Genomic DNA, 230686 nt, shown 5'->3' with positions numbered 1-230686 from the left:
TCCAGGCATCTCCCCGTCGAACTTTTTCGACGACATCATCGTAGCTGCGCAACGTGTAGTGATGCAGGGCCAATACCGCCTGATGGCAGGCGGCAGCGCTCCATCCCGGGCGATACGCAAGACGATGCGGTGATTTGATCGCCCCGCCGTCAACCGCCAGCGGTCGGCACAGGGACTTGCAATTTTGCTGCGGGGCCACCGCATGGGCCATTGTATAGTTTTCGATGACCAAACCGGACGGACGACGCTTGTGGCCGTTGGTACCGAACGTGATCCAAGGAAACTCCAGCCCGCCGATGTCCGGCGCTTGCTCGCTTAAAAAGGAGGATAGGGTGGCGGGGCCTTGATAGCGGATGAACTCGTCGGCGTCGATCACGGCGGCCCATTGCGCGTCGTGCGCGTGGTGGTGGAAGAAGTGTTGATAGGCGAGCAGTTGTTGCCGCAGTCGCCCCGGCCAATGGATAAGCGTGACCAGCGTGTCGTAGTCCGACAGGGCGTCGTGAATGTTGTCGTCACTTTCGTTGTCGTAGACATAGAAGTGCTCCACCCCGAGCAGTAGATGATACTCCAACCATTCGGGCAGGTATCGAGCTTCATTTTTGACGATCACGCAGACTACCAGTTTTTTCATCGTCGTCGTCCGTTCTCTGTTCGGGTTGTCATTCGGGTTGCCACGCGGCCGTGCCCTAGCCGGCGGCGCGGTGGGCGAGAGCCTCGTAAGCGCTGGCGATACGACCTGGCGCGAGGCGCGACGAGAGATCCTCCGCCCGTGCGGCGGCCGCCTCGGCATTGCCCGAGTCCAGGACCAGCCGGTCCAATTCTTCCAGCGTGCACAGATCGACGCCTAGTTGCTCCTTGAAAGGGACCTCCGGGTTGATGGCGCAGGGGATGCCGGAACAGAGGTATTTTTGTATCTTGGTGGGCGGCTTGTGGCGTTGGTTAAAACAATCGGTGAACTTGTAGTCGAACGCGGCGGCGCAAGTGAGCAAAGCATCACGCTGGGCAGGCACCGACCACTCGCGCATGATGACGCCAAGGCCACCCAACCTGCGCGCGAAGTCCGGCATGCCGATCTCCCCGGCGTGCCTGGCGGCGGCGGCTTGGGCGCGCGGACACGAATGATCTGTCAGCACGTCGATTTCCCGTGGGCGCCGTGCCAGCTGGCACAGACCATGGACGAGATAGGGCAGATATTGGTAGGCGCCGATCCACAGCAGGGAGCGGCCGGGGGAGCGCGCCGCATGCGCGACGCCATACTTGTTGTAGTGGTCCACCCAGGCAATGCGCTGCGCCGGGAAATACGGGCCCAGGCTGCGCGCATGCAGGCACACGGTGCTGGCCGCGTCGATAAAGGCCCGATGCCGGGCGATGTGGCACTCGTCGGCGAAGCAGTCCACCGGGAAAAACAGCAGCGCGATGCGGCGGCGCCTGATCTCGGCGGCCATGCGTTCCGATCCGGGGTGCTTGATCCAGAACACCAGGGAGCCGTCGGGTATCTCGTCCAGGGTCTGGAAATAACGGATGTCGTGGCGGTCTGCCAGGCGCCGCGCGACATCGGCGCCGACCCAATGCCAGGAGGGTTGGTCGGTGACCGGCCCGAAGAACATGCGCATACGCTTTCCTTTCCCGCGTCAGCGTGCGGCGGGGCGGGCCGCCTGGCCGGCCACCACGCCTCCGGGACGCATCGCGACGATACGGTCGGCCACCGCCGCGAGCGTCTGGCTGTGCGTGATGAGCAGCACGGTCCTGCGTCCCCTTAGCTGCGCGATCACCTCGCACAGGCTGCGTTCGTTGTCGGCGTCCAGCGATGCGGTCGGCTCGTCCATCAGGATGACCGGCGCGCGCGTGTAGAGCGCGCGGGCGATCGTCAGTAACCGGACCTGTCCGCCCGACAGGCGCCGGCCGTCGACGCCGACCCGGCTGTCCAGGCCCTGCGGCAAGGCCCGCACCAGCTGGTCGAGCCGGGTTTGCGCAAGCACCTCCCAGACCCGCCCGGGATCGGGCCGCTCGTCGCCATAGGTGACATTCTCCAGGATCGACCGATCAAACAGGCGCGCGTGCTGGGTGACCACGGCCAAGTGGCGGCCCAGGTCTTCCGGTGCCAGTTCCCGCAGTGGCCGGCCATCGACCAGCACATCGCCCGCATCCGGCGTCAACCTGGCCCGTAAAACCTCGAACAGGCTGCTCTTCCCGGCCCCCGACGGCCCCATGATGGCCACGATCTCGCCTGGCCGCGCGGCCAGGTCCACCTTGTCAAGCGCGGGCCGCCGCTGCCCCGGGTAGCGCGCCGTCACCTGCCGCAACGCGATGTTGCCCCCGAGGGGCGGCCCCGGCCGCGGTGGCGGACACTGCGCGGCGGACAGGTCCGCCAGCGCCAGGACCGATTGGGCGCCGAGGATGCTGCGCAGGATGGGGCCGGCAAGCTCGGCCAGGTTCTTCAGCGGCGCCAGGATCAGAAAAAGATTAGTCACATAGGCGGCGGCCGAGCCCTTGGTCATCGCCCCGGCGTTCACCGCCTGCAGAGTGCAGACAAGGATGATGCCGATGACCGCCACCGCCAACACCTGGCTCAACGGCGCCGGCAGCGCGCCGGCGCAATAGAACTTCAGTTGGGCGGCCCGCAACTGGTCGGCGGCCGCCTGGAACTGGCGCAGTTCAAGCGCTACGGCCCCGTGCAGCTTGACGACGGTCGCTTTTCTGCTGCGCTCGGCAAGCAGGTTCGCCATGCTTTCGTTCGCTGCGATCTGGCGCCGCGTCACCAGGCGCACCCGCGCGAACACCGCCCTGCACACGGCAAACACGATCGGCACCGCCAACGACGCGATCAGCGTCAGTTTCCAGTTCAGCACCAGCAGCGACGCATACAAGGCGAGCAAGCTGAGGGAATGGCGGATGAGCTTGCCCGTGACCCGGTCCAGGAGGTCGGCGCACTGCCGAATCTCGAAGTTCAGCAGGTACATCACCCGGCCGATCGACGGCGCCGGCGCCGGCACGGCGTCGCCGCCGAGCGCCTGGCGATACAGGCGGCGCTGAATGGCAGTTATCAGGTCGGCGCTGACGCGGCCCATCAGGTGGGTCGACACGGCCATCGCCGCGCCCTGCACCGCGAACATCAGCAGCACGGCGGCGGGCAGCATCGGATAGCTCACCCATCGCGGCAGCGGCGCCTTGCCCCAGTCGACCGTATACTTGACCACCGCGACCAACGCCGGCTGGGTGGCCGCGGCCACTATCAGGCACAGCGCCACGGCCAGCAGCGCGATCCAGTCGCCGCGAATCGTGCGCCAGATCTGCCGCAGGTCCGCCGGCATCGACCGCTCGCCGGCCCGGTCCGGACCGATGGGCTCGTCCGGCGCCATGGCGGACCGCCGTGACGGTGCGCTGGCGGCGTTCATGCGCATTGCCTCCCCGCGGCGCCGGCCGGCGCCGGGATGTCGGCAGCGCCGCGCCCGGTGCGCTCCAGCCATTTTCCCCGTCCATCATCAAGCACTAGCACGCGGTCCGCCACCGCCAGCGCGGCCTGGCTGTGGCTGACCATGACCACGGTGCGCCCGTGCGCCAGGGCGGCGAGCGAGCGCGATACGGCCAGCTCGCTCTCTCCATCGAGCGCCGAGGTCGGCTCGTCCAGCAGCACGATGGGGGTGTCGCGATAGGCCGCCCGCGCGATCGCCAGCAATTGGCGCTGTCCGCCCGACAGGCAGGCGCCGTCGGGCCCGACGCGCGTGCGTTCGGCCGCCGGTAGCGCCGCCACGAACGTATCGAGTTGGGCCGTGCGCAACGCGTTCCACATGCGTTCCGGATCGGGCGCGCCGTCGCCGTAGCAGACGTTGTAGGCGATGCTGTCATCGAACAGCTGGGTGTCTTGGCCCACGTACGCGATCCGGGCCCGCAGCGCTGGCAGGTCGAGCTCGCTCACGCAGATGCCGCCGACGCGCACGCTGCCTTCGCGGGGGAGCAACAGTCCGGCGATTAAGCTCAGCACGCTGCTCTTGCCGCTGCCGCAATGGCCGGACAACGCCACCGTTTCGCCAGGGGCGACGGCAAGACTGAGCCCCCGCAGTATCGGGCGCGACGCGCCCGGATAGGTGGCCGTGACATTGCGCAGTTCGATGCCCGGCACGCCGTCGTCGCCAAGGCGCAGATTGCCCGAGCGCTCGCGCGGCAGGTCGACCGAGGCGAACATCGTCCATGCCGCCACCACGGAACGCAGCAGCGCCGCGTTCGCCGACGCCAGGTCGCGCAGCGGCACCATCATCAGCATCAGCGCGGTACTCATGGCAACGAACTCACCGTCGGTGAATGTGTCGCCGAGCATCGGGCGCACCCAATACAGGCCGGCGATATAGGCCCCTACCACGGTCTGGCTGGCGGGCACCATCAAACCGGCGCGGCTCGACATCGCCCGGAAGGCGCTATTGACGCGCGCCGCGATGGCGTCCAGCCGGCGCGCCTCGAACTCGCCCGCCGCATGCTGGCGCACCAGCTCGCCATGCGTCAGCGCTTCCTCCGCGGCATCGCCCAGCTGTGAATTGGCGTCGACATAAGCTTGCACCGCCTGCTCGAAGCGGTGGCCGATCACGCGAACCGACCAGACGAACGGAAACACGAAGCTGAGCAGCGCCAAGCCCAGCCAAGGGTGTATCTGTAGCATCGTCACGGCCAGCGCGACGACGCTGAACAGGTTGCGGAAAACCTTCACCAGCACCCGCTCCACCAAGTCCAGCGCCGTCCGCCCCTCGATGGAAACGACATTGATCGCGCGGCCCATCTCGTGGCTGTCGACCTGGGGCGGCGCCTGCAGTATCGCTTGATAGACCTCGCCCTGCATGCGTGTGACCACATGCGACGACACCCAGATCATCAGGTAGCCGGTGGCGAATCCCCCCAGGCCGCGCACGGCGAAGACCCCGACCAGGCCGAGCGGCACCCATACCAGCTCGTACCTCGCGAGCCGACCCGCGAAGCCGTGATCGACCAGATACTTCGTCGTCCATACCAGGGCCGGCTCGGTGGCCGCCACCAGCCCCATGCCGGCGAACGCGGCCAGGAAATACCGGCGGTACGGCAGCACGCTTGCCAGCAATCGTCGAATCGCGACCAGCGGACGGCCCGCAGTGCGCGCTTGCGGCCGGTTCGCCGGGCCGGTGAGGCCGCCGGGCGGCAGGGCCAGTTCCTCAGGGGGAGGCATGGGCCGCCCGCTCCGCGCCCGCAGGGCGCGCCGTCATCGAAAAATACGGATGCTCGAATTTGGTCGGCGTGAACAGATTGATGGCCAGGCCGGTGTCGCGGGCTGCGTACATGAAGCCGATCTGGTCGCGCACCGAGTGCCGGCACAGCTCGCTCCACCACGCATCGTTGAACCGGCGCACCGCGCCCGAATGGCGCCGTATCACTACCGACGTTTCCGGCAGCCCAAGGCCGGCCGGCAGACCCTCGGCGCGATACCGGCGCACTTGCGCATCGATCACGTCTGGGTCGTCGAGCGCCAGTTCGCGGCAGCGCGCCGCCTCGTCATAGGTGCAGGCGCGGGTGCGGTGCCGGAACACCGCAAGGTCGGCGTCACCCAGGTACTCGTCGACCAAGCGCCGCGCCGGGACCCGCAATGCGACGTTCGCGTCGAGCCAGATCGAATAGTCGGTATCGGTGAATTGGTGCGACAGGATCTTGTGCATGCGCGCATTGCGGCGCGCCGACGAAAACAGTGTCGAGGCCGGCGCATGTGACCAGCAACTGTCTTGTTTCGTTTGGGCGTCGACATAGGCGCGGAAATGGGCGCCATCGATATTTTGATCACCGCGCAGCGTATCGCGCCGATCGGTACAACAGGTAAATACGGTAATCAAATTGAATTCCCAAAAAGAAAGGGCAGGCGCCGGGCCAGCTTGCGTGATTCAAGCCTGCGCCGAATCGGACCATTTTGACCGATGACCGGCGGAAGACGCGGGATAAAATTTATTCTATTATTTATAATCCTAGCCCAAGCCGATGATGATGTCGATATATAAATAAATCATAAACTTGATCAGTTTGGCCGCTGACTTCCGTGTTACGTTTCTCTTATCGCCCCCCGGTGCGCAATAAAATAAGGTGTTGATCCACATGTACATGTTATTGGTTTCGAGATTTGCCCTCGCGCTTGGGCTGGCGATTGCCGGGGTGCCGGCGATCGGACAATCCGTGCAGTCCGAAAAAACAAGAGATGAGTGGCAATCCTTTGCCGCCGCAGACCTGAAAGCGGTGCGTGACGTGATCCAGTCTTCCCATCCCGGAGGGATAGACGAGGCGAATCCCGAATTCCAGCGCTGGGTCGAGCAAGGTTATGAACAGGCTCGACAGCTTATTCCCCGCGTTACCGACTACAATTCGGCCATGGCGGCCGTACGCAGTTATGTGACGGGGTTTCGCGATGGACATTTCGTCTATTCCGATAATGTAAGAAAAGCGAATGACGCGACGTATTCCGACGGCATCGGCATTTCCCTGGTCAACGGACGTTATATGGTCACTGCCATCTTGCCTGAATGGCCGGTGGCGTTGCCGCCGTTCGGCGCCGAGCTGATCTCCTGCGATGGTTTAACGCCGCAGCAGATTATCGAGCAGCGGCACGCCCCTTATTTCAGTCGCCGGCAAACCGCGAGCGACATGCAATCATTGGCTTCGCAACTGAGTACCCGTGAGTTTGCCGGCGATGAACTCAAACAGTGCACTTACCGCACGCCCCAAGGCAAAGTCCTGCAGTTGGACGTCAAGTACAAGAGTTTCCCGACCAAAGCGTATTTCCGTGAGGTGATGCCAGCGCTGGCAAAGGGCATTTCGAGCGGCGCGCGACAGCGTGATAATGCCTATACGTTCAACGATGGCGTGCTGTGGATTTTCGCCGCCAACTTCAACTTACGCCCTGGCACGTCGGCCGCGGACGATCTTGAGAAAATGCTGGCCGACATAGCGGCACTGACCGGTGTCAAAAAAATTATCTTTGACGTGCGCGGAAATCAAGGCGGTGATAGCAGGATCGGCGGAAAAATGTTCGACGCCGCCACCGGCGGGCTGGAATATGACAGGGGCGATGTGGCCGGCCTGCAGCGCACCTATGCGCAGTGGCGGGTATCGGACGTGGCAATCGCGACGTTCGCGTCGCATATCGATCGGATGGGCAAGTTATACGGCAGCGATAGCGCGCAAGCCCGTGAGGCGGAACAGATGTACAAACGCCTGCGGGATGCCAAAGCTGCCGGAGAACCTTGGATAAGGCAGGACTCGGACTACCGGATGACCCAAGCCGACGTTGCCAAGCGCGGCGGCCATCTGCGCCGCTTCAAGGGCACGATCGGACTGGTCACCGATCAGAATTGCGCCAGTGCCTGCCTCGACTTCGCTGATCTGGTGCGCAGCGTGCCGGGGAGCGTGCATCTGGGCCAGACCACCAGTGCCGACACGGTGTATCTGGAAAGAGGCAAGGCCCGACTGCCCAGTGGCAACTTGCTGTTCCTGCCGTTGAAAGTGTGGCGCAACCGGCTGCGCGGAAACAATGAACCGTGGATCCCCCAGGTGCCGCTGACGGTCGATATGAGGGATACCCCCGCCGTCAGAAGCGCGGTGCTGACCGCGATCGCAACGTCGGCTACCCCGGCGCCGGCAAAGAATTGATCGTGAACGGCCCCTGCTTTTTTTGACCGGATAATCCATGTGGCCCAATTCCTTATCTATCAGCGTGAATCACCCGGGTTTTTTAGCGATGAGAATGCTCGACGGGAAAGTCATCTGGGTAAATCCAGAGTGGGCCGCCGACGAATCTTTATCCACCGATGTCGACCTGTTTGAAGTGTTCAGGAAGCGGTTCGCCTGCATGATCCCCAACTCCGAGCGCTTCGCCAGCCTTCGCTTCGATCATTCCGCCCCGGTGGAATTGCTGGCCGAACGCTATGGCGGTTGCGGCATTGGTTACAACGGCGGGGGTGTGCGATGTGGGAACCTGGGCAACTATCAGATCAAGGGCATAGGCAGGAACCTGCTTGCGGGGGCGCGTACGGACGTGCACCACACCTATGGGGGGCTGAAGGCAGCTCATGCGTGCCACGAGGCGATCTATGCCGTGGTACTGAACCACGTCCTTCCTTTGGGCGCGGCCAAGGTATATGGCGTGCTGTTGACCGGCGCCGACGCGGCTTACCGGAAAGGACTGGAGCCCGGCTGGGGAGCCTTGTTGGTGCGGGAGTCCGTTGTCAGACCCGGAAATTTTCTTCGCGCAGGAAATTTTTCACCCGCTGCGGAAGATCGACACCTGTTGGCCGACGACGTCGCCCGGGTTCGCGTGGCGATGCGCGAGTTGCTGCGCCAACTGGGCGGTGCGGACCAGTTTATCGTGATGCTCTCGCGATTTTTGAAAAACTGCGCCAATCAATGCACCTTCGCGCGGATCGCGCGCCTCATGCACGGCGCGTTAACGCCGTCAAACATCTGCATTGACGGGCGCTGGCTCGATCTGACCAACACCACCTTTTTGCCCTCGCGCGACAACCATGGGGGCGGCAACCGTGACACCGCGTGCTTTTATGAGGAGATGGGCCAACCGCTGATCATCGCGCGCGAATTTTTTGATACTTTTGCCAAGTACAACGGCCTTCGCCTGGATTTTCGGCCACTGGAGACATATTTCGATGACGTGTCGGCGCAGTATTTGCGACGCCACGTCTGCCATCTCTTCTCCATCCCGTTCGAACGCCTGCCCGTTGCCGCGCGCGTGCATCTTGGCCGAATCGCCAGGCATGTAACAACAATTTTGTCCAGCGGACGGGTGGTCTATGACACTTGGCCCACGGTGCTTCCCGCCGACGATCCGATTGGCAGCTTTATAGAGTTTTTGTTCATGTCGCACTTCGATCGGCCCCGGGCCGCAGTTCGCTCTCCAGGCATGTCGGCATGGATCGAGTCGCATTGCTGCGGTGTCGTCGACACGTTCAACCAAATGATCGAAGCGTCGTGGCGCGGGGAGGGCGCCGTCGAGCCGCTGCGCTGCTATGTTTTTCGCTTGGCGCTGCTGTCGATTCGTCCGGCACGGCTGGCCGAGCTCTTTTTCAAATGGCGGATGGAAAGCACGCTATGGGCCGCGATCGAGGGTGAGCCATCGAACATCGAAGCGTTGATGGGCCATTACGTGGGCGCCTGCGGTTGGATCTTTTCCAAAAATCGATCGGACATCACAGTGCTCCGAAGCGACGCCATATGCGTCGAGTACCGGGGGGGGCAGCAGTTATTCGTGCGATGCGATGCCACGCGCGGCGAGTGGCGCGCTTTCGGTAGCGCGGAATTTTCGAGCCTTGCAGCCCGAACGGGGCCGGTCGACTTGCTCGGCTTGGACTGCTCGGTCTATTTGGCCAAGGTCGCGGATCTTTTACAGGTTCTCGATACATGCGGGGAGTTAAACCGTGTCGCATAATGAAAATGGGCTTCGATTGATCAAGCTGCGGGCGGACCTGAATCTCACTAGCTCACCGGACAATATCAAGATACTGCTGCGTTCCGGCGAGCATGGTTTGTTCACTATTTTTAAAAATCAACTTGAGCGCCCAGTGGGCTATTTAACATGGGCCGGCATCAACAAGGAGTCCTTTCGTCGCTTGCTCGATTTTAATGAGAATTTAAAATATCCATACGAGTGGAACGAGGGACGCATCGCCCTCATCACCGACGTTGCGCTTGAAAAAAGTTGCCGTCAAGTGCTGCGCACGCACATCCGGGAATCTTTGCGGAATAAGCGGCTGGTCGTTTTCCGCCGCAACGGCGCTATAAGGGTTTATACCCGTACCCATCGCGGATTCCGTTTGGTCTTAAAAAAGGCCGCCTTTTCCGGCAGACCTCAGGCTGCCTAGTGCTTGATTTGCCGTTCGCGTCACCGCGTCGGTCGAAACAAATAATCATAGTTTTGAGCGTATTAAAAACCAATGCGCAAAGTGTTGCCAGTACGCTAATTGACATATAAAGTCGTTCTGTGAATCTTCCACTTTCGATATGGCGCTGCGGGTGAAAAGTCCCGGCTATCTGGTAGATATCACCCAATTCGATAGGCGAGTGCTTCCAGGAAAAATATAGTCGTGTGACAATCTAAAAGGATACGAAATGAACACCGAGCCGCAAGTAAATACAGAATCAATTGACCACACGCCGATCGCCAAGCGATCGGATCTCGCCCTTCCAAACGGATTTACTCACCGCCAAATCAGCGCGGCGACCACGCCAACCCACCAGAAACTGACTTTGTTTCCCACGGAAAAATGCAATTTCAGATGCACCTATTGTTATGAAGATTTTCAAATAGGGCGAATGTCGGAACAGTTGCAGCGATCGGTCGAGTTGCTCGTCGAACGGCGGATCTCCTCACTGAAAGAGCTCCAATTTTCTTGGTTTGGCGGCGAGCCGCTGCTTGCCAAGGATGTGGTACTAAGGCTGATGCGGCATGCCAAACGCACATGCGACGATCACGGTGTGCGTTTCTTGAGTGGAATGACAACCAACGCTTATTTATTGGATTTTTCGCTAGCCGAAGAGCTGCTAAGCTATAACCAGGATTTTTACCAGATCACACTGGATGGCGTCGGCGATGAGCATGACAAACTGCGCCGTCGTGCGGATGGTGCCGGCACGTTTGATCGCATCTGGGGCAATTTGAAGGCGATGAAGCAATTAGCAGGGAAATTCGATTGCCTGATCCGCATACATGTGAGGCGGGACAATATCGAGAATCTGGAGTTGCTGATGGCCGAGATTCAACAGGAGTTCGGCAGGGACAGGCGCTTTAGAATGGACTTCCAGCATTTGCGCAATATGGGCGGGGAGGGGGGGCGCACCGTCGTGGCCCAGCTGACGCTGACCGAGATGGAGGGCGTGAAAAGACATCTTCTCGATCTCTACCGCAAAGCGGACCCGAACTTCGTGGCGACGCCACCGCCGACCATCACGGCCGCGGTCATTCCGCCCCAGGGCGGGGCTGTGACCCGCCAGGCACCAGCGTCGTTGCCGGAATCGGCAGGAAGTCGCCGCCTGAGTGAAATATCGAATACCGAACCGTATATGTGTTATGCGGCCAAGCCCAACAATCTGCTTATCCGCGCCAATGGCAGGATCGGCAAGTGTACGGTGGCCTTGGACGATACGCGCAATGATCTCGGCTATCTGGCCGCCGATGGCAGCATTGTTATTGACCAAGATAAACACAAACTGTGGTTCCGGGGCTTGGAAACCTTGGATTTGGGCACTGCGGGATGCCCGCTGCACGGCATGCCCAAGTACGAAGGCAAGGGGCCGACGCCGGAGATACCGATTAAATGGATTGCTAAAGCGTCAACCAATGTCTAGCAATGTCATTGCTTAAAATGAATCACGTTATAGAGAAGCCAACCCAGTCCAGCGTCGCGGGCGCCGAAGCGGACGGCAGCGGCGTCCGCTTGCGTCTGTTTAGAAAGCAGGTGCTGGAACGAACCTCGTCCTCTGAACACTACACGATCATTGTCGCGCATTCGCGGCGAAACTGGGTTGCGTTGGCGGTGACGGCGGTCCTCATCACCGCCCTCCTGGGTGTCGTAGTGTTCGGGGATGTGTCAAAAAAAGCCAGGGTGACGGGCATCATTGTTTCGGGCAGTGGAAGCGCGACGGTGAGTTCGCCGATCTCCGGGGCGTTGAGTAAACTGCTTGTTTCTGAAGGGCAATTGGTGAAGCCCGGCGATATCTTATTTGAGGTCTCCGCCGACAATATGACGAATACAGGCAGCGCGACGGATGCCGTTAAGCAGCGTATAGCCGCCCGACGCCGGGCTTTACTGCAGCAAGCGGAGGCTATCAAGGCGGAAAGCCAGCACCACAGCGATGAAATATTGGTCAAAATCGCCGGCGCCCGCCGCACCGCCTCGTCGCTGGATCAAAAGCTGCTAAATACAAAGCAACTATTGTCGATCGCGCAGAAAAAGATAGACCGCGTAACCACCCTAGCCGAGCAGGGTTTTTACTCAACGGTGCAGCGGGAGGCGGAGGAAGAAAAGATCTTATCTTTGAAATCGAGTCTAAACGGCCTGATGGAAGATAGGGAGCAAATGCTTACCAATATCGAATCATTGAAAGCCGAAGCCCAGGCCGCCGCGTTTAATTCACGTTCGTTGTTGGCGCAATTGGATCAGGCTAGCGAATCGCTGGAACAAGAATCCGTCGAACTGGACTCGCGCAGCCTCATTCGAAAAATTGCGATCGCCCCGGGCCGGGTGGCGAACATCGCCTATGGCGTCGGGCAGTATGTGGTCGCCGGCCAGAGTTTATTGGCGATTATGCCCGAGTCAGGCAACTTGGAAGTCAACCTCTTCGTCCCCAGCCGGGCCATCGGACGCATACGACATGGCCAGAAAGTTTCAATCCGATATCATGCGTTTCCGTATCAGCAATTTGGACGCCGCTTGGGAAAAATAAGCGACATCGCCAGTACGCCGTTTGCACCGACCGAGCTCCCGGTGTCGGTCGCCAGCACGGTAATTGGATACGCGCAACCTAGCCGGGAAACCAAATCCTCCATCCCCGAGGGGCTTTATCGAATCAAAGTAACGATCGATAAATCGGCGCAAGAGGGTTCATTGCCGTTAAAGCCGGGCATGACACTTGACGCGGATATTATTGTCGGACAGGTCAAAGTGTGGCAATGGATGTTTGAACCGTTCCGGTTTTCCTTCTAATTTTGGATCGTTGAATGCGCACAATATTGCAGAGCGAAGGAAGTGAATGTGGTTTGGCGTGCCTGGCAATGGTCGCCGACCATCATGGTTACAAGCTGGATCTTTACACCTTGCGGAAGAAATTTTCGGTGAGCCTGAAGGGCATGACCCTCGAAAGCTTGATAGGGTACGCCGCCGCACTAGATTTCTCAACGCGTCCGTTGCGCGCCGAGCCCGCCAACTTGTCGAGTCTCAGACTGCCCTGCATCCTTCATTGGAATCTGGACCACTTCGTGGTCCTGCGCTCCGTGTCGCGCTCCATTTTTGGCGCCGAAACCTTTGTCATCGTCGATCCAGCGGTGGGCGAGCGAAAATTGACCCTTGAGGAGGTGTCATGCTCCTTTACCGGCGTGGTGCTTGAACTGCTTCCCAGTCCGTCTTTCCAGCCGGTCGAGGAGCGGCGGAAAATTTCCTTAGCCGATCTCGTTGGGCGGGTGTTCGGACTGCGCAGGGCCGTGGTCCAGTTACTTGGCTTGGCGTTCGCCTTGGAGCTGTTGGCCGTGTTCGGCCCCTTCTTTAATCAAATCATCATTGACGATATTGTCGTCACAGGGGATGTCTCGCTACTCAATTTGCTTTTAATCTGTTTTGGGTTGCTGATGGTGATGCAGACTGCCGTCAGCATTTTCCGCAGTTGGATTTTACTGCGCTGGAGTGCCTCAGTGGGCGTGCAATGGGCGACACGTCTGCTGAGTCATCTCGTCAAGTTGCCGCTCTCATTTTTTGAGAGGCGTCACATGGGCGATATTGTCTCGCGCTTCGGTTCCCTTGCTTACGTCCAGTCCACGTTGTCAAGTCTTTTCCTTGAAAGCTTGCTCGACGTGATTATGGTGGTGTTCGCGTCGATTTTCATGTTCATGTACAGCACGACCCTCGCGTTAGCTACTTTCGCGGCTGCAATCCTCTATCTGATTTTGCGGTTGTCTTTATATCCCAGTTTTAGACGAGCCAACCATGAGCGGCTGTTGTTATCGGCCCGGGAAACCTCGTTTTTCATGGAGACTGTGCGTGGCATAGCGCCGCTCAAGCTGTTCGGCGTCGAACATGACCGCGTGCAGAGGTGGCAATCCATAAAAATGGCCGTGGTTGAACGGGATCTGGAAACACAAAAACTGGATATCATATTCAAGCTCGCTTCGACGTCCATCTCCACATCGAGGACGCTGCTAGTTTTGTATTTCGGCGCGCGCGCCGTGATCGACGGCGAGCTATCCGTCGGTATGTTGATGGCCTTTAGCAGCTACTCCATGATATTTTCAGGGCGCGTCAATAACTTGACCGATTTATGGATACGAATGAAGATGTTGAGCCTGCACAACGACAGGATCGCAGAGATCGCCTTGGAAGAACGGGAATTGCCACCGGAAACGTTGAGCGATGTCTCTCGTCTGGAACCGCTTATCACGCTGGAAAATGTTCGGTTTCGATATGCGCAGGGCGAACCGTGGGTGATCGATGGTGTGAACTTGACTCTGAGGCCGAACGAAACTGCGGTGTTGGTTGGGAAAAGCGGATGTGGAAAATCGACGCTATTTAAGATCATTCTCGGTTTGGTTCCCCCGACCGAGGGAGAAGTCTTAATCGACGGCATCCCGATTAATAAAATCGGCCTGCAGGCATATCGACAGCTCATTGGAACCGTGATGCAGGACGACGTGCTTCTGGCGGGCTCGGTTGTCGATAACATCTCATTCTTCAGCCCTCGAATAGACCGGCAGCACGCCGTCCATTGCGCGCAACTCGCGGGTATCCACGCCGAGATTTGCGCTATGCCAATGGGCTATGAGACCTATGTTGGCGATATGGGGAACGTCTTGTCCGCCGGACAGAGACAAAGGGTCTTGCTTGCACGAGCGCTGTACAAACGACCCAAAATTTTGGCGATTGATGAGGGAACCAGCCATTTGGATGTCTCCAATGAGCGGCGGGTTAATCATTCCATCTCGGGCCTGGAACTTACCAGATTGATAATTGCTCATCGCCCGGAAACAATAAAAACGGCGGACCGGGTTGTTTTGCTTCACAAGGGAAAAGTTATTGAATTGAATCCCATCGATGGGCTCTCATATGCCAATACAGAACCGACCAGCGCGGAAAAATTCGGCTAGAAAACGCCCGGGTTTTAACCCGGGCGCTACTATTAGTCGTAAATGGTGTTAGGAACAGAAGGGAATATCGTTAGAACAGCCCCGCGAATTTGACGTGTCTTCGCAATAGAAGCCATTATCGCAACCTTCGTTGCTGCCGCCATCACAATAGTTGATATTCGAGCAGGACGATTGATTGGTCTCTTCGCTACAACCCGTCAAGTTGATACAGGCGTCGTTGGCCCCGCTATTACCGTCGCACAAGATGGTCTGATTGTTCCCGCCGCTCACGCTCTGGATTTCAATATCCTCAAGCTCACGGATACTGTCGTCCCGGCCCTGCACACCTCCGGTTTCGTCCAGCGTGATCTTGCTCAAATCAAAGTATTTATTCATGCTTTCCCCATGCTAGTGAAAGATTACTAAATCCACCGGATCGGCTTATCCGGTGTAGGCGGTTTACCCTCGACTTGAACATGCCGCCTTGCGGCATTCTGCCCTGACGAGGTCTAAGGTTTCCAAGCCGGAAAACCAAAGCCCTTTAGATGAACCGCGACCATCAAATCGATTGACGGCCTGCGGTTATTGGTTGAGAGATAAGGGCATAAGCGAGCTCGAAAATGCCGCGCCGACTAGAGGGCCGCAGTGGACAAGCGCTCCCGTAGATTTTCAATTTATAAATATTCCTTGCCCGTTAATAGGTGCAAGGATGGCCGGAACCGCTGCCGTACGTTTTCGAATTAATATCACGATACCATGCGAAACTTTACAGCATGAATTGATTTTTGTGAAACTTATCGAGGATGCCGACTTAATTCGATCAACATTGTGATCATTTTAATGGGTGGTGCGGCGTATTTAAAAAACTTTGTCGATAATGAGGACGTTGCGATCTGGACAGGTTTAATAGGATGTGGCGCAAGGGGCCGGTATCGCGCGCCACTGGCCGGATCGGCGTGCGCGGAGGCCGGCTGATCAGTCATAACGGGCAACGCTGTCGAATCGATTGGGAATTTCATTGCCGTCATTGGTGATTAACGCAATTGCCGGGTCCTCCTTGCGCTCGGACAATAGCCGCAGGAGGATGTAAACATGGCATTTGAAATATTCCGTAACAAGCTCGCCCTCATCGGCGCCTGCGTCGCTTTGACGCTGTCCGGTTCTGCCTGGTCGGCGGTCACGGTCGGCGCCGACAACGCCAACTTGCAGTACACGGGGCGGGTCGACCAGCGCAACGCGGCCGCGCCGGAGATGTCCTGGCCGGGCACCAGCATTGGGGGAAATTTCACCGGCACCACGCTGGCCATCAAACTCGACGACCAGTTCGGCAAGAACTTTTTCGACGTCTACATCGACGGCGACTTGGCGCGGCCGGTGCTGGTGCAGGCGGAGAAGGGCGGCAAGACCTATCCCGTCGCCGGCCAGCTCGCCCCGGGCAGTCACAGCTTTCTGATCACCAAGCGCTCGGAGGGCGAGGAGGGCGCCACCGTCTTCCGCGGGCTGGAACTGGCCGACGGCGGCGAATTGCTGGCGCCACCGCCGCGCAAACAGCGGCGCATCGAGTTCTTCGGCGACTCCATCTCCAGCGGCATGGGCAACGAGTCGCCCGCCGACGGTCCCGACCACCTGGTCAAGGACAAGAACAGCTTCATGTCCTACGCGTCCATCACGGCGCGCGCGCTGGACGCCGAGCTGCATCTGATTTCGCAAAGCGGCATCGGCGTGATGATCAGCTGGTTCCCGTTCACGATGCCGGATTTCTACGACCAGTTGAACGCGGTCGGCAATAATGACACCGTGTGGGACTTCAAGCAGTGGACACCCGACGTCGTCGTCATCAACCTGTTCCAGAACGACAGCTGGCTGATCGACCGCGAGAAGCGCCTGTCGCCGATGCCCGACGACGCCCAGCGGGTGGCGGCCTACCGGAAATTCGTCGAGACGATCCGCGCCAAGTATCCCAAGGCCTATCTCATCTGCGCGCTGGGCAGCATGGATGCCGTCAGGCCCGGCTCCAAGTGGCCGGGTTATGTGCGCACCGCCGTCGATCAGATGCGCGACGAGAACAAGGACGCCCGCATCGATACCGTGGTGCTGCCCTACACCGGCTTCAACGGGCATCCGCGCATCCCGCAGCACCGCGCCAACGCCGCGCTGCTGACGGCGGTGATAAGGGCAAAAATGGACTGGTAGGCCGAACCCCCGGGCGGGCTAGCCCTCGCCTTGGGACACCGCGAAGTCCTGGAACGAGCGCACGTCCACGCCAGCGCGTTGGCCGGTTTCGATGACCCGCGCCGCGATCTCGTTGTCCACGATTAGCATGTGGTAGGCGTCCTGGCCGAAGTCGACGCTCAGCAGCGACAGCGCGTGCCGGGGCAGCCAGTCCGACAGTACCTTCAGGCCGTCCATGACGGTGCGGCCGCCCGAATCCCATTCCCATTGGTCGTCGATGCCGCGTGTCTCCAGCATTTCGTTGACCTGCCAGTCGATCTCTTCGCTGGCTTTCCAGTCGACCTGGATCATCAGCCACTTGCCGTGTTCCTGACCTTCTTCGCCCAGCAAGCCTTCGCATAGGAAGTTCGTGAGGGCGAACCAGCCCTCGTTCACCTCGCTGCCGTCGAACTGCGCCAACACATTGTTGGTCAGGCGCTCGCTTTCCTCGTCGCCAAGTTGGCGCGTCACCAGCCGCATGAATTGCTCCATCGCTTCCTTGTGGGCGGCCGCCTGCTCGATCAGCTGCGCGTCGGGTTCGGAGTCGTCGGCCGGGTCGATTTGAGGTTTGCGGGAAAACATCTCGGACAGGCGTTTTAACATATCAAGCTTTCTAAAATGATATCGACATCCGCAGGATAGCAGCCTCCACGGACGGCGGCATCTGGGGCGTCGCCCTGGCGCCACGATAACCCTAAAAACTTCTTAATAACGTCCGGGCACTATTCGTTTCGTCGACGTCTCCACACCACCAAGGTCTGGAGCGTCTCGGGAACGAATAGGAGATGGTCAGTGTTTAAACGCAGGAGCGGCGGCCGGCTGGGGCCAGGTCCGTGGATCATATCGACCGGCGCTATGTTCCCGGGCTGCGCCACGCAGTCACCGCACGCGCCCGGGCAGCTGCCGCTTTTCGCATGTCGCGCAGAGCGCTTGCCGCGCTTCGATCCTGGCGTCGCCTTGCCGGGCCAATGGCTGCGCCATTCCTCGATTATTGCTGAAGCACCCTCAATGAAACCATATGACAGCCGGCCCGATCCGGCCGATCAGCCGTCACTGCCCCCGCCGCGTGAACCCCAATGCCAATTTTATTTTTCTTTGGCGTTATCAACCTGAAAGAGAATTACAGCATGAAAAAATCCTGCCTCGCATTCCCCTTACTGGCACTGTTGCTGTCCGGCGCCGCGCAAGCCCAGGTCCTCGCCCCGGAACTGGCGGCCAAGGAAGCCTCCCCCGAACCATCCCATTGGGGACTCGGCCTTGCCGCCGGCTACACCGCCAGCGCCTACCGCGACTTCGACAATAAGGTCCAGGGACTGCCGCTGATCATGTACGAGAACCGCTACATCAGCTTCTTCGGCACCACGCTCGACGCCAAGCTGCCATCGGCCGGCCCGATCTCGTTCCGCCTGCGCGCCAAGTACTCCGGTGACGGTTACGAAGCCAAGGATTCCCCATACCTGAACGGCATGGACGAACGCAAGGGCGGCCTGTGGGTGGGCGGCGCGGCGATCTGGCGCAACAGCATCGTCAACGCCTCGGTCGAAGCGCTCACCGCCACCGGCGACGCCGAGGGCAAGCGCGTCAAGCTGGAACTGAGCCGCAATTTCAAGGCCGGCGCCTTGACGGTAACGCCGCGCGTGGCCGCCAACTGGCACGACGACAAATACGTCGATTACTACTACGGCGTGAAGGCGACCGAGGTCCGCGCGGGCCGTGCGCGCTACGTCGGCGAGTCCACCACCAACGCCGAAGTCGGCGTGCGCTTCGGTTACGCCGTCACGCCGCGCCACAACGTGTTCGTCGACGTCAGCGCGACGGCGCTGGGCAGCTCCATCAAGGACAGCCCGCTGGTGGAGAAATCGAGCGAGAGCAGCGTACGCTTCGGCTACCTGTACAACTTCTAAGCGGGGAGCCCGCCCGGCTTGCATTATTGTCGATCGGTGATGCCGTATATCAAAGTTATCTCGACCCATGAATAATTTGTATACGGACCGGCTTTCGGCTGCGTGTCAAAACAATACTGGATATACTGCGCCGTGATAACTGGCGGCCGCTACCATGCGTGGGCTGCCGCCTGTTCCTTCCTTCGATCCGGTATTTTTTTGGGAGTTCCACGCACTATGAGCAGTTTTATTTCGAGGCTACAAAAGCAGGCGCGGGGCTTCCCGACCATCGGTTTGCTGGCACTGGCGGTCAGCTCGGCGGCCAGTGCCGCCACCACCAGCCTCAATCAGTCGTGGGACTTCTACCGTGACGACGCCAAGGCCGCCGATACGGTCGATAAGGTCGCGCCGGGCGCGTGGACCAAGGTCGATCTGCCGCACACGGCCCGCCTCGAAGCGAAAGTGCCGGTCAATTCCTGGCAGGGCAGCGCCTACTATAAAAAAACCTTCGACGCCAAGGTCGCTCCGGGCGAACAGGCGGTGCTGCGCTTCGAGGGCGCGATGAACGTGGCCGACGTCTGGGTCAACGGCAAGCATTTGGGCACGCACCTGGGCGGCTATCTGCCGTTCTCGTACGACATCACGCCGCACCTGAAGGCCGGCGGCGGCAACGAGCTGGTGGTGCGCATCAACAACGAAGACAACGCCATCACCGGCCCGAAACCGCTGAAGGACCTGGATTACATCCAGTACGGCGGCATCTACCGCGACGTCACGCTGAGCATCAAGCCGGCCGTGCATATCAGTGACGAGATGCTGTCCAACACCGAGGCGGGCGGCGGTGTTTTCGTCACCTATCCGCAGGCCGATAAAAAGTCCGCCATCGTCCGCGTCAAGGCCGAGGTGTGCAACACGGCCGGCGAAGCGCGTTCCGCGCAGCTGAGCCAGCGCCTGCTGTTTAAGAGCGCCCGCGTCGCCGACGGCGCCGAGAACATCGAGCTGGCCGCCGGCGAGTGCCGCCATGTCACCCGCGACCTCAAGGTCGACCGCCCGCAATTGTGGTCGCCCAAGTCGCCGAACCTGTACGCGATCCATACCACCGTATCGAGCAAGGGCCGGCAGGATGTGGTCACGACCCGCGCCGGCATCCGCCGCATCGCGCTGGAAAAGGGCAAGTTGCTGATCAACGGCGAACAGACCTTCCTGCGCGGCGTCAACCGCCACCAGGAATATCCGTATGTCGGCTACGCGCTGTCGCCGCAAGCCGACTACCGCGACGCGCTGCTGATCAAGCGCGCCGGCTTCGATTACGTGCGCCTGTCGCACTATCCGCATTCGCCGGCCTTCATGGCCGCCGCCGATGAACTGGGCCTGATGGTGTTGCCGGGTATCCCGGGCTGGCAGTACTTCAATCCAGATCCGGCGTTCTCCGCGCAGGTGCTGAAAACCTGTAGCGACATGGTGCGCCGCGACCGCAATCATCCGAGCGTGCTGGCGTGGGAATGCTCGCTGAACGAGACGCAGATGCCCGATCAGCTGATCGAGAAGCTGCACAAGACCGTGCACCAGGAATATCCGGGCGACCAGGCGTATTCCGCCGGTTGGGTACCGCAGACTTACGACGTGTATCTGCAGGCGCGCCAGCACCGTCTGGACGACAAAAAGCCGCTGCCGAACAAGGCGCTGATCGTCTCCGAATACGGCGACTGGGAATACTACGCGATGAACGCCGGTTTCAATCAGACGGCGTGGGGCGACTTGAAAGAGGCCGACCGCAGCAGCCGTCAGTTGCTGACCGATGGCGAGACCCGTTTGCTGCAGCAGGCGAAGAACCTGGCCGAGTCGCACGACGACAACTTCAAGACCGGCGCGGTGGCCGATGGCTATTGGGTGATGTTCGACTATGGCCGCGGCTACGCGCCCGACCTGGAGTCGTCCGGCGTGATGAGCATCGACCGCTTGCCGAAGTTCTCGGCCGAGTTCTTCCGCTCGCAGCGCGACGCATCGGAGACATCGGCGAAGTGGGGCGGTGGGCCGATGGTCTTCATCGCCAGCCACTGGACCAAGGACTCGCTGCCGCGGGTGCGCGTGTTCAGCAACACCGACGAGGTCGAACTGTTCTTGAACGGTAAGAGCTTGGGCAAGGTCAAGAGCGGCCCGTCGACGACGCATCCGAACCTGGCGCATCCGCCGCTGGAGTTCGACGCCGGCCGGTTCCAGGCGGGCACGCTCAAGGCGGTGGCTTATCTCAAGGGCCGCAAGGTGGCCGAGCATGTCGTGCAAACGCCGGCCGAACCGGTCAAGCTGGGCGTCGCGGTGGACGACCTGTCCGTGAAGTCGACCGATGGCGACCTGGTGTTCATCCGCGCCAGACTGCTCGACGCCAACGGCACCGTGGTGCCGGAGAGCGGCAAGACGGTGACCTTCGCCGCCGGTGATGGCTACGAGATCGTCGGTCCGAGCATGGCGACGACTGAAGCCGGCATCGCCAGCGTGCTGGTGCGCGTGAAGGGCGCCAAGGGGGGCATTAGCGCCGAAGCCGGAGCGCTGCGCGGTCGCTTGTAATCGCCATGTACTGATCGCGACCGCTGGCGTGCGGTCGCGATCCGCTTCACTTCCTTGTGACGCGCGGTTTCTTCTTAACCTGCGCGTCCGGATCGGACGTATCGCCGTTCAGCATGGCGCGGATCCGGCCGATGTGGATCGCCGATTGGTCGATACGTTCGCCGTAGGCGGGGTTGCCTATGCCCTCGCTGCGCATTTTCACCAGCAGGTTGCGGTTTTCCTCGAACATGCGCAGCGCCACCCACAGCGTCTCCTCCATTTTCTGCGTCTGGTCGGCCAGCAGCTCGCCGGCCGTGTAGGCGTGGCCGGTGTGGCAGCGATAGCGCAGTTGGCCCGCCTTGCCGACCTCCCACAGCACGCCGCCGCAGCCGGGGCAATTGAACGGCACCAGGGTGCCGAGCGCGTCGACCGATTCGAGGTCGCTGAGCACCCGTTCGGCGATCTTCGATTCGATCGCGACGTCCGCCGGCACCGCCTTGCGCTTGCCGCGCTTGCGGCCCGCCAGCTTGAGTAGCAGCGGTCCCATGTCCGCCAGCGCGACGCATTTATCCACCCAGGCATTGTTGATGACGTTCTGCGGCATGTCGGGATAGCTCGCGTCCGCCGGGTCCTGGACCACGCACAGTCCGCCGCAGCGATGGACGGCCTCCATGCCGGAGGTGCCGTCGTCCAGATAACCGCTCAGGATCACCGCGATCACCCGGTTGCCGTGCGAGACCGCCGCCGAGCGGAACAATGCGTCGATGGCCGGCCGGGCGCGGTTCTCGCGCGCGCCTTTGGTCACGCGCATCGTTTCGCCCGCCAGCATCAGGTGGTGATCCGGCGTGGGCAGGTAGACATGGCCGGGCAGGGGCATCTCGCCGTCCTCGCCGGCCTTGCACGGCAGGGTGCTGTTGCGGCTCAGCAGACGGATCTGCGCCGCCGTCGACGCGGTGGCCGCCATGTGCTGGACGATCAGGATGGGTGCCGGGAAATCCGGGCTCAGCTGGGCCAGCAGGGCGCTGATCGCGTCCCCGCCGCCCGCCGAGGCGCCGATCACGACGATGGGTGTCGCGGCGGCCCCCGCACGTGGCGCAATAGTGGATTTGGCCATGTTGCCCCCGGGGTCAGAAATGCGACTACTGTATCCCAATACCGCCTTTGCGAATGTTCTGTTGGGCAAAGGGTTCGGAACAAACGGGGGCGGTGCCGACACACATCTAAGCGATGGATGTCAGGAACGCGTCGGCGATAGGATAAACAGTGGAAAAATCGTATCGACGACCAAATTTTGGTGTCCAGTAACGACCATGGGCGAGCCAATTCCGATAGTTAAACGCACCGATCAACTCGCCCACCAAGAGCTTCGACACATTTGAATTGTCACGCCAGCAGAGCAATAGATCGTCGTCCAATCTCGCCCGCTCTTCCTTCACCTGGTATATTGCGCGCAGAGCTCGCGAAATCTTGCCCTTCTCTTTGTTATGGACTCGTCTCAAGTAGTCGGTACGTACGGCGGCTTCCACACAGGCGAGGGCTGAGAGGGCGCTGTTGTGGTCGATCTCAGTCAATACACTCGAGCGCACCACGTCCACGGACAATCCGACATATCCTGCAAGACTCGGGTGGGCGGTGAGCACTGTGGGGTCAGGATTGGAAAAAAAATCATATGTCGCCGTCGTCACTACCGAGTAATGTCGCGCAACATCGGGTAGGGTCAGTGCCTGATCGGACAGGCTGAGTTTACTCACCCCGCACGACCTTCATCAACATGTCCAAAAACATCTCGCGCGTCAGTTCAATGTACGCCAGTGCCGGCGGGGCCGGCATAATTTTCCACACCAGATCAGGCATCGCAACTTGCTCTGGTATTGGTTTTTCATCAAATGCAAAGAGTGGGTTCTTTGCCCTTTTGGGAACCAGGATCAAGCGACAAACTCCCCGGGGGCCTTCCATGTCGACGCGTCCCCATGCGCCAATCAAGAACGTGCCTATCGGTTTGAGCTTCACAACAGCTTGCCCGACGGTGATTTCGATCTGGGGTGCCTGGTATGTGCCAGTTTGCTCTTCGGTTAACGGGACCATTCTGGTCGATGTCTTGATCCCCTTTTCCACATAGGCGTTCAGCCAGTCATTGACCAGCTTTTTTAGCTCATCTAACTTCGAGAGCCAGCGCCGCTTGTCCTGTTCAATCGACATCGCTCCTGCCGTCTCATCGCTGGCAACAGCCGTTTGCTCTTGAATGAACTGCATAAACTTGTCAGTCATTTCTTAGCCTCCAAACCGTACCGGCGCATTATCGCATCAAGGGTGGAATGCACTTGCGAAGCCCGAAACAGGCAGGCGTATCATTTTCGCGTTCATGGCCGCTGTTCGCGATAGCGGTGCGCCAGCACCAGCGCCAGCGCGGCCGAGGCGGCGCGCGCCGGGGCCGGGTCGGCGCGGCCGGTCAGCGCGATCGGCACGGCCGCGCCCAACACCACGCCGCAGCAGGCCGCGCCGGCCATGTACTTGAGCTGCTTGGCCAGCAGGTCGCCGCTTTCCAGATCGGGCGCGATCAGGATGTCGGCCTGGCCGGCGACCGCCGAGACGATGCCGTCGGCGCGCGCGGCGGCGGGCGAGACGGCGTTGTCGAAGCCGAGCGGACCGTCCAGCAACGCGCCTGCTATCTGGCCGCGATCGGCCATCTTGCACAGCGCGGCGGCGTCGATGGTCGAGCCGATCCTGGGGTTGACGGTTTCCACCGCCGATAACAGCGCCACCTTCGGGCACGCGTTGCCCAGCGCGTGGGCGAGGGCGATGGCGTTTTGCACGATGTCGACCTTGTCGGCCAACCGTGGCTGGATGTGCAGCATGCCGTCGGACACCAGCAGCGCCTTGCCGTAGGTCGGTACCTCCAGCCGGAACACGTGCGACAGGCGGCGCTTGGTGCGCAGCGCCGGCTCGGCCAGTACCGCGTCGATCAGTTCCTCCGTATGAAGGCTGCCTTTCATCAGCATTTCCACCGCGCCGCCGGCGGCCAGGGCGGCGCCGCGCGCGGCCGCCGCGTGGCTGTGCGCTTCGTCGATGACTTCCGCATCGTCCAGCGACAGTCCGTCGCCGGCCGCCAGCGCGCGCAGGCGCGGCGCCGGCCCCACCAGCAGCGGCACCATCCATCCCTGGCTGGCCGCCTCCAGCGCGCCGCGCAGCGACACGAGGTCGCATGGATGGATCACCGCGCAGCGCACTGGCGCCAGCGACCGGGCCAGCTGGCGCAGCGTGGCGTACGGATCGGCGGCCGGCGCCAGGCAAAACGGCGGCAGCTGCGCGCGCGGGCGCCGCACTTTCTCGGTCGGGGCGATCACCGTGGCCACGCCGGTCAGCACCACCGTGCCGGTCTGGTTCCTGATGTCGCAGTCGAGCGTCACGTGCTTTTTTGTTTGCTCCTTGGCGCCGACCGTGGCCGTCACGCGCAACTCGTCGCCGATGCGCACCGGTTTGAGGAATTGCAGCGTCTGCGCCAGGTAGATCGTGCCGGGGCCGGGCAGGCGCGTGCCGAGCAGGCGCGAGATCAGCGCCGCGCCCCACATGCCATGCGCGACGACGCCCTTGAATAGCGTGCCGTGCGCGTACTCGGCGTCGACGTGGGCGGGATTGACGTCGCCGGAGACGGCGGCGAACGCGGCGATGTCCTCCGGCGACAAGGTGCGGCTCAGGCGCGCGCTTTGCCCGACGCGCAGTTCGTCGAAGGTGACGTTTTCGATGAACTCTTCGGTGTTGTCGGTGTCAGTCATAGCAGGGTGTCCGGCGCCGGGGCGCGGACCCCGATGCGGTGCAGTCTACGAGCGGACACCGGTTCGACTTTGATCTGGATCAATCCCGCGACCGACGGTGCTTCGTCATAATGGACCGTCAAGCCATGGAGGCGTGTGTGAATATTTTGCCGATGCGTGTCAAACCGGCGTCCGAGGTGGTGCACGAGCCGCCCGCGCCCGAACTGGGCAACGAGTTCGATCTGTTCGTGCAGGCGCAGCTGGCGCGCACCACCGGCGGCGTGTCGCCGATCGCGCTGGCCCTGGCGTTCCAGGACTGGTGGATGCACCTGGCCAGCGCCCCCGGCAAGTGCGCCGAGCTGGGGGCGCAGTGGCTGGCCGCGTTCTCGCCGTTCGCCCCGCCCGTCGAGGCCGATCCCGACGACCGCCGCTTCGTCCAGCCGCCGTGGCGGCAGTGGCCGTTCGACCTGTACGTGCAGGGCTTCCTGCGCTGCCAGCGTTTCTGGCGCGACGCCACCACTGGAGTGCGCGGCGTCTCGCCGCACCATGCCGACGTGGTGCGCTTCACCGCGCGCCAGTTGCTCGACATGTGGTCGCCCTCCAATTTCGTCGCCACCAATCCGGAGGTGCAGCGCGCCGCGCTCGCCAGCGGCGGCCGCAGCCTGGCCGACGGCGCGCTCAACTGGCGCAAGGACCTGTGCCGGCACCTGGCGCCGCCGTGGATGGCGGTGCCCGAACCGCCCGGCCCGCAATACCGGCCGGGCGTGGACGTGGCGGTCACGCCCGGCGACGTGGTGTACCGCAACGAGCTGATCGAGCTGATCCAGTACGCGCCGCAGACCGCGACCGTGTACCGCGAGCCGGTGCTGGTGGTGCCGTCGTGGATCATGAAGTACTACATCCTGGACCTGTCGCCGCGTAACTCGATGGTGCGCTACCTGGTGGGGCAGGGCCATACGGTGTTCATGATCTCGTGGCGCAATCCCGGGCCGGACGACCGCGCGCTGGGCATGCACGACTACCTGCGCCAGGGACTGTTCGCCGCGCTCGACGAGGTGCGGCGGCGCTGCGCCGGGGCGCCGGCGCATGGCGTCGGCTACTGCCTCGGCGGCACGCTGCTGGCGATCGGCGCCGCGGCGATGGCGAACGGCGACCACGGCCGGAAGGAGGACCTGGCGTCGCTGACCTTGCTGGCGGCGCAGACCGATTTCAGCGAGCCGGGCGAGCTGGGACTGTTCATCGACGACAGCGAGCTGGCCTTCCTCGACGCGCTGATGTGGGACCAGGGCTATCTGGACGACGAGCAGATGGCGGCGTCGTTCCAGCTGCTGCACGCGCGCGACCTGGTCTGGTCGCGCATGATGCGCGAGTATCTGCTGGGCACGCGCACCGCGCCGAACGATTTGATGGCGTGGAACGCCGACAGCACCCGCCTGCCGTTCCGCATGCACAGCGAGTACCTGCACCAGTTGTTCCTGCGCAACGACCTGGCCGAGGGGCGCTACCATGTCGACGGCAGGCCGGTGGTGCTCGACGACGTGACGGTGCCGGTCTACGCGTTGGCGACCGAACGCGACCACGTCTCGCCGTGGCGCTCGGTGTACAAGATCCACCTGCTGTGCGACGCGCCCATCGACTTCGTGCTGGCCTCGGGCGGGCACAACGCCGGCATCGTGTCCGAGCCGGGGCATCCGCGCCGCGCCTACCGGGTGCAGCCGCCGTTGCGCGGGGCCGACGGTTACCGCGCCCCCGACGCGTGGCGCGAGCAGGCCGACCTGGTGGAGGGATCGTGGTGGCCGCACTGGCAGCGCTGGCTGGCGGCCCGGTCGAGCGGCGCGCTGGTGGCGCCGCCCGTGGCGCGGGAGCCGCTGGAGCCGGCGCCGGGACGCTATGTGCTGGAAAAATGAGGGACGGCGGAAGGCCCCGCGCCGGACGCCAACGACAAGTCGGCCGCGTGGCAGTGTCATGCGGCCGCTTCCCACTTGGAAACCCTTGCGCGGCATGTTCCCTGGATGGGATGTTTAGTCGGCGTCGGTGATCAGGTAGCTCGAATACAGCTGCGAACTGTTGGCGCCGCTATAGACCATCTCCAATCGCGTTTCCGCGACAGCCAGCGCCGGCACCGAGGTATTTTGCCCCGCTATTTGCTGGGCGGCACTCCAGTTGACGCCGTCGCCGGAGGTGCTGACCCACAGCTGGGAGTTGTTGGCGTCGGAGTACACCAGATACAGCAACCCTTCAAACGCGGCCAGTGCCGGGATTGAGGTCTGCTGGTCCTGGATTTGCTGGGCGGGATCCCAGTTCAGGCCATCGAGCGATCGCGTGCAGTACAGCTGCGAACTGTTGTTGCTTGTGTAGACCATGTACAGATAATCGCCCATGGCGGCGAGCGCCGGCACCGAGGAATACTGGCCGGCGATTTGGACGGCTTGCGACCAGTTGGCGCCGTCGCTGGTCCGGGTGGCCCAGAGCTGGGAGCTGTTGGAATCGGAGTACACCATGCACAGATAATCCCCGAACGCGGCCAGCGCGGGGATGGACGTTTGCTGTCCGATCTCGACGGCCGTGCTCCAGGTGATCCCGTCCGCAGAAGTGGTCGAATAAATCTGGGAGCTGTCCGAGCCGGTGTAGAGCATATACAGCAAGTCGTGGAACAATGCCAGTGCCGGCACCGACGTCTGCTGGCCGATTTCGGTGACTGGCTGCCATGTCACGCAGTCGAGCGACAGGGTGGTCCAGATCTGGGAGTTGTTAGCGTCGCTGTAGGCCATGCAAAAGCCGCCTTGCGGGGCGGGGGCCAAGGCGGGAATCGAGCCGAACTGACCGGGAATGGCGGTCGGATTGGAAAATACGATGGCTGTGTTGGCGGCGCGTTGCGGAAGGTTCTCAGGCTTGTTCATAGTGTTTCTCCAGTTGGTGGTACGGGTGGTGTTGCACGTGTGCGCCGGTCGGCGCGTGGCCCTTGCGGGCCGGTTCATGAGCACTCATGGCAGGGTGGGTGTCGCCTGGGCATCGGGAGCCCCCCATACCACGAGCGAGAAATCCTGGCGCGAGGGCGCGATCTGCGACAGGCTGAAGACGTTGCGGTCGGAGGCATACACGGTGACCGAGTCGGACGAGGTGATGGCCAAACCCTTTCCCCAGCGAAAGCTGCTGTTCATATAGGGTTCGGCGACCGACCACAGCAAGAGGATGAGGGCGTGGGCCAGCGGTGCTTGCTGATTGTTGAGCATATAGCTCAGCAAGTCGGTCAGGGTCTGGCTCACGCCCGGCACGGCCATTTTCCGCTCGCCGGGTAGTTTGCTCAACGGTTCCCGGGCGGCCAGGTCGATGTGATACAAGCACATGACATTGTTGCTGCCGTCGTCGTTGGCATTCAGGGTGAACATGAAGATGCGGCCGTCGGTCTGGGTCACCAGCGCCAGGCCGGCGCCGGATTCGGCAAATTCCTTGGTGTGGTAGACCGGCTCGAAGCCGATTTGCGATGGCTGCAGGGAGTCGCTGGTGGAACGGTACAGGGTCAGTTCATGTCCGTTGACGCCGGCGACGAGATAGCGCCCGCCCGGTCCGGCTTCCTTGGTCATGCCGACGCCGTTGACCCCTCCTTTGTGGGCGATCCTGCCCAGGACAACCATCGGCTCGTTACCCAGGGTAGGACGCAGATCGCAAATCTGGATGACGGAGTCATCGCCGCTCGTCTCGCTTGCCTGGATGCCCATCGCCATGAAGCTGCCGCAAGCCTGGGACGAGCAGGGATGGCACCAGTTTTGTTCCTGGGTGTCATAGGTGGCGTCGACAACGCCCTGGCCGCCTGCGCCCAGTTTGTCCGCGATGAGGTATTTTCCCGATGCCGCGCCGTCATCGACATCGGTGTGGGTGAAAATGAGTTTGTCGGCGAACGCAGCGATCCCCTTGAAATGGGAACACAGCGTGCCGGCAGGCTTGGTGGGCGCAGTGGGGCAGGCGTAGTAGTTGCGCGTGGCAATGTCGGGAACGGCGTTGAATGCGTCGAGCACGTTGCGCAATTCGATATTGGCTGGAACGATCATGGTTTCTCCTTGACGACGGTGGTCACATGGCCGGGCCGGCCAGCGTCGCTGCGGATTTGGCCGGTTGCCGGTGAACTGTTTCGGAGATTGAATTATTTGGAGGAATACGACCTTACGATTACCTTACCGTGCCAAGTTATTGTTTCTAAACATTTTTATCGGAGCTGTCCGCACGCCGGGGCGCCCCACGGCGGCCCCGGTCGGGTTATGCCTTGCCAGGCAGGCGTCACGTTAATCTGGGATATTGCCGCCGGTACTGTTTTTAATCTCCGGATCGGTACTGGCGATCAAGCGCGCGACGGGATAAGGCGGCGTTCCACCGTTTACCGCTGTTTGCGTTTGGGTGAACACCAGGATCAGGCCGCGTGTCGAATTGGCTGCCACGTCAATGATCAAAGACCCGTCCGTTTCGGCGGCGTAGACGCTCTTTAACTCATCCCACGCGTCCAAGGTCTTCGCCACTCCGGCGTACAGCCTGACGGTGGCGTCGAGCTTTGCGGGTGGCAGGCCCGTACCACGGCGGGTCTCCTGCTGCGATAGCTGGATCAGCTTGACTTTGTTCGCATCGCAACGCTGAGCCCTGGCGTTCAAGTCTTTCGGATTCGCCGGCACCCACAGCGGCTCGTTGTGTTGTCCATCCTGGTAATACAAAACGGTTTCCGTGTCGGTAGGGTTCGGGACGACGGGAACCACATAAAAGGTTGCAATCTTTTTTTGCATGGGGGTGGGCGCGGCTACTTGGCTCGTCATGGTGTGGCTCCTCGTTTGAACTGCGTTAGAAACTCGGTCGACCGGGGGCGATAGCCTCCGGCGCTTAGTTTTTGCAACTCGTTCCCAGCGACGGCGCCGGCTCCGGCGCAGGCGCGCGCCGTCAGCCACGCTTCCAGCACGAAACCCGCCTGGCCGGAGTCGATCGCCGGTTGCAGGGTCAGGCGTGTGGTTGCGCAGTGCGCCGCCGGCGCGCCGGCATGCGCGCGTATCAGCAGCAATCCCGCGCGAGCCTGTAGTTCCCGTCCCTGCCATAGGTAGGGGTGGTTCGCCATCAGGGCCCGTAGTCCTTGCGCCGCCGCGTAGGCGCTGTTGCGCGCGGCCGGCCAGTCACGCTTGGCGGCGGCCAGTTCGGCGTCGGCCAACGTGGCTTGAACCACGGTTTGCTGCCACAATTGCGGATTGGCGCGCTCGACATTGGCTTGGGCGGCCAACCGGCGACGCAGCAACGGCAAGGCGGGAACGATGGAAACACCGCCATCGACCATGGCAAGCAAAAGGGCGCTTTCCGCATGCAAGCGTTCGGCTTGCCAAAACAGGTTGCCGGCGCCGTTCACTAGGGCCCTGTCGAGCCAGGCCACCGCGCCCTGCCGGGCTTGTAGCGCGCCGGCGCCGTGTCCCAATGCCAGGAGCGCCTCGGCGCGCCGTGTTTCCAGCACGCCGAGGTCGCGCAGCCGCACCGACTCGCTGGGCCGGGCCGTCGTCAGTTGCAGCTGCACGGCGCGCGCCGCGTCGTACAACGCCAGCGCCCGCACCGGCTGGCCCTGGATATGGGCCAATTGCCCCAGCCAGGTATGCGCGCTAGCGACCGCGTCGCGCGCTTCGACATCATCCGGGTGGCCGGCCAGCACCGCCGACTTGAGGGCGAGCGACGCCTCGAAGCCGCGCCGTGCCTCATCCCAGCGGCCGCGCTTCATGGCGATGGAACTGAGGCTGCCAAGCGCATAGCCAAGTTCGGCGCGGGCCTGCGGGTCCGCCGGCGCCGCGGCCAGCCATCGTTCGCTGGCGGCCCGATAGCGCTCCATCTGCTTGCTGGCCTCGTCCAGGCGGCTGGCGTCATAGGCGATTTGACCGAGCCAAAACGCGCTGGCTCCCAACGTCTTGTAGTATTCCCCGCTATCGCCGTCCGGGACCTGGTCGATGGACACCAGCAGGTCGTAGGCGCGCACCAGGGCGGCGGTCGCGATGTTGAGATGGTTCTTGCCGCGGGTGCTGTTGACTTCGCCTATCACCACCAGCGCCTTGGCCCGTTGCAAGGTGTCGGCGGCGGACTCGTCGCGCGCATCGGTGGGATTCAGCAACTGAAAGCCCTGTTCGCCTATGCTTTCGAGCAAATCGAGCTTGCCGACCGGGCGTAATTGGTCGGCCAATTTGCCGAGCATGAAGGTGGCCAGGCGGCGGCTTTGCAGCTCGCGCGCGGACACGGCTTGTGCCAGTTGGGCATTGCGCACGGCCGCCACGCCGGCGATCGCCGCCAGCGCGAGCACCCCGGCGGCGGCGGCCCAACGTCGGCGCGCCTGCCATTTGAGCCGGGCGAGGGAACGGGCCACGAAGTCCAGCTCCTCGGCGCTAAACAGGTGGGGGACCCCGGACGCGGCGCTGCCGGACTGCCACAGCAACGTTCCGCGCGGCAGCAACAACGCGTTGGCGCGCGCGCCGTCCAGCCAGCGCCGCACCCACGGCGCCAGTTCATCGCGCGCCGCCAGCGTCGCGCGGTGCTGCGCCACCCATGCGGTGACCCGGGGCCATTTGCGCAGCAGCGCCTCGTGCGCCACCCGGAAGCAAATCACGCCCGCCACCCGGTCGGCCACCAGCAGGCGCGCATCGACCAGCGCGTCTACCAGCGCGCGCTCATTGTCGTCGGCCAGGCTGGCCTGGATCACCGAGCGGCCCGTGGGCGCGGCGTCTTTGGCGGACAAGGCCATCAGGCGCGGCAGCAGTCGGGCCAGCGCGGCTTGCTGCGCGCCGGGCAAGCCCGCCAGGATCGCTTCCGCCCGGCCGCCGATCGCCCCTTCGAGCCCGCCGAGTTCCTCGTAGGCGGCCCATGTCAGTTCATTGCCAGGCTCCCGCTTGAGGTAAAGCGCCTGTAGCGTGTATTGCAGCAGCGGCAAAGCGTCGCCCGCTTGCGTGGCCTCGGCGCACAGGCGGTCGTCCAGCCGATTCAAGCCGTTCGCGTCGCTGCCATAGGTTAAATTGGCCGCGCGCGCCGGCAGGCGGATGATTTGGCTGATGGCCTCCGCATCGGGGGGCGCCAGGTCCATGTGGGCGCCGTGCTCCTTGTCGTGCATGAGCAGGCGATGGCCGGCCAGGCTGGGATAGAAGTCGTTGCGGCACACCGCGAGCACCATGACCAGTCGACTGTGCACCAGCTGCTCGACACAGTCGAGGAATGCCCGCACGTCGATGCCGGCGGCCATCTGGAACAGGCCCTCGAGGCGGTCGAGCACCAGCAGCGGCACCCCGGCGGCGCCTCGCGCGCGCGCCGCAAGTCCGGTCGCCAGCAGCCGTGGCAGTTCGTCGGGTCGCTCGAGCAATGCCTGGGACAGCGATGCGATGCTGTGGCCGGACAGCAAAGGCGTGCCGGCTATTTCCCAGTCCAGCAAGGCACCCGCCAGCGCTTGCCATGGCCCGGTCTCGTCGAGCGCGCCGAGGTCGGCGAGCGCCACGGCGCTGGCGCGCAGCCGGGTGGCCGATGTTGCCGCGTCCGCGGACATGGCCGGCACCAGGCCCGCTCGCACCAACGATGTCTTGCCGGAACCGCTGGGGCCCAATAAAACCACCAGCGGATGTCCGCGTTCCCACTGCGCATCCACGCATGCGAGCAACTGCTTGACGGCCGCATCGCGTCCGAAGTAGACGCTGGCATGCTCCGTATCGAACGGCTCCAGCCCACGAAACGGCGATCTCCCGCGCCAGGCGTTGCCCAGACCGCGCGGTCCCTGGCCGGACAATACGCGGATCGGCGCGATGACGCGGTATCCCTGCTTGCGGATCGTTTCAATGTAGCGTGGCTTGCTGGCGTCGTCGCCCAGTGCGCGCCTGAGCCCCGCGATGACTTTATGCAGCGGATTATCACTCTGCGCGTGGTCGGGCCAGCACGCCTCAAGCAGCGCGTCGGCCGTGAGCACCTCGTTGGCATGGCGGCAAAATTCTACCAGTACCGCCATCGGACGCGGCTCCAGCAGCACGATGTCGCCGCCGCGTTCGATGCGGTGCGCGGCCACGTCCACAATCCAATCGCCAAGCAGGAAGCGCGCGGTGTCCGGGATCGGCTCGCTGCTGGATGGCACGGACTGGGGGGGGGATGGGGCCGGCTTCAACGTTGCTCTTTAAGCGTGGGAGGTCAGGCCGGACGTTTGCGGAAACATGTACGCCGCAATGCTTGTCGGGGGATTTTGTTATATTAAAGCCAATATCGCATGTTCCTTATTTTTTGGCAACCTGTAAATATTGCTAATAAGTGCGATGGCGGGGATGTTGAGAAAAGAAAAAGGCCGATGCGGACGCGGGAAAGCGTCGGCATCGGCCTCGTGGGGCGCCGGCGGTCAGGCGACCGCCGGCGGATTCATACTTCAGGTCGGGCTCGCTTCCTCGTCCGGGAAGGCGTTGGTGGCCTTGGAGCCCCACAGCGCGTAGAACAGCACATAGACTTCGCACAACGCGGTCAGCAGGAAGGACATCTGCAGGCCGTAGATGTCGGCCAGCCAGCCCTGCACCACCACCAGCGCGCCGCCGGCGATGGCCATGATAAGCAAGCCGGCGCCTTCCTCGGTCATCGGGCCCAGGCCCTTGATGCCCAGTGTGAAGATGGTCGGGAACATCACCGAGTGGAACAGGCCCACCGAGATCAGCGCCCACATGGCGATGTGGCCGGTGGTGAAGGTGGCGATCAGCATCACGATGGCGGCGCCGATGCTGGCACCGGCCAGCACAGTCTCGGCCGACACGGTGCGCATCAGCGCGGCGCCGACGAAGCGGCCGATCATCATGCCGCCCCACAGGATGAACAAGTAGTGCGACGCGGTTTCGTGGTTGACGTTGCCGATTTCAGGCTGCGAGACGAAGTTGATGAACAGGTTGGCCACGCCGATCTCGGCGATCAGGTAGATGAAGATGGCCGGAATGCCGAACACCAGATTGCGGTGGCGCCACAGCGAGTGCTTGCCGCGCTGTTCCTTGGTGGCGCGGCTGGTGCTGGACGATTTCATTTCCGGCAGCGGGAAGCGGGCGATGATGACGGCCAGCACGATCAGCACGCCGGCGACGATCAGGTAGGGCAGTTGCACCGCTTGGGCGTCGGCCAGGCGCTCGGCCTGGGTCAGCACCTGGCCCGCTTCGAGCGTGCCCGAGTTGGAGCGGCCCAGGATCAGGTAGCCGCCGAACAGCGGCGCGAACGTGGTGCCCAGCGAATTGAACGCCTGCACCAGGTTCAGGCGCGACGAGGCGGTCTGCGGCGAACCGACGACGGCGACGTAGGGATTGGCGGCCACTTGCAGCAGGGCGATGCCGCAGGCGATCACGAACAGCGCGAACAGGGTGACCGGATACGACGGCAGGCGCGCCGCCGGGATCATCATCAGCGAACCGGCGGCCATGATGGCGAGGCCGACGACGATGGATTTCTTGTAGCCGATGCGCTCGATCAGGCGCGCGGCCGGGATCGAGGCGACGAAGTAGGCGATGAACCAGACCGACTCGATCATCGTGGTTTGTGTGTAGTTCAGGTCAAAGACGCTGCGCAGGTGCGGCAGCAGCGTATTGTTAATGACGGTGATGAAGCCCCACGTAAAAAACAGACTTGCAAGCAGCGACATCGTCGCACGATAGCTTACAACGGGAGACGAGGTCGTCTCCATAGTGCGAGCAGATGAAATAGGCGCTGCCATAATCTTTCCTTTCCAACAAGCGGGAGGAATATGGTAGAGCCAATCCCCTTATCTTGCCAATGAATAAATAACAATGTCCTATACCTTTTTCGATATGGCAGATATCACCAGATCGTAGTACTGGTAAAACAGCAAGGTCAGGCCTGCACCTTGTGGTCTTCCGATTGGGCTTTTTCCATCGCTTCCGGCTCGAGTTCCTCAGCCGAGCGGTTCAGATGCACGAACACGCCCCAGGCCGCCAGCAGCACGCCGACGCTGGCCACCAGCGCCGCCACGTACACCAGGCCGGCGAGATCGTCATGCACCGCGTGGAAGGTGGCCACCAGGCCCTCGATCGCCAGCGCCACCACCACCACCACGAAAAAGCGCGACAGGAAGCGCCGCACCCGCGTCGGCGCGCTGATGTCGGCGTCGCGCACCACTTCCTCTTCGATGATGGTCTCGGCGATCTGCAGCGCCACCACGGCGGCGGCCAGGATGCCGATCGCCTCGATCACCTCCTGGGCGGCGGCCAGGCCGATCTCGCCGGTGGCGGCGTCCCAGCCGATGCGCGCGCTGATGGCGATGAGGAACAGCGCGGCGACGGCGAACAGGAAGGCGATCAGCGCGTGGATCGCGCCGAAGGCCGTCAAGAGCTTTTTCATGGGGGTGTCCTTACAAGATTCCGTTATTGCTAAATTGTAAGGTGATAGGCGCGGGGCTTATGTTCGCTATGCAGCATATAGCCGGCAAAAAAGCACCAAGGCCGCCTAAAAAAAAGAAAGCGCAAAGAAAAACGCGCCGGCAGGCCATCGGGGAAGATGGCCGGCCGGCGCGCCGGTTTGGTACCGAAGGGCGTTAGCCTCCGCTGGTTATTTCTTCGCTTTGCGGCGGGCGACTGCGCCCATCAGGGCCAGGCCGCCGAGCATCATGGCGTAGGTTTCCGGCTCAGGCACCGCGCTCGGGATGGCCGAAACGGTGGCACCGTAGGTCGAATTCGCCAAACCGGTCACGCCGGTGATGTTGACGCTGTAGATGCCGGCGGCCAGCGGACCGGTCCAGCTCAGGGTTTGCGAACCGGCGCCAGGCGTCGGCGAACCGAAGCTGGTGCTGTTCAGTACGGCCGAGAAATTCAGAATCTGGCCTGCGGTCACGGCGAACGTCTGGACGGCCGCGAACGATGTGGCCGACGGCGCCAGCAGCTCGAAGGTCCAGGTGTCGTTAATGGAGACACCGGCACCGAACTTCTCGGACGAACCGATCAGGCTGTCGAAACCGGACGGGTCGAGCACGCCCAGGTTGTGGACGGTCGCCGAAGCGCTGAACGACGCTGCGGCAAGTACGGCAGTTGCTACAACAGATTTTAATTTCATATTAATCCTCGGCGAAGGGTAGGGGGTGGATCAGGGGTGGGGTGTAACTGAGACCGATAGTAGCATCTTTTGATTTGCAATTTCAATCACACACTTATCGTTTTTACACTTCCTTTCACTTATTTAAGGCCGAGTTGTACGGACGCCTCATTTTCTGTTGCACCGCAGCAATCGACCGCCGATTCGTCATGCCATTTGAGTATATTTACAACGATAAAAATGATTGGCGGCACCGTCATGCTCGCTTTAGGATAGCGTCGCAGCTCACTCGGCACGCAATCAGCCCGCGGTTCACTTTTCAGAAAGATGCTTATATATGTCAGCTACGTCACCAATCAAACTTGCCATCGTCGGCGTGGGCAAGATCGTCCATGACCAGCACGTGCCGGCGATCACGGCCAACACCGATTTCGCGCTGGTCGCCTCGGCCAGCCGCAACAACACCATTGAAGGCATTCCGGGATTCAAGTCGATCGAGGAAATGCTGGCCGCCATGCCCGAGATCGAAGCGGTCTCGCTGTGCATGCCGCCGCAGTACCGCTATGCCGCCGCCCATGTGGCGCTGACCGCCGGCAAGCACGTGTTCCTTGAAAAGCCGCCCGGCGCCACCCTGTCCGAAGTGGCCGACCTGGAGGCGCTGGCCGCCGCCAACGGCGTGTCCCTGTTCACCAGCTGGCACTCGCGCTACGCGCCGGCGGTGCAGCCGGCCAAGGCCTACCTGGCCGCGCACCCGCCTATTAACATGCAGGTGACCTGGAAGGAGGATGTGCGCCACTGGCATCCGAACCAGGACTGGATCTGGCAGGCCGGCGGCCTGGGCGTGTTCGATCCGGGCATCAACGCCTTGTCGATCGTCACCGAGATCCTGCCGTCGCTGGTGTTCCTCACCGGCGCCACGCTGGAATTCCCGGAAAACCGCGACGCGCCGATCGCCGCCGAGCTGCACTTCAAGAACGCCGCCGGCGTGCCCGTCCACGCCGAGTTCGACTGGCGCCAGACCGGCAAGCAGAGCTGGGACATCGTGGTCGGCACAGCGCAGGGCGAGGTCAAGCTCAGCGACGGCGGCGCGCGCCTGTGGATAGCCGGCAAGGAGCAGCCGCTGGAGAAGGAAGCCGAGTACCCGTCCTTGTACCGCCGCTTCGCCGAGCTGGTCAAAACCGCCAGCTCGGATGTCGATGTGGCGCCGCTGCGCCATGTGGCCGACGCCTTCATGCTGGGCAAACGCAAGGTCGTCGACGCCTTCCACGACTGATGACAACCATCACACGACGCGCCACGGCGCTGGCGGCTTGCATATTGCTGGCCGCGTTGCAGCATCCGGCGGTCCACGCGGCCGACGGCGGCTTCGCCAAAGGCGCCGATATCAGCTGGATCACCGAGATGGAGGCGGCCGGCCGCCCCTTCCTCAACCGCGAAGGCAAGCGCCAGGACTTGTTTGCCACGCTCAAGGAACAGGGGATGGACGCGGTGCGGCTGCGCGTGTGGGTCGATCCGGCCGACGGCTATAACGGCCTGGCCGACGTGCTGGCCAAGGCGCGGCGCGCCAAGGCCGCCGGCATGCGGCTGATGATCGACTTCCACTACAGCGACAACTGGGCCGATCCGGGCAAGCAGTTCAAACCGGCCGCCTGGAAGGGTTACAGCGTCGACCAACTGGCCAAGGCCGTGGGCGACCACACCCGCGCCACCCTGGCGGCGCTGCGCGAGGCCGGCATCACGCCGGAATGGGTGCAGGTGGGCAACGAAACCACGCACGGCATGCTGTGGCCGGAGGGCGCGGCCGGCACCCATATGAAGAACTACGCGCGCTTCGTCGCCAGCGGCTACGATGCCACGAAGCAAGTGTTCCCGGACGCGCAGGTGATCGTGCACGTGGATAACTGCCATGACAACCGCCAGTTCCGCTGGAACTTCGACGGCTTGCTGGCCAATGGCGGCAAGTTCGACGTGATCGGCGCGTCGGCCTATCCGACCACCGTCAAGGGTGTCGACTGGCGGGCGGCGACGGCGGCCTGCCTGCACAATATGAACGACCTGGCGGCCCGCTACGGCAAACCGGTGATGCTGGCCGAGGTCGGCGCGCCGTGGAATCATCCGGAGGGCCGGGCCATCATCGCCGACCTGATCGCCAAGGTGCGCCAGGTCGACCACGGCAAGGGCGCCGGCGCGTTCTATTGGGAACCGCAGGCTTACAATTGGAAAGGTTATCCGATGGGCGCCTTCGACAACGGCAGGCCGACCGCGATCATGGACGCGTTCCGCGAGTAGGACGGCGCGCGGCGGATTGCAAGGTGGCAATCCTTCACGGGGTTTTTTTTCGCGCCGCGCCCCTGTTCAGTTTGCTTTGATGTAGATTGGCAAGTTCGATCCATCCAACACGCTTTCTATGTCTTTTCTCACCAGGCGAACCTTGTCGCTTCGGCACCTGCTTATCATCCTGACCGCGATCGGACTGCTGCCCATGGCCTTGCTGGGCGTGTGGAGCATCCACGCGGCCAGCCAGTATCAACAGCGGGAGCAGGAAAGATCGATGCTCGACCTGGCGCGCGCGCTGTCGAGCGCGGTCGACGCCGAGCTCGACGCCTCGGTCGCCATGCTGGCCAGCGCCGCGCGCGCGCCGGCGCTGATGGCCGGCGACGTCGACGGCTTCTTCGATGTCGCATACGGGCTGGCGGAGAACCAGGCCGAATGGCAGGGCATGATCCTGACGGACGACAAGGGCAAGGTGCTGTTCAATACCATGGCCGGGCGCGGCGCCGCGCCGCCCAGGGTGGTCGATCCCGAAAGCCTGAAACGGGTGCTGGCCACGCGCCAGCCGGTGGTGGGCCAGATCCTGCGCGGTCCCCGCGGGCGGGCCGCCTTCCCGGTGCGCATCCCGGTGATCGACGACGACGGCGAGCTGTACACCCTGACCGCCGTGATCCGCCCCGACCGCGTCGTGCAGATGATCCAGCGCCAGAGCATGCCGGCGGGCTCGGTCATTTCCATCCTCGACGCCGCCGGCAAGTTTGTGGCGCGGTCGCGCGACCACGACGGCACGGTCGCCGGCGTGCCGAGCGCGTCGCTGGTGCAACTGATCGGCAGCGCCAAGTCCGAAAACGTCGGCACCGCCACCACGCTCGAGGGCGAGGCGCTGGTCTCGGCCTACACCACCTTGTCGCATTACGGCTGGACGGTGGTGGTGGGGCAGCCGGCGGCGCAATTGCGCAGCGCCGCCTACCAGCGCCTGGCGGTCTACGGCGCCGGCATCCTGGCCTCGCTAGGCGCGTGCATCGGCATCGCCTCCCTGCTGTCGGCGCGCATCGTCACCACGATCAAGGGGCTGCAAACGGGCGCGGCGGCATTGGGCACCGGCGCGCCGGTCACCGTGGTGCCGTCGCGCATCGCCGAGTTCCAGCTGATCGGCGCGGCGCTGGAGGAGGCCGAGCGCCAGCGCGCCGCGCAGGAACGGGAGCGGGCGCTGTTGCTGGACTCGCTGAAGCGGGCGTTGGAGAGCCAGCAGGAGGCGCTGACGCGCGCGCGCGAGGCGGGCCGTGCCAAGGACGAGTTCCTCGCGGTGCTGGGCCACGAACTGCGCAATCCGCTCAGTCCCATCGTCACCTCGCTCGACCTGATGGACATGCGCGACGAGCCGGGCGCGCGGCGCGAGCGCGCGGTGATGCGGCGCCAGACCAACCACCTGCGGCGGCTGGTCGATGACTTGCTCGACGTCTCGCGCATCACCTCGGGCAAGTTGCGCATCGACGCCAGACAAGTCAATTTCGCCGACGTCGTGCGGCACGCGGTGGCGGCCTCGCCGCAACCGGTGATGCTGTCGGCGCCGCCGGCGCTGTGGGTGCGCGGCGACGACAGCCGCCTGACCCAGGTGCTCAACAATCTGTTGTCGAACGCGGTGCGCTTCGGCAGCGACGACACGCGCGTGTCGCTGGCGGCCGACGGCGGCCGGGCGCGCCTGGTGGTCAGCGACAACGGCATCGGCATGGGCCGCGACCTGCTGGCGCGGGTGTTCGAGCCGTTCATGCAGGCGCCGCAGACGCTGGAGCGCCGCACCGGCGGGCTGGGCCTGGGGCTGGCGATCGTGCGCCAGCTCGTCGAGCTGCACGGCGGCACGGTCACGGCCGACAGCGCCGGTCCCGGCCTGGGCAGCCGCTTCGAGGTGCTGCTGCCGCTCAGCGAGGCGGCGGAGGCCGAGCCGCCGGACGTGCCGCGCGGCGCCTGCGCCGGGGTGCGCGTGCTGCTGGTGGACGACAACGTCGACGCCGCCACTTCCGCCGCCGCGTTGCTGGAACAGCTGGGACACGAGGTGCGCGTGCTGCACAGCGCGGAGGCGGCGCTGGCGCAGTTCAGACAATTCGCGCCGGCGGTTGCGATCCTCGACATCGGCTTGCCGGACATGGATGGCTACGCGCTGGCGGCGGCGCTGCGGCGCGCGCAGGGCCCGGCGCCGCTGCGGCTGGTGGCGCTGACCGGGTACGGGCAGAAGGAGGATGTCGAGCGGGCCGCCGGGGCCGGGTTCGACCTGCATCTGACCAAGCCGGCCAGCGCCGAGGAGCTCGGGCGGGCGGCCGGCGCCGCCGGGTGAGGGGCTGCCGGCGGCGCATGCATGGCCGATTACGCTGCGCTAATCCGCCCTACGTGTGCAACGCGCGCTCGCGGCCGACCGCGTAACCCTGCGCGTAATCGATGCCGATGTTGTTGACCACGTCCAGGGTCACCGTGTCCTCGACGAATTCGGCGATCGTCTGGATGCCGATCACCTGGCCGACCTTGTGGATCGCTTCGACCATCGCCCGGTGCACCGGGTTCTGCGCGATGCCGCGGATGAAGGAGCCGTCGATCTTGAGGAAATCGACCGGCAGCGATTTCAGATAGCCGAACGACGACAGGCCGCTGCCGAAGTCGTCCAGCGAAAACCGGCAGCCCAGCAGCTTGAGCCGCGCCATCAGGTCCTGCGCCTTCGGCAGGTTGCGGATCGCCGCCGTCTCGGTGATCTCGAAGCAGATCCGGGCCGGGTCGATCCCGTTGTCGACGAACTGGTCGATGATGAACTGGTGCAGCGTGTCGTCGTTCATCGACGGCCCCGACAGGTTGACCGAGAACATCGGCGGCGCCGCGCCATGCTCCGGCGCCCCGGCCGGCGCCTGGTCGGCGATGTGGCGGCAGACGGCGCGGATGACCCAGCGGTCCAAGGTCGGCATCATGTGGTAGCGCTCGGCGGCGGGGATGAAGCGGTCCGGCCGTATCACCGCGCCGGCGTCGTCCTTCAGGCGCAGCAGGATCTCCTCGTGGGTGCGGCGGTCGCCCTGCAAGCCGGCGATCGGCATCGCGTACAGTTCGAAGCCGTCGCGCTGGATGGCGTCGTTCAGGCGCGGCACCCACATCATCTCGCTGTGGCGCCGCGCCAGGATGGCGTCGCCCTCCGAGTAGACGTGGATGCGGTTGCGGCCCTCGTCCTTGGCCAGATAACAGGCCTCGTCGGCGGCGATCAGCAGGTCGCTGACGGACTTGCTGTCGGCGCTGATCTCGACCATGCCGATGCTGGCGCCGATCTCGAAGCTGTGCTCGTCCCAGACGAAGCGGAATTCCTTGACCAGCTGGCGGATGTCCTCGGCGATCAGGCGCGCCTGGACGAGCTGGCAATAGCCCAGCAGCACGCCCAGCTCGTCGCCGCCCAGCCGCGCCAGCACGTCGCTCTCGCGCATCTTCTGCTGCAGCAGGTTGGCCAGGATCTGCAGCAGCGCGTCGCCGGCGGCGTGGCCGGCGCTGTCGTTGACCAGCTTGAAGCGGTCGAGGTCGATGTACAGCAGCGCGTGCGTGTGCTCGTCCTGCTTCGACACGTGCAGCGCGTGGGCGACGTGCCGCTCGAACTCGCGCCGGTTGCACAGGCCCGTCAGCACGTCGTGGGTCGCGTGCCAGGACAACTGGCTCGACAGCGCGCGCTGGTGGGTGACGTCGCGGAACACGGCCACCGCGCCCAGCATCTCGCCGTCGGCCAGCCGGATCGGCGCGGTGGTGTCCTCGACGGCGATGCGGCGCCCGTCGCGCGTGACCAGCATGGCGCGCGCCGGCAGGCCCACCGCCTCGCGCTTGAGCAGGCATTTGTAGACGGTGTGTTCGAGCGGACGGCCGTCGGCCTCGTCGACCAGCGGCAGCACCTCGCCGATGTCGCGCCCGGCCGCCCGTTCGAGCGTCCATGCGGTGAGCCGCTCGGCGGCGCGGTTCATGTAGCGCGTCGCGCCATGCTCGTCGGTGGTGATGACGCCGTCGCCGATGCAATCGAGCGTCACCTCGGCCATGCGCTCGCGCTCGTCGGCGACGCGTTCCTGTGCGACCGCGCCGGTGATGTCGCGGATCAGGCCCAGCGTGCGCTGTGGCCGCCCGTGTTCGTCGCACAGCACCCTGGCCTCGGCGCTCAGCCAGCGCGCCGCGCCGCCGGCCAGGCGCACGCGGTGGTCGACATGACCGCCGCCGGGCGCGTCGACGGCGTCCTGCAGGGCGCGCAGCAGCGCGTCGCGTCCGTCCTCGTGCACCAGCGCCAGGAACTGCGCGAAGGGCTGGTCGGCCTCGTGTGCCGGCAAGCCCAGCAGGGCGGCGCCGGCCGCCGACCAGTGGAGGGTGCCCTCGATCACCTGTCCGTTGACGACGGCGGCGTCCCAGATTGCCATGCCGGCCGCCTCGATCGCCATCTGGGATCGTAATTCGTGCTCGTCCATGTAAGCCTCGCTCGTTCCACCATATATACCAATGATGTTGGGCCGCCCTGCGCGCGCGCGATTGAGGCAGCGCAAACGAACAAGCGGAAAGGCGGCCGGCCGGCGCCATCGACGCGCCGTCGCGCTGTTGGGCCGCCGATCGGTTCCAAACAGCCGCGGCCGGTTATACTGCCGGGTGTAGGGCGGGCGCGGCCCGCCGGCGAGTAGGCATTCGGGGGGAAGATGGAGCGGCAGGCGACGGCGGGGACCGGTGTGACGGAGGCGGCGGACGACCTGGGCTGGCTGTCCGGCGGCGGCGAGATGGGGCAATTGATCCGCTCGATGGACTGGTCCGCCACGGCGCTGGGGCCGCTCTCGGGCTGGCCGCAAAGCCTGCGCACCTCGGTCAGCCTGTGCCTGTCGTCGACGTTCCCGATCCTGGTGGCCTGGGGGCCGGACGACATCCAGATTTACAACGACGCCTACCGTCCGATCTGCGGCGCCAAGCACCCGGAATCGATGGGCGCGCCGTTCAAGATCTGCTGGGCCACGGCGCTGCCGGTGGTCGGCGACGCCTTCGACCGCGCCCACACCGGCGAGGGCGTCTACATCCGCGACCAGCGCATGTTCCTGGACCGCTACGGCTACCTCGAAGAAGCGTTCATGACATTCTCGTTTTCACCGATCCGGGTCGAATCGGGCAACGTCGGCGGCATTTTCCATCCGATCACCGAATCGACGGCGCAGGTGCTCAACGCCCGCCGCACGCAGAACCTGCGCGACCTGACCGGCCGCATCGGCCGCTCGCGCACGATCGCCGAGCTGGCCGGGCTGATGGCCCCGGACGGCGAGACGATGGCGCTGGACCTGCCGTTCATGCTGCTGTACGAACTGGTGGACGCCGGGGCGGGCGAGGGCGCGCGGCACGGGCGCCCGACGCTGCGCCTGCGCGGACGCACCGGCCTGCCCGCCGAGAGCGCGCTGGCGCCGGCCGAGGTGGCCGCCGATGCCGCCGCCGGCACCGATACCGGCTGGGATTTCGCCGCCGCGCTGGCATCGGCCGAAGGCCGCCACGTCGACGACCTGGCGCGCCGCTTCGGCGCCTTCGACTGCGCGCCGTATCCGGAGGCGCCCGCCGGCGCCATGGTGCTGCCGCTGTTCGTGGCGGGCGGCGACCAGCCTTACGGCATGCTGGTGGCCGGCGTCAGCGCCCGGCGCGCGCTCGACGACGACTACCGCAATTTCTATGAACTGCTGCGCGCGGCCTTCAACACCGCCATCGGCAACGTGCTGGCGTACGAGCAGGAGCAGCGCCGCGCCGCCGCGCTGGCCGAAATCGACAAGGCCAAGACGGCCTTCTTCTCCAACGTCTCGCACGAATTCCGCACCCCGCTGACCCTGATCCTGGGACCGCTGGAGGACGCGTTGGCCGACGCCGGCGAGCCGCTGGCGCCGCGCCAGCGCGAGCGCATCGACGTCACCCACCGCAACGCGCTGCGCCTGCTCAAGCTGGTCAACTCGCTGCTGGACTTCTCGCGCATCGAGGCCGGCCGGGTGCAGGCCCGCTACGCCCCGGTCGACCTGGCGCGGGTGACGGCCGACCTGGCCAGCGTGTTCACCGCCGCGATGGACAAGGCCGGCCTGGCCTACCGGGTCGAGGTGGCCGCGCTCCACGCGCCGGTCTACGTCGATCTGGACATGTGGGAAAAGATCGTCTTCAACCTGCTGTCGAACGCCTTCAAGTTCACGCTCTCGGGCGCGGTCACGGTGACCCTGGCGCCCGGCGCCGACGGCCGGACCGCGCGCCTGACGGTGCGCGACACCGGCAGCGGCATTCCGGCCGCCGAACTGCCGAAGGTGTTCGAGCGCTTCCACCGCGTCGAGGGTGTGCGGGGCCGCAGCTACGAAGGCACCGGCATCGGCCTGGCGCTGATCCAGGAGCTGGTGCGCCTGCACGGCGGCGGCATCGATGTCGAGAGCGAGGTCGGCGTCGGCACCGCCTTTCATGTCGAGATTCCGTTCGGCGCCGGCCATCTGCCGCAGCAGTACGTGGTGGCGCTGCCCGATCGCGGCGACGGCGCGCGCATGGGCGCCGCCTTCGTCGAGGAGGCGCTGCGCTGGCTGCCGGGCGAGCCGCCCGCCGACGCGGAGGCGGCGCCGGCGCCGGCGCCCGCCGTGGCCCGGCGCGCCCGCATCCTGGTCGCCGACGACAACCAGGACATGCGCGGCTACGTGCGCTCGCTGCTGGAGCGCGAGTACCTCGTCGAGACCTGCGCCGACGGCGAGGCGGCGCTGGAAGCGATCCTGCGCGATCCGCCCGACCTGCTACTGAGCGATGTGATGATGCCGCGCCTCGATGGCTTCGGCCTGATGCGGCGCATCCGCGAGCACCCGGCGGTTGGCGGCCTGCCGATCATCCTGTTGTCGGCGCGCGCCGGCGAGGAGGCCAAGATCGAGGGGCTGGAGGCGGGCGCCGACGATTACCTGGTCAAGCCGTTCTCCGCCAACGAGCTGCTGGCGCGCATCCGCAACCACATCGAGCTGGCGCGCGAGCGGCGCCAGGCCACCATCGCGCTGCGCCAGCGCGAGGAATATTTCCGGTCGCTGGTCAACGCCTCGCCGGCGATGATCTGGACCACCGACGCGCGCGGCCATCGCGACTTCCTCAGCCAGCGCTGGTCCGACTACACCGGCCGTTCGCTGCAGGAGGACCTGGGGCGCGGCTGGCTGGAGCTGATCCACGCCGACGACGCCGCCCGGGTCGATGCGGCCTACGCCGCCGCCTTCGGCAAGGGCGCGCCGTTTTCCGTCGACTACCGCCTCAGGAACCGCGACGGCGCCTACCGCTGGATGATCGACGCCGGCGCGCCGCGTTTCGACCAGGATGGCAAGCTGCTCGGCCACATCGGCACGCTGGTCGACGTCCACGAACGGCGCCTGCTGCAGGACCGCTTCGCCAACGTCACGCGCGCCAGCGGCATCGGCGTCTGGTACGCCGACGCGCCGCTGTCGCTGATGCAGCCCAACGCGCAGCTGCGCGCGCAGTTCGGGCTGCCGGCCGAGGGGCCGGTGCCGATGGAACAGTTCTATCTGCGGGTGCACCACGAGGACCGGGCGCGCGTCGAAGGCGACTTCCACAGCGCGATGATCGAGGGCGTGGCCTACGACGACGAGTTCCGCGTCGCGCTGACCGCCGCGCCGGCGGCGGGACGGGCGTCGGCGCGCTGGATACGCATGATCGCGTGGTGCCAGCGCACGGAGGGCGAGGGTGGCGGCGTGGCCCATTTCGACGGCGTCACGCTCGACGTGTCGGACCAGAAAAGCGGCGAGCACGAGTTGCGCGCGATGGCGGCCGAGCTGTCGCAGGCCAACCAGGCGCAGCGCGAGTTCCTGGTCACCTTGGCGCACGAGTTGCGCAATCCGCTGGCGCCGATCCGCAGCGGTCTGGAGCTGATGCGCGCGCACGACCTGGCGCGCGGCGAGTTCGAACGCGTGCGCGCGATGATGGAGCGACAGGTCGGCCACCTGGTGCATCTGGTGGACGATTTGCTGGACTTGGCGCGCATCGCGCGCGGCAAGGAGGTGCTGGTGCACAGCCTGGTGGAGCTGGACAAGGTGGTGCGCGGCGCGGTCGAGATCAGCATGCCGCTGATCGACGCCAAGGGCCACCGGCTGCTGGTGTCGGCGCCGTCGAACGCGCCGCCGGTGTGGCTCGACGCCCACCGCGTGGCGCAGGTGATCGGCAATCTGCTCAACAACGCCGCCAAGTACACGCCGGACGGCGGCACGATCGAGCTGATGGCGGTGGTCGAGGCCGGCGAGCTGACGGTGACCGTGCGCGACAACGGCGTCGGCATCCCCGCCGAGGCCTTGCCGACCGTGTTCGACATGTTCACCCAGGTGCCCGGCAGCGAGGGCCAGGCCCAAGGCGGGCTGGGCATCGGCCTGAACCTGGTGCGCCGGCTGGTCGAGCTGCATGGCGGCGAGGTCGGCGCGCACAGCGGCGGCGCCGGGCAGGGCAGCGCGTTCACCTTGCGCCTGCCGGTGACGCCGTCGCTGGCGGCCGAGGCGATGGCCTTGTCGGCGCCGGCGCAGCCGGCGCCGGTGGCGCGGCGCATCGACGAGGCCGCGGCCAGCAGCCTGCGGGTGCTGGTGGTCGACGACAACGTCGACGCGGCCGACACCTTGACCGCCTTGCTGGAGTTTAAGGGCCATACGGTGGCCGTGGCGCACGACGGCCCGCAGGCGCTGGCCGCCGCGCGCGCGCTGGCGCCGCAGGCGGTGTTCCTCGATATCGGCCTGCCGGGCATGAGCGGCTACGAGGTGGCGCGAGAATTGCGGGCGATGCCGGCGCTGGACGGCGTCGCCTTGATCGCGCTGACGGGCTGGGGCACGGACGCCGACCGCCTCAAAACGGACGCGGCCGGGTTCGACCACCATTTGACCAAACCGGTCAGTTTCGACGAGATACTGCGGATGCTGACGGAGCTCGAGCGCCGGCAAAATCCCTGACGCGGGGGCGCGCGCGGCCAAAAGCGGTAAGGAAAATGCCGGTATCGTGTGGTGGCTCACACATGCGCTGTTATTTACCGCCGCGCGCGATTGAAAAAGCCCATTTTTGCCTAGTAAAATGTTAATAATATAGCATTTCTAGCAAGGAGCTTTCATGTCTCAGCCCAAACCCTACGATCCGAACGCGATGCTCGACACCATCCTGGCAAAAATGCAGCTGCGCAATGACGCAGCACTGTCGCGCTTGCTGGAGATCCAGGCTCCCGTGATCAGCAAAATCCGCCATCACCGCATGCCGGTCAGCGGCGCGCTGCTGGTGCGCATCCATGAGGCCACCGGCCTCAGCGTGCGCACCCTGCAGGACCTGATGGGCGACCGCCGCAGCAAATTCCGCCTGTCCTCGGCCCAGGGCCGCGCCGGCGCCCAAGCCGGCAGCGCCGGCGGTGCCGAATGACCTCGCCGGCGACGATCGCCGGCGACGGGCTGGTGGCGCTGGCCGCGCTGCTGCACCGGCGGGGCTACCAGTTCACCACCGTCACACCGGCCACCCACGGCCGCGTAGTGGGCCGCGCGGCGCCGCAGGACGCCCCGAGCCTGCGCGACGTGTTCGGCTGGAACAAGCCCTTTACCGCCGACCAGATGGACGCGGCGATCCTGGAGCAGATGCGCAAAGCGGGGGTGCTGCGCGACGACGCCGGCATCCTGCGCAGCAGCGTGCGCGCCGCCACCATCGGCCCGCAGCTTTACTTCCATTCGGCCTATCCGACCGGCGATGCCGACTCGGTGTTCCTGGGGCCGGACACCTACCGCTTCGTGCGCGCGGCCGGCCACGCGCTCGATAACGTCCTCGGCGGCGGCGGCGCCGGCGTGCGGCGCGCGGCCGACATCGGCTGCGGCGCGGGGCCGGGCGCGATCATGCTGGCCAAGCGCTTCCCCGAGGCGGAAATCTACGCCGTCGACATCAACCGGCGGGCGTTGGCGCTCGCCGAGGTCAACTGTCGGCTGGCCGGCGCCGCCAACGTCGCTTGCGTGCACAGCGACATGCTGTCGGCGCTGGACGGCGAGTTCGACCTGATCATCTCCAATCCGCCCTATCTGCTCGATCCCGACCAGCGCGCCTACCGCCACGGCGGCGGCGAACTGGGCGCGGGTTTGTCGCTGCGCATCGTCGAGGCGGCGATCGCGCGCCTGGCACCCGGCGGCACCTTGCTGCTCTACACCGGCGTGGCGATCGACAACGGCGAGGACCCCTTTCTCAGGCAGGCCGGCGTCCTGCTCGAAGCGGCGCGCCTGTCGTGGAAGTACGAGGAAATCGATCCCGATGTGTTTGGCGAGGAACTCGACACCCCGGCCTACGCCGGCGTCGACCGCATCGCCGCCGTCATGCTGCTGGCCAGAAAAGGCGGTAAGCGATGAAGCTGATCCGGGAGCGCTTGCTGCGCGGGGCCAACCTGTACAGCCGCTTTCCATGCATCGCCGCGACCATCTCCGTGGACGACTCCGCCGTGCCGCCGGCCGACGTCGCCGACGCGGTGGCGCGGCAATTGTCGTTGCCGTTGCCTTCGTCCGCGAGCGCCGATCTCGGCCAACTGGTCGCGCAGGTCGCGTTGCAGTTGCAGCGCTCGTGCGGCCACGTGCTCGATTTCGCCCACGCGGAAGCGCTGGCGCCCGGTGGGGCGCGGCGCCGCGTCGTGGTCCAGTACGCGCTGGAACACGTGGCGCAGCGGGCGCTGGCGATGGCGCTCGACATCGTCGGCGCCGCCCTGCGCGGCGAAGCATACGCCGGTTATGACGTGGCCGGGGCGCTGGCCGCGCTGCACGCGCTGTCGGCCGGCCTGGCGCTGCCGCCGCGCATCGGCGAACTGGTGGGCCGGGCGCGCGCGCAGGGGATTCCCGTGCTGCGCGCCAGCGAGCACGCCGATCTGGTCCAGTTCGGGTGGGGAAGCCGGCAGTGGCGCTTCGTCGACGCGCCGGTGGCCGATACCCCGCTGCTGACCAACACCGTCGTGCGCGACCGCCTGCTCGCGCGCGCGTTGATGGTCGAGGCGCATATCGATGTCCCGGCCGGCACCACCGTCAACCGGCTGGAGGACGCGCTGCGCGTGGGCCGCCGTTACGATTGGCAGGCGGTGGTCAAGAGCCGCCACGCCACCGGCGACGACCGGCAATGGCGCTGCGCCAGCGAGGCCGAGTTGACGGCGGCCTTCGCGCTGGCGCACGCGGCCGGTGGCGACGTGGTCATCGAGAGCTTTGAGGACGGGCCGCTCGCCATCGTGCAGACCGGCCCGGACGGCGCCAGGCACGCGTCGGCGGAGGTGCGCCACCTGTGCGCGGGCGCGGCCGCCAAGCTGGGACTGGCCGAGGCGCGCGTCAGCGTCGTCCAAAGCGAATCGGGCCCGCTGGTGACCGCCATCGACGGCGAGGGCGCGGCGGCCGATGTCGCCGACGCCGCCACGCGGGCGCGGCGCATGCTGGCCCAGCCCGGCCGGGGCCGCATCCCGGTGATCGCCGTCACCGGCACCAACGGCAAGACCACCACCACCCTGATGATCGCGCATGCCGTGCGGCTGGCGTGGCTGCGCGCCGGCTACACCACCACGCAGGGGATCTTCATCGATGGCCGGATGGTCGGCCACGGCGACTGCACCGGTTACTGGTCGCACCGCACCGTGCTCAGTTCGCCCGAAGTCGACTTCGCCGTGCTGGAGACCGCGCGCGGCGGCCTGCTCAAGCGCGGCCTGGCGTTCGACACGTGCGGCGTGGGCGTGATGCTCAACGTCTCGGACGACCACCTCGGGCTGGATGGCGTCGAGACCGTCGACGACCTGGCGCGGGTCAAGTCGACCGTGATCGCGGCCGCGCGAACGGCCGTGCTCAACGCCGACGACCGCCATTGCGTGGCCGCGCTCGGGCGCCTCGCGCCGGGCGCCACGGCCATCTTCTTTTCGATGGACGCCGCCAACCCCACGTTGCGCGCGCATGTGGCCGATGGCGGCTGCGGCGTGTGGCTGGAAAATGAAACGATCATGCTGGCCGAGGGCGCCGGCGCGCCGGTCCGGCGGGTCATCGGCGCGGCCGCCATCCCGGCCGCCATCGGCGGCCTGGCCCGCTATAACATCGCCAACGGCCTGGCGGCGACGGCCGCGCTGCATGCGGCCGGCTTCGGCGCCGCGCATATCGCCATGGCGCTGGCGGGCTTCGTCTCGGACGCCGCGACCAATCCCTTGCGCTCGAATATCTTCGCGGTGCGCGACTTCCACATCGTGCTCGACTACGCGCACAACCCGGCCGCGTACGCGGCGCTGGGCGATATGGCGCGCGGCATGGCGGCGCCGGTGCCGGGCGCGCGCGTGCTGGCGGTCATCACGTCGCCGGGCGACCGGCGCGATGAGGACCTGCGCCGCATCGGCGAGACCTGCGCGGCCGCGTTCGACGTGCTGTTCGTCTACGAGTCGCTGGCCCGTGGCCGTCCGGCGGGCGAGGCGGCCGCCGTCATCGGCGACGGCGTGCGATCGGCGGCCGGCTTGGCCGGCGGCGTGGAGCGGATGCAAACGTTCGGCGGCGCGGCCGAGGCGCTGCGCGGCGCCTATCGCCAGTGCGGCAAGGGCGACGTGCTGGTGTTTGCCTGCGGCACCGCCGTCTCGACCCTGATCGACGCGGTGCGCGCCATCGACGCCGAGGGCGCCGCCGCGATCGAGGGCCAGCTGGGCGGCGCCTAAGGTCAGGACAGGGCGGTGTCGAGCACCATCATCACGATGAAGCCGATCACCAGCGCGCAGGAGGCGGTCTTGCAATGGCCGTGGCGGTGGGCCTCGGGCACGACGTCGTGGCAGATCACATACAGCATGGCGCCGGCCGCGCCGGCCAGGCCCCACGGCAAGAAGGCGGCGCTGGCCTCCATCAGCAGCGCGGCGCAGACGGCGCCGAGCGGCTCCACCAGGCCGGACAGGGCGCCCAGCGCGGCCGCATACACCCGGCCATAGCCCACCGAGCGCAGGGCGATCGCCACCACCAGCCCCTCCGGTATGTCCTGGATGGCGATGCCCGTCGCCAGTGTGTGGGCGCGGCCGGCGTCGACGCCGCCGTAGCCGACGCCGATGGCCAGCCCCTCCGGCAGGTTGTGGATGGCCACCGCGCCGACGAACAGCCAGGCACGCGTCATGGCCGTTGGATCCACGCCGAGGGCGCCGTCTTCCAGTACCTGTTCGGAGCGCACCAGGTGGCCGAGCAGCATCACCAGCAGCATGCCCAGCAGGATGCCGCCGCCGGCCGTCAGGCTGGCGCCGGCCGCGCTCGCGCCCGCGTCCTTGCTGGCGTTAATCGCCGGCAGTACCAACGAAAACGACGTGGCCGCCAGCATGATGCCGCCGCCCAGGCCCAGCGCGGCGTCATAGCTGCGTTGCGAAAACTTTTGCGACAGCAGCACCGGCAGGGTGCCGGCGGCCGTGGCCGCCGCCGCCCACAGGCCGGCGGTCAGCGCCTGCCGCGCCGGCAACGGGAGCGAGGCGATCGCCAGCGCCAGGTCGCGCGTGAGCAGCAGCGTGCCGAGCACGCCGATGAAGGCGCCCATGGCGAGGCGCCACGTTGGGCGGAGGCCGGATCTCAGCATGGAGTTTAATTCTTTCGGCGTACGCCCGTTGGGTCGGCAAACATGTTTTTCTCCTGGTTGGCGCAGCCATCTTAGGGCGGCCGCAAAGCTGCGTCTATCGGTGCGCAACGCTTGCAGATGTAAGACGGCGCTCGCATGGCTTTGTTTAGCCGCCGCGCCTTCGCCCGTTGCCGAAAATGCTTGACAATAATCTAAGGTGATCCTAAAGTGATATCACTTTGATGTCATCTACCTGAGGAGCAATCGAACATGAATGGTGCAAACACTCGCCGCGAAACGGCGTTCTCATCGACGAATGGCTACCTGGCCGCGTGCGTCGGCATTGTTTTGCTGTTGTGCGGCGGGTTCCTGTTCAAGACGGCGATCGGGGACGACGGCGGCTTTTCCGCACTCTTCGGAGCGATATTGCTGTTGCTGGCCGGACTGTTTTTCTTGATGGGCCTGTTCATGCTGCAGCCCAACGAGAGCGCCATCCTCACCCTGTTCGGCAAATACATCGGCACCGACCGCAGCGAAGGCTTGCGCTGGGCGTTCCCGTTGTACGTCAAGCGGCGGCTGTCGCTGCGCGCGCGCAATTTCAACGCGCCCACGCTCAAGGTCAACGACAAGCGCGGCAACCCGGTCGAGATCAGCGCGGCGGTCGTCTGGCGCGTCCGTGACACCGCCCAGGCGGTGTTCGAGGTGGACGATTTCGAACGCTACGTCGCGATCCAGGCCGAAGCCGCGCTGCGTCATCTCGCCTCCCAGTATGCGTACGATGAGGCCGAGGATTTGCCCCAGGGCGAGACCACGCTGCGCGGCGGCATGGAGGTGGTCGTCGACGCCCTCAAGTGCGAGCTGCAAGCGCGGTTCGAGGAGGCCGGCGTACAGGTGGTCGACGCCAAGCTCACGCATCTGGCTTACGCTCCCGAGATCGCCCAGGTCATGCTGCGCCGCCAGCAGGCCGAGGCGATCATCAGCGCCCGCGCCAAGATCGTGCATGGCGCCGTCAGCATGGTCGAATCCGCGCTGAAGGGCTTGTCGGAGCGCGGCATCGTCGAGCTCGACGACGAGCGCAAGGCGGCGATGGTCAGCAACTTATTGGTGGTACTGTGCTCCGACAAGGAAACCCAGCCGATCATCAACACCGGCACCCTCTACAACTAGCGGTCAACGAGCATGGCAAGTCCCGGGAAAAAAGCTTATCCGCTGCGTATCGACCCCGCGTTGTGGGAGGAGCTGCAACGCCTGGCCGCGCGCGACCTGCGCAGCGTCAACGCGGAAATCGAGTTCCTGCTGCGCGAGGGCCTCGCCCGGCGCGGCGTGAAGATCAAAGAGGACAAGGACAAAACCGACGACCCGGAGCAGGAATAACCCCCGGGGGTCAGTGCCGACATTCGGACATTGGGGAACTTTTTGCGCGCTGAAAAGTTCTCGTTTTTTTCAGTTTGTCCGAATGTCGGCACTGACCCCCGGGGTTTTGGCATTTAGCATTGCTTCGATCTGTTCGAAGCCGACCGGCTTGACCAGGTGGGCGTCGAAGCCCGCTTCCTTGGCCAGATCCCTGTCCTTTTGCTGGCCCCAGCCGGTGACCGCCACCAGCGCGGTGTGCCGCAGGGCGGGCAGGGCGCGCAGCGCGCGCGCCAGGTCGTAGCCGTTGATGGACGGCAGGCCGATGTCGAGGAAGGCGAATTCCGGCAGGAACGCGGCCGCGTTGTCGAGCGCGCTCTGGCCGTCGTAGGCGACCGAGACCACGTGGCCGTGCGATTCCAGCAACGCGCCCAGGCTGTTGACGAAGTCGATGTTGTCGTCGGCCAGCAGGATGCGCCGGCTGCCGCCGACGGCCGCCTGGCCGGGGGCGGCCGGCCCGGCGGGCGGCTCCGGCGGCGCCTCGGCGTGCGTGGGCAAGGGCAGCGTCAGCACGAACTCGCTGCCGTAGCCCAGGCCCATGCTGTGCACGCTGAGCTCGCCGCCGTGCAGCTCGGCCAGCCGCCGCGCCAGCGACAGGCCCACGCCGAGGCCCGCCGTGGTGCGCTCGAGCGAGGCGTCGGCCTGCACGAACATCTGGAACACGGCGTCGCGCATCTCCGGGGCGATGCCGATGCCGTTGTCGCGCACGTGGATGCGCACGCGTTGCGGCTCCAGTTCGACATCGACCGCGATGCGCCCGCCGCGCCCGGTGTACTTGGCGGCGTTGTTGAGCAGGTTCGACAGGATCTGCGTCAGGCGCGTGGCGTCGCCCTCGACCAGCACCGGACGCGCCAGCGGCGCCGACGCCAGCACATGTCCCTGCTGCTCGACCAGCGGCCGCACGGTCTCGAAGGCGTCGTGGATGACTTGCTGCAGGTCGACCAGGTCGCGCTTGATGGCCAGCTTGCCGGTATTGATGCGCGAGACGTCCAGCAGGTCGTCGACCAGCCGCACCATCTGGCGCAGCTGGCGCTCCATGATCTCGCGCGCGCGCTGCCCGGCGCCGAGGTCGGCCGGGTTGATGCGCATGATGTCGAGCCCGGTCCTGATCGGCGCCAGCGGGTTGCGCAGCTCGTGCGCCAAGGTGGCGAGGAATTCGTCCTTGCGGCGGTCGGCGATCAGCAGCGCGCGCTCGGCCTCCTGGCGCACCGCCATCTCGCGCTCCAGCGTGCGGTTGGTGGCGAGCAGGCCGCTGGCGCTTTTCTCCACCTCGGCCAGCATGGCGTTGAAGGCGTCGACCAGGGTGCCGATCTCGCCCGGCGCCGAGCCGGGCACGCGCAGGCCGAAGTCGCGCCGCTGGATGACGGCGCGCGCGGCCGACGTGACCCCTTCCAGCGGCGCGGTGATGCTGCGTTGCAGCCGCGAGGCGACCAGCGCCGCCAGCAGCAGGCTGCACAGCATGACGACGGCCAGGATCGAACCGTACGAGGCCACCCGCTCGCCGACGCGGTAGCGCGCCTCCAGGTAGACCGTCCCGATGCGCTCGCCGTGTTCGACGATCGGGTGGTACAAGGTCAGGCTGCCGTTGACGATCTGGTGGCCCAGCGGGCCCGGCTTTTCCAGGAACACCGGCGTGCGCAGCGCCGCCTGGGTGTAGGAGGCGAACATCGCGCCACTACTGTTGTAGATGGCGCCGGCCAGGATCTCCGGCCGCATGCGCAGCATGCCGAGGTTCTTGCGCGCCGCCGGGGCGTCGTTGAAGTTGATCGCCGGGGCGCTGGCCAGCGCGATCAGTTCGGCCTGGGTGCGCATGTCGTCGATCCATGAACGCTGGAACGTGCGCAGGTCGTAAAACAGCATCGCGCAGGTGCACAGCAGCAGGGCGGCGGCGGTGGTGGCCAGGGCCATCGCGATCAGCCTGGCGCGCACGGTGGCCAACGTCAGGCCCAACCACGCCATCAGCCGCCGCCCTTCTGCACCGCGTACGCCACCGACAACAGGCGCGAGCTCAGTTTGAGCCGGCCCCTGTCGGCCGCCGCCAGCGAGACCTCGAAGCGCACGCGCTCGTCGACCAGCCGGAAATTGATGACGCTGCCCGATTCGATGCCGGTGGCCGATTCGGTCACGCTGAGCGCGCCGGCTTGTTGCGCGGCCTTGACCAGCGCCGCCTCGTCGGTGCCTTCGGTCGCGCCGATGAACAGCAGGTGCAGGCCGCCGGAGGGGTCGACGCCCTGCATTTTGCGCACCACCACGGCGTGGTTGTTGACCATGCGCCCGGCGGTCAGCCGCGTCAGCTCGGTGGCGATCTCGTCGGCGCCGACCACGCCCACCACGTACGGCGCGCCGGGGTCGAGCGGGCCGCCGGGGAAGTCGACATAACCGAGGAATTTATACAGGAAGCCCGCTTTCACGCTGGTGGCCGAGGCGGCGTCCGGCTCGTCGTGGACGGCGGCCGCCGCCCCGGCCATCCCGGCTATCTCGGCGCCGTCGGCCATGCGGGCCCGCGCGCAGGGCGTTGCCAACGCCAGGGTCAGCGCGAGGGCGGCTGCGCGCGTCGGCATCCAGTTCGCGCCTCTCACTTTGCCTGACATTTTGTTTCCTTTTAGATCACGTTGGAAAATTATACTGGTGCAAGGTCGGGGCATGCGTATTTGTGTTGAATAACAACATCGAAGCCGCATCCAGCCTGGCGCCATGGACCGGCGCGGCGGATTTTCTCTTGCAAGTTACCCCTTGTCCTGGACGGACGATTGACAACCTGTTCAGTAACGTTTCCCGGTAGCTCATTTAGAATTCGGGGTGAGATTACACGACTGTTTCGTGTCACGAGGAAGCATCATGCAGCAAGAAAACCCGTTGACCGCCCAGGCGATCGAAGCCGAGCGCTTTCGCCATTTCATCGTCAGTGTCACCGATTACGCGATCTACACGCTCTCGCCCGAGGGCGTGGTGATCACCTGGAACGCCGGCGCCCAGCGTTTCAAGGGCTATCGCGAGGACGAGATCGTCGGCCGCCATTTTTCGGTGTTCTACACGGCCGAGGAACAGGCGCGCGGCCGGCCGGCCTGGGTGCTGGAGCAGGCCAGGACCACCGGCAGGTTCGAGGACGAGGGCTGGCGCGTGCGCAAGGACGGCACGCGCTTCTGGGCCAGCGTGGTGCTCGATCCGATCTGGGACGATGCCGGCGAGCTGCTCGGCTTCACCAAGATCACGCGCGACATCACCGCGCAGCGGGCCGCGCAGGAGGAACTGCACGCCAGCGAGGAGCGCTTCCGGCTGCTGGTGCAGGGGGTGACCGATTACGCGATCTACATGTTGTCGCCGGAGGGCATGGTGACCAACTGGAACGAGGGCGCGCGGCGCATCAAGGGCTATCAGGCCGAGGAGGTGATCGGCAAGAGTTTCGCGATGTTCTACACCCCCGAGGACCAGGCCGCCGAGGCGCCGGCCGTGGCGCTGGCCACCGCGCTGAAGGAGGGCCGGTTCGAGCGCGAGGGCCGGCGCGTGCGCAAGGACGGCACGCGCTTCTGGGCCAACGTGGTGATCGATCCCATCCACGGCGCCAACGGCAAGCTGCTCGGCTTCGCCAAGGTGACGCGCGACATCACCGAGCGCAGGCTGGCCGCCGAGCAGCTCGAACGCACGCGCGAATCGCTGCTGCAATCGCAGAAGCTGGAGGCGATCGGCAAGCTCACCGGCGGCATCGCCCACGACTTCAACAATCTGCTCAACGTCGTCATGAACGGGCTCGACATCCTGCGCACCATGGCCGACCGCACCGTCCAGAGCCGCGCCATGGACGCGATGGAGCGCGCCGCCCAGCGCGGCGCCTCGTTGACCCAGCAACTGTTGGCGTTCGCGCGGCAACAGCCGCTGCGGCGCGAGGCGCATGACATCGGCCGCGTGATCCGCTCGTTCGACGCGGTGCTGCACCGCGCCGTGCCGAGCCGGGTGCGGCTGCGCATGCAGCTGGCGCCGGAACTGCCCACCGTGCTGATCGATCCGACCCAGTTCGAGGCGGCGCTGCTCAACCTGGTCGTCAACGCGCGCGACGCCATCCCCGAGCATGGCGAGGTGACCGTCGCGGTCGACATGGTGCTGCTGGCCGCCGGGGAGGTCGGGCAGTTGGCGGCCGGCAGCTATGTCAGGGTGGCCGTCACGGACTCGGGCACCGGCATGGCGCCGGAGACGCTGGCGCGCGCCGTCGAGCCGTTCTTTACGACCAAGCCGGTCGGCAAGGGCACCGGCTTGGGGCTGAGCCAGGTGTACGGGCTGGCGCAGCAATGCCAGGGCGACTTGGCGATCACGTCGGTCGTGGGCGGGGGCACGACCGTCGCGTTGTACTTCCCGGCCGTCGCCGACGCCGACGGCGCGCACGCCGGGAACGGGCACAGCAAGTCGGAGAAGGTGCTGCTGGTCGACGACCAGCCGGACGTGCTGGAGACGGCGGTGGCGCTGTTCAGCCACCTCGGCTATGAGGTCTTGTCGGCCAATAACGGCGTCGAGGCGCTGGCGACGCTGCGCGGCAACCATGACATCGCCATCCTGTTCACCGACGTCGTGATGCCCGGCATCGGCGGCATCGAGCTGGCGACGATCACGCGCCGCGAGTTTCCCAATGTGAAGGTGATCCTGGCCTCGGGCTACACCAGGTCAAGCCTGCAGGACCAGAGTCCCGAGCTCGACACCTTCGACCTGATCCCCAAGCCTTACCGGCTCAGCGACCTGATCAAGATTCTCAACGCGGCCCACGTCAAGTAGCCGCGCGGCCGACATGAACGGGCACAAGCCTTCGGCGATCGCGTCCGGTTGCAGGCCGCTCGCCATCAGCGCGGCGGCGGCCGCCAGCACGTGGGCGATCGCGCGGCGCGCGTCGTCGTCCGGCGCGCGCGCCGTCTCCGCCCAGCGCAACAGGGGCCGGCGCGATTTGCCGTCGGCCAGCACCAGGGCGCCGTCCTCGGCGAAGGCGGCGCGGCCGCCGCGCTCCAGATGCCCGCGCAGCGCCGGGTGCGAGGCGTCGCCGCCGAAATAGACCACCTCGACCTGGGCGTCGACGCTGGCGCCGAGCTCGGCGCGGCGGGCGCCCCCGGCGTCGAGCACGACCGCGCGCGTGGCCGTGCGCGCGACCACCGCGTCGGCGCGCGCCAGCTCCGCCGGCGTGGCGAGGCCGTCGACGCCGCCCGGCTCGCCGCCGCGATCGAGCAGCACGGCGACGTCGCAACGGTCGAACGCCAGGCCATGCAGCACGATGGCGCGATGCGGCGTTTCCAGCACGGCAAACGCCACTTCCGGCGCCGCCAGCACCGCGCGCGCGCCGCGGTCGCCGTCGCCGGCGCCGACGGCGGCGCCATCGATGAACACGCCCTCGCCGCTGGCGCAACCTGTGGCGATGCCGGCGCGGCGCAGCGCGTGGTCGATAATCAGGGTGGTGGCGCTGCCGCCGGTGGCGCCGGCGACGGCGACCACCGGGATGCGGCCGTCGCCGTCGCCGAACATCGACTTGACGATGGCCGCGCCGGCGTCGCGCGGCGTGCCCGCGCTCGGGTATTCGTGCATGCGCAGTCCCGGCGCGGCGTTGATCTCGATCACCGCGCCGTTGCTGCCGTCCAGCGGCACGCCGATGTCCTGGCACACCAGGTCGATGCCGGCGACGTCGAGGCCGATCTTGCGCACCGCGCGCGCGCACACCGCCAGCGTGTGCGGCGGCAGCCGGTCGGTCACGTCCTCGGCGGTACCGCCGCTCGACAGGTTGGCGTTGCCGCGCAGGACCACGCGCCGTCCGCGCGCGGGGATGCTGTCGGCCTGCAAATCCTGCTCGGCCAGCGCGGTGTCGGCATGGCCGTCGAGCGGGATGCGGGTCAGGATATTGCTGTGGCCTTCGCCGCGCGCGGGGTTCCGGTTTTCCAGCGCGACCAGTTCACGCACCGTCGAGACGCCGTCGCCGGTCACGGCGGCGGGGCGGCGCAGCGCGGCGGCGACGACCCGGCCGCCGGCGACCAGCACGCGGTAGTCGTCGCCGCTGATGTAGCGCTCGACGATGATGGTGCGGCCGTGCTCGCGGGCGCGCTCGAACGCCAGCGCGACCTCGTCGTCGTTGCCGCAGCGGGTGGTGACGCCCCGGCCATGGTTGCCGTCGAGCGGCTTGACGGTCACCAGCCCGCCCAGCTGCCGGGCGGCGCGCAGGGCTTGGTCGAGCGAGCGCGCCGTCACGCCCTCGGGGACCGGCACCCCGGCCTCCTGCAGCAGCGTCTTGGTCAGTTCCTTGTCGGCGGCGATGCCGACGGCGACATGGCCGGTGTCGCCGGTGATGCTGGCCCGCAGCCGCTTCTGGCGCGCACCCCAGCCCAGCACGAACATATTGGCCTCGGCGGTGATGCGCGCGGCCGGGATGCCCTGGGCCCGGGCGGCGCGCAGGATGGCGCCGGTGCTGGTGCCGATGGCCCGCCGTTGCGCCGTGGCGCGCAGCGCATCCAGGCCGTCGGCCAGGCGGAGCCCGGGCGGCGGCCGGCCCGGGTCGCCGGCAAGCAGGCCGTCCACCAGTGCCAGCGCCAGCTCGACGGCGTCGATGGCCACCGGCTCGATCTCGTAGGCGCAAACCACGCGGTATCGGCCGGCGGCGCCCGGCACGGGTTCGGTATGCACGAAGCCGGCCGGCGTGCCGGCCTGGCGTTGCAGCGCCATGGTGACGTCGCCGACCACACGCGCCAGCCCGGCGGCGTCGCCCGGCGCCAGCGCCGGGCCGCCGCCTCCGCCGGCGGCGCGCAGGTGTTCCCGCAAGCCGGGGAGCAGGGCCGCCAGGCGCTGCGCGAAGCCGTCGAAACCGCCGGCGGCCGCGTCCGCCGGTGGCGGCAAGTCCAGCACGCTCAGCAGGCAGGGATGCGGCGAGTACGGGTTGGGGCCGCGCAGCACGTGTTGTTCGACGATGTTCATGGGGCGTTGTTCCGGTCGGCGAGGAAATTGAGGAAATCGGCCAGCTCGGGCGGCGCGCGCGGCGTCCCGGCCGGCAGATCGGGGCCGGCCGCGAACGCCGCGCCCGACGGCAGCAGGTGCAGGGCGACCCCGACCAGGGTCGGCACGGCGCCGGCCGGCAGGTCGGCGATGTTGGAGCGGGCGTTGCGGCAATCGAGCACGGTGACCATGCCTTCGCCGATCACCTCGATGCCGGAGCGGCCGTGGACGATCAGGGCGGTATCCTCGTCGATGCCGGCGCCGATCAGGAACGGCGTTTGCGCGACCACGCTGAGCAACCGGTGGATGCGGTGGCGCTGCGAAAAGTGCTGGTCGATCACCACCCGGTGCACGAAACCGAGCCCGGCGCCGAGGCGGACCGCGCCTTTTTCCGGCGCCAGCTCGGCCTTGCCCTCGGCCAGCATGTGGGTGCACATGGCGGAGGCGCCCGCGCTGGTGCCGGCGATGCAGGCGCCGCGTCCGTGGAAGGCGGCGCGCATCGCTTGCTCGACCCGGGTGCCGCCGATGCAGGCGACCAGGCGTTTTTGATCGCCGCCGGTCATGAAGATGCCGCTGGCGCCGGCGACGATGTCGGCCAGCGCCGCGTCGTCGGCGTCGCCCCGGTCGGCGATGGGGACGTGGCGCACATTGCCGGCGCCCAGGTCGGCCAGCGCCACCCGGTACATCTCCCACACCCGCTCGGGGATCTTGCTGGCGGCGGTCAGCACCACCAGCGGGCGCGCGGCGCCGCCGGCCAGCGCGACGAAGCGGGCCAGGATTTCCTTGTTGTCGGTGCGGTCTTCGCCGCCGCCGATGATCATCAGCGTGCCCGTCGCGCCGTCCATCGGGCCGTCGCCGGTCGCCATCAATCGATCAACTGGCGGAACAGGCGCGTCGCCATCAGGCCGACGGCGCTGTGGTGGCGCGCCGGCGTCATCAGCGATTGCAGCAGCCGCATCGCCGCTTGCTTGTTGCCCATGGCCGCCACTTGCAGTTCCAGTTGACGCAGGTCGCCGATGGCGCCCTCGTCATTGGCGCCGCCATCGGCGGCGTGGGCCGCATGGTGGCGGATGATGCCGCGCGCGGCGCCGCTGCGCGGGCTGTGGTGCAGGCCCAGCGTGTCGAGCGCGCGCTGGCGGGCGCGGAAGCTCGGCGTGCGTGCTGCCGGCGCGGCCGCCTCGCCGGGCACGGTGGCGATCCAGTCGGCCAGGATCTGTTGTTCGTAGGCGCTGAAGACGCCGAACATCTCGGCGCGCTCGCTTTGGATCAGGCGCCAGAAGCGGCTGTTGTCGGCCGGTTGGCCGCGCTGTATCCAGCCGGCCTTTTCCAGTTCGCCCAGCATGGCGGGAATCTGTCGCGGATCGGACAGCCAGTCGTTGATTCCCCGGCCGCCGACGCGGCAGTAGTCGGAGTGCATGTTCTTGCCGACCACGCTTTTCGCCGCCAGGATGTGCACCAGTTCAGCCTCCAGATCGAACTCGGCGATGACCGAGTTGGTGCTGGCGCCAAGGTCGTTGAGGCGGTAGCCTTCCTGCACGCGGCGCAGGAAGGCGGCGGCGTCGCCGCAGCGTGGCAGCAATTGTTGCAGCGCCTGCACCGCCTTGAAGGCGTGGCCGGTGCCGCCGTTGTCGACGGTGATGTGCAAGGTGAAGTAGTAGGGATCGATGCCGAGCTCGTTCAACTCGTAGGCGGTGATCAGCAGGTGCAGCGGTAGCTGCTCGTAGCCGAGGTTGTAGCCGATGATCTCCGGGAGGAAGTGTTCGGCGTCGTAGGCCAGCGCGAGCTGGATCGCGCCCTGGACGAAGTGGGTTTCCTCGACGTCCTGCCATTGGTCGCAGCCGTGGCTGGCCAGCAGTTTTTTGTAGAGCACGACGTGGTTTTTATCCGGCACGCCGTCGCCCAGTTCTTCCAGGTAGGTCTGGATCAGCGGGCGGAAGTCGGGATCGTCCCAGCGTTCCAGCACCCCGTACAACCAGGCGCCGTCGACCAGCTTGGTCGGGGCGACGTGTTTGAGGAAGAACAGCGCGTGGGCCTTGGTGGTGAAGTAGCGGCGCGGGGCGCCGTCGCGGCGTTGCTTGAGGTAGGCGTTGTATTCGGCGCCGATCGCTTCCGAACGTTCGGTGATCCAGGTTTCCATGTCCGCCGTGTCGTCGGGCAGGTCGGAGCTCAGCAGGCGCGCTTGCTGTAGCTGTTGTTCCAGGAAGGTGCGGGCCATCGCGCGGTCATTGCCGACAGGAACGCCGGGCGACAGCGCGCGGTAGACGGCGCTGGCGACGGGTGTGGCGCTGTGATGGCAGGGGCTGGCGATGTTGTCTGGCAGTGTATGGGCGAGTGGGGACATGGTGTTCTTCCGAAAAAGTGAGACGGCATCAAGCTCGTCTATATTGTCGGTAGATTATCCCTGCCACAGGGCGCGCGCCCAAGGGGTGTTGCCCCTGTGTTGGTGTAAGACAGAGCTTACATTGCTGGTTTGCACATCGGAGCACGTCGGGCGGAGCAGCGCAGCGTCATCGGCCATGTATGGGGCGGCGCATACATGGCCGATGACGCGGCGCTAATCCGCCCTACGTGTCTGCGTGGTTAATCAAATGCGGTGGCCGGCCGTCACGACCCGGCGGTTTTCGCGCTTTCGCCGCGGTTCGCCTCCACCCGCTCCGCCGCCTTTTTCCCGGCCAGGAAGGCGTGGTCCGAGTTGTAGTACTCCCACTCGCTATAGCGTCCCGCCAGCACGATATCGTGCAGCTCCATCCACGCGCGCACCGTCGCCACATTCCCGGCGCGGGCATGGTCGTACACCACATACGCATAAGGCATGTCGACCTGGTTGGCCGTGACGACCCGGTCATCCTCGCGCATCATGCCGACCTTGATGCAATCGGCGATGCAGCGTTCGATCAGCTCCTGGCCATCCAGCGGCAACGGCTTCCACGGCGAATACGAAATCTCGCAGGTGAACCCGAAGCCCCCGGGAGCGTTGCATTCCGGACTGGCGTTGCCCTGCACGAAAATCCGATGGAAGATGCTGTCCTCCGGATAGTAGATCCAGTGCTTGTCGGTGACGTCGGTGCGCGCGATGCCGATGTTCACGCAGCGGATGGAGATATGCCGCAATCCCTCCGCCGCCCGCCGCACCTCCGGCGGCGCCGCGTTGCCGATCAGCCGCACCAGTTCCGGCAGCGGCATCGTGCTGATCAGCTGTTCGTATTGCAGCCGCCGGCCGTCGGCCATCACCACCGTATGCTCGTCCGGCAGGATGCACACCGCGTCCGCGTTGAGTTCGATCTTGCCGCGTATGTGCGGCAGGAAGCCCGACACCAGCGCCTGGAAGCCGCCGCGCTTGGGGTAGCCGAAGCGGGCGTTCGGCCCCATCGGCTTGGCGACCGGTTCCAGCGCGCCTTCGATGATCTGGTTCAGGTCCGGCAGCGGCACCCGTCCGCCCAGCCACGAGGTTTCCATTTCGTTCAGCGGCACCGTCCACAATTTCTTGTTGTACGGGATGGCGAAGTGGCGCGCGATGCCGGCTCCCCAGACGCGGTAGATGAAGTGCTCGAAGTCCTCGCCCTTGGCGGCGGTCGACATCGCGCTGGCGCTGCTGTTGGCGACATCGGCGGTGCCGTCGGCGCAGCAATCCTCGACACCGGCGGTGGCGCAGCTTTCCGCCTTGTCGGCCAGGCCGTAGCGCGATTCGATGGCGCCGACGATGCACTCCTTGATGACGGCCGGCGGCAAGCCGTACAACGCGCCCTGGAACGGATAGCGGGTGAACACCTGCTTGCTGTAGACCCAGGCCTCGCGCATCTGCCAGTGCTGGTTGTCGCCCAGCAGAATGTCGTACAGCTTGAGGACGTATGGGTCGTTGGAAAACATGATGTGACCGGCGTAGTCGAAGGTGAAGCCCTGGTCCTGGATCGAGCGGCACCAGCCGCCGACCGTGGCGTTACGCTCGAGCAGCACGGTGTCGGCGCCGAGGTGGTAGGCGGCCGATAATCCGGTCGGGCCGGCGCCGATGATCAGGCAGCCGGTGCGCTGCGCGGCCGACGCCTGGCGCATCGGATTGACGACGGCGCCGCCGGCGGCCACCTCGGCGGAGGTGGCGCGCGCGCCGTCCTGCTGGGTCAGCTTGGCGCCCTTGCCGGACGGCGGCGTGTCGACCAGCAGGGCGCGCATGGCGTCGGCGGTCGCCTCCCACGAGGTGTTGTCGACCACGGCGCGCATCTTGGCGGCCAGCGCCGAGCGCAGCACCGGCGTCATCGCCAGCGCGGCCTCGCAGGACTCGATGAATTCCCGGTGGCTGTGCGCCACCCAGACGATGTCGCCGTATGGGTCTTCCACGTCCTTGATGGCGGTGCTGACGGCCGGCAGTTCGGCCGCCATGTATTCCAGCACCTTGGTCGGGCTGATGTAGCGGGTCGCCTCGTTGAGCGCGAATGGCAGCAGGCACACGTCCCAGCCGGCCAGGAATTGCGGCAGCGCGTCGTACGACTGCTGGCCCAGGTAGTGGATGTTTTCACGTCGCGGCAGCGCGGCCGGATCGATCTTGACCACCGGCCCGACCAGCACCAGTTGCCACTCCGGGTGGGCGTCGGCCATTGCGGCGATCAGCTCGGTGTCGAAGCGTTCGTCGATGACGCCGTAGTAGCCCATGCGTGGACCCGGGATACCGGCGTGCAGCGGATGGCCGTTGCCACGGTCGAGCGCTTGGCGGAAGTGCGCGGCGTCCACGCTGCTGGAGAAGCAGTGGGCGTTGTCGTGCCGGCCGCGCTTGGCCTCGTACAGGCTGGGGCCGCCCGTGAACACGAGGTCGGCGATCTTGAGCAGCGCGGTCTCGCGCTGCAGCAGTTGCTTGGGCGGATTCTTGAACGCCGACAGCTCGTCCATGCAATCGTAGACCACCAGGCCCGCGTGCAGCGGCGGCAGCAGCGGCAGCGCCATCGGCGTGTAGAACCAGACGATGGGGGCGTCGTCGTCGCGGCCGATCCCGGCCAGCAGCGGCTGCAGCAGCGGAATCTGGTCGTCGTGGAAACCGGGCGCCTGCACCGGCGTGTGCGGGCGGTAGACGGTGACGTTGGGCGCCGGCGTGGAGCTGTGCAGGAAGCTTTCGCCATCATGGAAAACCGGCTCCTCGACAAAGGCGATTTTGTAATGTTGTGCAAGGCGCGACAGGAGTTGTTGCGGGCGCTGATAGACGAAGTCCCAGCGCAGATGACAAAAGACGACGATGGTTTTCATGAAGTTCTCCCTGTGCCCTCGCGGGTCGTTAATAGTTGGATTGGCTGGTCACCGCGCGATCGACGTGCTATCGCGATAGAAATAATGTGTAGACAATCGTAGCAATGATCGGGTGTTTTTTCTTTTCAATTCCGCTAGGAAAAGCAGTTGTAAATTAGTCGCACTTTCGCGGCTATTTAACGATGAATTCGCTTTTCCAATTGAAATTGGAATGCGTGGCGCGGCTAAGATTGCTAGCATGATTTTTCGCCGCGCGATTGTCGCGGCATCGATGAAAAGGAAGCGCATGAGCCAGTTCGAATATCCGAGACCGCAGCTGGTACGCGACGCGTGGCAGTCCCTGAACGGCGAGTGGGAGTTCGCCTTCGACCACGAGCAGCGCTTCAGCCATCCGGGTGATCCGATCGACTGGAGCGCGCGCATCGTCGTGCCGTTCGCGCCGGAGGCCAAGGCCAGCGGCATCGGCGACGAATCGTTCCACATGGCCTGCTGGTACCGGCGCACGTTCGACCTGGACCAGCGTGGCGCGCGCACGATGCTGCATTTCGGCGCGGTCGATTATCACGCGCGCGTCTGGGTCAACGGCGTGCTGGTGGCCGAGCACGAGGGCGGCCACACGCCGTTCCACGCCGACATCACCGACGCGCTGGCGGAGGGCGCGACCCAGACTATCACCGTGCATGTCGAGGACGATCCGAGCGACCTGGCCAAGCCGCGCGGCAAGCAGGACTGGCAGCCCGAGCCGCACTCGATCTGGTATCCGCGCACCACCGGCATCTGGCAGACGGTGTGGGTCGAGTCGCTGCCGGCGACCTATATCGGCTCGCTGCGCTGGACGCCGGTGTTCGACGGCTTCGAGATGGGGTGCGAGGTGCTCGCCGGCGGCGACATCCGCGACAACCTGGCGGTGTCGGTGCGGCTGCTGCACAACGGCGTGCTGCTGGCCGCCGACCGCTACCTGCTGGTGGGGCGGGCGGCCAACCGCAAGATCGTGCTGTCGGACCCGGGCATCGACGATTCGCGCAACGACCTGCTGTGGAGCCCGGAGCGCCCGACCTTGCTCGACGCGGAGCTGACCTTGTATTGCGGCGACGAGGTGCTCGACACGGTGCGCTCGTACACGGCGCTGCGCTCGGTGGCGATCAACCGCGACCGCTTCATGCTCAACGGCCGGCCGTACCCGCTGCGGCTGGTGCTCGACCAGGGCTACTGGCCCGACTCGCTGATGACGGCGCCGTCCGACGACGCGCTGCGCCGCGACGTCGAGCTGGCCAAGGAGATGGGCTTCAACGGCGTGCGCAAGCACCAGAAGATCGAGGACCCGCGCTACCTGTACTGGGCCGACCGGCTCGGGCTGCTGGTGTGGGAGGAGATGCCGTCGGCCTACGCCTTCAGTCCGCGCGCGATGACGCGGCTGATCAAGGAGTGGACCGAGGCGATCGAGCGCGACTACAGCCATCCGTGCGTGATCGTGTGGGTGCCGTTCAACGAATCGTGGGGCGTGCCGAACCTGACGTCGACCCAGGCGCACCGCAACGCCGTAGAGGCGCTGTACCACATGACGCGCATGCTCGACGCCACGCGGCCGGTGATCGGCAACGACGGCTGGGAGGCGTCGGCCACCGACATCCTGGGCATCCACGACTACGACGCCGATCCGGACAAGCTGCAGCAGCGCTACGCCGTGACCGATCCGGTGCGCACCCTGTTCGACCAGCGCCGTCCGGGCGGGCGGATACTGACCCTGGACGGCTTCCCGCACCGGGGCCAGCCGATCGTGCTGACCGAGTTCGGCGGCATCGCCTTCGATCCGAACGCGCCGGCGCACCACACCTGGGGCTATTCGCGCGTCGGCGACGCCGAGACGTATCTGAACCGCTATCGCGCCTTGCTCAAGGTGGTCAACGAGACGGTGATGTTCAGCGGTTTTTGCTACACGCAGTTCGCCGACACCTTCCAGGAAACCAACGGCTTGCTGAACGCCGACCGCAGTCCCAAGGTGCCGCTGGCGCAGATCAGCGCGGCCACGCGCAACGCCGGCGGGTGACTCCTGATCAGGATGCGCTCTAGTCCTACGTCATCAGCAGCCGTGTGCTGACAAGGGACGGCTGAGCTGGCCGTAGAATGCAGTGGTCGCGATTGTTTGACCGCGCGGCGCGGGGTTTAACTACATAGTCTCAGGGAGAAGAAAATGAACTTTTTAGGATGGATTATCGTAGGCGGTCTGCTGGGTTGGATTGCGAGCAAAGTCATGAACACGGATGCCCAACAAGGTATCTTCTTGAATGTCATCGTCGGCATTGTCGGCGCTTTCCTCGGCGGCCTGGTCATCGCGCCGTTGCTCGGTACCGGAACGATCAATGATGGCGACTTCAGCCTGGGTTCGCTGGGCGTATCGTTCCTCGGCGCGGTCGTGCTGCTGGCGATCGCCAACCTGGTCTTCCGCGGACGAGCGCGCTAGCGCGACGGCGACAACGCCGCTTCCATGGACACCGCCTTCGCAGGCGGTGTTTTTGTTTGTGCGCACCCGACGCGGCGGGGCTGGAACGGAACATTGACTTTGCTCAATTTGGTGTATGGTGTTCCCGACGCACAAGCCAGACCGGGGTTTTTATGAAATTAGCTGCCTTTATCACCGCGCACATGGACGAGATCGTGGCGGAGTTCGTCGCTTTCGCCCGTACCCTCGAGCCGGCTTCGCTGGGAAATTCTGTTGTCGAGCTAAAAGACCACGCGCGTGAAATTTTGTTGACCATCGCGGCCGGACTGGATTCGGCCGAAACGCCGAAGCAAAAACGCGACAAGTCGGTGGGGCAGGCCTCGGTCTCGAAGGGCCCGGAGACGGCGGCGGCCGCGCACGGCGCGGCGCGGCAATCGGGCGGATTCACGCTGCCGCAACTGACGGCGGAGTACCGGGCCCTGCGCGCGAGCGTGCTGCGGCTGTGGATGCCGACGGTCAGGTCGGTCACCAAGGCGACTGCGGAGGATTTGTCGGCGTTTCACGAAGGCATAGATCAGGCGTTGCAGGAATCGGCGGTCCAGTACGCCCAAAAAACCGACCGCGCGCGCGACACCTTTCTCGCCATCCTCGGACACGACCTGCGCACGCCGCTCGCCACGATGTCCATGGCGGGCGTCTTCCTCACGCGGCCGGGCGAGGGCACCGAGCGCACCGCCCAGATCGGCGTCCGGGTCAAGCGCAGCGCGGTGGCGATGACGACCATGGTCAACGATTTGCTCGAATACGCCCGAACCGAGCTCGGCGGCAAAATGCCTGTGTCGCCCAGCCTGGCGGACCTGCAGGACATCTGCCAATTCGCCGTCGAGGAGGCGACGGCGGCCCATCCCGACTGCGAGTTCCTGTTGCGCTGCGAGGGTGACATGATCGGCGATTTCGACGCGCCACGGCTGTCCCAGGTGTTCTCCAACTTGCTCAACAACGCCGCGCAATACCGCAGCGGTAAAAAGCCGGTGACGCTGGCGGCGCATGGGGAAAGACCGAGGTGACCGTGACGGTCACAAATTTCGGACGCGAAATCGCACAGGAGTCGTTGCGCGCGATTTTCGATCCGTTGGTGCAGCTCTCCGTCTCCAGCGAGCAAAAAGGCCCGATGAACACCAGTCTCGGCCTCGGTCTGTTCATCGCCCGCGAAATCACGGTCGCCCATGGCGGCACGATCGGCGTCGAGTCGGGCACATCGCACGGCACGGTCTTCACGGTGCGTCTGCCCAGGACGCTCGATCTGCGCGGCACGCGGTCGCGCGCGCGGTAGGGGCGGCTGCCCGTGACAGACGGGAACCCGGCGCCACCGGTCCGGGGCGATAGCCGGGCTATCCGCGCAACATGTCGATGACCTGGCCGATGTTGTAGGGCTTGGTGATGAACATCGCGGAATCCCGGCGGGTATCCAGCAAGGCCGGGTCGGTGTAACCCGAGGTCAGTATGATCTTGACGTGCGGGTAGTTGGTTTCGACGATGCCGGCCAATTGCAGGCCGTCCATCCCGGGCATGGCGATATCCGAGAAGACGGCGTCGATGGTCGGGTCGGCACGCAGAGTGGCCAGCGCCTCCTCCGCCGAATAGGCCACCCGGACCGCCATTCCGTTCGCGCTCAGCAGCATTTCGGCCATATCGGCCAGGTCGCGCTGGTCATCGACGACCAGCACCGTTGGTGCGCGCGGGACCGGCTCGCCGGACGCCCGCGCGCCGTTCGTCGCGGACGGGCCGGCGCGGCCGACATGGCGTCCGCGGGAAAAGTGATAGTGGCTAGTGGTTCGCATGGTGGGTTGCCTTTGTTTCGGCGCTGCCATGCCGCATGGCGTAAAAGGGAAAATCGATTGTAGCACCGGCCAATAGCACGGTTGGGTGCGCTATCTAACGGACCGGCCAGGACGGGCGCCATATCGCCCGCCGAGCGCGGTTGGGCGTAAAATGACGCGCTTCGCGCCGGCAGGCGTTTTTGGACATCGGGATATGCGGGATATGAAGGCCGTCGAGCGGTTTCGAGCCGACCTGGTACGCTGGCGCCAGCTGGTCGCGCCTGGGTGGCTGGCGGCGCTGGCGGCCGGCGGGGAAGTGGAGGCGCCGCCCTCGCCCGGTTGGCGTCTGCTCGAGGTCGGCTGTGGTTGCGCGACGCTGTTCGAGCACGCGCACATTCCCGGCGCTTCCTACATCGACACCCGCGCGTTCGAAGCCGAGCCGTTCTGGAACAAGCGCGCCGACGACGTGGTGCTCGGCCTGCTGTTGGCGCGGGGGATACGTCACGACACCACCGTCATCCTGTATGGCCGCAACAATCTGGCGGCGGCGCGGCTGGCGCACCTGCTGTTATATGCCGGGGTCGAGGATGTGCGGCTGCTCGACGGCGGTTTCGCGGCGTGGGAGGCCGGCGGGTACGCCTGCGCGCGAGGCCCGGTCCATTTGCTGGCCGGCCACGCGGTCGCGGAATTCGGCGCCGCGTTCCCCGCCCATCCCGAATACTTGATCGGCACGCGCCAGGCGCGCGCGTTGCTGTCCACGGCCGATGGCGCGCTGGTCAGCATCCGCAGCGAGGCGGAGTTTCTTGGCAAGGTCTCCGGCTACAGCTACATCGCGGCGCGCGGGGATATCCCCGGTGCGCGCTGGGGACGGGCCGGGGCCGACGGCGATGTGAACAGTATGAGCGCTTACCATCTTGCCGATGGCCGCATGAAGCCTGCCGCCGAGATCGCGCTGCAATGGCGGGAGCAGGGCATAGTCGAGGGTTTGCGGATCGGGTTTTATTGCGGCACGGGCTGGCGCGCGTCGCTGGCGTTTTTCTATGCCTGGTTGATGGGCTGGCCGCGTATCAGCGTGTATGACGGCGGGTGGATGGAGTGGAGCGGTGCGGGGACGTGTGAGGGCGCCGGGGATTTGTCCGATTGACCGGGCGGCAAAGCCGATCAGTTTGATGATTTTTCCGTTCGGTGTGGTAAGAATGCGCCCGCTCTCTCTACAATAGGAGCGATGAAAACTCCTCTCAGCGCGCTTCTGTTCCTCTCGTTCGCCGCCGCGCCGGCGTTCGCTACCAACTATTACGTCGCCCCCGGTGGCAGCGACAACGCCGCCGGCACGCAAGCGGCGCCGTGGGCCTCGATCGCGCATGCGCAGACCCAGGCCCAGGCCGGCGACACCGTCTACTTCCGTGGAGGCAGGTATGCCTATACGGCCGGCGTCGAGGTCTGCGCCAGCCGCACGGCCATCGTCAACGCCATCACGCTCAACAAGAGCGGCACCGCCGGCCAGCCGATCCGCTACTGGGCGTATCCGGGTGAAACCCCGGTGTTTGATTTTTCCGAGATGAAGGATGATTGCCGCGTCAAGGGCTTCAACGTCACGGCAAGTTGGGTCCACCTGAAGGGGCTGGAGGTGACCGGCGCGCCGCAGCAGCCGGGCAACCGGCTGAACCACGAGTCGTGGGGCGTGTGGAACAACGGCAGCCACAATGTCTTCGAGCTGCTCAACCTGCATCACAACATGGGCCCGGGGTTGTTCATCCAGAACGGTTCGAACAACCTGGTGCTCAACAGCGACTCGCATCACAACTACGATCCGTACACGTCGAACGGGGCCGGGCAGAGCGCCGACGGCTTCGGCGCGCACATCAAGGCCAACCAGCCGGGCAATGTGTTCCGGGGGTGCCGCGCGTGGATGAACACCGATGACGGCTTCGATCTGATCAACGCGTTCTCGCCGGTGACGATTGAAAATTCGTGGGCCTGGCAGCATGGCTATTTGCCGGGGACGACCACGCCGCTGGCGGCGGGCAACGGCAACGGTATCAAGGCGGGCGGCTATGGCGGCGCGTACGTGGCCAACGGGGTCAAGCACACGGTGCGGTTTTCGGTGGCGTTCGCCAACAAGGCGGCTGGTTTCTATGCCAACCACCATCCGCTGGCGATTGACTTCTTCAACAATACGGCGTTCAGCAACGGGGTGAACTACAACATGCTGGGGATCGCGCCGGATGGTTCGGCGGTGAATTTCGGGAACCTGCGCAACAACCTGGCGTACAAGGGGACCGCGACGTCGAATACGGCCGGGCTGGATATGGCGAATAATTCGTGGACGTTGCCGGTGCAGATCGGCGATGGGGATTTCGAGGATGTGTCGGCCACGGGTTGGGACGCGCCGAGGCAGGCGGACGGCAGTTTGCCGGTGTTACGCAGTTATCATCTGCGCGCGACCAGCGATTTGATCGGCAAGGGGGTTGATGTGGGGTTGCCGTTCAAGGGGGCGGCGCCGGATTTGGGGGCGTTCGAGGCGGCGCAGTGACAGCGACACGCAGGGCGGATTAGGTGGAACGCCGTAATCGGCCATGCGTGCGCCAACGCGACGCACGCATGGCCGATTACGCTTCGCTAATCCGCCCTACGTGTTTCCATGGCGTTCTCATGGTGTTTCCACGTCATTGGGCCGCCGATAACGCGTGGCGGCCCCCGAGATTAATCAACCAACTTCGCCGCCAGTTGCTGCACCTTGGCCGGATCGGCTTTCACCGCCACCGCCAGCGCGCGGCCGTAGTTGGCGTCGGCCTTCTGGAAGTGCGACAGCATCGTGTACTTGACGTTGTCATCCTTCACCTGACCCAAATCCCCCGCCAGATTGCTGACCAGATTGGCCTGCTGCTGCGCGTTCAGCGAGCGGTAGAAATCCCCCGCCTGCGTGAAGTTGCGCGTCTTGGCGATGCGCGCCTGCTGCGTCGTGCCGCTCAGCGGCAGTTGGCTGGACTTGTATTCGGCGTTGTCGGCCAGCGGCGCGTGCGCGCTGGGCTGGTAGTTGACCTCACCCTTGCGCGCGCCGCTGTTGGCCGCGCCGTCCTGGTTGTAGTTGGCGGCGGCGGTCACCGGACGGTTGATCGGTAGTTGCAGGCCGTTGGCGCCCAGGCGGTGCAGCTGCGTGTCGGCGTACGAGAACAGGCGGCCCTGCAGCATGCGGTCTTCCGACGCTTCGATGCCCGGCACCAGGTTCGACGGCGCCATCGCCGATTGCTCCGTCTCCAGGAAGACGTTGTCCGGATTGCGGTTCAGGGTCATGGTGCCGATTTTGGTCTCCGGCACGCTGGTCGGCCAGATCTTGGTGGCGTCAAGCCCGTTGAAGTCCAGCTTGGCCAGCTGCTCGGGCGTCATGACCTGCACGTACAGATCCCATTTCGGGAAGCGGCCTTCCTTGATGGCGGCGATCAAGTCGCCCGTCATGTGGTTGAAGTCGCGGCCCTGGATCTCCGACGCCTCCTTGGCGGTCAGCGTTTTTTCGCCCTGCAGCGACTTCCAGTGGAACTTGACGTAGTTGACCTGGCCCTTGGCGTTGACGAATTTATACGCGTGCACGCTGTTGCCGTCCATTTCGCGGTAGCTGGCCGGCGTGCCCTGGTCGGAGTACACGCGGGTCAGCATGTGGGTCGATTCCGGCTGGTGCGAGAAGAAATCGAAGAAGCGGTTCGGGTCTTGCACGTTGGTGTCCGGCGACGGCTTGAGCGAATGCACCATGTCCGGGAACTTGATGGCGTCGCGGATGAAGAACACCGGCAGGTTGTTGCCGACCAGGTCCCAGTTGCCTTCCTTGCTGTAGAACTTGGTGGCGAAGCCGCGCGGGTCGCGCAGCGTTTCGGGAGAGTGGTTGCCGTGGATGACGCTGGAGAAGCGCACGAACACCGGCGTTTCCTCGCCCGGCTTGAACACGGCCGCGCGCGTCAGGTTGGAGATGTCCTTGCTGGCGACGAAGACGCCGTGGGCGCCGGTGCCGCGCGCGTGCACCACGCGCTCGGGCTGGCGCTCGCGGTCGAAACGCTGCAGTTTCTGAATCAGCTGGACATCCTGCAGCAGGACCGGGCCGTTGGGGCCGGCCGTCTGGGAATTCTGGTTGTCGCCGATGGGGGCGCCGTTGTCGCGGGTCATGACGGTGGCGGGGGTGGCGGTCTGGGCGGCGGCGCCGCCGATGCCGGCCGCTGCCGTCAAGGCCAACGCGGCCAGACGGCGGACGAGCTGAGTCGATTTCATGGGTATCTCCCTTTTGATGATGTGAAAGCAAACATTACCGTCTGCGACACAATTGTCAAAATCAATTATTTATATGAAATCGATAGCTTTTACGATTGTGAAACCTTTCAGTTACAAAAAATCCTATCGGACGCCGCCAGCGCTTGCCTTAGCGTTTCCGCCCGCTGCTGGCGAATTGCTCGATCTTGCGCGTGGCGCCGGAAACGATCAGGATGTCGGCCGGCAGCACGCGGGTGTCGGGCAGGGCGTGCTGGAAATCCTCGCCGGGGCGCTTGACGCCGACCACCGTGACGCCGAATTTCTCGCGCACGTGCGACTGCGCCAGGGTCATATCGTGCGTCATGTCCGGCGCGCGGATCTTGGCGATGGCGAAGCCGTCGTCGAATTCGATATAGTCCATCATGCGGCCGGTGATCAGGTGCGCCACGCGCGCGCCCATGTCGGCCTCCGGATAGACGATGTGGTGGGCGCCGACGCGTTTGGCGATCTGGCCGTGCTCCGGCGTCAGCGCCTTGACCCAGATATCCTTGATGCCCAGCTCCGTCAGCACCATCAGCGACATCAGGCTGGCCGCGAGGTCGGTACCGATGCCGACGATCGCGTGCGAGAACTCGGCCACGCCCAGCTGGCGCATCACGTCCTCGTTGGTGGAATCGGCCTGCACCGCGTGGGTCAGCTTGTCGGCCCACAGCTGCACCAGTTCCGTGTCGCGGTCGATGCCCATGACGTCGTGGCCCATGCGCATCAGCGCCTCGGCGACCGCGCCGCCGAAACGGCCAAGGCCGACGACGACGATGTTGTCGCTGTTCGGGAATGAGATCTGTTCCGTGAAAATTTTACCCAACAATTGGATGCTCCTCGGGATAACGATAGGGCAGGCGGCGTTCGCCAAGTACCAGCGACGCCGCCAGCGTGACGGTGCCGACGCGGCCCAGGAACATCAGCAGGGCCAGCGTCAGTTGGCCGCTCGGCGGCAGGGCCGGGGTGATGCCGGTCGACAGGCCGGCGGTGCCGAACGCCGCCACCACCTCGAAAATAATCCGGTCGGTCGGGAAGTCGGAGACGTGCAGCAGCACCATGGTGCCCAGGGCGACCATGCCGCAGCCCAGGACGACGACCGTGATGGCCTGGCGCTGCGCCGACGCGCCGAGACGGCGGCCGAAGGCCTCGGTGTCGCGGAAGCCGCGCACCTCGGCGATCACCAGCAGCGCGAGGATGACGATGGTGCCGACCTTGACGCCGCCGGCGGTGCTGGCGCTGCCGCCGCCGACGAACATCAGGAAGTAGTGCAGCGCCCACGATTCCGGCGTCAGCGCGGCGATGTCGACGGCGTTGAAGCCGGCCGTGCGCGCGGCCACCGACATGAACGACGCCGACAGCAGCTTGTCGCCCAGGCCCATGGCGCCGAGCGTGCGCTGGTTGTGCCATTCGAACAGCAGCACGCCGAGAAAGCCCAGGGCCAGCAGCGCGGCGGTGCCGAGCAGTGTGAGCTTGGTGTGCATCGACCAGTGGCGCGGGTCGCGCAGCTTGAGGCGCAGGTCGTGCAGCACCGGGAAGCCGATGCCGCCGGCGACGATGGCGATCATCAGTGGCGCCAGGATCAGCGCGTCGCCGGCGTAGCGCGTGACGCTGTCGGCGTGGATCGAGAAGCCGGCGTTGCTGAACGCCGACACGGCGTGGAAGGCGCCGCTCCACGCGGCCCGCGCCCACGGCAGGTCGTAGGCGAAATGCATGCGCAGGGTGAGCAGGGTGGCGATCAGCAGCTCCGACGCGAACGTGACCACCAGCACCAGGCGCGCCACGCTGGTGACGTCGCCCAGGCCGAGCGTGCGGGTCTCCATCTGGCTGATTAGCTTGGTGCGCAGGCGCGGAGAGCTGTTGACCAGCAGGCCAAGCAGGGTGGCGGCGGTCATCATGCCGAAGCCGCCGAACTGGAACAGTGCCATGATGATGCCCTGGCCGAAGCCGGACCAGTAGGTGCCGGTGTCGACGATCGTCATGCCGGTCACGCAGACGGCGGACACGGAGGTGAACAACGCGACCAGCCAGGGCGCGCCCTGGCCGCCCGCCTGGGAGAACGGCAGCATCAACAGCGCCGTGCCGAAGGCGATCACCATCAGAAAGGCCAGCGCCACGGCGCGCGCGGGATGAAGCACGGATCGCATCAGGGTTTAAGTCGCAGTGTCAGGTTGTTCCGGGTGGAGAAGGCGATGCAAGTCACATCGGCGGCGGCGCGGCTCGATTATACGTGACGCCGCCCGGCCGCAACGGCCAATCTCCGCGCGCTGGACGGATCGGCGCGGCGGTGGCATGCTTGGAGTCTTCCAGACCTGCACGAGGTGGTGATGCGGCATTTGAACGGCGCTGCGATTGTGTCAATGATGTTGAAGGCGCGCGCGTTGCCGGCTGTTTTGCTGGCATGGCTGGCCTTCGGGGCGCTGTGCGTGCCCGCCACCGCCGAGCAAATGTCGTTGCGCCACTTCGGCCAGGCCGATGGCCTGGCCAATCAGGCCGTCACCACCATCACCCAGGACGGCGCAGGCTATCTGTGGGTGGGCACCGAGAACGGCTTGTTCCGTTTCGACGGCGCCCGCTTTCTCCGCTATGGCAAGCGCGATGGCCTGCCGGCGGCGTTTATCACCGCGCTGACGACCGATGCCGCCGGCCGCCTGTGGGTCGGCACCGACGCCGGCTTGTGCGAGTGGCGGCGCGACGGCTGCGTCGCGGTCGCGGGTCCGGACGGTGCGCCCATCGTCCTGTGGGCCGGACAGCGCTTCGCCCGCAACGGCGACGATGCGGTGCTGGTGGTGGGCAGGCGCGATCTGTTGGAGGTGCGGCCCGCCGCCACGGCCGGAAAATGGCAATCCCGATATTATTTCAGCGACGCGCAACGGCGCGCCCACCCGGAGCTGGGGCAGATCTTCAGCATCGCGGCCGGCCCGGACGGCGCCCTGTGGATGGGGTGCGGAAAACAGGTATGCCGCTACGGGGCGGACGGCCTGACCCGCTACGGTCCGCAACAGGGCGTGCCGCCGGCGAAGTGGGGGGCCATCTTCGCCGCCAGGGACGGCGAGATGTGGCTGCGCAGCCAGGACTACATGCTGTCGCTGGCGCCGGGCGCGGCGCGCGCGGTGGCGCATGCGCCGCCCGGTGTGGCGCAGGCCACAGTCAGGCAGTATTTTCCGATGGCCCAGGATAGCGACGGGACGCTGGTGTCGAACAACGACTACGGCCTGCTGCGCGGCGCGGCGGGCAAATGGCGCGAGTATGGTGCCAGGGAAGGGCTCAAGGCCGATGGCGGCATCTCCGCCATCTTCGCCGACCGCGATGGCGAGCTGTGGCTCGGGCTCGCGGGACGGGGCCTGGCCCACTGGCAGGGGTATCGCAGCGTCGCCAACTGGACCACGGCGCAAGGCCTGCCCAGCGACGACATCTGGTCGTTCCACCGGGCCGGCGACGGCGCGCTCTATCTGGGAACGGGGCGCGGCATGGCGCTCCAGCGGCCCGGCGAGGCGCGCTTCGGCCAGCCGGCGGGCGGTTACGAGGGCGCCGACCATCAAATCGGTTCGATCGCCACCGACCGCGCGGGCAATGTGTGGAGCGGCACATTCTCCGGCGCGCTGGTGCGCCAGGACTGGCTCACGGGGCGCGGCGTCCATGTGGCGAAGCTGCCGTTGATCCTGCGCCTGTTCTTCGACGCCGCCGGCCGGCTGTGGATCGCCACCAACAACGGCCTGTATGTGATCCGCGACCCGGAACATTCGTCGACCCCGCAACCGGTCGAGGGGCTGCGCGCGCTGCTGGGCGAGCAAAGGGACGACATCGGCGTGAGCGCCATCTGCCAGACCGGCGACGGCACCTTGTGGTTTCTCGCCAGCGGCAAGGTGCTGCGGCTGGCCGGCGGTCGCTGGGCTGCGCCGAAACTGCCGGCGACCTTCAGCATGCTCTCTTGCGACGCCGGCAATCTGTGGCTGGCGGACGAGCGCGAGCCCATCGTCTGGCACGGGCCGGCCGACGACGCGGCCGACGCGCTGACCTTGCAGCGGCTGCCGCTGGCGGCCACGCCGATGGCGGGCCGCTCGGTGATGTCGATGCATGTCGACCGGCGCCATTGGCTGTGGATCGGCAGCGACGACGGCGTGGCCGTCTGGAACGGCAAGGCCTGGCGCCTGCTCAATCAGCAAAGCGGCCTGATTTGGAACGACAGCAACCAGTACGCGATCTTCGAGGACACCGACGGTTCGATGTGGATCGGCACCAGCAGCGGCGCTTCGCACATCTTGCACCCGCAGGATTTGTTCGCGCCAAAGGAGCTGGCGCTGAGGATCGAGGCGGTGGACTACGACGGCCATGCGCTGGGCGTCAGCAAGGCGCAGATGATCGCCTGGAGCGGCGGCGCCCTCGAGATCAGGTTGGCGGTGCTGTCGTTCCGCAACCACGAGGCGCTGCGTTACCGCTACCGGCTCAAGGGGCTGGAAAGCGCCTGGACGGTCACCGACTCGACGGCCTTGCGCTATCCGGCGCTGGCGCCGGGCAGCTATGTGCTGCAGGTGAGCGCGGAGAACAGCATGCTGCAGGCGGCGGCCGGGCCGATCGAGCTGCCGGTGACGATCATGCCGCCCTGGTGGCGGAGCGGCTGGTTCTACTCAGCCTGCGCGTTGCTGGCGCTGACCTTGGCCTGGCTGCTGTACCGCTGGCGCCTGCGCGGCATCCTGAGGCGCAGCGCCGCGATGGAGCAGCTGGTGCGCGAACGGACCATGGAGCTGGAGGCCTCGCGCGAGGAGCACCGCATGCGTTCCCTCAAGGACGGCCTGACCAAGGCCTGGAACCGGGTCGCGATCATGGAGATGATCGGCCAGCAAATCGCCACCACCGCGCGCAGCGGCGGCAGTTTCATGGTGGTGCTGCTGGACCTGGACCATTTCAAGCGCATCAACGACACCCACGGCCATCTGGCCGGCGACGCGGTGCTCAAGGAGTTCGTGCGGCGCCTGTCGGACCGCCTGCGCGGCTCCGACACGGTCGGCCGCTATGGCGGCGAGGAGTTCATCGTGCTGCTGCCCGGGCTGTACGCCGGCGGCGGCGAGCAGCGCATCCGCGACCTGCACCGGGAAATCTGCGCCGAGCCGGTGGTGGTGGACGAGGGCGTCGCCATCGACATCGCCTGCAGCTTCGGCGTGGTGGCCGGGCCGCTGGCCGGCTGCACGCCCGAATCGCTGATCAAACTGGCCGACAAGGCGCTCTACCGCGCCAAGGAAAACGGCAGGAACCGCATCGAGTACGCCGAGCGCGAACCCTGAGGCGGCCGCCGTCCAACTTTCCATACATGGGCTCGGCGAGCGTTCCAACTTTTCATGCCGCCGGCACGCGGCAAGCATCATTTCCGTAAAGAATTGTCATTGAAATCAATGGCTTGAATGGCTATTTTTGGCTTGGGCGCGCTGGCATAGCCATTGCTATCTACCCGTACCCCGCGGCGCCGCCGGGGGAACAATACGGAGATGACAAAAGTGAAAAAAAAGCGCCCACTAACGCTGTATATCCTGATCGCCATGGTGTTGGGTGTAGCCGTCGGCTACGCGTGCCACCAGGCTTTCCCCGATAAAAAGGCCGCCGCCGACATCGCCGGCCATATCTCGATCGTGACGGACGTGTTCCTGCGCCTGATCAAAATGATCATCTCGCTGCTGGTGTTCTCGACCCTGGCGGTCGGCATCGCGCATCTGGGCGATGGCAAGGCCGCCGGCCGCATCGGCATGAAGGCCATGGGCTGGTTCGTGATCGCCTCGCTGGTGTCGCTGACCTTGGGCATGGTGCTGTCGAACCTGATGCAGCTCGGTACCCATCTGGGGCTGCCGCTGCCACCGATCGACGCCACCACCGGCCTGAAAACCTCGGCCTTCACGCTCAAGGAATTCGTCAGCCACATGGTGCCGAAGTCGCCGATCGAGGCGATGGCCAACAACGAGATCCTGCAGGTGCTGGTGTTCGCGATCTTCTTCGGCAGCGCCCTGGGCGCGCTGGGACAATCGGCGGCCAAGCTGACCGCCGGAGTCGACCAGCTGGCGCAGGTCATGTTGCGCATCACCGGCAGCATCATGAAGATGGCGCCGCTGGCCGTCTTCGCCGCGATGGCGTCGGTGGTCACCACCAACGGCCTGGGCATCCTGGCGACGTTCGCCAAATTCATGGGCGGCTTCTATCTGGGCCTGGTGTGTCTGTGGGCGCTGCTGATCCTGGGCGGTTTCGCCTTCATCGGCAAGCGCGTGTTCCGCCTGCTGGTGCTGATCCGCGAACCGTTCCTGCTGGCGTTTTCGACCGCCAGCTCGGAGGCCGCGTATCCGAAACTGCTGGTGGCGCTGGACCAATTCGGCGTGCAGCGCAAGATCTCCAGCTTCGTCATGCCGATGGGGTACTCGTTCAACCTGGACGGCTCGATGATGTACTGCACCTTCGCCGTGCTGTTCATCACCCAGGCCTATGGCATCGACCTGTCGCTCGGTACCCAGATCACCATGCTGCTGCTGTTGATGGTGACGTCCAAGGGCATCGCCGGCGTGCCGCGCGCGTCGCTGGTGGTGATCGCCGCCACGCTCAATCAGTTCAACATTCCGGAAGCGGGTCTGCTGCTGTTGATGGGCATCGACCAGTTCCTGGACATGGGCCGCTCCGCCACCAACGCCGTCGGCAACGCCGTGGCCACCGCCGTCGTCGCCAAGTGGGAAGGCGCGCTCGATGAAGAGAAGGCGCCGGTCGCCGAGCACGTGAAGGACGGCGTCGCGAACATTCGCGCCGCTTGAAGTACGCCTGAAAAGGCATCCAAAAAAAGCCTCACCACAAAAGTAATCTCAGGAGACGTAAAGATGCAGAAAAATTTGATCGGCGCCGTGGCGCTGGGTTTGTTGTCGTCCGCCGCGCTGGCGCAATCGTCGGTCACCGTCTACGGTGTCGCCGACGCCGGCCTGCTGGTGGAGCGCGGCGGCGCCGCCGGCAATACCACCAAGGTCGGCAGCGGCATCGGCTCCGGCTCGCGCCTGGGCATCAAGGGCAAGGAAGACCTGGGCGGCGGCATGACGCTGGCCTTCGGCCTCGAAAACGGCAACAACCTCGATACCGGCAACGCCGCCCAGGGCGGGCTGCTGTTCGGCCGCCAGGCCTACCTGTGCCTGACCACTCCGGTGGGCGCGTTCAGCATCGGCCGCCAATACTCGCCGTTCTATAAAACGCTGAACAACATCGCCGACCCGTTCCAGACCGGTTTCGCGGGTAATTCGCAAAACATCTTCGCCAATAACTCGCGGGTCGATAATTCGGTGGAGTACATCACGCCGAAGGTGGCCGGCTTCTCGGCCGACGTCCTGTATGGCTACGGCGAAGTGGCCGGCGACAGCAGCAAGAACCGCAGCATCTCCGGCAGCGGCACCTACGAAAACGGTCCCCTGACCCTGGTGCTGGCGCACCAGCAGCGCGACAACGCGCTGGCCACCGCCCGCAGCCGCAACACCATGCTGACGGCGCGTTACCAATTCTCCACGGTCACCGTCCACGTGGCGCACGCGCGCAACAAGGACTTGCTGGATAATGACAGCAAGGATACGCTGCTGGGGTTCACGGCGCAGCTGCCGGTTGGTAAACTGCTGGTGTCGTTCATCGATCATAACGACGATTCGGCGCTGCGGCAGGATGCGCGCCAGGGGGCGGTGGCTTATTTGTACCCGCTGTCGCGCCGCACGGACCTGTACACCGCCTACGGTCATATCAATAACCGCAACGGCGCCGGTTTCAAGGTCGGCACGGCCACCGACACCGGCACCGGCACGACTGGATTCAACCTCGGCGTGCGGCATGTGTTTTAATAGCCGTGGATTGAGCGCGGTTGAGCGCGGGTTGGGGTAATCAAGAGGGCATTATGGCGGCAGCACCATCGCAGACGGTTCCACCATCGCGGCCGGGCCGGCGGCTTTGGGGGCGACTCACGCTGTGGGTGTTGCTGCTGGCCGCCTGTCTGGCGCTGGCGGCCTTTTGCTGGCGCTGGGCGGAGAACGCGGCCATCGAGCGGCTGCGCCTGTCCGGGGCGCAGCGGCTCGACGGCTATGCCCTCAGCCTGGAAAACCTGCTGGCCAAATATGACTTCCTGCCCGGCACGCTGGAGCTGAACAAGGACGTCATCGCGCTGCTGCAGCATCCCGGGGACGACGCGCTGCGCGGGGAGGTCAACGAATACCTGGAGAAGGTCAACCGCCTCTCCAAATCCACCACCATCTACATCGTCAACCTGCAGGGCGTGACGCAGGCGGCCAGCAACTGGCGTGAGCGCGACAGCTTTGTCGGCGACGACGTCTCGTTCCGGCCTTACGTGCGCGACGCGCTGCGCCGCGAGCCGGGTGGTTTTTATGGGGTCGGCACCACGCGTGGCGAGCCGGGTTATTTTTTCGCGCACGGGATTTATCACAACGGCCGCATGCTGGGCGTGGCCACGGTCAAGGTCAATATCGAGAAGCTGGAAAAAGGCTGGGCACAGGGCGCCGACAGGGTGCTGCTGGCCGACGCCCACGGTGTGGTCTTCCTGACCTCCGTACCGGAATGGAAATACCGCACGCTCGCGCCGCTGGCGCCGGAGGTGCGGCGGGAACTGGAGGCGTCGCGCCAGTACTTTTCGCACGCGCTCACGCCGCTGGGTTTGCGCGAGGAGCGCCGCATCGACGGCGGCGCCAGCATCGTCGAGGTGCCCGCCGCGGTGCCTGACGCCGGACCGGATACGCGCATGGTGAGCCAGGTCCGCTCGCTGGCGCCGCGCAAATGGCAATTTGTGTACCTGTCCGATCTCGCTCCGGCCAGGGCCAGCGCGCGCAATGTGTTCTTGTTCGCGTTGCTGGTGCAGGCCTTGCTGGTGATGCTGGTGTTGTACGCGCGCCAGCGCCGCCGCCTTGGCCGGCAGCGGCTGCGCGCGCGCGAGGATCTGCAGCGCGCCTACGACAACCTGGAGACGATGGTGGCCGAGCGCACCTCCAGCCTGCAGCAGATGACGCACAATCTGAGCGAGGAGAATATCGTGCGCCGCAAGGCCGAACAAAAACTGCGCCAGGCCCAGAGCGAACTGGTTCAGGCGGCGAAGATGGCGGTGCTGGGGCAGATGTCGGCCGGGATCACGCATGAACTGAACCAGCCGCTGACGGCGCTGCGCACGATGGCCGACAACGCCAAGGTGCTGATCGAGCGTGACCGGCTGGACGAGGCCAAGACCAACCTGGCGACCATTTCGCAGCTGGTCGGGCGCATGGGACTGATCACCGGGCAGCTGCGCCAGTTCGCCCGCAAGGCCGATGCCAGCCTGCGCCCGGTGCCGGTGGCGGCGGCGATCACCGGCGCGCTGTTCCTGGTGGAGCGGCGCGTGGAGCGCGAGCGCGTGAACTTCCGCATGTCGATGCGCAGCCAGGGCGTGCACGCGCTGTGCGACAGCAACCGCCTGGAGCAGGTGCTGGTCAATCTGTTTAACAATGCGCTCGACGCGATGGCCGACAGCGAGACGCGCGAGCTGACCGTCAGCGTCGAGCGCACCGACGAACGCGTGATGATCGGCGTGGCCGATACCGGCCCGGGCATCCCGGAAGACATCCGCGCTCATTTATTCGAACCTTTTTTCACCACCAAGCCGCAGGGGCAGGGCCTCGGACTGGGGCTGGCCATCTCCGAGCAGATCGTGCGCGAGTTCGGCGGACTGCTGCGGGTCGAGGCCGGCGCCACGGGTGGCGCTAGGTTTATCGTTGAATTGCCGCTTGCGGAGCAGGAGACTATAGATGTATGAAGCGATGAAAGTGCTGTTGGTCGAGGACGACGCCACCGTGCGCGCGGGTAGCGCGCAGGCGCTGGACCTGGCCGGGTTCCAGGTCGAGGCCTTCCATGCGGCCGAACAGGCGCTGGGGAGGATCACCCCGGGTTTCGCCGGCGTGGTCGTCACCGATGTGCGGTTGCCCGGCATGAGCGGGCTCGATCTGATGGCGGCGGTGAAGGCCATCGACGCCCAATTGCCGGTGGTGCTGGTGACCGGTCATGGCGATATCACGATGGCGGTCAACGCCATGCGCGATGGCGCCTACGACTTCATCGCCAAGCCGTATTCGTCGGAGCAGCTGTCCGAGGTGGTGCAGCGGGCGCTGGAGACGCGCCGCCTGACCCTGGAGGTGGCGGCGCTGCGCCACCGCATCGAGCATGGCGTCGGCATCGAGGCCACCTTGCTGGGCGATTCCGCGCCGATGCGCGATCTGCGACGGCTGATCCTGGATCTGGCCGACGAACCGGCCGATGTGCTGATCTACGGCGAGACCGGCACCGGCAAGGAGATGGTGGCGCGCTGCCTGCACCAGTACAGCCGCCGCCACAAGCGCAATTTCGTCGCGCTCAATTGCGGCGCCATTCCCGAGAATATCTTCGAGAGCGAAGTGTTCGGCCACGAACCGGGCGCCTTTACCGGCGCCGGCAAGCGCCAGGTCGGCAAGATCGAACACGCGGACGGCGGCTCGCTGTTCCTCGACGAGATCGAGAGCCTGCCGATGTCGTTGCAGGTGAAGATGCTGCGGGTGCTGCAGGAGCGTTACGTCGAGCGGCTTGGCTCCAACAGCCAGGTGCCGGTGGACGTGCGCGTGATCGCCGCCGCCAAGGACGATTTGAAGGAGTTGTCGGACCAGCAGAAATTCCGCAGCGATTTATACTATCGCCTGAATCTGATTGTGCTCAACCTGCCGCCGCTGCGCGAGCGGCGCGAGGACATTCCGCTGCTGTTCGAGCACTTCCTGCTCGGCGCGGCGGCGCGCTACAAGCGCCCCGCGCCGCCGGTCCCGGGGCCGTTGATGCAATCGCTGATGGCGCACGACTGGCCGGGCAATGTGCGGGAGCTGCGCAACATCGCCGAGCGCTTTGTGCTGGGATTGTCGAGCGGCTCCGACGGCCTGCTGTCGGCGCGCAGCCTGGCGCCGTTGCCGCTGGCGGAGCAGGTGGGCTGCTTCGAACGCGCCGTCATCGAGCAGGAGCTGCGCAAGGCCGGCGGCAGCGTCAGCGAGGTCAGTGTGGCGCTGGCGGTGCCCAAGCAGACGCTGTACTACAAGATGCAAAAGTACGGTTTAACCTCGGACGGGTACAAGTAAGCCCCAGGCGAGATTCGCACGGTTATGCGGATTTCGTCATTCTTTGTGATTTGCCCGCGCAAGACGCAAGGCGCCGGCCGGCGTATATTATTGGATAACATCGTCTATTCAGGATAACCATGCCCGCCTCGTCTCCGTTCCGTCATCGTCGATTGATCCTGCAAGGCGCCGCCAGTCTGGGGCTGATATCCGGGTGGAGCGCCAAGGCCAATGCCGCCGGCGCGGCGGCGCCGGCCAGCGCCGCCGGTGCCGCCGCGACCACCGCGCCGTCCACGCCATCATCCGCCACGGCGGTGCCCATGTCGGACGTGCGCCTGCTGCCTTCCTTCTACGCCGACGCGCTGCAGGCCAACCAGTCCTACCTGCTAAGGCTCAGCGCCGACCGCTTCCTGCACAACTACCACCTGTTCGCCGGCCTGCCGGTCAAGGGCAAGATCTATGGCGGCTGGGAGTCGGACACCATCGCCGGCGAAGGGCTGGGCCACTATCTGTCGGCGCTGTCGCTGATGCACGCGCAGAGCGGGCTGCCGGCGCTCAAGCCGCGCATCGACTACATCGTCGCCGAGCTGGCGCGCGTGCAGAAAGCCCAGGGCGACGGCTACATCGGTGGCTTCATGCGCAAGCGCAAAGACGGCAAGGTGGTCGACGGCAAGGAGATCTTCCCCGAGATCATGCGCGGCGAGATCCGCTCGGCCGGATTCGACCTGAATGGTTGCTGGGTGCCGCTGTATAACTGGCACAAGGTGTTCGCCGGCCTGTTCGACGCCCAGACCTATGCCGGCAACGCACAGGCGCTGCAGGTGGCGACGGGGCTGGCCGGGTACATGGCGAAGGTGTTCGACGCCTTGAACGACGAACAGCTGCAGCAGGTGCTGGCGTGCGAACATGGCGGCGTCAACGAAAGCTTCGCCGAGCTGTACGCGCGCACCAACGACGAGCGCTGGCTGGCCGTCGCGCGGCGGCTGTACCACCACAAGGCGCTGGCGCCGCTGGCCGAAGGCCGCGACGAACTGGCCAACCTGCACTCGAACACGCAGATCCCCAAGTTGATCGGCCTGGCGCGCCTGTATGAGCTGAAGGGCCGCCAGAGCGACGCCGACACCGTCAAGTTTTTCTGGAAGACGGTGACGGACCATCACAGCTACGTCATCGGCGGCAACGGCGACCGCGAGTACTTTTCGGGCCCCGACACCATCGCCGCCCACATCACCGAACAGACCTGCGAAGCCTGCTGCAGCTATAACATGCTGAAGATGACGCGCCATTTGTACAGCTGGTCGCCGGACGCCGCCTATTTCGACTACTACGAGCGCACGCACCTGAACCACATCATGGCGCACCAGAATCCGCGCACCGGCATGTTCACTTACATGACGCCGCTGATGTCGGGCACGGCGCGCGAGTACTCCAGCGAGGAGAACGATTTCTGGTGCTGCGTGTTGTCCGGCATCGAGAGCCACTCCAAGCACGGCGACTCGATCTATTGGGAGAACCGCGACACGCTGTTCGTCAACCTGTACATTCCGTCGCTGGTGAAGTGGCGGCACGCGGCGGCCACGCTGGAGATGACGACGCGCTATCCGTTCGAGAGCGATATCGACATCAAGGTCAAGCGCCTGGCCGGCCAGCGCTATTACACGCTGGCCTTGCGCATCCCGGCGTGGGCTTCCGGCCATACCCTGCTGGTCAACGGCAAGCCGCACGCGGCCAGCAAGGACAAGGGCTATCTGTTCGTGCGGCGCCGCTGGCGCGCCGGCGACAGCGTGCGGTTGACCTTGCCGCTGGAGCTGCGGCTGGAATCGGCCGCCGGCAACGACAAGGTGGTGGCCCTGTTGCGCGGACCGATGGTGCTGGCCGCCGACCTGGGCGCGGCCGACAAACCGTTCGACGGCCTGGCGCCGGCGCTGGTCGGCGCCGACATCCTGGCCTCGTTCAAGGAGGCCGACAAGGTCAAGGCCGTGTACCGCACGGTCGGCAGCGGCCGGCCCGGCGACATGAAGTTCACGCCGTTCTTCGCGCAGTACGACCGGCGCGCGGCGGTGTACTTCAACGCCTACAACGAGCAGGAATGGGCGGCCTCCGAAGCGGCGTTCCGGAAGGAGGAGGCGCGCCTTAAGGATCTGGCCGACCGTTCGATCGATGTCATGCACCTGGGGGAGATGCAGCCGGAGCGCGACCACGACCTGCAATCGGATATCTCGTATCCGGTGTCGTATCGCGGCCGGATGGGCCGCGACGCCCGCACCGGCGGCTACTTCAGCTTCCGCATGAAGTGCGGGCCGGGGCAGCTGGTGCTGCAGGCCAGCTACTGGGGCGAGGAGCGCAACCGCGATTTCCACATCAGTATCGACGGCGAACGGGTGGCGCGCGTCAAGCTCGATGGCAGCCATCCGGGCGAATTTATCGACCGCGATTACGTGCTGCCGGAGAAATTGACTAACGGAAAGAGCAGCATCGTGGTCCGCTTCGATCCGGAACCCGGGCACACGGCGGGGCCGGTGTTCGGCGTCCGTTTGTACGTGCAGCGCTGAAGGGGAGGCAGGCCGCGGTTGGGGCGGTTTCAATCAGACTCCGCCGTTACAGGATTAATGATACGCTGGTAAATATTGTTATTCTGTAATCAAGCGAGGCTTTTATGAACCGACCGGCATTGCCCGCGTTGCCGGCCGCGCGCTTTCTCACCGCGCCGGGAGAGTTGGGTGCGCAGATTTTGGCGTTCGATTGGGCGCGCACGCCGCTGGGAGCGATCGAGGATTGGCCGCACAGCCTCAAGACGGTTGTCAGCCTGATGCTCAGCTCCCGCCAGCCGATGTGGATAGGGTGGGGCGGGCAGGCCACCTTCCTGTACAACGACGCCTACATCGGTGTCCTCAGCATGGCCAAGCATCCGTGGGCGCTGGGGCGTCCTGCGGCCGAGGTGTGGGCGGAGATCTGGGATATCTGCGGCCCGCTGGCCGACCGCGTGTTCGAGCATGGCGAGGCCACCCTGGCCGACGACGTGCGCCTGTTCATGAGCCGCGGTGATTTTCTGGAGGAGACGTTCTATTCGTTTTCGTATAGCCCGGTGCGGGATGAATCGGGCAACGTGGCGGGGCTGTTCTGCCCCAATCTGGACGTCACAGCCAAGCACCTGAACGCCCGCCGCCTGCGCACCCTCTCGGACATGGGCACCCGCGTGCTGCAGGAGAAAACCGTGAGCGGCGCCTGCGCGGCGGCGATGGCGAGTATCGCGGAGAACCCGGACGACCTGCCGTTCGCGATGCTGTACCTGGCGGATGGCGACGCGGCCGGCGCGGCCGCCGGTCCCGCCACGCTGGCGCAGGCCACGCATCCCGACCTCCCGCGCCAGCTGTTCCCTATCGACGAGGTGATCGTCGATGGCGCCACCCGGCTCGTGGCGCTGCGGCGGTCGGCGGAGAGGGAGATGGAGTCCACGTTCCCGCCCGGCCTGGCCAATCAGCCGATACGCGAGGCGCTGGTGTTGCCGTTGATGGGCGCGGGCACGCAACAAAGTATCGGCGCGCTGGTGCTGGGCGTGAGCGCGGCGCGCCGGCTCGACGCCGACTACCGGCGCTTTCTGGAATTGATCGCGATCCAGACCGGTAACGCGATCCAGCAGGCGCGCGCCGCCGAGGAGGAGCGCCTGCACGCCGAGATGCTGACGGAGCTCGATCGCGCCAAGACCCAGTTCTTCAGCAACGTGAGCCACGAGTTCCGCACGCCGCTCACGTTGCTGCTCGGGCCCATGGAGGATGCGTTGCGCGACGCGGCCGCGCCGTTGCCGCCGGCGCAGCGCGAGCGCATGGAGCTGATGCGCCGCAACGGGCTGCGGCTGCAAAAGCTGGTCAACACGCTGCTCGAATTCGCGCGCGTGCAGGCCGGCCGCGCGCAGGCCAGCTTCGCTCCCACCGACCTGGCGGCGCTGACCGCCGATCTTGCCAGCAGCTTCCGCTCAGCCATCGAGGGCGCCGGCATGCGGCTGGTGGTCGACTGCGCGCCGCTGGCGTCGCCAGTGTATGTCGATCCTGGCCTGTGGGAGAAGATTGTTCTCAACCTGCTGTCGAACGCCTTCAAATTCACCTTCGAGGGCCATATCGCCATCGCCCTTCACCAGGCGGGAACGAACGCGCGCCTGACGGTGAGCGACAGCGGCACCGGCATTCCGGCAGACCAGTTGCCGCATCTGTTCGAGCGCTTCCATCGCGTGGAGGGCGCGCGCTCGCGCACGCACGAGGGCTCGGGCATCGGCCTGGCGCTGGTGCGCGACCTGGTGGCGCTGCATGGCGGCGCGATCGGCGTCGACAGCGAGCTTGGACAAGGGACGGTGTTCGCCGTCGAGATCCCGCTCGGCAGCGCCCATCTGGACCCGGCACACGTGCGCGAGCAGCGCCTGGAGGCGTGGCGGCCGACGGCGGTGCAATCCTATGTGGCCGAGGCTGAGGGATGGGTACAGCCGGAGGAGCAGCCGGCGGATGCGGACCATACGCCGGTTGCGCGGCATGGCCGTCTGCTGATTGTCGACGACAATGCCGACATGCGCGACTACCTGCGGCGCTTGTTGCGTGGCGTTTGGGATGTCGAGGTGTGCAACAACGGCCTGGAAGCACTGGACGCGGTGCGGCGCCGGATGCCCGATATCGTGCTGTCCGATGTCATGATGCCGGAACTCGACGGCTTCGGCCTGCTGGCGGCGCTGCGCGGCGATCCGGCCACGCGCGATATTCCGATCATGCTGCTGTCGGCGCGCGCCGGCGAGGAGGCCCGGCTGGAAGGGCTGCAGGCCGGCGCCGACGACTATCTGATCAAGCCGTTCTCCAGCCACGATCTGATCGCGCGCATCGAGGTGCTGCGCCTGCGGCGGCAAGCCCGGATGGTGGAGGTGGCCGTGGCGCGCCGCACGCAAAGCATTTTCAGCCAGGCGCCGGTGGCGATCGCCATCCTGCGCGGGCCGGAGCACGTGTTCGAACAGGCCAACGCCTGCTACCAGGAGATGGTCGGACCGCGCGCGCTGGTCGGCCAGCCGATACGGCAGGCCTTCCCGGAGCTGGAGGGGCAGGGCATCTTCGAATTGCTGGACGGCGTGCTGGCCGGCGGCCAGCCCTATGTGGGGCGCTCGGTGGCGGTGCGGTTCCGGCGCGGCCGGGACGAAGCGCTGTCCGATTGCTGTTTCGATTTCGTCTACCAGCCGCTGGTTGACGATGCCGGCCGGACCGATGGCGTGGCCGTGGTGGCCTTTGAAGTGACCGAGCTTGCCAACGCCAAGCGCGCCGCCGACGCGGCCAACCGCGCAAAGGACGAATTCCTGGCGATGCTGGGCCACGAATTGCGTAATCCGCTGGCGCCCATCGTCACCGCTCTGCAGCTGATGCGCTTGCGCGGCGGCGACTACGCGCTCAAGGAACGCACGGTCATCGAACGGCAGACCAAACACCTGGTCGCGCTGGTCGACGATTTGCTCGATGTGTCACGGGTTGCCGAGGGCAAGATCCAGTTGCGGCGGCAATCGGTGGAGATGGCCGAAGTGGTGGCGCGCGCGATCGAAACGGCCAGCCCGCTGATCGAGGAAAAGCGCCATACGCTGGAGGTGCGGGTGCCGTCCTCCGGGCTGGCGGTGATGGCCGATCCGGGGCGCTGCGCGCAGGTGCTGGCCAACCTGCTGACCAACGCCGCCAAGTACACCGAGCCGCAGGGCCGCCTGAGCGTGCACGCATGGCGCGACGGCGGCCACGCGGTGGTGGCGGTGCGCGACAACGGCATCGGCATCGCCCCCGACATGCTGGCATCGGTTTTCGACCTGTTCGTGCAGGAGCGGCAGGCGTTGAGCCGCTCGCGCGGCGGCCTTGGCCTGGGCCTGACGATCGCCAAAAGCATGATGGCGCTGCATGGCGGCAGCATCACCGCGCGCAGCGATGGCGAAGGGCTGGGCAGCACCTTTACGATCCGCATGCCGGCGTTGGATCAAATCTTCGATCCGCCGCGCGCGGCGGCTTCGGCGCCGGCCGCGCGCCCGGCGCCGCCGAAACCCGCCAGCTCGGGATTGAAGGTGATGGTCGTCGACGACAACGAGGACGCCGCGCGGGCCGTCGGCGAGGCGCTCGAACTGATGGGGCACGAGGTATACGTGATGTTCGGCGCGCCGGAGGCGCTGGCCAGCGAAGGCAGTTTGCGTCCCGACGTCTGCCTGCTCGATATCGGCTTGCCCGGCATGGATGGCTACGAGCTTGCGCAGCGCTTGCGCCAGCAGGCCGGCCAGCGGCCCTTGCGGCTGATCGCGGTCACCGGCTACGGCCAGGACGGCGACCGCCGGCGCGCGGCCGAAGCTGGCTTCGACAATCATCTGACGAAGCCGGTCGATCTGACGACGCTCGACGGGTTGCTGCGGGGCCGGGGTGAAGCGACTTCTTAAGCGCCATATCGAGCGACGAAGGCCTATCGCTCACGCCATCAATTGCGGGCCCGCCAGCGGCAGATCGCGCCAGCGCTTGCCGGTGGCGTCGGCCAGCGCGTTGCCCAGCGCTCCCGCCATCGGCCCCTGCGCCGCCTCGGCCACGCCGAGGAAGGGGGCGCCCGGCCGGTCGATCAGCACGACGTCGACCCTGGCCGGCACGTTCGAGTAGCGCATGATCGGATAGCTGGCCCAGTCGATGCTGGCGATGCCGTCCGGCCCGAATCGCAGGCGTTCGTACAGCGTCCAGCTGGCCGACTGCAGGATGCCCCCCTCGATCTGGTTGCGGATGCCGTCCGGGTTCACGCCCTGGCCGCAATCGACGGCCGCCGCCACCCGCACAATTTGGACGGCGCCGGTGCTGCGCTCGATCCGGATCTCCACCGCCAGCGCGACATACGCCATCAGGTTCTTATACTGGCCGAAGGCGAAACCGAAGCCGTGGTCGCGGCGGCGCTGGCGCTCGCGCTTGTCCCAGCCGAACTTCGACGCTGCGGCGCGGATCGCGTCGCGCGCGCGCGGGTCTTCCAGATGTCGCAGACGGAACTCGACCGGATCGGCGCGGGCCGCCGCCGCCAGTTCGTCCATCATGCCCTCGATCGCGAACAGGTTGATGTGGGCGCCCAGCGAGCGCATCGCCGAGGTGCGCAGCGGCGTCACCGGCAGAAAATGGTTGATCACCTTCGAGTTGGCGAACGCGTACAGCGGCGCCGCGTTGCGGTCGCCGCCGCCCTCGGGCATCGGCATCGGCAGCGAGGGGCTGGGCGTGAACGGCTTGGCCAGCAGTTGCGCCGGTATCAGCTTGCCGGCGTTGCCGGGCCGTTCGTTGTGGGAGCCGCTCCACAGTTCGTAGTGCCAGTCGCAGACCTTGCCGCCGGCGTCCAGCGACGCGCTCAACTCCGTGCTCATGGCCGGCGCATACGGCTCCCACTGGTTTTCCTGGTCGCGCATCAGCTGCACCCGCACCGGCCGGCCGGGCATGGCGCGGGCGACCAGCGCGGCGTCGGCCGCCACGTCGTCGGCGCCGTTCTGGCCATAACAGCCGGCGCTCTCGGTGTGGATGCAGCGCACCGCGACGAGCGGCATCGACAGCATCTCGGCGATGGCCGCGCGCAGCGGATAGACGCCCTGGGTGTGCGTCCATACCGTTAGTTTGCCGTCGTCCAGCAAGGCCACCGAGCACGATGGGCCGATCGAACCATGCAGCACGTACTGTTTGGTGTAGCGGTTCTTGATGGTGGTGACGGCGGCGCCGCCGCCGGGAGCGCGCTTGTCCTCGACCACGATGTCCTGGGCCGGCAGCGCGCGCAGCGTGGCGTGGATGCTGGCGGCGGCCGGCAAGACCGGGCCCCTGGCCCACTTCGCGCCGGCCGACAAGGCGCGCATCGCCAGGATCGCCTGCCATTCGTCGTCTGCGACGACCGCCAGGTAGTTGCCGTCGACGAGTACTTTCAGCACCCCCGCCATCCGCCCGGCGGCCTGGATGCCGGCCGACAGCAGGCGCGCGCCGTAGGCCGGCGGACGCACCACGCGGGCATGCACCATGCGCGGCAGACGCATGTCCTGCACGTAGCTGGCGCCGCCGGTCAGCTTGGCCGGTATGTCCACGCGCGGCAGCGAACTGCCGATCACGGTGTAGGCGCCGGCTTCCTTCAGCACCGATTTGGCCTGCGCCGCGCGGTGCAGATCGATACCGCGCAGCGCCTGGCCATAGTGCATGTTGCGCCCGTCCGGCGCGATGATCGTGCCGGCCCGGGTTGAGAGGTTGTCCGGCGCGACCTTCCACTGCGCCGCCGCGCCTTGCACCACCAGCGCGCGCACCTGGGCGGCGGCGTGCAGCAAGGCGGTGCCGCTGTCGGCGATGGTGTGGCTGCCGGCGGTGTAGCCTTCGTTGGGCGTGCGGCCGGTGTCGCCGGTGATGAAGTCGATGGCGGCCGGCGCCACGTCCAGCTGTTCGGCGGCGATTTGCAGCAGCGCGGTGCGCACGCCGGTACCGAGTTCCACCTTGCCGGTGAAGACGGTGACCTTGCCGTCGGCGGCGATCCTGATCCAGGCGTCCAGCATGGGATTGGTTTTCAGGCTACCCGCCAGCGCCTTGTCGGCAACCGGCGGCACGCCCATCGCGTTGAATTCGGCGCGGGCGGGGCGGGGCAGCATGGAAAATCCAAGCACCAGGGCGCCGGCGCCGAGGGTGGCGCGGCGGCGCAGGTCGATGGTCCCGGTTTCGGTGACCTGGGCGGTCATGGCTTGCTCCCAGCCGCCTTGCGCGCCAGGGGCGCGACGCGGCGCGTGGCCGCCACTTCGCCGATGGCGGCGAGGATGCGCATATGCGTGCCGCAGCGGCAAAGGTTCGGTTCCATGTGGGCGCGGATCTGGGCCGCGCTGGGCTGCGGATTCTGTTCGAGCAGCGCCTGCGCGCGCATCACCATGCCGGCGATGCAGTAGCCGCATTGCGCCGCCTGGTGCCGGATGAAGGCCGCCTGCAGCGGCCCGGGATGGGCGGCGCTGCCCAGGCTTTCGATGGTGCGCACGCGGCGGCCTTCGCAGGCGGCCACCGGCGTCAGGCAGCCGAAGACCGGCTGGTCGTCCAGCAGCACGGTGCAGGCGCCGCACTGGCCAAGGCCGCAGCCGAACTTGGCGCCGTTCAGCTCCAGCTGGTTGCGCAGCGCGTACAGCAGCGGCGTGGAGGGATCGATGTCGAGCGTGTGGGTCACGCCGTTGACGGTGAGTGTGCTCATGGCTGGTTCTCCTTGCGAATCTCGGTGACGCGGCGCTCAAGTTCCGGCCACGGCGCGCGCTTGCCGATGTCGGCCCGGACGTAGGCGGCGATGCTGGCGATCTGCGCGTCGTCGAGCGAGGCGGCGAAGGCCGGCATGAAGGTGGCCGAGCGCGATTGCGTCCATGGCACGCCGTTCAAGACGATCTGTATCAGGTTGTCGGGACGGGCGCCGGCGACGGCGGTGCTCAGGTTCAGTGGCGGACGGCCGCCGGCCGCCATCATCGGGGCGGCGTCGCCATGGCAGCCGGCGCAGGCGCCGGCGAACAGCGTGCCGCCCTGGCGGATGCGGGCGGCGTCGGCGCCGGTGGCCGGTGGCGCGGGGGCAGGCGGGGGAGGAGCCGCCGGCGCCGCCGCTGCCTGCAGCGACATCAGGTAGGCCGCCATCGCCTTGGTGTCTTCCGGCGGCACCAGCGACAGGCTGTGGGCGACGGGCGCCATCGGACCCGCGGCGGCGCCGTGCTCCGGCGACCAGCCATGACGCAGGTACAGCGCCAGTTGTTCGGCGGTCCACGGCTTGGGTGCGCGCAGCAGCGCGGTCAGCGCCGGCGCGTCCCAGCCGTCGATATTGCCGCCGGCGAAGGCGGGACTGCGCTCGCCGCCGATCGGATCGAGCGCGCTGTGGCACGAGGCGCAATGGCCGGCGCCGTCCACCAGATAGCGGCCGCGATTCCATTCGGCGCCACGGGCCGGATCGTCCGGTTCCGGACCGCTGCGTAGGTACAGCAGGTTCCAGCCCGCCAGCAATGGCCGGAAGCCCAGCGGGAAAATCAGTTCATTGTCGGGCGCCGCCGCTTGCGCCGGCGTGCGGGTCATCAGATAGGCGTAGGCGTCGGCGATGTCGGCGTCCGTCAGGCGCGTGTAATGTATGTAGGGGAAGGCCGGATACAGCAGATGGCCGTCGCGGGAGACGCCATGGCGCAGCGCGCGGGTGAACGCGGCCAGCGACCAGTTGCCGATGCCTGTGGCCGCGTCGGGCGTGATGTTGGTGGTGTAGATGGTGCCGAAGGGCGTGCGCAGCGGCAGGCCGCCGGCGTAGGGCCGGCCGCCGGTGGCGGTGTGGCATACCATGCAGTCGCCGACGGCGACGATGCGGGCGCCGCGCGCGAGACTGGCGGCGTCGAAGCCGCCGGGGGCGGGCGGAGTGATGGGCGCCAGCGCGGGCTGCACCACCCACGCCGCCGCCAGCGCGCCGGCGGCCAGTGCCGCGATGCCGGCGACGGCCCATTTCCGTGTTGTTTTTTTCATTCCCACTCCCCATCTTCGGCGTTCGTCTCAGGTGCCAATGTGCCATCGGGCGGAGCGCTTGCAACCTTTCGAAAGGCAGGGCAGGGGATGGAAGGTGCAAAAACCTATCCGGAGTATAGGACTCAAGCCGCGCGATCCCCCCTATAATTGGAGGGATTGCCTATTTCATAATTTACAAGGACAGCATGTTGCGGGTACCGAGCACTCCCTGGATGTCCGGGTTGTTGATTTGCTTGATGTTGTTGATCTTCGCGGTCGATACCTTCACGCCGCTGGACATGGCGGTGGCCGTGATGTACGTGGTGGTGGTCCTGTTGTCGGCCAGCGTGTGGCAGCGGCGCGGCGTGCTGCTGGTCACCGGCATCTGCCTGGCGTTGACGGTCGCCTCCTACCTGCTGACGCATACGGTGGTGTTCTCCGGCGCGGCAGCCGGGCGCATGATGGTCGGCCTGCTGGCCATCGGCATCACGGCTTTCCTGGCGCTGCGCGGACAAAGCGCCACCAACGCGTTGCTGGCGCGCGAGCACGCGCTGCGCCGCAGCGAGGCCTTTTTGGCCGGCACACAGCGCATCAGCAAAACCGGCAGCTTCAGTTTCAAGGCGCCCGACGGCGCGATGTACTGGTCGGACGAGGCGGCGCGCATCTTCGGCTATCCGCTGGACGTGACGCCGACGATGGAGCGGGTGCTTGAGCGCAGCGCGCCGGACGACCGCCCGCTGGTGCGCGCGGCGATGGCGCGGGCGCTCGGCGCCGAGGGCGTGGTCGATCTGCGACACCGCCTGCTGCTGCCGGACGGCCAACTGAAATATGTGCACGTGCTGGCCGAGCCGCGCTACGACAAGCAAGGCGCCTGCGAATACCTGGGGGCGGTGACCGACGTCACGGCGGCGGTCCTGGCCGAACAGGCGTTGCACAACGCCCAGGTCCAGTTGGCGCACGCCACCCGTGTGACGATGCTGGGCGAACTGGCGGCCTCCATCGCGCACGAGGTCAATCAGCCGCTGGCGGCCATTTCCACCAATGGCGAGGCCTGTTTGCGCTGGATGAACCGCCCGCAGCCCGACCTGGCCGAGGCGCGCGCCACGGTCGCCAGCATATTGGAAGCGAGCGGGCGGGCCACCGGCGTGATCAAGCGCATCCGCGCGCTGGCACGCCGCAGCGATCCGCAGCACGCGGTGCTGGACCTGAACGCCGTCGCCGAGGAGAGCGTGGACCTGGTGCGGCGCGAACTCGATAGCCATCGCGTGGAGCTAACGCTGGACCTGGCGCCGCAACTGCCGCCGGTGTGCGGCGACCGCGTGCAGCTGCAGCAGGTGATCATCAATTTGCTGATGAACGCCAGCCAGGCCATGGCCGCCTGCGCGCCGGGACAGGCGGTGCTGATGCTGCAAACCGGCCTCGCCGCCGACGGCGCGCCGCTACTGAGCGTGAGCGACTCCGGCCCCGGCATCGCCGCCGATGCCGCGCCGCGCCTGTTCGAGGCGTTCTACAGCACCAAGGAGGACGGCATGGGCATGGGCTTGCCGATTTGCCGTTCCATCATCGAGACCCACGGCGGCCGTATCTGGGTGGGCCAGCCCGCGCCACACAGCCCCCTGGCCGGCGCCACCATCACGTTCTCCCTGCCAGCGTATGAACCAGATTGATTCCATCGACCATGCGGAAGCGTTGGTCTACATCGTCGACGACGAGGCGCCGCTGCGCGAGGCCATTTCCAGCCTCCTGCGGTCGGTCGGCATGCGGATCGCCGCCTTCGCGTCGGTGGCCGAGTTCATGGCCGAACCGCGCGCCGACGTCACCAGCTGCCTGCTGCTCGACGTGCGTCTGCAGGGCGTCAGCGGCCTCGATTTCCAGGCCGACCTGCGGCGCGACGGCGTGGCGCTGCCGATCATCTTCATGACCGGCCATGGCGACATCCCGATGTCGGTGCGGGCGATGAAGGCCGGCGCCATCGACTTCCTGGCCAAGCCGTTCCGCGACCAGGAGCTGCTCGACGCGATCGACGCCGCGTTGCGGGCCGACCACGCGCGGCGCCGGCGCGACGGCGCGCTGCAGGGACTGACCGCGCGCTATGAGAGCCTGACGCCGCGCGAGCGCGAAATCATGGCGCTGGCGGCGCGCGGCCTGATGAACAAGCAGATCGCCGGCGAAGTGGGGACCAGCGAGATCACCGTCAAGATCCATCGCGGCAACGCCATGCGCAAGATGCAGGCCAAGACCTTCGCGGACCTGGTGCGCATGGCCGAGGCGCTCGGCCTGGCGTAAACTTCCGGGGTTTGTTGCGGGGAAGCACGACTTTAACCGATCGGGCAGGGATGGACCTATACCCTCGTATGATTTCCCCGCCGTCAGCTAGCCTGTATTGTTCCACCATGCGCAGGACGGCCGCGAGACGCCGTTCGAACATGGGAGTACCCAGTGTCTGATCCGGAACCACATTTTTGTAATATCGCCATCGTCGATGACGACCACGCCGTGCGCGTCGGCTTGAGCAGCCTGTTGCGCTCCTACGGCTACGCGGCGCAGGCCTTCGAGTCGGCGCGGGCGCTGCTGGACGCGGGCGGGGCCGCGCTCGACCGCTTTCATTGCGTGATCACCGATCTGCAGATGCCCGGCATGAGCGGCATCGACTTGCTGGAGGAGTTGCGCCGCCAGGGCAAGGCGCTGCCGCTGATCCTGATGACCGCCTTTCCCGAGGCGGCGCTGCGCAAACGCGCGCTGCAGGGCGGCGCCTCCTGCTTTTTGAGCAAGCCATTCGACGCCGACCAACTGCTGGGCTGCCTCAGGAGCGCCGCAGCTTCCTTGCCGCCATCGGATTGATGTTGTCGGCGCAGTCGCCGCAAAAGCCGTACAGCGACAGCGAGTGCTCGTGCAGCACGAAGTTGCGCTCCTTGGCCACCGCCTCCTGGCGCGCCTCGATCTCGGCGTCGAGGAATTCCTCCATCTTGCCGCAGTTGGTGCAGATCAGATGGTCGTGGTGGCCGCCTTCGTTGAGCTCGAACACCGAGGCCACCGATTCGAAGTGCCGGCGGATCAGGATGCCGGCGTCGGCGAACTGCATCAGCACCCGGTAAACGGTGGCCAACCCCATGTCGATGTTTTCGTCGTGCAGCAGACGGTAAACGTCGTCCGCGTTCAAATGCTTGCTTTTCGATTCCTGGAACAATTGCAGGATGCGCAGACGGGGAAGGGTGGCCTTGAGGCCTAGTTTGCGCAACTCTTGGGGGATATCCATGCGTCTCTCTAATGATAATGATTCTTATTCGCACTATATCCGTATTTTATTTCTTTGGCAATGCAGTATTGATGGCGTGTGCGGCCTTTTTTGTTCTGGACAAACTATAATCTCCGGACAACATTTACTTTCCGGACACTGTGACCCATCCCTTTCTCAATGGCGGCGGCCAAGTCGCGCAGATCATCGCGTCCCACGACTGGAGCAAGACCGCGCTTGGCCCCATCGACGCCTGGCCGCAGTCGCTCAAGACGACCGTGGCGCTGATATTGCGCTCGACCGTGCCGATCGTGCTGCTGATGCGCGAGCAGGGGGTGATGATCTACAACGACGGCTATTCGGTGTTCGCCGGCGGCCGCCATCCGATGTCGCTGGGCGCCAACGTGCGCGAGGCCTGGCCGGAGGTGGCCGATTTCAACGACCACGTGATCAAGGTCGGCCTGGCCGGCAGGACGCTGGTCTACACCGACCAGGAACTGACGCTGCACCGCAACGGCGGGCCGGAACAGGTGTGGATGAACCTGGACTATTCGCCGGTGCTCGACGAGGATGGCACGCCGGTCGGCGTGATGGTGCTGGTGATCGAGACCACCGACAAGGTCAAGGCCGAGCGCCGCGTGCGCAACGAGGCCGAGCGCATGCGCATCATGTTCGAGCAGGCCCCCGGCTTCATGGCGATGCTGTCCGGTCCCGAGCATGTCTTCATGTCGGCCAATCCGGCCTACATGGCGCTGGTCGGCCAGCGCGAGGTGATCGGCCTGCCGGTGCGCGAGGCGCTGCCGGAGGCGAACAGCCAGGGCTTCGTCGGCCTGCTCGATAAACTGTACGCCTCCGGCGAGACCTGGTCCGGCACCGCCGTGCCGTTCTTCCTGGCCGCCACCGGCGACCGGCCTGCGCGCGAGCGCTTCCTCGATTTCGTCTACCAGCCGCTGCGCGACGCCGCCGGCGCCGTGTGGGGCATCTTCGTGCAGGGCGCCGACGTGACCGACCGCGTGATGGCCGAGAACCTGCTGCGCGCCAGCGAGAACACCTTCCGCACCTTGTCGCAGACGATCCCGAGCCAGGTCTGGCAGGCCGACGCCGACGGACGGCTGGACTGGTTCAACGACCAGGTCTACCGCTACTCCGGCACCCAGCCCGGCCAGTTGAACGACAGCCGCTGGGCCGAGATCGTCCATCCGGACGACCTGCCGGCGGCCAGCCAGGCGTGGACCGTCGCGGTGGCCACCGGCCGGACCTTCGAGACCGAGTACCGCATCCGCCGCGCCGACGGCATCTACCGCTGGCACATCGTGCGCGCCCTGCCGATCGTCGACGACCACGGCGTGGTGCAGCGCTGGGTCGGCACCAGCACCGACATCGAGGACCAGAAGTCGACCGCCTACAAGCTGCAGCAGCAGGTGGCCGAGCGCACGGCGGAGCGCGACCGCATGTGGCGCTATTCGACCGACGTGATGCTGGTGGTGTCGCTGGACGGCTGGGTGGTCGCCGTCAATCCGGCCTTCACCCGCCTGCTGGGATGGGAGGAGCTGGAGGTGATCGGCACCTCGCTCTACAAGCTGATCCACCCGGACGACATGGCCGCGTCGATGGCGGAGATGGCCTCGCTGGCCGAGGGCCGGCACACCTTCAAGTTCGAGAACCGCACCTTGCGCAAGGGCGGCGGCCACGCGATCCTGTCGTGGACGGCGGTGCCGGACGAACGCTACGTGCACGCGGTGGGCCGCGACATGACGGCCGAGCGGGCGGCGGCCGACGAGATGCGCCGCACGGCGGCGGCGCTGCAGCAGTCGCAGAAGATGGAGGCGATCGGCAAGCTGACCGGCGGCGTGGCGCACGACTTCAACAATCTGCTGCAGGTCATCTCCGGCAACCTGCAGCTGCTCGGCGGGGACGTCAAGGGCAACGCCCGCGCCGAGAAGCGCCTCGAGCACGCGCTGGCCGGCGTCACGCGTGGCGCCAAGCTGGCCAGCTATCTGCTGGCGTTCGGCCGGCGCCAGGCGCTCGATCCGAGGGTGGTCAAGATCGGCCGCTTCATCGCCGGCATGGAGGACATGCTGCGCCGCAGCCTGGGCGAGGAGATCGAGGTCGAGACGGTGATCTCCGGCGGCCTGTGGAACACCCTGGTCGACACCGCGCAGGTGGAGAACGCGGTGCTCAACCTGTGCATCAACGCGCGCGACGCCATGAATGGCGTGGGCAGGCTGACCATCGAGGTCGGCAACGCCATGCTCGACGACCAGTACGCCGCCACCCATCCCGAGCTGGCGGCGGGCCAGTACGTGATGATCGCCATCAGCGACACCGGCAGCGGCATGACGCCGGAGGTGCTGGCGCAGGCGTTCGATCCGTTCTTCTCGACCAAGCCGGAGGGCAAGGGCAGCGGCCTGGGATTGTCGATGGTGTACGGCTTCGCGCGCCAGTCGGGCGGCCACGTGAAGATCTACAGCGAGCCCGGAAGCGGCACCACGGTCAAGCTGTACCTGCCCCGGTCGACCGATGTCGAGGACGCGCCGGCGCCGCCGGAAACGCGCGCGGTCGTCGGCGGCCAGGAAACCATCCTGGTGGCCGAGGACGACGACGGCGTGCGCGCCACCGTGGTCGAAATGCTCAGCGAGCTCGGTTACCGCGTGGTCAAGGCGAACGACGCGGCCAGTGCGCTGAGCATCATCGACAGCGGCCTGCCGATCGACCTGTTGTTCACCGACGTGGTGATGCCGGGCGCGCTGCGCAGCCCGGAGCTGGCGCGCAAGGCGCGCGAGCGGCTGCCGGGCATCGCGGTGCTGTTCACGTCCGGGTACACGGAAAACGCCATCGTGCACGGCGGCCGGCTCGATGCCGGCGTCGATTTGCTGGGCAAGCCCTATACCCGCGAGGCGCTGGCGCGCAAGGTGCGCCACGTGCTGGCCAACCGCCAGCATCAGGCGCAGCTTGCCGTGCTGCCGCCGGCGCCGGTGGCGGCCTCCAGCGACGCGGCCGCGACGCGGGAAGGGGGCGCACCGGCGGCCGGCTTGCGCATCGTGCTGGTGGAGGACGAGCGGGAACTGCGCGAGACCACCACCGAGCTGCTGGAATTGCTGGGCCATACGGTGTTGCCGGCAGGCGACGCTGCCGCCGCGCTGGGCTTGCTCGACGGCGAGGCGGTGGACGTGATGATCACCGACATCTCGCTGCCGGATCTCTCCGGCGAGGTGCTGGCGGCGCGCGCCCGCGCGTTGCGGCCCGGTCTGCGGATCATCTTTGCCAGCGGACAGCATCCACGCTTCCCGCTCGACGGCGCGCAATTGCTGCTCAAACCGTTCAGTGTCGAGAAGCTAATGCAGATGCTGGCTTCCGTGGTGTAAAGTATATTATTGATGTAATTCTATTAAAATTAAAGTGGTTTTTGGATAGAATTTTTGGTATATTGCTTTACTTCATCTAAAGTTGCTTTAAGGCAGCTTGCCATTCGCGGCCCCGGCCGCGAAGCGGCGTTGCCACCTTTCCCATTCTGAAGAACAGACGCCCGTCTGCGGTCCCTGGCGCGTTACGCCCGAACCCTGTGTACTGGCGACCGCGCCGTATATGTACCACCGGGAACACAGACAGGAATTCCGCATGACCGATTCATTCTTGCCCTTGCCCGCGATGCGTTTGTTGACCAGACGTTTGCTCACGATATTTTTATTGACGGTGCCGGCCGCGTTGCCGGCGTTCGCCGCCGAAGCCGGCCCGCACGATCCGGTGATCGTGGTGTCGCCCAGGAATCCGCTGTCCGCGCTGCGTTACGAGCAGGTGGCGGCCATCTTCATGGCGCAAACCGACCGCTTTCCCGACGGCGCCGAGGCGGTGGCGCTCGACCTGCCGCCCGGCAGCGCGCTGCGCGACGCGTTCTACCGGCGCGTCGCGGACCGCTCGCCGGCGCTGATGAAGGCTTACTGGAGCAAGATGGTGTTCACCGGACGGGGCCAGCCGCCGCGCGAGCTGCACAACAGCGCCGCCGTGCGCCGCATGGTGGCCGACAACCCGGCCATGATCGGCTACATCGACCGCGCCGCGCTCGACGCCAGCGTCAAGGTGCTGGAGCTGCGGCCATGACGGCGTCCAAGGCCGGCGACAGCCTGCGCGCGCGCTGGTTGCGGCGCGGACTCGACACGCATATCTCGCTGCCGCTGTTCGCGCTGCTGCTGCTGGTGGCCATCTGGCTGCTGTCACTGCACGAGATCGACGTCGAACGGGTGCGCGCGCGCGAGGCGGCCGCCGATTCGCTGCGCGAGGTGCTGGGCACCTACGAGGCGCAGGTGGCGCGCGGCCTGGATGGCATCGATCAAACGCTGCGCGTGCTCAAGTACGCGGTCGAGCGGCGCGGCACGCTGGGCGCGCTGCCGGAACTGGCCCGCGAAGGTTTGCTGCCGTCGGGCCTGGTGTTTTCCGTCAGCATCGTCGACCGCGACGGCATGACGGTCGCCAGCAGTCCGCAGGCGACGCCGATCTCGGTCGCGGACCAGCGCTACTTCAACTTCCACCAGGAGCGCGACAGCGGCGCGATCTTTGTCGGCGAGCCCATGCGCGATGCCGCCAAGACCGATTGGCATCTGCATTTCACGCGCCGGCTCGACGACGAGAAGGGCAACTTCGCCGGCGTCGTCATGGTCGAAACCGATCCCGCGTATTTCACCAGCGGCTATGAGCGCAGCCGCATGGGCGAGCGCGGCATGCTGGGGCTGATCGGCACGGACGGCGTGGTGCGCGCCCTGCGCATCGGCGACAAGGTGTCGTTCGGGCAGCGCCTGGCGGCGCCAGCGACGCCGCCCCATCTGCAGTCGGTCGCCCGTCCGCATCCGCAGGACGGGGTGAGCCGCTTCAGCGGCGTCAGCGAACTGCACGGCGTGGCGCTCAAGGTCGTGGCCGGCCTCGACGAGCAGGAGCAGATGGCGGCGTTCGAGCGCAAACGGCGCGAGATCCTGTGGCGGGCCGGCGCGGCCAGCCTGGCGCTGGCGATCGCCACCGGGCTGCTGTGGCTGTGGTCGTGGCAGGGCGCGCGCCACCGCGCCGGCGTGCGGCGCGCGCAGGAAACCTACGCGGCGGCGTCGGCCGCCAGCCTGGACGCCTTCTTCGTCATGCGCGAGGTGCGCGACGGCGCCGGCGCGATCGTCGACTTCAACATCGTCGACGCCAATTCCCGCGCCGAACAGTTCACCGGCGTGAGCCGCGAGCGCCTGTGCCGCACCACCTTGCTGCGGCTGGTGCCGACGGCGCGCGAGAGCGGCATGTTCGCCGACCTGGTGCGCGTGACGCAGGCCGGCGGCGTGCACGAGCAGGAATGGGAGAACACGATACCCGAGTTGAGCGCGCGCTGGCTGCACCAGCAGGTGGTACCGGTCGAAGGCGGCGTGGTGGCCATCGTGCGCGATATCACCGAGCGCAAGCTGGCCGAGGAGCGCATGCAGCACCTGGCCCACCACGACACCCTGACCGGCCTGCCCAACCGCATCCTGATCACCGAGCGGCTGGAGCTGACGGTGGCCGAGGCGCGCCGCGATGGTGGCGGCGGCGACGCCACCTTGCTGGTGGCGTTCATCGATCTCGATGGATTCAAGCTGGTCAACGACGGCCTGGGCCACAACGCCGGCGACGCGCTGCTCAAGGTGGTGGCCGGGCGCATGGCCGCCTGCCTGCGCCCGGGCGACAGCGTGGGCCGCTTCGGCGGCGACGAATTCGTGCTGATGCTGCGGGAGGCGGCCGCCGTGGAAGGCGAGGACGCCGGCGCGGCGGCGGTGCTGGAACGGGTGCGCGAGGCGGTGCTGCAACCGATCAGCGTGGGCGGGCAGCAGGTGCAGGTCAGCTGCAGCATCGGCGTGGCGGTCCATCCCGACGATGGCGCCGACGCCGAAACGCTGCTGATGCACGCCGACGCGGCGATGTACCGCGCCAAGGAGCTGGGCAAGAACAACTGCCAGTTCTACGCGCGCGAAATGAACGCCGAGATCGAACAAAAGCTGGTGCTGCTCGAGGGCATGCGCCAGGCGCTGGAGCATCGCCAGTTCCGCCTGGTGTACCAGCCCAAGGTGGACCTGCGCACCGGCCGCATTTTCGGCGCCGAGGCGCTGGTGCGCTGGGAGCATCCGGAGCACGGCGTGATCGGGCCGGACCGTTTCATTCCGCTGGCCGAGGAGAGCGGCATGATCGTGGCGCTGGGCGAGTGGGTGCTGCGCGAGGCGTGCCAGCAGAACCGCGCCTGGCAGGACGCCGGCCTGCCGCCGCTGTGCATCTCGGTCAATGTGTCGCCGCGCCAGTTCGAGGAGGGGCGGCTGGTCGAGCGGGTGGCGCTGGCGCTGGCCGACAGCGACATGGCGCCGCGCTGGCTGGAGCTGGAGGTGACCGAGGGCGTGATCATGCGCGACCTGACGCGCGCGCTCGGCAAGATGGAGCAGCTGCGGACGATGGGCGTGGCGCTGTCGATCGACGACTTCGGCACCGGGTATTCGAGCCTGTCGGCGCTCAAGTCGTTCCCGATCAGCACCCTCAAGATCGACAAGTCCTTCGTGCGCGACCTGGCGCACAGCGCCGGCGACCAGGCCATCGCCAGTTCCATCATCGGCCTGGCGCACCGCCTCAAGCTGCGCGTGATCGCCGAGGGCGTGGAAACGGAGCAGCAGCGCGGCTTCCTGCGCGCCAACGGCTGCGACGAGATGCAGGGTTATCTGTTCAGCGAGCCGCTGCCGCCGGAGCAGCTGGCGGCGTTGCTGAGGCGTTCGGCGGGCGCCGCGCCGCCGCTCGCGCGGCGCAGCGAGGTCGCCGCTTAGGCCCGGTTACCAGGTCCACGTCAACGTGGCGCTGCCGTTGCGCGGCGCGCCGTACAGGCTTTGCGTCCAATACAGGCTGGTCAGGTATTTCTTGTCGGTCAGGTTGTTGAGGTTGACCGACAGGCTCAGGTGCTTGTCGATGTCGTAGCGGGCCATCAGGCCCAGCAGCGCATAGCTGGCCTGCGTGGTCTTGATGCCGCGGCCCTGGTCGGTGTCGATGGCGCTTTGCCAGGCCAGCGTGCCGCCGACCTTGAGCGCCGGCAGCGCCGGCACGCGGTAGGTGGTGTTGAGCTTGACCGTGGTGCGCGGGATGTAGGTCTTGACGATTTTCCCCTGGTCGCCGTGGATCGACAGCCGCGTGACGCCGGCGCTGGCCTGCCAGCCCTTGGCCAGCTCGCCGGCCAGGTCGAACTCGACGCCCTGCGATTCGGCGTTCAGGCCGCGATACACGGTCTTGCCGCCGACAAAGTCCGCCTGCTCGGCGGTGTTGTCCTGTTTGGTCTTGAAGACCGCCCCCGATACATTCAGCCTGCCGTTGTAGAACGCGCCTTTCAGGCCGGCCTCGGTGGTCTTGCCTTCGACCGGCGCCAGGGTGTTGCCGTTGATGTCGGTTTCGCTTTGCGGGTTGAAAATCTCCGTGTGGCTGGCGTAGGCCGACCAGTTGCGGTCGATGTCGTAGACCAGGCCCACGTAAGGCGTGCTCTTGCTGGCCGAGCGGAACTTGCTGACGCCGTAGGAGACACCGCTGCTCTTGGCGCGCGTGCTGTTGATGCCGGTCAGCAGCTTCCAGTCGTCGGCCAGGTTGAAGCGGGCGGCGGCGTAGACGGTGTTGCGGCGGTCTTCGTAGCTGCTGCCGTCGGTGGCGGCGTCGAACAGCGGCTGCGGCAGGCTGCCGTCGAAGGCGCTGTTGCCGGGCAGCGGGTCGCCGATGCCGCGTCCGTACAGCGATTGGTCGCGCAGGGTCGACCTGGACCAGCTGTAGCCGAAGCTCAGGTCGTGCCGGCGGCCGCCGAGGCCGAATTTGCCGTCGACCGAGACGTCGAGCAAGGTCTGGCGCTGGCGGGCGCCGTAGCGCGACGGATAGGCGAACAGGCCGTCGCCGGTGAGCTTGTCGGGCGTGCCGTAGACATATTCCAGCGCCGAATCGGAGCGGTAGGTGATGCGGTTGAGCGTCGATTGCACGCGCCAGCCCCGGCCCAGATCGTGGCCCAGTTCGGCGAAGCTGCTGTTGGTGACGGTGTCCCAGCGCGACCAGTCGGCCGAGGTGCTGGCCGAGACCGGATAGTCGGTCGGGCTGCCGTCGGTGTAGAACAGCGGCAGGGCGCCCCACATGACGCCCTTGCCGCGATTGGTTTCGTAGGTGTGGCCGACGGTCAACAGGGTGCTGTCGCCCAGGCGGGCGTCGATGACGGCGTAGCCGACGGTCTTGCGCGGCTCGTAGCGGTCCAGGTAGGAGTCGCTTTCCTGGCGGATCACGACGGCCCGGCCGGTGACGCTGCCGCTTTCGTTGAGCTTGGTGCTGACGTCGCCCTCGACGCGGCGCTGGTTCCACGAGCCCAGGGTGACGCTGGCGCTGGCCGCCGTCTCCGCCGTCGGCCGCTTGCGGATGAAGTTGACGGTGGCCGACGGGTTGCCGGTCGAACTCATCAAACCGTTGGCGCCGCGCACGATGTCGATGCGCTCGTACAGGCCGGTGTCGAGGTTGCCCGCGATGTTGCCGAACACCAGCGGCGTGCCGACCCCGTCGTACTGGAAGTTGATGATGTCGAAGCCGCGCGCCGTGTAATAGGTGCGGCTGGTCTCCACGCGCTCGACGGTGACGCCGGTGGTCGTGGCCAGCACGTCGTTGATGTTGTTGAGCTTGAAGTCGTCCATCAGCGCGCGCGTGACCACCGACACCGATTGCGGCGTTTCGCGCAGCGACAGATCGAGTTTGCCCGCCGAGCGGGTGCGGCCGGCCGTGTAGCCATCGTCCCCGGCGGCCCCGGTCACCGTGACCACCGCCATCGTCGGCTCGGCGGCGGACGACGCCGCGGCGGCGCCCGCGTCGGAGGACACGGCGGCGGCTACGGCCTCGCGGTCGGCGGCCAGGACGGTGGCGGAATGGACCAGCGACAGCGCCAGCAATAGCGGGCGCAGGGGAAGGTGACGGGGCATGCGGGACTCCTCGGGTGGGATGGGGTCACTGGCTGGGGAATCGCATTGCCTGGCTGTGGAACCGTGAATGTGGGGAAATGAGCGCGCGCGGCGATCAAATCTTAATAAGAATCATTACCAATTATAATTGATTGATGACATGTATGCAAAGGTGGCCGCGCTCATTTGCCGCGCAGGCGCGCGTTTGATGCGAAACAAGGCCGCCTTGCGGGACGCGATCTACTCTGGTCGAGCTACTGGAGGCCGTCATGCACACCGTCACACCATCCACCACCGCCACCACCGCCGCCACCAACGTCGCGTCCGCCCTGGCGCCCTTGCTGTTCAGCTTGGCGCTGCTGGGCGGCTGCGCCACCGGCATGCACAGCGCGCCGGCGCCGGACGACGCCGAGGTCATCCCCATCACCGAGCAATGGCTGGACGCGCAGCAGCGCGACAACGCGCCGGCGGCCGGCCAGGACCTGGGCAGCCTGGCGGCCACCGAGCCGGGCGTGTACACCTATATCCTGGGCGTCGGCGACGTGCTGGCGATCACCTTGTGGGACCATCCGGAACTGACCGGCGCGGTCGCGCGCGACCAGGGCGTCGAGGGCGCGGGGCTGGGGCCGCCGGCGGCCAGCTTCGTCATCGACCAGCAGGGCAAGCTGCATTTTCCGTTCGCCGGCACGATGGACTTCGCCGGCCTGACGCGCGAGCAGGCGGGCGCCTTGCTGAGCAAGCGGCTGGCGCGCTACTTCCGCGACCCGCGCGTCACGCTCAGCGTGCAGGCCTACCGTAGCCAGCGGGTCTACATCGACGGCGAGGTGCGCTCGCCGGGCCTGCAAACCGTCAACGACATCCCGATGACGCTGCTCGAAGCGCTCAACCGCGCCGGCGGCCTGACGCCCAACGCCGACCAGAGCCGCATCACCGTCGAGCGCGCGGGCCGGCGCCACAAGGTCGACCTGATCCGCGCGCTGCGCGACGGCCGCCACGCCGCCGCCGTGATGCTGGTCAACGGCGACATCGTGCGGGTGCCGCCGCGCGACGAGAGCAAGGTGTTCGTCGCCGGCGAGGTGCTGCAACCGCGCTCGCTGACCATGCACGACGGCCGGCTGACCTTGAACGAGGCGCTGGGCGAGGTCGGCGGCATCAATCCGCAAAGCGGCGACGCCGGCCAGGTGTACGTGGTGCGGCAGACGGCGCAGGGGCCGCGCGTGTACCGGCTCGACGCCCGGCCGTCGCGGGCGCTGGCGCTGGCCGAGCGCTTCGAGCTGCGCGCCAAGGACGTCGTGTATGTGGCCGCCTCGCCGCTGGCCAACTGGCACCGCGCGATCAGCCAGCTGTTCCCGGGCGAGCTGTCGTCCGTGGTCGGCGCCACCACCAGACCATAGGCCCGCCATGAACGACGCTTACGACACTCCGCCGCAACTGCGCCCGCTGCGCGGCATCGCCGCGCCCACCCGGCTCATCGAGCGGGTCGAACCGTTGCCCGAGCCGGACCCCGGCGCGTTGCCTTGGCGCGCGTATTTCCGCACCCTGGCCGCGCGGCGCTGGCTGATCACCGGCGTGGCCACGCTGTGCACCTTGGCGGCGCTGGCCTACGCGCTGGCCGCGCGCCCCGTGTACGAGGCCAACATGCTGCTGCACGTGGAGGAGGAAAGCCCGAACGCGTCGAAGAACATCCTCAACGACGTGTCGTCGCTGTTCGAAACCAAGAAGGCGGCGATCGCCGAGATGGAGCTGCTGCACTCGCGGCTGGTGGTGGCGCGCGCGGTCGACACCCTGCGCCTGTACATCGATGCCCGGCCGCGCTATTTCCCGCTGGGCGGCGAGTGGATCGCGGCGCGCCGCGGCAGCCAGTTGTCCGAGCCCGGCCTGTTCGGCCGTGGCGGCTACGTGTGGGGCGGCGAGAAAATCGAGGTGGCCAGCTTCGACGTGCCCGACGCCATGTACGACCAGGATTTCACCGTCACCGCGCTCGGCGGCGGGCGTTACCGGCTCAGCGACGGCAAGCGGCGCCCCGTGCTGGAGGGCGAGACGGGGCAGGCCGCGCATGCCGCCGGCCCCGACGGCGCCATCGACCTGCTGGTGACGCGGCTGCGCGCCAATCCCGGCGCCCGCTTCATCCTGCGCCGCAGCTCGCGCCTGGCCGCGCTCGAGCAGGTGCAGCGCTCGCTGCAGATCGCCGAGCAGGGCAAGCAGTCGGGGGTGATCGAGGTCAAGCTGCACGGCGCGGCGCCGCAGCAGGTATACGCCACGCTGACCGAGATCGGCAGCGAATACATGCGGCAAAACCTGGCGCGCCGCACCGAGGAGGCGCAAAAGACGCTGGCCTTCCTCGACCGCCAGTTGCCGGTGCTGCGCCACCAGCTCGAAAGCGCCGAGGCCAGCTACAACGGCTACCGCAGCAGCCACGCTACCGTCAACCTGGAGCAGGAGGTGCGCATCGCGCTCGACACCCTGGCGGCGGCGCAGACGCGGCGCGGCGCCCTGGCGCAAAAGCGCGCCGAGCTGCTGGGGCGCTACACCGACGAGCATCCGCTGCTGCAGGCGCTGAACCAGCAGAGCCGCGAGACGGTGCGCGAGATCGACGAGCTCGAGGCGCGCATCAAGCGCCTGCCGCTGATCGAGCAGGAACAGGCGCGCCTGGCGCGCGACGTCAAGGTCAGCACCGACCTGTACACCGAGCTGCTGAACACGGCGCAACAGTTGCGCCTGGTGGCGATGGGGCGGGTCGGCAACGTGCGCATGGTCGACATGCCGGTGGCGCCGGAGCGCGCGCTCAAGCCGAACCGCCCGCTGATCGTGGCGCTGGGCATGGTCACCGGCCTGTTCCTGGGCGCGCTGATGGCCTTCGCCAGCAAGGCCATGGTCGGCGGCATCGACGACCCCGAGCGGATCGAGTCCCTGCTGGGCGCGCGCACGGTGCACGCGACCATTCCGCACAGCCGCAGCCAGGTCCGCCTGCGGCGGCAGGCGCGCAAGCGGGCTCCGCTGCTGCTGGCGCAGGCGGCGCCGGACGACGCGGCGGCCGAGAGCCTGCGGGCGTTCCGCGCCGCGCTGCAATTTGTGTTGCCGCACAGCCGCAACAACATCGTCAGCTGCCTGGGGCCGACACGGCGGGTGGGGGCCTCGTTCGTGTCGGTCAACCTGGCCTTGCTGATGGCCTCGGGCGGCAAGCGCACCTTGCTGATCGACGCCGACTTGCGCGACGGACGGCTGCACGAATACTTCGGCATCGAGCGCTCCGGCGGCCTGGCCGAGTGCCTGGCCGGCGCGCTGCAGCCGCACATGGCGGTGCGCCACGGGGTTGCCGACCATCTTGATTTCATTCCTTGCGGCAGTGTGCTGCCGCAGCAGACGGAGTTGCTGCAGCACCGCCATCTGGCCAGCCTGCTCGAGTCGCTCGGCGCCCGCTACGACGTGGTGCTGATGACGGCGCCACCGGTGATGGAGGCGGCCGACGCGCTGGTCGTCGGCGCCCACGCCGGCGCCGTCTTCCTGGTCACGCGCGCCGGCGTGACCACCGAAGGCCAGCTCAACGCGGCGGTCAAACGGCTCAACCATGCCGGCATCGCGCCGCACGGCGTGGTGTTCAACGACGCCTGACGGCGTGGCGCGGAGGGGTACCCAAGGGGCAATTCCGCGCGCTGTTTTTCTGTTGTAATAAAGTCTTGTCAGAATTTTTTTCTAAAAGCATTGAACTATAGAATTTGATTCAGATCAAACCTTCCTCATTCACTTCATGAACGAGGAAAGTCTGATGAACAATTCTGTCCACTACCTGTCCCAAGGGAGCGCCACGACCATCGGTCTGGGCGCCTGCGCGATGCTGCTGGCCGCTTGTGGCGGCGGCAGCGGCGGCGATGAAGGAAAGCAAGCCGTCACGGCGGCGCAAGCGCCCGTGCTGGCCGCCAGCGTCACCTACAACGGCGCGGCCGCCGCCAGCGAGCTCTATGTTTCAACCGCAGGTTCAGACAGTAACGCCGGCACCCAGGCGGCGCCGTTCCTGACGATACGCCGGGCATCGCAGGCGGCGACGCCCGGCACCATCGTGCACGTGGCGCCCGGCGCCTACGCCGGCGGTTTCGTCACCAGCGCCAGCGGCACGGCCACCGCGCGCATCAAGTATGTGTCGGACACCAAGTGGGGAGCGAAGATCGTGCCGCCGGCCACCTCCACCACGTCGGCGGCGTGGGACAACCGTGGCGATTACGTCGACATCGTCGGCTTCGAGGTCGACGGCAGCACGGCGCGCGCCGGCACGTTGTGGACCACCGGCATCTACACCGGCGGCTCGTTCGGCGGCGTGTACGGCACCCGCGTGCACCACATCGGACGCAGCGCCTGCGCGTCGGGCGGCGGCATCGGCGCCGACAGTTATTTCAAGGGCAGCGCGCATGACGTCAGCGGCAATCTGGTGCACGACATCGGCGCCAACGGCTGCCGCACCATGTACGGTGTCTATGTCAATAGCGTGGGCACGGATGTCAAGAACAATATCATTTACGGCGTCTCGAACGCGGCGGTGCGCTTGTGGCACGACGCCTCCGGCGTCGACGTCGTCAACAACACCATCTTCGCCTCCAATACCGGCGTGGTGGTGGGCAGCGGCGATTATTATCACGCGACGGCGGCGGGCGACAATTCGCGCGTGACGAACAACATCGTGTACGACACCGTCTATGGCGTGGTTGAACAGGGCAACATCGGCTCACACAACACCTATGCGAACAACCTGATGTTCCAGCAGTCATCCCAAGGCTATCTGCTCCTGAAGGGCGTGGCGGTGGCCACCGTCGCCGCCGCGCCGCAGTTCGTCAACTACGTGCGCACCGGCGGCGGCGACTACCATTTGCGGTCGACGTCGCCGGCGATCGACAAGGGCCTGGCGGTCGACGCGCCGCCGCGCGACTTCGACGGCAGGGACCGCCCGGTCGGCGCCGCCGACGATCTGGGCGCCTACGAGTACGCCGGCACCACGCCGACGCCTACCCCCACACCAACCCCGACGCCGACGCCGACCCCGACACCAACCCCAACTCCCACGCCCACCCCGACGCCGACCACCGCCAACCACCTGTACGTGTCGACCGGCGGCTCGGACAGCAATTCCGGCGCGCAGGGCTCGCCGTTGAAGACGATCGCGCGCGCCGCCGCGCTGGCCGCGCCGAACACCACCGTGCATGTGGCCCCGGGCAACTACGCGGGCGGCTTCAGGACCAACGCCAACGGCACCGCGAACGGGCGCATCTACTATGTCTCGACCACCAAGTGGGGCGCGAAGATCATTCCGCCGGCAAACTCCAGCAGCAACGTGGCCTGGGACAACCGCGGCAACTATGTCGAGATCAACGGCTTCGAGGTCGACGGCAGCGCTTACCAGAGCGGCACCAAGTGGCGCAGCGGCATTTACAACGGCGGCTCCTACGATGTCATCCGCAACAACCGCGTGCACCACATCGCCCAGACCATCCCGTGCGACGGCACCGGCGGCTCGGCCATCGGCGTCGACTCCTACTACAACGGCGTGCAGGGCGATGTCATCAACAACTTCGTCTACGATATCGGTCCGGCCGGGTGCAGCCATGTGCACGGCATCTACGTGAGCACGACGGGCAGCGTGGTCGGCAACGTCGTCCACCGCGTCGCGCAGGGGGCGATCCACTTGTGGCACGACGCCACCAACGTCATCATCGCCAACAACACGGTGGCCAACTCGGGTATCGGCATCATCGTCGGCGGCGGCGACTTCTACCACAGCAGCGCCGGGGCCGACTACACGCACGTGGTCAACAACATCGTCTACGACAACCGCTACGGCATCTCCGAACAGGGCAAGACCGGGACGCACAACACCTACCGCAACAACCTGGTGTACCAGAACGTCAACTACAACTTCAGTTTGCGTAACGGCCTGGTGGCCAGCGGCACGGTCAGCGCCGATCCGCAGTTCGTCTCGTACACCCGCACGGGCACGCCCGACCTGCACCTGCGCAGCACCTCGCCCGCCAAGGGCGCCGGCACCACCACCTACGCGCCGGCGTACGACATCGAGGGCACGCCGATGCAGCCGGTCAGCATCGGCGCGTACAAGTAAGTCGCGATAGGCGCGGCCGGCCGCTAGCCGGCTTCGCCCGCCGTCGGCGCCCCCAGTTTCCTGCCGGCCCGGCCCGGCAGGAAACGCTTGATGAACCGGCGCAGCCTGGCCGTCTGCGCCTCGAACGGCAGATGGATCAGGTAGGAGAGCGAGACGACGATGGCCAGCATGGCGGCATACACCGCCAGGCTGGCCGGATCGTCGGTCGACAGCAAGCGGCCGCCGCGGTAGGCCCACAGCGCCCGTAGCAGCGGCACGTGCAGCACATACAAGGTGAACGAGAAACCGGCCAGGAAGGTGCCGGCCGCCACCAGCGGCCGCATCGCCGCCGGATCGCGGCGTCCCGCGCCGCACAGGCACAGCAGGAATACCGCGCTGTACAGCAGGTCCGGCGCCAGCGACCGGCCGTCGACGTCGCCGTCCTGTCCCTGCAGGCGCAGGACCATGGCCAGCGCACCGAACAGCAGCCAGCCCGCGTAGCGCTGAACCCGGCCCGCGTCGAGCCGCACGCGCGAGGCCGCCGCCCCCATCAGCCACACCAGGAGGTACAGCACGATGCCGGAGGCGAGGCAGGACGCCAGCGCGATCGCCGCGACGGCGGCCGCCAGCCGCCCCTGCGCGCCGCCGGGCCGCAGCGCGAGCACCAGCAGCGGAAACAGCGCGTAGTACCACGTCTCGTAAGCCAGGCTCCACAAGGGGAAGTTGCCGCCGAATGCGGGCACCGCCATCGTTTGCACGCCGACCAGATTGCCCAGCAAGGTCGCCAGCGACCACGGGCTGGTGTCGGCCAGCCTGGGTTGGCCGGCGTCCAGTTCGCCGCCGGCCAGGCCGAGCAGCAACATCAGCACGAACGCCGGCAGCAACACGATCCACAGGCGCGTGACGCGGTCGATCGCGTAGTCGCGGATCGCGTGGGGCTTGCCGACGCGGTCGAGCAGGCTGCCGCCGACCAGCCAGCCGCTCAGCACGAAGAACACCACCACCGCCTGGTGGGCGAAGCCGGAGAAGAACGATAGTCCCACATACCACAGCGGCGGCTCCTGCAGGGTGCTCAGGCCGGGGAAGACCTGCGCCCGCAGATGCGCGGCCGCCACCTGCAGCGCCGCCAAGCCGCGCAGCAGCGAGATCAGCGGCGACTGCCAGTCGTGCGGCCCCATCCGGCTTTCCTTGAGTAGCCGCAGCCGCGGCCAGCCTCGAATGCGCGCACTGGTCTGCGCGCCTTCTGGCGCCTGCGTGTGCGCATCTGCCCGTATACCGGCGGCCATCCCGGCGTGAGCGCCGCCCGGGATCGTCACGTCGCCGTGCGGCGTCGTTAAAGCGGGCCGTCCCAACAGCAGAACACCAACCGTGTGGAACAGGATGCGCAGGTCGGTGAGCAGGCCGCGCTGGCGCACGTAGCGCACGTAGTACTCCAGTTTGACCGGCAACACCTGCTGCAGGTAGGTCCGTTCCGGGTCCGCCGCCCGGCGCAGGATCTCGCCCTCGTCGCGAAAATGGATGGCGGCCCAGTCGGTGATGCCGGGCGGCACCGACAGCACGATGTCGCGCACCGTTGGCGGGTAGTGCTCGACATAGCGCGGCACCTCGGGACGCGGCCCGACCAGGCTCATCTCGCCACGCAGCACGTTGAAGAGTTGCGGCAGCTCGTCGAGCTTGTGCCGGCGCAGCAGCCGGCCGGCGCGGGTGGCGCGGGCGTCGTCGGCCAGCGACAGCAGGCCGGCGTCCTCGGCCGAGGTGTGCATCGTGCGGAATTTGACGATGCGGAACGGCACGCCGTTGCGCCCGACCCGGCGCTGGCGATACAACACCGGTCCGGCCGAGTCGAGCCTGATCCATGCCGCCAACGCCAGCATCACCGGCGCCAACAGCAGCAGGCCGGCCAGCGCGGCCACGATATCGAACACGCGTTTGGTTAACATAGCAGCTCCGTCAAGGTGGCGATGACGCGCGACTGGTCGGCGTCGCTCATGCGGGTGTACAGGGGCAGGGTCAGCAGGGACTGATAGCCGGCCTCGGCGCGCGGGAAGCGCTCGGGCGCCAACGCGTAGCGCTCGCGCCAGTAGGGCTGGCGGTGCAGCGGGATGTAATGCACGCTGGTGCCGATGCCGCGCTCGGCGAGCAGTTCGATCAGCCGGTCGCGCGCCAGCGGCGCGGCCGCCGTCAGCCGCACCGGATACAGGTGCCAGGCGTGCTGGCCGCCGGCGTCGGCGTCCGGCGGCAGGCGCAGCGGCAAGCCGCGCAGCTGTTCGGCGTAGCGCGCCGCCAGCGCCTGGCGGCGCGCCAGGAAGCGCCCGATCTTGCGCAGCTGCTGGCAGCCGATGGCCGCCGCGATGTCGGTCATATTGTATTTGTAGCCGGGCGCGACGACCTGGTAGAACCAGGCCGGGCGACGCGAGGTGTAGCGGTCGAAGGCGTCCTCGCTGATGCCGTGCAGGCGCATGACGCGCACGCGCCGCAGCAGCGCCGGGTCGCGGCACACCACCATGCCGCCCTCGCCGGTGGTGATGGTCTTGTTGGCGTAGAAGCTGAACACGGTGGCGTCGCTGTCGAGGGTGCCGACGGCGCGCCCCCGGTACGACGTGGGGAAGGCGTGCGCGGCGTCCTCGACCACGCGCAGGCCGTGGCGCCGGGCCAGCGCCAGGATAGCGTCCATGTCGCAGGCCAGGCCGGCGTAGTGGACCGGCACGATGGCGCGCGTGCGCGGCGTGATGGCGGCGGCGATCGCGTCCGGGCAGATGCACAAGGTGCGGTCGTCGACGTCGACCAGCACCGGCTCGGCGCCGAGGTAGCGCACCACCTCGGCGGTGGCGGTGAAGGTCATGGTCGGCACGATCACCTCGTTGCCGGGACCGATGCCCAGCGCCTCGAGCGCCAGGTGCAGGCCGGCGGTGGCCGAGTTGACGGCGACGGCGGTGACGCCGCCGCCGAGGAAGTCGGCGAACTCCTGTTCGAAGCGCCGGCTGACGGCGCCGGTGGTGATCCAGCCCGAACGCAGGCACTCGAGCACGGCGGCGGCCTCCTCGCCGTCCAGGTCGGGCAGGGCGAAGGGCAGGAAGTCGCTGGTTGGCGCCGGCGCGGCCGCCGGGCGGGGCGCCGCTTCCAGCGGCGGGCGTGGTGAGGGCATGATGTCTCCTTGGTGGGGTGTCAGTGCGGCGGCGCGGCGCAGGCGGCCAGGAAGCGGTCGGCCAGCAGCGCGTAGTTGAGGTGGGCGCGGGCGTAGCCGGCGCCGCGCTGGCCCAGCGCGTGGCGGCGCGCCGCCGGCATGGCGGCTAGGCGCGCGATGGCGGCGGCCAGCGCCGCCGGGTCGTCCGGCGCCACGCTCAGGCCGCAACCGGCCTCGGCCACCGGATCGTTGGCCGCCTCGACCGCGTGGATGATGGGGCGGGCCGCCATCATGTAGTCGCCCAGCTTGTTGGGGGAGATGCCGTAGCGGTACAGCGGCTGGCGCCGCCAGCCGAGGTAGGCGATGTCGAAGCCGCGCAGCAGCGCCGGCATGTGGCGCTTGGCCAGCGGCTCGAGGAAGTGGACGTCGCGCAGGCCGGCGGCGGCGGCCTTGCGCTGCAGCGCCTGCTTGTCGGGCCCGGCGCCGGCCAGCACGAACGCCAGCGGCCGCCCCCGCAGCAGCGCGGCGGCGTCGATCAGGGTGTCGAGCGCGTTGGCCAGGCCGTGGCTGCCGGCGTAGCCGACCACCGTGCGGCCCTCCCGGCGCAGCCCGGCCAGCAGGGCCGCCGCCGCCCCCGGCAGCGCCAGCGGCGGCAGGTCCCACTCGTCGAGGTCGACGCCGTTGGGCACCACGTGCAGCTTGTGCGGCGCCATGCCGCGCGCGGCCATGTGGGCGCCGGCCTTGGGCAGGATGGAGATGACGGTGTCGGCGTGGCGGTAGGCGTAGTCCTCGGCCGCCTGCATCAGCACGATGAACGGGTGCCAGGCCGGCATGCCGCCCAGCTCCATCGGCGACAGCGGCCACAGGTCGTGCACCTCGAACGCCAGGCGCGCGCCGGCCAGCGTGGCGATGCGGCGCGCCGGCCAGATGTCGGCCGGGTAGGTGCTCGAGGCGATCACCAGGTCGGGCTGGAAGTTGCGCGCCAGGCGCGGCGCGCCCCGGTACAGCGCGGCGACGAAGGCGGCCATGTTGGCGGCGCGGCCCAGGCCGTTGCCGCAGTAGGCCGGCGTCGCGTGCCAGCGGTAGTCGATGCCGTCGATGGTCTCGTCGACCACCCGCCGGCCGTTCAATTCGGGCGCCTGCGCGCGCAGGTGCGAGTGGGACGAGGCCACGATGCGCACCCGGTGGCCGGCGCGCACCCACTCGCGCGCCAGGTAGTACGGCCGGTACTCCATGCCGTGCCGCACCGAGCCGGCGTAATGGTTGATCAGCAGTATGTTCATCGGTGTTGCCCTCGTTGTTGCCTGGTTGCGTCATCCAGTGCTTTACCAAGCCGGCGTGTGGCCGGCCTCACCAGCGCCAGGCTTCGACCAGGCGCCGCAGGTTGTGGCCGCTGCTGGCGGCCCAGTTGGTGCGCCATTGGGCCGGATGCGTCAGCAGGCAGATGCGGCGGTAGGCGCCGAGCGCCTTTTGCGGCGGCATCGGATGGAAATACTGCGGGTGCGGGCGATCGCTGATGTACAGGTCAAAACTCGACAGCAGTTCCTGGTCGTAGCTTTCGCAGGCGATGCCGCAACGCGCGCGCAGCGCGGCGTCGTCCAGCAGTTCGTGGTTGATCATGCCCAGGCGCCGGTTGGCGAAGTCGCCGTGGCTGGCGACCGTGTGCAGCTTGCTGCCCAGCTGTTCCTCGATGCGGCGGAAGTTGCGTTCGAACTGGGCGCGGATCTCGTCCATGCGGGCGCGCACCTGGGCCGGGTCCTTCAGGTGCGCGCGCTTGGCGTAGGTGGCGATCTCCTCGTAGTGATAGCTGGCCTCGCTGCCATAGCGTTCGATCTCGCGCATCAGGCCGAAGTCGAGCGTCGACAGGCGGAAATAATAGCTCGCGCGCACGCCGTGTTTCTGTTCCAGCGCGAACATGCGGCGCGCGGTCGGCAGGTCGGTGTCGATGTCGTGGCGGTGCACCAGCACCCGGCCGGCGCCGGCGCGCCCGCCGCGCAGCGACGCCAGCCAGGCGCGCACCGACGTTTGCCGGTAGCCCTCGTGGCGCGCGTGTTGCAGCAGCGCCTCGTAGTGGCGCAGGCGCGACGGCATCAGATAGTCGCTGTAGAGGCGGTTGAGGACGGTACGCATGAGGTTCACCGCAGGCTGTAACGGACGCGGTAGGGCGCGAAGCCGAGCATGGTCTTGAACTGCCGCAGGCCGGGCTGGGCGCCGAAGAAGGTGTCGTACATCAAGAACTCCGGGCCGTCGCCGGCCTGCAACTCCATCAGCAGCAGGCTGACGATGTCGGTCACCAGCAGATGCATGACGCCGTCGTTGTTGCGGTAGCCCATCAGTTGCGAGAACGCGGTGAAGTTGCCGTAGCGTCCGATGTTGCAGTAGGCCATCAACTTGCCCTGCTTGCTGAACACGCCGAAATAGCGGTAGTGGCTCTGCGCCTCGTAATGAAACTTCTTTTCCCGGTAGCTGGCGTCCATCGGCCGGCCTTGCCGGCTGGGCAGGCTGGTGTTGATGTCGTGGATGGCGTCGATGTGGTCGTTGCGGTCGATCTGCGCCAGCGCGTAGCCGCGCCGGCGCGCCTTGCTGACATAGGTGGCGGCGCCGCTCCGCCCGGTAAGGCCGTCGAGGTAGGCGACCGGCCCGGCCAGGCGGCGCAGGTCGATCAGGGCCACGCCCAGCTGTTTGTAGCCGAACACCTTGTATTTCGGATGGGGACTGGTGAAGCGGCGGTGCGTCTCCCGCACATCCTCCGGATTGAAACTGGTGTCGAAGCACAGCCTGGCGACCGGCAGCCTGACCACATCCAGCACCAGTTTGCATTGATTGGCGAGCTTGGCGATCATGATGTCCTCAGCAAATGGAGTGGTTCAAAGATGTTCATAGAATTGAATCAGCTTGCTTGCCTCGCGCGGCCAGTTGTAGCGCGCGCACACCGCCTTGCGGCCGTTCTCGCCCATGCGGCGGGCGATGTCGGGGTGGCTGGCGAGGTAGTCGATGGCGGCGGCGATAGCCGGCGGGTCGCGCGGGTCGACGCACAGGCCGCAGGCGTGCGCCTCGACGACGGCGCGCCACAGCGGAAAGTCGGAGGCGATCACCGGGATGCCGGCCGCCATGTACTCGAACATCGCGGCCGGCGGCGCGCCCAGGTGGGTCGGCGTGGCGTGCGGCGTGATCAGACCGGCGCGCGAGGAGGCCCGCAGGTCGCCGATGCCGGACCGGCCCAGCTGGCCGAGCGCGTCGATGCGGCGCCAGCCCGGCCGCGCCAGCATGCGGGTGGCCAGCGCGGCCTCGGAAAAATCGCCGGCCAGGCTCAGGCGCACCGGCGATTGCAGCAGTTCGCAGGCGCGCACCAGCTCGACGATGCCGCGGATCGCGCTCAGCGCGCCCTCGTGGCAGACCCGCACCGGCTTGTCGGCCCAGGCCGGCCCGGCGCCGAGCTCGTCGGGAACCGGAAAGTCGCTGACGCTGATCGTCGCGCTGTTGACGGCCAGGAATTTGTCGCGGACCAGGGGCGTGGCGGCGATGACGCCGTCGAGCCGGCGGCAGGCCTGCCGCTCGAGACGGCTCCGCAACGCCGCCAGCGCGCGGCGCGGCCAGGCGTCGCCGGCCTGCGCCCGTCCGGGCGGCGCGGGCAGGTCGTGGCCGGCGTCGAACACCACCTTGCAGCCGTGCCGGCGCAGCCCGGGCCCGAGCGGCAGCAGCGCGGCATGGTGCAGCTGGACGATGTCCGGCCGCAAGGCCAGCGCGTGGCGGTACAGCCGGTGGGCGGCCGCCGCCAGGCCGGCCGGGCCGCCGCCGCGCGCGCCGGCGTCGACGATGCGCACGCCGTCGCGGCTGGCCTCGCCCAGGCCGTCGGCGACGACCAGGGTCACGCGGTGGCCGCGCGCGGCCAGGGCGCGGCACTGCTTGGCGAAAACGCGGGCATCGTCGCGCGCGTGGACCGCGCTCAGGTGGACGATCTCAAGCATCATGGCCTCCGGAGCGGTAGCGGGCGTAGGCGCCGAGCGCGGCGCCGATCATCATGTCGACGAAATAGTGCGACATGCACAGCAATAGCAGGGTGACCCCGAGCAGGCACCACGCCAGCACGAAGCGCTGGTCGCGGCTGGCGCGTCCGCCCACCAGGTAGCCGTGCACGGCCATTTGGCCCAGCGGATACACCAGCAACGCCAGCAGTCCGAGAAAACCGAACAGGCCCAGGTCGACCCAGGTCGACAGGATGTTGTGCGCGTAGTTGCCCGGCGCGTAGCTGGCGTAGTCGCCCAGGATCGGATGCAGGTCGATGGTGCGCAGCGCCTGCGCGGTCAGATGGTGGCGCGCGCTGACCGACGACGAATGCGACAGGTCGAGCAGCTCCAGCGTGCGGTTGTCGGGCACGCCGGCCAGGATGGCGTCCAGATTGACCTTGAGCAGCAGGAACAGCAGCACGAACACCGCGACCACGGCCATGCGGTGGCGCGCGGCGTGGAATTCGATCAGCGGAATCAGGAACAGCAGCGCGCCGAACTCGCTGCGGGCGGTGTTGATGTACAAGGTCGGCAGCCCGAGCGCGTAAAGCGACCAGCGCAGACTCCGGTGGCGGGCGCAGGCCAGCGCGACGGCCAGCGGCATCAGGTAGGAGCGCGAGAAACCCTGGTAGGTGGCGACGCTGTCGGGGTCGCGAGCCGCGCCAAGCACGGCCAGGTAGAACGCGCCGTCGACGGAGAAGGCGAACACCACGGCCGACATCGCGACCAAGCTGATCAATTGCGTCAGCCGGAAGCGCCGGCTCTGGAAGTCCAGCGTCTTGAAGATGATGAACAGGCTGAGCATGTACACCAGGCCCAGCAGGTGGGAGGCGATGATGGCGAGGTTGGCGTTGGCCGCGTTGCAGGCGATCGCCGCCGCGAAATAGGCGAGGAAGCCCCAAAAGGCGGCGTCGACGCGGTGCAGGTGGAACGACCGCGCGCGCAGGCGGCCCAGGTAGGACAGCAGCAGCATGGGAAACATCAACAGCGCGACGGCGGCGAAGTAGCCGCCCAGGAAGGCGCGGATCACGCCCAGTCCCAGCAAGGTCTGATAGGCGAAAAAGCCGGGGAACAGCAGGAAGAAGGCCAGCTCGGCGTAGGCGGGGCCGAGCAGGCCGGCGGGCGCCGCGCCCTGGTGGTCAGCGGGCAGCATGCAGGCCCCCGGTCGGGTTGCGGTTGACGCTGTAGCGGTAGGACATGCGCAGATACAGCAGGTACAGCAGCGAATAGCCGATGGTGTAGGCCAGCACGTTTTGCTTGAGCGTGAGCGGGGCGGCGAACACGCCGACGGTCATGATGAACAGGGCGATTTGCCAGACCAGCTCGATTTTCTGCCGCCCGGCGACGAAGAATACATAGCTCAGCGGACTGGCCAGGAAGTTGAGGAAGTACAGCGGCGCCAGGATCTGGGCCAGCTCGCCGGCGCCGCGCCAGGCCTCGCCGAAGGCGAAGACGAACAGCGCCGGCGAGGCCAGCAGCAGGATCAGCGACGGCACGCAGCCCAGCAGCAGCAGCACGCGCAGCGCGTGCAGATAGGCGGGACGGCAATTGCCGGTGTCCTGGAACTGGCGAACCGATTCGCGCTTGAACACTTCGTGCACCGACGCGGCCAGCAGGGAGATCGGCGCGGCCAGCACGCGCTGGGTCAGCGCGAACAGCCCGGCGGCCATCGCGCCGTGGCGCACGCCGATGATCAGCAGCGGCAGCTGGCCGACGCCGGTGTTGAGCAGGTTGGCCGGCAGCGTGAAGTTCCACAGCGCGCGGTGGGTGCGCAGGAAGGCGCGCTGCGTTTTGGACGGGAACAGCGCCGACAGGCCGTGCCGCGACAGCCGGCGCAGCCACGCCAGCGCCTTGCCGCGCAGGCCGTCGCGCCAGGTCTGCCAGCCCGGGCCATGCCGCCACGCGCGCCACGATGGCGTGCCGCCTCGCCGCCGCCCCAGCGGCGGCTTGAGCAGCATGCGCGCGGCCACCAGGCCCATCGCCAGGCCGATCAGATGGCCGGCCATCAGCGCGCCGGCGCCGACGCCCAGGCCCAGGATGCCCAATTGCGCCAGCGCGATGCCGCCCGCCGCGACGATCCTGGCCTTGGCGGCCGGCGCGAAGGCGTTGTGCGAGGCGGCGTAGGCGAGCGTGGTTTGCATCGTCGCCGTCAGCCAGGCCGCCGTGCCCAGGGTCAACGCGCCCAGCCACGACATGCCGGTTAGGCAGCACATCTTGATCAGGGTGGCGGCCACTGTCAGCAGCAGCGCCAGCCAGGTCGCCGACCAGGCCACGACGCCGAAGCACAGGTGCTGGCGCTGGCGGCGCTGGTCGAAGATCATCGCGTTTTCCATGCGCAGTGTGGCGATCACCGCCGCGATGGCGACCACGCCGAACCAGACGCTGAACGCCCCCATCTCCGCCGGCGTGCACAGGCGCGTGATCAGCGGCGCGGCCAGGATGGGCAGCGCCTGCGCCGCCACCGAGCCGCTCATCACGGTGAGCAGATGTTTCCAGAAGGTGGGCAGATTGGGTAGCGTAGGCATGGCGCGTTCCTAGTTGCCGGCGGCGGCCAGCACCACGTGCGCCACTTTCTCGGCGTCGGCGCTGGCCAGGTAGGGGCCCATCGGCAGGCTCAGCACATGCTGGGCCAGCAGTTCGGCCACCGGGCAGGCGGCGTCGTCGAAGCGCGCGTACGCCGGCTGCAGGTGGATCGGCAGCGGATAGTGGACGGCGCTGGGGATGCCGGCCAGTTCCAGCGCGCTTTGCACGGCGGCGCGCCGCTGCGGCACCACCGTGTACTGGGCGTAGGCGCTGTCGCGGTCCCGCGCCGGCGCGGCGGTCTCGATGCGTCCGGCGAACAGGCGGTCGTAGACGGAGGCCACCTGGCGGCGGCGTTCCAGCTCGTCTTCGAACGCGCCCAGCTTGGCCAGCACGATGGCGCACTGCAAGGTGTCCATGCGGCCGCCGACGCCGATGCGGGTGTGGCGGTAGCGCTGCGACTGGCCGTGGACGCGGATTTCGCGCATCGCCCGCGCCAGCTCGTCGTCGCTGGTGAAGATGGCGCCGCCGTCGCCGTAGCACCCCAGCGGCTTGCTGGGGAAGAAGCTGGTGCAGCCGATGGCCGACAGGTTGCAGCTGCGCAGGCCGCGATAGGTGGCGCCGAAGCTTTGCGCCGCGTCCTCGATGACGGCCAGGCCGTGCTCGCGCGCGATGTCGTTGATGGCGTCCATGTCGGCCGGTTGGCCGTAGAGCGACACCGGCAGGATGGCGCGCGTGCGCGGCCCGATGCGGGCGGCGATCAGCGCCGGATCGAGGTTGCCGCTGGCGCGCTCGACGTCGACGAACACGGGCCGCGCGCCCAGCAGCACGATGGCCTCGGCGGTGGCGATGAAGGAGAACGGCGTGGTGATGACCTCGTCGCCGGGCCGGATGCCCAGCGCCATGAGCGAGATCACCAGCGCCTCCGTGCCCGAGGCGACCGTGATGCAATGGCGCGCGCCGCTGAACGCGGCCAGTTTCTGCTCCAGCTGCGCCACCTCCGGCCCCATGATGTACTGGCCGTGGTCGAGCACGCGCTGGATGCCGTCGTTGATGTCTTCGCGCAGCAGTTGATACTGGGTTTTCAGATCGATGAATTCCATGGGGGGCTCCGTGGCCGGGCTGTGGGTGTCGGGTCGTGTGGGAGGACGTGCGTTCAGTCGGGCGGCATCAGCGCGCAGACGCTGTCACGGACCACATACAGGTCGCCGCTGTGCGGACAGAGGGCGCTGCCGTCGCCGCGCCGCGGCAGGTCGAGCCGCTCGCCGTGGCGGCTGATCCAGCCGATCTGGCGTGCCGGCACGCCCGCCATCAGCGCGAAGTCGGGCACGTCGCGGTTGGCGACGGCGCCGGCGGCGACGAAGGCGTGCGCGCCTATCGTCACGCCGCACACCACGGTGGCGTTGGCGCCGATGGTGGCGCCGCGGCGCACCAGGGTGGCGCGGTACTCGCTCTTGCGGGCGATCGCCGAGCGCGGGTTGTATACGTTGGTGAACACCATGCTGGGGCCGCAGAAGACGTCGTCCTCGATGGTGACGGCGTCGTACACGGAGACGTTGTTCTGGATCTTGACGTTGTCGCCGATGACCACGTCGTTGCCGATGTAGACGTTCTGGCCCAGCGAGCAGCCGGCGCCGATGCGGGCGCCGCCGCACACATGGCTGAAGTGCCAGACGCGCGTGCCGGCGCCGATGGCGGCGCCGTCGTCGACGATGGCGCTGGGGTGTACCGTCGTGTCCATGTGCTTCTCCGTGGGCGTGTCCATATCAATAGTCGAGCGGCAGCGCGACGCGGCGGCCGTCGCGCGCCGAGCGGTAGGCGGCGATCAGCACCTCGAGCGACTTCAGGCCCTCGCGGCCGTCGGTCTCCGGCTCGGCCTCGCCGCGCAGCACCTTGATCACGTTGTCGTAGTACAGCGGATGGCCGAAGCCGTACACCGACGTGGTGGCGTAGCTGGCCTCGCGCACGCGCGCGTCGTCCTCGTCCGGTTCGGCGAACTGCCACTGCTGCACCTCGTTGACGGCGACGCCGCCGATGCGCGCGGTGCCTTTCTCGCCGAGGATGGTGATGCTGCCCTCGAGGTTGTGCGGATAGGCCAGCATCGTCACGTTCATCGAGCCGAGCGCGCCGTTGCGCCAGCGCAAGCTGATGACGCCGGTGTCCTCGACCTCGATGTCGCGCGCCAGGGTGGCGGTGTAGGCCTGCAGGCTTTCGACCGGGCCGACGATCCAGTCGATCAGGTCGACGTAGTGGCTGGCCTGGTTCATGAACGCGCCGCCGTCGAATTCCCACGTGCCGCGCCAGCCGGCGCTGTTGTAGTAGCTTTGCGGCCGGGTCCAGAACACGTTCAGGTTGACCATGTAGATGCGGCCGAAGCGCTTCTTGTCGACCGCGCTTTTCAGCAACTGCAGGGTGGCGTTGCGGCGGTTCTGCTTGACGACGAACATGCGCACGCCGGCCGCGTCGCAGGCGCCCACCATGCGTTTGGCGTCCTCCCAGCGCGTGGCCATCGGTTTTTCGGTGATCACGTGGCGGCCGGCGGCGGCGACGCGTACCGCCTGTTCGGGATGCAGGCCGGACGGCGTGGTGATGACGACGGCGTCGACCTCGCTCTTGGCCAGCATCTGGTCCAGGCGCGCGAACGGCGTGGCGCCGGTCTGGGCGGCGGCGCGCGCCAGCGCCGCCGGATCGACGTCGCAGACCGCCACCAGCTGGCAGCGCTCGGCGTGCTGGGCCAGCGCGGCGAAATGGTTTTGCGCGATGCGGCCGCAGCCGACCAGCGCGAAGCGCACTTTGCGGCCGACGACGGCGGGGGCGAACTGGCGCATGATGGGGACTCCTTGCAATGGATGGAGGGGACGGCCGGGGACGCGGAGGAGCGGCGTGCCGTCAGGACGCCTGGGCTTGCGCCGGCGCCGGCGGCGCCATGCTCAGCTGCGCGATAGCGCGCAGCGCCGCCTCGCCGTCGCCGGCCCGGGAGCCGCTCTGCGGCGTGAACTCGTTCATGATGGTCTTGAGCATGGCCTCGATCAGCCAGCGGTCGTTGGTGTCGCAGGTGATCAGCAGCAGCTCGATGTACTGGTCCAGCACCGCCGGCGGCAGCGCCTGCTCCTTCATGCGCAGGATGCGCGGGTGGCGGCTCGGCTCGGCGCCGTCGGCGGTCAGCAACTCCTCCTGCAGCTTTTCGCCGGGGAACAGGCCGACGTAGCTGATCTCGATGTCGCCCTGCGGATACTGGGCGGTCTTCTCGGTCAGCCCGGCCAGGGCGATCATGCTGCGCGCCAGGTCGACGATGCGGATCGGCCGGCCCATGTCGAGCACGAACACCTCGCCGCCCTCGGCCATCGCGCCGGCCTGGATCACCAGTTGCGCAGCCTCGGGGATCAGCATGAAGTAGCGTTCCATGGCGGCGTCGGTGATGGTCAGCGGCCCGCCCTGCTGCAACTGGCGGCGGAACAGCGGCACCACCGAACCGGACGAGCCGAGCACGTTGCCGAAGCGGACCATGCTGAACGTGGTGCGGCGGTCGGCGCCTGCGGTGGCCGCCTGCGCGGCGGCCTGGAACACCAGCTCGGACAGGCGCTTGCTGGCGCCCATGATGGTGCTGGGCCGCACCGCCTTGTCGCTCGACACCAGCACGCAGGTCTCGACCAGGTACTTGGCGGCGATGTTGGCGACGGCGCGCGCGCCGACGACGTTGTTGCGCAAGCCTTCGACCAGGTTGGTCTCGACCATCGTCACGTGCTTGTAGGCGGCGGCGTGGTAGATGGTGTCGATGCTGTCCTCCTGCATCACGCGTTCGAGCAACTGTTCGTTGCACACCGAGCCCAGATGGGCGCGCACCGACAGCTGCGGCCAGTTGGCCTGCAGCTCCTGGCGTATCGTATACAGCGCGTATTCGGAATGGTCGAGCAGATGCAGGCGGCGCGGCCCGAGGCCGGCGACCTGGCGGCACAACTCGCTGCCGATGGAGCCGCCGGCGCCGGTCACCAGCACGCTCTTGCCGCGCACGCAGCGGCTGAACAGCGCGCTGTCGGGCTGCACCGGCGCGCGGCCCAACAGCTGTTCGAGCGGAAAGTCCGGCACCGGGCCGCGCGGCGGCTGCCGGCGCAGCGAGTGGTCGGCCAGGTCGAGCAGGCCGTGCAGGAACTTGACGCTGACGCCGGAGGTGCGCAGCATGCGCAGCACCGCGCCGAGCCGCTCGCCGGAGGTGGCCGGCAGCGCGACAACGATCAGCCGGATCGACGAGGCGGCGACGATCTCGCCCAGCCGGTCGGGCGGGAACACGCGCAGGCCGCCGACGGTGCGCTGCTCGCCGCCGCACTTCTCGTCGATGAAACATACCGGGCAGTAGCGGCTGTCGCCGCGCATCGCCTGCGCCAGCCGGGCGCCGGTGTCGCCGGCGCCGTAGATGGCCACCGGTTCGCGCGCCTGCATCGGCGCGCGGGTGTGGCGCCGCAGGAAGGCGCGCACCGCCACGCGCGAGGCGACCAGATAGGACATCGCGATCAGCCAGTAGTTGACCAGCGCGCCGGCCGGCAGCGGCTGGTCGTCGCGGTCCATGGTCAGCACCGACACCGCCAGCACCGCGCCGCCGAGGCCGAGGCCGGCGATGGTCAGCATGCGCTGGTCCAGATAGCGCACCACCGCCGAGTACAGGTCGCTCATGGCCAGCGCGGCGATCGACATCGCCGTCAGCAACAGCGCGAGCGCCGGCGGCGCGCCGATATCGGCGCCGGCGCCGGCGCTGGCCAGCAGCGCCAGTTGCAGGCACAGCGGCAGCGCCAGGCAGTCGGCGCCGAACATCAACAGGCTCTTGCCGGCGCGGCTGATGGCGATCAATTTCTCGCTGAGGACGCGGGCGAGCGGGGCGGGGCTGTAGGTGAAATAGAGCATGGTGCGCCTTCAACGAAGCAATCATTGTGGTCGCCAACGCCATGGTGCGTGGCATGCACTGATTGTCTTCTGACCAGCGTATTGCGGCTTGACTGCGATCAAACGGCCGAGCGTACCCCGTCGCGCGTGCTTGACTTCTACATTTCCTATTCCACTTAATTTTCTTTGGAAATAATGTAAGCCTTATGCCATAAGGCTTCCGTTGAAATCAAAAATGCTGTGAAACACGTAGGGCGGATTAGCGCAGCGTAATCGGCCATGTGTGCGTCGTCGGTGACACAGGCATGGCCTCGTGGCGGACAATGTTCCGCGTCAGATCGGCTTGATCACATACACGCAGCGGCGCGCGCCGTTGAGCATGTGTTCGACGCGGCCGACCGAGCAATCGGGACCGAGCACGCGCTGGAACAGGTCCAGCTCGGAGCGGCAAAACTGCTGGCACTGGCGCGCGGCCGCGCAGATCGGACAGTGATTTTCCACCAGCAGCAGGTTGCCGTCGTCGCGCGTTTCGACTTCGGCCATATAGCCTTCGCTGCTGCGCGCCTGCACCAGCGCGGCCACGCGCTCGGGCAGGGCGCCGGCGTTGCGCAGATGCACGCGGTACTGCTGCTCGCTGACGGCCTCGCGCGCGGCGATCAGTTTGTCGAGGCCGGCGTCGCCGAACAGGCCGCGCACCTGGTCGATCAGTTGCACCGTCAGGTCGGCGTGACGATCGGGAAAGCGCGCGTGGCCGGCCTCGGTCAGCAGCCAGCGGCGCGAAGGGCGGCCGCGCTTGTCGGCCACTTCCTCGTAGGTCAGCATGCCTTTCTCCTGCCACGCCTCGAGCTGCCTGCGCGCGCCCATCGACGTCAGGTCCAGCAACGCCGCCAGCTGCTGCGCGGTTTGCGGGCCGCGGGTCTTGATCAGGAACAGCGTCTGTTCGGCGGTGTTCATGGCAGCGCTCGCTTGAGGCGATCGCGGTCGTTGTCCTGGTCTTTATCATTACTGCGCATGCTGGCGTGCCAGCCGCCCATGCGCCATGCCGACCAGGTGGTCAACGCCGCGCCCAACAGCAGGATCAGGCGCGTGTCGATCAGCGTCAGCACCGCGCCGATCAGCGCCATCAGGATGTTGGCCAGGCAGAAGGTGGTCGAGATCAAGCCCATCACCGCGCCCTGGCCGTGGGCGCCGAAGCGTTCCGCGCACCAGGTGGGCACGATGCCGTTGTAGAACGAGTGCGGAATGCCGAACAGGACGATGGCGGCGATGCCGATGGTGGCGTTGCTGGCGGCGAGCACGGTGATCAGCCCGGCCGTGACGAAGGCGAAGCGGCGCGCGCGCGGCAGTGCTTCGCCTTTGAACGGGCGGCCGGCGAAGACGGTGGTGGCGGTCATGACCGCGCACAGGCCGGCCGTGGTCCAAGCGATGCCTTGCGAGCCGTAGCCGGGCACTTCCACCAGCCACAGCGGATAGAACTCGTAGAAGGCCGTCACGCCGCTGGTGTAGGCCAAGGTGACGATGAACAGGTTGCGCAGGTCCGGCTCGCGCAGCAGGTTGAGCGCGTGGCGGTCGCGCGCCACCTGCCACCAGGAGGTGGTGGCGTCCGACGGCGCCTCGGCCGGCAGCGCGATGGCCACCAGCACGGCCGTCATCAGCAGCAGCGCGACGGCGATCCAGAACGGCACCGTGATGCCCCACACCAAGGTGAAGCCGGCCAGCAGCGGGCCGGCCAGCCAGCCCATGTAGAAGGCGCCGTTGAGCCACGAAAGCGCTTTGCGGCGCAGGTCGCCGTCGAGGCGGTCGGCCAGCATGGCGCGCGCGACCGAGCCGTTGCCTTCGAGCAGGCCGGTGAAGAAGCGGGCGACGATGAACAGCGGATAGGATTCGAACAGCAGGGCCAGCGCGGTGATGGCGTGGCCGAGCGCGGCGCCGTACAGCGTGACCAGCAGCACCGGGCGGCGGCCGTAGCGGTCGGACATTGGGCCGAGCAGGGCGGAGCCGATCAGCAGGCCGAGCGGGTTGATCATCAGCGCCAGGCCGAACAGCAGCTTAGGCGGCAGGCCGAGGAAACTGTTTAGATCGTTTGTGACGCCGGCGGCGAACAGCGGCGGCAAGATCGGGTAGGGCAGCGCCGCGCCGATGGTGGAGAGCAGGGCCAGCAGGCAGGCGGCGCTGATCAGTAGCGATGTTTTCATGGGGTGTCGGTCGGTTTGCATGAACGATAATATAAGCGGTCCCGGCTATTAAGTAAACGAAAATGTTTATTAATTCACGGGCCGGGACGGGGCATGTATGATGGCGCTCATCGCAACAATCACGACGCATCATGGGAAAGTGGTACCAGGACCGCCGAGGCGGCTATTTTTTTCTGCTGCTCGGCATCGGCCTGATGCTGGTCTACGGCGCGCTGGAGTGGCGCTTTCCGGCGCCTGACCGGCTCGTGGCGGTGAGCGGGCGCGTGACCTGGAGCTACACCAGCATGGGCGCGCTGTACTACACCGTCGACGGCGACGCGCGCCAGTTCGTGCTGCTGGAAAAAGGCGACACCGACGGCCGCATGCGCGCCGCCGTGCGCGACGCCACCATGCTTTATCCGGTCACCGTCCGGTTCGATCCGGACCAGACCAAGCGCCCCGGTTTCCTGCCCGGCTTTTTCTATATCACCTTCGGCGTCGCGGTCGGCGGCAAGGACGTCACCGCCTTCGACGACGTGCGCGCCGCCCATCGCCGCGACAACCTGATCGCGCTCGCCCTGGGACTGATCTTCACCGCCTTCGGCGCGCGCCGCCTGTACCTGCTCAGGGGCGCGGCCGCACCCGCTGCAGCGCCGCCACGTCGCCGCCGGCGATGAGCGCCAGATGCTCGGTGATGTGCGCGACCGGCCAGTCCCACCACGCGATGGCTTGCAACGCCGCCGCCACGCCGGCCGGAAAGCGCTCCTTGATCACCTTCGCCGGATTGCCGCCGACCACCGTGTAGGGCGGCACGTCGGCCACCACCGTCGCCCGCGACGAGACGATGGCGCCGTCGCCGATGGTCACGCCCGGCATGATCAGCACGTCGTAGCCGATCCAGACGTCGTTGCCGATCACAGTGTCGCCTTTGTAGGGCAGCTCGCCGTCGGCCGGCATCACCTTCTCCCAGCCATTGCCGAAGATCTGGAACGGGTAGGTCGAGATGCCCGACAGCTTGTGGTTGGCGCCGTTCATGATGAACTTGACGCCGCGCGCCAGCGCGCAGAACTTGCCGATGACGAGCTTGTCCCCGATGAAGGGGAAGTGGTACATCACGTTGCGCTCGAAATTGCCGGTGTCCTCGGGATCGTCGTAGTAGGTGTAGTCGCCGACGACGATGTTGGGATTGGTGACGATGTTCTTCAGATAGCAGACCTGCGGAAAGCCTGCCATCGGATGCGGGTTGTCGGGCGAGGGACCGTGCATGGCGTCTCCTTAGCGGACGTCGCGCTGGCGGCGGAACGCCAGGAAGCCGGCGATGACGGTGAAGCTGGCGACGATCGCCACCACCACCCAGAAGCCGTGCGGCGCCTGCGCCAGCGGGATGCCGCCGACGTTCATGCCCAGCAGGCCGGCGATGATGTTGATCGGCAGCGCCAGCACCGTGACCACCGTCAGCACGAACAGGCTGTGGTTGTTGCCCTCGTTGACCAGGGCGGCGATCTCTTCCTGGATGAGCTTGATGCGCTCCTGCAGCGAGGCCATGTCGGCCAGCACCATCGAGAATTCCTCGGTCGACTGGCGCAGCTCCTGGGCGTCGATCTCGGCGACCCAGGCCGGCGGCCGTTGCAGCAGACGGAACAGCGCGGCCGGTTCCGGCGCCAGCAGGCGCTGCAGCCGCACCAGCACGCGCCGTAGCTGGCCGAGGCTGGCGCGTTTGGTGTTGAGCTTGCCTGCCAGCAGATTGTCCTCGATGCCGTCGACGGTGGCGATGGCGTCGCGCACGATCTTGATCAGCGCGTCGGCCTGGTCGCGCAGCAGGTGGATCAGCAGTTCGACCGACGAGCGGATCGGCTCGCCCGTGCGCACCGCGTTGCGCAGCACGTCGACCGCCTTGAGCGGCTTGCGCCGCGCGCTGATGACGACCTGCTTGTCGACGCTCAGCCACAGGGTCGAGATGTCGGACGGTTCGAACGTGAAGTCGTGCAGCACGTCGTTGACGACGGCGATCAGGGTGTTGTCGGCCAGCTCGATGCGGGTCGAGCGCGGGCCCTCATGCAGGCTTTCGTAGAATTCCTCGGGCAGCGCGGTGTGTTCGTGCAGCCATTTCTCGCTGGCGGTGTTGGCCAGGTTGTAGTGCAGCCAGATGAATTCGGTCGGATGGTGGGCGCGGTTTTTCAGCCACACGCGCGCTTCTTCGGTGTCCAGCGGCCGGCCCGTGCCGTCGGCCTCGCGGCCGAACACGTAGCCGCAGACCAGGCCGGATTGGTCCGACCCGTAGGACAGGGGGGCAGTCTGCATGCATCATCTCCATGGGGAGGGCCGGGCGCGCGACCGCGACACGCCGGCCCGGTGGCGCTCAGACCAGCAGCGCGGCGTTCATTTCGGCGGCGTCGTTGGCCGCCTCCTTCAGCATCAGCGCCAGCTTGTCCCCGTCGATGAACAGGTCGATGGCCGAGTCGGAATGCGGCGGCAGCTCGCGCTGCGGTTCCTGCAGCGGCGAGCGCACCGGCGTCAGGTGGTTGGCCAGCAGTAGCGTGTCGAGCAGCGAGTCCGGCGGGATCGACATGAAGCTGTCGCGCAGGCCCTCGATGGCGTCGGCCACCGGCTCGGGGATGCACAGCTTGCGCATTACCTCGCGCGTGATGATCTCCTCGCTGGCCGAGTGCCAGTTCTCCGGGTCTTCCTCGAGCAGGCCGGGGAACTCGTCGGCGCGCGACAGCAGGTAGAAGCCGCCCACCTCGTGCACGATGCCGGCGAACAGCGCGGTGTCCTCGTTGACGCCGGTGACGTGGCGCGCGATCAGGCGCGCCAGCGCGGAGACGGCGATGGTGTGGTCCCACAGCGCCTCGGCCTTGGCGCGCAGTTTGGGGTCGGTGATCTTGCTGCCGAACTGGCGCACCACCATCGCGGCGGCCAGCGCGAACAGGTTCTGGTAACCGATCCGCATGATCGCGCCGCGAACGTTGGTGATCACCGGCGCGCCGGAGCGGTTGAACATCGCCGAGTTGGCGATGGCGACGGTGCGCGCGGCCAGCAGCGGTTCGGCCAGCACCAGGCCGATCGCCTTGTCGACCGGGCATTCCGGATCGTCCAATGCCAATTGAACGCGGAGCGCCGCATTTACGCTGGTGGGGAACACCAGTTCGCCACGGATGGCCAGGGCCGCAATATGGCCGAATGCTTCAAGTTTGTTCATGATTAAAATTATACGCACGCTACGGCCCATTCTCAACGCCATGATGACGATGTTGTGGGTTCCGGGTGCGATAGAGGCGGGGATGCGACAGATGCGCGCCCCGCCGGCGTCACGCGTTCGCCAGCCGGGGCTGGCGCGGCGCCACGGCGCCGCTGTAACGGGCGACCGACAAATCGTCCGCCAGGATCGCCGGACGGCGTGCCGAAATGATATCGGACAGCAGCTGCGCCGAGCCGCACGACATGGTCCAGCCCAAGGTGCCGTGGCCGGTGTTGATGAACAGGTTGCGCAGCGCGGTGCGGCCGACGATGGGCGTGCCGTCCGGCGTCATCGGCCGCAAGCCGGTCCAGAAGCTGGCCGAGGTCGTGTCGCCGGCGCCCGGGAACAGGTCGTTGACCACCATTTCCAGCGTCTCGCGGCGGCGCGGATTGAGGCGCGTGTCGAAGCCGGCGATCTCGGCCATACCGCCGACGCGGATGCGGTCGTCGAAGCGCGTCACGGCGATCTTGTAGGTCTCGTCGAGAATGGTCGACACCGGCGCGGCGGCGGCGTTCACGATCGGCACGGTGATCGAATAGCCCTTGAGCGGATAGACCGGGATGCTGACCAGGTTTTTGAGCAGGCTGGTCGAATACGAACCGAGCGCGACCACGTACGAGTCGGCGGTCACGACCTCGGCGCCGCAGCGCACGCCCTGGATGTCGTCGCCCGACGTGAGCAGGCCGGTGATGTCGACGCCGTAGCGGAACTTGACGCCGAGCTTCTCGGCCATCGCCGTCAGCGCGGTGGTGAACAACTGGCAATCGCCGGTCTCGTCGTTGGGCAGGCGCAGGCCGCCGACCAGCTTGTTCTGGTCGAGGCCGGGCTCGGCGCCGGCCAGCTGTTCGCGGCTCAGCAGTTCATAGGCGACGCCGGTTTCCTCGAGCACGGCGATGTCCTTGGCGGCGTCGTCGAGCTGCTTCTGGGTGCGGAACAGCTGCGTCGTGCCTTGCTGGCGGCCTTCGTATGCGATGCCGGTGGCCGCGCGCAGGGTCTTGAAGCAGTCGCGGCTGTACTCGGCCAGCCGCACCATGCGTTCCTTGTTGACGGCGTAGCGCTCGGTGGTGCAGTTCTGCAGCATCTGCCACATCCATTGCAACTGGAACAGCGTGCCGTCGGGCGTGATCGACAGCGGCGCGTGGCGCTGCAGCATCCATTTCATGGCCTTGAGCGGGATGCCGGGCGCGGCCCAGGGCGACGCATAGCCGGGCGAGATCTGGCCGGCGTTGGCGAAACTGGTCTCCAGCGCGGGGCCGGGCTGGCGGTCGAGCACGGTCACGTCGTGTCCGGCCTGGGCCAAATAATAGGCGCTGGTGACGCCGATAACACCGCTACCGAGAATGACAACGCGCATGCGAACCCCTATTATTTATATAAGCCAGATATTCCACTATGGTATTCTCGTATCACCAGCATTTGTTACTGTATAAAATCAACTATTTAGTGGATTATCATGCGAATTCAGAAGGAATCGGTCCGCGCCCTGGACAAGCTCGACCGCAAGATCCTGCACATCCTGCAAAGCGACGGCCGCATCTCGATGAAGGACTTGAGCGAGCAGGTGGGGCTGTCGATCACGCCGGCCATCGAGCGCGTCAAGCGCATGGAGCGCGACGGCGTCATCACCGGCTACCACGCGCGCATCGATCCGCCGGCGCTGGGCGCCAAGCTGCTGGTGTTCGTCGAGATCACCTTGAACCAGAAGTCCGGCCCGGTGTTCGAGCAATTCCGGCGCGAGGTGCTGCGCATCCCGGAGGTGCAGGAGTGCCACCTGGTCTCGGGCGACTTCGATTACCTGATCAAGGCGCGCATCCACGAGATGGCCGAATACCGCAAACTGCTGGGCGATATGCTGCTCAGCCTGCCCGGCGCGGCGCAGTCCAAGAGTTATGTGGTGATGGAGGAGATCAAGGAAACCCTTTTCCTGGCGACCGGGACGCCGTAACTGGCACGCGGCGCGGCCCCGCTTCAGTTAAAATCGTGCCCAGGTAATTTTAAGAATCGGAGCAAGTGTGAATAGTCACCACGGTACTCCACCGGCCGCCCACGTCGTGACCGTCCGCTCGCTGGACGAGCATCTGTCGTCGGATCAAAGCTTCAGCTCGGCATACGCGCGCGCGGTCGGCGCCATCGCCGGCAACGAAGGCAGCCTCACCCTGGCGCAGTTCGCCGCCGTCACCGACATCGCCGGCGACGGCAAATCCTCGGCCGTGTTCACCGCGCTGGTGCTCAACGCCATCGAATCGGGCATCGACGTCGACTGGGCCTTCAACGCGCTGGCGCGCAGCTGCGCCGGCATCGACCAGGCCGCGCGCGAGAACGCGCTCGGCATGACCATCCCGCTGCTGGCCCTGCACGGCGGCGACGCCCGCCTGCTGGCGCAACGGCTGGCCAAGGCGCTGTCGGTGCGGCTGTCACTGGACGATTTGCAGAAATTGCCGGTGGCCGAGCAGCGCGGCATCCTCGCCAACCTCGGCGAGCAGGCGCGGCGCCTGGTGCGCGGCCGCTCGCTGGCCGACACCGTGGCCGAGTTCGGCCGCAACGCCGGGCAGCCGGAACTGGTCGAGCACGCGCGCAATTTCCAGTCCGGCGAGATCGACCACGAGCAGTTACGGCAACTGGTCGGCAGCACCACCGCCGCGATCACCAGCGACATCGGCGCCTACCTGGACCAGGCCCGCCTGTTGTCGATGGGCGAGGCCACCGCCGCCACCCTGGTGAGCGCCGCGACCGACCTGAAAAACCAGGTGCTGCAGCGGCTGACCCTGGTCGACCAGCGCATCGCCCATGAGCGCAGGCTGCTGGCCGAAGAGATCGACGACGCCGTGCACGACGCCGGCAACGCCATCGAGCTGGCCATCGGCGACCGCCTCAACACCGATCAATGGAAGGAGGAGGAGGTCTGGGCCAGCATCGGCCGCCAGCAGTTCGGGCAGGAGATGGAGCGGCGCCTGGACCGCATCGTGCGGCGCAAGGAGCAGGCGCTGCACTTGCTGCAGGAGGACCTGCGCCTGTTCCAGTCGGCGATGCGGCTCAACCAGTCGTCGGTGTTCCAGCGGCAGCACCATTCGACCCTGGCCAAGCTGATGCCGCGCCTGCGCATCGGCACGCGGCTGGTCAACAAGGTCGACACGGCGGCCAATGTCACCTTGATGAGCGGGGCGGTCGTCGCGGCCGGCACCGGCACCGCCGCCTATCTGATCGGCGCGGCGGTGGTGTTGCCGGTGGTGGCGCCGGCGGCGCCGTTCGTCGGCGGCGCGGTGTTGCTGGCGGGCGCCTTCAAGTGGTTCACCGACGGCGGCAAGCGCAAGCGCACGGAAATCCGCGACAAGCGCGCCGCGTTCGAGCAGGAATTGCGCAAGCAGTTGCAGGCGGCCGAGCAATCGTTCAACGACCAGCTGAACTTGGTCGCGCAGGGCTTCCACGAGTCCGCGCTGCAATTGCTGACGCCGCTGTTGCTGGAGGCCGAGGCGGCCGCGCGCGTGCCCGGCATGCGCCAGCGCATCGCCGACCGCGTGATCACGCAGGCGCAGACGGCGATCCGCCAGCTGGACGCCGAATTGCGCTGAGCCGCCGGCGTGCGGCGCCACGGTTCGCTATTGCCTCTAAGGCAAACTTGTAAAATAGTATGTACGCTGGCGAACGGAAGTTGCGCTCCAGACTTGTTATTATGTTCCCTGAGCAACTTCGCTCAACACTACATAACAATATGGGGCACATCATGAAAGCCAAACTCATTGCGGCCAGCTTGCTGGTTTTGTCCACGAGCGCCTTCGCCGGCACCACCAACGTCTCGGTCAGCGTCGGCCAGCCGGGGTTTTACGGCCGCATCGACATCGGCGACTACCCGCAGCCGCAAGTGATCTACCGCGAACCTCTGATCATTCAGCGTCCGACGCACTACGTCGAGCGCGCGCCGATCTATCTGCGCGTGCCGCCAGGCCACGCCAAGAAATGGTCCAAGCACTGCCGCGCGTACAACGCCTGCGGCCAGCCAGTGTATTTTGTTCAAGATAGCTGGTATAACAACCAGTACGCCCCGGCCTATCGCACCCGCCACGGCGGTGGCGGCGACCGTCACGACGACCGCCGCGATGACCGACGCGACGATCGCCGCGACGACGATCACGGCAAGCACAAGGACAAAGACCACAAGGGCCATGGCAACGGCCATGGCAATGGAAACGGTCGCGACCGTTAATCGCGACCCGTCATATCACAACGCGGTGCGGGCCGCCGCCACAGGAGAAACATTTGCATAGCAAAATAGTCATTGTAGGCGGCGGCGCGGGCGGGCTTGAGCTCGCCTGCAAACTGGGGCGCAAGCTGGGCCCGGAAGCGGTGATGCTGGTCGATAGCCGGCTCTACCATATCTGGAAGCCGTCGCTGCACGAGGTGGCGGCCGGCACCTTGGACGTGCATCAGGAAGGCTTGTCCTACCAGATGCTGGCGCACGACAATGGCTTTACGTTTGCCTATGGTCCGATGGTGGCGCTCGACGCCGCGCAGCGGTTGCTGACGGTCGGCGAGATACGCGGCGCCGAGCCGTCGAACGAGTTGATCCTGCCCGAGCGGCAGATCCGCTTCGATTCGCTGGTGCTGGCGGTCGGCAGCACCTCCAATTATTTCGGCGTGCCCGGCGCGGCCGAACATACGATTTCCCTGAACGCCACGGAAGACGCCGAGCGCTTCCGCCTCACCTTGCTCAAGCTATTGACCCTGGCGTCGCTGAAAAAGAGCGCGCAGCCCGATGCCGGCATCGATGTCGTCATCATCGGCGGCGGCGCCACCGGCGTCGAGCTGGCGGCCGAATTGCGCGAGGCCAGCGGCGTGTACGCGGCCTACGGCTTCCGCCAGCTGCAGGCCGAGCGCGACGTGCGCATCACCCTGATCGAGGGCGCGCCGCGCATTCTGGCGCCGCTGCCGGAGAAAGTGTCGGCGGCCGCGCTGGAACTGCTGCATCAGCGCGCGGTCACCGTGGCGACCAATACGCGGGTGACGGCGATTTCGGCCACGCAGGTGAGCGCGGGGGAGGTGTCTTATCCGGCGCAGATCGTGGTGTGGGCGGCCGGTATCAAGGCGCCCGATTTCCTCAAGGAGCTGGGTTTGCCGACGGTGAAATCGGGGCAGATCGATGTCGGTCCGGATCTGGCCGTCAAGGGTTTCGACTATATCTACGCGCTGGGCGATTGCGCCGCGTGCGCCGGTCCGGATGGCAAGCTGGTGCCGCCGCGCGCGCAGGCCGCGCACCAGCAGGCGGATTATCTGGTGACCACCTTCCTGCGCCAGCAGAAGGGCAAGCCGCCGCAGGGCAAGCCGTATGTGTACCGCGATTACGGCTCGCTGGTGTCGTTCGGGCAGACCACGTCGGTGGGGAGCTTGATGGGATCGCTGAAGGGATTGAGCTGGTTCGTCGACGGCTTTGTCGCGCGGTTGATGTACACCAGTTTGCATCTGATGCACCACCAGGCGGTGCTGGGGACGATACGCACCGGCGTGCTGGCGCTGGCGCGCTTCCTGATCAAGCGCAGTACGCCGCTGGTCAAGTTGCATTGAGCCGGGTTTAGGGTGTTTGCGTGACCTCAAAGACACGTAGGGCGGATTAGGCGGAACGCCGTAATCGGCCATGTATGCGCCGCCAACGGAGCATGCATGGCCGATTACGCTTCGCTAATCCGCCCTACGTGGTTTAGATGGTTTGCACGTTGGTGGCCGCCGCCGGCTTTACAGCGCGTTGACGGGCTTGGGCAAAATCATCGTCAACACGACGCCGCCATCGGCGCCGGCCGCCAGGGTCAAGGTGCCGCCCAGATAGGCGGCGCGCTCGCGCGCCATGCGCAGGCCGTACTTGCCGGCCGCCTGGCCCGGCGCCGCCGCCGTCGGACCGCCCAGGCCCACGCCGTTGTCCTTGACAGTCAACATCACCTCGTCCTCGTTGTCGTCGACAATCACGTCGACCTCGGTGGCGCCGGCGTGGGTGGCGATGTTGCGCAGCGCTTCTTCCAGCGTGTGCAGCAGCACGATGCCGTGGCTGCGCGGACAATCGAGCTCGTCGTCCGGCAGGCTGCAGCGGGCCGTGATCTTCTGCTGTTCGCCGAACTGCTCGACCAGCTCGCCCAGGGCCACGCGCACGCCGAGAAACTCCAGCTTGTCGTTCCACAATTTGAGCTGCATCTGGCGGTTGGTCTCGACGATCTGCATCAGCAGCTGCTTCATGTGCGCGGCGCGGTCCTGCAGCGCCGGCTCCTGCGGCATCTTTTGCATCAGCAGCCCCAGATGCATGGTCAGCGCCGTCAGCGACGAGCCCAGGCTGTCGTGCAGCTGGCGCGACAGCGAGCGCCTTTCGTTATCCCAACACGTGTGTACGTGGCCGAGCAGTTCGCTCAAATCCGCGCTGCGCAGCGCGTCCTGATGTTCTTGTGGAGCCGGTAAGGACATGGTTTTCTCTGAAGTGATGTTAGCGGACCGGAGTTGCGGTGGGTAACCGCTTTTTTTCCGGCAGACTTATCGTGTTCGGATGATACCCGAGCTTCGCAAAGCATGGCGCACCGTGGCGCGGCGGCCACGGTGTTTTTTTTCGCCGATTATTTGACGGGCAGCTCCGTGCAGCTGCCGATCACTTCCATCAGGTGGTCGATGTCGACCGGCTTGACCAGATGGCGGTCGAAGCCGGCGTCGAGCACCCGCCGCAGGTCCTCGGCCAGGCCGTAGCCGGTCAGCGCGATCAGTTTGATGTCGCGCGTGGCCGGGTCGGCGCGCAGCCGGCGCGCCACCTCGTAGCCGTCGATGCCGGGCAGGCCGATGTCGACCAGCGCCAGGTCCGGCCGGAAGCGCGCCGCCGCCTCCAGCCCGCGCAGGCCGTCCTCGGCGTACTGCACCTCGTAGCCATAGCAGCTGAGCATCATGGCCATCATTTCGCGGCCATCCTCGTTGTCCTCGATCAGCAGCACGCTCGGCTTGCCGTGCGCGCGTTCCTGCGCGGCCGGCGCCGGGGCCGGCGCGGGCGCGGCCTGGTGCTCGATGCGCGGCATCCTGAGCGTGAAGGTGCTGCCGCCGCCGGGGCCCTTGCTTTCCGCCTCGATGCTGCCGCCGTGCAGTTCGGTCAGGCGGCGCACCAGCGACAGGCCGATGCCCAGGCCGCCCTGGGCCCGGTCCAGCGTGCTCGAACCCTGGACGAACACGTCGAACACGTGCGGCAGCAGGTCGGCCGAGATGCCGACGCCGGTGTCGCGCACGCTGAGCACGACGTCGTCGTTCTCGGTCCAGGTGCGCACTTCGATGCGGCCGCCGGGCGGCGTGTATTTGAGGGCGTTGTCGATCAGGTTGCTGGCGATTTGCTCCAGCCGCGTGGGGTCGCCGTCGATCCAGCCGGCGTCGAGGTCCTGGATCAGCTGGTACTCGCCGCTGCGGCCGGTGGCGCGGAAGGTTTCAAGCGTGTGCGCGACCAGCGCCGACAGGTCCAGCGGCGCGCGGTTGAGCAGGATCTTGCCCGACATGGCGCGCGACAGGTCGAGCAGGTCGTCGACGATGCGGCCCAGGTGCTGGCTCTGGCGCTGGATGATTTTCTTGGCGCGCTGCACGCCGTCGGTGGACACGCCGGGCAGGCCGATCAGCGAGGCGGCGCTGCTGATGGCGCTCAGCGGGTTGCGCAGCTCGTGGCCCAGCATCGCCAGGAACTCGTCCTTGGCGTGGTTTTGCCGCTCCGCCACCTGGCGGTCCTCGATCTCGCGCCGCAGCCGCTTATTGGTGGCCGTCAGTTCGGTGGTGCGCTGGCTCAGTTGGCGCGCCTGCTTCTTCAATTCCTCGTTCTTGACGGCCAGCGCGACGAACACGGCGATCTTGGCGTACAGGATCTGCGGGATCACCGGCGTGAACAGGAAGTCGACGGCGCCGCGCTGGTAAGCCTTCAACCGGTCGAGTTCGTCGGCCAGGAAGGCGGTGATGAAGATGATCGGGATGTCGGCCGAGCGCGCGCGCTGGTGGATCGCCTCGGCCGTCTCGAAGCCGTCCATGCCGGGCATGTTGACGTCGAGCAGAATGACGGCGAAGTCGTGCATCAGCACCTGACGCAGCGCCTCCTGTCCGGAGCGCGCCGCCAGCACTTCATAGGATTCCTGCTCGGCCCACTGGGCAAGCAAACTAGTCAACGCGAACAGGCTGTTGGCGTCGTCGTTGACGACCAGTATCTTTGGTTTTTCGATTTTAGGCACGGGGTCTCTGCTCATGCTGATACTGCGAAATCTTCGCGGCGTAAACGCAGCCAGAGAAGCACAAGCGATCATAGCAATTGCCTATATGAATGTCAAAAACTCAACCGGCAATCGAACCGGTCATTGCGCGCGACGGCGCCAATGTTTGATTGCGCACAGACCCGCCGTGGCGCCACTGTCACAGTGGAGGTGTAACCCCCACTAAAGGAAAACATCATGAATATCGATACCATCGTCGACAAGGAATATGTAGGGCTGAGTTTCCGGGCCTTGGCCGAAGCGCCGGTGAGCGCGCTGCGCGGCATCAGCCCGAAGGACGCCAAGGCGCTGGCCCTGGCGTTCGACGTGCACAGCGTGCGCGACCTGTCCAAGCTGGAGTTCGTCAAATGGGCGCAAGCCATCGCCACCTTGGCCGATCATGAGCAGGAAACGCCGGAGGAGCAGGCCAAGGAAACGCTGCTCGACGGCGGCATCGAGATGACCTTCCCGGCCAGCGATCCGGTGTCGGTCGATTCCGGCATCACGCGCATCGAGGTCCCGCCGGATATGGTCAACGCGAAAGGCGACCATCAGCACGCCGGCAAGGTGGACGAAGGCGGCAAAGGCGGCGCGAAACAGAAGGCTGTCGCGCACTAAGCGCGTTTGTCCTGCGCAAAAGAAGAAGGGCGGGTGTATCACCCGCCCTTTTTTTTCTTGCGTGGCTTTCAGGCCGGCGCCGGAGATCGGATGTGTTGCCGGGTGGGCTGGTTGCGCAAGGTCTGCGCGGTGCAGCTGCGGTTCTTGCCGGAGCGCTTGGCCTCGTACAGCGCGGCGTCGGCCATGGCGATCACCGAGGCGACCGCGTCGGCGTCGTCCGGGAAGATGCCGATGCCGATGCTGGTCGACAGCTGCAGGGTCAGGCCGTTGACGATGTACGGTTCGGAGACCGCCTCGATCAATTTGCTGGCCGGCTCCTGGGTGTCGCCGAGGTGCGCGATATTCCCCATGACGATGACGAACTCGTCGCCGCCGACGCGGGCCACGGTGTCTTCCTTGCGGGCGCAGCCGACCAGCCGCTGCGCCACCATTTTGAGGATGTCGTCGCCGGTGGCGTGGCCGTGGGTGTCGTTGATGGCTTTGAAACCGTCGAGGTCCAGATACATGACGGCCGCCTTGTTCTGCTGGCGCGTCGCGTGTTGCAGCACGGTGGCGATGCGGTCCTCGAGCAGGCGGCGGTTCGGCAGCCCGGTCAGCGGATCGTGCAGCGCGAGCTCCTGCTGCTGGCGGCTGTACTGCGCCAGTTCCTTGTAGAGCAGGCGCACCTCGAGCATGTTATGGATGCGCTTGTGCACCTCGAGCAGGTCGAACGGTTTGCTGATGAAATCGCGCGCGCCCGCTTCCAGCGCGGCGATCTTGAAACTCGGTTGGGCGGTCAGGGCCAGCACCGGCAGGTAGCCGCCTTGTTCGATTTCCTTGAGACCCTTCATGACCTGGAAACCATTGAGACCCGGCATTTGCAGATCGAGCAAAATCAAGTCGTAGCACTGCTGTCGGTGCATCGGGCACACCTGTTCCGGCAGCATCGTCGACGCGACATTGGTATAACCGGCTTCGCGCAGGATCTCCAGCATCAGGTCGACGTTGTCGGCACTGTCATCCACCACCAGGATCTTGGCGTGCAGAATTTCGTCTCGGCTCGGCATATTTGTCTCTGTCTGTCTCTTAAAACGGCCGGAATGGCCGGGAAAACGCCCATAATAAATCGATAATATCGCAAACCGCTGTGCTGCGGCGCACACATCTGTAACTTATTGCTGTACGGAAATAATTGTAACCCTATCCCGCGAATTTTTGTAGTGTAACAAGCCTTCTCCGGATTGCTTGTAGGACAGTGCCGCGTCTAAAAGTAGGAGGAAATATGTACTGTGTGGAAATAATACTTACTTGTGTTTATCGCATGACATCAACGCGGCGCCCCTATCGACCAGAGGATATCACGCGTGGCGGTGCGCGGCGCCCATCGCCGCCACTTTTGCGATGAGCTCGCTCGGCTCGACGGGCTTGGAGATGTGGGCCATGAAGCCGCTCGAAAGGGCGCGCATCCGGTCCTCCGAGCGCGCGAAGGCGGTCAGCGCGATGGCCGGCAGGTCGCCGCCGTGCGCCGGGCCGAGCGCGCGGATGCGGTCGAGCAGGCCGTAGCCGTCGACCTCCGGCATGCCCAGGTCGCTGACCATCAGGTCGGGCCGCGCGTGCTGCAGCAAACTGAGCGCCTCGGTGGCGGTGGCGGCGGTCAGCACGTCGGCGTTGCAGTCGTTAAGTATGCGTTTGATCAACTCCCGTGCGTCGTCTTCGTCGTCAACAACCAACACTTGCAAACCGGATAAATCATGCGTTGCAGCAGAAGGCAGGCCGTCGGCGCCGGCCGCCGCCTCGTTTTTGCCGGTGCGGCGCGGCAGCCGCACCGTGAAGCAGGCGCCCAGGCCCTCGCCGGCGCTCTCGGCGCTGACGGTGCCGCCATGCTGCTCGACCAGATGCTTGACGATCGACAGCCCCAGCCCCAGTCCGCCGTGCTGGCGGGTGGTGGTGGCGTCGGCCTGGCGGAAGCGTTCGAACACATGGGCGATGAAGCCCGGCGCGATGCCGATGCCGGTGTCGCGCACGAAAATGGCGACCTGGTCGCCCTCGCGCCGCACGCCGATCGTCACCATGCCGCCGTGCGGGGTGAACTTGATGGCGTTGGTCAGCAGGTTCCAGATGATTTGCTGCAAGCGGTTGGCGTCGCCGGCGACCATGCCGGCCAGCGCCTCGAACTCGGTTTGCAGGCGGATGTGCTTGGCCTGGGCGGCCGGGCGCACCGTCTCGATGGCGGCGGCGGCGATGGTCGACGGCGACAGCGACAGCATTTCGAGCTGCACCTTGCCCGAGGCGATGCTGCTCATGTCGAGCAAATCCTCGATCAGCTGGGCCTGCGCGCGCGCGTTGCGCTCGATGGTCTGCAGGCCGCGGTGCAGGTCGGCCTGGTCGCGGCTGCCCCGCCGCAGCACCTGGGCCCAGCCCAGGATGGCCGTCAGCGGCGTGCGCAGCTCGTGCGACAGCGTGGCCAGGAATTCATCCTTCATCTGGCTGGTGCGCTCGGCCTCGGCGCGCGCCTGGCGCTCGCTGTCGAGCAGCACCTTGCGCTCCTCGGCCGCCTGCTGGGTGGCCTGGTAGAGGCGGGCGTTGTCGATCGCGATGGCGGCCTGGGCGGCGACGCCGCCGATGATGCGCTCGGTGCGCTCGGAAAACATGTCCGGCTCCGGGTGGCCGAAACACAGGCAGCCGATCACCGTGCCCGAGCTTAGCGCCACCGGCACGGCCAGGTAGCTGCGCACCGGCGGCTGGCCGGGCGCCGTCTGGCGCCCCTCGGCCTGCAGGTCGTCGCTGCGCACCGGGGCCTTGCCGCCCGTGTTCGGCCCCAGCAGGGCGGCGGCGCGCGGTTCGCCGAAGCTGGCGAAGCCGGCCGGCGCGCCGCTCGACAGCGTATGCAGCAGGGCCGCCGCGCCGTCGCCGTCCAGGCCTTGATGGAAGAAGGCGCCGAAGCGCGCGCCGCTGATGCTGGTGGCGGCGTCGGTCAGCTCCTGCAGCAGCGGATGGAGGTCGCGGGTGGAGGCCAGCGCGGTGCCGGTGCGGTTGACCAGTTCGAGCACGGCGGTTTCATCGCGCAGCGCTTCCTGCGCGCGCTTGACCTGGTCGACGTCGGTGCAGGTGCCGAACCAGCGCAGGATCAGGCCATTGCTGCCGCGCACCGGGTTGGCGCGCGTCAGAAACCAGCGGAACTCGCCGTCGGCGTTGCGGATGGGCACCTCGAGCTCGAACGGCGCGCCGCTGGCGCGGCACTGCTCCCACAGCTGGGCCATCGGGTCCAGGCACTCGGGGGCGTAGACGTCGCGCCAGGCGCCTGCGGCCATCTGCTCGGGCGAGGTGCCGGTGTAGTCGTACCAGCGCTGGTTGTACCAGATCATGGTGCCGTCCTGCTCGGCGATCCAGGCCAGCTGCGGCATGGAATTGGCCAGCGCGCGCAACTCGAGCTGGCTTTGGCGCAGCGCCTCGCGCGCGCTCAGTAACTCCTCGTGGGCGCTGGGGGCGGTGGCGAGCATGGCGTCGTCCGCCAGGGAGGCGGCCGGCATGACGTCGTTGGGCTCGTTGGGAAGAATCATGTGTCGCTTCAGGCTGCCGCGATGCCTGTGCCGCCGGATGGCGGCCGCAGGGTCGCCAGGCTAACGCTTGACGGTTTACGGTGTCTTCATTGTAACGCTTTGCTAACGCCGGCACCGCACGGTTGACGCTATCGCCCCCGGGCGGGCGGTCGTTGTGGCGCTATCACGGGGCGGTTCCGCGCAAGCGCCTGGCGATTTGGTCGAGTGCGCTCTGCAGTTGTTCGATGTCGTAGGGTTTCTGCAACGATCTTGCCGGAAACTCCAGATGGCGGGTCAGCTCGTCGCCGTAGCCGGAGGCGAACATCAGTTCCAGGCCGGGCGCCAGCTGCAGCGCCCGGCGCGCCAGGTCGACCCCGGACATGCCGGGCAGGCTGACGTCGGTGAACAGGATGTCGAACGATTGGCGCGACAGCTCCGGCAGCGCCTCCTCGCCGGAGGCGGCCGGATGGACCTCGTGGCCGAGCGCGCGCAGCGTCTCGCACACCAGGTAGCGGGCGTCGGCGTTGTCCTCGACCACCAGCAGGCGCAGCGGGCGGGTGTCGGCGACGACGGCCGGCGCCGCCTGCGACGGCGACAGCGCGCACAGGATGCCGGCCACGTTGTCGCCGTCGTCGCGGATCGGGGTGTAATACAGGTCCAGCGCGAGCTGGACGACGCCGCCGTTGCGCCACACCGGCAGTTTGTGGCCGAGGTAGCTGGCGCTGTGGCCGTCCCAGGCCTGGCCGATGGCGGCGCTGTTCCAGCTCCACGCGGCAGGCTGCATCGACGGCACGTTGGCGCCGGGCGCGCGCAGGCTGGCCAGGCCGATCAGCGACGCGTAGGCGTTGTTGTAGACCATGACTTGCTCGCGACCCCACATCAGCAGCATCGGCAGCGGCGAATTGAGCAGGATATCGACCGTCAAGCGCAGGCATGGCGGCCAGCCGTCGCGGGCGCCCAGGGCGGTGCGTGACCAGTCGATGGCGGGGGACGGCGCGGAGTCGGTTTGCTTCATACTGTGTGGACGGCCCTGTTAGTGATCTGTTATCTGTTCTTATGAGAAGGCAAAGCTGATCGAATCGTACACGGTAAAAAAAAAGCCCGCTACGGGAGCGGGCTAAATCTATTTCCTTGGAGGAGAATAGAGGAGACAGGTCAATGATGCTGCAACGCGCAATCGAATGCAAATTTTTATTGATGATGATCGAGATCACAGCTGTGAATAAGGCGGAAAAAGTGGGTTTTTTGTCTATGTTGCGGTGCATCCCGCAGGGTCCTTGGGATACACTGCGGCACTATGTACATAGCGGCGCAGGCCGCAAACAGGGAGGTTTGCCATGGTTACCGTCGTGCGTCACCGTAAAGTAAATATTGTTGTACTGGAGCAAAACGAGCATCTTGCCAGTCACTGCAAGGCTGGCGATATCGGCATCGTTGCCGACGAGGCGGGCTGGTGGGTCAAGTTCGTCGGGGAGGGCGGGCAAGTCGATTGCTACGGCGTACCGTATCCTTCCTACAACGAAGCGTTGTGGTCGGCCAAGGCGGCGGCCGAATTCGGCGTCTGACACGCGGTACTGGACAAGCCCGGAGAGTGTCCCTATAATGCTGCTTCTTTCGAACGGCACGCCGGTTGAAAGAGGTGCAACAAGGTATGAAATGGCTGTGCGCAAAGAAGTTGATTTGGTGAAGTTCATCCCAAGCCAACTAAACGATAGAAAAAATCGAACTTTGCAAAACGAAATTAATGCTTTATAATGTTGCCAACGCGGCTGTAGCTCAGCTGGATAGAGTACTTGGCTACGAACCAAGGGGTCGTGGGTTCGATTCCTGCCAGCCGCACCAAAAATTCGTAAGTGGAAGGGCCTGAAGAGAAATCTTCAGGCCCTTTTGCTTTGCCGTGGCGATTTACGCGGTCAGTCCTTATAGATGCCGCAGGCGACGGTCATATCTTCATAGCGTTCGACGTACATCGATTTTTTCTGTATTTTTTTGGTCAGCGGGTCTGGCCACTTATAGTCCTGCCATCCCGAGCCCTTCGTCTTGGCGATTTCGATGCGATCCCGCACGATCGACTTGCCGTCGACATCTTTCAGGTCGAGGGTGTTCTTGCCGGCCAGCTTGGCGTTGTTGCCGTTCGCTAAAGTGATGCCTTCGAGCGTACCGACGGTCACGTACAGGTCGCGGTCGAGGTACTGCGGGCTCTGCGCCTGTATGTCCTGGATCACTTTTTCCTTGCCCAGCTTCTTCATATCGGCGATGACCTTCTTCACCATCGCCACGGCGTCGTTGGCGCTGGCGCGTTCGGCGCCGGCCGCGCCGGCGCTGCCCACGGCGAAGGCGGTCATCATCACTACCATCTGCAGAAAGCGTTTCATCGTCGTCTCCTTAAAATAAAAGTCCTCCTTCATCATAGTTGCGACCCGGTTCCGGGGAAAGGTAAATAGTTGGTCCGAGGCAAAACCGGAATTTCCCAAAAGGAATGCTTCTCCAATCAGAAAAACGCTGCTATAATCTTGTTTTTCGCGGCTGTAGCTCAGCTGGATAGAGTACTTGGCTACGAACCAAGGGGTCGTGGGTTCGATTCCTGCCAGCCGCACCAAAATTCGTAAGACGAAGGGCCTGAAGAGAAATCTTCAGGCCTTTTTTCTTGCCAACTCCGGGGTCAGGTCCACCATTTCTACACGGGCTCTGCGCTATGAAATAATGTGTGAACATTTCTCATCCCGGAGCTTTTAGATTTGAGATTGCCCTGCTATAATGTTGTCTTTCGCGGCTGTAGCTCAGCTGGATAGAGTACTTGGCTACGAACCAAGGGGTCGTGGGTTCGATTCCTGCCAGCCGCACCAAAAATTCGTAAGTGGAAGGGCCTGAAGAGCAATCTTCAGGCCTTTTTGCTTTGTGCCGGGCCGTTGATTGGCTGCCTGGTCGCCAAAATCAACTCCTTGATTATCCTGCCTGGACGGCGATCGTAGCCCCACATTCCTATTGGCATTTTCACCAAAATGCCCGATGATTTGTCGATTATCGCCCAAGGAGTGTGCATGACCATCATCACCAGTATCGAAGACCTGCGCGTTCTGGCCAAGAAGCGCGTCCCGCGCATGTTCTACGATTACGCCGATGCCGGCTCCTGGACCGAATCGACCTACCGCGCCAACAACGAAGACTTCGCGAAGATCAAATTCCGCCAGCGGGTCGCCGTCAATCTGGAAAACCGCACCTTGGCCAGCACCATGGTCGGCCAGGACGTGACCATGCCGGTGGCCCTGGCGCCGACCGGCCTGACCGGCATGCAGCACGCCGACGGCGAGATCCTCGCCGCCAAGGCCGCCGAAAAATTCGGCGTGCCGTTCACCTTGTCGACGATGAGCATCTGCTCGATCGAGGACATCGCCGCCAACACCAGCAAGCCTTTCTGGTTCCAGCTGTATGTGATGAAGGACCGTGAATTCATCAACCGCCTGATCGACCGCGCCAAGGCCGCGCGCTGCTCGGCGCTGGTGCTGACGCTTGATCTGCAGGTGCTCGGACAGCGCCACAAGGATCTGCGCAACGGCCTGTCGGCGCCGCCCAAACTGACCGTCGCCAACATGATCAACCTCGCCACCAAGCCGCGCTGGTGTCTCGGCATGCTGGGCACCAGGCGCCGCAGCTTCGGCAATATCGTCGGGCACGCGACGTCGGTGTCGGACATGTCGTCGCTGTCGTCGTGGACCAGCCAGCAGTTCGATCTGAGCCTGTCCTGGAAGGATGTCGAGTGGATCAAGCAGCGCTGGGGCGGCAAGTTGATCATCAAGGGCATCATGGATGCGGAGGACGCGCGCCTGGCTGTGGAGAGTGGCGCTGACGCGCTGATCGTCTCCAACCACGGCGGCCGCCAGCTCGACGGCGCGCAGTCGTCGATCGGCGCGCTGCCGGCCATCGTGGAAGCGGTCGGCAAGCAGATCGAGGTGCACATGGACGGCGGCATCCGCTCCGGCCAGGACGTGATCAAGGCGGTGGCGCTGGGCGCGAAAGGCGTTTATATCGGACGTCCGTTCCTGTATGGCCTGGGTGCGATGGGCGAGCAGGGCGTGAGCAAATGCCTGGAGATCATCCGCAACGAGGCCGATCTGACGATGGCCTTCTGCGGACTGCGCGATCTGCAGCATGTCGACCGCAACATCCTTCTTCCCGGGACCTATTGAGAGGCGAGCCATGACAGAACACACCCTGAATCCGAAAGTCGACGCCTATGTCGAGCGGCTGAAGAACTGGGTGGACGAGGTGCGCGAACTGCGGGCGGTTTGTCTCGATAGCGGCCTAGGCGAGGATTTGAAATGGGGCGTGCCGTGCTATACGCTCGAAGGGCGCAATGTGGTGTTGATCCACTCGTTCAAGGAATATTGCGCGCTGCTGTTTTTCAAGGGGGCGTTGCTGAAGGATGCCAAGGGTATCCTGATCCGGCAGACCGACAACGTGCAGGCGGCGCGGCAGGTGCGCTTCAAGAACGTCGAGGAAATCCGCAAGCTGAAGGCCGTTTTGAAGGCGTATATCGCGGAAGCGGTGAAGGTGGAGAAGTCCGGGCTGAAGGTCGAGTTAAAGAAGACCGAGGAGTTTTCTGTGCCGGAGGAGTTCCAGGCCAAGCTTGATGAGATGCTGGATCTGAAAACCGCTTTCGAGGCGTTGACGCCCGGGCGCAGGCGGGCTTACCTTTTGCATTTTTCGTCGGCCAAGCAGTCGAAGACGCGTACCGCGCGCGTGTTGAAGGCCATTCCCGATATTTTGAGCGGCAAGGGGCTGGATGATTAGCGGGTGGCGGAGCTTGGAGTGGCGGATTACGCTTCGCTAATCTGTACTGGCTTAGACACATTCCAGGCGCCTTCTCTTTAGATCGCCGGCACAAGGGAGAGCCGCAAAAAAGTCGTGTCGGAAGCCGCCGTTCGTGACGGCTTCGAGGAGAGCAAGGCGGGTCGATTAACGCTCCCCCCTGACGGTATAGACCGGCTTCTCGGTTTCTTCCTTCTCCGCCATGGTGAGAAGGCGTTGCAGTTCCTTGCGCTCGTTCTCGTCCTTTGCGGATAACACCAGGTTGCGCAGGATGGCGACATGCGCCGCCTGCAACGCCTGCGCTGCCGGCACTTCGACGTCCGGTTTCACGCCGACATGCTCCCAGTTGGTTTTAGTGACGAAGTTGATCATGCGCGACGTCGGGATCGAGACCGCGATGTCGTGTCCCAAGCTGTACCAACTATTGGGGTTGGAAGCGCCGATGGTGGTTTCACCGACCAGGGTGCCGCGCTTCAGCACCTGGAAGTCGTAGGCGCAGTCCTCGGCGGCGGAACCTGTCCGAGCCGAGATCAGCACATATACGGGCTTGTCGTAACGCTGTGTTACCGTCGGCACGGTCCAGATCTGCTGCGTGGTGCCGGTCGGGCGCTCATAGATATCGATCAGGTGGAGCACCTCGCCCACCGGGAAGAAATGGCTCATCAGATAAGCCACGCTATCCGTGCTGCCGCCGCCGTTGCGGCGCAGGTCGAGGATCAGCGCATCGGTGCCCGCCAGGAGCGACATCGCCGCCGTGTACGCCGGGCCGATGAAGTGCGCTCCCGCGAAGCCGCGCAACTCGATATAGCCGACGTTGCCGGGAAGGCGTTCGATCTTCTCGATGCCGTAGCCGCGCCGCGCGGTTGCGGCGCGCCGTTCCTCTATCTGGGCGCGGCTCGGTGGCTCCTCGGTCGCGCTGGGCTCACTGAAGCCCTCGTAACGCCCCGCGCTGAAATGCATGTCGCCGCTGAATTCGCGCAAGTCCTTCTTCAGCGCCGCACTGAATGCCGTCGCGCTGGCGGCGGCCGCATAACCTCCTTCGGCATTTTTCCTGATGATCGCACTGCCTACCTGTTCAGCCCGCGTTGAATCGATGTAATTTGCGTTGATTTTCGCCGCCAGCGTCTGCACGATTGCGGCGCGATCGGACGCACTCAACGCCGTGTCCTCCGCCGCCAGGGCGGGCAACGACCACAGCGCGCCCAACACGACCGCTGAAACAAGCTTCTTGCTACCTAACATACATTCCCCCAGGTTGGACTACGAATCGGTTTTTGCGTTGAGGTGTTGCAGCGCCTCCGTCAGCGCCGGCATGTAGGAGCGGCTGGCGCGCAGCACACTGCCGTCGCGCAGGCGCAGCATGGCGTCGCGGTTGGTCAGGGAACGCAGTTCGGCGATCATGTCCAGCCGCACGATGGACGAGCGGTGCACGCGGTGGAACTGGCGCGGATCGAGCTGCATGGCCAGGTTGTGCAGGCGTTCCCGCACCAGCCAGGTCTTGCCGTTCGCATGCAGCGAGGCGTAGTCGCCGTCGGCCTCGATGCGCTCGACGTCGGCCACCGGCACCAGCACCGTGCGCGATCCCACACGCACGCTGAAGTTGCGCATTGCCGTTGCCGCCGGCGCCGCAGCGCGGCTTTGGCAGCGGTAGGGGAACGCCTGCTGCGCGCGGTCCAGGGCTTCGTCGAAGCGCTCGTCATCGACCGGCTTGAGCAGGTAATCGAGGACGGCCAGTTCGAACGCTTGCAGGGCGAAGCTCTCATACGCGGTGAGCAGGATGGTCATCGGTCGCTGCGCAGGCGGCAGGGCGGCCAGCACGTCGAGTCCACTCTTGCCCGGCATCTCGACGTCGACGAACGCCAGGTCGGGCTTCAGCGTCACAATCCCTTGGTAAGCGCTGTCGCCATCACCGAATTCTCCCACCAGCTCAAAGGCGCCGCGCTGCGCCAGCCTGACCTTGACCGCCAGCCGGGCCAGCGGCTCGTCGTCGACGACCACCACCCTGATTTTCATGCCGCCACCTCGATGCCGCGCAGCGGCATGGAAATCCGCACGTGGAAGCGGCCGTCCGGACGCCAACCTGCATCCACCTCTTGTTCCGCGCCGTATAGGTGGCGCAGGCGTTCACGGACGTTGGCCAGGCCGATGCCGCTATCCTTTTGCGCCGACGGCTGGCCGTCGTTCCGCACGCCGATGAGCAGGCGCCTGCCGGCGCGCTCGACCAGAATATCGAGCTGGCCGGGCACGGCCAGCGGCGCGATGCCGTGGCGAATCGCATTCTCGACCAGCGGCTGCAGCATCAGGTAAGGCACGACGCTGCCCAGCAAGTCGGGGCCGGTTTTCATCGTCAGGCGCAGGCGCTCGCCGAGGCGCGCTTTTTCGATGGCCAAGTAGGCGTCGAGCAGCGCCAGTTCATCGGCCAGCGCATGCTCGTGGCGGCCATCATGCGCCAGGGTGGCGCGCAGGAAGTCGGCCACGCACGCGAGCATGCGATTGGCTTCACGGTTGGACTGGGACGACACCAGCGCTGAGATCGCGTTAAGCGAGTTGAACAGGAAGTGCGGATTGACCTGCAGGCGCAGCGCGCGCAACTCGGCGTCGCGGGCCGCGCTTTGCGCCTGGGCCAGATGCAGCCGGAGCTGTTGCAGAGACAGGTAATAGGCCGCCACCGCATGGGCCGCGCAGAACGCGACCAGCGCCAGCCAGCAGCTATCCAGGCCTCGTGCCAGATATTTCCATTGGTAGCCCGTTTCCCGTCCGATCGCGATCCCGAAGCTCTGTCCCAGAAAGGCGTTCGTAATCGCCATGGCATAGGTGGTCGCCAGCAGTATCGATCCCATGCGCAGCCAGGACCAATCGCGACGCCACATGGCCCGTTGAAGCAACGTTAGCGGAATAAGCCATAGCAGGCAGGCCACCAGGAACAGCGTACGAAAGGCTACGATATAGTGATCACTGACGGCGGGTAGGCCCAGAATGACCATGCAGGCTGATACCGGCAGTGCGGCCAGCACGGGAACGAGCAACGGGGTTTCGACTTTCACGCGGGGTTTCCAGAAATGCAATTCTTCAATTGTAGCGTTTCAGTCACCCAACGAATAGGAAGCAATATGTGCATGGAAGGTCCGGAAGCAGGAAAGCCTTGACCTTAGGTGATGGCTTGGCGGCGGTCGAGCCAATTGCGGCGACCCGTGCATATATTGCGGCGAGCCGGTCGGAGATTTGGGGTAAGGGACACGTGAGCCAATGCGGATTTTAGTTTAGGTCAGTGTGATTGAGGACCACGAACGTCTGCAACCGGGCCGGAAGCGGAACTCGGCATGTCGCTGATCGCGGCAGCTTCAAGTACGCTCACGCATATAACTATTGATTCGCTTGCCGTGCAGTTCAGTTTCCATCTCGTACGCCATTCCCAGGCGCTCGGCAACGCGGCGCGATGATTCGTTTCCGGAGGCGATCAGCGCCCGAACCTTAGGCTCACGTCGCACCTCGAACGCATAATCCAAGACTGCCGCAGCGGCCTCGTTCGCAATTCCTTTTCCCCAGAATGCCCGATAAGTATTCCACCCCATCTCGATCACGGTTGACTCGTCGCGGAAGAAAGCTCCCACGTTCCCAACCAGCTGCCCCGTCTGCCGATCCTCTATCGACCACCAACCAGCCCCGCCTAGCAGCCATAATCCAGCATGCGAACTGAAGATGCGCCAAGCGGTCGCGCGGTCTGCCGAGCCTAAGTGGGCTGAGCTTTCAGCATTTGACAAATGGTCCGCAAATAACTGGAAGTCTTCAACACGATACTCCCGAAGCGTAAGCCGCTCCGTGCGAAGGCGGGGCACCGAAATTGTGAAAGCCTGATTCATCAGAGGCATCCTTGGATATTCTTATGGGATCAGTGGTTTTAGCCCACTACGTTATTGGGTGCGCCGGCCTGCCAGGCTTCGATGTTGTCGATCAATTGATCCGCCAGCACCTGCATCGCCTGCGAACTGGCCCACGCCGAATGCGGCGTGAGGATGAAGTTCGGCAGCCGCAGGTTGAGCAGCACGTTGTCCTCCGGCGGCGGCTCCTTCACCAGCACGTCGAATCCGGCGCCGGCGATCACGCCGGTGCGCAGCGCGTCGGCCAGCGCCACCTCGTCCACCAGGCCGCCGCGCGCGGTGTTGATCAGCAGCGCCGAGCTTTTCATGCGTATCAGTTCCTTGGCGCAGATGATGTTGCGTGTCTTGTCGTTGAGCGGCAAGTGCAGGCTGAGGACATCCGACGTTTTCAGCAGCTCGTCCCACGAGACCTGCTTGATGCCTTCGTCGGTCACCGGCGAGCGGTTGAACACCACCACCTCCATGCCGAAGGCGCGGGCGATCCGCGCCACCGATTTGCCGAGCGCGCCATAGCCGGCAAGGCCAAGACGGCTGCCGGCCAGGTCGGAGATCGGATGGCCGAACAGGCAGAATCGCTCCGACTTTTGCCACAGGCCCGCTTCGATGTCCTCGCGGTAGGCCACCAACTGGCGGCGCAGCGCCAGGATCAGCGCGAAGGTATGCTCGGGCAGCGTGTGCACCGCGTAGTTGCGGATGTTGGAGACGACGATGCCGCGCTCGCGGCAAGCCTGCAGGTCGATGATGTCGGTGCCGGTGGCCGCCACCGCGATCATCTTCAGGTCCGGCAGTTGCGCCAGGTCGTCGGCGCGCAACGGCACCTTGTTGGTGATGGCGATGGTGGCGCGCGCGTCCCGCAGCCGCTGCATCGCGTCGGCCGCCTTGGTGGCCGGGTACTCGCTCCATTCGTGAGCGAAGGACGGCTTGCGCACCTTGGCGATGACGCTGTCCCGGTCGAGGAAAACGATGCGGTGGATGTCGGTGGTGGGGGCTGTCATAGGGCTACCTCGTAAGATGTGGCGCGTGCCGCCGGTGGTGGTGCTTTCGGCAGGCGCATGCCTGGATGATTGGAGAACAGTTCGGCGACCCATTCGACGAACACCCGCACCTTGGCCGACAGGTGGCGGTTTTGCGGGTAAACCACATGTACCGGGATCGAGTCGGAGCTCCACTCCGGCAGCACCTGTTCGAAGCTGCCGTCGGCGACCAGCGGTTCGAGCAAAAAATTCGGCATCTGCACGATGCCCAGACCGGCCAGCCCCGCCGCCGTGTAAGCGGTGGTGTCGTTCAGGGCGATGTGGCCGGGCAGGGCGACTTGCACCCGTTCGGCGCCGCGCGAGAAGTCCCAGTCGATGATTTTACCGGTCTTCGATGAAAAATAGTTAACGCACAGGTGGCGCGTCAATTCGTCCGGGTGCGAAGGTCGGCCGTAGCGCGCCAGATACGACGGCGCCGCGCAGGTGACGAAGTGCAGGATGCCGACGCGCCGCGCGATCAGGCTCGAATCGACCAGTTGGCCGGCGCGCACCGCGCAATCGACGCCTTCCTCGACCAGGTCGACGGCGCGGTCGCTGCAGCCCATCTCCATCTGGATGTCCGGATAGCGCGTGAAGAAGTCGGGCAGCGCCGGCACCAGCACGCTGCCGGCCAGCCCGGTGGGGACGTCGACGCGCAGCCGCCCGCTGGGACTGAGGCGGGTGCGCGACAGCGATTCCTCGGCGTCGCGCACGTCCGATAAAATGCGCAGGCACCGCTCGTAATAGGCGGCGCCGTCGGCCGTGACGCTGACGTGGCGCGTGGTCCGGTGCAGCAGCTTGACCGCCAGCGACGCCTCCAGCGACTGGATCAGGGTCGACACCGTGGCCTTGGGCAATTGCATGATTTCGGCCGCGCGCGTGAAGCCGCCGGAATCGACCACGTTCACGAACACTTCCATCGCTTGCAGTTTATTCACTTATTACCTCCATTGTTCCGAATCCTGAACAATCAATTCGACTTTAGGCTATTTATCGGATTGTAGAACAAGTTTAAGATTGCTGTACTGCACCAAGGAAAGCATGGGCTGTTCCGGGGCAGAGGCAAGTTGTTACACCACGCAGGGAGGGAATCATCATGAAATATCGGGACGGAATTTTTGCAACGGTTGCGATCGCGCTGACATCGTTCGCGCTGGCGGGCGTCGTCTATACCGATGTCTACTCGCAGACGGCCAAGGCCGAAGTGAGCGGCGTTCGTGCCCTGACCGAAGTGGCCAGCGGCGACGTGCTGGCCTGCGCCGACACCTCGTTGATGTCCGCAGACGCGACCCGCACGGTGCAACAGTGACGATCAAGCCGCAGGATGAAGCGCTGCCGGAACTGTCGGATCGCCTGAAGATCCGCAGCCTGGAGGTGCGCGGTGCCGAAGGACCGCTGCCGGCACGCCTGTACACCAGCGGCGACGCCGGCGCCAAGCGCGATATGCTGACGGTGTTCTTCCATGCCGGCGGCTTCGTCGGCGGCGACCTGGAAGACGCGGACAGCTTCCTGCGCCACTTGGCCGACGATCATCCCGGCATGGCGGTGCTGGCCTCCGGCTATACGCTGGCGAGCGTGCGCCCGTTCCCGGCGGCGGTGGAAGACGCCCACGCGGTGCTGACCTGGGCCAAAAAGAACAAGGGGAAAATCGGCTGGACCGGCAAGCAGCTGATGGTTGCCGGCATCGAGGCCGGCGCCAATCTGGCGGCGGTGTGCGCGCTGATGTCGCGCGACCGCGGCGGCCCCGCGCTGACGGGCCAGATCCTGATCATGCCGATGCTGGACCCGGGCCTGACCACCTGCTCGATGCGCGAAATGCAGCAAGCGCCGGAGCTGCTGGACGTGGCCGACGCCTGCGCGGCGGCCTACCGCGGCTACCTGCCCAATGCCGCCGACCGCACGCACCCGTATGCGTCGCCGCTGCAATCGAGTCGTTTGAAAAACCTGCCACCCGCGCTGATCCTGTCGTCCGAGGACGATCCGCTGCGCGACGAGGCGGAACAATACGGCGCCAAGCTGATTTCGTGCGGTGTCAAAACCACCGTCATCAGAATGGCGCCGCAGCCCCTGCAAGATCCGGGCGCCCGCAACGACTGCGCGTGCAAATGCGCCGCGTTGGGAGAAATCGCCAGCTTTGTCACTAACCTGGAACGGTCCGAGACGCCGCCAGCTTCATAGATCACTAGGGACAGCACCCTAACCATTTGCAGTATCAGTAGTCACGTCCCCACTGGCTTGCCGGCGGGGCGCTAGTACCGTGTTTTCTCGATTTCCGTTGAGGCAGCCGGTGCCGCCATTTCTATTAATTATTTTCATGCACAAAGGGATAAAAAATGAAAAACATTAAACAATTCACCGCTGTAGCCCGGCCGCTGGCCGCCGCTATGGCGTTGGCGGGACTGGCCGCTTTCGGCCTCACGGGTTGCGACGACGCGACCGGCAAGACGGAGTCGCCGGCGGCGGCCGGCGGCGGGCCACCGATTTCGGCGGCCACCGTGGTCGAGAAAACCATCACCGAAACCCAGGAGTTCTCGGGTCGCCTGGAGGCGGTCGAGCAGGTGCAGATCCGTCCGCGCGTCGGCGGCTTCATCACCGCGATCAACTTCAAGCCGGGCAGCCAGGTCAAGAAAGGCGACGTGTTGTTCGTCATCGATGCGCGGCCTTACCAGGCCGAGGCCAATCGCGCCGAAGCGGCCGCCGGCTCGGCGCGCGCCAAGGCCGAACTGGCCAAGCTGGAACTGAACCGCGCCGAAAAGCTGCTGGCCGATAAAGCCATCGCCCAGCGCGAATACGACGAACGCGCTTCGAACCAGAAGCAGCTGGACGCCGACGCCCGCGCCGCGCAAGCGCAGTACGAGGCGGCCAAGCTTAATCTGGCCTACACCCGTGTCGAGTCGCCGATCAACGGCCGTGTGTCGAAGGCCGAAATCACGCTCGGCAACCTGGTCGACGCGTCGGCCGTGCTGACCTCCGTGGTCTCGCTGGAAAACATCTACGCCTCCTTCGACGGCGACGAGGACACCTATCTGCGCGTCGGCGCCGCCGCCCACAAGGGCGAACCGGCCATCGTCAAGATCGGCCTGGCCAACGAAACCGGCTTCCCGCACGAGGGCAAGCTTGAATTCGTCGACAACCAGCTCGATCCGCGCAGCGGTTCGGTGCGCATGCGCGCCACGCTGGCCAACAAGGACGGCTCGCTGGTTCCCGGCCTGTTCGCCCGCGTGCAGCTGGCCGGCACCACCGGCGCCAAGCCTACGCTGCTGATCAACGAGCGCGCCGTCAGCACCGATCAAAGCCGCAAGTTCGTGTTCGTGGTCGGCGCCGGCAACAAGGCCGAGTACCGCGCCGTCACGCTGGGCCCACAGGTCGATGGCCTGCGCGTGGTGCGTGAAGGTCTGAAACCGGGCGAGAAGATCGTCATCAACGGCCTGCAGCGTGTGCGTCCCGGCGCGCCGATCACGCCGACCGTGGTGGCGATGGATTCCGATCCGCTGGCCGCCAACGTGGCCAAGCCCGAGTCGAAGCCCGACGCCAAAAAAGATGAAAAAGTAGCCGCCGTCGCCGACAACAAGGCCGGCACCTCCAAGGAATAAGAATATGAACATCTCTCGATTTTTTGTCGACAAGCCGATTTTCGCGGCTGTACTGTCGATCATTATCTTCGTCGCCGGCTTGATATCGATCTTCAAGCTGCCGATCTCGGAGTACCCGGACGTGGTGCCGCCATCGGTGGTGGTGCGTGCGCAGTATCCGGGCGCGAATCCGAAGATCATCGCCGAAACCGTGGCCGCGCCGCTTGAGGAACAGATCAACGGCGTCGAGAACATGCTCTACATGTCCTCGCAAAACACCTCGGACGGCGCGCTGGCGCTGACCGTCACCTTCAAGATCGGCACCAACGTCGAGCAGGCCGAAACGCAGGTGCAGAACCGCGTCCAGCGCGCGCTTCCGCGTCTGCCGGAAGAGGTGCGCCAGATCGGCGTGACGACCGTCAAGTCGTCGCCCAACCTGACCATGGTGGTCCACCTGTCCTCGCCGAACGGCCGTTACGACGACCTGTATCTGCGTAACTACGCGGTGTTGAACGTCAAGGACCAACTGGCCCGCCTGCCCGGCATGGGCGAGGTGCAGCTGTTCGGCGCCGGCGACTATTCGATGCGCGTCTGGCTCGACCCGCAAAAGGTCGCGCAACGCAACCTGACCGCCGGCGACATCGTCGATTCGATCCGCGAGCAGAACGTCCAAGTGGCGGCGGGTGTGATCGGCCAAGGCCCGAGCAAGGGCGCCGACTTCCAGCTGACCGTCAACACGCACGGCCGCCTGCAAAGCGAAGAAGAGTTTGGCGACATCATCGTCAAGACCAACGCCGACGGCGCCGTGACGCGTCTGCGCGACGTGGCGCGCCTGGAAATGGGCTCGAACTCGTATGCGCTGCGTTCGCTGCTGAACAATAAATCGGCCGCCGCGATTCCTATTTTCGAAGCACCGAACGCCAACGCGCTGCAGCTGTCGGCCGACGTGCGGGCGACGATGGAACGCCTGTCGAAAGATTTCCCGGAAGGCGTCGCTTACGACATCGTATACGACCCGACCCAATTCGTGCGGGAGTCGATCCGCTCCGTGATCCACACCTTGGTCGAAGCGATCATCCTGGTGGCGCTGGTGGTGATCATCTTCCTGCAAACCTGGCGCGCATCGGTTATTCCGCTGCTGGCCGTTCCCGTCTCGGTGGTCGGTACCTTCGCCGTAATGCTGGCCTTTGGCTTCTCGATCAACACGCTGTCGCTGTTCGGCCTCGTGCTGGCGATCGGTATCGTCGTCGATGACGCGATCGTGGTGGTGGAAAACGTCGAACGTAACATCCACGACGGCCTGGCGCCGCGCGAAGCGACCATCCAGGCGATGAAAGAGGTGAGCGGTCCGATCATCGCCATCGCCCTGGTGCTGTGCGCCGTGTTCGTGCCGATCGCTTTCGTCTCGGGCCTGTCCGGCCAGTTCTACAAGCAGTTCGCGCTGACCATCGCCATTTCGACCGTGATCTCGGCATTCAGCTCGCTGACCCTGGCTCCGGCCCTGGCCGCCGCGCTGCTCAAACCGCACGACGCGCCGAAAGATGCGCTGACCCGAGGCATGGACAAGGTGTTCGGCCGTTTCTTCGGCTGGTTCAACCGCTTCTTCAACCGCGCCTCCGATCGCTATGAAAAAGGCGTGACCGGCGTATTGAAGCGCAAGGGTGGTTCGCTGGTCGTCTACGCGGTGCTGGCCGTCGCCGCCGGCTTCATGTTCAAGCTGGTGCCACCGGGCTTCGTTCCGGCGCAGGACAAGCAGTACCTGATCGGCTTCGCGCAGTTGCCGGACGCCGCCTCGCTGGACCGTACCGACGCCGTGATCCGCAAGATGTCGGACATCGCCAAGGACATCCCGGGCATCGACAACTCGATCGCTTTCCCCGGCCTGTCGATCAACGGCTTCACCAACGCGCCGAACGCCGGTATCGTCTTCGTCGGCCTGAGCGCCTTCGACAAGCGTCACGGCAAGGAGCAGTCGGCCGAAGGCATCGCCGCCGAAATGAACAAGCGTATGGGTTCGATCGAAGGCGCGTTCGTGATGGTGCTGCCACCGCCACCGGTCAACGGCCTCGGTACCACCGGCGGCTTCAAACTGATGCTGCAGGACCGTGAGAACCAGGGTTACGACGCGCTGTACAAAGCCGTTCAGGCGGTGCAGGCGAAAGCGGCCACCAATCCGAAACTGGCCGGCGTCTTCTCGGGCTACCAGATCAACGTGCCGCAGTTGTTCGCCGACGTCGACCGCGTCAAGGCCAAGCAGTTGGGCATCCCGCTGCAGACGATTTACCAGACCTTGCAGATCAATCTGGGCTCGCTGTATGTGAACGACTTCAATCAGTTCGGCCGTACCTACCAGGTTCGCGTCCAGGCCGACCAGCAGTTCCGTTCGCACGCCGAGGATATCGCCCAGCTGAAGGTGCGTAACGATAAGGGCGAGATGATTCCGCTGTCGTCGCTGATGCGCGTCAAGGACACCTATGGCCCGGACCGCGTCCAACGCTACAACGCCTTCGTCGCCGCCGAAATCAACGGCGCACCGGCTCCCGGCGTGTCGTCGGGCGAAGCGCAGGCCGAAATGACCAAGATCGTCGAAGAAGTTCTGCCGAAGGGTATCGGCTACGAATGGACGGAACTGGTGTATCAGGACATCCTGTCCGGTAACACGATGATTTACGTGTTCCCGCTGTGCGTGCTGCTGGTGTTCCTGGTGCTGGCCGCCCAATACGAAAGCTGGACCCTGCCGCTGGCCGTGATCCTGATCGTGCCGATGTCGATCCTGTGCGCGCTGATCGGCGTCAAGCTGACCGCTGGCGACAACAACGTCTTCACGCAGATCGCATTGTTCGTGCTGGTGGGGTTGGCCTCGAAGAACGCGATTCTGATTGTGGAATTCGCCCGTGAACTGGAACACCAGGGCCGTAGCGTGGTCGCAGCGGCACTGGAAGCTTGCCGCCTGCGTCTGCGTCCGATTCTGATGACGTCGATCGCTTTCATCATGGGCGTGCTGCCCCTGGTGTTCTCGAGCGGCGCCGGCTCGGAAATGCGTCATGCGATGGGTGTGGCGGTGTTCGCCGGCATGCTGGGCGTGACCTTCTTCGGCCTGTTCCTGACACCCGTGTTCTACGTCCTGCTGCGTAACCTGGCGATCCGCCTGGAGAAAAAACCTGCCGTCGCCGGCGACGGCGCGGTGGTCAAACTGGAAGGGACCCACTAATATGAACAAGCTGCAAATGATCGCCAAAGGTGTGGCGCCGGTACTGGCAGCGTTGCTGATGACGGCATGCGCCGCGCCGGAATTCAAACAGCCGGCGGTGGAAGTGCCAACCGCCTTCAAGGAATCGCAAACGCCGACCGCCGCCGACGTCTCGGTGGCGGTGAAAACCGCCGCCGACGGCAGCACCTGGAAGCAGGCGCAGGCCGCCGAGGCGCAGCCGCGCGGCGAATGGTGGCTGGCCTTCAACGATCCGGCCCTCAATGAGCTGATCGCCGAGGCCACCCGCGCCAACGCCAACCTGTCGGTGGCGGCGGCCCGCGTCAAGCAGGCCCGCGCCATCGCCGGCGTGGCCGAAGCGGACCGCATTCCGCAGGTCGGCGTCAACGCCGGCGCCCAGCGTCAGCGCCAGTCGGCGACCTCGCTCGGCCTGCCGCAAGGCACGGACGTCGCGCCGGGCAAGCTGTTTAGCGCCAACCTGACCGCCAGCTACGAGGTCGATCTGTTCGGCCGCGTCTCGTCGAACGTCAGCGCCGCCCGCAGCGACGCCGCCTCGATCGAGGCGACCTACCGCTCGGTGCTGCTGTCGGTGCAAGCTGACGTGGCGCAGACTTACTTCCGTCTGCGCGCCACCGACGCCGAACTGGAAACGCTGAATCGCACGGTGCAAACACGCGAGGAGGATGTCAAGGTTAACCAGCGTCGTTTCGACCTGGGCGACATCGGCGAATTCGATCTGGCGCGCGCCAAGACCGAGCTGGCGACGACGCGCTCCGAGTTCATTGGCCTGCAGCGCCAGCGCGTGACGACCGAGCATGCGCTGGCGGTCCTCCTGGGCAAGCCAGCTGCCAGCTACACGGCGGGCGTCACGCCGCTGCTGGACACGGCGCTGCTGCCGGTGATCCCGGCCGGCATGCCGTCGTCGCTGCTGGAACGCCGTCCCGACATCGCCGCCGCGCAGCGCACGATGGAAGCGGCCAACGCCCGCATCGGCGTGGCCCGTTCGGCCATGTTCCCGGCGCTGACGTTGAGCGCGAGCGGTGGCGGCTCGTCGGCCGACACCGTGGCCGAAGTGTTCAAGTGGAGCAGCCGTTCGTGGGTGCTTGGCGCGCTGATGTCGATGCCTATCATCGACGGTGGCCGCAACAAGAACAATATCCTGCGCAGCGAAGCGGCGCTGGAGGAGTCGGTCGGTACCTATCGCCAGAGCGTGCTGGTGGCCTTCGCCGAGGTGGAAGACAACCTGGCGGGCCTGCGTATCCTGGCTGGTCAGACGGCGCAGATGGAAGCGGCGCTGGTGTCGGCGCGCCGTTCCGCCGATCTGGCGCAGAAGCTGTACACGGCCGGTCGTTCGAGCTACCTCGATCTGCTGGATGCGCAGCGCAACCTGGCGGCGGTGGAACGCACCGCCGTGCAGCTGCGCGGCACGCGCGCTGTGACCACCGTTGCGCTGATCCGCGCACTGGGTGGTGGCTGGGATAGCGCCGGCGGTACCGCCAGCGCGCCGACGGCGCCGGCGGTCGCTCAGCAATAATCTGATCGCCCATGGAAAAAGCGGACCCGAATCAAATCGGGTCCGCTTTTTTTACGTCTGACAGAACAAAGATTTATTTCACGACGGCTGGAGCGGCAACGCCGTCGGTGGCTTCGGTCTTGGCGGCCTTGGCGTGCGCCTTGGCTTTGGTTTTGTTGGCCTTGGCGTGGGCGTCGGCCTTGTCGGCTTTGGCTTCGGCGTGGGCGACGGCGACGTCTTTCTTCGCGTCGGCTTCTACCTTGGCGGTTTTTGCGTCGGCCTTGATTTCAGCTTTGGTTTCTTTCGCTTCGGCTTTGACGGCGGCTTTGGTCTCTTTAGCTTCGGCTTTGGCAGCTGCTGGAGCGGTAGGGGTGGTGGCAGGAGTTTGTGCAAAAGCTGCGGTTGCAAACAGGCCGGCGATCAGGGTAGCGATAAGTTTGTTCATGATGAAATCCTCATTCAGTTTGATTAGGGCCGGGACAATTCCCGTGTCACTGAGCAGAAAACGCGGCCCGGATCGCGACCGTTGACGGCCTTTACAATCGCTTACATGTTCGCGAACGCACAGAGCATATGCGCCTGCGGGTCTACGCTGGCGTCATGAGCGAATCCCTGAAAACCTATAAAGCCAAACGTAACTTTGCGATCACCCCCGAACCGGCCGAAGGCGGCCAGGAGGGCGGCGAGGCGCTGACGTTCGTCATCCAAAAACATTGGGCCAGCCGGCTGCATTACGACTTCCGGCTGGAACTCGACGGCGTCATGATGAGTTGGGCCGTGCCCAAGGGGCCGAGCTACGATACCCACGACAAGCGCATGGCGGTGCACGTGGAAGACCATCCCATCTCGTACAACGACTTCGAGGGCACGATACCGCCCAAGCAGTATGGGGCGGGGAAGGTCATCATCTGGGACAAGGGTTACTGGAAGCCGCTGGACGATGCGCGCAAGGCGCTTGCCGCCGGCAATCTGAAATTCGAACTGACCGGTCATAAGATGCACGGCAAGTGGGTGCTGGTGCGGATGAAGGGCAAGGGCGAAAAGCAGGAACCCTGGCTGCTGATTAAAGAAAAGGACGAGTATGCGCGGCCGGCCGAGGAGTTCAGCGTGGTCGACGAGATGCCCGACAGCGTGAAAGCCTTGCCGTTGCCGGGAGCCGCCGCGACGGTGCCAGCCAAGGCGGCGAAAAGCGCCCCGAAAGCCGTGCCGAAGGCGGCACCGAAGGCCTCCGCTCCGAAAGCAGAGCTGCCCGAAACGTTGACCCCGCAACTGGCGACTTTGGTCGATGCGCCGCCGCCGTCGCCGGAAGAGTGGCTGTTCGAGATCAAGTTCGACGGCTACCGCATTCTGACGCGTGTCGACGGCGCGGACATCCGCCTGGTCACCCGCAACGGCAACGACTGGACGCACAAAATGCGTCCGCTGCGCGACGCCATAGCCAAAATGAAGCTGCCATCGGGATGGTACGACGGCGAGATCGTCGTTCACGATGACGACGGCCGTCCCGACTTCGGCCTGCTGCAAAACGCCTTCGACGAGAATCATCCCGGCGAGATGGTCTACTTCATCTTCGACATTCCGTTCCACGACGGCCGCGACCTGCGCGACATGCCGCTGGAGGAGCGCCGGGCGATCCTCGAAAAGGTCATGGAGAAGAAGGCCACGGACACCGTGCGCTATAGCGCCGCATTGAACGCCACGCCGCAGGACATGATCGCCGCCGCCTGCAGCATGGGGCTGGAGGGCATCATCGGCAAGCGGCGCGATTCGGCATACACGTCGCGGCGCGGCGGCAGCTGGATCAAGCTCAAATGCGGCCAGCGGCAGGAATTCGTGATCGGCGGCTACACCGATCCGCAAGGCTCGCGCAGCGGCTTCGGCTCGCTGCTGCTGGGGACCTACGACAAGGACGGCAAGCTGCAATACGCCGGCAATGTCGGCAGCGGCTTTAACAGCGCCTCGCTGAAGGAGCTAAAATCCAAAATGGATCAGCTAACGGCCGATAATAGCCCGTTCGTGCCGAACAAGGAGATCGACAAGCGGGCGCACTGGCTCAAGCCGACCTTGGTGGCCGAAGTTGCCTTCGGCGAATGGACGCGTTCCGGTTCGATCCGTCATTCGGTATTCAAAGGGCTGCGCAAGGATAAGAAAGCCAGCGCCATCACGCGCGAATTGCCGGCCCATATGAAGGAGAAGGAGAACACCGACATGGAAACCTCCACCGCCGTGCAGGGCAAGCTGCCGGCCTCGCTGAAAGTGACCAATCCCGATCGCGTGATCGACAAACAAAGCGGCGCCACCAAGATCACGCTGGTGCGCTACTACGCGCTGGTGGGCGCGCTGATGCTGCCGCATTTGAAGGGCCGGCCGGTATCGCTGGTGCGGGCGCCGGCCGGCGTCGGCGGGGAGCTGTTTTTCCAGAAGCACGCGGAGACTAATAAGCTGCCCGGGGTGAAGCGTCTGAATCAGGCACTGGACCCGGACCATCCGCCGATGCTGGAGGTGTCGACGGAGCAGGGCTTGCTGTCGGCCGCCCAGTGGAATGTGGTGGAGCTGCATACGCAGAACGCCAGCGCGACCAGTTACGAGAAGCCGAACCGCATGGTGTTCGACCTTGATCCGGGCAAGAACGTCACGTGGAAGCAGGTGCAGGAGGCGGCCCAGCTGATGCGCGCCTTCCTCGATCATCTGGGGTTGCCGGCGTTTTTGAAGACCAGCGGCGGCAAGGGCTTGCACGTGGTGGTGCCGATCAAGCCGGGGTATGGCTGGGACGACGTCAAGGCGTTTTCGCAGGCGATCGTGGCGCATATGGCGCAGAATATTCCGGAGCGGTTTGTGCTCAAGAGCGGACCTAGTAATCGGGTGGGGAAGATCTTTATCGATTACTTGCGCAATGGGCGTGGGGCGACGACGGCTTGCGCGTGGTCGGCGAGGGCGCGGCCGGGGTTGGGGATTTCGGTGCCGGTGGCCTGGGAGGAGTTGGACAAGCTGACCGGCGGCGATCATTGGACCGTGGGCACGGTGCATACGCGGCTCGATGTCGGGAATACGCCGTGGGATGGATATGCGAAGGCCGCGAAGGGGCTGGCGCCGGCGATGAAGATGCTGGACTTTAAGCCTGGCTCGGGAAATTGATGTGGCCTGGCTCGGGAAATTGATATGACACGGGGGCACGTAGGGCGGATTAGCGTAGCGTAATCCGCCATGCATGCTCCGTTGGCGGCTCATAGATGGCGGATTACGGCTTCGCCTAATCCGCCCTACGTGTCTCCGTGGTTGGATTGCGCCGCGTGGCCTTGGTCATGCCGCTTTGCGCGACGGTGCCGACTTGGCGGTGCTCTTGGCCTTTGCCGCCGCTGTCGGCGCCTTCTTGGCCGTGGTGGTTTTACGCCGCGGAGCTGGCGCAGCTTCCTCCTCCTTGTCGGCTTTGGCGGCCGCTTTCGTTCCGCCCTTGCCCGGACGCTTGCCCAGGCTGTCCTGCAGCAGCGCCACCAGGTCGACCACGTTCGACGCCTTGGCCGGCTTGTCTTCCGGCTCGGCGGCGGTGATGGTCTTGGTCTGACCCGCCTTAACCTTTTTCTTCACCAACGCCAGCACGTCGTCCTTGTAGGTGTCGTGATACTGCTCCGGCTTCCATTCCTCGCTCATGCCCTCGACCAGCGACAGCGCCATCTGCAGTTCCTTGTCGCTGATGCCGGCCGCCTTGGCGGTCGCCGGCGGCAGCTTCAGTTCCTCGGCGCTGCGGATCTCGGCCGCGTAGCGCAGGGTGTTGAGCACGATCTTGTCGTCGATGCACACCAGCGCGCACAGGTGCTGCTTGGTACGGATCACCACCGTCGCGATGCCGATCTTGCCGGCCTTGCGCAGGGTTTCGCGCAGCAGCGCGTAGACCTTGGCGCCGCCCTTGGACGGCGCCAGATAGTAGGGGTGCTCATAATAGGTCAGCGGCACGTCGGCCGCGTCGACGAAGGCCTGGATGTCGATCGTGCCGGTCGCCTCGACGTTGGCCCGCTTCAGGTCCTCGTCGGACAGGACCACGTATTCGTCCTCCTCGTACTCGTAGCCTTTGACGATGTCGTCCCAGGTGACATCCTTGCCGGTTTTTTTGTTATAGCGCTTGTAGCCCACGGGCGAAAAGTCGCGGCGGTCCAGCATCGTCAAATCCAGCTCGTGCTCCTGCACCGCCGAATACAGCTCGACCGGGATGTGCACCAGCCCGAAGCTGATGGCGCCTTTCCATAACGCGCGGGCGGCCATGGCTCAGGACCCCACGGAGCCGGTCACCGGCAACACGATGCCGCTGATGTAGCTCGAGCACGACGGCGCGGCCAGGAACACGTAGGCCGGCGACAGCTCCTGCGGCTGCGCGGCGCGGCGCATGTCGGTGGCCTGGCCGAACTTGGCGATTTTCTCGGGCGACTGGTCGGCCGGGTTCAGCGGCGTCCAAACGGGGCCGGGCGCCACCGCGTTGACGCGGATGCCCTGGTCCAGCAGGTTGGAGGCGAGCGACATGGTGAACGCGTGGATCGCGCCCTTGGTGGTCGAGTAGTCGAGCAGGTGGCTGGAGCCTTGCAGCCCGACCACCGATCCGGTGTTGATGATGGAGGCGCCGCGCTTGAGGAAGGGCAGCACCGCCTTGGCCATGTGGAAGTAGCCGTAGACGTTGGTCTTCATCGTCATGTCGAAGCGCTCTTCGGTCAGGTCGGTCAGCTTTTCCGCGTGCTCCTGGAAGGCGGCGTTGTTGACCAGGATATCGAGCCGGCCGAAGCGTTCGTGCGTCTGCTGGGCGGCGTCGCGGCAGAAGGCGGCGTCGCGCACGTCGCCGCGCAGCAGCAGGCAGCTCTGGCCCTCCGCCTCGACATAGCGTTTGGTGTCGATCGCGTCCTGGTCTTCTTCCAGATAGACGATGGCGACGTCGGCGCCCTCGCGCGCATACAGCACCGCGACCGCGCGGCCGATGCCGGAATCGCCGCCGGTGATCAAGGCCACCATGCCGGCCAGCTTGCCGCTGCCGGCGTAGTCGGGCGCCAGGAACTCCGGCTTGAGCTGCATCTCCGCCTCCAGCCCCGGCTTCTCCAGGTGCTGCGAGGGCATCGTGCCCGGATACTCATGTTCGGTGGTTTGCACCGGCCCCTGGCGCTCGCCGGACTGGCTGCCCGACGATTTTTCCTGCTGGTCGGCCTGGTCCTGCCGTTGCTGGATTTCGCGCTGTTGACTTGCGGTGCCCGCATCGGCCCTGTTTTCGGTGTTTGCCATGATTTTCTCCTTGTGCATCGAGGGGCCAGTATTCGCGCAAGGCGCGAACGTGACAGTGCGTTTTTTCACACATGGGCGCAGATGGTTGACCGTGCAAGCGCCCGGTTTTGTGGCACACTGGAAGCAAGCGGTTCCGCGCAAGAATAGAAATACCTAGGGGCAACAAAAAATGACCGAGAATCCAGGCCGGTCCGGCCGCGTCGGCGCGTACTTCAATCCCGGCCGGGACCGGCGCGCGCATTTCCAGGCGATCTGCGGGGAGATATTCTCCCGGCTCGCGATCGTCGACAGCATCGACGAGATGGCCGACGAGGTGGCGCGTCAGGCCACCGATTTGCTGGTGCTTGACTTGAACGGCTACGCGCGTCCCGGCGGGCTGGCCGCGATAGGCCACCTGATCATCGACCGGGCTGGCGCGCCGCTGCTGGTGTTGTGCGGGTACGAGCAGTGCGCGTGGCTGCCGGAACTGATGGTTTTCGGTTCCTTCGACTATCTGATTTGTCCCGTGCTCGACGACGACCTGCGGCATGCCGTGCGGCAGGCGCTGTTGGTGGCCGACGATCCCGGCGCCGCGACGCAGCAGCGCTTATTCGACAAGGAGCGCGAGCTGCGCGATTTGGTGGGCTTGCAGCGCGGCGTGCAGCGCGCCATCGGCGCCATCGACGATATCGACAGGATGGCGGCCAAGGTATGTCATGCGTTGTGCGGTTTTCCGGGCGTGTATCACGCCTCGCTGCTGCATATGAAGCAGCACGGCGACCTGCGGCTGATCGCGCAGGCGTCGGCCGACGATCTCAATCTTGCCAGTTTGCTCGGACGGACCGACTATCTGCTGCAATCGGCGCTGCGTGATGTGTTTCCGCCGTTGATGGCGGTATCCGCCGGGCGCATGGTGCTGCTCGACGCGCCGGAAAAGACCGGCGATCCGGATTTGGCCATGCGATTGCACGACCGTTACGTGCGCATGGTGCTGGCGCTGCCGTTGCGCGCCGACCCGGGGAATCCTGAGACGGAATCGGTCACGGGGGCGATCTGCATCATGTTCGACCGTCACATCGCGTTCTCCCGCGAGCAGTTTTCCACGTTCGCCAGCCTGTCGCAGTTTGTCAGCCTCGGTCTGGGCATGAGCGAATTAAAGCATCGGAACGACGAACTCTCCGACCAACTCTCGCAGCTGAGTAGCGTCGATCATTTGACGGGCGCCGCCAACCGCCGCGCCGGCGAGACGATGCTGGACAACGAACTGCGGCGCGCGCGCCGCTACGGCCTGCCGCTGGCGGTGATGTCGTTCGAAGTGAGCAGCTTCCGGTCGCTGAACGATCCATATGGACATCCGCTCGGCGACGCGGCCTTGCGCCTGGCGGCGGAGACGGTGATGCGCCGGCTGCGCACCTCCGACATGTTGGCGCGCATGCGCGGACAGGAATTTTTGATCGTCGCCACCCATACGACGGTCGCCGACGCGATGCTGCTGGCCGAGAAGCTGCGCCTGGCGATCGTCGAGGCGGATCTGCCGGGCTGCGACAGCGTCAATGTCAGCCTTGCGATCTCCCAAGCCGGGCCGGAGGAGGGTGTCGATACCGTCTTGGACCGCCTTGACGCGGCGTTGCAGCGCGCCAAACGCGCTGGACGCAATCATATTGAATTAGCGGGATCATAGGGCCCGATCCCTCCACTTTGCGACAGTTTGAAAATGAGGATGCACCAACGATGAGCTTGTCATTTCATATCGATTACAACGGACAATGTGAGGAGGCGTTTAATTTCTACGCCGAGCACCTTGGTGGAAAGATCGGCACGATGCTTCGGGTGAAAGACGCCCCAATTCCTGCATCGTCGGCGTCGCGGGAGGATAAAATCGTCCATGCAAATATCCGCATAGACGGCGTTGAGTTGGCTGGTGCGGACGTAGACCCGATCAAATACGAGAGGCCGAAAGGTTTTTATGTGCTGATCGGCGTTGACTCCGAGACGAAGGTCAGATCCTTCTTCGACGCGTTGCGAACAGATGGACATGTCGTGCTCTCGCCTCAGATAACATTTTGGTCGCCATGCTATGCAATTGTCGTCGACCGTTTTGGCGTTCCGTGGAAAATCAACCAGGGCGTCTGATGCTTCGCCTGTTGCATCCTTAACGCCACCTGGGATCAAAAGCCGATGATGTCGCCATCCAGCGGCATGCGCATCCCGCGCTTGATGGCTTGCGCCGAGACCCGTACCGTCGAGGTGTTGTTCAGCGCCTCGCTTTCCGTGGTGTGGCCGGCGGTCGTGTAGCTGTCGAACACGAACGGCAGGCCTTGCGAATCGGCGAAGCTGGCTTTGTCCGAGACGTGGAAGTGCAGATGCGGCGCGCCGGCGGCGCCGGTCAGGCCCAGGTGGCCCAGCACCGCGCCGCGCTTGACGCGCTGCCCCGGTTTGACCGCGACGCTGCCCTGGCGCAGATGCGCGTAGTGCGCGAACACGCCCGGCGCGACCTCCAGCACGACGAAATTGCCGTACAGGCCGCGCGTGCTGAGTTCCTTCGGCTCTTCCTGCGGCGACAAGGGCCTGCGGTCCGCGACGCCATCCCGCGCGTCGCGCACCATGCCGTCGGCGACGGCCAGTACGTCGGCGTTCCAGCCTGTCCAGTCTTCGACGCGGCTTTCGGCCAATTTCTCCACCGCGACGCTCACCGCGTGCCCGCGCGTGTCCAGGCCGAAGAAGTCGATGGCGTAGCGCTGCGGGATGGCGAGGCGGCCGTTTTGTGCGATCACCCCGCCCCAGTGGTGCGATTGGGCGTGGCCCGGGCCTTCGTCGGCCAGCCACAGGCCGCCGCGCAGAGGCGCCCCCAATACGACAGGCGGCTGGAGCGCGACGGCGACGGGAATGTCGTCGGCGGTTTGCACCTCGCCGTTGGCGGTTTTGAAGGTCAGCTTGTGGCGCAGCGCTTGCGCCGCCTTGCGTCCTTCCGGCAGCTCCGCAGCGATGAAGATCAGCGCCTGGGTGCCACCTTTGATGGCGAGGCTGTTGTCGGCCTCCAGTTCCTTGTTGGGGCCAAGCAGGCGGGCGAGGTCCGCGCCGCCGTACGTGGCGAGCGGCCTGGCGTCGCCATCGGCGTAGACCTCGGCCCCGGTCAGGTTCAATGTTCCGGTGCCGGCATAGAAGTTGGCGATGTTTAGCTCGTAGAACAGATGACGCTTGCCGTCGTTGCCCGCCACCGGTTGCGGCGCCTGCAGGGCGTGGACCTCCACTGGTGCCGGGGAGGGCTGGCCGGCCGCCAGGGATGATGAGAGCAACAAGGCGGACAACAAGGCGGAACGGCGCATGGCGGGTACTCCGAGGGCGTACGAAGCCCCGACGGTGTCATATTTGCCCGGCACTTGTCAATCGACAGTGACCTCGAAGTGGTGTCATACATGACGATCATCATGTATGATGGTGCCGATTGGTTCAGTATTTGGGAGTCGCATATGAAAGTCAGCAGGGAGCAGGTGGCGCTCAACCGCGAGCGCATCGTCGAGACGGCGGCGCGGTTGTTTCGCCAGAAGGGCTACGACGGCATCGGCGTGGTCGATTTGATGAAAAGCGCCGGGTTGACGCATGGCGGGTTTTACGGCCACTTCGCCTCGAAGGAGGATTTGCTGGCCGAAGCGACCGCGCATGCGTTCAAGAAGTCGGTCGGGCGCTGGCGCGAGAGGGCGGCAGCAGCCCTCAACGCACCGGAGACGGCGATGGCGAGCATCGGCGATAGTTATTTGTCGGTGCGTCATCGCGATGGGCCGGAATTGGGGTGTTCGATTACCTCATTGGGTCCTGATATCGCGCGGTTGGGGCCCAAGGTGCGGCAGGCGCTGACCGAGGGGGCTAAGGGACAGATCGCGGTGCTGGAGGAGTTGGTGCCGGGTGAGGACCAGGCGGCGAAGCGTAAGCAGGCGTTGACCACTTACGCGGCGATGGTGGGAGCGATCGTGCTGGCAAGGGCGGTCGATGACGAGGAGATGTCGCTGGAGATTCTGGAGACGGTTCGGGCGTCTTTGCCAGGGACTTGACGGGACCGGTGCAAACATGACACCACAACAACTGTCGTCGTTTAACGAGCAAGGGTATCTATTCCTTCGAGGAGCGATACCGAAGAAACAGCTAAGTAACGTGCGAGACGACGTTTGGGCTGAGTTAAAGCGATTGAACCTGTGGTCGTCGGGCAAACGTTTGTCGGCGGTGAACAAGACCCTCACGCCATTTCAGGAAACGGTAAAGATATCCTCCGCGATCAGGGACGAGCATCTGCACAACCGACTTTTGCCAGAGCAAGTCGTCTCCATGCTGCCTAAGCTGGCGGGACGGGAGCTAGCTTTTGCCCACCAACAAATGCTGATTTCCTTGCCAAATCAGGGCGCCTGGTCGCTAACCGGCTTGAACTGGCATACCGATGTCGCCTCGTCGTCTTCAGAACTCGTCCCGGGCATCCAAGCCTTTATTCTGATCGATCAGGTAAAGAGCCATGGTGGTGGCACGCTGGCATTGGCAGGTTCACACCTCTTCAATCGTCGCAACAATCTACGCGGACAAGCTTGCGAAATTTTGCGCGCTGGCGGCGACGTGACGCAACTGGCACCTAATATTTCTATCGTTGAAATGTCGGGCGACGCAGGTGACGTCTACTTAATGGATATGCGTGTGTTGCACACACCATCGATCAATGCGACGCATAACGTCAGAATCATGGCCACGGCGCGTTATCTCAGGAAGTAAGGTCGCCCGTCGGGCTTCGCGCATCGCCCGGTGCTGCTTATGTGTTTTTCGCATTACGTAATGTAAAAAACGAGTTTGGCTCTGGACCGGCTGGGCACGATCGCGTACGCTGGCGGTTTTCAGGTTCTCGGAACGACGATGCTGCATTGGTTGAAGCACTACCGGCGCGCGCTGCTGCCTGGCGATATCAGCGCCGGCCTGGTGGTCGCCATGATGATGATCCCGCAGGGGATGGCCTATGCGCTCGTCGCCGGACTGCCGCCGGTGGTCGGCATCTATGCCAGCATCCTGCCGCCGGTGGTCTACGCGCTGTTCGGCAGCAGCATGACGCAATCCGTCGGGCCGATGGCCATCGTGTCGCTGATGACGGCGGCCGCCATCGGGCCGCTGGCGCCGGCCGGTTCGGCGCTGGCCGGCGTGCTGGCCGCCCAGCTGGCGATGGTATCCGGCGCCGTGCTGCTGTTGTGCGGCCTGTTGCGCATGGGCTTCCTGGCCAATTTCTTTTCCCGTCCCGTGATGAGCGGCTTCACCGTCGGTTCGGCGATCGTGATCGCGTTCGATCAAATCCATACCCTGCTTGGCGCGCCGCTGCCGCATCTCCACACCCCGAGCGCCGCGCTGGGCGTCGGCTCGTTGCTGCTGCTGGTGCTGTCGAAGTTTTATCTGGCCGGGGTGCTGCGCCGCTGCGGCCTGTCGCCGGCCGTCGCCGATATCGGCGCCAAGCTGGCGCCGATGCTGGTGGTCCTGGGCGGCATCGCGCTGCTGGCCACCACCGGCCTGGCCGAGATGGGCGTGCGCACCACGGGCGCCGTGCCGCCAGGCCTGCCGCGCCTGAACCTGGCCACCTCCAGCGCCCACTGGCCGCTGCTGCTGCAACCGGGCCTGCTGATCGGCTTCATCGTGTTCCTGATGTCGATGTCGGCGGCGCAGTCGCTGGCGCTCAAGCGCAACGAGAAACTGGTCAGCAACCATGAACTGGTCGGGCTGGGCGCGGCCAACGTCGCCAGCGCGCTGTCGGGCGGCTTTCCGGTCACGGGCAGCCTGTCGCGCTCCGCCGTCAACTTCGCCGCCGGCGCCAACACGCCGCTGGCGAGCCTGATCACGGCGGCGCTGCTGGCCTGCGCGCTGCTGGCGCCGACCGGCTGGCTGGCGCTGCTGCCGCTGCCCACGCTGGCCGCGACCATCATCGTCGCCGTGCTGGGCATGCTGGAACTGGACATCCTGCGCACCGCCTGGCAGTACGACCGCAGCGACGCGCTGGCCTGGGGCGCGACCTGCCTGGGCGTGCTGTCCATGGGCGTGGAGGCCGGCGTGATCGTCGGCGTGGCGCTGTCGATGGGGACCCTGATCTGGCGCGCCAGCCGGCCGCACATCGCTGTCCTGGGACGCATCGCCGGCAGCGAGCATTTCCGCAATATCGAACGCTATCCGGCCGAAACGCGGCCGGAACTGCTGGTGCTGCGCATCGACGCCAATCTGTTCTTCGGCAACGTGGAGGCGGTGTCCGAACGCATCGAGTGCGAACTGGCGACCCACCCGAGCGCGCGCCACCTGGTGCTGGTGATGACGGCGGTCAGTTCGATCGACACCACGGCGCTGTACGCGCTGGCGGAGCTCAATCAAAGCCTCAAGCGGCGCGGCATCGGCATGCACCTGGCCGAGGTGAAGGGCCCGGTGATGGACCGGCTGCGCCACAGCGAACTGCTGCGCGACCTGAACGGCAAGCTGTTCCTGAGCACCGCCATGGCGTCCGACCATCTGCTGGCTGCCGGCAAGGTCGGCTGAGTCGTTGTGTAAATAGCCATTATGGATATTATTTATACATTTAATGCCTGTGGGTAATAATACGCATGGACTTCCGGTGGGTTTGAAACTATGATTTAACTCCTGGGTTCTCGGCCTCGCCATGGGAGCCCCACCGACTAACTATCGACTGGTTGCCGATGCTGTACCGACTTGCCCGCCGCGCAGGCAGAATCTCCATCGCCATGTTCGTCAGCGTCACGCTGACCGCCGTGGTGACCTTGGTATTGACCACCTTCGCGCTGTATTTCTACCATGTCGAGAGGGCGCATCGTTGGGAGCAGCTGCGCCAGACGCTGTCCAACAGCGCCGACGAGCTGTCGTCGGCCGTGGCGCTGCCGGCGTGGAATTTCGACGAAACCCAGATCACCACCATCATGCGCAGCGGTTTGAGCAACCGCGATCTGTACGCCAGCGCGGTGGTGCCGGCCGCCGGCAGCCGCCCCTTCATCCTCACCCGCGACAACGCCGGACATCTGGTCGAGGTGGCGCGCGAGCCGGACAACCCGGAGCTGCTGTCGGAGCGGCGCCCGATCGTCGCCGCCGGCCGCAATATCGGCACCATCACCGTGTATGCCTCGCCGGTGCTGCTGCTCGAGCAGCTGCGCCAGCGGCTCTACACCATCATCGGCATGATCTTCGTGCTCGACGTGACCCTCGTCTTCAGCCTCTATCTGCTGCTGTCGCAGCTGATTTTCAAACCCATCACCACCATCGAACGCTACGCCGCCAACGTCAAGGCGGGCCAGAATCCCAACGCCTTGCCGCCGCGCGACTGGTTTTTCGGCGAACTGAAAACCCTCAATTCCTCGATCCGCGACATGGTGCGCCTGATGGACAGCCGCTACGTGGCCATGCACGCCAGCGAGGAGCGGCTGCAGATCGCCAGCAGCGCGGCGGCCATCGGCATCTGGGACTGGAACATCGTCAGCGACGAATTGGTGTGGGACGAGCAGATGCACCGCCTGTACGGCATGGACGACGCCACCCCGGCCGGCGCGGCCGGCTCCATGGACGACTGGATCGCGCGCATGCATCCCGACGACGCCATCCCGGTGCGCGCGCTGCTGGACCGCGCGCTGAGCGGACGCGGCGACTTCGACGTCGAATTCCGCGTGGTCTGGCCGGACGGCTCGCTGCACTACATGAAGGGCGAGGCGATGATCTTCCGCGACGCCGACGGCCATCCGGCGCGCGTAGTGGGCGTCAACTACGACATCACCGGGCAGAAAGTGGCCGAGCAGGAACTGCGCCGGCACCGCATCCACCTGGAGGAGCTGGTGGCCGAGCGCACCAACGCGCTGTCGGTGGCGGTGCGCCAGGCGCAGGCGGCCAACCAGGCCAAGAGCATCTTCCTGGCCAATATGAGCCACGAGCTGCGCACGCCGCTCAATTCCGTGATCGGTTTTTCGCGCTTGATGGCCGATTCGAAGAACATGCTGCCCGAGGAAAAACGCAACCTGGCGATCATCCACCGCTCCGGCGAGCATTTGCTCACCCTGATTAACGATATCCTGGAGCTGTCCAAGATCGAGGCCGGGCGCGCGGTGCTGCAGACGGAGATCATGAGCATCGACGAGATCCTGCAGGAAGTGATGGACATGGTCAGCATGCGCGCCGGCCAGACCGGCGTCGAGCTCGAACTCGATAGCGCCGGCGTGCCGGCCGGGGCGCGGGTGGACGGCACCAAGCTGCGCCAGGTGCTGCTCAACCTGATGTCGAACGCGGTCAAGTTCACCGGCCAGGGCAAGGTGACGTTGCGGGTGCGCGGCGCCATGCGCAAGGTCGACGGAACCTGCGAGTGCGAGCTGACGTTCGCGGTGATCGACGACGGTCCGGGCATCTCGCCGATCGACCAGACCCGCATTTTCGAGCCCTTCGTCCAGGCCGACGGCCCCGGCGCGAAGGAGGGCACCGGCCTGGGGCTGGCCATCTCGCGCGAGTTCGTCCAGCTGATGGGCGGCGTGTTGTCGGTGCAATCGGTGCGCGGCGACGGCGCCACCTTCCAGTTCACGATCAAGGTGCCGGTGGCCGACGAGCGGGCGGACGAGGACACCCCGGCGCTGGAGGCGCCGCAGCGCGGGCGCCGCGTGCTGGTCGCCGACGACGACGCCGATGCCAATGCGCCCTTGTCGGGCGCCGATCTGGCGCGGCTCGATCCGGCGCTGCGCGGCCAGCTCAAGGTGGCGCTGCAGGAGCTCAACTTGGCGCGCGTGGCGCTGCTGCTGCATCCCTTGCCGGCGCAATTGGCCGGCGTGGTCCGGCGCATCGAGCACATGGTGCGGTTGCACCAGTACCCGCAGCTGTGCGCTTTGCTCGACCAGGCCGGTAGCGAACTGGAGGCATGAGCCCGACAGGTATATGATAGTAGTTAGTAGATATATTAGTAATATTAATAGTACATGTATTCGGGGCGGTTCGTGACATTACGATCGCCGGTATCTTTTGGCGGACAGCGGCGGCGAAACAAGGCGAGAGAGTTTTACATGCACCGGGATTTATCGGAACAACACACCAAGGGCGAAGTGCTGATCGTGGAGGACACGCCGGCCTCGCTCAAGCTGCTTAGCGACCTGCTGACGGAGGCCGGCTATTACGTGCGCCAGGCCCCCAACGGCGAGCTGGCGCTGTGGACCGCCCAGTCGCGTCCCCCGGAGCTGATCCTGCTCGACATCCGCATGCCCGGCATCGACGGCTTCGAGGTGTGCCGCCGCCTGAAGGAGTCGCCGGAGCTGTGCAACGTGCCGGTGATTTTCCTGTCGGCGCAGCACGACACCGACGACAAAGTGCGTGGCTTCGCGCTGGGCGCCGTCGATTTCATCGCCAAGCCGTTCCAGGCCGAGGAGATCCTGGCCCGCACCGACGCCCATGTGCGCCTGAGCCGCGCCCAGCACGCGCTGGCGGTCGAACGGTCGCTGCTCGAGCAGCGCGTGGCCGAGCGCACCGAGGAACTGGCCAAGGAGGTCGAGCAGCGCCGCGCCAACGAGGAGTTCCTGCGCCTGGCGAGCCAGGTGTTCGAGGCCACCCAGGACGCCATCGTCGTCACCGACCGCGAGGCGCGCATCGTCGCCACCAACCCCGCCTTCACGCAAATCTCAGGCTACGAGGCGCAGGAGGTGATCGGCAAGAACGTCGTCATGCTGCACGCCGGCGGGCAGGACGCCGCCGCCTTCGACCAGATGCTGCAGTCGGTGACGAGCACCGGCCTGTGGTCGGGCGAGATCATGGCGCGCCGCAAGAACGGCGACGTCTATCCCGGCCTGCTGAGCGCCTCGGTGGTGCGCGACGACACCGGCCAGGTGGTCAACCACGTGGCCGTGTTCATGGACATCACCGAGCGCAAGGCCGAGCAGCACCTGATCGACTTTCTGTCCAACCACGACGCGCTCACCGGGCTGCCCAACCGCCTGCTGGCGCGCCAGCGCTTCGAGCAGACCCTGGGCACGGCGCGCCGCGAGGGCGGCTGCGTGGCCGTCATGTGCCTGGACATGGACCGCTTCAAGAGCATCAACGACTCCTATGGCCACGATGTCGGCGACAAGGCGCTGCAGGTGATCTCGCGCTTCCTGACCGATTGCGTGCGCGAGGGCGACACCGTCACCCGCCAGGGCGGCGACGAGTTCCAGATCATCGTCGCCGACGACGCCCAGTTGAGCGCCACGATGCCGATGGCGCAGAAGATCCTGGCCGGGCTGCGCAAGGAGCTGGTGATCGACGGCCAGCAGATCACCGTCACTTCCAGTATCGGCATCGCCGTCAGCCTGACCGATGGCGACAGCTTCGATGAACTGGTGCGCAACGCCGACACGGCGCTGTTCCGGGCCAAGGAGATCGGCCGCGACAACTACGCCTTCTTCACCGAGCGCATGGACGCCGAGATCCGCGACAAGCTGGCGATCCAGAGCCAGCTGCGCGGCGCCATCGCCCGCAACGAGTTCGAGGTCCACTACCAGCCGCAGATGTGCCTGAAAAGCGGCGTGATGGCCGGCGCCGAGGCGCTGCTGCGCTGGAACAACGCGGTGCTGGGCCGGGTGCCGCCGAACCGCTTCATTCCGCTGGCCGAGGAATATGGCCTGGTCAATTCGATCGGCGAGTGGGTGCTCGAAAGCGTGTGCGAGCAGATCAAGGTGTGGCAGGACCAGGGGCTGGGCGACATCAAGGTGGCGGTCAACCTGTCGGCCGGTCAGTTCGCCAACGACGCCACCGTGCCGTACGTGGAAAGCACCTTGCGCAAATACGGGATCGCGCCGGCCTGCCTGGGCCTGGAAATCACCGAGGGCACCGTGATGGGCGATCCGAACAAGGCGGTGGCGGCGCTGCGCAAGCTCAAGGACATCGGCGTCAGCATCTCGCTCGACGACTTCGGCACCGGCTATTCCAGCCTCAGTTACCTGAAACGCTTCCCGATCGACGTGCTCAAGATCGACAAATCGTTCGTCGACGACGTCACCACCAGCGCCAACGACGCGGCGATCGCGCTGTCGGTGATCTCGCTGGCGCACAACCTGAACATGCGGGTGATCGCCGAGGGAGTGGAGACGCGCGAGCAGGTGCGCTTCCTGACCGAGCGCGGATGTGACGAGATGCAGGGGTATTATTTCAGTCCTCCGCTCAACGGCGAGGCCTTCACCGCGCTGCTGCGCGAACGACGCAATTTGTTGGACATGTAATCAACCCTTCCACCACTGGAGTTCTATGGAAAAGAAGTTTGGCGCCGTCATCGCTGGCGCATGCATGGTTTTATCCCTCAACGTAGCCGCGGCCACCACTGCCCCGGCGCCGGCCGCCAAAGCCGGTCCCGCCGACGCCCAGTTCAAAACCATCTACACGCAAGAGTGGACGTGGCGCCTGGGCCAGAAGATGGAGGAGGGCGAGGACGACGAGAAGGGCGGAACGACGACGCTGCCGCGCATCGACCCGGCCACCCAGCAAAAGCGCCTGGCCTACTGGCAGGACGTGATGAAAAAGCTCGACGGCATCAAGCAGGACAAGCTGTCGGCCGAGGAGGTGATCAACTACCAGGTCTACAAGGCGCAGATCGCGGCCCTGATCGACGCGCAGAAATTCCGCGAGTATGAAAAGCCGCTCAACGCCGACACGGCCTTCTGGTCCAACATGGCGTCCGCCGCGCGCAACACGCTGACCAAGGAAAAGGAATACCAGGACTACATCAAGCAGATGTCGGACGTGCCGCGCTACTTCAACGACCAGATCGTCAACATGCGGGCCGGGATGGCGCGCGGCTTCACGCCGCCGAAGGTCACGCTGATCGGCCGCGATAGCTCCATCACTTCGGTGACCGAGGCCAAGACGCCGCAGGACACGGTGTTCTACATGCCGTTCAAGAGCATGCCGACCACCATCCCGGCGGCGCGGCAGGAAGAACTGCGGGCGGAGGGCGTCAAGGCGATCGAGACCTACGTGCTGCCTTCGTACCGCAATCTGCTCAAGTTCATGCGCGAGGAGTATGTGCCGAAATCGCGCGAGGACCTGGCGGCGGAGAATCTGCCCGACGGCAAGGCCTACTACCAGTCGAAGATCGTCGAATTCACCACCACCACGATGAGCGCCGACGAGATCCACCAGATCGGCGTCAGCGAAATGGCCAAGATCCGCGCCGAGATGCTGGACGTGATCAAGCAGACCGGCTTCGATGGCGACCTGCCGGCCTTCCTGCAGTTCCTGCGCACCGATTCGCGCTTCTACGCCAAGACGCCGGAGGAGTTGCTGATGCGCTCCGCGTGGGTGGCGAAGAAGTTCGACGCCAAGGTTGGCCAGTACTTCGGCTATCTGCCGCGCCGCCGCTTCGCCGTGATTCCGGTGCCGGACGACCAGGCGCCGTTCTACACGTCGGGGCGCGGTGGTCCGGGTGTTTATCTGGTCAATACCTACAACCTGCCGTCGCGCGCGTTGTACAGCATGCCGGCGCTGACGCTGCACGAATCGGCGCCGGGACACGCTTTCCAGATGCCGGTGGCGATGGAGCAGAAGGGCCGTCCGGCGTTCCGCAACGCTTATATTTCGGCTTATGGCGAAGGCTGGGCGCTGTACAGCGAGCGGCTGGGTGTCGAGATGGGGATGTATGAGACGCCGTACGAGGTGTTCGGCATGCTCAGTTACCAGGCGTGGAGGGCTTCGCGGTTGGTGGTCGATACCGGTATCCACAGCAAGGGCTGGACGCGTAAGCAGGCGCAGGATTATTTGAAGGCCAATACGGCGCTGTCGGAGCACGAGATCGAGACGGAGGTCGACCGGTATATCTCGTGGCCGGGGCAGGCGCTGTCGTATTATCTGGGCGAGATGAGCATCATCAACGCGCGCAAGAAGGCCGAGGCGGCGCTGGGATCGAAGTTCGATATCCGCGCCTTCCACGACACGGTGCTGCAACTGGGTTCGGTGCCGCTGCCGGTGCTGGAGGCGCGTATCGATTTGTTCATCAAGGAGGGTGGCAAGAGCCCTTATCCGAATCTGGATTAAGGCCGGCGACGGCTCGTAGATGGCGGATTACGCTTCGCTAATCCGCCCTACGTGTATACCTCGTTGATTCACGTAGGGCGGATTAGGCGGAACGCCGTAATCCGCCATAGATCCGCCAGCGGCCCTTGCGGAGTCAGGCGCCAGCCGGACGACCCAACATATCCCCGCCGATCCACTCGAGCACCGACGGCCGGTGCGGCTTCCACCCCAACTGCTCGCGCCCGCGCTTGCCCCGCACGCGACTGTTGGACCCCAGCCCGTACGACGCCATCTCATACCCCCACTCCTCTTTGGCCTGCTCCAGCGGCCAATCCTGCGCCTCGCCCATATCGAGCGCGCGCGCCATCGCCGCCGTCATATCGCGGAACGATGCTTCGCCGCTTTCGACGAAATAAAACGCGCCAGCTTCGGTCTTCTCCAGGGCCAGCAAATACAGATCGACCACATCGTCGATATGTACATTGGACCAAATGTTCAACCCCGGCCCCACATGGCGCACGGTGCCGCTCTTGCGCGCCTGTTTGAGCAGGCGTGGCAACTGCACGCTATCGCGCGGCAGCGCGCCGTGGCCGTAGATCAGTGTATTGCACAGCACCGCCGAACGCACGCCCTTGCCGGCGGCGGCCAGCACCAGGTTGTCGATGGCGACGCGGGCCGCCTTGTCCGGCGTCGGTTCCGGCAGTTGGTCCTCGTAATAAATGCGGTCGGTGCCCAGTCCACCCGAGGCGTCGCCGACGATGCTCGAGCCGCTGGTGTGCAGGAACACCTTGCCCGAGCCGGAAAGCCCGTCGATGATGGCTTCCACGGCTGCGCGATTGTCGCTGCTGGCCGCGTTGATGACGGCGTCCGCCGACCGCGCCTGCGTGATCAGCAAATCGCGGTCGTCGAGCGTGCCGACCACCCCGGTCACGCCGATCTTCTTGAGTTCCTCGATTTGCTCTGGTTTGCGAACCAGCCCGGTGACATGGTGGCCGGCCTTGACCAGCCCCGCAGCGATCGAACCGCCGATAAACCCTGCCGCGCCTGTGACGAATACCTTCATGTCGTGCTCCTGTTGAAATTGGATGCATTCAGTATGGCGGGGGAGGCGTCGCGCACAAAGACCTCGGCGAGCAAAGCATAGTTGAGGGTGAGTCAATAATATTCACGCGCCAAAACGCACTATTTTGGTGCCTGCGACTCAATTTGGTGCAATAACCTTGCCTCGCGCTGCCCGGGTCGGATTTTCTGCTGGCACACGGCTTGCATAGTACAGACATTATTTATAAAACCACTAAGTTATGCCTGATTGCACCGCATCGTCCGACCTCGTCGCCAGCGCCGCCCATGCAGCCTGGCAGGCCAGTCTCACGCTCGGATTCGCGGACGATGCCGGCACCACGCGGCTGTTCAACAATATCCACTTCGGTCCCCTGCGCGTGCAGAAGGCCCTGTACCCCGAAGACGGCAAGGTGTGCCACGCCATCGTGGTCCATCCGCCGGGCGGCGTGGTCGGCGGCGACCAGCTGGCGATCGATATCGGCGTCGGCGACCGCGCCCACGCCTTCATCACCACGCCGGGCGCCGCCAAATGGTACAAGGCCAATGGCAAGGTCTCGCGCCAGGTCGTCCACCTGCACTTGAACGAAAGCGCCGCCCTCGAATGGCTGCCACAGGAAACCATCTTTTTTGATACCGCTAACGTGGTGCTGGAGCAGCACGTGGAACTGGCCGTCGGCGCCACCTTCATCGGCTGCGAGATCCTCTGCATGGGCCGTCGCGGCTCCGGCGAGGTATTCAACACCGGCACCGTCACGCAGCGCAGCAGCATCCGTCGCGACGGCAAATTGATCTGGTGGGAGCAGGGCGCGATGGTCGGCGGTCGTCTGGGCAGTCCGCTGGCGTTGAACGGCCACACCGTCTGCGCCACCCTGATCGCCGCCGGCAAAGCGCTGCCGGCCGCCGTGCTGACCGAGTTGCTGTCCCAGATCCGCGCCGACATCGCCGCCGATGGCGAACACGCCTTCGGCATCACCCACACCAAGGGCGTGCTGGTGGCGCGCCATCTGGGCGATGACAGCGAAACCGCGCGCCGCCTCATGCTCACCGTGTGGCGCCGCGTGCGCCCGCATCTGCTGGAACGCGAGGCCGTCACGCCGCGCATCTGGCAAACCTGATACTGGAACCCCGAACATGGATCTGACCCCAAGAGAAAAAGACAAACTGCTGATCTTCACCGCCGGCATCGTGGCCGAGCGCCGCCTCGCGCGCGGCCTGAAACTGAATTATCCGGAGGCGATCGCGCTGATCACCTGCGCCATCATGGAGGGCGCGCGCGACGGCAAGTCGGTGGCCCAGCTGATGGCCGACGGCACGCAGATATTGACGCGCGACCAGGTCATGGAAGGGATACCGGAGATGATCCCGGACATCCAGGTGGAAGCCACTTTCCCCGACGGCAGCAAACTGGTCACCGTGCACAACCCGATACCCTGAATCGCATCATGAATACCCATTTACGTTCCAACCCGAACTACCCCAAGACACCTTTTTCAAGGAGCTCACTATGATACCCGGTGAATATCTGCTCACGGAGGGCGAGATCGGCCTCAATGAGGGCCGCGAAACCGAGAGCGTCGTGGTGACCAACCAGGGCGACCGGCCGGTGCAGGTCGGCTCGCACTTCCACTTCTTCGAGGTGAACACGGAGCTCAAGTTCGAACGCTGGAAGGCTTACGGGCGGCGCCTGAACATCGCCGCCGGCACCGCCGTGCGCTTCGAGCCGGGACAACAGCGCACCGTCGAACTGGTGAAGCTGGGCGGGGACCAGAAGGTCTACGGCTTCAATGGAAAAGTGATGGGCAAGCTGGATACCAACCCACCGAAAAGCTAATAACAAAAGGCTAACATGGCTACAATCTCGCGCCGCGCCTACTCGGAGATGTTCGGTCCCACCAAAGGGGACCGCGTCCGTCTGGCAGACACCGAACTGTTTATCGAAATCGAGCACGATTACGCCATCTACGGCGAAGAAGTCAAATTTGGCGGCGGCAAAGTGATCCGCGACGGCATGGGCCAGTCGCAGCGCGTGCGCTCCGATCCGATGGTGATGGACACGGTCATCACCAACGCGATCATCATCGACCACTGGGGTATCGTCAAGGCCGACATCGGCCTGAAAGACGGCATGATCGCCGCCATCGGCAGGGCCGGCAACCCGGACATCCAGTCCGGCGTGACGATGGCCATCGCCGGCGCCACCGAGATCATCGCCGGCGAAGGCATGATCGTCACCGCCGGCGGGGTCGACACCCACATCCACTTCATCTGCCCGCAGCAGATCGAGGAAGCCTTGATGAGCGGCGTGACGACGATGATCGGCGGCGGCACCGGGCCGTCGGCCGGCACGTCGGCCACCACCTGCACGCCGGGACCGTGGCACCTGCATTCGATGCTGGGCGCGGCCGACGCCTTTCCGATGAACCTGGGCTTCCTCGGCAAGGGCAACGTCAGCCTGCCGGCGCCGCTGGAGGAGCAGGTGCGCGCCGGCGCCATCGGCCTCAAACTGCACGAGGACTGGGGCAGCACGCCGGCCGCCATCGACAACTGCCTGAGCGTGGCCGACAAGATGGATGTGCAGGTGGCGATCCACAGCGACACGCTCAACGAGGGCGGTTATCTGGCCGATACCCTGGCAGCCTTCAAGGACCGCACCATCCACACCTTCCACACGGAAGGGGCGGGCGGCGGCCATGCGCCGGACATCATCGCCGCCGTCGGCGAGAGCAATGTGCTGCCGTCGTCGACCAATCCAACCCGCCCGTTCACCGTCAACACGCTCGACGAGCACCTCGACATGCTGATGGTCTGCCACCACCTGGACGCGGCGATCGCCGAGGACGTGGCCTTCGCCGAGTCGCGCATCCGCCGCGAGACCATCGCCGCCGAGGACATCCTGCACGACATCGGCGCCATCTCGATGATGTCGTCCGACTCGCAGGCCATGGGCCGGGTCGGCGAGGTCATCATGCGTACCTGGCAAACGGCGCACAAGATGAAGGTGCAGCGCGGACCGCTGGCGCCGGACTCCTCGCGCAACGACAACTTCCGCGTCAAGCGCTACGTCGCCAAGTACACCATCAACCCGGCCATCACGCACGGCATCGCGCACGCGGTGGGCTCGGTGGAAGTGGGCAAGATCGCCGACCTGGTGCTGTGGAAGCCGGCCTTCTTCGGCGTCAAGCCCTCGACGATACTCAAGGGCGGCATGATCGCCGCCGCGCAGATGGGCGACCCGAACGCGTCGATCCCGACGCCGCAGCCGGTGCATTACCGGATGATGTTCGGCGCCTTCGGCGGCGGGCTGAAAAAATCGTTCACCTTCGTCTCGCAGGCGGCGTTCGACGAAGGCATCGGCGACAAGCTCAAACTGAACAAAACCCTCATCGTCGCCAAGGACATGCGCGCGCTGCGCAAGAGCCATATGATCCACAACGGCGCCACGCCGAAGATGGAAGTCGATCCCGAAACCTACGAAGTGCGCGCCGACGGCGAGCTGCTGGTCTGCGAAGCGGCCTCCGTGCTGCCGATGGCGCAGCGTTACTTCCTGTTTTAAATACTTATGCTGACACTTCATACCAAACTTTCAGCGGCCGACCACGCGGCGGCCGATATCGCCGCGCAGCTGGTGCTGCCTTACGAACTGCGCGAGAAATGCCGCCTGCGCGCCACGCTGGACACCGGCGAGGACGTCGCCGTCTTCACCGTGCGCGGCACCGTACTGCGCGACGGCGACCTGCTGACCGGCGAGGACAAGCGCGTGGTCAAGGTGGTGGCCGCGCCGGAGCCGACCTACAAGGTCACCTGCGCCGACGCCCATACCTTGCTGCGCTGCGCCTTCCATCTCGGTAACCGCCACACGCAGGCGCAGGTCGGCGACGGCTTCCTGCGCATTCGCGCTGACGCCGTGCTCAAGGAAATGCTGGCCGGCCTGGGCGCCAAAGTAGAGGAGGAACAGGCCGCCTTCGAGCCGGAATCGGGCGCCTACGGCGGCGGTCACGCGCACCACGACGACGGCGGCCACCATCCGCTGGCGCCGATCCCGCTGCGCCAGAAGATCCACCGTCCCAGCGATCCGAAGTGAGCCAACGGTGAGCTTATTCTGATGCAAGCATCCGCATTATTGAATCTGCTGCAATTCGCCAGTCCGGCCCTGCCGATCGGCGCGTACAGCTATTCGCAGGGGCTGGAGGCCGCGCTGGAAAATGGCATGGTCACCAACGCCGAGCAGGCGCGCGCATGGATACTGCGCCACCTGCACGAGGTGGTGGCGCAGTGGGAGGCGCCGGTCGCCTGGCGGCTGATGCGGGCCTGGTCGCGCCGCGACTGGGCGGCGGTGGCCGAGTGGAGCGAGCGTTTCATCGCCTCGCGCGACAGCGCCGAATTCCGCGCCGAGACGATCCAGATGGGATATTCGCTGACCAAGCTGGTGGCCGAGCTGGGTATCGTCGACGCCGCGATGCTGGCGCAGCTGCAAGGCGAGCCGGAAGTGGCGCTGCCGACGGCCTTCGCCTGCGCGGTGGCGGCGCTGGAGATTCCGCACGACGCCGCGCTGTTGGCGATGCTGTTCGCGTGGGCAGAGAACCAGGTGCTGGTATGCGTCAAGTCCGTGCCGCTAGGGCAGGTGGCCGGCCAGCGGATGCTGCTGTCGCTCCGCGAGGATATCGAAGCTGCGGCACGTCACGCGCAAACCGTTTCCGATGACGATATGTGCAACTGGGCGCCGGGATTGTCGCTGCTGTCGATGCGGCACGAGGTCCAGTACAGCCGTCTTTATAGATCATAACCAGATAAACAATATAAAACATATGAATACTTCCAATCCTTTACGCGTCGGCATCGGTGGTCCGGTCGGTTCCGGAAAAACCGCTTTGTGCGAAATGCTCTGCAAGGGCATGCGCGACCAGTTCGACATGGCTGTCATCACCAATGACATCTACACCAAGGAAGACATGGAGATCCTGCTGCGCGCCGACGCGCTGCCGGCCGAGCGTCTGATGGGCGTGGAGACCGGCGGTTGCCCGCACACGGCGATCCGCGAGGATGCCTCGATCAATCTGGAGGCGATCGCCCGCATGCAGGCGGATTTTCCGAATCTGGATCTGATACTGGTCGAATCCGGCGGCGATAATCTGGCGGCCACCTTTAGCCCGGAGTTGTCGGATTTGACGATCTACGTGATCGACGTTGCTGGTGGCGAGAAGATTCCGCGCAAGGGTGGTCCCGGCATCACGCGCTCCGATCTGCTGATCATCAACAAGACCGACCTGGCGCCGCATGTGGGCGCGGATCTGGACGTGATGGCGCGCGACGCCAAGCAGCAGCGCGGCGCGCGTCCGTTCATCTTCACCAATCTTCGCAGCGGCGACGGCGTCGCCGCCGTCATCGATTTCATCCGCGAGCAGGGACTTTTGGGACAGACCCCGCACGCCGCATAACCAGGAAACGGGAAACGGGAAAACAGCATAACCACAGAGACACGTAGGGCGGATTAGGCGGCACGCCGTAATCCGCCATGTATGAGCCGCCGGCAGCACATGCACGGCGGATTACGCTGCGCTAATCCGCCCTACGTGTATCTTCGAAACGCATACTTAAACAGGAGATCACATGTCCAAAAAATCCGCGCTTGCACTCATTCTGGCACTGGCCAGCACCGCCGCCGCCGCCCACCCTCAAGCCGGCGGCGCCCACGCGCACGACTTCCTCAGCGGCTTCGCCCATCCCTTCACTGGCCTGGATCACTTGCTGGCGATGCTTGCCGTGGGCATTTGGAGCGTGCGCCAGCCGAACGCCAAATGGCTGCCGGCGACCTTCATCGGCATGGTGCTGGTCGGCGTGCTGACCGGCGTGGCCGGCCTGACGATCCCCGGCCTGGAAACCGGCATCGCGTTGACGGTGGCGACGATGGGTGTGCTGATCGCGGTGGCGGCGCGCCTGCCGGCGGCGGTGGGCGTGACGATGGTGGGCGTGTTCGCGGTCCTGCACGGCAACGCGCACGGCCACGAATTGCCGGCGGCGGCCAGCGCCTTCGGCCTGCTGTTGGCCAGTACGGTGCTGGTCTACAGCGGCAGGATGCTGGGCCGCATCAGCCCCGCGCTGGCGGTGAAGGTATCCGGCGCGGCGATCGCCGCCACCGGCGTGATGCTGGCGGCGACGGTTTAAACGACGGTTGCGATTATTCGCGCGGCTCGGCGCGGCGCTCTGACAGCACGATCGGCGCCGCGTTTTCCGGATACAGACCCTGATGGCCCGCGAAACCGGCGCGGATGGCGGCAAGGTCGGTCTCCTGGTTGCCGGTCAGGAACACGTGGTCCACCAAGCCGAGCGTCTTGCTCGGGTAGTCGAAATACACCAGCACCAGCGGCACCTTGGCCTCCAGCGCCAGGTGATAGAAGCCGCTCTTCCAGTAGGGACGATAGGCGCGCGTGCCCTCCGGCGTGATGCCGACCCAGTACCAGTCGGCCGCGTTCATGCGCGCCGCCTGCGTTTTGATGGTGCCGCTCGGCGTGCCGCGTTCGACCGGCTCGCCGCCCATCGCGCGGAACCATTTGCCCAGCGGTGATTTGAACAGCGAGTCCTTGGCCAGCCAGCGGAACGGCAGGTTCAGCGCCCATTTGCACAGCAGGCCGATGGGAAAGTCCCAGTTCGACGTGTGCGGGTAGATGAGCATGATGCCGCGCGGGCCCGGCAGCGGGCGGTAAAGTACGCGCCAGCCCACCAGGTTCAGCGCGCGCAGCGACAGGCGCTGCGCCAAGGTCGGCAGCGCCGCCGGTTTCAATTCAAAATCGCTCATCCATCCCACCCTGTCCTTGTTTTATCTTTTTATCACTCTTGACAGGCTGGCATGGACCTCGTCAAAAACCGCGCCCGCATTCTATATTGGCGACCTTGACGGGGCAAGCGGTTCCGACCCTACAGCTTGTAGTTCAAGGTCACGGTCGCGCTGCGCGGCGTGCCATAACTGTTGCCGCCGGCGGTCCAGCCGATCTGGTGGTACGTCTTGTCGAAGGCGTTGTTCACGTTCAGGCGCAGGCTGAGATGGTCGTCGAACTGGTAGGCTGCGTGCAGCCCGACGACCGTGTAGCCGCCCTGGCGGATGTTCGGATTGTCGGACGAGTAGACCGCGTTCTGCGCCGACAGCGAGCCGCCGACACGCCAGCGGTTCAAATCCCCCGGCAGGTGGTAGCTGGTCGACACCTTGAATTGATGGCGCGGCAAATCCGCGTCGAACAATTTGCCTATGTTGGAGGCATCGGAGTCGCTGACGTATTTGGCGGCGACGTAGGTGTAGCCGGCCGTCGCCTGCCAGCCCGGCGACAGCTCGCCGCCGACCTCCATCTCGATGCCCTTGCTTTCCACTTCCCCCGCCGCGCGCGAGCACCAGGTCGAGGCGGTGCCGGGGCAGGGCGAGGGGCCGCCGAGATCGGTCATCGCGCGGTTCTCCTGGCTGACCTGGAACACCGCCAGGCTGGCGTTGAGCTGGCCGTCGAAATATTCGCCCTTGATGCCTGCCTCGTAGTTGGTGCCGGTGACGGGCTTGAGCAGGTCGCCGTTGATGTCCACCGCGCTTTGCGGCTGGAAGATCTCGGTCCAGCTGGCGTACAGCGAGTGGCGCGCGTCCAGGTCGTAGACCACGCCGGCGTACGGCGTGATCTCGCGCGCGACCTTGTAGCCGGTATGGTTGCCGTCGTTGGTGAATTCGTACCAGCTCGAGCGCGCGCCGACGATGACCGACAGCGGATCGGTGATGCTAAAGCGCGCCGATCCATACAGGCCGCTCTCGCGCACCGTGCTTTGCGTGCGCCAGCGCTGGTAGTTGGCGGTGGGGCGCGTGGCGGCGTGGTGATTCCAGTTGAACGGGTCGACCGCCAGAGGCGTCGCGCGCGCGCCCCAGTCCCCGAAGTTGTCGTTCTGGGCCTTCCGGTGGCTCAGGCCGACGGACACCTCGTGCCCGCGCCCCAGCAGCGAGAACGGACCGCCGACCGTCGCGTCGAAACTGCTCTGTTGGTTATCCAGCTTGTAGGCCTGGGTGTTCTGCGTGGTCGAGCCCTCGGCGCCGCCGAAGCCGGAGAACATGGTGTCGACATCCTGCCACTTCCGGATCACTGAGACGCGGGCTTTCCAGCCTTTGCCGAAGCGGTGATCGACGTCGGCGAACACGGTCTTGTCGGTCTGGTCCCAGAAATCATAGGCGTTGCCGAGATTCGCCGTGCGTGGCAGGTTCAGGGACGATCCGTCGTCGCGGGTTGGAAAATCCTGGTAGCCGCCGGTGTGTTCGAGCTTGCGGTAGTGGGCGCCGACGGTCAGCGTGGTATCGCGGGCGAGGTCGGCCTCCAGGATGCCATACAGTTGTTCGGTGCGGTCGTGCGCGACGTCGTAGAACATGTCCTTGTCCTGAACGCTGACCACGGCGCGGCCGCGCAGGGTCTTGGCCTCGTTGAGCGCGTTGGCCGCGTCGAGTTGCAGCTGATAGTCGTTCCAGCGGCCCGCGCTGGCCGTCAGCGATACCTGGCGTTCGGCGGTCGGACGCTTGCGCACCAGATTGATGGCGGCCGAGGGATTGCCGCTGCCGCTGGTCAGGCCGTTGGCGCCGCGTACCACCTCCACCCGGTCGTAGATCACCAGGTCGGCGTTGTCCGCGTTGAAGGTGCCGTTGGCGCCCATGCTGGTCGGCACGCCGTCAAGCATCATATTGGTGATCGGGAAGCCGCGCGCGCTGAAACTGCCGGAGTTGCCCGCGTAGTAGCCCTTTTGCATCACCAGGCCGGTGATGCTCTGGACCGCGTCGTCCAGCGTGACCAGGCCTTGGTCCTCGATTTGCTGCCGCGTCAGGACGCTGACGGATTGCGGCGTTTCGCGTGGCGACAGTTCCAGCCGGGTCGCGGTGTTGGTGGCGGCGGTCGTGTAGGAGCCGGTGCCCTCGGTGGTCATGGGGCGGGTCGAGCTGACGGTCACCGTGGGCAGCGCGGTTTCCCTGGCGGCCTGCGGCCCGGCCGCGCGCAGCACGTAACCGCCATTGTCCATGCGCACCGCTTCCAGCCCGGTGCCCTTCAGCAATTCGGCGAAGCCGTCCTGTTGGATGAAGATGCCGCGCAGTCCCGCGGTGTGCTTATCGCCGGTCTGGTCGGCGGTGAAGGTCAGTGGGATGCCCGCCGTCATGGCGAAGTGGCGCAGGGCGGGACCCAGCGGGCCGGCGGCGATGTTGAACTGCTGCGCCTGGTTCTGCGCCGGCGCGCTTTGCGCCTGCGCCGGCGGCAAGGCGCCGCCCAGACACATCAACAGGGAGATAGCGCAGGCGATCGGCCGCCGCTTGAACTGGTTTTGCATGGTTGTTCCTCAAGTAAGTGAAAGTGGGGTGCTTACCTGATAGGTGCCGCGAGAAAGTAAATCGGGCAGGAAAAGTTTTATTTTTTTTCGACGGTGACCCAATACGCCGTGCGCGAGCTGATGCGGACGGGCAGGGAGTTCGGCAGCATGGACAGGATCGCGCCGGTATCGGTGAGCGGAAACACGCCGGAGAAGCGCAAATCGGCCACCGCCGGATCGCAACGCAGCACGCCATGGCGGTGGCGGCCCAGTTCGGCGAGGAAATCCGCGAGGCGCATATTGTCCGCGACGATGGCGCCCCGGGTCCAGGCGGTGCTGTCGGCGGCGGCCGGGGTGGGCGCCGCGATCCGCGTCGCCGAGAAGATCGTCCGCTCCCCGGCGCGCAGCATGCGCGCGTCGCGCGGCGCGTCGGCGGGCGTGGCTTGCACGGCGCCTTTCTGTACGCTCACTTCGGTCTGGCCGGCGAGCTGGCGCACGGTGAAGGCCGTGCCCAGCGCTTGCACGCGGCCGTCGGCCGTTTGCACGAGGAAAGGGCGCTCGATGCCGGCCTCGGCATGGCCGGTCACGATCATGATTTCACCGGCGACCAGCTTGAGCAGCCGCCGCCGGCCGTCGAACTCGATGTTGACCGCGCTGGCGGTGTTGAGCATCAGGCGCGTGCCATCCGACAAGGTCCACGCGCGGCGCTCGCCGACGCCGGTGTGCAGGTCGGCGGCCAGCCGTTGGCAGGGCTCCGAACGGAAAGCCAGCGCGCCGGCCGCGCCGGCCACGCCGATGCCCAACAGCAGCGCCATCGTCTTGCGCCGGTCGGTCGCCACCGGGGAGAGGGCGCGGTAGGCCGCCGCTCCATGCAAGCCCCGCAGCCGCGCGCCGACCACCTCGAGGGCCTGTCGGTCGGCGCGCGTCAGGTATTGCTTCACCGAGCTGGCCGACACCCGCAGGCGCGCGGCGATCTGGTCATAGGTCAAGCCTTCGAGTTGCGCCAGCAAAAAAGCTTCCTTGACGGCGCGCGGCAGGCCGTCCAGCGCGCGGTCGATTTCCTGCAGCGCCTCGATCGCCATCAGGCGTTGTTCCGGGGCCGGTATGTGGGCGTCGGGCAGGGCGGCCAGCGCTTCCAGATAGGCGGTCTCCAGCAGATGGCGGCGGTGGCGGTGCGCCAGCAGGCGGCGGGCGATGGTGGCGAGGAAGGGACGCGGTTCGCGGATGTCGCCCGCATAGCCGGTCGTGATGACGTTGACGAAGGTATCCTGGGCCAGGTCGGAGGCGTCGCTGCTGTTGTTCAGCCTGCGCTGGAGCCATCCGCGCAGCCACGTGTGGTGATCAAGGTAGAGAGTTTCGACGGGATTGGAGGTAAGCTGATCGACGGACACCGGCTGCATTTAAATGAGAATGATTATTATTCATCATAGGCGACGGGCGGTGTTTTGTCGATAGGTTTTTGCGGCCGGCGGCGCGGATTTGCCACGGGCCGGCACAAATTAGTGCATTTGAGGTATTGTAGCGGTCCTGATAATTCTCAAAAAAAAGGGCAGCCATGATCTCGACTAAATTCCAACGTGCCGCCTTCGCCGTGGCCATCGTAGGCGCCTTCCCGGCCACAGCGGCCCAGGCCGCGGCGCCGATGGCCAAGTTCCAGGCGCCGGGCTTTTATCGCACCACCCTCGGCGACTTCGAAGTGACCGTGCTGAACGACGGCACGCTGGACCTGCCGGTCAACAAGCTGCTCAAGCAGCCGCCGGCCAAGACCGACGCGGCGCTGGCCAAGGTGTTCGAGAAGAGCCCGATTCAAACGTCGGTCAACGGTTTCCTGATCAATACGGGCAGCAAGCTGGTGCTGATCGACGCGGGCGCCGCCAGCCTGTTCGGCCCGACGTTGGGGCAGTTGCTGGGCAACCTGAAGGCGTCTGGCTACAAGCCGGAGCAGGTCGACGAGATTTACATCACGCACATGCACGGCGACCACCTCGGCGGTCTGGCGAGCAACGAGCAGCGCGTATTCCCGAACGCCATCGTCCGCGCGGGCAAGCTCGACGCGGATTACTATCTGAGCCAGGCCAATCTGGACAAGGCGCCGCCGGAAGGCAAGGACGATTTCCTGGGGGCGATGTTGTCGATCAATCCGTACGTTAAGGCCGGCAAGTTCCAGGCCATCGTCGCCAACACCGAGCTGGTGCCGGGGATCAAGTCCTACTTCAACGGCGGACACACGCCAGGCCACATCACCTACGTGATCGAGAGCAAGGGGCAGAAGCTCGTGTTGCTGGGGGATTTGTTGCACGTGCAGGGCGTGCAGTTTGACGATCCCGGCGTGGGCATCGAGTTCGACAGCGACAGCACGATCGCCATCGCCCAGCGCAAGGAAGCGTTCGCAGCCGCCGCCAAGGGTGGCTATTTGATTGGTGCGGCGCACCTGTCGTTCCCGGGGCTGGGCCACGTGCGCGCGCATGGCAAGGGGTATCAGTACGTGCCGGTCAATTACACCCAGCCGCGTTGATGGTTTGGGCCGTTGGCGGCTCGTGGCGGATTAGCGTAGCGTAATCCGCCACGAGCCGCCAGCGGCCCGCCCGAATTACGACGCCAAGGCTGGGTAGTCGGTGTAACCAACGCCGTCCTGGCCGTAGAACGTCTCCGGCTTCCACTCGTTGAGCGGCGCTTCGGTCTGCAGGCGGCGCGGCAGATCCGGATTCGAGATGAACGCTTTGCCGAAGGCGACGGCGTCGGCCGTGCCGGCATCCAGCAGCTTCTGCGCGCTCTGCTTGTCCAGGCTTTCGTTGGCGATGTAGACGCCGCCGAATTCCTTCTTCAGCAACGGTCCCAGGCTGTCCTCGCCCACCGCTTCACGCGCGCAGATGAAGGCGATCTTGCGCTTGCCCAGTTCGCGCGCGACGTAGCCGAAGGTGGCCGCCGGATCGGAGTCGCCCATGTCGTGCGAGTCGCGGCGCGGCGCCAGGTGCATGCCGACGCGGTCGGCGCCCCAGACTTCGATGCAGGCATCGGTTACTTCCAGCATCAGGCGAGCGCGGTTTTCGATCGGGCCGCCGTAGTTGTCGGTGCGCTGGTTGGTTTTGTCTTGCAGGAACTGGTCGAGCAGGTAGCCGTTGGCGCCGTGGATTTCCACGCCGTCGAAGCCGGCCTTCTTGGCGTTTTCCGCGCCTTTCTTGTAGGCGGCGACGATGCCCGCCAGTTCTTCCGTTTCCAGCGCGCGCGGCACCGAATACGGGCGCATCGGACGCAGCAGGCTGACGTGGCCTTCGGCCGCGATCGCGCTTGGCGCCACCGGTGCTTCGCCGTTCAGCAGCTCCGGATCGGAGATGCGGCCCACGTGCCACAGCTGCGCGAAGATCACGCCGCCGGCCTTGTGCACCGCCGCCGTCACTTCCTTCCAGCCTTCGACCTGCTCGTCCGACCACAGGCCCGGGGTGTCGGCGTAGCCCACGCCCTGCGGCGTGACCGAGGTCGCCTCGCTCAGGATCAGGCCGGCGCTGGCGCGCTGCTCGTAGTACTTGGCCATCAGCGCGTTCGGCACGCGGGCGCCGCCGATGGCGCGGGCGCGCGTCAGCGGCGCCATGATGATGCGGTTTTTCAGCGTAAGGTCGCCGATGGTGATCGGGTCGAAGAGGTTAGCCATGTCGAATTTCCTATAGTGTCATTTGGTCGATGAAGGCCTGGATGGTCGCTTCATCGCGTTTAAAGTAGTTCCATTGCCCGACCCGGTGAGACGTGATCAGGCCGGCCTTGAGCAGAATGGACAAGTGTGCCGACACGGTCGATTGCGACAGCGCGGCGCGATGGTCGATCTGGCCAGCGCACACGCCGAACTTGTGCGGGTGCGCCTGATCCGGGAAGTACTGCTCCGGATCCTTCAGCCACGCCAGAATCTGGCGCCGCATCGGGTTGGCAAGGGCCTTGTGTATCGCGTCTATGTCCATCTGAGGTTCACCTGGGTCAAAAAATGAAATCGTCTTATGACGATATATGTATCGCTTTTTTCCGATTTCAATATCGGCATCTTACGATATAAACGAAATTCGTGCTTGCGGCTGGCTTGCGGCCGAAAAATCCTTTATGTTACTGGAACATTGACCAAATTTTAACGGGGGCTGTATGTCGAGTCATTATCTGGATGTGGCCATCGGCTTGTCGTACACCTTCCTCGCGGTCAGCCTGCTGTGCAGCGCGACGCGCGAGGCGATCGCCTCGCTGTTCCAGACCCGCGCCAAGGTGCTGCTCGACGGCGTGCTGACGATGCTGCACGAGTCCGCCGGCAAACCGCGCCTGCGCGGCATTATCCCATCGATCATGCGGCTGCTGCGCGTCGACACCGGCTTCGGCCTCGACAAGCTGGGCGCCGGGTCGCTGACGGCCGCAGTCATGGCGCATCCGCTGATCCAGGGCATGGCGCAGCAGGGCCGCATGCCGTCGTACATTCCGTCGACCATTTTCGCGCGCGCCTTCGTGTCGACCCTGACGGCCAAATACGGCAAGACGCAGACGGCAGCGATGCTGCTGGCGCAGGTCGGCAACGAGGGCCTGACCCGAACGCTGCTGGCGATCATGGGCGAGGGCCCGGACGATGTGGCCGCGCTGGAAAACGCCGTCCGCATCTGGTACGAAACTGTAATGGAGCGCATCACCGGCTGGTACAAGCGGCGCTCGCAGCTGGTGCTGTTTTGCGTCGGCCTGTTCTACGCCGCCTCGATGAACATCGACGCGATCGAATTGAGCAAGCGCCTGTGGGGCGACGACCAAGTGGCGGCCCAACTGGCGCAGCAGGGCGCCGACGGCGTCGCCAGCGGCCGCGTCAAGCCGCCGGTTCCGCCAGTCGCCGGCGCGCCGGCTGCCACGCCGCTGGAGCAGGCCGCCATCGCCAAAAAAGAATGGCAGATGGTGGAAAAGCTGCCGATCGGCTGGCCGTCGTCGCGCTTTGACGCCGCCGCCGGCAAGGGCATGGCGGCCTTCCTCGGCGCGCTGGCGTTCGCGTTGATGGGCTGGATCGTCACCGCCTTCGCCTCGTCGCTGGGCGCGCCGTTCTGGTTCGACGGCATCGGCTGGCTGCTGGCGCTGCGCGGCAGCGGCTCGCGGCCGCAGACCGAAACCACGCCGGTGGTGGTGCAGACCATCACGTTGCCGAGCATGTCCGTCGTCAAGCCGCCGCTGGGGAGCTGAGCACCGGTACGCACCGGTTTATATCTTTTTATATTGTTTTACTCGCGCCGCCCGATGCGGTGCGCCTAACATGGTCCCACCCCCGATCCCCGCGACGAAGGAGTGCACCATGTTCGGCCTGACCACACTCGGCGTTATCCATACACTCATCAGCCTGGTCGCCGTCGGCGCCGGCATCGTCGGCTTTGTCCGCGACAAGCGCATCGACCTGGGCAACGGCGCCGGCAAGACCTATCTGGTCATGACGATCCTGACCTGCCTGACCGGCTTCGGCATTTTCCAGCATGGCGGCTTCGGCAAGCCGCACGCGCTCGGCGTGATCACCTTGGTGGTGCTGGCCGTGGCGTGGAAGGTTGCCGCCAGAGCGGCGCTGCAAACGGTGCTGCTGTCGCTGACGTTCTTCTTCCACATGATTCCCGCAGTGACCGAGACCTTGACCCGCGTGCCGATGGGCGCGCCGATCCTGCCGAACGCCGAGGCGCCCGAGCTCAAGGTCATCACCGGCGCGATGTTCGTGCTGTTCGTCATCGGCGCGACCTTGCAGGTGCGCCGGCTGAATCAGCTCGCCCGCAAACCGTTCGGCGGCGCGGCGGCGGCCTGAATACTTAGCGGTGCGCGGACCTCGCTCAAGCCCTGATGGACTAGCCGTAATGAGAGGATGTCATCGCCGCCGCACGCCGTGGCCTCGGCGGCGGCGAGTTTTTCGGTCGTCGGTGACCGGAGCGACGTCTGCAAAGTAGATACGCGTACCGAAGATCGGCGTCAGCGCCTCAGCTACCATCAGCGCGACTGTGCTGTTGCCGATGCCGCCCGCACCGACGATGGTGACGCACTGATGCTGGTGGCAGAGCGTCGTCAGTTGTTTGAGGGTTGGGTCGCGTCCGAGAATGTCGCGCGGCGGCGGGTTACGCTGCATCGTGGCGGTGTGGGCGGGAAGGGTCACTGGCGCGACGAAACTGTACCCCCGGCCCACGACGTTCTCAATATACCGAAGGCCGTTCGGATCGCCGGAGAGCGCCTTGCGCAAGGTGCCAACATGCACGCGCAGATTGTTTTCCTCAACGACCGTGCTGGGCCAGACGCGGGCGATCAATTCTTGCTTGCTGACGACTTCCCCAGCCCGCTCGACCAGGGCCAGCAACAGGTCGAAGGCGCGCCCGTTCAGCGGTACCGGTTGACCGTTTTTGGACAGGGTTCGGCTGGATGGCGCCAGCCGGTAGGGGCCGAACGCAAGCTCCGGTTCGATCGGTGTACAACTGGCGTGTTGCATGAGCGTCTCCCGGTGCAGATGTCCAGCGATTGTTCCACGGTTGTGAACGAAATGACAATCTGCATTTGGAGAGAGGTGCCGGTCGGACTCAGGCGGCGAAATGCAGCGTCAGCGCGATCACCGCCGGCAGCGTCTGGATCAGCAGGATGCTGCGCTTGACCGTCAGGCCTCCCCAAACGCCGGCCACGGCCACGCAGCACAGGCCGAACACTGTGAAGGCCGACGCGATCGCCGGGTTCGGATGGACGAAGCCGACCACCAGCGCGGCGACCAGAAAACCGTTGTAGCAACCCTGGTTGGACATGGCTGGCCGCACGATGTCGGCCTTTTCCTTGCTCAGGCCGAAGACCTTGCGTCCGCGCGTCTCGAACAGCGCCGTCTCCAGCAGGACGATATAGATATGTATCAGTGCCACGACGGCGGTGACGATCTGGGCCAGTAAAAGCATGGTCGCTCCTTTTTTATAGTTGAGCGCTGATTATCCCCGAGGCAAGACCTGCGTGGGCATAATTTTGTTGCAACTGTTATAGTTTCGGCTCACGCGAACTGGAGTTGCAATGACCTGGATCATCCTCATCATCGCCGGCCTGCTGGAGGTCACATGGGCGGTCGGACTCAAATACACACACGGCTTCACCAAGCTGATGCCGACCTTGTGGACCTTGACCGCGATGCTGGGCAGCATAGGCATGCTGGGTCTGGCGCTGCGCACGCTGCCGCTGGGCACGGCCTATGCGATCTGGACCGGCATCGGCACGGTCGGCACGGTGATCTACGGCATCGTCGCGTTGGACGAGCCGGCCAGCGCGGTGCGGCTCGCGTGCATCGCTATGATCGTCGGCGGCATCATCGGGCTCAAGCTCACCACCACCTGATCTTCAGCGTCAGAAGCCCGGATTGGCGCGGGTGAGGTAGTACCACTCGCTGTTGGCGCCGGCCGCGCTGTCGGGGAACAGGATGCGGCCATCGAACTCGGCCAGCACCGGCGTGCCGTCGGCGCGCGTGCCGATCTGCTCGTCCTTGTGGACTGGATCGAAGCTTGACCAGGCGCGGGTGAAGGTATCGTCCGCGCTGACCTTGTCGTAGACGGCGACCATGCTCAGCGCCTCCATCGCCTCGTCGGCGATCGGCTGCGGCGAGGGAGCGTCGATCAGGCCGAGGAAGGCCAGGGTGTTCATGATGGCGCGGTAGGCGACTTCGGGCGCTTGCGGATCGGTGTGTTGACCGCATTCGAGCGTCAGCGCGTAGCCGCCGGTGCTGCGCATGTATTCGGTGGTGCCCATGCCGTAGCGCAGGACGGTTTCCAATTGGCTGTCGCCGCGCAGGCGGCGTTGCACGCCGGCGCCGTAGGTGCGCAGCCAGCCGTCGACGAAGCGGCGCACGCCGAGGCGGCGCGCCATCGCGCGTTCCTGTTGTTCGTGCTGGAAGGGTTCGAGCGGGCCGTCGTTGTTGCGCGGGCCGACCATGACGAACGGTTCGCCGGAGGCCTTGAACGAGTGCAAGTCGAGCAGCACGTCGTGGCGGGCGAGGAGGGGGCACAGCCAGTTGGCGACGCGGTCCTCGAAATCCTGCGGGTTCTCGTTGGGGAAAAGATTGCGGTTCAGATTGCGGTCGCCGAAGCGTTCGCCTTTGGCGTAGGCCAGCGGGTTGGCGATGGGTACGAAGGTGACGGCGCCGTTGCGGATGACGAGGGCGCCGCTGTCGAGTTCCCGCATCACGCGCTGGATGGCCTTGGTGCCGCAGGTTTCGTTGCCGTGGACGGCGCCGGTGACGATCAGACGCGTGCCGGGGTGCTGACCGCTGTATTCGGTGGATTTGAATTGCAATTGATGGGCGAGAATCATCTGAGAAGTCTTGCAGGATGATAGCCGGGACTGTTTGGAAACAGTCCCGGAATCGGCGTTGCAGCTAAAAAGGGTTATGCTTTTGTCTCATTGCGCACTTGAGGGTCATGTTTAAATGACCGCCCAAGTGTCTTGTCTGTAAATTCCAAAAACAGACTGAGCCATCCGTTGTAAGTGTTAGCGTCACTTACAGTCAACAGTTTCCCGCTTTTGCTGATCGACGGGTCGCTAATTTGGTGGACATCTTTAGGAGTCACGTCAAGTCCGCTAAAAATGATGTTCTGACCGTAAGTTTCAACAATCTGATAATTAATGACGGTGTCTGCCTGCATGACCTTTAACGCATGTGGCTCACAGCGGACCTGATATTCGCCATCGCCCAGTGATTTGACCCAAACCAGTACATTAATAAACGGAGTTGCTGCTATGGCGCCGCCGAGGATTTCCTTGTTGCTATCAGTCATGGTGCTACCTTTTCAGTGGGTGGGTGGAAATGTAATGCAGATAGTTCGGATCGCGGTAAGAAATTTTATCCAGAGTTTTTACTGCAGCCTGAGCCTTTGCAGTTTCGTTTAGGCATGAGTGTGCTTTGACCCAGGGCGCTAACACCTGGAAATCCTCATTGTTTTTTAAGATCGGCTGAAGTATGTTTTGGACGATCTTGCAGCTGTCAACCTGCGCTCCTGCGGCGTCCTTCGGCAAGTCGGCGTTCAACAGCAAGGCATCAATCCAAGTGTTGCGGATGAGCTGATCATTGGGCGATGCTTTATACAGGCCCTCGAGATCGATAATTGCGGGGTGTAACTGATCTTCGGCAGGACGATATTGTTTAGTTTTTAAGAGGACTTCTGCTTTCCGGTGCTGGATCATTGCAAGGGAAACTTGCAAATTTACTCTTGTGGGGTCAACTTTTCTTAATTCCAACAAACCATCATACAGTTTGTTTAAGCGGGCGATACTCTCGCTCGGCGGCAGTGGTTGTGGCTGCGTATCAAACAGGCGCAGTTCAGAAAGATACAGCAGTCGTTGCCAATTGCGGTTGGTTGGGTCCTTCTCCGCACTCTCTTTGTGCAGTTTGTAAGCTTGTTGCGCTGATTCGTGACTAGCCGACAAATTTCCCAAAGCTTGTTTCACCTCTGACTGACGAGACCAAGCCTCGGCGAGCTCTTTTGCCCAAACTGTATCGTTAGGACTTGAGATATGCAGTTTCTGCAGTAATTCCAGTTGCTGGGAATACAACGTTTCAGCTTGGGTGAGCTTTCCCAATTGCATCTGCGCGTTGGCAAGCCAAGATAGGCTATCCGCCAAGTCAGCGACTAATTGTTTGTCGTCCGGTTTTTGTTTACTAGCTTTTTTCTTGAACTCAACGGATAGCGAAAATTCATTTGCGGCCTGTGCAACTTCACCGGTTCCTAGGGCCACTGTTCCTAAACTGTTATGAGCAAATGATTGCTCTATCCAGCTGTCTGCGTCTAGGGGCTCCTTGGCAGCCCTACGGTCGCTAAAGTCACGATACTCCTGGAAGTATTTTTTTGCCCTCAGCCAGTCCGTCTGATTCAGTTGTATTTGCCCCAGCCAAAACGCATTTTCCCCTCCACTTTTAAGAATTTTTGCGTTCGTCGGGTCCGTGTTCAGTAGTTTTTTGATGATTTCTCGCGCAGCTAGAAGCGCGGCTTCCGCCCCAGCGGGATCACCACGCGCGACTCTTACCTCTGAAATTAGCTGCAAGGACTTTATGCGCTGTTCCGCATCCGTGCCGTTGTCAGTGAGGCGCTCGACATTTGACAGGTATGCGAGTGCACGGGTGCTGACGCTGTCAAGTAGCTCCAGCTTACCTAGAGGCCTCAATTTATCGACGAATTCTCCCAGCATGTAGCTCATAAGTCCTTCGGCCTCGGCGCGATGTGTTTCTGCTCGCGTTTGGGATGAGCGCGCAGCTATGCCCAGCCCGCCGGCCAGAACTACCAAACTTGCCATGGCGATCATGACTCCCATCCGCAGTCGTTCACCACGGCGCACGCCCACCAGCGAGGCATGGACGAAATCCTGCTCTTGTTGGGTGAAGCTGAATTCCGTTGTTTTTATTAATTGGCGCGCCTGATTTGCTTGGGTCCCGGATGGGAGCAGCATGTCACGCTTGCGGCCGCTGTCTTGCCAGCGTTTGGCTTGAGCGCTGATGCGGCTACGCGTTTGTAGCGCCTGGCGGTGTTCGTCGATCCATGCGACTACGCGCGGCCAGCGGCGTAGTAGCGCCTCGTGTGCGATGCCAAATGCTGGCGCGCCTCCGTGCAGATCGCTAACGAAGAGGTGGGCGTCGACCAATGCTTGAACTAGTTTGGTTTCATCATCGCCGCTCAGCGTCGACCATGGCACTCGGCGCGAAGTCACTGTCGATTCGTCTTCCGCGACGAGTACCAGCCGCGACAAGAGTTGGGGTAGGGCGGCGATCTGGGAAGCGCCTAACTCCGAGATCACTTGTTCAGCGCGCGCGCCGATGGCGCCCTCCAGGCCGCCCATGTCGTGGTAAGCCTTGTGACTAAGCTCGCCGTCGGGACTGCGCTGACGATACAACTCTTGCAGACAGTATTGCAACAACGGCAACGTGTCCGGCCCGGCCTTGGCGGCGTTGATCAGCAGTTCGTCCAGGCTTTCGCCATGGCCGTCGACCGTGTAGCGTAGCTGTGCCACCTGCGCCGGATGGCGGATGATTTGCGCGATGTCGGCGCTGCCCGGCGGCGTCAGGTCGAAGTGGCCGCCGCGCAGTTTCATGCCCATCAGCGCGGGGTAGGTTGTCAAGTACGGGTAGAAATCGTTGCGGCATGCCAAAACCAGCAGCACGCAGCCGGAGCGCGCCAGTTGGTCCAGCACGTTGATGAAGACGGCGCGCTCTTGTTCACTTATATGTGGCAGCCGGAAGATGGCTTCGAAACGGTCGATGAAAACCGCCAGCCGGATCGTTGGTAGCCGTTTTTGCAACTGTTCGATCAAACCCGGCAAATCCTGCGCCATGTATTGCGCGAGGGCGGCGGCGCTGGTGTTTTCAAATAGCAGGCGGTCGTCGATTTCCGCATCGAGCAACACGCTGGCCAGCGTTTCCAGCAGACCGGACTGGCCCATGTCGGCGCAATCAAGCTGAACGTGGTCGCTGATCGCCAGCCCGGATTCCGCCGGCGCGGCACCCGCCTTGAGCGCGGGAATCAGTCCCGCCTGGACCAGGGAGGTCTTGCCGGCGCCGGACGGGCCGAGCACCAGCACCATCGAGCACGCCGCTTGGACCTGGGCCACCACCACCTGTACCAACTGGTCAACGCTGAGCTTGCGGCCGAAGAAGATGGCGGCGTGTTGTTCCTCGAAAGCTTCCAGTCCCCGGAACGGGGAGGCGTGCAGCCAGCTGCCATTGCTGACGTCGTCGTCGTAGCTGAGCTCCGCTAATAGACGGTAACCACGCTTACGAATAGTTTCGATATAGCGCGGCTCGGCGGCCGAGTCGTCGAGCGCCCGGCGAAGCTGCGTGATGATTTTGTGAACCGCGTTGTCGCTGGCCGGGGTGTCGCCCCAGCAGGCGTCCAGTAGCTCGTCGGCGGAGACCACGTCGTGCGGATGCTTACAGAAATGTAACAAAACATCCATCGCGCGTGGTTCCAGCTGCCGGCTGAGCACACCAAAACTGAGCGTGTTGGTGGCCGGATCGACGCGCCACTGACCAAAACGGAAGCTTTTACGGTTCACACTAACCTTCTTCGCCTATGAATAACAACTTTTAAATCAACGAGTTAGCGATCCGAAGGTTTCCAGAAGGCCATTTGTATAGCTAATGAGTACAGTTGTTTCAAATCTGTACCTTTAGTGAATATTAACATTAGGCTGGGGAAACTATTAAACATTCTGCTCTCACTGTTGTGTCTTCGCGCGGCCGGTATGCCGGCGCCGCATTCGCTCCCCATCCGGACGATGTGCGTGCAGAGCTGCGCCGCATTGCGGTCAGTCGCACCTTCGCCGCGTCACAGCGTTGCTGCGCGCTACTAGACCGTTTGGTCCGGGATATTAGTAACCAAAAGTATCAAGGCGGGAATGCGGCGATCACTCCCGGCAACCGTCCAAGGTCGGGTTCCGGTTTTGGAATGGATCTGGCCGCCGCAGTCCAGTTGGCGCGGTTGCGCAATCGGCTGAGTGATTATTACGAGGTCGAAGGCCAGCAAAATCCCTTGCGCATCCTGGTGCCGGACGATGGTTATCAGGTCAGCATCGAAGTTGCCGAGCCGGCCCAAAGAACATGAATTCCGATATCACCCTGCATCCCACGGAGGTCCCATGATTGTTTTAACCGGTGTGAAAGCGCCGTTCGAGCTGACCCAGCACGCGATACCAATTAAGCAACAGGGAATCGATTTTGCGATTCGCTACTACAGTCATCAGGCCGGCAAGAACTTGTCGCTGGCCGAGGCCAGGGCGCTGACCGACGCCGGCATCCAGATCGGCGTGGTATGGGAGACCATCGGCGCGCATTTGCATTCGTTCAGCCGGGCGCAGGGATTGGCAGACGGCGCCGCCGCGTATCTGATGGCGCAATCGGTCATTACGCAGCCATCGGGTTCGGCCATCTACTTCGAGGTCGATTGCCATCCAACCGCCGAGGATATCGCCGGTCCGATCACGCGCTATTTCGAAGGCGTCAATCAGGCGTTCAACGCGGCACGGCCGGGCGAGCCGCGTTATCAGATCGGCATCTATGGCTCCGCCGCCACTTGCCAGGCCATTGTTGCCAGCGGTCTGGCGTCGCTGAGCTGGCTCTCGCCATCGGAGGGGGCGGCCGTATTGAGCGGCGGCTATGCTGGCTACAACCTCCGGCAACTCTCTCCCAGCGTACTGCCCGTCGATGACGGCAAGAAAATCCATGTTGATCTGGCCCGTAGCAATGACGGCCTGCCAACCGGTTTATTCAGGGTGCTGTAGTGGCGACCATACAATTTACCGAAGTACCGACGCTCAAGACCGTCAAGCCGTCCAAGACCGTCTTCCTGAACAACACCGGGCAGGACGTGGTGCTCAAGTTCGTCACCGCGCCGGCTCTGATGCTACCGGCGTACACCATCAGCACCCGCATCAGCGCGGCGATCGATTGTATTTGCCTGGGCGCGACCAGTTATTATTCGACGCACAGCCAGAACTACGCGATCGCCGAGGATTGCACCGCCGTGCTGACCTTGGCCGATCAGATGCTGGTGATGGTGATCTCGCCCTGACTTTGGGAAAACGGCGCGGCGCTGTAAGATGCGGGGGATGAATCTTCAGCTTACTGGCCGCGACCACGGCCGCAATTCCGGGCTCGACACCTTGCGCGCGCTTGCGATCGTTCTGGTGTTCATGAACCATTACATGATCTTTGTCAGCTTCGGCCCGACCTTCGGCTGGATGAGCGAGATCGGCTGGACCGGCGTGGACCTGTTCTTCGCGCTGAGCGGTTATTTGATCGGCAACCAGATCCTGTCGGGAATACGGCGTCAGCAGACGGGACCCGAGCGGTTTTCGTTGCCGCGCTTTTACGCGCGGCGCTTCCTGCGCACGCTGCCGAATTTCTATTTCGTGCTGGCGCTGTATGCCTTGTGGCCGTATTGGCGCGGCGACGCCGTGTTGCCTCCGCTGTGGAAGTTCCTCACTTTCACGCAAAATATCCAGCTGACGCCGGGCACGGCCTTTTCGCACGCATGGTCGTTGTGCGTGGAGGAGCAGTTCTACGTGCTGTTGCCGGCGGTCGCGTTATTGATTGCTGCTTGCCGCAAGTCCCTGCTGTGGGCGTGGGTGGCGGTGATCGGCAGCCTGCTGGCCGGCATGGCCGTACGCGGCTATTTGTGGAACGAGCAGGCGGGCGTCGGCGGCCTCTATTACTACACCAATATCTACTACGCCTCGTGGTGCCGCTTTGACGAGCTGGTGTTCGGCGTGGCGCTGGCGCTAATGAAAAACTATCATGCGGGCGCCTGGAAGGTTGTCACGTCGCGCGGCAACTGGGCGCTGGCCGCCGGCGCCGGCCTGCTGGCGCTGACCTGGTCGATGTTCCTGGAGGATCACTACGGCTACATGATGACGGTGATCGGTTATCCGATGCTGGGCGTGAGCTTTACGTTGCTGCTGATCGCGGCGCTGAGCCCCGGATCGCTGCTGCAGCGCTGGCGCGTGCCGGGCGCGGCCAGCATCGCGCTGTGGTCGTACGCGATCTACCTGACGCACAAGCAGCTGTGCGTGCTGCTGCGCGTCCCGCTGCGCGGCTATGGCTGGGGGCCGGACTCATGGCAGGCGATCGCCATCATGAGCCTGGCCAGTATCCTGGCCGGCTGGCTGCTGTTCCTGCTGGTGGAGACGCCGTTCATGAAATTGCGCGACCGCTTCGTTCCTGGCAACTTCGCCCGGCCGAAGGTGGCACCTGAAGCGGTGGCGGCCTAGTTCATCTCGATCACGTCGAACGGCGATTGCGTCGAGCCGAGGAAAGCCATGACGCTGCGGGCGCGCTCGCCCATGTCGTCCTGACGCGTGCCGGCGATGGCCGCGCGCAGGCCGGGGATGATTTCGGTGATGTGCGGGCTGTCGTAAGCGTTGACCAGCAGCACGGCCAGTTCGCTGGCGCGGCCACGGTTGTTGCGCATGCGCTCTTCCAGCATCGCGAGCAAGGTGCGCTGCATGCGCGGCGTGGGATTGGTGATGTAGCCGAACACCAGCGGCGTGTTGCTGATCGCGTCGCACAGGCGGCTCTCGATCTGGTCGGGTTTGACGTCGGAGGCGATGTCGAAATAGGCGCCGTTCCAGCGCGTGCGTTCGTAGGGGTGGCCGGGCGGGAAGGAATCGGCCGTCTCGAAGCCAAGGATGTGGCTGAGATAGCGTAACCATTTGAGAATAGTGGGCATCATGGCAGCATTCTAACCCAGCCGCAGACGGGGAGGCCGCCCCGGGCAACGCGTGCCCGGTGGCGGTTGTAACGGTTTAGACCTGGGCTTCCTCACCCAGTTTGCCGGCGCGGAAGTCCTCGACGGCGGCGAAGACCTCGGCTTGCGTGTTCATCACGAACGGGCCGTATTGCGCGATCGGCTCGTTCAGCGGCTTGCCGGCGACGAGGATGAAACGGCTGGCGTCGGTCGCATGGATGTTCACGCCGTCGGCACCCGCCGTGTTGGCCAGGATCGCCATCTTGCCCGACGCCACATCCTTGTCACCCACGCGCACCGAGCCGCGATACGCGAAGATGAAGGCGTTGTGGCCTTCTGGCAGCGCTTGGCTGAACGAGGCGCCGGCCGGCAGATCGACATCAATATAGATCGGCTCGGTCACTTCGCGCTGCACGGCGCCGTCGACGCCGTGGCTGCCGCCGGCGATGACTTTGACCGTCGCGCCGTTTTCAGTGGTGAAGACGGGCACCTCGTCGCCGTTGAAGTCGCGATACCACGGCGCGCGCATCTTGTCCTTCGCAGGCAGGTTCAGCCACAGCTGGAATCCCGACATCATGCCTTCTTCCTGCTCCGGCATTTCCGAGTGGATCACGCCACGGCCTGCGGTCATCCATTGCACGCCGCCGTTGGTCAGCAAGCCTTCGTTGCCGCTGCTGTCCTTGTGGCGCATGCGGCCTTCGAGCATGTAGGTCACGGTCTCGAAGCCTCGGTGCGGGTGGCTCGGGAAGCCGGCCAGGTAGTCGCTGGCCTGGTCGCTGCCGAAGTTATCCAGCATCAGGAACGGGTCGAGGCGGCGCTGCAGGGACTGGGTCAGGACGCGGTTGATCTTGACGCCGGCGCCATCCGACACGGCCTGGCCGGTGATGATGCGTTCCACAGTGCGTTCTTGTTGTACGCGATCGCTTGCGACGTTGCTAAATACGTTGCTCATGACTTTCTCCTTTGCGGACCGCGCCAACCGGCGCGATCGATGAATTTAAACCAGTACCGCGTTGATGTCGGCGTCCGCCTGGGCTTGCGCCTTGGCCACCGCATCCGGGCCCATGCCCATGCCTTCGGCGAAGAAGAACTGGACGTCGGTCAGGCCGACAAAGCCCAGGAAAGTCTTCAGGTGTGCCAGCTGGATGTCGCTGGGAGCGTCCTTGTGCATGCCGCCACGCGCCACGGCGACGTAGACTTTTTTGCCGGTCAGCAGGCCGACCGGGCCGGTCGGGCCGTATTTGAACGTCACGCCGGCACGGGCGATCGCGTCGAACCACGATTTCAGCTGCACGGTCACGCCGAAGTTGTACATCGGCGAACCGATGACGATGGCGTCGGCCGCCTGTACCTGGGCGATCAGCGCGTCGTCCAGCGCCACGCGGGCGGCTTGTTCGGCGGTGCGCTGGTCGGCTGGGGTGAACAGCGCTTGCAGGGTCGGCTCGTCCAGCACCGGGTGCGGATTGGCTGCCAGATCGCGGCGGACCACGGTCGCGCCGGGATTGCCGGCTTGCAGTTTAGCGACGATGCTGTCGGCCATGCGGGTCGATTCGGAACCGGTGCTGCGGGCGCTGGAGTTGATTTGCAAGATGTTCATGGTGTTGCTCCTGTATGTGGGTTATTTGCTTGTTTGTTTGTTTTGCTGCGATGGAGTTACTTTAATCGTTTCAAAACCAATGCGGAAGCCGTTAAAATGGATAACATTAGTCCACTGATGGAACAATCGAGGAGAGTAGTGTGGAGCTAGACCCTGGCGACCTGTTGTTATTTGCCCGTATCGTCGAGTGCGGCAGCTTCAGCCTGGCGGCGGAGCGGGTGCAGTTGCCGAAGTCGACGGTGTCGCGCCGGATTTCGCTGCTGGAGGCGCATCTGGGCGAGCGTCTGCTTCAACGCACCACGCGCAAGCTGGTGCTGACCGAGTTCGGCGCCAGCCTGCTGGAACACGCGCGCAAGGTGGCGGACGAGACCGAGGCGGCCGGCGCACTGGCGCAGCACCGGCAGGGCGCGCCGAGCGGCCTGCTGCGGGTGTCGATGCCGGCGGACTTCGCCAGCGTTAGTGTCAACGAAATGCTGGCCCAATTCATGCACCGCTATCCGGCCATCTCGCTGGAGCTCGATTTGTCGCCGCGCAGGGTGGATCTGGTGGCGGAGAATTTCGATCTGGCCATCCGCATGGGTAATCTGCCGGACGATGCCTCCCTGGCCGCGCGGCGCATCACCTTCAGTTCGCTGGCGCTGTACGCGTCGCCGCTCTATACCAGCCTGCGCGGGCTGCCCGAGCATCCGGACGATTTGTTCAAGCACGATTTGCTGAGTTTGCCGCCGAGGGTGAACGGCTTGATCCAATGGACGCTGTTGCGCGGCAAAGTGCGCTGGGAGCGCGAGTTGCCGGTCAGGTTGTTGGGCAATTCGCCCGAGATGATCGTGCGCATGGCCGGTAACGGAGTGGGCATCGGCGTCTCGACCGAGGCGATCGCGGCGCCGTTTTTGAAAGCGGGGACGTTGGTGCGGGTGTTGCCCGAGTGGTCGTTTCCGGAGGTGACGGGGTGGGCGGTGTTCCCCGGCCGGCGGTTGATGCCGGCCAAGACGCGGGTGTTTTTGGATATGTTGGAGGCGGCGTTCGACAGGCAGTTGGCGTAGCCGCCGGCCGCGCATGCAATGGCGGATTACGGCTTCGCCTAATCCGCCATTGCCGCGCCGCCAATCACGTCAAATCAGCCATCATCTCACCCAGCTTGACCGGCCCGGCCGGCTGCCACGCGGGGTTGAAGCTCAGCGTGTCCTTCGGGAACAGCATCACCACGGTCGACCCCAGCAGGAACCGGCCCAGCTCGTCGCCTTTTTTCAGCACGATGTTCTGGTCGTCGTACTTCCACTCGCAAATCTGCGGCGCGCGCGGCGGGTTGACCACGCCGTGCCAGACCGTGGCCATGCTGCCGACGATGGTCGCGCCGACCAGCGTCATGACGAACGGGCCGTTGGCGGTGTCGAACACGCACACGACGCGCTCGTTGCGGGCGAACAGGCCGGGAATGCCGCGCGCGGTGGTCGGATTCACCGAGAACAGCTCGCCCGGGACGTAGATCATGCGCGTCAGCTTACCGTCGCACGGCATGTGGATGCGGTGGTAGTCGCGCGGGCTCAGGTACAGGTTGGCGAAGCTGCCATGCTGGAATTTGGCGGCCAGGGCGGCGTCGCCGCCGACCAGCGCGGTGGTGCTGAATTTATGGCCTTTGGCCTGGAAGATCTGGTCGTCGTCGATCGCGCCGAACTGGCTGATGCGGCCGTCGACCGGGCAGATGAAATCGGCGTCGGCGAGCGGGCGGGCGTCCGGGCGCAGCGCGCGGGTGAAAAACTCGTTGAAGCTGGAATAGCTGGCGATGTCCGGATTGAGCGCTTCGCCCATGTTGACATCGTATTTGCCGACGAACCAGCGGATCAGGCGCGTGGTCATGGCGCCGCCCTTGGCCCCCGCCACGCGGCCGGCGAAGTTGGTCAGCGCTCCCTTGGGAAGCAGGTATTGCGGCAGAACGGCAAGACGGTCGGACACGATGGGAATCCATACAAAATAGCGATCGAGCATTATAGCGCCCCGACCGGCGCTATCAGCCTAATCCTGCGAATCGCAGCCTATTCATTTTTTCACTATTTATGTTTATGAAATTTCGCTAAACGGGCACACGTTATCTTGGATTATGGAAACTTTTGGTCGAATCAAGGCATAATAGCCGCTCTCCCTTCGTCTCCCAATTGCCAATTTATGATGCCTGCCCGCCAACTTCGTTTGACGCAGACCGCTGCGGCCGTCCTTTGCTTGTGTTTCGCCGCCGGCGCCCGGGCCGACATCGTCGCCACGGCGGCCGACACCGGCGACGCGGCCGGCGCGGCCGACGGCAAACCGGCGCCCGCCCAGGCCGCCCCCGCGCCGATGCAGACGGTGCGCATCAAGGGCAGCGCCGCCAGCTACGACGCGCGCCGCGATGATACCGCTAGCAAGATCGTCGTCGGCAGCGAGGAGATCCAGAAATATGGCGATACCTCGGTCAACGACGTGCTCAAGCGGCTGCCCGGCATCACCGTCGGCGGCGCGGCGGGGCGGCCGGGCGGCGAAATCCGCATGCGCGGCCTGGGCGCCGGCTACACCCAGATCCTGATCAACGGCGAACGCGCGCCGGCCGGTTTCTCCATCGACAATTTGGCCCCCGACGTGATCGAGCGCATCGAGGTGCTGCGCGCCGCCAGCGCCGAGTTCAGCACCCAGTCCATCGCCGGCACCATCAACATCGTGCTGAAAAAGTCCGTCAAGGTGGCCCAGCACGAGCTGAAGGTCAGCGGCGCCAAGGGTAGCAAGTTCAGCTCGCCGAGCGCCAGCATCCAGATGTCGGACAAGCGCGACGGCATGTCCTATTCGTTCGGCGCCAACGCCTGGCGCTATATGTATAACCGCATGACGCCGTCGACCGAGACCGGCACCGATGCCGCCGGCGTGCCGAATGTCGACCGTACCGGAACCTGGCAGGACCAGGGCCGCTCGGACGGCTTCAACCTGTCGCCGCGCGTCAACTGGACGCTGGACGGCGGCGACACGCTGACCTCGCAGACCTTTGTCAATCTGAACACCTTCGAAAGCAACAGCCACGGCCGCACCACGGTGAACCTGGCCGCCGACGAGGGGCCGAACTACGACCGCATCGACAACACCTTTAGCAGCCACAACGGCTACGGCCGCACCGATCTGAACTGGGTGCACAAGATGGCCGAGGGCGCCAAGCTGGACATGAAGGTCGGCGTCGCCAAGAACCGCAACACCGGCAAGTCGCTGCAGTTGGGCGGCAACCGCGACGGCTCGCCGAACCTGTACCGCACCGTCGAGTCGCACAGCGGCGAAGTTGCTTTCAGTACGCAGGGCAAGTACTCGCGGCCGCTGACCTTCGGCGCACAGGCCGAGGGATCGGAAGAGGCGCCGACCGAACACGCGCTGGCGCTGGGTTGGGACGCCGGCGTCACCGACCGCGACGACACGCGCATCCAGCGCGAGCTGCCGGTGCCGGGCAGTCTGCCGCCCGACAACAACGACGAGGATTTTTCCGCCAGGGCGACCCGGCTGGCCTTCTACGGCCAGGACGAGTGGAACGTGACGCCGCGCTGGTCGATCTACACCGGCGTGCGCTGGGAAGGGCTGCAAACGGAGATCGACGGCGACAATCTGGAGCGCGTCAGCCAGCGTTCCAGCGTGCTCAGCCCGCTGTTCCAGACCTTGATCAAGCTGCCCAACAAAAAGGACCAGGTGCGCGTGGCGCTGACCCGCACCTACAAGGCGCCGTCCACGGCCAACCTTGTGCCGCGCCGCTTCACGTCGGCCAACAACAGCCGCCTGGACCCGGACCGCCGCGGCAATCCGCGCCTGAAGCCGGAGGTGGCGCTGGGCATCGACGCCTCGTTCGAGCACTATTGGGGCGACGGCGGCATGCTGAGCGCGAGCGCCTCGATCCGCCGCATCGAGGACTATATGCACCAGGGCCTGGTGCAGGAGGGCGATCGCTGGGTGTCGACCCTGATCAATGACGGCCGTGCCGAAACGCGCGGCATCGAGCTGGAGGTCAAGTTCCCGCTGCGCGCGGTGATGGACCACGCGCCGGGGATCGATCTGCGCGCCAGTATCAGCCGCAACTGGTCGGAGGTGGACAGCGTGCCCGGCCCGGACAACCGCCTGGACCAGCAGGTGCCGCTGAGCGCCACGCTCGGGGTGGACTACAAGAGCCCGGACGGCATGCTCAGCACCGGCAGCAGCCTGAGTTTCCGCAACGGCGGCATGGCGCGGTTGAGCGAGACGCAGAGCGCCTACAACTCGGTGCGGCGCGACCTCGACGTCTATGCCCTGGTGAAACTGGACGCGCAAAACAGTTTGCGCTTCGCCGTGTCCAATTTGCTGGCGCAGGACTACACCACCGAAAGCGTGTATGCGGACGCGCGCGGCACGGTCAACCGCGCGTCGGTGGCCGACGGCGAGACCCAGTTCCGGGTGACGGTGGAACGGCGCTTCTGATCCCGGCGCCGGGGCCGGTGGTATGATTCTTCGCTGAACTTCAGGCGCGGAATACCGATGAAAATCCCCAAGAGCACACTGGAACAATGGCAGGTGTTGCAAGCGATCGTGGAATGCGGCGGCTATGCGCAGGCGGCCGAGGCCTTGCACCGCAGCCAGTCGTCGGTCAGCTACATGGTGGCCAAGCTGCAGGAGCAACTGGGCGTCGAGCTGCTGGAGATCGACGGCCGCCGCGCCCGCCTCACGCCCAACGGCAAGGCGCTGCTGAACAAGGCGCGCGAGCTGCTCGGCGGCGCCTTTCAGCTGGAACAATTGGCCGGCAGCTTGGCCGAGGGCTGGGAACCGCAGGTCAGCATCGCCGTCGACAGCCTGTTCCCGGTCCAGCTGCTGGTGCAGGTGCTGCGCGAGTTCGAGCCGTGGGCCCGGCACACGCGCGTCAATCTGGAAGAAACCGTCCTGTCCGGTTCCGAGGACGCGTTGGTGGAAAAGCGCGTCGACATCGCCATCGCCAGCCGCATTCCGGTTGGCTTCCTCGGCGACGCGCTGATGGACATCGATTTTGTCGCCGTCGCCCACCCCTGTCATCCACTGCACGCGCTCGGCCGCGAGCTGGAGATGGACGACCTGACCCGCAACCTGCAGATCGTCGTGCGCGATTCGGGCACCCTGAATCCGCGCGACCACGGCTGGCTCAACACCGATCAGCGCTGGAGCGTGACCAGCCCGCAAACGCGCATGGAGATGATCTGCAACGGCATCGGCTTCGGCTGGCTGGCCGAGCACAAAATGCAGGCGCAGCTCGAGCAAGGCCTGCTCAAACCGCTGCCGCTGCGGGTGGGGCAGCGCCGCAAACTGTCGCTGTCGCTGATCGTCGCCAATCCGGAGGCGGCCGGTCCCGCCACCTGCCGGCTCGCCAATCTGATACGCAAGGTGGTGGCCGAAGGCATCGAGCCACGGCCCTTGTGCGCCTGAGCGCGGAGTGTCCAATTAATCGGGCGGGCAAGCGCTCGGTATGCCTTTTCTTCCCGGTTTATTCCCGCCGCATTCACGCCGGATTAGCATAGTCCCGACCGGGGCAATGGTAATGACGGGGCATGCCGCCACTATTATTTATTACTGGACTTTCGATCCGATTCTCCGCCCGAGAGTGCGAAAACCGTGGCGTTTTCGATTGCGCAGTTGTGGAAAATATTCATTTTTATCGCTATATTGGTATTTCTCACGCATATGTCTGGAGAATCAAGGCAAAGTTATGGTAAATTGCGCTTTATAAAATTCTCACACATTCTCACATGTGGTTTTTTAGAAACTAACCAGCCGATAAGAGGAAATAAGATGACGACTTACCAAGAATACAAAGCGAAGATCGCCGAACTCGAAAACCTGGCGGAGACCGCGCGCAAAAACGAAATCTCCAAGGCTAAAGAGCAAGTCACCGCCATCATGCGCGAGTACGGCCTGACCGTGGCTGATCTGGGCGCCGTGACCAAGGTCAAGCCCGTCAAAACCCGCGCGCCGGTGCCGACCAAATACCGTGACGACGCCACCGGCCAGACCTGGACCGGCCGCGGCCGCGCGCCAAAATGGCTCGAAGGCAAAGACAAAAATCAGTATCTGATTAAGTAATTCATCACGAGCCGGTGTTTTCAGGTTTATCTTCGATAAACCCGGCACCGGCTTTTCTTTTGCCGGCACGGTTCCATCAGCGGCACCGCGCCGACGCATTGGTGCTGGCGCGCTTATTCTCGGGCCCGCCGTTTCTTCCAATTGATACGGCGGCGATACGCCCGATTCGCATAAGCCATGCTGGCGCGCGCATGCTCGAATAATTCGTCGTCGTTACCGACTATGCCGGCGGCCGCCGACCCGACGCCGGCGCCGCAAAAAAGCGGGTTCCGCGTATCACGCCTGCGCGCGCGTTGCTTTTGTGATGAAAGGAGCGGTGGTTTCCCCCGTCTTCGACATCTCGTGCGAGTCATGACTGCCGACCCCGGCTGTTTCATGAGATGATAATGGCATGTCGTCAATTCCCTTATTCCCGCTGAATACAATCCTGTTTCCGGATGGACATTTGCCTTTGCAAGTGTTTGAAGTGCGCTATCTGGATATGATCAAGCGCTGCATCGCCCGTGGTGAAGAGTTCGGCGTGGTCTCGCTGGTGGAGGGGACGGAAATCCGTGTTCCGGACAAGCAGGAAACGTTGTCCGACGCCGGCACGATGGCGCGCATCGTCGACTGGGCCGCGCCGCTGCCGGGGCTGTTGCAGATATCGTGCATCGGCACCACGCGTTTCCAGGTCAAGTCGGCCGAGCAGCTCAAGCACGGGTTGTGGATGGCGGAAGTCGATGCCGTCGCCGAGGACATGGTGGTGCCGGTGCCCACCGAGCAGCAGGATGTGGCCAACGCGCTGGGCGCGTTGATACGCTCGTTGCAGAAGAAGCAGATCTCCACCGCCAAGATGCCGTTGGCGCCGCCGTACCGGCTCGATGAGGCCGGCTGGGTGGCCAACCGCTGGTGCGAACTGTTGCGGCTCGATCTCGAAGAGAAACAGCGCTTGTTGCTGCAGGAGAATCCGGTGCTGCGGCTGGAGCTGATCCAGGATGTGCTGAGCGAGAATGGCTTGCTGGATTGAAGTCGGGAGGGTGTGACCACGGAGACACGCATGCCGCATGACCACGGAGACACGTAGGGCGGATTAGGCGGCACGCCGTAATCCGCCACGAGCCGCCAACGGCTTCACCGCCTAGCCCGCATGCGTCCCGCCGGCATCATCGAGCGCGTGGATGCGCACCGACCACATGACCCCGACGGCTAGCAGCACCATCGCCGCCACCTCCATCCCGCGCGGCAGCTGCTGCTTGTAGATAAATCCGTACAGCAGCGCGAACAGCGTCTCGAACAGGATCAGTTGCCCCGACAACGTCAACGGCACCTTGCGGCTGGCGACATTCCACAGATGATTGCCGATCACCGACGCACCCAGCGCGAGCAATCCATTGACGATCCAGAACAGCGTCCAGTCCCGCCCGCTGGCCACCGCGCCGGCGCCGGTGACGTCGGCATGGAACAGCGCCAGCGCCGGTAGCGCGATGACCAGCGCGATCAAGCCGCTCGAGACGCCGTACAGCGCCGACCACTCGCCGCTGCTGAAATGCGGATTGCGCTTCAGGTAGCGCGCGTTGTCGACCGAATACCAGGTCCAGCACAGCAGCGCGCCGACTGCGCACAACACGCCGAGCAGTTTGTCCACCAGCGGCGCGCCGTGGCCGGGGTCGTGCGTGAAGACGTCGATGTTGATGCAGGCGATGCCCGCCGCCACCAGCAGCAGGGGCAGCATCAGCTGCTTGAGCGGCACCGAGCCGTGATCCTTTTGTCCCATCAGGGTGACCGATATCGGCAGCACGCCGATGATCAGCGACGTCGCCGATACCCCGGCCAGCTGCACGCCCAGCGCGAGCAGCATGTAGTAGACGATGTTGCCGGCCAGCGCGTGCTTGATCATCGCGAGCACGTCGCCGCGATCGAGGCGGCGCAGCAGCGCGGGCAGGCGGGGCAGCATCAGGCCGGCGGCGATGACGCCGTAGGCGATATAACGCCCGCATGCCATCTCCAGCGCCGTGAAGGACGTCAGGAACGCCGGCACGATGAACACCATGCCCCACATCGCCCCGGCCAGCAAACCGCATAAGACGCCTTGCCACATCGCTTGCTTCCTTAGTAGAGGGTGCACAGCCACCAGACCGCGGCCACGTTGACGGCCACGCTGCACCAGAAGGCGATCTGGAACGAGGTCTTGGCGGTTTTGTGGCGCAGCCAGCGCTGCGCGAGCAGGCCGCCCGGCCAGCCGCAGGCCAGCCCCAGTAGCAGCAAGGTGCGTTCCGATATGCGCTGGCGGTGTTCGACGGCGGCCGACTTGTCGGCCGCGTAGACGATGAAGCACACCACGCTGGCGACGCCGTACACCGACGCCAGCCAAAGCAGCAGCATCGGCAGCAGGGGCGGCAAACCAGAGGCGCCGTCCGGCGTCACCGGGATCAGAAGTAGCGCAGGCCGAGGGCGGCCTTGACTTCATCGGTGGTCTGCGCGGCCACTTCGCGCGCGCGCATCGTGCCTTCCTTCAGCATCTGCATGATGTAGCCGTGGTCCTTGGCCAGTTCCTCGCGGCGCGCGCGGATCGGCGCCAGCATCTCCTGCAGCACCACTTCCAGGCGCTTCTTGACGATCGAGTCGCCCAGGCCACCGCGCACGTAGTGCGCCTTCATTTCCTCCAGCTTGTCCTTTTCGGGATCGAAGGCGTCCAGGTAGATGAAGGCGACGTTGCCCTCCAGGTGGCCCGGATCCTCGACGCGCAGGTGCAGCGGATCGGTATAGACCTTTTTGACGGCGGCGGTGATCTCGGCGGCGGTGGCGCCCAGGTTGATCGTGTTGCCCAGCGATTTGCTCATCTTGGCCTTGCCGTCGGTGCCCGGCAGGCGGCCGATCTCCGGCACCAGCGCCTTGCACTCGACCAGGATGTCCTTGTTGGCGATGCGGTTAAAGCGGCGCACGATTTCGTTGGTCTGCTCGATCATCGGGATCTGGTCTTCGCCGACCGGCACGATCGAGGCCTTGAACGCCGAGATGTCGGCCGCCTGCGAGGCCGGATAGGTCAGGAAGCCGGCCGGGATGTCGCGCTCGAAGCCGCGCAGCGCGATCTCGGTCTTGACGGTCGGGTTGCGCTCCAGGCGCGCCACCGTGACCATGTTCAGGTAGTAGAACGTCAGTTCGGCCAGTTCCGGGATCTGCGACTGGATCAGGATCGTCGATTTGGCCGGGTCGATGCCGACGGCCAGATAGTCGAGCGCCACTTCCACCACGTTGCGGTGCACCTTGTTGGTGTCGTCCATGTTGTCGGTCAGCGCCTGGGCGTCGGCCAGCATGATGAATTGCTTGTAGTCGTGCTGGTAGGCGACGCGGTTGCGCAGGCTGCCGACGAAGTGGCCCAGGTGCAGGGGGCCGGTCGGGCGGTCGCCGGTCAGGATCACGGTCGGACCCTTGGCGGCGGTGGCGGCGGGCGCCGAGGCGATAACTTGGGACTGGTCAGGCAGACTCATCAGGGGTTCCTTTACGTTGCCCCCTCCGGCGCGACGAATAAAAAACGCCACCAGAAGAGGGCGGCGTTGATAAAAATATCACATCACTATGGGTAGACAGTGGCCGCGCGCTAGGAGCGGCGCCAATTCAGGCTGGCGTGAGGTGTGGTGGAAAAAATCATGCGCGTATGGTTGCAGTTCGGCGGCGGTCTGTCAAGGTCCGGCCGGGAACCAAACGAGGGCGGCGCGGGTCTAAACCAAAAAGGAGAATAATATGCCGAACAACTTCAATTCAGTTGAATTCATGGACACGTTAATTGAGGGCGGCTTCTCCGACAAGCAAGCGAAGGCGCTGGCATCGGCGATGTTTCAACTAATCGACAGCCACTTGGTCACTAAAGACTATCTCGACATGAGGCTTCTTGAGCTGCGCGCCGAGTTGCGCTTGGAATTTCGTTCCGCGCTGGCTGAACTCAAATCCGAGCTCACCCAACGGATGGTCACGACACTGGTCGTGCAAACCGGGGTGATCGCCGTGCTGTTCAAATTCCTGCACTGAAGGCTGTTTCATTGCGGAATCCGCATTCCATCAGGTAGTATTGCCCATCCTGCAAGGCAATCCCTCTTTGGAGTCTCCATGCGTCGTCCCGTCGTTGCCGTAATGTCCGCGTTGTTGTCCACCCTGTTCGCTTCCGCCGCCGTGGCGCAGACGGCACCGATGGCACCCGATATCCCCGCCAAGTTCGAAGCCGACATTCCCGACGCCGACTACGTCAAGCGCGATGTCATGGTGCCGATGCGCGACGGCGTCAAACTCCATACCGTCATCGTCATCCCCAAGGGCGCGCAGCACGCGCCCATCGTCCTGACCCGCACCCCGTACAACGCCAGCGGCCGCGCCCAGCGCAACATCAGTCCCAGCATCGCGGCCACCGTCGGCCAGGGCGACGAGGTGATGGTGGGCGCAGGCTACATCCGCGTGTTCCAGGACGTGCGCGGCAAATACGGCTCCGAGGGCGACTACGTCATGACGCGGCCCCTCAAAGGCCCGCTCAACGACACCCGCACCGACCACGCGACCGACGCCTGGGACACCATCGACTGGCTGGTCAAGAACATCCCCGAGACCAACGGCAAGGTGGGGATGATCGGCTCCTCGTACGAAGGCTTCACCGTGCTGATGGCGCTGACCGATCCGCACCCCGCGCTCAAGGTGGCCGTGCCGATGAGCCCCATGGTCGACGGCTGGCGCGGCGACGACTGGTTCCACAACGGCGCCTTCCGCATGCCCAACCTGGGCTACATCGCCAGCCAGACCAGCGCCAAGGGCAGCGGCAAGGCGCTCGCCACCGGCGTCTACGACGACTACGAAGGCATGCTGCGCGCCGGCTCGGTGGCCGATTACGCGAAAAAGTTCGGCCTCGATAAACTGAACTTCACGCGCAAGCTGTTCGAGCACCCGGCCTACGACAGCTACTGGCAGCACCAGGCGCTGGACAAGATCCTCGCCAAGCGCGCGCTCAAGGTGCCGACGATGACGGTGGTCGGCTACTGGGACCAGGAGGACATCTACGGCGCCTACGCCACCTATGCGGCGGTCGAACCGCAGGACAAGGCCAACGACAAGAACTTCCTGGTGGTCGGGCCGTGGCGCCACAGTGGCGTCAATTACGAGGGTTCGACGCTGGGCGCGCTCAAGTTCACCGGCGACACCGCGCTGGAATTCCGCCGCGACGTCATGCTGCCGTTCCTGGATCAATACCTGAAGGATGGCGCGCCGGTCGCCGACACGCCGCCGGTGCTGTTCTACCAGACCGGCGTCAATCGCTGGCAGCGTCTGCCGAAGTGGCCGCTGGCCTGCGCCGAGGGCTGCGCGGCGCCGCTCAAGCCCATCTATCTGAAACCGGATTTCAAACTGGGCTTCGAGGCGCCGCAGGGCACGGCCGGCGACAAGGCCGGCGCCTACGACGAATATGTCTCCGACCCGGCCAAGCCGGTGCCGTTCGTCGCGCGCCCGGTGCGCATGGGCGATGCCAACGTCTGGCGTCCGTGGCTGGTCAGCGACCAGCGCGGCGTGTCCGACCGCACCGATGTCCTCAGCTACGTCACCGAACCGCTCAAGGCGCCGCTGCGGATCGCCGGCGCGGCCATGGTCAACCTGTTCGCCTCGACCACCGGCACCGACGCCGACTGGGTGGTCAAGCTGATCGACGTCTACCCGGACGAGGTGCCGTCGCAGCCGGAGCTGGGTGGCTACCAGCTGGGCATCGCGATGGACATCTTCCGCGGCCGCTACCGCAACAGCCTGGAGAACCCGTCGCCGATCACCGCCAACGCCGTCGAGAAGTACCGTTTCGCACTGCCGAACGCGAACCACGTTTTCCTGCCCGGCCACCGGGTGATGGTGCAGATCCAATCGAGCTGGTTCCCGCTGTATGACCGCAATCCGCAAACCTATGTGCCGAACATCTTCCACGCCAAACCAGGCGACTACAAGAAGGCGACCCTGAAGGTGTACCACGCGGGCGCGCAAGCGAGCGCGATCGAGTTGCCGGTGGTGGAGGCGAAGTAGGCACCGGCCATGGACTCCGCGCTTGCGTTAGCGCGGACGCACGTTATCGTTCAACACGTCCGAGCTGAAGTAGCGCAGATAGCCTTCCATCACCTGTGGCGACCTGGAGATTTTTTCCAGCACGTCGTGCAAGGTGCGCTGATCGTCCTTGCCCAAGGCGTGCGAAATGTAGGCGCCGCTGTATTTCCAGGGCAGCTCGGGTATCGGCTCCACGCGCAGCCGCTCCTGCAGGCCTTGCACGCGCGGTTCGCGGCGGATGGCGCCAGCCATCAGCGTCGGACCCAGGATGGTCAGGTCGACGGCTCCCGCGTGCAGCAGGCGCGCCACCGCCGTCACATCGACCTCGCTGAACAAGCGGCCCTGCTTGCCCAACTCATTGATCAGCGACATGTAGCGCTCGCCGTAGTCGAAACCGCGCACCACCGCCACGCGCAACTCGCGCCGCTCAAGCAGCTCCTGGCCGCTGGCGATGGGCGCGCGGTTGCCGGCGATTGAGATGAGCATGGGGCGGTTGTAGATCATCGGCACGAACGTTCCCAGCTTGTCGCGTTCCGGCGTGCGCGACGCCGGCACCAGGATGTCGGCCTGACCGATCTTGTACATTGCCACCTGGCGCGCGCGCGGCACCACCGTGAAGACGAATTTGCAACCGGCCTTGCGTGCCACGTCGCGCAGCAGATCGGGGTAGATGCCTTTGATCTCGTGGCCTTCGACGATGACGCTGGCGCCGCTGGCGGAGACGGGGACCGTGATATCGCGCGAGCAGCCGGCGGCGGCACCGAGTGAGAAAAGTGCGGCCATCGCGGCCGCGAGCAAGCGCCCGGTCATAATTTAGCCTCCATGCGATGGCTGCCGAAGTAGCGCCGCGCCACCACGATGGCCGCCGCCTGCATCGCCGCGCAGACGAAGAAGGTGGTGCCGATGCGCCAGTCGCCGGGCGACGGGTGGCTGACTTTGCCGAGGATGGCGGCGCCGATCAGCGGCATGAAAATGACGCCGATGCTGCTGATCGATTGCAGCGATCCCATCAACTCGCCCTGTTCGTCGTGCGGGGTTTGTTTGGAGATGATGGCCTGCAGCGCCGGGCCGACGGCGAACGCCAGCACGTTACACAGGATCAGCACATACATCATCCAGCCGTGGGTGGCGAGGCCGTACAGCAGGTAGGTCAGGCAGCCCGAGGCCAGTCCCAGCAGCGACAGGCGGATTTCGCCCAGGCGTTTGATCAACACGCCCAGCAGGCCGGCCTGCACCACGGCCGCCGTGAGGCCGACGCAGAACAGCGCCGCGCCGTTCTGGCCCGGCGTCCAGTCGAAGCGGAACGTGGTGTACAGCACCCAGGTCGTTTGCAGCATCATCTGCGCGCAGGTGACCAGCGCGAAGGTGACGATCAGGCCACGGATGTCCCGGCGGCGCGCCAGCTTGGCCAGCGCCGTGAAGGGATTGATTTTGGCGATGCTGAACGGCGCGCGGCGCGACGGCGGCAGCGATTCGGGCACGGCGAAGTAGCCGTAGGCGAAATTGGCCGCCGACAGCGCGGCGGCGACGTAGAACGGCAGATGCAGGTCGACGCTGCCCAGCAGGCCGCCCAGCATCGGCCCGCAGATGAATCCCAGCCCGAACGCGGCGCCGACCTTGCCGAAGCTCTTGGCGCGGTTCTCCGGCGTCGAGATGTCCGAGGCGTAGGCCGACGCCACCGACATGCTGGCCGACGACATGCCGCCGATGACCCGGCCGATGAACAGGCAGGCCAGGTTGGGCGCCCACGCGGTGGCCAGGAAGTTGACGCACATGCCGGCCATCGAATACAGCAGCACCGGGCGCCGTCCGACACGGTCGCTGAAGGCGCCCAGCATCGGCATGAAGATGAACTGCATCAGACCGAAAGTGGCGCTCAGGATGCCGAACCAGTAGGACTGGTCGTCGCGCGAGCCGGTGAACTCGCCGACCAGCAGCGGCAGCACCGGCACGATCAGGCCGATGCCCAGCATGTCGATGAAGACGCAAATGAGGACGAAGTTCAGATTGCCCGGCGCCGGCGGAGCCAATGCGGCAGGCGCGGCGGCCGGCGTTGCTGAGTCAGGGGAGGTCATAAGCATGGGACGACGCGAAGTCGGGAAGCAAAGTGATGACGCGGGGTCAGGGCGCCGCCGGACTGGCGGCCCATTCGGCGATGAAGTTGTCGCGGAAGGCCGTCAACTCGTTCAGGCGCGTTTGCGCCAGGCGGCGGCCGGCGGCGGTCTGCATCTTGCCGGGGAGGGTGGCCAGTTTGGTGTCGATGTGGTCCAGCGCATAGGCTTTTTCATCGAGTTCGCGGTGCAGCGCCATCGGATCGTCGGCGTGCGCCAGGGCGGTGCCCATGCGGCCGGCCGTGTAAAACAGCCGCGCCAGGCCGACGGCGCCGAGGGCGTCGAGGCGGTCGGCGTCCTGCACGATCTTCGCCTCGATGGTCTCGGGGCGGATGCCGGCCGAAAAACTGTGGCTCTCGATGGTGTGGGCGACGGCGGCCAGCTTATTGGGCGGGAAGTCGAGCTCGGCCAGCTGGCGGCTCGCCAGCAGCGCCGCCTTGCGCGAGGCCAGGTGGCGTTCCGGATCGTTCTTGGGGAGGTTGACCAGATCGTGCAGGTAGCAGCCGGCCAGCACGATCAGCGGATCGGCCTCGGGATAGTCGTCCAGCAGCAGGTTGGCGTTGCGCCAGACGCGGTGCAGGTGGTTGGTATCGTGCGCTCCATCAGACCCCTGGGCGGCGCTGGCCAGAGCGACCAGGCGGGGGTGCCAGCTATTGAGCAAGCTATTCATCGTTCTCCCGTGACGTATCAGACGATTGATTTTTCATCATACAGCCTGCCGCCATAGTTGTGCAGCCGAACTGGGTCCGGGACAAAAATTGTTTGCTTGCCAAGTTGTCACAAGACTTATAAGAACTCTAATTTTGAAAAAGCAACCGGCTTATTTGTTGCCGTGCCGCATTTTCTTGATGCTATAAATCTTGACTTGAGGTAACATTGGGGCAATAACTTTAGCAATGAAGGAACCCAAATGTCCAGCAATGTCAGCGAATTGCGCGCCAACAGCCCCGCCAGCGAGTATCTGGCCTTTACTCTTGGTCAAGAAGAGTATGGCATCGATATACAAAAAGTCAGCGAGATCCGCAGCTATGAAACCCCGACCCGGATCGCCAATGCGCCGGAATTCGTCAAGGGCGTGGTCAACCTGCGCGGCATCATCGTGCCGATCGTCGACATGCGCATCAAGTTCAATCTCGGCACGCCGACCTACGACCAGTTCACCGTCGTCATCATCCTCAACATCGGCCACCGCGTGGTGGGCATGGTGGTGGACCGCGTCTCCGACGTGACCACGCTGCTGCCCGAGCAAATCAAGCCGGCGCCGGAGATCGGCTCGGCGCTCAACACCGACCATATCGTCGGCCTGGGCACGCTCGACGAGCGCATGCTGATCCTGGTCGATATCGACAAGCTGATGTCCAGCGCGGACATGGGCCTGATCGAAAACACCGCGCTGGCCGCATAAGCGACGGCCCCCCACACCGGCATGCCCCGATGCTGATCTACAGTTGCACTATTGTTTTTGATCGAGAGGTACAAGAATGAATATGTTGGAAAACATCAGCATCGGCAAACGCCTGGCGTTCGGCTTCACCGTCATCCTGGCGTTCGCGATGCTGATCACCGGCATCAGCGTCTGGCGCCTGCAGGGCGTGGCTTCGGCCACCGCCGACATGATGCAGGTGCCGCTGGCCAAGGAGCGCCTGATCGGCGACTGGTCGAGCAATATTGATAGCGCTATCCGCCGCACCACCGCGATCGCGCGCAGCACCGACACCACGCTCGGCCCGTACTTCGCGGACGAAGCCAAGGCCTCGTCGGCCAAATCGGGCGAGTACCAGAAGCAGATCGAGGCGTTGATCACCGACGCCGACGAGAAGGAGCTGTTCGCCCGCATCGGCGAGCAGCGCAAGATCTATTTGTCCTCGCGCGACAAGCTGACCAAGTTGAAGGCCGCCGGCGAGCTTGAGGAGTCGAACAAGGTTTTCGAGACCGTGTTCCGTCCCTGCACGGCGGCCTATCAGGCGCTGGTCGCCGACCTGTTGAAAATGCAGCGCGCGAAGATCGACGCCACCGCCGCCCATATCGACGCCGTCGCCGCCAGCAGCCGCAATCTGTTGTACGTGCTGGCCGCGCTGGTGCTGACCTTCGGCGTGGTGTGCGCATGGCTGCTGACCACCGGCATCACCCGTCCGCTGCGCGAGGCGGTGGTGGTGGCGCGCCGCGTCGCCAGCGGCGACCTGACCGGCCAAATCGACGCCAGCGCCAAGGACGAAACCGGCCAGTTGCTGGCCGCGCTCAAGGAAATGAACGCCAGCCTGCTCGGCATCGTCACCGAGGTACGCAGCGGCACCGACCATATCACCACCTCGTCGAGCGAGATCGCCGCCGGCAACCAGGATCTGTCGCGCCGCACCGAGCAGCAGGCCGGCGCGCTGGAGGAAACCGCGTCGTCGATGGAGGAGCTGACGTCGACCGTCAAGCACAACGCCGACAACGCCCGCCAGGCCAACCAGCTGGCCGCGTCGGCCGCGCAGGTCGCCGTCAAGGGCGGCGCCGTGGTGGCCGAGGTGGTCGGCACGATGGATTCGATCAACGAATCGTCCAAGCGCATCGTCGACATCATCTCCGTCATCGACGGCATCGCCTTCCAGACCAATATCCTGGCGCTGAACGCCGCCGTGGAAGCGGCGCGCGCCGGCGAGCAGGGCCGCGGCTTTGCCGTGGTGGCGTCGGAAGTGCGCAACCTGGCGCAGCGCTCCGCGTCGGCCGCCAAGGAGATCAAGGCGCTGATCGGCGACTCGGTCGACAAGGTCAACCAGGGTAGCCGCCTGGTCGCCAACGCCGGCGTGACGATGGAGGAAATCGTCAGCAGCGTGCACCGCGTCAGCGACATCATCTCCGAGATCACCGCCGCCAGCTCCGAGCAAAGCGCCGGCATCAACGAAGTCAATCAGGCGATCGGCTCGATGGACGCGGTCACGCAGCAGAACGCCGCGCTGGTCGAGCAGGCCGCCGCCGCAGCCGAATCGATGCAGCAGCAAGCGGCCGCGCTGGCGCAGGTGGTCAGCATATTCAAGGTCAACGACTCGGCAAGGCCGTACCAGCAAAACAAGGCCACGGTCCCCGCGCGTCGTCTGAACCACGTAGGGCGGATTAGCGCAGCGTAATCGGCCATGCATGCGCCGCCGCCGGCGCATGCAATCACAGCGACCGGTCGATGGCCTGCTGCGACAACCGGTCCGCGTCCCCGTTCCTGTGACGCGGCACCCACCTCAAGCTAACACCTCCCAACGCCTCCAGCAAACCCACCACGCGCACCCGATGCGCTTCCAGTCCCTTCGCTCCGCGTCCCGCCGCAACCGCCTGCGCGCTAAGATTGACATCATCGACCACCACCCGGCTGTCGCCATACACCACCAAATCCGTCGCACCCAATCGCACCGCCGCCTCCAGCAGCGCGGTCAGCGCCAGATACTCCGCCTCGCCACTATTGCCATGCCCGGCGCGGCGGCTGATCTCCAACCGCTCCCCCGCAGGTCCGCAAAGCAGCGCACCGATGCCGATCTGCCCTGGATTGGGATGCGCCGAACCATCGAACCACCCGCGCCAGGCGTTGGCCGGCGGTTGCATGCGCGCCATGCGCACCGCCTCGCGCTGCGCCTTCTCTTGCGTCCTCGCGTCGCGCCGCAGCGCATCACCCCGGCGCGCCTGCGCCCGTTCGTCCAGCAGGCGTGGCAGCCCGGCCACACCCGCGACACCGGTCAACACCTGACGCAGCGCGTCGGCCTCCGTCAACCGCATCCGCGCCGCCAAACGACGAGCGGCCACGCGCTCGCCCTTGTAGGCGGCCGTGGCCAGCTCCTCAAACCCTGTTTCGCCCATCGGCACCACGATCAGTCGCGGCGCGGATTGTCGGGACGGTGGTCGTAGCGGTTCGGTACCCCGTCGCCGTCGCGGTCGCGGTCATACCGGTTCGGCACGCCGTCGTGATCGCGGTCGCCGCGGCCGCCGTTGCGGTAATCGTTGCGATGGTCGCCCCGGTAGTCACGGCCGTCGTGACGGTCGTAGCGGTTGGGGATGCCGTCATGGTCGCGATCACCGTTCGGACCGCGCTCCCAGCGACCGTCCAGCCGCTCCCAACGGCCGCCATGCTCGATCCAGCGTGGCTGGCTGTAGACGTAACCGGGACGGGCGCCGACCCAATTGCCGCCTACCCAAACATGGCGGTTGCCGCGCCAGTCCCAATAACCAGGCGCCCAGATATAGCCGGCGCGCGGCGGCGGCACGACTTCATAGCGCGGCGGCGGCGGGGCGACGGTCACATAGTCGACCTGCACCGGGCGCGGGTCCACGGTGACCCAGCCGCCCTGGTCCAGGCGCCAGCCGCCGTTGTCGCGTATCCATTCGGCGCGGCGGTATTGGGCGCCACGGCGCTCGGCTTCCCAGCGGCCGGCGGCCCACACGTGGCGATGACCGTCCCAGTTCCAGTAACCGGGCGCCCACACATAACCGCGCCGGGCGACCGGCACGCTTTCGAAACGTGGTGGCGGCGGGGCGTCCCCGATGACGATGCTCAGGCCGACCTGCGCGGACGCGGTGGCGGGAGCGAAAGCGGCGGCGCTCAGCGCGAGCATGGCGGCGGCGAAGATAGTGTGCGAGCGTTTGATCATGATGGTTCTCCTTGATTGCGTCGATTGCGGCGCATGGACGAACTATATCAAGCGCCTATCGCGGTAGCGCCGAATGATGCAACTTTTTACATATGACACAAACATGCGGGCGCGATTTGTACGCTTGCGTACAGATGGGAACGTGCGTGGGGAAGGAGCGTTGCGGAGGGGAGAAGCCGTGGAGTTGGCCGGCTTCGCCTGTTACGCGTTGGTGGGTATGAGCGTACAGGCGAAGGGCGCGCGCGCGTTCAAATCTTGGTCGACGTGGAGACGTCGGTGGCCAGCGTGGTTTTGTTTTCATCGATGAGCATTTGCTTCTTTTGCTCCTCGGTCAGGCGCTTGGCGCTGACAACGACCACTTGCATTTCCTGTGCCGCCACCTGGTCTTGTACCGGAGCTTGCAGCGCGTAGTCGGCGGCGAAGACCAGGCCAAGGGTGACGATGAATGCGGCTTCGAAGTTTTTCAGGACGTTCATTTTGCTTCCTTTCGGTGGTTGATTCGGTGGTTAAAAGTGTGTTTCGATGTGCTCACTTTAGGCAAAGCCCCGTCAAGGCGCCATCGGATTGCGACGAGCCGCGTTTTTCGCGGCGCGAACTGCGAATAGGCGCGACAAACCCGTTGAGGCATGTTTTTCGCCGGCCCTCCGCTAAGGCTGGGTAGACACCGTCCACCAGCGCGAGGGCATATGCCGCCATTCATCAGCACTTTTCTGCAAGCTTGGGCCGAGCGCCGCCGCGCGCGCCGCCGGCGGGCCAACCTGCGCGCCGGTGCGGCCAACCGGGGCCGCCCGGCGCTAAAACTGGTCCGTTCCGACGCTGATACCGCTCCCACGCCTCCCAAGGCCGGGTCGCGCCGCGCTGTCTGGATCGTGGCCGCCGCCGTCTGCATCGCCGCCGGTGGCGGCGCGGTGATCGCCGGCCACGCGCGCCATCTGGCGGCCGCCACCGCCAGCACGCCGGAGGCGGCCAACAACGTACGCGCCGCCAACGCCTATCAATCCGTCCTGCCCGGAATCGCCTTCACCGTGCCATCGCAGCCGGGCATCGGCACCAGCCTTTATCCGGGCGGCGTTTTGCTGGTGGCGGCGGGCATGCAAGCCTCGCCGGCGGTGCGGGTGGATTTGTGCAGCCAGTTGCGCAGCCCGGCCGGGAATGATGGGCGCCTGCTGCCGCTGCGGATCGGCTACCGCTTCGACGACGTCAAGCGCTGGGTCGCGCGCAATCAGGAAGCCAATGTGCAGATCGCGCTGCGCAACGTGCTGCTGGTGTCCGACAGCGGAGCGGGCGCGGACGCCATGCCTGAAGTGCAAATCGAAGGCACGGCGCGCGCCGACTTCACCGATCCCCTCAGCGAACCGCTGCAACTGAAATGGAACAGCCGCCGGGCCGACGTGCGTTGGCTCAGCGACGCCAGCCTGGGCCAGGTCGAGCAGGGCGCCAGCGGCCAGGTCGCGCTGCGCCAGCAAGGCTGGCTGCTGTGGGGCGCGGCGTCGGCACTGCGCATCGAGCGGCGGGCCAACGTCACGTGCCCGCAAGCGGGCGAACTGCTGGTGCGGATGTACCGGCCGGCGGCCGATGGCCCCACCGCATCGGATGCGGCGCAGGGCACCGCGCTGGTCACCGCGTTCCCGGCGCGCGGCAGGGCCGTCGGCGCGTATCTGGCGGCGGGACGCTATCAGGTTCCCGCATCGCCCCCCGGCGCGCTGGAGGACCAGGCACTGTTCCTGGCGTTGCAAGAGCATGGACTGGTGCGGTTGAACGCCGCCGGCACCATCGAGCTGGCGCCGCGCGATCTGCCGCAATGGCTGGCCGCCGACGCGCCCGCGCGCGCGGCGGAGCTGGCGGACTGGAAGCAAGTCAAAGCCGATGCCGCCACCACCAAATTGTTCAAGCGCCTGTACCACCAGGCCGATGGCGCCTATGTCCGGCAGCAAATCGATATCTATAACAGCGAACGACGGCTGCTGGCGTGGCGGGTCAAGGTGCCCGCCGGCATGGTGCTGGACTGGAGCGCCAGCGTGGCCGGGCCGTCGAACGCCGCCGGCGCGCCAGTAATGGTGGCCACCACGAGCCAGATGCCGGTCGCCGCCTCGCGCCTGTTC

Annotated in this window: 185 protein-coding genes and 3 tRNA genes (2 of these 188 running past the window's edge); 95 read left to right on the top strand and 93 right to left on the bottom strand. The window is 65.5% G+C overall.

Annotated elements, in window-relative coordinates:
• The 5 genes from MRBLMU1_RS23340 to MRBLMU1_RS23320 all read right to left on the bottom strand — a co-directional run.
• A protein-coding gene (locus MRBLMU1_RS23340) for a glycosyltransferase family 2 protein (protein ID WP_363506472.1) crosses the window boundary here: on the bottom strand, positions 1 to 631 show its 5' portion. It extends 164 nt beyond the left edge of the window; 631 of the gene's 795 nt are visible here — the first part of the coding sequence; it begins with the start codon at positions 629 to 631; its stop codon lies off the left edge, out of view.
• A 55-nt stretch (positions 632 to 686) separates the two neighbouring features.
• On the bottom strand, positions 687 to 1613 hold the full coding sequence (locus tag MRBLMU1_RS23335; RefSeq protein WP_363506469.1) for a hypothetical protein: 927 nt from the start codon (positions 1611 to 1613) through the stop codon (positions 687 to 689).
• 18 nt (positions 1614 to 1631) lie between these two features.
• Positions 1632 to 3395 carry an ABC transporter ATP-binding protein gene (locus tag MRBLMU1_RS23330; protein ID WP_363506466.1) on the bottom strand — a complete coding sequence of 588 codons (1764 nt, stop codon included), beginning with the start codon at positions 3393 to 3395 and terminating at the stop codon, positions 1632 to 1634.
• Positions 3392 to 5029, bottom strand: a complete 1638-nt coding sequence (locus tag MRBLMU1_RS23325) for an ABC transporter ATP-binding protein (protein WP_363506526.1) — start codon at positions 5027 to 5029, stop codon at positions 3392 to 3394. Before MRBLMU1_RS23325 ends, MRBLMU1_RS23330 begins: the two co-directional genes overlap by 4 nt.
• 145 nt (positions 5030 to 5174) lie before the next feature.
• On the bottom strand, positions 5175 to 5702 hold the full coding sequence (locus MRBLMU1_RS23320; RefSeq protein ID WP_363506523.1) for a glycosyltransferase domain-containing protein: 528 nt from the start codon (positions 5700 to 5702) through the stop codon (positions 5175 to 5177).
• Positions 5703 to 5768: 66 nt separating this feature from the next.
• On the opposite strand from MRBLMU1_RS23320, the gene MRBLMU1_RS23315 reads away from it, so the two are divergent.
• The 7 genes from MRBLMU1_RS23315 (at position 5769) to MRBLMU1_RS23285 (ending at position 14857) form a co-directional block, all read left to right on the top strand.
• Positions 5769 to 5921: a hypothetical protein gene (locus tag MRBLMU1_RS23315; protein WP_363506532.1), complete on the top strand. Its 153-nt coding sequence runs from the start codon at positions 5769 to 5771 to the stop codon at positions 5919 to 5921.
• A gap of 178 nt (positions 5922 to 6099) precedes the next feature.
• Complete coding sequence (locus tag MRBLMU1_RS23310; RefSeq protein WP_363506463.1) at positions 6100 to 7647, top strand: S41 family peptidase; 1548 nt, start codon at positions 6100 to 6102, stop codon at positions 7645 to 7647.
• A 37-nt stretch (positions 7648 to 7684) separates the two neighbouring features.
• Positions 7685 to 9436, top strand: coding sequence for a hypothetical protein (locus MRBLMU1_RS23305; protein WP_363506460.1), 1752 nt, complete (start codon positions 7685 to 7687; stop codon positions 9434 to 9436).
• Positions 9426 to 9869, top strand: coding sequence for a toxin-activating lysine-acyltransferase (locus tag MRBLMU1_RS23300; RefSeq protein WP_363506457.1), 444 nt, complete (start codon positions 9426 to 9428; stop codon positions 9867 to 9869). Before MRBLMU1_RS23305 ends, MRBLMU1_RS23300 begins: the two co-directional genes overlap by 11 nt.
• A 247-nt stretch (positions 9870 to 10116) precedes the next feature.
• Positions 10117 to 11352, top strand: a complete 1236-nt coding sequence (locus tag MRBLMU1_RS23295) for a radical SAM protein (RefSeq protein WP_363506454.1) — start codon at positions 10117 to 10119, stop codon at positions 11350 to 11352.
• Positions 11353 to 11354: 2 nt separating this feature from the next.
• Positions 11355 to 12710 (top strand): HlyD family secretion protein, encoded by a 1356-nt coding sequence (locus MRBLMU1_RS23290; protein WP_363506451.1) that lies wholly within the window; start codon positions 11355 to 11357, stop codon positions 12708 to 12710.
• Between the two features lie 14 nt (positions 12711 to 12724).
• Positions 12725 to 14857: a peptidase domain-containing ABC transporter gene (locus MRBLMU1_RS23285; RefSeq protein ID WP_363506448.1), complete on the top strand. Its 2133-nt coding sequence runs from the start codon at positions 12725 to 12727 to the stop codon at positions 14855 to 14857.
• 48 nt (positions 14858 to 14905) lie between these two features.
• Here the strand turns inward: MRBLMU1_RS23285 and MRBLMU1_RS23280 are convergent, their stop codons facing one another.
• A complete protein-coding gene (locus tag MRBLMU1_RS23280; RefSeq protein WP_363506445.1) occupies positions 14906 to 15232 on the bottom strand; it encodes a hypothetical protein in 327 nt (108 codons plus the stop codon).
• A 696-nt stretch (positions 15233 to 15928) separates the two neighbouring features.
• Here MRBLMU1_RS23280 and MRBLMU1_RS23275 point away from each other — a divergent pair.
• Positions 15929 to 17029 carry an SGNH/GDSL hydrolase family protein gene (locus MRBLMU1_RS23275; RefSeq protein ID WP_363506442.1) on the top strand — a complete coding sequence of 367 codons (1101 nt, stop codon included), beginning with the start codon at positions 15929 to 15931 and terminating at the stop codon, positions 17027 to 17029.
• 18 nt (positions 17030 to 17047) lie between these two features.
• On the opposite strand, the gene MRBLMU1_RS23270 is transcribed toward MRBLMU1_RS23275, so the two are convergent.
• Positions 17048 to 17650, bottom strand: coding sequence for a DUF6630 family protein (locus MRBLMU1_RS23270; protein WP_363506439.1), 603 nt, complete (start codon positions 17648 to 17650; stop codon positions 17048 to 17050).
• A gap of 524 nt (positions 17651 to 18174) precedes the next feature.
• On the opposite strand from MRBLMU1_RS23270, the gene MRBLMU1_RS23265 reads away from it, so the two are divergent.
• Positions 18175 to 18951, top strand: coding sequence for a MipA/OmpV family protein (locus MRBLMU1_RS23265; RefSeq protein WP_363506436.1), 777 nt, complete (start codon positions 18175 to 18177; stop codon positions 18949 to 18951).
• 216 nt (positions 18952 to 19167) lie between these two features.
• Positions 19168 to 21495 (top strand): glycoside hydrolase family 2 protein, encoded by a 2328-nt coding sequence (locus tag MRBLMU1_RS23260; RefSeq protein WP_363506433.1) that lies wholly within the window; start codon positions 19168 to 19170, stop codon positions 21493 to 21495.
• A 46-nt stretch (positions 21496 to 21541) separates the two neighbouring features.
• Here the strand turns inward: MRBLMU1_RS23260 and MRBLMU1_RS23255 are convergent, their stop codons facing one another.
• The 4 genes from MRBLMU1_RS23255 to MRBLMU1_RS23240 all read right to left on the bottom strand — a co-directional run bounded on the left by MRBLMU1_RS23255 (position 21542) and on the right by MRBLMU1_RS23240 (position 25247).
• On the bottom strand, positions 21542 to 22588 hold the full coding sequence (locus tag MRBLMU1_RS23255; RefSeq protein ID WP_363506430.1) for a chemotaxis protein CheB: 1047 nt from the start codon (positions 22586 to 22588) through the stop codon (positions 21542 to 21544).
• A 106-nt stretch (positions 22589 to 22694) separates the two neighbouring features.
• Positions 22695 to 23225: a hypothetical protein gene (locus MRBLMU1_RS23250; RefSeq protein WP_363506427.1), complete on the bottom strand. Its 531-nt coding sequence runs from the start codon at positions 23223 to 23225 to the stop codon at positions 22695 to 22697.
• Entirely contained in the window at positions 23218 to 23742 is a 525-nt protein-coding gene (locus tag MRBLMU1_RS23245; protein ID WP_363506424.1) for a hypothetical protein, read from the bottom strand. The genes MRBLMU1_RS23250 and MRBLMU1_RS23245 overlap by 8 nt, the downstream gene beginning before the upstream one ends.
• Before the next feature lie 92 nt (positions 23743 to 23834).
• Positions 23835 to 25247 carry a bifunctional enoyl-CoA hydratase/phosphate acetyltransferase gene (locus tag MRBLMU1_RS23240; RefSeq protein WP_363506421.1) on the bottom strand — a complete coding sequence of 471 codons (1413 nt, stop codon included), beginning with the start codon at positions 25245 to 25247 and terminating at the stop codon, positions 23835 to 23837.
• 110 nt (positions 25248 to 25357) lie between these two features.
• On the opposite strand from MRBLMU1_RS23240, the gene MRBLMU1_RS23235 reads away from it, so the two are divergent.
• Positions 25358 to 27133 (top strand): PHA/PHB synthase family protein, encoded by a 1776-nt coding sequence (locus MRBLMU1_RS23235; RefSeq protein WP_414646110.1) that lies wholly within the window; start codon positions 25358 to 25360, stop codon positions 27131 to 27133.
• Positions 27134 to 27247: 114 nt separating this feature from the next.
• Here MRBLMU1_RS23235 and MRBLMU1_RS23230 read toward each other — a convergent pair whose 3' ends face one another.
• From MRBLMU1_RS23230 to MRBLMU1_RS23200, 7 genes are all read right to left on the bottom strand, one after another.
• The gene (locus MRBLMU1_RS23230; protein WP_363506418.1) at positions 27248 to 28126 is read right to left on the bottom strand and encodes an exo-alpha-sialidase; all 879 of its coding nucleotides are present in this window, start codon (positions 28124 to 28126) and stop codon (positions 27248 to 27250) included.
• Positions 28127 to 28210: 84 nt separating this feature from the next.
• On the bottom strand, positions 28211 to 29275 hold the full coding sequence (locus MRBLMU1_RS23225) for a hypothetical protein (RefSeq protein ID WP_363506415.1): 1065 nt from the start codon (positions 29273 to 29275) through the stop codon (positions 28211 to 28213).
• 231 nt (positions 29276 to 29506) lie between these two features.
• Positions 29507 to 30025 (bottom strand): hypothetical protein, encoded by a 519-nt coding sequence (locus MRBLMU1_RS23220; RefSeq protein WP_363506413.1) that lies wholly within the window; start codon positions 30023 to 30025, stop codon positions 29507 to 29509.
• Positions 30022 to 33231 carry a winged helix-turn-helix domain-containing protein gene (locus MRBLMU1_RS23215; RefSeq protein WP_363506517.1) on the bottom strand — a complete coding sequence of 1070 codons (3210 nt, stop codon included), beginning with the start codon at positions 33229 to 33231 and terminating at the stop codon, positions 30022 to 30024. The genes MRBLMU1_RS23220 and MRBLMU1_RS23215 overlap by 4 nt, the downstream gene beginning before the upstream one ends.
• Before the next feature lie 384 nt (positions 33232 to 33615).
• Complete coding sequence (locus MRBLMU1_RS23210) at positions 33616 to 34857, bottom strand: sugar MFS transporter (RefSeq protein WP_363506410.1); 1242 nt, start codon at positions 34855 to 34857, stop codon at positions 33616 to 33618.
• 209 nt (positions 34858 to 35066) lie between these two features.
• Complete coding sequence (locus MRBLMU1_RS23205) at positions 35067 to 35573, bottom strand: hypothetical protein (protein WP_363506407.1); 507 nt, start codon at positions 35571 to 35573, stop codon at positions 35067 to 35069.
• Between the two features lie 207 nt (positions 35574 to 35780).
• Positions 35781 to 36281 carry an FxDxF family PEP-CTERM protein gene (locus MRBLMU1_RS23200; protein WP_363506404.1) on the bottom strand — a complete coding sequence of 167 codons (501 nt, stop codon included), beginning with the start codon at positions 36279 to 36281 and terminating at the stop codon, positions 35781 to 35783.
• 316 nt (positions 36282 to 36597) lie between these two features.
• Here MRBLMU1_RS23200 and MRBLMU1_RS23195 point away from each other — a divergent pair, with 316 nt between their 5' ends.
• The 3 genes from MRBLMU1_RS23195 (at position 36598) to MRBLMU1_RS23185 (ending at position 40863) form a co-directional block, all read left to right on the top strand.
• Complete coding sequence (locus tag MRBLMU1_RS23195; RefSeq protein ID WP_363506401.1) at positions 36598 to 37533, top strand: Gfo/Idh/MocA family protein; 936 nt, start codon at positions 36598 to 36600, stop codon at positions 37531 to 37533.
• Entirely contained in the window at positions 37533 to 38549 is a 1017-nt protein-coding gene (locus tag MRBLMU1_RS23190; protein WP_363506398.1) for a glycoside hydrolase family 53 protein, read from the top strand. The genes MRBLMU1_RS23195 and MRBLMU1_RS23190 overlap by 1 nt, the downstream gene beginning before the upstream one ends.
• Before the next feature lie 142 nt (positions 38550 to 38691).
• Complete coding sequence (locus tag MRBLMU1_RS23185) at positions 38692 to 40863, top strand: ATP-binding protein (protein WP_363506395.1); 2172 nt, start codon at positions 38692 to 38694, stop codon at positions 40861 to 40863.
• 49 nt (positions 40864 to 40912) lie between these two features.
• On the opposite strand, the gene MRBLMU1_RS23180 is transcribed toward MRBLMU1_RS23185, so the two are convergent.
• The gene (locus MRBLMU1_RS23180) at positions 40913 to 42994 is read right to left on the bottom strand and encodes an EAL domain-containing protein (protein WP_363506392.1); all 2082 of its coding nucleotides are present in this window, start codon (positions 42992 to 42994) and stop codon (positions 40913 to 40915) included.
• Positions 42995 to 43216: 222 nt separating this feature from the next.
• On the opposite strand from MRBLMU1_RS23180, the gene MRBLMU1_RS23175 reads away from it, so the two are divergent.
• The 4 genes from MRBLMU1_RS23175 (at position 43217) to MRBLMU1_RS23160 (ending at position 51204) form a co-directional block, all read left to right on the top strand.
• Positions 43217 to 47485 carry an ATP-binding protein gene (locus tag MRBLMU1_RS23175; protein WP_363506389.1) on the top strand — a complete coding sequence of 1423 codons (4269 nt, stop codon included), beginning with the start codon at positions 43217 to 43219 and terminating at the stop codon, positions 47483 to 47485.
• A gap of 154 nt (positions 47486 to 47639) precedes the next feature.
• On the top strand, positions 47640 to 47939 hold the full coding sequence (locus MRBLMU1_RS23170) for a hypothetical protein (RefSeq protein ID WP_363506386.1): 300 nt from the start codon (positions 47640 to 47642) through the stop codon (positions 47937 to 47939).
• Positions 47936 to 48901 (top strand): class I SAM-dependent methyltransferase, encoded by a 966-nt coding sequence (locus tag MRBLMU1_RS23165; protein WP_363506383.1) that lies wholly within the window; start codon positions 47936 to 47938, stop codon positions 48899 to 48901. The genes MRBLMU1_RS23170 and MRBLMU1_RS23165 overlap by 4 nt, the downstream gene beginning before the upstream one ends.
• On the top strand, positions 48898 to 51204 hold the full coding sequence (locus MRBLMU1_RS23160; RefSeq protein ID WP_363506380.1) for a Mur ligase family protein: 2307 nt from the start codon (positions 48898 to 48900) through the stop codon (positions 51202 to 51204). The genes MRBLMU1_RS23165 and MRBLMU1_RS23160 overlap by 4 nt, the downstream gene beginning before the upstream one ends.
• A 2-nt stretch (positions 51205 to 51206) precedes the next feature.
• Here MRBLMU1_RS23160 and MRBLMU1_RS23155 read toward each other — a convergent pair whose 3' ends face one another.
• Complete coding sequence (locus tag MRBLMU1_RS23155) at positions 51207 to 52055, bottom strand: ZIP family metal transporter (protein WP_363506377.1); 849 nt, start codon at positions 52053 to 52055, stop codon at positions 51207 to 51209.
• A 288-nt stretch (positions 52056 to 52343) separates the two neighbouring features.
• Here MRBLMU1_RS23155 and MRBLMU1_RS23150 point away from each other — a divergent pair, with 288 nt between their 5' ends.
• A complete protein-coding gene (locus tag MRBLMU1_RS23150) occupies positions 52344 to 53240 on the top strand; it encodes an SPFH domain-containing protein (protein ID WP_363506374.1) in 897 nt (298 codons plus the stop codon).
• Between the two features lie 12 nt (positions 53241 to 53252).
• Positions 53253 to 53447, top strand: a complete 195-nt coding sequence (locus MRBLMU1_RS23145) for a hypothetical protein (protein WP_363506371.1) — start codon at positions 53253 to 53255, stop codon at positions 53445 to 53447.
• Positions 53448 to 53516: 69 nt separating this feature from the next.
• On the opposite strand, the gene MRBLMU1_RS23140 is transcribed toward MRBLMU1_RS23145, so the two are convergent.
• The gene (locus tag MRBLMU1_RS23140; protein ID WP_363506368.1) at positions 53517 to 55442 is read right to left on the bottom strand and encodes an ATP-binding protein; all 1926 of its coding nucleotides are present in this window, start codon (positions 55440 to 55442) and stop codon (positions 53517 to 53519) included.
• Positions 55442 to 56044 (bottom strand): YfiR family protein, encoded by a 603-nt coding sequence (locus MRBLMU1_RS23135; protein ID WP_363506366.1) that lies wholly within the window; start codon positions 56042 to 56044, stop codon positions 55442 to 55444. The genes MRBLMU1_RS23140 and MRBLMU1_RS23135 overlap by 1 nt, the downstream gene beginning before the upstream one ends.
• Before the next feature lie 277 nt (positions 56045 to 56321).
• On the opposite strand from MRBLMU1_RS23135, the gene MRBLMU1_RS23130 reads away from it, so the two are divergent.
• Positions 56322 to 58244 carry a hybrid sensor histidine kinase/response regulator gene (locus MRBLMU1_RS23130; protein WP_363506363.1) on the top strand — a complete coding sequence of 641 codons (1923 nt, stop codon included), beginning with the start codon at positions 56322 to 56324 and terminating at the stop codon, positions 58242 to 58244.
• On the opposite strand, the gene MRBLMU1_RS23125 is transcribed toward MRBLMU1_RS23130, so the two are convergent.
• The 4 genes from MRBLMU1_RS23125 to MRBLMU1_RS23110 all read right to left on the bottom strand — a co-directional run bounded on the left by MRBLMU1_RS23125 (position 58137) and on the right by MRBLMU1_RS23110 (position 65660).
• The gene (locus MRBLMU1_RS23125) at positions 58137 to 60413 is read right to left on the bottom strand and encodes a cyanophycin synthetase family protein (protein ID WP_363506361.1); all 2277 of its coding nucleotides are present in this window, start codon (positions 60411 to 60413) and stop codon (positions 58137 to 58139) included. The genes MRBLMU1_RS23130 and MRBLMU1_RS23125 overlap by 108 nt on opposite strands.
• On the bottom strand, positions 60410 to 61297 hold the full coding sequence (locus MRBLMU1_RS23120) for a cyanophycinase (RefSeq protein WP_363506358.1): 888 nt from the start codon (positions 61295 to 61297) through the stop codon (positions 60410 to 60412). The genes MRBLMU1_RS23125 and MRBLMU1_RS23120 overlap by 4 nt, the downstream gene beginning before the upstream one ends.
• Positions 61297 to 62772 (bottom strand): iron-containing redox enzyme family protein, encoded by a 1476-nt coding sequence (locus tag MRBLMU1_RS23115; RefSeq protein WP_363506355.1) that lies wholly within the window; start codon positions 62770 to 62772, stop codon positions 61297 to 61299. Before MRBLMU1_RS23115 ends, MRBLMU1_RS23120 begins: the two co-directional genes overlap by 1 nt.
• A 263-nt stretch (positions 62773 to 63035) precedes the next feature.
• The gene (locus tag MRBLMU1_RS23110) at positions 63036 to 65660 is read right to left on the bottom strand and encodes an NAD(P)-binding protein (RefSeq protein WP_363506352.1); all 2625 of its coding nucleotides are present in this window, start codon (positions 65658 to 65660) and stop codon (positions 63036 to 63038) included.
• Positions 65661 to 65946: 286 nt separating this feature from the next.
• Between MRBLMU1_RS23110 and MRBLMU1_RS23105 the strand changes: the two genes are divergently transcribed.
• The 4 genes from MRBLMU1_RS23105 to MRBLMU1_RS23090 all read left to right on the top strand — a co-directional run bounded on the left by MRBLMU1_RS23105 (position 65947) and on the right by MRBLMU1_RS23090 (position 69433).
• Positions 65947 to 67707, top strand: a complete 1761-nt coding sequence (locus MRBLMU1_RS23105; protein WP_363506349.1) for a glycoside hydrolase family 2 protein — start codon at positions 65947 to 65949, stop codon at positions 67705 to 67707.
• Between the two features lie 144 nt (positions 67708 to 67851).
• A complete protein-coding gene (locus MRBLMU1_RS23100; protein ID WP_315212530.1) occupies positions 67852 to 68121 on the top strand; it encodes a GlsB/YeaQ/YmgE family stress response membrane protein in 270 nt (89 codons plus the stop codon).
• Positions 68122 to 68273: 152 nt separating this feature from the next.
• Positions 68274 to 69167 (top strand): sensor histidine kinase, encoded by an 894-nt coding sequence (locus MRBLMU1_RS23095; RefSeq protein ID WP_363506346.1) that lies wholly within the window; start codon positions 68274 to 68276, stop codon positions 69165 to 69167.
• A gap of 2 nt (positions 69168 to 69169) precedes the next feature.
• A complete protein-coding gene (locus tag MRBLMU1_RS23090) occupies positions 69170 to 69433 on the top strand; it encodes a sensor histidine kinase (protein ID WP_363506343.1) in 264 nt (87 codons plus the stop codon).
• A gap of 58 nt (positions 69434 to 69491) precedes the next feature.
• Here MRBLMU1_RS23090 and MRBLMU1_RS23085 read toward each other — a convergent pair whose 3' ends face one another.
• Positions 69492 to 69941 (bottom strand): response regulator, encoded by a 450-nt coding sequence (locus MRBLMU1_RS23085; RefSeq protein WP_363506340.1) that lies wholly within the window; start codon positions 69939 to 69941, stop codon positions 69492 to 69494.
• Positions 69942 to 70134: 193 nt separating this feature from the next.
• On the opposite strand from MRBLMU1_RS23085, the gene MRBLMU1_RS23080 reads away from it, so the two are divergent.
• Both MRBLMU1_RS23080 and MRBLMU1_RS23075 read left to right on the top strand, forming a co-directional pair.
• Positions 70135 to 71064: a sulfurtransferase gene (locus MRBLMU1_RS23080; protein WP_363506337.1), complete on the top strand. Its 930-nt coding sequence runs from the start codon at positions 70135 to 70137 to the stop codon at positions 71062 to 71064.
• An 81-nt stretch (positions 71065 to 71145) separates the two neighbouring features.
• A complete protein-coding gene (locus MRBLMU1_RS23075) occupies positions 71146 to 72453 on the top strand; it encodes a right-handed parallel beta-helix repeat-containing protein (RefSeq protein WP_363506334.1) in 1308 nt (435 codons plus the stop codon).
• Positions 72454 to 72623: 170 nt separating this feature from the next.
• On the opposite strand, the gene MRBLMU1_RS23070 is transcribed toward MRBLMU1_RS23075, so the two are convergent.
• The 3 genes from MRBLMU1_RS23070 to MRBLMU1_RS23060 all read right to left on the bottom strand — a co-directional run bounded on the left by MRBLMU1_RS23070 (position 72624) and on the right by MRBLMU1_RS23060 (position 76342).
• Entirely contained in the window at positions 72624 to 74177 is a 1554-nt protein-coding gene (locus MRBLMU1_RS23070) for a catalase (RefSeq protein ID WP_414646109.1), read from the bottom strand.
• Positions 74178 to 74325: 148 nt separating this feature from the next.
• Entirely contained in the window at positions 74326 to 75024 is a 699-nt protein-coding gene (locus MRBLMU1_RS23065; RefSeq protein WP_363506331.1) for a potassium channel family protein, read from the bottom strand.
• On the bottom strand, positions 75014 to 76342 hold the full coding sequence (locus MRBLMU1_RS23060; protein WP_363506328.1) for a TrkH family potassium uptake protein: 1329 nt from the start codon (positions 76340 to 76342) through the stop codon (positions 75014 to 75016). Before MRBLMU1_RS23060 ends, MRBLMU1_RS23065 begins: the two co-directional genes overlap by 11 nt.
• 213 nt (positions 76343 to 76555) lie before the next feature.
• Between MRBLMU1_RS23060 and MRBLMU1_RS23055 the strand changes: the two genes are divergently transcribed.
• The 7 genes from MRBLMU1_RS23055 (at position 76556) to MRBLMU1_RS23025 (ending at position 91724) form a co-directional block, all read left to right on the top strand.
• Entirely contained in the window at positions 76556 to 79477 is a 2922-nt protein-coding gene (locus tag MRBLMU1_RS23055) for a ligand-binding sensor domain-containing diguanylate cyclase (protein WP_363506324.1), read from the top strand.
• 210 nt (positions 79478 to 79687) lie between these two features.
• Positions 79688 to 80977 (top strand): dicarboxylate/amino acid:cation symporter, encoded by a 1290-nt coding sequence (locus MRBLMU1_RS23050; RefSeq protein WP_363506321.1) that lies wholly within the window; start codon positions 79688 to 79690, stop codon positions 80975 to 80977.
• Positions 80978 to 81040: 63 nt separating this feature from the next.
• Entirely contained in the window at positions 81041 to 82033 is a 993-nt protein-coding gene (locus MRBLMU1_RS23045; RefSeq protein WP_363506318.1) for a porin, read from the top strand.
• 53 nt (positions 82034 to 82086) lie between these two features.
• The gene (locus tag MRBLMU1_RS23040) at positions 82087 to 83982 is read left to right on the top strand and encodes a sensor histidine kinase (RefSeq protein WP_363506315.1); all 1896 of its coding nucleotides are present in this window, start codon (positions 82087 to 82089) and stop codon (positions 83980 to 83982) included.
• Positions 83975 to 85318, top strand: coding sequence for a sigma-54-dependent transcriptional regulator (locus tag MRBLMU1_RS23035; RefSeq protein ID WP_363506312.1), 1344 nt, complete (start codon positions 83975 to 83977; stop codon positions 85316 to 85318). Before MRBLMU1_RS23040 ends, MRBLMU1_RS23035 begins: the two co-directional genes overlap by 8 nt.
• 119 nt (positions 85319 to 85437) lie before the next feature.
• Positions 85438 to 87849, top strand: coding sequence for a beta-L-arabinofuranosidase domain-containing protein (locus MRBLMU1_RS23030; protein WP_363506309.1), 2412 nt, complete (start codon positions 85438 to 85440; stop codon positions 87847 to 87849).
• 104 nt (positions 87850 to 87953) lie between these two features.
• A complete protein-coding gene (locus MRBLMU1_RS23025) occupies positions 87954 to 91724 on the top strand; it encodes an ATP-binding protein (RefSeq protein WP_363506306.1) in 3771 nt (1256 codons plus the stop codon).
• Between the two features lie 30 nt (positions 91725 to 91754).
• Here the strand turns inward: MRBLMU1_RS23025 and MRBLMU1_RS23020 are convergent, their stop codons facing one another.
• The 3 genes from MRBLMU1_RS23020 to MRBLMU1_RS23010 are packed head-to-tail and all read right to left on the bottom strand — an operon-like array spanning position 91755 to position 95787.
• A complete protein-coding gene (locus tag MRBLMU1_RS23020) occupies positions 91755 to 94007 on the bottom strand; it encodes a xanthine dehydrogenase family protein molybdopterin-binding subunit (RefSeq protein ID WP_363506304.1) in 2253 nt (750 codons plus the stop codon).
• Positions 94004 to 94501 (bottom strand): (2Fe-2S)-binding protein, encoded by a 498-nt coding sequence (locus MRBLMU1_RS23015; RefSeq protein ID WP_363506301.1) that lies wholly within the window; start codon positions 94499 to 94501, stop codon positions 94004 to 94006. The genes MRBLMU1_RS23020 and MRBLMU1_RS23015 overlap by 4 nt, the downstream gene beginning before the upstream one ends.
• Positions 94498 to 95787, bottom strand: coding sequence for a c-type cytochrome (locus tag MRBLMU1_RS23010; protein ID WP_363506299.1), 1290 nt, complete (start codon positions 95785 to 95787; stop codon positions 94498 to 94500). The genes MRBLMU1_RS23015 and MRBLMU1_RS23010 overlap by 4 nt, the downstream gene beginning before the upstream one ends.
• A 236-nt stretch (positions 95788 to 96023) precedes the next feature.
• Between MRBLMU1_RS23010 and MRBLMU1_RS23005 the strand changes: the two genes are divergently transcribed.
• The 3 genes from MRBLMU1_RS23005 to MRBLMU1_RS22995 all read left to right on the top strand — a co-directional run bounded on the left by MRBLMU1_RS23005 (position 96024) and on the right by MRBLMU1_RS22995 (position 98607).
• Complete coding sequence (locus MRBLMU1_RS23005; protein WP_363506296.1) at positions 96024 to 97433, top strand: sensor histidine kinase; 1410 nt, start codon at positions 96024 to 96026, stop codon at positions 97431 to 97433.
• Positions 97420 to 98052 carry a response regulator transcription factor gene (locus tag MRBLMU1_RS23000; RefSeq protein WP_363506294.1) on the top strand — a complete coding sequence of 211 codons (633 nt, stop codon included), beginning with the start codon at positions 97420 to 97422 and terminating at the stop codon, positions 98050 to 98052. The genes MRBLMU1_RS23005 and MRBLMU1_RS23000 overlap by 14 nt, the downstream gene beginning before the upstream one ends.
• A 153-nt stretch (positions 98053 to 98205) precedes the next feature.
• Entirely contained in the window at positions 98206 to 98607 is a 402-nt protein-coding gene (locus MRBLMU1_RS22995; protein WP_363506291.1) for a response regulator transcription factor, read from the top strand.
• On the opposite strand, the gene fur is transcribed toward MRBLMU1_RS22995, so the two are convergent.
• The gene (gene fur, locus MRBLMU1_RS22990) at positions 98570 to 99022 is read right to left on the bottom strand and encodes a ferric iron uptake transcriptional regulator (protein ID WP_315212550.1); all 453 of its coding nucleotides are present in this window, start codon (positions 99020 to 99022) and stop codon (positions 98570 to 98572) included. The genes MRBLMU1_RS22995 and fur overlap by 38 nt on opposite strands.
• Before the next feature lie 140 nt (positions 99023 to 99162).
• Between fur and MRBLMU1_RS22985 the strand changes: the two genes are divergently transcribed.
• The 3 genes from MRBLMU1_RS22985 to MRBLMU1_RS22975 all read left to right on the top strand — a co-directional run bounded on the left by MRBLMU1_RS22985 (position 99163) and on the right by MRBLMU1_RS22975 (position 105807).
• The gene (locus MRBLMU1_RS22985) at positions 99163 to 102366 is read left to right on the top strand and encodes a PAS domain-containing protein (protein WP_363506288.1); all 3204 of its coding nucleotides are present in this window, start codon (positions 99163 to 99165) and stop codon (positions 102364 to 102366) included.
• A 253-nt stretch (positions 102367 to 102619) separates the two neighbouring features.
• The gene (locus MRBLMU1_RS22980) at positions 102620 to 103099 is read left to right on the top strand and encodes a phosphate ABC transporter substrate-binding protein (RefSeq protein ID WP_363506286.1); all 480 of its coding nucleotides are present in this window, start codon (positions 102620 to 102622) and stop codon (positions 103097 to 103099) included.
• On the top strand, positions 103096 to 105807 hold the full coding sequence (locus tag MRBLMU1_RS22975) for a bifunctional diguanylate cyclase/phosphodiesterase (protein WP_363506283.1): 2712 nt from the start codon (positions 103096 to 103098) through the stop codon (positions 105805 to 105807). The genes MRBLMU1_RS22980 and MRBLMU1_RS22975 overlap by 4 nt, the downstream gene beginning before the upstream one ends.
• A gap of 6 nt (positions 105808 to 105813) precedes the next feature.
• Here the strand turns inward: MRBLMU1_RS22975 and MRBLMU1_RS22970 are convergent, their stop codons facing one another.
• On the bottom strand, positions 105814 to 107964 hold the full coding sequence (locus MRBLMU1_RS22970; RefSeq protein WP_363506280.1) for a TonB-dependent siderophore receptor: 2151 nt from the start codon (positions 107962 to 107964) through the stop codon (positions 105814 to 105816).
• Between the two features lie 248 nt (positions 107965 to 108212).
• On the opposite strand from MRBLMU1_RS22970, the gene MRBLMU1_RS22965 reads away from it, so the two are divergent.
• The 3 genes from MRBLMU1_RS22965 (at position 108213) to MRBLMU1_RS22955 (ending at position 114046) form a co-directional block, all read left to right on the top strand.
• Entirely contained in the window at positions 108213 to 109337 is a 1125-nt protein-coding gene (locus MRBLMU1_RS22965) for a polysaccharide biosynthesis/export family protein (RefSeq protein ID WP_363506277.1), read from the top strand.
• Positions 109338 to 109344: 7 nt separating this feature from the next.
• Positions 109345 to 111555, top strand: a complete 2211-nt coding sequence (locus tag MRBLMU1_RS22960; protein WP_363506274.1) for a GNVR domain-containing protein — start codon at positions 109345 to 109347, stop codon at positions 111553 to 111555.
• Positions 111556 to 111709: 154 nt separating this feature from the next.
• Positions 111710 to 114046, top strand: coding sequence for a DUF1565 domain-containing protein (locus tag MRBLMU1_RS22955; protein ID WP_363506271.1), 2337 nt, complete (start codon positions 111710 to 111712; stop codon positions 114044 to 114046).
• Between the two features lie 23 nt (positions 114047 to 114069).
• Here MRBLMU1_RS22955 and MRBLMU1_RS22950 read toward each other — a convergent pair whose 3' ends face one another.
• The 14 genes from MRBLMU1_RS22950 to MRBLMU1_RS22885 all read right to left on the bottom strand — a co-directional run bounded on the left by MRBLMU1_RS22950 (position 114070) and on the right by MRBLMU1_RS22885 (position 130746).
• On the bottom strand, positions 114070 to 115965 hold the full coding sequence (locus MRBLMU1_RS22950; protein WP_363506268.1) for a sugar transferase: 1896 nt from the start codon (positions 115963 to 115965) through the stop codon (positions 114070 to 114072).
• The gene (locus tag MRBLMU1_RS22945; RefSeq protein ID WP_363506265.1) at positions 115959 to 117170 is read right to left on the bottom strand and encodes a DegT/DnrJ/EryC1/StrS family aminotransferase; all 1212 of its coding nucleotides are present in this window, start codon (positions 117168 to 117170) and stop codon (positions 115959 to 115961) included. The genes MRBLMU1_RS22950 and MRBLMU1_RS22945 overlap by 7 nt, the downstream gene beginning before the upstream one ends.
• Before the next feature lie 20 nt (positions 117171 to 117190).
• On the bottom strand, positions 117191 to 118432 hold the full coding sequence (locus MRBLMU1_RS22940; RefSeq protein WP_363506262.1) for a glycosyltransferase family 4 protein: 1242 nt from the start codon (positions 118430 to 118432) through the stop codon (positions 117191 to 117193).
• A gap of 67 nt (positions 118433 to 118499) precedes the next feature.
• Positions 118500 to 119279: a hypothetical protein gene (locus MRBLMU1_RS22935; protein ID WP_363506259.1), complete on the bottom strand. Its 780-nt coding sequence runs from the start codon at positions 119277 to 119279 to the stop codon at positions 118500 to 118502.
• A gap of 5 nt (positions 119280 to 119284) precedes the next feature.
• Positions 119285 to 119992, bottom strand: coding sequence for a hypothetical protein (locus tag MRBLMU1_RS22930; RefSeq protein ID WP_363506256.1), 708 nt, complete (start codon positions 119990 to 119992; stop codon positions 119285 to 119287).
• A gap of 24 nt (positions 119993 to 120016) precedes the next feature.
• The gene (locus tag MRBLMU1_RS22925) at positions 120017 to 121120 is read right to left on the bottom strand and encodes a glycosyltransferase (protein ID WP_363506254.1); all 1104 of its coding nucleotides are present in this window, start codon (positions 121118 to 121120) and stop codon (positions 120017 to 120019) included.
• Positions 121110 to 122309 carry a hypothetical protein gene (locus tag MRBLMU1_RS22920; protein ID WP_363506251.1) on the bottom strand — a complete coding sequence of 400 codons (1200 nt, stop codon included), beginning with the start codon at positions 122307 to 122309 and terminating at the stop codon, positions 121110 to 121112. Before MRBLMU1_RS22920 ends, MRBLMU1_RS22925 begins: the two co-directional genes overlap by 11 nt.
• Positions 122296 to 123681 (bottom strand): lipopolysaccharide biosynthesis protein, encoded by a 1386-nt coding sequence (locus tag MRBLMU1_RS22915; RefSeq protein WP_363506248.1) that lies wholly within the window; start codon positions 123679 to 123681, stop codon positions 122296 to 122298. Before MRBLMU1_RS22915 ends, MRBLMU1_RS22920 begins: the two co-directional genes overlap by 14 nt.
• A 9-nt stretch (positions 123682 to 123690) precedes the next feature.
• Positions 123691 to 124779, bottom strand: a complete 1089-nt coding sequence (locus MRBLMU1_RS22910; protein WP_363506245.1) for a DegT/DnrJ/EryC1/StrS family aminotransferase — start codon at positions 124777 to 124779, stop codon at positions 123691 to 123693.
• 53 nt (positions 124780 to 124832) lie between these two features.
• Positions 124833 to 125417 carry an acyltransferase gene (locus MRBLMU1_RS22905; RefSeq protein WP_363506242.1) on the bottom strand — a complete coding sequence of 195 codons (585 nt, stop codon included), beginning with the start codon at positions 125415 to 125417 and terminating at the stop codon, positions 124833 to 124835.
• Between the two features lie 25 nt (positions 125418 to 125442).
• A complete protein-coding gene (locus MRBLMU1_RS22900) occupies positions 125443 to 126504 on the bottom strand; it encodes a Gfo/Idh/MocA family protein (RefSeq protein WP_363506239.1) in 1062 nt (353 codons plus the stop codon).
• A gap of 61 nt (positions 126505 to 126565) precedes the next feature.
• A complete protein-coding gene (locus tag MRBLMU1_RS22895; RefSeq protein WP_363506236.1) occupies positions 126566 to 128572 on the bottom strand; it encodes a polysaccharide biosynthesis protein in 2007 nt (668 codons plus the stop codon).
• Between the two features lie 312 nt (positions 128573 to 128884).
• Positions 128885 to 129505, bottom strand: coding sequence for a helix-turn-helix transcriptional regulator (locus MRBLMU1_RS22890; RefSeq protein WP_363506233.1), 621 nt, complete (start codon positions 129503 to 129505; stop codon positions 128885 to 128887).
• The gene (locus MRBLMU1_RS22885) at positions 129502 to 130746 is read right to left on the bottom strand and encodes an MFS transporter (protein ID WP_363506231.1); all 1245 of its coding nucleotides are present in this window, start codon (positions 130744 to 130746) and stop codon (positions 129502 to 129504) included. Before MRBLMU1_RS22885 ends, MRBLMU1_RS22890 begins: the two co-directional genes overlap by 4 nt.
• 131 nt (positions 130747 to 130877) lie before the next feature.
• On the opposite strand from MRBLMU1_RS22885, the gene MRBLMU1_RS22880 reads away from it, so the two are divergent.
• Positions 130878 to 131402, top strand: a complete 525-nt coding sequence (locus tag MRBLMU1_RS22880) for a hypothetical protein (protein ID WP_363506228.1) — start codon at positions 130878 to 130880, stop codon at positions 131400 to 131402.
• On the opposite strand, the gene MRBLMU1_RS22875 is transcribed toward MRBLMU1_RS22880, so the two are convergent.
• The 4 genes from MRBLMU1_RS22875 to MRBLMU1_RS22860 form a co-directional block, all read right to left on the bottom strand.
• The gene (locus tag MRBLMU1_RS22875; RefSeq protein ID WP_363506225.1) at positions 131350 to 131991 is read right to left on the bottom strand and encodes a Vat family streptogramin A O-acetyltransferase; all 642 of its coding nucleotides are present in this window, start codon (positions 131989 to 131991) and stop codon (positions 131350 to 131352) included. The genes MRBLMU1_RS22880 and MRBLMU1_RS22875 overlap by 53 nt on opposite strands.
• Positions 131992 to 132000: 9 nt before the next feature.
• Positions 132001 to 133026, bottom strand: coding sequence for a transporter (locus MRBLMU1_RS22870; protein ID WP_363506222.1), 1026 nt, complete (start codon positions 133024 to 133026; stop codon positions 132001 to 132003).
• A gap of 58 nt (positions 133027 to 133084) precedes the next feature.
• On the bottom strand, positions 133085 to 133924 hold the full coding sequence (locus tag MRBLMU1_RS22865; protein WP_363506220.1) for an HDOD domain-containing protein: 840 nt from the start codon (positions 133922 to 133924) through the stop codon (positions 133085 to 133087).
• Positions 133925 to 134033: 109 nt separating this feature from the next.
• On the bottom strand, positions 134034 to 135317 hold the full coding sequence (locus MRBLMU1_RS22860) for a D-amino acid dehydrogenase (protein ID WP_363506217.1): 1284 nt from the start codon (positions 135315 to 135317) through the stop codon (positions 134034 to 134036).
• A 99-nt stretch (positions 135318 to 135416) separates the two neighbouring features.
• Here MRBLMU1_RS22860 and MRBLMU1_RS22855 point away from each other — a divergent pair, with 99 nt between their 5' ends.
• The 4 genes from MRBLMU1_RS22855 to MRBLMU1_RS22840 all read left to right on the top strand — a co-directional run bounded on the left by MRBLMU1_RS22855 (position 135417) and on the right by MRBLMU1_RS22840 (position 139519).
• Positions 135417 to 135908 (top strand): Lrp/AsnC ligand binding domain-containing protein, encoded by a 492-nt coding sequence (locus MRBLMU1_RS22855; protein ID WP_363506214.1) that lies wholly within the window; start codon positions 135417 to 135419, stop codon positions 135906 to 135908.
• 67 nt (positions 135909 to 135975) lie between these two features.
• A complete protein-coding gene (locus MRBLMU1_RS22850; protein WP_363506211.1) occupies positions 135976 to 137532 on the top strand; it encodes a hypothetical protein in 1557 nt (518 codons plus the stop codon).
• A gap of 152 nt (positions 137533 to 137684) precedes the next feature.
• Positions 137685 to 138164: a hypothetical protein gene (locus MRBLMU1_RS22845; RefSeq protein ID WP_363506208.1), complete on the top strand. Its 480-nt coding sequence runs from the start codon at positions 137685 to 137687 to the stop codon at positions 138162 to 138164.
• Positions 138165 to 138217: 53 nt separating this feature from the next.
• Entirely contained in the window at positions 138218 to 139519 is a 1302-nt protein-coding gene (locus MRBLMU1_RS22840) for an NAD(P)/FAD-dependent oxidoreductase (RefSeq protein WP_363506205.1), read from the top strand.
• Between the two features lie 168 nt (positions 139520 to 139687).
• Here MRBLMU1_RS22840 and MRBLMU1_RS22835 read toward each other — a convergent pair whose 3' ends face one another.
• Together MRBLMU1_RS22835 and MRBLMU1_RS22830 are read right to left on the bottom strand one after the other, a co-directional pair.
• Positions 139688 to 140401, bottom strand: a complete 714-nt coding sequence (locus tag MRBLMU1_RS22835; protein ID WP_363506203.1) for a sensor histidine kinase — start codon at positions 140399 to 140401, stop codon at positions 139688 to 139690.
• Between the two features lie 146 nt (positions 140402 to 140547).
• Entirely contained in the window at positions 140548 to 142188 is a 1641-nt protein-coding gene (locus MRBLMU1_RS22830; protein WP_363506201.1) for a response regulator, read from the bottom strand.
• A gap of 201 nt (positions 142189 to 142389) precedes the next feature.
• Here MRBLMU1_RS22830 and MRBLMU1_RS22825 point away from each other — a divergent pair, with 201 nt between their 5' ends.
• Positions 142390 to 142809 (top strand): hypothetical protein, encoded by a 420-nt coding sequence (locus MRBLMU1_RS22825; RefSeq protein WP_363506198.1) that lies wholly within the window; start codon positions 142390 to 142392, stop codon positions 142807 to 142809.
• A gap of 68 nt (positions 142810 to 142877) precedes the next feature.
• Here the strand turns inward: MRBLMU1_RS22825 and MRBLMU1_RS22820 are convergent, their stop codons facing one another.
• The 3 genes from MRBLMU1_RS22820 to MRBLMU1_RS22810 all read right to left on the bottom strand — a co-directional run bounded on the left by MRBLMU1_RS22820 (position 142878) and on the right by MRBLMU1_RS22810 (position 147342).
• Positions 142878 to 143855, bottom strand: a complete 978-nt coding sequence (locus tag MRBLMU1_RS22820) for a diguanylate cyclase domain-containing protein (RefSeq protein ID WP_363506196.1) — start codon at positions 143853 to 143855, stop codon at positions 142878 to 142880.
• A gap of 291 nt (positions 143856 to 144146) precedes the next feature.
• Positions 144147 to 146348 (bottom strand): PAS domain-containing hybrid sensor histidine kinase/response regulator, encoded by a 2202-nt coding sequence (locus tag MRBLMU1_RS22815; protein ID WP_363506193.1) that lies wholly within the window; start codon positions 146346 to 146348, stop codon positions 144147 to 144149.
• A 163-nt stretch (positions 146349 to 146511) separates the two neighbouring features.
• Positions 146512 to 147342, bottom strand: a complete 831-nt coding sequence (locus MRBLMU1_RS22810) for a response regulator (RefSeq protein WP_363506191.1) — start codon at positions 147340 to 147342, stop codon at positions 146512 to 146514.
• Between the two features lie 322 nt (positions 147343 to 147664).
• Between MRBLMU1_RS22810 and MRBLMU1_RS22805 the strand changes: the two genes are divergently transcribed.
• A complete protein-coding gene (locus tag MRBLMU1_RS22805) occupies positions 147665 to 147892 on the top strand; it encodes a hypothetical protein (protein ID WP_363506188.1) in 228 nt (75 codons plus the stop codon).
• 200 nt (positions 147893 to 148092) lie between these two features.
• Positions 148093 to 148169: transfer RNA gene (locus MRBLMU1_RS22800), tRNA-Arg, on the top strand.
• Positions 148170 to 148240: 71 nt separating this feature from the next.
• On the opposite strand, the gene MRBLMU1_RS22795 is transcribed toward MRBLMU1_RS22800, so the two are convergent.
• A complete protein-coding gene (locus MRBLMU1_RS22795; RefSeq protein WP_363506185.1) occupies positions 148241 to 148702 on the bottom strand; it encodes a cache domain-containing protein in 462 nt (153 codons plus the stop codon).
• A gap of 147 nt (positions 148703 to 148849) precedes the next feature.
• On the opposite strand from MRBLMU1_RS22795, the gene MRBLMU1_RS22790 reads away from it, so the two are divergent.
• From MRBLMU1_RS22790 to MRBLMU1_RS22775, 4 genes are all read left to right on the top strand, one after another.
• Positions 148850 to 148926, top strand: a tRNA-Arg gene (locus MRBLMU1_RS22790).
• A gap of 170 nt (positions 148927 to 149096) precedes the next feature.
• A tRNA-Arg gene (locus MRBLMU1_RS22785) sits at positions 149097 to 149173 on the top strand.
• 195 nt (positions 149174 to 149368) lie between these two features.
• On the top strand, positions 149369 to 150514 hold the full coding sequence (locus MRBLMU1_RS22780) for an alpha-hydroxy acid oxidase (protein WP_363506182.1): 1146 nt from the start codon (positions 149369 to 149371) through the stop codon (positions 150512 to 150514).
• Positions 150477 to 151118, top strand: coding sequence for a YdeI/OmpD-associated family protein (locus MRBLMU1_RS22775; RefSeq protein ID WP_363506179.1), 642 nt, complete (start codon positions 150477 to 150479; stop codon positions 151116 to 151118). The genes MRBLMU1_RS22780 and MRBLMU1_RS22775 overlap by 38 nt, the downstream gene beginning before the upstream one ends.
• Positions 151119 to 151283: 165 nt before the next feature.
• Here the strand turns inward: MRBLMU1_RS22775 and MRBLMU1_RS22770 are convergent, their stop codons facing one another.
• From MRBLMU1_RS22770 to MRBLMU1_RS22745, 6 genes are all read right to left on the bottom strand, one after another.
• Positions 151284 to 152378 carry a S41 family peptidase gene (locus tag MRBLMU1_RS22770; RefSeq protein WP_363506177.1) on the bottom strand — a complete coding sequence of 365 codons (1095 nt, stop codon included), beginning with the start codon at positions 152376 to 152378 and terminating at the stop codon, positions 151284 to 151286.
• A gap of 18 nt (positions 152379 to 152396) precedes the next feature.
• Positions 152397 to 153149 carry a LytR/AlgR family response regulator transcription factor gene (locus tag MRBLMU1_RS22765; protein WP_363506174.1) on the bottom strand — a complete coding sequence of 251 codons (753 nt, stop codon included), beginning with the start codon at positions 153147 to 153149 and terminating at the stop codon, positions 152397 to 152399.
• Positions 153146 to 154180 carry a sensor histidine kinase gene (locus tag MRBLMU1_RS22760; protein ID WP_363506171.1) on the bottom strand — a complete coding sequence of 345 codons (1035 nt, stop codon included), beginning with the start codon at positions 154178 to 154180 and terminating at the stop codon, positions 153146 to 153148. The genes MRBLMU1_RS22765 and MRBLMU1_RS22760 overlap by 4 nt, the downstream gene beginning before the upstream one ends.
• A 297-nt stretch (positions 154181 to 154477) precedes the next feature.
• Positions 154478 to 154996 carry a GNAT family N-acetyltransferase gene (locus tag MRBLMU1_RS22755; RefSeq protein ID WP_363506168.1) on the bottom strand — a complete coding sequence of 173 codons (519 nt, stop codon included), beginning with the start codon at positions 154994 to 154996 and terminating at the stop codon, positions 154478 to 154480.
• A gap of 38 nt (positions 154997 to 155034) precedes the next feature.
• Positions 155035 to 156009: a D-2-hydroxyacid dehydrogenase gene (locus MRBLMU1_RS22750; protein ID WP_363506165.1), complete on the bottom strand. Its 975-nt coding sequence runs from the start codon at positions 156007 to 156009 to the stop codon at positions 155035 to 155037.
• Entirely contained in the window at positions 156006 to 156965 is a 960-nt protein-coding gene (locus MRBLMU1_RS22745) for a LysR family transcriptional regulator (protein WP_363506162.1), read from the bottom strand. The genes MRBLMU1_RS22750 and MRBLMU1_RS22745 overlap by 4 nt, the downstream gene beginning before the upstream one ends.
• Before the next feature lie 158 nt (positions 156966 to 157123).
• On the opposite strand from MRBLMU1_RS22745, the gene MRBLMU1_RS22740 reads away from it, so the two are divergent.
• The 5 genes from MRBLMU1_RS22740 (at position 157124) to MRBLMU1_RS22720 (ending at position 164341) form a co-directional block, all read left to right on the top strand.
• Positions 157124 to 157336 carry a hypothetical protein gene (locus MRBLMU1_RS22740; RefSeq protein ID WP_363506159.1) on the top strand — a complete coding sequence of 71 codons (213 nt, stop codon included), beginning with the start codon at positions 157124 to 157126 and terminating at the stop codon, positions 157334 to 157336.
• The gene (locus tag MRBLMU1_RS22735) at positions 157333 to 158205 is read left to right on the top strand and encodes an alpha/beta hydrolase (RefSeq protein ID WP_363506156.1); all 873 of its coding nucleotides are present in this window, start codon (positions 157333 to 157335) and stop codon (positions 158203 to 158205) included. Before MRBLMU1_RS22740 ends, MRBLMU1_RS22735 begins: the two co-directional genes overlap by 4 nt.
• Before the next feature lie 155 nt (positions 158206 to 158360).
• Positions 158361 to 159620 (top strand): efflux RND transporter periplasmic adaptor subunit, encoded by a 1260-nt coding sequence (locus MRBLMU1_RS22730; protein WP_363506153.1) that lies wholly within the window; start codon positions 158361 to 158363, stop codon positions 159618 to 159620.
• A 4-nt stretch (positions 159621 to 159624) separates the two neighbouring features.
• Positions 159625 to 162810, top strand: coding sequence for an efflux RND transporter permease subunit (locus tag MRBLMU1_RS22725; RefSeq protein WP_363506150.1), 3186 nt, complete (start codon positions 159625 to 159627; stop codon positions 162808 to 162810).
• A gap of 1 nt (position 162811) precedes the next feature.
• Positions 162812 to 164341, top strand: coding sequence for an efflux transporter outer membrane subunit (locus MRBLMU1_RS22720; protein ID WP_363506147.1), 1530 nt, complete (start codon positions 162812 to 162814; stop codon positions 164339 to 164341).
• A gap of 73 nt (positions 164342 to 164414) precedes the next feature.
• Here MRBLMU1_RS22720 and MRBLMU1_RS22715 read toward each other — a convergent pair whose 3' ends face one another.
• Positions 164415 to 164765, bottom strand: coding sequence for a hypothetical protein (locus MRBLMU1_RS22715; protein ID WP_363506144.1), 351 nt, complete (start codon positions 164763 to 164765; stop codon positions 164415 to 164417).
• A 155-nt stretch (positions 164766 to 164920) separates the two neighbouring features.
• Here MRBLMU1_RS22715 and ligD point away from each other — a divergent pair, with 155 nt between their 5' ends.
• Positions 164921 to 167455 (top strand): DNA ligase D, encoded by a 2535-nt coding sequence (gene ligD, locus MRBLMU1_RS22710; RefSeq protein WP_363506141.1) that lies wholly within the window; start codon positions 164921 to 164923, stop codon positions 167453 to 167455.
• A gap of 165 nt (positions 167456 to 167620) precedes the next feature.
• On the opposite strand, the gene MRBLMU1_RS22705 is transcribed toward ligD, so the two are convergent.
• Positions 167621 to 168577, bottom strand: a complete 957-nt coding sequence (locus tag MRBLMU1_RS22705; RefSeq protein ID WP_363506138.1) for a Ku protein — start codon at positions 168575 to 168577, stop codon at positions 167621 to 167623.
• 3 nt (positions 168578 to 168580) lie between these two features.
• The gene (locus MRBLMU1_RS22700) at positions 168581 to 169576 is read right to left on the bottom strand and encodes an SDR family oxidoreductase (protein WP_363506135.1); all 996 of its coding nucleotides are present in this window, start codon (positions 169574 to 169576) and stop codon (positions 168581 to 168583) included.
• A gap of 169 nt (positions 169577 to 169745) precedes the next feature.
• Here MRBLMU1_RS22700 and MRBLMU1_RS22695 point away from each other — a divergent pair, with 169 nt between their 5' ends.
• Positions 169746 to 171236, top strand: a complete 1491-nt coding sequence (locus MRBLMU1_RS22695; RefSeq protein ID WP_363506132.1) for a GGDEF domain-containing response regulator — start codon at positions 169746 to 169748, stop codon at positions 171234 to 171236.
• 50 nt (positions 171237 to 171286) lie between these two features.
• Positions 171287 to 171688, top strand: a complete 402-nt coding sequence (locus tag MRBLMU1_RS22690) for a VOC family protein (RefSeq protein WP_363506129.1) — start codon at positions 171287 to 171289, stop codon at positions 171686 to 171688.
• Between the two features lie 35 nt (positions 171689 to 171723).
• Here MRBLMU1_RS22690 and MRBLMU1_RS22685 read toward each other — a convergent pair whose 3' ends face one another.
• Entirely contained in the window at positions 171724 to 172881 is a 1158-nt protein-coding gene (locus MRBLMU1_RS22685) for a M23 family metallopeptidase (RefSeq protein WP_363506126.1), read from the bottom strand.
• Between the two features lie 90 nt (positions 172882 to 172971).
• On the opposite strand from MRBLMU1_RS22685, the gene MRBLMU1_RS22680 reads away from it, so the two are divergent.
• The 6 genes from MRBLMU1_RS22680 (at position 172972) to MRBLMU1_RS22655 (ending at position 182587) form a co-directional block, all read left to right on the top strand.
• Entirely contained in the window at positions 172972 to 173604 is a 633-nt protein-coding gene (locus MRBLMU1_RS22680) for a TetR/AcrR family transcriptional regulator (protein WP_363506123.1), read from the top strand.
• Positions 173605 to 173620: 16 nt separating this feature from the next.
• A complete protein-coding gene (locus tag MRBLMU1_RS22675; protein ID WP_363506120.1) occupies positions 173621 to 174307 on the top strand; it encodes a phytanoyl-CoA dioxygenase family protein in 687 nt (228 codons plus the stop codon).
• A gap of 138 nt (positions 174308 to 174445) precedes the next feature.
• Positions 174446 to 176092: a SulP family inorganic anion transporter gene (locus MRBLMU1_RS22670; protein ID WP_363506117.1), complete on the top strand. Its 1647-nt coding sequence runs from the start codon at positions 174446 to 174448 to the stop codon at positions 176090 to 176092.
• A 158-nt stretch (positions 176093 to 176250) separates the two neighbouring features.
• Positions 176251 to 178458 (top strand): sensor histidine kinase, encoded by a 2208-nt coding sequence (locus MRBLMU1_RS22665; RefSeq protein ID WP_363506114.1) that lies wholly within the window; start codon positions 176251 to 176253, stop codon positions 178456 to 178458.
• 138 nt (positions 178459 to 178596) lie between these two features.
• Positions 178597 to 180780, top strand: a complete 2184-nt coding sequence (locus MRBLMU1_RS22660) for an EAL domain-containing response regulator (protein ID WP_363506111.1) — start codon at positions 178597 to 178599, stop codon at positions 180778 to 180780.
• Positions 180781 to 180805: 25 nt separating this feature from the next.
• Positions 180806 to 182587, top strand: a complete 1782-nt coding sequence (locus tag MRBLMU1_RS22655) for a DUF885 domain-containing protein (RefSeq protein ID WP_363506108.1) — start codon at positions 180806 to 180808, stop codon at positions 182585 to 182587.
• 133 nt (positions 182588 to 182720) lie between these two features.
• Here the strand turns inward: MRBLMU1_RS22655 and MRBLMU1_RS22650 are convergent, their stop codons facing one another.
• A complete protein-coding gene (locus MRBLMU1_RS22650; protein ID WP_363506105.1) occupies positions 182721 to 183629 on the bottom strand; it encodes an NAD-dependent epimerase/dehydratase family protein in 909 nt (302 codons plus the stop codon).
• Positions 183630 to 183867: 238 nt separating this feature from the next.
• On the opposite strand from MRBLMU1_RS22650, the gene MRBLMU1_RS22645 reads away from it, so the two are divergent.
• The 8 genes from MRBLMU1_RS22645 to MRBLMU1_RS22610 all read left to right on the top strand — a co-directional run bounded on the left by MRBLMU1_RS22645 (position 183868) and on the right by MRBLMU1_RS22610 (position 189790).
• A complete protein-coding gene (locus MRBLMU1_RS22645; RefSeq protein WP_363506102.1) occupies positions 183868 to 184743 on the top strand; it encodes an urease accessory protein UreD in 876 nt (291 codons plus the stop codon).
• Positions 184744 to 184759: 16 nt separating this feature from the next.
• On the top strand, positions 184760 to 185062 hold the full coding sequence (locus MRBLMU1_RS22640) for an urease subunit gamma (protein WP_209718341.1): 303 nt from the start codon (positions 184760 to 184762) through the stop codon (positions 185060 to 185062).
• A gap of 70 nt (positions 185063 to 185132) precedes the next feature.
• Entirely contained in the window at positions 185133 to 185459 is a 327-nt protein-coding gene (locus MRBLMU1_RS22635; protein WP_315212619.1) for an urease subunit beta, read from the top strand.
• Positions 185460 to 185474: 15 nt separating this feature from the next.
• Positions 185475 to 187181: an urease subunit alpha gene (gene ureC, locus MRBLMU1_RS22630; RefSeq protein ID WP_363506097.1), complete on the top strand. Its 1707-nt coding sequence runs from the start codon at positions 185475 to 185477 to the stop codon at positions 187179 to 187181.
• A 6-nt stretch (positions 187182 to 187187) separates the two neighbouring features.
• A complete protein-coding gene (gene ureE, locus MRBLMU1_RS22625) occupies positions 187188 to 187709 on the top strand; it encodes an urease accessory protein UreE (protein ID WP_363506094.1) in 522 nt (173 codons plus the stop codon).
• Positions 187710 to 187730: 21 nt separating this feature from the next.
• Positions 187731 to 188411 (top strand): urease accessory protein UreF, encoded by a 681-nt coding sequence (locus MRBLMU1_RS22620; protein ID WP_363506091.1) that lies wholly within the window; start codon positions 187731 to 187733, stop codon positions 188409 to 188411.
• A gap of 22 nt (positions 188412 to 188433) precedes the next feature.
• Positions 188434 to 189063: an urease accessory protein UreG gene (gene ureG / locus MRBLMU1_RS22615; protein WP_315212623.1), complete on the top strand. Its 630-nt coding sequence runs from the start codon at positions 188434 to 188436 to the stop codon at positions 189061 to 189063.
• Positions 189064 to 189235: 172 nt separating this feature from the next.
• Positions 189236 to 189790, top strand: coding sequence for a HupE/UreJ family protein (locus tag MRBLMU1_RS22610; RefSeq protein ID WP_363506087.1), 555 nt, complete (start codon positions 189236 to 189238; stop codon positions 189788 to 189790).
• Positions 189791 to 189803: 13 nt separating this feature from the next.
• On the opposite strand, the gene MRBLMU1_RS22605 is transcribed toward MRBLMU1_RS22610, so the two are convergent.
• The 3 genes from MRBLMU1_RS22605 to MRBLMU1_RS22595 form a co-directional block, all read right to left on the bottom strand.
• Positions 189804 to 190421: a 1-acyl-sn-glycerol-3-phosphate acyltransferase gene (locus MRBLMU1_RS22605; protein WP_363506084.1), complete on the bottom strand. Its 618-nt coding sequence runs from the start codon at positions 190419 to 190421 to the stop codon at positions 189804 to 189806.
• A gap of 119 nt (positions 190422 to 190540) precedes the next feature.
• On the bottom strand, positions 190541 to 192955 hold the full coding sequence (locus MRBLMU1_RS22600; protein WP_363506081.1) for a TonB-dependent siderophore receptor: 2415 nt from the start codon (positions 192953 to 192955) through the stop codon (positions 190541 to 190543).
• 77 nt (positions 192956 to 193032) lie between these two features.
• Positions 193033 to 194325, bottom strand: coding sequence for a sigma-70 family RNA polymerase sigma factor (locus MRBLMU1_RS22595; protein WP_363506078.1), 1293 nt, complete (start codon positions 194323 to 194325; stop codon positions 193033 to 193035).
• A gap of 164 nt (positions 194326 to 194489) precedes the next feature.
• On the opposite strand from MRBLMU1_RS22595, the gene MRBLMU1_RS22590 reads away from it, so the two are divergent.
• Complete coding sequence (locus MRBLMU1_RS22590; protein WP_414646108.1) at positions 194490 to 195449, top strand: MBL fold metallo-hydrolase; 960 nt, start codon at positions 194490 to 194492, stop codon at positions 195447 to 195449.
• Between the two features lie 75 nt (positions 195450 to 195524).
• On the opposite strand, the gene MRBLMU1_RS22585 is transcribed toward MRBLMU1_RS22590, so the two are convergent.
• Complete coding sequence (locus MRBLMU1_RS22585) at positions 195525 to 196583, bottom strand: alkene reductase (RefSeq protein ID WP_363506075.1); 1059 nt, start codon at positions 196581 to 196583, stop codon at positions 195525 to 195527.
• A gap of 10 nt (positions 196584 to 196593) precedes the next feature.
• Positions 196594 to 196884: an ArsR/SmtB family transcription factor gene (locus MRBLMU1_RS22580; protein ID WP_090321461.1), complete on the bottom strand. Its 291-nt coding sequence runs from the start codon at positions 196882 to 196884 to the stop codon at positions 196594 to 196596.
• 175 nt (positions 196885 to 197059) lie between these two features.
• On the opposite strand from MRBLMU1_RS22580, the gene MRBLMU1_RS22575 reads away from it, so the two are divergent.
• Positions 197060 to 198121, top strand: a complete 1062-nt coding sequence (locus MRBLMU1_RS22575; protein WP_363506072.1) for a hypothetical protein — start codon at positions 197060 to 197062, stop codon at positions 198119 to 198121.
• A 109-nt stretch (positions 198122 to 198230) separates the two neighbouring features.
• Entirely contained in the window at positions 198231 to 198722 is a 492-nt protein-coding gene (locus MRBLMU1_RS22570) for a hypothetical protein (protein WP_363506069.1), read from the top strand.
• A 60-nt stretch (positions 198723 to 198782) separates the two neighbouring features.
• Here the strand turns inward: MRBLMU1_RS22570 and MRBLMU1_RS22565 are convergent, their stop codons facing one another.
• Both MRBLMU1_RS22565 and MRBLMU1_RS22560 read right to left on the bottom strand, forming a co-directional pair.
• Positions 198783 to 199391, bottom strand: coding sequence for a winged helix-turn-helix domain-containing protein (locus tag MRBLMU1_RS22565; protein WP_363506061.1), 609 nt, complete (start codon positions 199389 to 199391; stop codon positions 198783 to 198785).
• A gap of 88 nt (positions 199392 to 199479) precedes the next feature.
• Positions 199480 to 199839 carry a DUF1304 domain-containing protein gene (locus tag MRBLMU1_RS22560; protein WP_363506058.1) on the bottom strand — a complete coding sequence of 120 codons (360 nt, stop codon included), beginning with the start codon at positions 199837 to 199839 and terminating at the stop codon, positions 199480 to 199482.
• A 109-nt stretch (positions 199840 to 199948) separates the two neighbouring features.
• On the opposite strand from MRBLMU1_RS22560, the gene sugE reads away from it, so the two are divergent.
• Positions 199949 to 200266: a quaternary ammonium compound efflux SMR transporter SugE gene (gene sugE / locus MRBLMU1_RS22555; protein ID WP_363506055.1), complete on the top strand. Its 318-nt coding sequence runs from the start codon at positions 199949 to 199951 to the stop codon at positions 200264 to 200266.
• A gap of 9 nt (positions 200267 to 200275) precedes the next feature.
• Here sugE and MRBLMU1_RS22550 read toward each other — a convergent pair whose 3' ends face one another.
• The 3 genes from MRBLMU1_RS22550 to MRBLMU1_RS22540 form a co-directional block, all read right to left on the bottom strand.
• Positions 200276 to 201235 (bottom strand): succinylglutamate desuccinylase/aspartoacylase domain-containing protein, encoded by a 960-nt coding sequence (locus tag MRBLMU1_RS22550; protein ID WP_363506052.1) that lies wholly within the window; start codon positions 201233 to 201235, stop codon positions 200276 to 200278.
• A gap of 74 nt (positions 201236 to 201309) precedes the next feature.
• Positions 201310 to 201699, bottom strand: coding sequence for a hypothetical protein (locus MRBLMU1_RS22545; protein ID WP_363506049.1), 390 nt, complete (start codon positions 201697 to 201699; stop codon positions 201310 to 201312).
• A gap of 4 nt (positions 201700 to 201703) precedes the next feature.
• Entirely contained in the window at positions 201704 to 204964 is a 3261-nt protein-coding gene (locus tag MRBLMU1_RS22540) for a winged helix-turn-helix domain-containing protein (protein WP_363506046.1), read from the bottom strand.
• 392 nt (positions 204965 to 205356) lie between these two features.
• Here MRBLMU1_RS22540 and MRBLMU1_RS22535 point away from each other — a divergent pair, with 392 nt between their 5' ends.
• Genes MRBLMU1_RS22535 through MRBLMU1_RS22520 form a run of 4 tightly spaced genes read left to right on the top strand, consistent with a single transcriptional unit; the run spans position 205357 to position 207676 of the window.
• Positions 205357 to 205512, top strand: a complete 156-nt coding sequence (locus MRBLMU1_RS22535) for a hypothetical protein (protein WP_363506043.1) — start codon at positions 205357 to 205359, stop codon at positions 205510 to 205512.
• Positions 205513 to 205546: 34 nt separating this feature from the next.
• Positions 205547 to 206188, top strand: coding sequence for a DUF1906 domain-containing protein (locus MRBLMU1_RS22530; RefSeq protein WP_363506040.1), 642 nt, complete (start codon positions 205547 to 205549; stop codon positions 206186 to 206188).
• Complete coding sequence (locus MRBLMU1_RS22525) at positions 206188 to 206478, top strand: hypothetical protein (RefSeq protein ID WP_363506037.1); 291 nt, start codon at positions 206188 to 206190, stop codon at positions 206476 to 206478. Before MRBLMU1_RS22530 ends, MRBLMU1_RS22525 begins: the two co-directional genes overlap by 1 nt.
• Before the next feature lie 37 nt (positions 206479 to 206515).
• Positions 206516 to 207676 (top strand): acyltransferase family protein, encoded by a 1161-nt coding sequence (locus MRBLMU1_RS22520; RefSeq protein WP_363506034.1) that lies wholly within the window; start codon positions 206516 to 206518, stop codon positions 207674 to 207676.
• Here the strand turns inward: MRBLMU1_RS22520 and MRBLMU1_RS22515 are convergent.
• The 3 genes from MRBLMU1_RS22515 to MRBLMU1_RS22505 all read right to left on the bottom strand — a co-directional run bounded on the left by MRBLMU1_RS22515 (position 207673) and on the right by MRBLMU1_RS22505 (position 209749).
• Positions 207673 to 208137, bottom strand: a complete 465-nt coding sequence (locus MRBLMU1_RS22515) for a hypothetical protein (protein WP_315212648.1) — start codon at positions 208135 to 208137, stop codon at positions 207673 to 207675. The genes MRBLMU1_RS22520 and MRBLMU1_RS22515 overlap by 4 nt on opposite strands.
• Before the next feature lie 73 nt (positions 208138 to 208210).
• On the bottom strand, positions 208211 to 209104 hold the full coding sequence (locus tag MRBLMU1_RS22510; RefSeq protein ID WP_363506030.1) for a pirin family protein: 894 nt from the start codon (positions 209102 to 209104) through the stop codon (positions 208211 to 208213).
• A gap of 45 nt (positions 209105 to 209149) precedes the next feature.
• Positions 209150 to 209749, bottom strand: a complete 600-nt coding sequence (locus tag MRBLMU1_RS22505) for an FMN-dependent NADH-azoreductase (protein ID WP_315212650.1) — start codon at positions 209747 to 209749, stop codon at positions 209150 to 209152.
• Positions 209750 to 209889: 140 nt separating this feature from the next.
• Here MRBLMU1_RS22505 and MRBLMU1_RS22500 point away from each other — a divergent pair, with 140 nt between their 5' ends.
• Positions 209890 to 210792: a LysR family transcriptional regulator gene (locus MRBLMU1_RS22500; RefSeq protein WP_363506027.1), complete on the top strand. Its 903-nt coding sequence runs from the start codon at positions 209890 to 209892 to the stop codon at positions 210790 to 210792.
• A gap of 64 nt (positions 210793 to 210856) precedes the next feature.
• Here MRBLMU1_RS22500 and asd read toward each other — a convergent pair whose 3' ends face one another.
• Positions 210857 to 211702 (bottom strand): archaetidylserine decarboxylase, encoded by an 846-nt coding sequence (gene asd, locus MRBLMU1_RS22495; protein ID WP_363506024.1) that lies wholly within the window; start codon positions 211700 to 211702, stop codon positions 210857 to 210859.
• Positions 211703 to 211936: 234 nt separating this feature from the next.
• On the opposite strand from asd, the gene MRBLMU1_RS22490 reads away from it, so the two are divergent.
• The 4 genes from MRBLMU1_RS22490 to MRBLMU1_RS22475 all read left to right on the top strand — a co-directional run bounded on the left by MRBLMU1_RS22490 (position 211937) and on the right by MRBLMU1_RS22475 (position 216830).
• Positions 211937 to 214198 (top strand): TonB-dependent receptor plug domain-containing protein, encoded by a 2262-nt coding sequence (locus MRBLMU1_RS22490; RefSeq protein WP_363506021.1) that lies wholly within the window; start codon positions 211937 to 211939, stop codon positions 214196 to 214198.
• 57 nt (positions 214199 to 214255) lie between these two features.
• Positions 214256 to 215170 (top strand): LysR family transcriptional regulator, encoded by a 915-nt coding sequence (locus tag MRBLMU1_RS22485; protein ID WP_363506018.1) that lies wholly within the window; start codon positions 214256 to 214258, stop codon positions 215168 to 215170.
• Positions 215171 to 215533: 363 nt separating this feature from the next.
• Positions 215534 to 215824 (top strand): H-NS histone family protein, encoded by a 291-nt coding sequence (locus MRBLMU1_RS22480; protein ID WP_315212655.1) that lies wholly within the window; start codon positions 215534 to 215536, stop codon positions 215822 to 215824.
• 391 nt (positions 215825 to 216215) lie between these two features.
• The gene (locus tag MRBLMU1_RS22475; protein ID WP_363506015.1) at positions 216216 to 216830 is read left to right on the top strand and encodes an LON peptidase substrate-binding domain-containing protein; all 615 of its coding nucleotides are present in this window, start codon (positions 216216 to 216218) and stop codon (positions 216828 to 216830) included.
• A gap of 111 nt (positions 216831 to 216941) precedes the next feature.
• On the opposite strand, the gene MRBLMU1_RS22470 is transcribed toward MRBLMU1_RS22475, so the two are convergent.
• From MRBLMU1_RS22470 to trpS, 3 genes are read right to left on the bottom strand one after another with little or no spacing between them, the layout of a single operon-like run.
• Positions 216942 to 217901, bottom strand: coding sequence for a DMT family transporter (locus tag MRBLMU1_RS22470; RefSeq protein ID WP_363506012.1), 960 nt, complete (start codon positions 217899 to 217901; stop codon positions 216942 to 216944).
• An 11-nt stretch (positions 217902 to 217912) separates the two neighbouring features.
• Positions 217913 to 218203 carry a DUF1294 domain-containing protein gene (locus tag MRBLMU1_RS22465; RefSeq protein WP_363506009.1) on the bottom strand — a complete coding sequence of 97 codons (291 nt, stop codon included), beginning with the start codon at positions 218201 to 218203 and terminating at the stop codon, positions 217913 to 217915.
• A 29-nt stretch (positions 218204 to 218232) separates the two neighbouring features.
• Complete coding sequence (gene trpS / locus MRBLMU1_RS22460) at positions 218233 to 219291, bottom strand: tryptophan--tRNA ligase (protein ID WP_363506006.1); 1059 nt, start codon at positions 219289 to 219291, stop codon at positions 218233 to 218235.
• A gap of 253 nt (positions 219292 to 219544) precedes the next feature.
• On the opposite strand from trpS, the gene MRBLMU1_RS22455 reads away from it, so the two are divergent.
• Positions 219545 to 219829: a hypothetical protein gene (locus tag MRBLMU1_RS22455; protein ID WP_363506003.1), complete on the top strand. Its 285-nt coding sequence runs from the start codon at positions 219545 to 219547 to the stop codon at positions 219827 to 219829.
• A gap of 78 nt (positions 219830 to 219907) precedes the next feature.
• On the top strand, positions 219908 to 221842 hold the full coding sequence (locus MRBLMU1_RS22450; RefSeq protein WP_363506001.1) for a CocE/NonD family hydrolase: 1935 nt from the start codon (positions 219908 to 219910) through the stop codon (positions 221840 to 221842).
• Positions 221843 to 221869: 27 nt separating this feature from the next.
• Here MRBLMU1_RS22450 and MRBLMU1_RS22445 read toward each other — a convergent pair whose 3' ends face one another.
• From MRBLMU1_RS22445 to MRBLMU1_RS22435, 3 genes are read right to left on the bottom strand one after another with little or no spacing between them, the layout of a single operon-like run.
• Positions 221870 to 222670 carry a substrate-binding periplasmic protein gene (locus MRBLMU1_RS22445; protein ID WP_363505998.1) on the bottom strand — a complete coding sequence of 267 codons (801 nt, stop codon included), beginning with the start codon at positions 222668 to 222670 and terminating at the stop codon, positions 221870 to 221872.
• Entirely contained in the window at positions 222667 to 223935 is a 1269-nt protein-coding gene (locus tag MRBLMU1_RS22440; protein ID WP_363505996.1) for a TCR/Tet family MFS transporter, read from the bottom strand. Before MRBLMU1_RS22440 ends, MRBLMU1_RS22445 begins: the two co-directional genes overlap by 4 nt.
• A 46-nt stretch (positions 223936 to 223981) precedes the next feature.
• Positions 223982 to 224641 carry an HD domain-containing protein gene (locus MRBLMU1_RS22435; RefSeq protein WP_363505993.1) on the bottom strand — a complete coding sequence of 220 codons (660 nt, stop codon included), beginning with the start codon at positions 224639 to 224641 and terminating at the stop codon, positions 223982 to 223984.
• A gap of 240 nt (positions 224642 to 224881) precedes the next feature.
• Between MRBLMU1_RS22435 and MRBLMU1_RS22430 the strand changes: the two genes are divergently transcribed.
• Positions 224882 to 225376, top strand: coding sequence for a chemotaxis protein CheW (locus MRBLMU1_RS22430; RefSeq protein ID WP_363505991.1), 495 nt, complete (start codon positions 224882 to 224884; stop codon positions 225374 to 225376).
• Positions 225377 to 225452: 76 nt separating this feature from the next.
• Positions 225453 to 227081 (top strand): methyl-accepting chemotaxis protein, encoded by a 1629-nt coding sequence (locus tag MRBLMU1_RS22425; RefSeq protein ID WP_363505988.1) that lies wholly within the window; start codon positions 225453 to 225455, stop codon positions 227079 to 227081.
• A 34-nt stretch (positions 227082 to 227115) separates the two neighbouring features.
• Here the strand turns inward: MRBLMU1_RS22425 and MRBLMU1_RS22420 are convergent, their stop codons facing one another.
• The 3 genes from MRBLMU1_RS22420 to MRBLMU1_RS22405 all read right to left on the bottom strand — a co-directional run bounded on the left by MRBLMU1_RS22420 (position 227116) and on the right by MRBLMU1_RS22405 (position 229060).
• Positions 227116 to 227796 carry a ribonuclease HI family protein gene (locus MRBLMU1_RS22420; RefSeq protein ID WP_363505985.1) on the bottom strand — a complete coding sequence of 227 codons (681 nt, stop codon included), beginning with the start codon at positions 227794 to 227796 and terminating at the stop codon, positions 227116 to 227118.
• Between the two features lie 11 nt (positions 227797 to 227807).
• On the bottom strand, positions 227808 to 228584 hold the full coding sequence (locus MRBLMU1_RS32680; protein ID WP_414646107.1) for a YXWGXW repeat-containing protein: 777 nt from the start codon (positions 228582 to 228584) through the stop codon (positions 227808 to 227810).
• A gap of 248 nt (positions 228585 to 228832) precedes the next feature.
• On the bottom strand, positions 228833 to 229060 hold the full coding sequence (locus MRBLMU1_RS22405) for a hypothetical protein (RefSeq protein WP_363505982.1): 228 nt from the start codon (positions 229058 to 229060) through the stop codon (positions 228833 to 228835).
• A 210-nt stretch (positions 229061 to 229270) separates the two neighbouring features.
• On the opposite strand from MRBLMU1_RS22405, the gene MRBLMU1_RS22400 reads away from it, so the two are divergent.
• On the top strand, positions 229271 to 230686 hold the 5' end (the start) of the coding sequence (locus MRBLMU1_RS22400) for a penicillin-binding transpeptidase domain-containing protein (protein WP_363505979.1). Its footprint extends 1926 nt past the window's final position; 1416 of the gene's 3342 nt are visible here — the first part of the coding sequence; its start codon is at positions 229271 to 229273; its stop codon lies beyond the right edge, outside the window.

The organism is Burkholderia sp. LMU1-1-1.1 (genome assembly GCF_040675865.1).
GTDB lineage: Bacteria > Pseudomonadota > Gammaproteobacteria > Burkholderiales > Burkholderiaceae_D > Rugamonas.
The sequence above is the reverse complement of the archived record's forward strand: the minus strand, read 5'-3'. Positions and strand labels throughout refer to the sequence as shown.

Coding starts and splice junctions, on each gene's coding strand:
- MRBLMU1_RS22685 (WP_363506126.1), bottom strand. CDS start 172,881: ATGCGCCGTTCCGCCTTGTTGTCCGCCTTGTTGCTCTCATCATCCCTG.
- MRBLMU1_RS22515 (WP_315212648.1), bottom strand. CDS start 208,137: ATGATGCCCACTATTCTCAAATGGTTACGCTATCTCAGCCACATCCTT.
- MRBLMU1_RS23325 (WP_363506526.1), bottom strand. CDS start 5,029: ATGGGGCTGGTGGCGGCCACCGAGCCGGCCCTGGTATGGACGACGAAG.
- MRBLMU1_RS22700 (WP_363506135.1), bottom strand. CDS start 169,576: ATGGCAAACACCGAAAACAGGGCCGATGCGGGCACCGCAAGTCAACAG.
- MRBLMU1_RS22655 (WP_363506108.1), top strand. CDS start 180,806: ATGGAAAAGAAGTTTGGCGCCGTCATCGCTGGCGCATGCATGGTTTTA.
- MRBLMU1_RS22480 (WP_315212655.1), top strand. CDS start 215,534: ATGACGACTTACCAAGAATACAAAGCGAAGATCGCCGAACTCGAAAAC.
- MRBLMU1_RS23070 (WP_414646109.1), bottom strand. CDS start 74,177: ATGAAATCGACTCAGCTCGTCCGCCGTCTGGCCGCGTTGGCCTTGACG.
- MRBLMU1_RS22755 (WP_363506168.1), bottom strand. CDS start 154,996: ATGAATCAGGCTTTCACAATTTCGGTGCCCCGCCTTCGCACGGAGCGG.
- MRBLMU1_RS22960 (WP_363506274.1), top strand. CDS start 109,345: ATGAACGACGCTTACGACACTCCGCCGCAACTGCGCCCGCTGCGCGGC.
- MRBLMU1_RS22520 (WP_363506034.1), top strand. CDS start 206,516: ATGAATCTTCAGCTTACTGGCCGCGACCACGGCCGCAATTCCGGGCTC.
- MRBLMU1_RS22945 (WP_363506265.1), bottom strand. CDS start 117,170: ATGCCCTCACCACGCCCGCCGCTGGAAGCGGCGCCCCGCCCGGCGGCC.
- MRBLMU1_RS22860 (WP_363506217.1), bottom strand. CDS start 135,317: ATGCGCGTTGTCATTCTCGGTAGCGGTGTTATCGGCGTCACCAGCGCC.
- MRBLMU1_RS23230 (WP_363506418.1), bottom strand. CDS start 28,126: ATGAACAAGCCTGAGAACCTTCCGCAACGCGCCGCCAACACAGCCATC.
- MRBLMU1_RS22845 (WP_363506208.1), top strand. CDS start 137,685: ATGAAAGCCAAACTCATTGCGGCCAGCTTGCTGGTTTTGTCCACGAGC.
- MRBLMU1_RS23200 (WP_363506404.1), bottom strand. CDS start 36,281: ATGAAATTAAAATCTGTTGTAGCAACTGCCGTACTTGCCGCAGCGTCG.
- MRBLMU1_RS23080 (WP_363506337.1), top strand. CDS start 70,135: ATGCGGGATATGAAGGCCGTCGAGCGGTTTCGAGCCGACCTGGTACGC.
- MRBLMU1_RS22640 (WP_209718341.1), top strand. CDS start 184,760: ATGGATCTGACCCCAAGAGAAAAAGACAAACTGCTGATCTTCACCGCC.
- MRBLMU1_RS22660 (WP_363506111.1), top strand. CDS start 178,597: ATGCACCGGGATTTATCGGAACAACACACCAAGGGCGAAGTGCTGATC.
- MRBLMU1_RS22690 (WP_363506129.1), top strand. CDS start 171,287: ATGAGCTTGTCATTTCATATCGATTACAACGGACAATGTGAGGAGGCG.
- trpS (WP_363506006.1), bottom strand. CDS start 219,291: ATGAGTCTGCCTGACCAGTCCCAAGTTATCGCCTCGGCGCCCGCCGCC.
- MRBLMU1_RS22620 (WP_363506091.1), top strand. CDS start 187,731: ATGCAAGCATCCGCATTATTGAATCTGCTGCAATTCGCCAGTCCGGCC.
- MRBLMU1_RS22695 (WP_363506132.1), top strand. CDS start 169,746: ATGACCGAGAATCCAGGCCGGTCCGGCCGCGTCGGCGCGTACTTCAAT.
- MRBLMU1_RS22580 (WP_090321461.1), bottom strand. CDS start 196,884: ATGGACATAGACGCGATACACAAGGCCCTTGCCAACCCGATGCGGCGC.
- MRBLMU1_RS22765 (WP_363506174.1), bottom strand. CDS start 153,149: ATGAAAATCAGGGTGGTGGTCGTCGACGACGAGCCGCTGGCCCGGCTG.
- MRBLMU1_RS23155 (WP_363506377.1), bottom strand. CDS start 52,055: ATGGGCGCCTTCATCGGCGTGCTCGGCACGCTGCTGCTCACGCGCGAC.
- MRBLMU1_RS22770 (WP_363506177.1), bottom strand. CDS start 152,378: ATGTTAGGTAGCAAGAAGCTTGTTTCAGCGGTCGTGTTGGGCGCGCTG.
- MRBLMU1_RS23030 (WP_363506309.1), top strand. CDS start 85,438: ATGCCCGCCTCGTCTCCGTTCCGTCATCGTCGATTGATCCTGCAAGGC.
- MRBLMU1_RS23105 (WP_363506349.1), top strand. CDS start 65,947: ATGAGCCAGTTCGAATATCCGAGACCGCAGCTGGTACGCGACGCGTGG.
- MRBLMU1_RS22885 (WP_363506231.1), bottom strand. CDS start 130,746: ATGAAAACATCGCTACTGATCAGCGCCGCCTGCCTGCTGGCCCTGCTC.
- ligD (WP_363506141.1), top strand. CDS start 164,921: ATGAGCGAATCCCTGAAAACCTATAAAGCCAAACGTAACTTTGCGATC.
- MRBLMU1_RS23110 (WP_363506352.1), bottom strand. CDS start 65,660: ATGAAAACCATCGTCGTCTTTTGTCATCTGCGCTGGGACTTCGTCTAT.
- MRBLMU1_RS22780 (WP_363506182.1), top strand. CDS start 149,369: ATGACCATCATCACCAGTATCGAAGACCTGCGCGTTCTGGCCAAGAAG.
- MRBLMU1_RS22920 (WP_363506251.1), bottom strand. CDS start 122,309: ATGCTGCCCGCTGACCACCAGGGCGCGGCGCCCGCCGGCCTGCTCGGC.
- MRBLMU1_RS23095 (WP_363506346.1), top strand. CDS start 68,274: ATGAAATTAGCTGCCTTTATCACCGCGCACATGGACGAGATCGTGGCG.
- MRBLMU1_RS22815 (WP_363506193.1), bottom strand. CDS start 146,348: ATGATTCTTCCCAACGAGCCCAACGACGTCATGCCGGCCGCCTCCCTG.
- MRBLMU1_RS22610 (WP_363506087.1), top strand. CDS start 189,236: ATGTCCAAAAAATCCGCGCTTGCACTCATTCTGGCACTGGCCAGCACC.
- MRBLMU1_RS22570 (WP_363506069.1), top strand. CDS start 198,231: ATGTTCGGCCTGACCACACTCGGCGTTATCCATACACTCATCAGCCTG.
- MRBLMU1_RS23220 (WP_363506413.1), bottom strand. CDS start 30,025: ATGACGAGCCAAGTAGCCGCGCCCACCCCCATGCAAAAAAAGATTGCA.
- MRBLMU1_RS22880 (WP_363506228.1), top strand. CDS start 130,878: ATGGGAAAGTGGTACCAGGACCGCCGAGGCGGCTATTTTTTTCTGCTG.
- MRBLMU1_RS22440 (WP_363505996.1), bottom strand. CDS start 223,935: ATGACCTCCCCTGACTCAGCAACGCCGGCCGCCGCGCCTGCCGCATTG.
- MRBLMU1_RS22475 (WP_363506015.1), top strand. CDS start 216,216: ATGTCGTCAATTCCCTTATTCCCGCTGAATACAATCCTGTTTCCGGAT.
- MRBLMU1_RS23165 (WP_363506383.1), top strand. CDS start 47,936: ATGACCTCGCCGGCGACGATCGCCGGCGACGGGCTGGTGGCGCTGGCC.
- MRBLMU1_RS22550 (WP_363506052.1), bottom strand. CDS start 201,235: ATGATTCTCGCCCATCAATTGCAATTCAAATCCACCGAATACAGCGGT.
- ureG (WP_315212623.1), top strand. CDS start 188,434: ATGAATACTTCCAATCCTTTACGCGTCGGCATCGGTGGTCCGGTCGGT.
- MRBLMU1_RS22665 (WP_363506114.1), top strand. CDS start 176,251: ATGCTGTACCGACTTGCCCGCCGCGCAGGCAGAATCTCCATCGCCATG.
- MRBLMU1_RS23005 (WP_363506296.1), top strand. CDS start 96,024: ATGTTGTTGATCTTCGCGGTCGATACCTTCACGCCGCTGGACATGGCG.
- MRBLMU1_RS23135 (WP_363506366.1), bottom strand. CDS start 56,044: ATGCCGACGCGCGCAGCCGCCCTCGCGCTGACCCTGGCGTTGGCAACG.
- MRBLMU1_RS23055 (WP_363506324.1), top strand. CDS start 76,556: ATGATGTTGAAGGCGCGCGCGTTGCCGGCTGTTTTGCTGGCATGGCTG.
- MRBLMU1_RS22565 (WP_363506061.1), bottom strand. CDS start 199,391: ATGCAACACGCCAGTTGTACACCGATCGAACCGGAGCTTGCGTTCGGC.
- MRBLMU1_RS22835 (WP_363506203.1), bottom strand. CDS start 140,401: ATGTCCTTACCGGCTCCACAAGAACATCAGGACGCGCTGCGCAGCGCG.
- MRBLMU1_RS22425 (WP_363505988.1), top strand. CDS start 225,453: ATGAATATGTTGGAAAACATCAGCATCGGCAAACGCCTGGCGTTCGGC.
- MRBLMU1_RS23145 (WP_363506371.1), top strand. CDS start 53,253: ATGGCAAGTCCCGGGAAAAAAGCTTATCCGCTGCGTATCGACCCCGCG.
- MRBLMU1_RS22930 (WP_363506256.1), bottom strand. CDS start 119,992: ATGATCGCCAAGCTCGCCAATCAATGCAAACTGGTGCTGGATGTGGTC.
- MRBLMU1_RS22670 (WP_363506117.1), top strand. CDS start 174,446: ATGCTGCATTGGTTGAAGCACTACCGGCGCGCGCTGCTGCCTGGCGAT.
- MRBLMU1_RS22870 (WP_363506222.1), bottom strand. CDS start 133,026: ATGCAGACTGCCCCCCTGTCCTACGGGTCGGACCAATCCGGCCTGGTC.
- MRBLMU1_RS22855 (WP_363506214.1), top strand. CDS start 135,417: ATGCGAATTCAGAAGGAATCGGTCCGCGCCCTGGACAAGCTCGACCGC.
- MRBLMU1_RS22535 (WP_363506043.1), top strand. CDS start 205,357: ATGGATCTGGCCGCCGCAGTCCAGTTGGCGCGGTTGCGCAATCGGCTG.
- MRBLMU1_RS22530 (WP_363506040.1), top strand. CDS start 205,547: ATGATTGTTTTAACCGGTGTGAAAGCGCCGTTCGAGCTGACCCAGCAC.
- MRBLMU1_RS23305 (WP_363506460.1), top strand. CDS start 7,685: ATGTGGCCCAATTCCTTATCTATCAGCGTGAATCACCCGGGTTTTTTA.
- MRBLMU1_RS23205 (WP_363506407.1), bottom strand. CDS start 35,573: ATGAAAAAGCTCTTGACGGCCTTCGGCGCGATCCACGCGCTGATCGCC.
- MRBLMU1_RS23025 (WP_363506306.1), top strand. CDS start 87,954: ATGAACCGACCGGCATTGCCCGCGTTGCCGGCCGCGCGCTTTCTCACC.
- MRBLMU1_RS23120 (WP_363506358.1), bottom strand. CDS start 61,297: ATGGCGACCGGCGACGGCCCGATGGACGGCGCGACGGGCACGCTGATG.
- MRBLMU1_RS23130 (WP_363506363.1), top strand. CDS start 56,322: ATGCAGCAAGAAAACCCGTTGACCGCCCAGGCGATCGAAGCCGAGCGC.
- MRBLMU1_RS22505 (WP_315212650.1), bottom strand. CDS start 209,749: ATGAACATCTTGCAAATCAACTCCAGCGCCCGCAGCACCGGTTCCGAA.
- MRBLMU1_RS22980 (WP_363506286.1), top strand. CDS start 102,620: ATGACCGATTCATTCTTGCCCTTGCCCGCGATGCGTTTGTTGACCAGA.
- MRBLMU1_RS22420 (WP_363505985.1), bottom strand. CDS start 227,796: ATGGGCGAAACAGGGTTTGAGGAGCTGGCCACGGCCGCCTACAAGGGC.
- MRBLMU1_RS23010 (WP_363506299.1), bottom strand. CDS start 95,787: ATGAAAAAAACAACACGGAAATGGGCCGTCGCCGGCATCGCGGCACTG.
- MRBLMU1_RS23245 (WP_363506424.1), bottom strand. CDS start 23,742: ATGACTGACAAGTTTATGCAGTTCATTCAAGAGCAAACGGCTGTTGCC.
- MRBLMU1_RS22485 (WP_363506018.1), top strand. CDS start 214,256: ATGAAAATCCCCAAGAGCACACTGGAACAATGGCAGGTGTTGCAAGCG.
- MRBLMU1_RS23190 (WP_363506398.1), top strand. CDS start 37,533: ATGACAACCATCACACGACGCGCCACGGCGCTGGCGGCTTGCATATTG.
- MRBLMU1_RS23240 (WP_363506421.1), bottom strand. CDS start 25,247: ATGACTGACACCGACAACACCGAAGAGTTCATCGAAAACGTCACCTTC.
- MRBLMU1_RS23310 (WP_363506463.1), top strand. CDS start 6,100: ATGTACATGTTATTGGTTTCGAGATTTGCCCTCGCGCTTGGGCTGGCG.
- MRBLMU1_RS22925 (WP_363506254.1), bottom strand. CDS start 121,120: ATGATGCTTGAGATCGTCCACCTGAGCGCGGTCCACGCGCGCGACGAT.
- MRBLMU1_RS23290 (WP_363506451.1), top strand. CDS start 11,355: ATGTCATTGCTTAAAATGAATCACGTTATAGAGAAGCCAACCCAGTCC.
- MRBLMU1_RS23330 (WP_363506466.1), bottom strand. CDS start 3,395: ATGAACGCCGCCAGCGCACCGTCACGGCGGTCCGCCATGGCGCCGGAC.
- MRBLMU1_RS23315 (WP_363506532.1), top strand. CDS start 5,769: ATGGGCGCCATCGATATTTTGATCACCGCGCAGCGTATCGCGCCGATC.
- MRBLMU1_RS23260 (WP_363506433.1), top strand. CDS start 19,168: ATGAGCAGTTTTATTTCGAGGCTACAAAAGCAGGCGCGGGGCTTCCCG.
- MRBLMU1_RS22970 (WP_363506280.1), bottom strand. CDS start 107,964: ATGCCCCGTCACCTTCCCCTGCGCCCGCTATTGCTGGCGCTGTCGCTG.
- MRBLMU1_RS23225 (WP_363506415.1), bottom strand. CDS start 29,275: ATGATCGTTCCAGCCAATATCGAATTGCGCAACGTGCTCGACGCATTC.
- MRBLMU1_RS22940 (WP_363506262.1), bottom strand. CDS start 118,432: ATGAACATACTGCTGATCAACCATTACGCCGGCTCGGTGCGGCACGGC.
- MRBLMU1_RS23210 (WP_363506410.1), bottom strand. CDS start 34,857: ATGTCGCTGCTTGCAAGTCTGTTTTTTACGTGGGGCTTCATCACCGTC.
- MRBLMU1_RS22715 (WP_363506144.1), bottom strand. CDS start 164,765: ATGAACAAACTTATCGCTACCCTGATCGCCGGCCTGTTTGCAACCGCA.
- MRBLMU1_RS22935 (WP_363506259.1), bottom strand. CDS start 119,279: ATGCGTACCGTCCTCAACCGCCTCTACAGCGACTATCTGATGCCGTCG.
- MRBLMU1_RS23175 (WP_363506389.1), top strand. CDS start 43,217: ATGGAGCGGCAGGCGACGGCGGGGACCGGTGTGACGGAGGCGGCGGAC.
- MRBLMU1_RS23195 (WP_363506401.1), top strand. CDS start 36,598: ATGTCAGCTACGTCACCAATCAAACTTGCCATCGTCGGCGTGGGCAAG.
- MRBLMU1_RS22865 (WP_363506220.1), bottom strand. CDS start 133,924: ATGAACAAACTTGAAGCATTCGGCCATATTGCGGCCCTGGCCATCCGT.
- MRBLMU1_RS22915 (WP_363506248.1), bottom strand. CDS start 123,681: ATGCCTACGCTACCCAATCTGCCCACCTTCTGGAAACATCTGCTCACC.
- MRBLMU1_RS22585 (WP_363506075.1), bottom strand. CDS start 196,583: ATGGCTAACCTCTTCGACCCGATCACCATCGGCGACCTTACGCTGAAA.
- MRBLMU1_RS22950 (WP_363506268.1), bottom strand. CDS start 115,965: ATGTTAACCAAACGCGTGTTCGATATCGTGGCCGCGCTGGCCGGCCTG.
- MRBLMU1_RS22705 (WP_363506138.1), bottom strand. CDS start 168,577: ATGGCCGCCCGCGCGTTATGGAAAGGCGCCATCAGCTTCGGGCTGGTG.
- MRBLMU1_RS22810 (WP_363506191.1), bottom strand. CDS start 147,342: ATGAAGCAAACCGACTCCGCGCCGTCCCCCGCCATCGACTGGTCACGC.
- MRBLMU1_RS22805 (WP_363506188.1), top strand. CDS start 147,665: ATGGTTACCGTCGTGCGTCACCGTAAAGTAAATATTGTTGTACTGGAG.
- MRBLMU1_RS22645 (WP_363506102.1), top strand. CDS start 183,868: ATGCCTGATTGCACCGCATCGTCCGACCTCGTCGCCAGCGCCGCCCAT.
- MRBLMU1_RS23115 (WP_363506355.1), bottom strand. CDS start 62,772: ATGTCCCCACTCGCCCATACACTGCCAGACAACATCGCCAGCCCCTGC.
- MRBLMU1_RS23125 (WP_363506361.1), bottom strand. CDS start 60,413: ATGAACATCGTCGAACAACACGTGCTGCGCGGCCCCAACCCGTACTCG.
- MRBLMU1_RS23275 (WP_363506442.1), top strand. CDS start 15,929: ATGGCATTTGAAATATTCCGTAACAAGCTCGCCCTCATCGGCGCCTGC.
- MRBLMU1_RS23140 (WP_363506368.1), bottom strand. CDS start 55,442: ATGGCGTGGTTGGGCCTGACGTTGGCCACCGTGCGCGCCAGGCTGATC.
- MRBLMU1_RS23035 (WP_363506312.1), top strand. CDS start 83,975: ATGTATGAAGCGATGAAAGTGCTGTTGGTCGAGGACGACGCCACCGTG.
- MRBLMU1_RS22450 (WP_363506001.1), top strand. CDS start 219,908: ATGCGTCGTCCCGTCGTTGCCGTAATGTCCGCGTTGTTGTCCACCCTG.
- MRBLMU1_RS22680 (WP_363506123.1), top strand. CDS start 172,972: ATGACGATCATCATGTATGATGGTGCCGATTGGTTCAGTATTTGGGAG.
- sugE (WP_363506055.1), top strand. CDS start 199,949: ATGACCTGGATCATCCTCATCATCGCCGGCCTGCTGGAGGTCACATGG.
- MRBLMU1_RS22740 (WP_363506159.1), top strand. CDS start 157,124: ATGAAATATCGGGACGGAATTTTTGCAACGGTTGCGATCGCGCTGACA.
- MRBLMU1_RS23255 (WP_363506430.1), bottom strand. CDS start 22,588: ATGGCCAAATCCACTATTGCGCCACGTGCGGGGGCCGCCGCGACACCC.
- ureE (WP_363506094.1), top strand. CDS start 187,188: ATGCTGACACTTCATACCAAACTTTCAGCGGCCGACCACGCGGCGGCC.
- MRBLMU1_RS23335 (WP_363506469.1), bottom strand. CDS start 1,613: ATGCGCATGTTCTTCGGGCCGGTCACCGACCAACCCTCCTGGCATTGG.
- MRBLMU1_RS22605 (WP_363506084.1), bottom strand. CDS start 190,421: ATGAGCGATTTTGAATTGAAACCGGCGGCGCTGCCGACCTTGGCGCAG.
- MRBLMU1_RS22545 (WP_363506049.1), bottom strand. CDS start 201,699: ATGACTGATAGCAACAAGGAAATCCTCGGCGGCGCCATAGCAGCAACT.
- MRBLMU1_RS22405 (WP_363505982.1), bottom strand. CDS start 229,060: ATGAACGTCCTGAAAAACTTCGAAGCCGCATTCATCGTCACCCTTGGC.
- MRBLMU1_RS23000 (WP_363506294.1), top strand. CDS start 97,420: ATGAACCAGATTGATTCCATCGACCATGCGGAAGCGTTGGTCTACATC.
- MRBLMU1_RS22725 (WP_363506150.1), top strand. CDS start 159,625: ATGAACATCTCTCGATTTTTTGTCGACAAGCCGATTTTCGCGGCTGTA.
- MRBLMU1_RS22825 (WP_363506198.1), top strand. CDS start 142,390: ATGAATATCGATACCATCGTCGACAAGGAATATGTAGGGCTGAGTTTC.
- MRBLMU1_RS23265 (WP_363506436.1), top strand. CDS start 18,175: ATGAAAAAATCCTGCCTCGCATTCCCCTTACTGGCACTGTTGCTGTCC.
- MRBLMU1_RS23040 (WP_363506315.1), top strand. CDS start 82,087: ATGGCGGCAGCACCATCGCAGACGGTTCCACCATCGCGGCCGGGCCGG.
- MRBLMU1_RS23085 (WP_363506340.1), bottom strand. CDS start 69,941: ATGCGAACCACTAGCCACTATCACTTTTCCCGCGGACGCCATGTCGGC.
- MRBLMU1_RS23180 (WP_363506392.1), bottom strand. CDS start 42,994: ATGGACGAGCACGAATTACGATCCCAGATGGCGATCGAGGCGGCCGGC.
- MRBLMU1_RS23295 (WP_363506454.1), top strand. CDS start 10,117: ATGAACACCGAGCCGCAAGTAAATACAGAATCAATTGACCACACGCCG.
- MRBLMU1_RS22795 (WP_363506185.1), bottom strand. CDS start 148,702: ATGAAACGCTTTCTGCAGATGGTAGTGATGATGACCGCCTTCGCCGTG.
- MRBLMU1_RS22510 (WP_363506030.1), bottom strand. CDS start 209,104: ATGAGCAACGTATTTAGCAACGTCGCAAGCGATCGCGTACAACAAGAA.
- MRBLMU1_RS22445 (WP_363505998.1), bottom strand. CDS start 222,670: ATGACCGGGCGCTTGCTCGCGGCCGCGATGGCCGCACTTTTCTCACTC.
- MRBLMU1_RS23270 (WP_363506439.1), bottom strand. CDS start 17,650: ATGTTAAAACGCCTGTCCGAGATGTTTTCCCGCAAACCTCAAATCGAC.
- MRBLMU1_RS22900 (WP_363506239.1), bottom strand. CDS start 126,504: ATGCGCCAGTTCGCCCCCGCCGTCGTCGGCCGCAAAGTGCGCTTCGCG.
- MRBLMU1_RS22430 (WP_363505991.1), top strand. CDS start 224,882: ATGTCCAGCAATGTCAGCGAATTGCGCGCCAACAGCCCCGCCAGCGAG.
- MRBLMU1_RS22895 (WP_363506236.1), bottom strand. CDS start 128,572: ATGCTCTATTTCACCTACAGCCCCGCCCCGCTCGCCCGCGTCCTCAGC.
- MRBLMU1_RS22590 (WP_414646108.1), top strand. CDS start 194,490: ATGATCTCGACTAAATTCCAACGTGCCGCCTTCGCCGTGGCCATCGTA.
- MRBLMU1_RS22560 (WP_363506058.1), bottom strand. CDS start 199,839: ATGCTTTTACTGGCCCAGATCGTCACCGCCGTCGTGGCACTGATACAT.
- MRBLMU1_RS22905 (WP_363506242.1), bottom strand. CDS start 125,417: ATGGACACGACGGTACACCCCAGCGCCATCGTCGACGACGGCGCCGCC.
- MRBLMU1_RS23060 (WP_363506328.1), bottom strand. CDS start 76,342: ATGCGATCCGTGCTTCATCCCGCGCGCGCCGTGGCGCTGGCCTTTCTG.
- MRBLMU1_RS32680 (WP_414646107.1), bottom strand. CDS start 228,584: ATGATCAAACGCTCGCACACTATCTTCGCCGCCGCCATGCTCGCGCTG.
- MRBLMU1_RS22575 (WP_363506072.1), top strand. CDS start 197,060: ATGTCGAGTCATTATCTGGATGTGGCCATCGGCTTGTCGTACACCTTC.
- MRBLMU1_RS23100 (WP_315212530.1), top strand. CDS start 67,852: ATGAACTTTTTAGGATGGATTATCGTAGGCGGTCTGCTGGGTTGGATT.
- MRBLMU1_RS22890 (WP_363506233.1), bottom strand. CDS start 129,505: ATGAACACCGCCGAACAGACGCTGTTCCTGATCAAGACCCGCGGCCCG.
- MRBLMU1_RS22675 (WP_363506120.1), top strand. CDS start 173,621: ATGACACCACAACAACTGTCGTCGTTTAACGAGCAAGGGTATCTATTC.
- MRBLMU1_RS22875 (WP_363506225.1), bottom strand. CDS start 131,991: ATGCACGGTCCCTCGCCCGACAACCCGCATCCGATGGCAGGCTTTCCG.
- ureC (WP_363506097.1), top strand. CDS start 185,475: ATGGCTACAATCTCGCGCCGCGCCTACTCGGAGATGTTCGGTCCCACC.
- MRBLMU1_RS22910 (WP_363506245.1), bottom strand. CDS start 124,779: ATGGAATTCATCGATCTGAAAACCCAGTATCAACTGCTGCGCGAAGAC.
- MRBLMU1_RS23235 (WP_414646110.1), top strand. CDS start 25,358: ATGGACCGTCAAGCCATGGAGGCGTGTGTGAATATTTTGCCGATGCGT.
- MRBLMU1_RS23150 (WP_363506374.1), top strand. CDS start 52,344: ATGAATGGTGCAAACACTCGCCGCGAAACGGCGTTCTCATCGACGAAT.
- MRBLMU1_RS22600 (WP_363506081.1), bottom strand. CDS start 192,955: ATGCAAAACCAGTTCAAGCGGCGGCCGATCGCCTGCGCTATCTCCCTG.
- MRBLMU1_RS22955 (WP_363506271.1), top strand. CDS start 111,710: ATGAACAATTCTGTCCACTACCTGTCCCAAGGGAGCGCCACGACCATC.
- MRBLMU1_RS22750 (WP_363506165.1), bottom strand. CDS start 156,009: ATGACAGCCCCCACCACCGACATCCACCGCATCGTTTTCCTCGACCGG.
- MRBLMU1_RS22435 (WP_363505993.1), bottom strand. CDS start 224,641: ATGAATAGCTTGCTCAATAGCTGGCACCCCCGCCTGGTCGCTCTGGCC.
- MRBLMU1_RS22455 (WP_363506003.1), top strand. CDS start 219,545: ATGCCGAACAACTTCAATTCAGTTGAATTCATGGACACGTTAATTGAG.
- MRBLMU1_RS22965 (WP_363506277.1), top strand. CDS start 108,213: ATGCACACCGTCACACCATCCACCACCGCCACCACCGCCGCCACCAAC.
- MRBLMU1_RS23285 (WP_363506448.1), top strand. CDS start 12,725: ATGCGCACAATATTGCAGAGCGAAGGAAGTGAATGTGGTTTGGCGTGC.
- MRBLMU1_RS23015 (WP_363506301.1), bottom strand. CDS start 94,501: ATGAGCACACTCACCGTCAACGGCGTGACCCACACGCTCGACATCGAT.
- MRBLMU1_RS22720 (WP_363506147.1), top strand. CDS start 162,812: ATGAACAAGCTGCAAATGATCGCCAAAGGTGTGGCGCCGGTACTGGCA.
- MRBLMU1_RS23170 (WP_363506386.1), top strand. CDS start 47,640: ATGTCTCAGCCCAAACCCTACGATCCGAACGCGATGCTCGACACCATC.
- MRBLMU1_RS23160 (WP_363506380.1), top strand. CDS start 48,898: ATGAAGCTGATCCGGGAGCGCTTGCTGCGCGGGGCCAACCTGTACAGC.
- fur (WP_315212550.1), bottom strand. CDS start 99,022: ATGGATATCCCCCAAGAGTTGCGCAAACTAGGCCTCAAGGCCACCCTT.
- MRBLMU1_RS23075 (WP_363506334.1), top strand. CDS start 71,146: ATGAAAACTCCTCTCAGCGCGCTTCTGTTCCTCTCGTTCGCCGCCGCG.
- MRBLMU1_RS22730 (WP_363506153.1), top strand. CDS start 158,361: ATGAAAAACATTAAACAATTCACCGCTGTAGCCCGGCCGCTGGCCGCC.
- MRBLMU1_RS22650 (WP_363506105.1), bottom strand. CDS start 183,629: ATGAAGGTATTCGTCACAGGCGCGGCAGGGTTTATCGGCGGTTCGATC.
- MRBLMU1_RS23045 (WP_363506318.1), top strand. CDS start 81,041: ATGCAGAAAAATTTGATCGGCGCCGTGGCGCTGGGTTTGTTGTCGTCC.
- MRBLMU1_RS22975 (WP_363506283.1), top strand. CDS start 103,096: ATGACGGCGTCCAAGGCCGGCGACAGCCTGCGCGCGCGCTGGTTGCGG.
- MRBLMU1_RS22470 (WP_363506012.1), bottom strand. CDS start 217,901: ATGTGGCAAGGCGTCTTATGCGGTTTGCTGGCCGGGGCGATGTGGGGC.
- MRBLMU1_RS22820 (WP_363506196.1), bottom strand. CDS start 143,855: ATGCCGAGCCGAGACGAAATTCTGCACGCCAAGATCCTGGTGGTGGAT.
- MRBLMU1_RS22635 (WP_315212619.1), top strand. CDS start 185,133: ATGATACCCGGTGAATATCTGCTCACGGAGGGCGAGATCGGCCTCAAT.
- MRBLMU1_RS22775 (WP_363506179.1), top strand. CDS start 150,477: ATGTCGACCGCAACATCCTTCTTCCCGGGACCTATTGAGAGGCGAGCC.
- MRBLMU1_RS22830 (WP_363506201.1), bottom strand. CDS start 142,188: ATGAGCAGAGACCCCGTGCCTAAAATCGAAAAACCAAAGATACTGGTC.
- MRBLMU1_RS23020 (WP_363506304.1), bottom strand. CDS start 94,007: ATGACCGCCCAGGTCACCGAAACCGGGACCATCGACCTGCGCCGCCGC.
- MRBLMU1_RS23280 (WP_363506445.1), bottom strand. CDS start 15,232: ATGAATAAATACTTTGATTTGAGCAAGATCACGCTGGACGAAACCGGA.